This window comes from Sphingomonas sp. SORGH_AS_0870, from assembly GCF_031453175.1.
Taxonomy (GTDB): Bacteria; Pseudomonadota; Alphaproteobacteria; order Sphingomonadales; family Sphingomonadaceae; genus Sphingomonas.
In genome coordinates, this window is the sequence record NZ_JAVIYW010000002.1 from 1,817,672 (window position 1) to 2,044,966 (window position 227,295).

The window sequence follows — 227,295 nt, forward strand, 5'->3', positions numbered from 1 at the left end:
GAGGAACTGACAGGTCAGACCGACGACTTTTCCGACCGCCTGCGGAAGTTCAAGAGCATCTTCGTTGACGATCTGGGGCCGGTGGCGAGGCTGGCCCGAGAGATCGACATGCTCTCGGTCACGACCACGATGGAGGTCGGCATCGACATCGGCTCGCTGCAGACCGTCTATCAGGCGAACATGCCGCCGCAGCGGTTCAACTACCAGCAGCGCGTCGGCCGCGCGGGTCGCCGCGGCCAGGCATTCTCCTTTGTCATCACCTTCTGCCGCGGTCGCAGTCACGATGCCTATTACTTCGCGCATCCTGCCGCGATCACTGGCGATCCGCCACCGCCGCCGTTCCTAGCGACGGGCCACGATCCGATTCCGCGTCGCCTTCTGACGAAGGTGTGGCTGCGCGCGGCTTTCCAGAAGGTCCGCGAGGATTTCGTAGATGAGGGCGGAACGTATCCGGGTGATCTGCTCGTTCCGCCGGACGTTCATGGCGAATACGTGCCGACGGACGACTATTACGGCGATATCGACGGCTGCGAGTGGCCGACGAGATTGAGGGGGGCGCTGGAGGCGACCATCGCTCAGCGTGATGCCTATATCGACGCCGCTTGTATCGACACTGTTCAACGTGAGCGCCTGCGCTCGGAATCCACTGTCGACAGGCTGATGGAGGAGATTGAGAAGCAGAGGGAGTTCAAGCCGGTCAATCGGCAGGGGCTGGCGCAGTTCCTCGCCGAGAGGGGGCTGCTCCCGATGTATGGAATGCCCACGCGCGTTCGCCAGCTCTATTTGGGGGTGCGACCCGACTCCGACGAGAAGGATCCCGATTACTCGTGGTCGACGATGGATCGCGATCTCGACACCGCTGTGTTCGAGTTCGCCCCTGGTGCGGTGCTGACCAAGGACAAGCAGCGCCATCGCGTGATCGGCTTCACCGGCACACTGTCGCCGCCGGAACGGCGCGGCAAGTTCGTGTCGGTGGAGAGCATGTCGCGCTGGGTGGAATCCGAGCATCAGGTCGCACTCTGTCCAGCCTGTGGCTCGGCCCGATACAGTCTGGGCAAGCCGAAGAGCGCGCGTCCCTGCGAGGACTGCGGCGGCGATATCGATCCCGCCGAGTTCAAGGATTATGTCACGCCGGCTGCCTTCCGCACCGATTTCAAGGCGGCCGAGACCGACCTCGACACCGTTGGCCGCATGGCAGTCCGGACGGTGGCCACTGTCCTGCATGCGGGTGAGGTCGCGGACGCGGGCAATCTGCGTGTCCGCCGTGGCGCAGGCGTGACGATCATGCAGCTTAACGACGGCACCGACGATGACGCTGGCTTGCCCAGCAGGTTCACCGTCCGCGAGGCTGAGGATGGGTATGTCCGCATCCCTAAGGCACCGCATGCCGTCCTTCAGAGCAATCAGGCGATCGATCTCGACGAGTTGGCCGCGCAGACCAGCCGGTGGACGGAGACGCCGAACACAGAGCGCACGTTCGGCCTTATCTCGAAAAAGGAGACAGACGCCCTCTACCTGGAACTGCTCTGCTTCGACAGCCGGCTTACGCTCGACCGCGTCGCTAGAAAGGGGGATTTCAGTCACCTGCCGACCCGAGCCGCAGCCATCAGCGCCACGCAGATCCTGGTGCAGAAGGCTGCTCTGGATCTCGACGTCGCCTCCGACGAGTTCGAGGCTCTCGAGCCGCGACTGCGCGAGGGCAAGCCGATGCTCCAGATCGCTGATTCGCTGATCAATGGTTCCGGCCTCAGCCGTCGGCTTGGCGATAATCGTAGCGACGGGACGCCCCATATCGTGCATCTCATCCGCGAGACGCTGGCGAACGAGGCGATCTGGCCGCTAGTCGATTTCCTGCGAATCGATGAGGACGGTGATCACGCGGCCCGGTGCCAGTCGTCGTGCTACCGGTGCATCCAGCGATACGGCAACAGGTCGTATCACGGCCTGCTCGATTGGCGGTTGGGGCTTTCCTATCTGCGGGCTCTGGTGACCCCCGGATACAGCGCTGGTCTCGATGCCAAGGATCAGAGCCTTCCTGAGCTGGCGGGATGGCACGATCGTGCGTTCGCGCTCACGAAGTCGGTGGCCGGGATGCGCCCCGATTCGCTTTCGGCGGAGATGCACGGGCCGTCGAAGCTCCCCGCGCTGCGCGAGCGGCACAAGGGTGGCGACACGTTCCTGATCGTTCATCCTTTGTGGCGGACCGACGGTGATTTCGGCAGGAAGCTCAGCGGCGGAGCGGACGTGAAGTTTCTGGACACGTTCAATCTCGAACGTCGCCCGCTCCGGGCGATCGAACTGGCGCAATTGGCGCAACAGCCTGCCCCATGAGCGCACGATCCCGGATCCTTGCCCATATACGGGATGACGAAACCAACCTCGCCCGCTTCCGCGTCGAGCTGGCGGAGGCGGCCACCATGCGCTTGGACATAGGGGACTGGAAGAAGTTCGTCGTGCTCCATCGGCTTGAGGATTGGGCAGACGGGCGGTCGAGATTCTATCGTAGCATCCAGTGGCGGGACTCGGACGCCGAGGACGAGGTTCTCGACTCGGTCAGCCGTCTGGTCGAGCACGGTGACGAGGCGGTGTTGATTTCCACTGAGAGCTAACCCGGCGAAGGCATAAATTTTCACCGAGAATTGACCCGTGTCTCAACCTCACCCCGGCGAGCTGTCGGGGGGCAAGGAGTGATAGACAGGGCGTTACTGAGCGTCATCCGGCGCTGGGCATTTCGTGATGGGATGTCGATCCGGGAGATAACCCGCCGCACGGGACTGTCGCGTAACACGATCCGCAAATACTTGCGGTCGGACGTGGTGGAGCAGAAGTTCGAGATGCTCGTCCGGCCGAGCAAGCTGGATCCGTTTGCCGAGCGGCTATCAGGCTGGCTGAAGACGGAGACGGCCAAATCGCGCAAGCAACGGCGCACGGGCAAGCAGATCCACGCCGATCTGGTCGCGCTGGGCTATGACAGCTCTTACAGTCGGGTAGCGGCTTTCATCCGGGCGCGGAGAGCGAACCGTCAGGTCCAGGTGCAGACGACGGACCGGGGCACGTTCGTGCCGCTGGTGTTCATGCCCGGCGAAGCCTTTCAGTTCGACTGGAGCGAAGACTGGGGCGCGCCCAAATGCTGGGTCTGTACGTCCGCGTCCGGACGAGCATCGCGTCGGTCCGGATTACTTCGGATGGCGGCGGTCGCGCGCCTGGCGTCCGCGCTCACAGGCGTCGTGCAGGAACGCGCTGAGCTCCTCGGCAGGCACCGTCTCGGCCTTGTAGACGACGCTGCGGCCGATCTTTTCCGACGAAACCAGCCCCGCGCGTTCCAGAATCGCCAAGTGAGCGCTCATGGTGTTCGGCGTCGTGCCGATGGCGGCGGCGATGTCGCTGGACGCCATGCCAGACGGCAGCGCGTCAACGAGCGCGCGGAACGCAGCGAACCGGCTCGTCTGCGACAAGGCGCTCATGACCTGTAAGGCATGCATCTTTTCCACTCCAATCATTCTAGGTTGGCTCCGCCCCATAGGAAAGGGGCATCCATTATCGTTAATGCGGCGTTTACACTACAATAATTCGCGAAGTGTTGTATTGTTTCGGTTGCGTACCATATCGTGGTGCGTCGGCGGCCGTCGCCATCGCCGACAGTGACGCTGTCGGCGACGATGGAGTGACGTATGGACATGAGCGCAGCAGGAAGCATCGATGCCGGTCAGCACCCCGGCAATCGCCAGAACGGGCTCGACGTCGAACCGGCTCGGCGTATCGGTGCGCTGTTCCCCGACCCGTTGGACGAGGATGGGGCCGCTGACGAGATCGTCGTCACGACGCGCCGCGCGATCGGTCGAGTGGCGCTGGTGGCGACCGAGACGGCGACGCGCTTCCAGCGGGATGCGGTGGAGCACGATCCGATGAGCTGGATGTTCGCGCCGCGGCAGCTGTTCGGCGGCGCCGCGGCGGTCGACGCCTGCCTCGACCGACGGGACTGCATGCGTGGCATTCTGCTGCATGGGCTTGGCATCGGGCTGGACGCCGATCGTTCGGCCATGGACGAGTTGCTGGCGGGCGACGGCGACGACCGCAAGGGCCGGTTCCTCTTCAGCCACCAGCCTTCGTCGCGGTCTTCGCGTGGCCGCCGCAAGCCGACGCCGCGCGCGCGCATGTATACGGCCACGATCGTCGACACGCGCGACAACCGGATGATGCAGGTCTTTCACGCCAGCATCGCGCGCGACGTTGACGAGGTGCGGACGCGTCTTGCCGGGCGCTTCGGTTCGGATGTCGCCGATCTCGCCGACATCCGCCAGGGCGTGCATGTGGCCTCGCCCCCTGTGCTCGCTCTGGTGCCGGAGCCGGTTCTCGATCTTATCCGGAACATGGAGCAGGATTGCTCCAGCCCCACCGCGCGGCACTTCGCGGTCGACATCGAGATGGGGATCCAGGCTTAACAGACCGGATATGATGGCTGGAGCCGGGCACTCGTCTCCCCAGGGAGCATCGTCCCGCTGCCGCCGAGGCATCCACCCGTTCTGACCCGAATTCGGGAGATATACATGACCTTGCATGCCCAAGTCGGCCGCGCTGAAGGGGCCGGCGACGCGAACGTGCGCGTCCTGCATCCGCTGCGTCTTCATGAAGGCCCAACCGGCGATGGAGTCGGTCGCGGTCTTCACATCGGCGTGGCGATCGACGTCGAGACCACGGGCCTAGACGTGGACACTGGGAAGGTGATCGAACTCGCCATCCGCCGCTTCCGCTACGACGCCGATGGCGTGATCACCACCATCGATGAGGCGTTCGAGTGGCGGCAGGATCCGGGAGAGCCGCTCACCGCCGACATCACTGCCCTGACCGGCCTGACGGACGCGGACTTGGTCGGTCGGGAGATCGACGAGGCAGAGGCCACTAGGCTGCTAAGGTCGGCCAGTTTCGTGGTCGCGCACAACAGCGCGTTCGACCGCCGTTGGGTCGAGAAGCGTCTGCCTGGTGCCGCCGGACTGAACTGGTGTTGTTCGATGCGTCAGGTGGATTGGCGCGCCCGGCATTTCGATGGCCGCGTTCTCGGCTATCTGCTGCTGCAGGCCGGCTTCTACCACTGCGGTCACCGCGCATCGGCGGACGTGGATGCCCTGATCCAGATGCTGCGCCACGTCGATGCCGATGATCGGACCGCTCTGTCGGAAATGATCGAAACCGCTGCGAAGCCGACCTGGATCGTGCGCGCCACGGGCGCGCACTACGACCTCAAGAATCAGCTCCGGGCGCGCGGTTATCGCTGGGATGCCGCAGCCGATCGTAAGGTCTGGTGGCGCGAGGTCGCCGACGATCAACTCGTCGCCGAGCAGGCCTGGCTCGCGGCTAACGTCTACGCGGCCGACGCCCGCCCCCAGAAGATCTGTCCCGAGATCGCCCGCGTGACCCCGCGGACCCGCTTCCTCTGATCCAACCCCCCAATCGAAGGAGAAGAAAGCCATGGCCAGAAAGAACACGCCGACGTCTCGCAAGGCTCGGTCGACCGCCGTCGCCGTGACCGCGCAGCCTCTCACCTCAGCGATGGAGAGTCGAATCGCGCCGGTGATCGGCTCGGGCCTTGCCCTCGCGAAGCTGCCGGGTGACGGCGGGGAGGTGACCCTGGCGAACGGCGTGACCCGCATCACCGGCAGGAACTATACGACAGCCACGGGAACGGTGCCCACCGCCGAGATCTATTTCGTCGATGACGGCAAGCCCCGTGATGACGGACCCTGGCTCGGAGAGGCCGACAAGCTCGCTTGGGTCGATCCAGCCACCGGGTATGAATGTATCGTGATGCGCGACAACCCGGCGGGCTATCTCAGCGGGTTCGTAGGGGTGCCTGAGACCCATCCGCTGTTCGGGTGGAACCATGAGGCGATCCCCGCCGAGCTTGGCATCGAGGTGCATGGCGGGTTGACCTACTCGCGGATCTGCGACTCCGGCCCGTCGCCGCAGCGTAGTCTCATTAGCGAGGCCAGGCGGATCTGCCATGTAGTGGTCGGCCACAAGCCTCTTCGGAACGCGACCGAGCACGATCCTGGCACCGGTCACTGGTGGTTCGGCTTCGACTGCAACCACCTGTACGACGTCGTGCCCAACGACGCCCGTGATCGTGGGCGCTTCATGGGCGCGGAGACCGCCGCCGAGTACCGCGACGATGGCTACGTCGTTCGTGAGGTGCTCAATCTCGCTGCGCAATTGAAGGCGATCGCGCAAGGCGAGGCCGTCCCGCCGCGGGAGGGGCCGCCGCTGCCCGCCATCGGCCTCGATCCGCAGCGGGGTGGCATGTGATGGCGCGCGATAGGCACATCCCGGGTGAGCTGCCGTGGGGCTGGTGGCTGCGCGCGCGCGACAACAGGTTCGAGGACGAGGATGGCCGGTCTTGGCGTACGGTCCGCGACGCGTTCTGGCAGGGGGAACTCGGCTTCCATCCTGTCCACTTCGCTCCCGAGCAGCACGAGCTCATGCTCCGGGTCATGTCGGCGATTGACGCCCCCGGCCTCGGTGATGGCGAGAGTCGGCATGATCTGTTCGCCGGCGACATGATGTTCTGGCGCTTCTACCACTGCTGGTTGGCGGCGATCGGCATGCTCGATCTCAAGGTCACAGCCCCGGCGACGTCGAACCCGCTCAGCGCGCGACTCAGTCCCGAAGGCAGATCGGTCCTGATGATGCTGCGTGCGACCCGCGATCCGGCCTGGGAGGGATTGCCGATGGCGGCCGTCATGGAGGCGGTGACGGCGGCGTGTCCGGGCTCGGAGGCCGCCGATCGGGAAAACGCTCTGCGCTCCTTCGAAGACGGCGTCGGCTTTCGTCGTCATCTCTTCGCGCGGGAGCGGATCGGTCGGGCGCATCTCGTCACGTTGACCAGCATGGCGAAGGGCAGCGGTGCTAGGATGCCGACCAGGCGCGTCACATGGTCGATGTCCTTCAACGACGCAGCGACTCGCGATCACCTGTTCGCGTGGCTGGCATGCAGGATCGATCGCTGGGATGATTGGGGCGAGGTAGCCTTCCGGCAGGGGGCTGACAGCCTCACCCGGCACATGCTCGGGCTGATCGTGGTCGCGCAGAGGGAGGGCACGTTCCGATGACACCGGCCGATCAATCGCTGGCGATCCGCGAGATCGCCGGCAAGCGTGCCCGCGACGAGGCGCGGATGTTGAATCGTCTGGTCGAGAACATGCGGCTTGCGTCGTTCAGATCCTACCTGGCCGTCACCATGGACTCGATGTCCGCGATCGTGCCGGAGGTGCTCGCTCTCGCCGGATCGAATGTCCCGGATGCGATGCAACGGCTGCGGCCGGGACATCGATGGCCATCGATCACCACTTGCAGGGCGGGACGCGACGATCCCGGCTCCGTGACCGGCCGCAGGATCAAGGCGGGCGCCGTTTGTCCCTGGCGCCCTGAACCGCTGATCGCCGAGGCGATCGTCTGCGACGGCATCGAAGGACCGTTCGTGGAGGTGAAGGTGTACGGTGCGTCGCTCGAGGTGAAGCTTCGGGGCGAGGGCTTCGTCTTCTTCACGCACGGCGGGATGGGGTTCGTCATGCTCGAACGCCTGCTGCCGGAGACCGTCATCAACTCCTGCGTGGGCCACCTTCTGCTGGACGTCATTGAGCATCCACTCTTCGGCGATCGAGACTTTATTATTTCGCAGTCCGCGCAGGTCAGGGGAGGATCGTCACTTGCATTCGATGTGGGACGCACAAACCTAGAGGTGCCTTGGAGATCATAAAGGAAATTTAAGACAATCAAACATGTTCTCGTAGGATCACCTGATTGAGATAGTACCAATCCACCCAATTTCGATGTCGTCAACTAACTTCTTGGTGCAACGGTCGCTTAACATGGCGCGGGGTAGCCGGGCGACATCTTGGGATATGCGCTTGGGCACGGCCACCCCAACAGCAATCGCGTCATTTACGGGAATAGGTGGGCGCGTGCCCTACGCCCAGTGTGCTCGTTGACCGTGATCCAAAGCGCCAAAAAATTACATAATTCTCCGCGACCATGATCGACCGATGGAGATTAGCAATTTTCTTGATTTGCCGGTTCACCTGGGTGTTGGCGGATGACCTGTTTTGTCGATGCCACGAACTGCTCATTTCGAAAAAAATGAGCAGTTCGGCGTGAAAATCTACACCGATCGGAATGCCGCTAATGGCTCAAACGGAAACTTGAGCCACTCTAAACGACATTCCAACAGGAAACTGGAGGCGCGACCGGGAATCGAACCCGGGTGCAAGGATTTGCAGTCCTCTGCGTCACCACTCCGCCATCGCGCCTCGATGCGGTGAGGCGCGCCCTTTGCGCAGCTTTTGGGGCGGCGTCAACCGCTCATTCATCCAAATGTCGCATTCTTGGCAAAACCCGCTAGGTCATGACCCCGCTTGATCGCGTACTCCGCTTGGCGAGGGCGGGCCCGCGCGATAGAAGCGGCAGGATTGATTTAGTGTATTGCACGGCTAAAACGGTTGTGCGACAGGGATGGGCCATGATGACGATCAGCAATGATTCCTCGAATTTCGACGCGATGCGCCACGCGATGGTGGTGAGCCAGCTGCGCACCACGGCGGTCAGCGACCAGCGTGTCGTCGCCGCAATGGCCCGCGTGCCGCGCGAAACCTTCGTGCCCGAGGCGCTTCGTCCTGTGGCTTACCGCGACGGGACGCTCGATCTGGGCCAGGGGCGCGCGATCAACCTGCCGATGGCGACCGGCCGCCTGCTGACCGAGGCCTATCTGGAGGCGGGCGACCGCGTGCTGCTGATCGGCGCGGCGACCGGCTATACCGCCACGCTGCTGGCCGAGATCGTGGCCGAGGTGGTCGCGGTCGAGGAACAGGGTGATCTGGTCGCCGCCGCGCGCACCGCGCTGGCCGGGCAGGGCAAGGTCACGCTGGCCGAGGGCCCGCTCAAGGCCGGTCATGCCGCCGGTGCGCCTTATGACGTGCTGATCGTCGATGGCGCGGTCGAGGAACTGCCCGCCGCCCTGGTCGAGCAGGTCAAGGTCGATGGCCGCATCGTCACGGGGCTGGTCGAAAACGGCGTCACCCGTCTGGCCAGCGGCCGCCGGACCGAGGGCGGCCACGGCGTGCGTCCCTTCGCCGATGCCGAATGCACCATCCTGCCGGGCTTTGCCCGTCCCCGCGCCTTCCAATTTTGAGTGTCTATGCGCCCGTATCTTAACCTTGGCCTGACCTCTGGTGTCCTGATCGGGGCGGCGCTGCTCGGCAGCACCGCTTCGGCGGAGACGTTGCGCGAGGCGATGCTACGGGCGTATCAAAGCAATCCGACGATCACCGGCCAGCGCGCGGCGCAGCGTGCGACGGACGAGAATGTCCCGATCGCACGGGCCAGCGGGCTGCCCTCGCTCCAGTCGACCGGGCAGATCACCGACAATGTCGTGGTCGCCAACAACAACTTCCTGAACCCCGAACGGACGGCGACCGGCGCGGTGCAGCTGTCGGTGCCGCTCTATCAGGGCGGGGCGGTCAAGAATGCGGTGCGCGCGGCCGAGACGCGGGTGGATGCGGGCCGGGCGCAGCTGCGCGGGGTCGAGGCCAATCTGTTCACCAATGTGGTGGGCGCCTATATGAACGTCATCCGGGACGAGGCGATCGTCAACCTCAACACCCGGAACGTCAATGTGCTGGAGACGAACCTGCGCGCCTCGCGCGACCGGTTCCAGGTCGGCGACCTGACCCGCACCGACGTTGCCCAGTCCGAGGCACGTCTGGCGCAGGCCCGCGCGCAGCTGCAATCGGCGCAGGCCAATCTGATCTCCAGCCGCGAGAATTACATCAACATCGTCGGGGTCGAGCCGGTGGGGCTGGAACAGCCGCCCGCGCTGCCCAGCCTGCCCGCCTCGCCCAATGCGGCAGTCGGCATCGCGCTCGACCAGAATCCGCAACTGATCGCGGCGCGTCGCAGCGCGGACGCCACCCGCTATGACATCGACGTCGCGCGCGCCAACCGGCTGCCCCGCGTGTCGGCGGTGTCGAGCGGCAACTACTTCAACTATCTGGGCTCGCTGAACGTCGCCACCGTGCCCTCCTCGGGCGTCAACGCGACGGTCGGCCTGCAACTGTCGATGCCTTTGTTCCAGGGCGGCCGCCCGGCGGCGCAGGTCCGCCAGGCTGAGGCGCTGCGCGGACAGGCGCTGGAGAATGCGACCGCGACCGAGCGGCAAGTCGTCGCGCAGGTCCGTTCCGCCTATGCCGTGTGGCAATCCTCGCAGGAGGTGATCCTGTCGGCCGAATCGGCGGTGCGCGCAAACTCGCTGTCGCTGGAGGGCGTGCGCGCCGAGAATAGCGTCGGCACCCGCACCGTGCTCGACATCCTGAACGCCGAGCAGGAATTGCTGAACAGCCAGGTGACGCTCGTCACCGCGCGCCGCGATGCCTATGTCGCCGGTTTCGCGCTGATCGCCGCGATGGGCAATGCCGAGGCGCGCGACCTGGGGCTGGACGGCGGGGCGCTCTACGACCCGGTCGCCAACTACAAGCGGGTGCGCAACAAGATCAACGACTGGGGCGGCGATGGCGAGCCCGCGCCGGTGGCCTCGACCACCGCCGGAACGCCCGCGCAGACGGCGGTCATCACCCGTCCGCTCGACCCCGACGTCAACGCCCCTGTTGACAGAAGCCCCGCATTAACCACAGGTGCATCGGCACCAAGCCGGCAATAAGGTCGGCTGCGGCCTTTGGGGGCCTTGGGGGGCTGAAATGGGGTTTGCGGTCATGGGTGATATCAGCGCCGAACCGTCGATGGAGGAGATCCTCTCCTCGATCAAACGCATCATCGCCGAAGAAGGGGAGGCCCCGACGCGCCAGCGTCGCCCTGCGCGCCCCGTGCCGTCACCGGCCGTCGAGGAGGACTCGCCCGAGGTCCTCGAACTCAGCGACCCGATGCCGCTGCGCATGAAGGTCGAGGCCGCCGCCGCGCGCGCCGCCGAATCGACGTTGCGCGCAGAACTCGCCCCCCGTCCCGCGCCCGAACCGGCGGCGGCCAAGCCCGAGCCGGTCGCCCCGGCCCCCGCTCCCGCACCCGCAGCCCCCGTGGCGGCGCAGAACGGGATCGAGGCGGATGACGGCGAGGAAGCGATCGTCAGCCCTCGCGCGGCGGAGGCCAGTCGTGGTTCCCTGGAGGCGCTCAGCCGTATGATGGTCAAGCCCGAACCGAGCAGCGACGGTACCCTGGAGGGGCTGGTCCGCGACATGCTGCGCCCGATGCTGCGCGACTGGCTCGACGCGAACCTGCCCGAGATGGTCGAGGCGATGGTCGCGCGCGAGATTGCCCGGATCACCCGCGAAGGGCGCTGAGCCACGCAATTCCCGTCGATTTCCGCCCGTGCCGTTGCGCGGGCGGAACCGGCGTGACCTGACCGGGTTCGATGCGCATGGCCCCGAGAGACGAGACGCCCGAGATGGAAAAATCGCCGCGCTCGCTCGTGTCCTCACCCCCGATCTCGGACGCGCGGCAGCCGCATTCGGGCCAGTCGGATATTTTCTTCGCGGCGGTCAAGACGACGCGCATGCCGATGATCGTCACCGATCCGCGCCAGCCCGACAACCCGATCGTCTTCTGCAACGAAGCCTTCAGCTTCATGACCGGCTATTCCGAGGATGAGATCCTCGGCACCAATTGTCGTTTCCTGCAGGGGCCGGAAACCGACCGCGACGTGGTGGCGCAGGTCCGCGCCGCGATCGCACGTCGCGAAGAGATCGCGGTCGAACTGCTCAATTATCGTAAGAACGGCTCGACCTTCTGGAACGCGCTGTTCGTCTCGCCGGTCTATGACGATGCGGGCGAGCTGGTCTATTTCTTCAGCAGCCAGCTCGACATCTCGCGCCGCCGCGAGGCCGAGGATGCCTTGCACGAGGCGCAGAAGATGGAGGCGGTCGGCAAGCTGACCGGCGGCATCGCGCACGACTTCAACAATTTGCTGCAAGTCATTCTGGGCTATGCCGATATTCTGGAAGCCCGCGTCGATCAGGGCGACCGCAGCGGGCGACGCGCGGTGGAGGCGATCGCGGCGGCGGCGGCACGCGGCGCGACGCTGACCCAGCAGCTGCTCGCCTTTGCCCGCAAGCAGGAGCTGCGCGACCGGCTGCTCAACTTCAACCAACTGATCGAGGATTTCCGGCCGATCATCAACCGCACGGCGGGTGAGGGGCTGGCGGTTCGCCAGAAGCTGGAGGAAAATCTCTGGAATTGCCGGATCGATCCGGTCCAGGCGGAAATGGCGCTGATCAATATCGTGACCAATGCGCGCGAGGCGATCGCGCGCAACCAGGGTCATGGCGAGATCATGCTGTCCACCCGCAACATGATCCAGTCCGCCGATCAGCCCGAGGGGCCGGCCAATCTGGAACCCGGCGAATATGTCATGGTCCGCATCGGCGACAATGGCCCCGGCATCGATCCGGCCATCGCCGACAAGGTCTTCGATCCCTTCTTCACCACCAAGGAGATGGGGAAGGGGGCCGGGTTGGGCCTGGCGATGGTCTATGGCTTCATGCGCCAGTCGGGTGGGCTCGCCTCGGTGGAGGCGGGCGAGGAGGGCGGCGCAGTGCTGTCGCTCTATTTCCCGCGCGCGGCGGGCGTGACCGAGCGGCGGCCCTCGCCGACCCAGCCCGCGCGCAGCGGCGGGGTCGAGCGCATCCTGATGGTCGAGGATCAGGAGGATGTCGGCGATCTGGGCAAGTCGATGCTCGAGGATCTGGGTTATGACGTGGTCCTGACCCGCAGCGCGCGCGAGGCGCTCGACCATCTGGCCGAGGATAGCGACTTTTCGCTGCTGTTCACCGATATCCTCATGCCCGGCGGGATGAACGGGGTGGCGTTGGCGCAGGCGGTGCGGCGCGATTATCCGCGCCTGTCGGTGCTCTTGACCACGGGTTTCGCCGACGAGGCGATCGATGAGGGCGCGCGCTCCTACGAACTGATCCGCAAGCCCTATCGCCGCGCCGAACTCAACGAGCGGATTCGCGCCGTGCTCGACCGGCCGGGCGCGCGGACCTGATAGCATCTGGCGTCCCAGCCTCAGGCTGATTAAGGCAGCGTCATGACTGAGCTGCCCAAGACGTTCGACCCCGCCGCAATCGAAGCCCGCTGGTATGGCCATTGGGAGGAAAAGGGCCTGTTCCGCCCCGACCGCCCGAATGCCGAGCCCTGGACGATCGTCAACCCGCCGCCCAACGTCACCGGCAACCTGCATATCGGCCATGCGCTCGACAACACGCTGCAGGATATTCTCGTCCGCCATGCCCGGTTGAAGGGCAAGGACGCGCTGTGGGTGGTCGGCACCGACCATGCGGGCATCGCGACCCAGATGGTGGTCGAGCGTCAGATGAACGCGAAGGGGCAGAAGCGCACCGACTTCACCCGCGACCAGTTCCTCGAAAAGGTCTGGACGTGGAAGGCGGAGAGCGGCGGCCAGATCACCGGCCAGCTGCGCCGCCTGGGCTGCTCGATGGACTGGGCCAATGAGCGCTTCACGATGGACGAGGGCTTCAGCAAGGCGGTGCTGAAGGTCTTTGTCGATCTGTACCGTCAGGGCCTGCTCTACCGCGACAAGCGTCTGGTCAACTGGGATGCCGGGCTCGGCACCGCGATCAGCGACCTGGAGGTCGAGACGCGCGAAGTGAAGGGCAGCTTCTGGCGCCTGCGCTATCCGCTCGCCGACGGATCGGGCTTTATCGAGGTCGCGACGACCCGGCCGGAGACGATGCTCGCCGATATGGCGGTCGCGGTGCATCCGGACGATGCGCGCTACACCGCGCTGATCGGCAAGCAGGTCCGCCTGCCGATCACCGGCCGCCTGATCCCGATCGTCGCCGACGAACATGCCGACCCCGAACTGGGATCGGGCGCGGTCAAGATCACGCCCGGCCACGACTTCAACGATTTCGAGGTCGGCCGCCGCGCCGGTATCGAAGCGCGCGACATGCTCAACATGCTCGATGCCAAGGCTCGCATCGTCCAGACGTCGGATGGCCTGATCCCCGACGCGTTCCTGGGCCTGTCGACCGCCGAGGCGCGCAAGGCCGTGGTCGCGCGGTTGAAGGACGAGGGCGTCCTGATCCCGCACATCGACAAGGACGGCGAGGAGCATGACGCCGAGCCGCGCACGATCCAGACCCCGTTCGGCGACCGCTCCGGCGTGGTGATCGAGCCGTGGCTGACCGACCAATGGTATGTCGATGCCAAGACGCTGGCCCAGCCCGCGATCCAGGCGGTGCGCGGTGGCGATATCAAGATCGTGCCCCAGGCATGGGAGAAGACCTTCTTCAACTGGATGGAGAATATCCAGCCCTGGTGCGTCAGCCGCCAGCTCTGGTGGGGCCACCAGATCCCGGCCTGGTTCGCCGAGGATGGCCGCGTGTTCGTCGCCGAGAGCGAGGAAGAGGCGCAGGCGGAAGCGGGGGAGGGCGTCACCTTGACCCGCGACCCGGACGTGCTCGACACCTGGTTCTCCTCCGCGCTCTGGCCGTTCGCGACGCTCGGCTGGCCCGATAATGGCGACAAGGCGCTGGCGGGGCGTTACCCGAACGACGTCCTGATCTCCGGCTTCGACATCCTGTTCTTCTGGGATGCGCGGATGATGATGCAGGGCCTGCACTTCATGGAAGATGTGCCCTTCAAGACCTTGTATCTTCACGGTCTTGTCCGCGCCACCGACGGCTCGAAAATGTCGAAGTCGAAGGGCAATACGGTCGATCCGCTGGGCCTGATCGACCAGTACGGCGCCGACGCGCTGCGCTTCTTCATGGCGGCGATGGAGAGCCAGGGCCGCGACATCAAGATGGATGAGCGCCGCGTCGAGGGCTATCGCAACTTCGCGACCAAGCTGTGGAATGCGGCGCGTTTTGCCCAGGCCAACGGCATCGGCGCGTCGGCCACGCTGGAGGCGCCGAACGCCACGCTGGCGGTGAACAAGTGGATCATCGCCGAGACGGTGAAGACCGTGCAGGCGGTCGACCTTGCACTGGCCGATTACCGCTTCGACGGGGCGGCGAACGCGATCTACCAGTTCGTCTGGAGCCGTTTCTGCGACTGGTATCTCGAACTCATCAAGCCGGTGCTTCAGGGCGGCGAAGCGGGCGGCGAGGAAACCCGCGCGGTGGCGGGCTGGGTGCTCGACCAGATTCTGGTCCTGCTCCATCCGTTCATGCCCTTCATCACCGAGGAATTGTGGCACGCCATGGGCGCGCGCGATCACGACCTGATCGTCGCGCACTGGCCGATGGCGGACGCCCGCGCGCTCGACCCCGAGGCGGAGCGCGAGATCGACTGGCTGATCCGTTTGGTCAGCGAGATCCGCGCGGCGCGGACCGAGCTGAACGTGCCGCCGGGCGCGCGTCTGCCGATGCATGTCCGCGATGCGAATGAAGCGACGACGGCGCGGCTGGTCCGCCAGGCCTCGGCACTGGCGCGCCTCGCGCGCGTCGACGCGGCCGATGGCGAGGTGTCGGGTGGTGCGGCGCAGGTGGTGGTGGACGAAGCGACCTTCGTCCTGCCGCTGGAAGGCGTGATCGATCTCGACGCCGAACGCCAGCGGCTGACCAAGGCGATCGCGGCGGTCGAGAAGGAGCGCGACGCGCTGGGCGGGCGGCTGAGCAATGCCAGCTTCGTTGAACGCGCCAAGCCCGAAGCGGTCGAAAAGGCCCGCGCCGACCATGCCGACAAGATGGCCGAGGCCGCCCGGTTGCACGCCGCGCTAGGCCGCCTGGGCTGACCGAAAGATCCTCCCTATGCGCAGCATGGGGAGGGGGACCGCGCCCGCAGGGCGTGGTGGAGGGGCATGACGCCTCCGTCCCGCCCTTCCGCCATCGCTGATGCGACGGTCTCCCTCCCCAGGCGTGGCTTGGGGAGGATCGGCTCCTACCCCTGTTCCCCCAATCGCCGCAGCCGCCGAATGCGCGGTTCGCGTTGCAGCTGTGCCTCGCGCCGGATGACCTGGCGCAGTTCGTCGCGCTTCTCATGGATCGATGCGATCACCGGCCCCATCGCGACGCCCAGATCGACCAGCACCGCCTCCGATAATTGCAGCGAGCTTTCCAGCGTTTCGGGTACCGCCTCGCTGACGCCCGCGCGGTAGAGTTCGGTGGCATGCGCCATGTCGCGCGCACGGGCGATGATCGGCAGGTCGGGCGCCGCCTCGCGGATGCGCCGTGCCAGCCGCACCGTCAGCACGGGGTCGTCCATCGTCAGGATCAGCGCGCGGGCGGCGGGCAGGTTGAGCCGGTCGACCAGCTCCGCCCGCGCGACATCGCCGAACAGCACCGGATAGCCTGCACGCCGGGCGTCGCTGACCGAATCGATATCGGCCTCGACCGCGACATAGGATTGGCCATGCACGGTCAGCATGTCGGCGATCATCTTGCCGACGCGGCCAAAGCCGATGATGACGGTCCGGCCGCCGTCATGCTCCAGTTCGGGCGGGGCGGGGCCATCGGTGCTGCGCGCCTCGATCCGGCGGGAGATGACGCGACCCGCCTTGGCGAGCAGCGGCGTGATGGTCAGGCCGATCGCGGTCACGGTCTGCCAGAAGGCGGCGGTCGAGGGCAGGATCAACTGCGCCTGTGCCGCGGTGCCCAGCACGATCAGCGTGGTTTCGGACGGGCTGCCCATCAGCAGCCCGGTCTCCGCTGCGACCCCGCGCCGCGCATGGGCGACGCGGAGCAGCAGATAGGTGACGATCGCCTTCACCGCGACGACCCCGATCACCGCGAGCAGCAGCGTATCCCAGTTCCGCGCGATCAACCGCAGGTCCAGGCTCATGCCGACGGTGATCAGGAACACGCCCAGCGCCAGCCCCTTGAAGGGGGCGGTCATCACCTCGACCTCCGAATGATATTCGGTCTCGGCGATCAGCAGCCCGGCGAGCAGCGCGCCGACGATCGGCGACAGGCCGGCGGCGGTCGTCGCGACGCTCGCGACGATGACGACGAGCAGCGAGGCGGCCAGGAACAGCTCGGGGCTCTTGGTCCGCGCGGCCTGGGCGAACAGGCGCGGCAGGACAAACTTGCCGCCCAGATACATCGCCACCACGGTCAGCCCGCCGCGCAGCGCCACGCCCGCAATCCCGACCCATCCCTCGTCGCTTGCGGTCGGTGCCATGGCGCCCAGTGCGAAGATGATCGGCACGAGCGCCAGATCCTCGAACAACAGCATCGCGAACGCCCCGCGACCGACCGGGCTGGTCGTGCCGACCAGCGGCAACACCAAGGCGGTCGAGGACAGCGTCAGCGCCAGCCCCAGCCCGATCGCCCCGGCCCAGCCCTGTCCCAGCAGGTTCAACGCCGTGCCGATCAGCACCGCCGATCCCAGCAACTCGGCCACGCCGGTTCCGAAGACCAGCCGTCGCATCGCCCAAAGCCTGCGAAAAGACAGCTCCAAGCCTATGGAAAACAGCAATAATATGATGCCGAACTCGGCAAAGGGCTCGATCGATTCGGGGTTGGAGATGGTCAGATAATAGAGCCATGGCGCTTGGGGGACGAGCGATCCCAACCCGGCGGGGCCGACCAGCAGGCCGACCAGGATGAAGCCGATGACCGGGCTGACCCGGAAACGGGCGAAGGCCGGGATGACGATCCCCGCCGACCCGAGGATGACGAGCGCGTCGGAGAAACCCTGATTGTCGAGCCGTAATGCCATGACGGCAACCTAACCCGGGTTGGTCGCGCTTGTCAGGTCGTTAATAGGGCGAAACGGTGATGGGACGATCGGTCCACTGACGACGGGCGTCGCCCGAGGCTAGGGGGCGGCGATGACCAAGGCCTTTCGTTTCGCTTTCCTGCCTCTTTTGTCGATGCTTGCCCTGACGGGATGTGGGGATGGCGACCGCGAGGCTCGGCTGAAAGCGGCGGGTCCGAATCCGTCGCTCGATGCGTTGATGCGGGTGGCCAATGCCGATGCGGGGGCGAAGACGTTCGGCCAGTGCCTGGCCTGCCACACGATCGGCAAGGGCGAACTCGATCGCGGCGGGCCCAATCTCCACGGTATCATGGGCAAGCCGGTGGCGGGCGGCAGCGAACGCTTCGGCTATACCGCGGCGCTGATGCGGATCGGCGGGCGCTGGGACCGGGCGACGATGGACCGCTGGCTCACCTCGCCGCAACGCTTCGCGCCGGGGACCAGAATGACCTTTGCGGGCCTGCCCGATCCGCTCGCGCGGGCGGATGTGATTGCCTATCTGGAGCGGGAAGGGCGGGAGTAACGGACTGCCTGAGCGGCGAGGGCCGGGCGTTCGCCTCGACTTCGCTCGGCGTGAACGGAGGTTCGGTCAAGGGGGTATTCGGTTATATCCCCATTGTTCAGCCTGAGCCTCTGGCTGGCCACGCGGAATAGAATTCGGGGCGAAGATCCTGTGACGTTGTTCGCGCAGAGGCGCGGAGGGCGCAGAGAAGGTTTTGCTCTCGCCCTCCACTCCGGCCTGCGTCCGGGTAGTAGAAGGTTCGTAGAAGGACTTCCTCTCTGCGTCCTCCGCGCCTCTGCGCGAAACAGGATTATTTCTTCGGTCTTCGACCTCACGCGGCTGGGGCGGAACGAGAAAGGGCCCGGAGACAATGCCTCCGAGCCCCTTCTTCGCAACAGGCGGCAGGATTACTGCCAGCTGCCCATTTCGGTTTCGAGGTTGACGCGGATCGCCTCGAAGAACTGCTCGGTGGTCATCCAGGGCTGGTCCGGGCCGATCAGGATGGCGAGGTCCTTGGTCATCTGGCCGTTCTCGACGGTCTTGATGCAGACCTTTTCCAGCGTCTCGGCGAAGCGGACGACGTCGGGGGTGTTGTCGAACTTGCCGCGATACTTCAGGCCGCCGGTCCAGGCGAAGATCGACGCGATCGGGTTGGTCGAGGTCGCCTTGCCCTGCTGATGCTGGCGATAGTGACGGGTCACGGTGCCGTGCGCCGCTTCCGCCTCGATCGTCTTGCCGTCCGGGGTCATCAGCACCGAGGTCATCAGGCCCAGCGAGCCGAAGCCCTGCGCCACCTGGTCCGACTGTACGTCGCCGTCATAGTTCTTGCAGGCCCAGACGAACTCGCCGTGCCACTTCAGCGCCGAGGCGACCATGTCGTCGATCAGGCGGTGCTGATATTCGATGCCCGCCGTCTTGAACTGGTCAGCGAACTCGGTCTCGTACACCTCCTGGAAGATGTCCTTGAAGCGGCCGTCATAGGCCTTCAGGATGGTGTTCTTGGTCGACAGATAGACCGGCCAGCCGCGACCCAGGCCATAGTTCATCGAGGCGCGCGCGAAGTCGCGGATCGATTCGTCCAGATTGTACATGCCCATCGCGACGCCCGAGCTGGGGAAGTTGAACACCTCCTCCTCGATCGTCTCGCCATTCTCGCCTTCCCACTTCATGGTCAGCTTGCCCTTGCCGGGCACCTTGAAGTCGGTCGCCTTATACTGGTCGCCGAAGGCGTGACGGCCGACGACGATCGGGTGGGTCCAGCCGGGGATCAGGCGGGGAACGTTCTTGATGACGATCGGCTCGCGGAAGACGACGCCGCCCAGGATGTTGCGGATCGTGCCGTTGGGCGACTTCCACATCTTCTTCAGGCCGAATTCCTCGACGCGCTGCTCGTCGGGGGTGATGGTCGCGCACTTGATCGCGACGCCGTACTTCTGCGTCGCATGGGCGCTGTCGATCGTCACCTGGTCGCTGGTGGCGTCGCGATTCTGCACCGACAGGTCGTAATAGGCCAGTTCGATGTCGAGATACGGCTTGATCAGGCGTTCGCGAATCCACTCCCAGATGATCCGGGTCATTTCGTCGCCGTCGATCTCCACGACGGGCGTGTTCACCTTGATCTTTGCCATATGCGCATCCTTAGATTTGGCAGGTTTGGCAACGCGTCTAGGGGAGGGGGCGCGGCGGATCAACCACCCTGCGCGATCCGCGAAAGGGCCGGGGCGAACCGAAAAGATTGTGCGATGGCCGGTGGACAGGTAGACAGGCCCGATGCCTTCGCTTGAAAAGCCTCCCATCGCCACCACCACGGTCAAGTGGCGTTTTCCCGCCGTCCATCCCGAAGGGCGCAAATATGTGCTGATCGGGGCGGGCCTGACCCTGCTCGCCACGCTGATCACCAAGGTGCTGTTCTGGCCGTTCGTCGGCCTGTGCATCTGGATCGCCGCGTTCTTCCGCGATCCCGTCCGCACCACGCCGCAGGGCGACGACCTGATCGTCGCGCCCGCCGATGGCCTCGTCACCATGATCCAGCGCGTCGCGATCCCGCGCGAGCTGGTCGGCGAGCTGGGCGAGGCGCCGCTGGTCCGCGTGTCGATCTTCATGTCGGTGTTCGACGTGCACATCAACCGCACGCCGATCGCGGGCGTCATCCGCCAGGTCGTCTATATTTCGGGCAAGTTCCTCAACGCCGACCTCGACAAGGCGTCGGACGAGAATGAGCGCCAGCATTTCGTGGTCGAGGGGCGGGACGGCCGCAAGATCGGCTTCACCCAGATCGCGGGCCTTGTCGCGCGTCGCATCGTCGGCTTCGTGAAGCCCGGGGACATGGTCGCCGCCGGACAGCGGGTCGGCCTGATCCGGTTCGGCAGCCGGGTCGACGTATATCTGCCCGACGACGTCACGCCGCAGGTCTGCCTGGGCCAGCGGTCGGTCGCGGGCGAGACGGTGCTGGGGCGTGTCGGCGGCAAGCCGATGAGCGGCATCGCGCAATAACCGATCCGATGGCCATCTCCCCCCGCTTCGCCCGTCGAGGCCCGCCGCGCGGTCTGCCGCTCCGGGCCATCGCGCCCAATGCCGTCACCGCGCTGGCGCTCTGCTCCGGCCTGACCGGCGTGAAGTTCGCCATTGCGGGGTCGTGGGAAGCGGCGGTCACGATGATCATGGTGGCGGCGGCGCTCGATGGCCTGGACGGGCGGATCGCGCGGCTGCTGCGCGGCGAGAGCCGGTTCGGTGCCGAGCTGGACTCGCTCTCGGACGCGATTTCGTTCGGCGTCGCGCCTGCGCTCATCCTCTATCTCTGGTCGCTGCAAAACCTGCCTCGCATCGGCTGGATCTGCGCGCTGCTCCAAGCGGTCTTCTGTGCGCTTCGCCTGGCGCGATTCAATTCCCAGCTCGATGTGATCGACCAGCCGCGCAAGACGGCGGGTTTCTTCACCGGGGTCCCTGCACCCGCCGGAGCGGGGTTGGCGATGCTGCCTCTCTATCTCTGGTTCTGGACCGGCGAGCCGATCTTCGCCTCGCCATTGCTCGTCGCGCCATGGGTAGCCTTTGTCGCGCTGCTGATGGTGTCCAGCATCGCCACCCTGTCATGGACTTCGTTCCGGTTGCGGCGCCATATCCGGTTCGAGGCGCTGGCGATCATCGTCCTGGTCGGCGTGGCGCTGATCTCCGCGCCCTGGCATGCCCTGACGGCGATCTGCCTTGCCTATCTGGCAAGCATCCCCTTCACCATGATCGCCTATGCCCGCATCAAGCGGCCGCGCGGCGGCGCACCAGCGAAGGGGCAGGCGAGTTCGCCGCCCAGCGCCTGACCGCGATCCGCCGCTCGGCCACCACCAGCGTGGCGAGCGGCGTGAAGGCAGGCTCCGCATGTCCGGTCGCCAGATGGAGAATACGCCGCCATTGGGGCGCGACCATCATGACGATGGTGCCGAGCGAGGCGACCAGCGCGCCCATGAAAACCAGAACACTCACCACGATCATCATGATGCCTGCCTCCTGCCGTTCCCATACGGTGCGGCCATTAACCGAACCGTAACCATTGATTTTTTCGTCCGGTTCCGTCGTCATCGCGGCAACATCAGGGCGAGTCGTGCCAAAACCCCGATGTTGCGAATCCGTGATGAGGCGATCCGTCCCGTTTCCCTGTTGTGGTCATCTTATGTTCCATCGATGTTCCAGAGTCAATCGACGACGGAACAAAAGTGAACGCAAAGGGTGGCTTGCCAAGCGGTCGACCATCGTCTAAGGGCGCGCACCTCAACACCGCATGGGAAGCATCATATTTCGGTGCGCATGGGCTAGGCCCGCCGCGTCATCCGCTTCCCAGAGGACCAACCGGAAGGAATATCACTATGGCGGCACCCGTCGTCACCATGCAGCAGCTGGTCGAGACCGGCGCGCACTTCGGCCACCAGACCCATCGCTGGAACCCGAAGATGAAGCCCTACATCTTTGGCGACCGCAACGGCGTCCACATCCTCGACCTGTCGCAGACCGTGCCGCTCTTCGCGCGCGCTCTGGAGTTCATCAGCTCGACCGTCGCTGGCGGTGGCAAGGTCCTGTTCGTCGGCACCAAGCGCCAGGCGCAGGAGCCGGTCGCCGAGGCCGCTCGCCGCGCGGGCCAGCACTTCGTCAACCATCGCTGGCTGGGCGGTATGCTCACCAACTGGAAGACGATCTCGAACTCGATCAAGCGCCTCAAGACCCTCGAGGAACAGCTGTCGGGCGACACGCACGGCCTGACCAAGAAGGAAGTGCTGAACCTGACCCGCGAGCGCGACAAGCTCGAGCTGTCGCTGGGCGGCATCCGCGACATGGGCGGCATCCCGGACGTGATGTTCGTGATCGACGCCAACAAGGAAGAGCTGGCGATCAAGGAAGCCAACACGCTGGGCATCCCCGTCGTCGCGATCCTCGATTCGAACGTCTCGCCCGACGGCATCGCCTTCCCGGTTCCCGCGAATGACGACGCCAGCCGCGCCATCCGCCTGTACTGCGAAGCCGTTGCCATCGCCGCGACCCGTGGCGGTCACGAGCAGCAGCGCCGTGGCGGTGCGGACTTCGGCGCGATGGCCGAGCCGCCCGTCGAGGAAGCGCTGACCGTCGCCCCGACGGACGTCGCCGAGCAGGCGGTCGAGGCCGAGCGCCAGATCGACGCGTAATCGCGTGAGAAAGCCCCGCGGTGCGGGCGGGGCGATCATCGACCGGATGGGGCAACCCGTCGGTCGATGACATCGGCTTGACATGCAAGCCGTGCTAAGGGCCGCCTCCGATGGGGCGGCCCTACCCGCATCCCCCTTTTCAGACAGAGGAAATCAGACAATGGCCGATATCACCGCAGCGATGGTCAAGGACCTGCGCGAAAAGAGCGGCGCGGGCATGATGGACTGCAAGAAGGCGCTGGCCGAGGCGAATGGCGACATGGACGCCGCGCTGGACTGGCTGCGCACGAAGGGCCTGGCGGCCGCGCAGAAGAAGTCGAGCCGCACCGCAGCCGAGGGCTTGGTCGGCGTCGCCACCAGCGGCACCGTCGGCGCGGCCGTCGAAGTGAACTCGGAAACCGACTTCGTCGCCAAGAACGACCAGTTCCAGTCATTCGTGAAGGACGTCACCGCGATCGCGCTGAAGTCGACCGACGATGTCGAGGCGCTGAAGAATGAAGCGATGCCGCAGGGCGGCACCGTCGCCGAAGTGCTGACCAACAACGTCGCGACGATCGGTGAGAACCAGTCGCTGCGTCGCGCCAAGCGCCTCGAAGTGTCGAAGGGCGCGGTCGTGTCCTATGTCCACAACCAGCAGGCGCCGGGCCTGGGCAAGATCGGCGTGCTCGTCGCGCTCGAATCGGACGCGTCGGACGAGGTCCTGCAGAAGCTGGGCAAGGACCTGGCCATGCACGTCGCGGCCGCCTTCCCCAAGGCGCTGAACGAGGAAGACCTGGACGAGGCCGAGATCGAGCGTGAGCGCGCGATCGCGACCGAAAAGGCCGCCGAATCGGGCAAGCCCGCCGACATCATCGCCAAGATGGTCGAAGGCGGCATCGCCAAGTACCGCAAGGAGCACGCGCTGGTCAGCCAGCTGTTCGTGATGGACGGCAAGACCAAGATCAGCGACGTGGTGGCCAAGGCCGCCAAGGACGCCGGTGCTGAGATCAAGCTGGTGGACTATGTCCGCTTCCAGCTGGGCGAGGGCATCGAGAAGGAAGCGTCGGACTTCGCCGCCGAAGTCGCCGCGGCCTCGGGCGTTCCGCAGAAGGCGTAACGATCCGCGCCGTCCCTCGATGGGACGGTGACGGTAAAGGGGAGCGGTCGCCGCGAGGTGGTCGCTCCCTTTGCGTTTGAGGGAAGGCGATCGCTCCCGAGGCTTCGTTCGCCCTGGGCGAAATCGAAGGGCGCGGGGTCGGCGAAGTCCCATGGGCTTCGACGTCGCGCCGCCTGAACGGGGCGGGGTGCGAAATGCCGAGTCGCTTTTGTGAGACACGACAGGCCCACGAAAATCCCCGCGATCCGCCGCTCCACGGTTGCCCGCCGCCCGCCCGCCGCCTAAGGTCCGCGGCACTTTCACCATCAAGATCCGAGAAACGATGACCAGCCCGCGCTTCAAACGTATCCTATTGAAACTCTCGGGCGAGGTGCTGATGGGCGAGGGGGGGCTGTCCATCTCCCCCGAGATCACCGCGCGCGTGGCGCAGGAGATCGCCGACGTCCGCGCGCAGGGTTATGAACTGTGCATCGTGGTCGGTGGCGGCAACATCTTCCGCGGCCTGTCGGCGGCGGCCAAGGGGTTCGAGCGCGCGACTGCGGACTATATGGGCATGCTGGCGACCGTCATGAACGCGCTGGCGGTGCAGAACGCGCTGGAGCAGATCGGCGTCGACACGCGCGTCCAGTCGGCCATTCCGATGGCCAGCGTCTGCGAACCCTTCATCCGTCGTCGCGCCGAGCGGCATCTGGAAAAGGGCCGGGTGGTGATCTTCGCGGCGGGCGTCGGATCGCCCTTCTTCACCACCGACAGCGGTGCCGCGCTGCGCGCCGCCGAGATGAAGTGCGACGCGCTGTTCAAGGGCACCAGCGTCGACGGCGTCTATGACGCCGATCCCAAGAAGGTGCCGACCGCCACCCGTTACGAAACCGTCAGCTATTCCAAGGTTCTGTCCGACGACCTGAAGGTCATGGACGCCTCGGCCATCGCGCTGTGCCGCGACAACAATATCCCGATCGTCGTCTTCAACATCCGCGAACATGGCAATTTCGGTGCCGTGCTCGCCGGTCAGGGTGTGTCGACGGTCGTTCAGAACGCAGGAGCTTAACCCATGCCAGCCTATGACAAGTCCGATCTCGAGCGCCGTATGCAGGGCGCGGTCGAATCGCTGAAGCACGACCTGAACGGTCTGCGCACCGGTCGCGCGTCGACCGCCTTGCTCGATCCGGTGACGGTCGAGGTCTATGGCAGCCATATGCCGCTGAACCAGGTCGCGACCGTCTCGGCGCCCGAGCCGCGCATGCTGTCGGTGCAGGTGTGGGACAAGTCGAACGTGTCGTCGGTCGAAAAGGCGATCCGCTCGGCGGGTCTGGGCCTGAACCCGATCAATGACGGCCAGACTCTGCGCCTGCCGATCCCCGACCTGACCGAGGAGCGCCGCAAGGAGCTCGCCAAGCTGGCGAACAAATATGCCGAGGGCGCGCGCATCGCGGTGCGCAACGTGCGTCGCGACGGCATGGACAGCCTGAAGACCGACGAGAAGAAGGGCGTCTTCGGCGAGGACGAGCGCAAGCGTCACGAGACCGAGGTCCAGAAGCTGACCGACGCCACCGTTGCCGAGCTGGATGCTGCGGCGGCGGCCAAGGAAAAGGAAATCCTGGGCAAGTGAGTCCTCCGGCCGCCTCGGCCCAGACGGCTCTGGGGTCGCTGGTGGCCGTGCCCGATACGGGTGCGGTCCCGCGTCACGTCGCGATCATCATGGACGGCAATGGCCGCTGGGCCAAACGCCGTCTGCTGCCCCGCTTCGCCGGTCACAAGGCCGGGGTGGATGCCGTGCGCCGGATCGCGCGCGCGGCGCGGGCGATGGGGATCGAGGCGCTGACGCTCTACGCCTTTTCCTCGGAAAACTGGCGGCGGCCCGAAACCGAGATCAGCGACCTGATGGGGCTGCTCCGCATCTTCCTGCGCAAGGATCTGGCGGAGCTGGTGTCGGACAATGTCCGGCTGCGCGTGATCGGCGACTATCGCCGCTTCGCGCCCGATCTGGTCGCGATGATCGACGACGCCATTGCCCGGACCTCGGTCAATAGCGGGCCGGTCCTGGCCATCGCGCTGAACTATGGCGCGCAGGCCGAACTGGTCGAAGCGACGAAGCGGCTGGCGATGAAGGTCGCGGCGGGCGAGATGACTGCCGACGCCATCACGCCGGAGGCGATCGAGGGCGAGTTGCAGACGAACGGCCTGCCGCCGCTCGACCTGGTCATCCGCACCTCGGGCGAACAGCGGCTGTCCAACTTCCTGTTGTGGCAGGCCGCCTATGCCGAGCTGATGTTCGTCGATACGCTCTGGCCCGATTTCGACGAGGCCGCGCTGGCCGATGCGGTGGCGGCCTTCGGACAACGGCACAGGCGTTTCGGCGGCCTGTGATCGATCGCGATTCCGAACCCGCGGCAAGGCCGGTCGAGCCCGCCGCCAAGCCCATGTCCAACCTGACCAAGCGGGTGTTGGCCAGCATCGTGATGATCGCGGTGGCCAGCCTGTGCCTGGCGCTGGGCGATCTGGCCTTCTGGCTGCTGGCGGTGGTCGTCGGCTTGTTCATGATGGCCGAATGGTCCGACCTGTTGAAGGTCGATGCCAAGCAAAAGCGACTGGCCCAGTTCGCGCTGTCGGTGCCGCTGGCGATCATGGCGCCGGGCCTGGCGGCGGGGCCGGGCTTTTTCGCGCTGGGCCTGATCGCGGCGACCTTTTTCTTCCTGACCATCGTGTCGCGGCGACCCGCATTCGGGGCCGGTGCCTTCTATGTCGGGCTGCCGGTCTTCTCGCTGCTGGCGATCCGTCTGCATGACGACGGACTGGCGCTGTCGCTGTGGACGATGGCGCTGGTCTGGGCCTGCGACAGCGGGGCGTTCTTCGTCGGGCGGCAGTTTGGCGGACCCAAGCTCGCGCCGAGCATCAGCCCGGCCAAGACTTGGTCGGGGCTGATCGGCGGCGTGGCGGCGGCGACGCTGCTGGCGGTGCTGATGCGCGCCTATCATGGCCTGCCTTTGCACCTCGTCATCGCGACCCCGGTGCTGGCGGTGCTGGCGCAGATTGGCGACCTGTTCGAAAGCGGGCTGAAGCGGCGGGCGGGGGTGAAGGACAGCGGCAATGTCCTGCCCGGCCATGGCGGCGTCATGGACCGGCTCGACGGCATCGTGCCCGTGGCCCCGATCGCGGCTCTCCTGATCTTTCTGCCGGACCTGTTCTGATGCGAAGCGTGACCATTCTCGGCGCGACCGGCTCGGTCGGCACCTCGACGCTGGACCTGATCGAGCGAGAGCCCGATCGTTACCGCGTCCGCGCGCTGACCGCCAATGCCGATGTCGCCAAGCTGGCCGCGGCGGCGAAGCGGACCCATGCCGAGTTGGCGGTGGTCGCCGACGAACGCTGCCTGCCCGATCTGCGCGAGGCGCTGGCGGGGACCGGGACACGGGTGGCGGGCGGCCGCGCGGCGGTGATCGAGGCGGCGGCGAGCGGCGCGGACTGGACGATGGGGGCAATCGTCGGGTGCGCCGGGCTGGAGCCCGCCATGGCCGCGATCGCCCAGGGCGGCACGGTGGTGCTGGCCAACAAGGAGCCGCTCGTCTCGGCAGGTGAGGTGGTGCTGGCGGCGGCCGCGAAGGCGGGGGCGACGCTGCTGCCCGCCGACAGCGAACACAACGCCATCTACCAATGTTTCGACTTCGCGCGGCCCGAGCGGGTGCGTCGGATCGTCCTGACCGCCAGCGGCGGCCCGTTCCGGACCTGGACCACCGACGCCATGCGTCAGGTCACCCCCGAACAGGCGGTGGCGCATCCCAACTGGTCGATGGGCGCGAAGATCTCGGTCGATTCGGCGACGATGATGAACAAGGGGCTGGAGCTGATCGAGGCGGCCCGGCTGTTCCCGGTGCCCTCCGACCGGATCGAGATCGTGTTGCATCCCCAATCGGTGATCCATTCGGCGGTCGATTATGTCGACGGCTCGATGCTGGCGCAGCTGGGGCCGTCCGACATGCGGGTGCCGATCGCGCACTGCCTGGCCTGGCCGGACCGGATGCCGACGCCGATGGCGCCGCTCGACCTGGTCGCGCTGGGCCGGATGGACTTCGCCGCGCCCGACCCGGTGCGCTTTCCCGCGCTGCGACTGGCGCGTGCCGCGCTGGAGGCGGGTGGGGCGGCCCCGGCTATTCTGAACGCGGCCAATGAGGTCGCGGTTGCGGCTTTTCTCGCACGTCGCATCGGCTTCCTCGAAATTGCCGCAATCGTTGAGGATATTCTCCATCGCTACGACCCGGCCCCGCCGGAAACGCTCGACGCGGTGATCGCGATCGATGCGGAGACGCGGGAGCTGGCGGGCGAGCGCGTTGAGGATTGCGTCGTTTGATCGAAACCCCCGGCCTGTTGTTGACCATCCTGGCCTTTGTTCTCGCCATCGGTCCGCTCGTGTTCGTGCACGAGATGGGCCATTACCTCGCCGGGCGCTGGTTCGGGGTGAAGGCGGAAACCTTCGCGATCGGCTTCGGGCATGAGGTGTTCGGGCTGACCGACCGGCGTGGTACGCGGTGGAAGATTGGGTGGCTGCCGCTGGGCGGCTATGTGAAGTTCGCCGGCGACATGAACCCCGCCAGCCAGCCCGACGCGGCCTGGCTCTCGCTCCCGCCCGAGGAGCGCGCACGGACGTTTCAGGCCAAGCCGGTATGGCAACGCGCGATCATCGTCGCGGCGGGCCCCGCGATCAATTTCGTCGCGGCGATCCTGATCCTGGCAGGCTTTGCCTGTGCCTATGGCGAGGCGGTGATCCCGCCGGTGGTGGGCGAGGTCGTGACGGGAAGCGCCGCCGCCTCTTCGGCGCTGCGCCCCGGCGACCGGGTGACGGCGATCGACGGGCGCACCGTCACCGATTTCGCCGATATCGCGCGCTATGTGCAGATCCGCGCCGGACAGCGGGTGACGATCGAGGCGACGCGCAGCGGCGTGCCGTTCACGACCGACGTCACCGTCGGCACCGACGAGCAGCGCGATCGCTTCGGCAACCGCTATCGCATCGGCCGCCTGGGCGTGCGCGGCACCGGCACGGTCGATGTCCGCCCGGTCGGTCTTCTCCGCGCCCCCGTGGTGGCGGTAAAGCGCACCGGCGAAATCGTCCGCATGATGGTCGAGACGCTGGGACAGGTGATTTCCGGCCGCCGCTCGGTCAAGGAACTGGGCGGGCCGGTGTCGATCGCCAAGGTGTCGGGCGAGCAAATGGCGCTGGGCCTCGACGCCTTTGTTTTCTTCGTGGCGCTGGTGTCCATCAATCTGGGGTTCATCAACCTCTTGCCAGTGCCGATGCTGGATGGCGGTCATCTTCTCTTCTATGCGATCGAAGCGGTGCGACGTCGCCCCCTGGAGCCGGCGGCCCAGGAATGGGCATTCCGTGGCGGTTTGGTGGCGATCCTGGCCCTGATGCTCTTCGTGACGTTCAACGATCTGGGCAATTTGGGGCTTTGGAAAAATATCGCTGGCTTGATCGGCTGACGCCGATGGGGCAGGGCGCGAGGACGACAGGGGTCGGTTCGACTTTTCTGGGGTGGGTTTGGTGACAGCAATGACGGGTATCAAGACTGTGCGCGCAGGCGCCTTATTGCTGGCGGGCACGATGCTGTCGGGCGTCCCCGTCATGGCGCAGGTCGCGCCCGCGACGCCCGCCGGGACGACGACACAGGCGGCGGCACCCGCCGCGACGCCCGCGCCGCAGCGGATCATCAAGACGCTGCGGGTCGAGGGCGCGCAGCGGATCGAGCCGGAGACGGTTCTGTCCTATACCAAGCTGCGCGTGGGCATTCCCTATTCGGCCGAGACGCTCGACCAGGCGCTGAAGGATCTCCAGGCGTCCGAGCTGTTCGCCGACTATTCGATCTCGGGCGTCGAGAGCGGCGACATCGTGCTGCGCGTGCGCGAGAACCCGATCATCAACCGGGTCATTCTGGAGGGCAACAAGCGCCTGAAGGAAGACAAGATCAAGAAGGAGATTAAGCTCGCGCCGCGGCAGATCTTCACCCGCACCGCCGTCCGCCAGGACGTGGCGCGGATCGTCGAGCTGTACCGCCGCCAGGGCCGGTTCGGCGCGGTGGTCGATCCCAAGATGGTCAATCTGGACCAGAACCGCGTCGATGTGGTGTTCGAGATCAGCGAGGGCCCCAAGTCCAAGGTCCGCCAGATCAACATCATCGGCAACGAAAAATTCTCCGACGATGAGCTGCGCGGTGCGATGTACACCAAGCAGTCGCGCTGGTTCCGCTTCCTGTCCTCGGCCACCAGCTACGACCAGGATCGCCTGGCCGCCGACCAGCAGAAGCTGCGCGCCTTCTACCTGTCCAACGGCTATGCCGATTTCCGCGTGACCAGCGCGGTGGCCGAGCTGACCCCGGACAAGAAGGACTTCATCATCACCTATGTGGTGGAGGAAGGCCCGCGCTACAAGTTCGGCGACGTCAAGGTCGACAGCCAGATCCGCGACTTCGACAATGAGAAGCTTGCCCAGTCGCTGCCGATGAAGAAGGGCGACTGGTACAATGCCAAGCTGATCGAGGATTCGATCGACAGCCTCAGCCAGACGGCGGGCCTGTTCGGCTATGCCTTCACCGACGTGAACCCCGAGTTCCAGCGTGACAAGGACACGCTGACCATGTCGATCACGTTCAACATCGCCGAGGCGAAGCGGACCTATATCGAGCGGATCGACATCAACGGCAACACGCAGACCCAGGACAAGGTCGTCCGCCGCGAGTTCCGCGTGGCCGAGGGCGATGCGTTCAACAGCTTCCAGGTCCGCCGCAGCCAGGATCGCATCAACTCGCTCGGCTATTTCCAGGAGAAGCTGGAGGTCAAGCAGAACCCCGGCTCGACCCCCGACCGCATCGTCCTCGAAACCAACACGGAAGAACAGTCCACTGGCTCGCTCCAGCTGTCGGCGGGCTATTCGTCGCTGGAACGCTTCATCATCCAGGCGAACATCACCCAGCGCAATTTCCGCGGCAAGGGCCAGGAACTGCGCGCGGGCGTGAATTATTCGGCCTATTCCAAGTCGATCGAGCTGGGCTTCACCGAGCCTTATGTGTTCGACAAGAACGTCGCGCTGGGCGTCGACGTGTTCCGTCGCGACTATAACTCGTTCAACTATCTGGGCACCACCCGCCAGACGACCTATAGCCAGGTGTCGACCGGCTTCCAGGTGCGCGCGGGCGTGCCGCTGACCGAATATTGGTCGCTGTCGGGTCGCTATGGCCTGACCTATGACGAGGTCGGCCTGGCCTCGTCCTTCTTCAACGCCGATGGCAGCTGTAACTTCCAGACGGCGGGCCGTTATCTCTGCGACGCGATCGGCAATCGCTGGACCTCGTCGGTCGGCTATTCGCTGATCTATGACAGCCTGAACAGCCGTCTGCGTCCGACCGCGGGTCAGCGTTTCTCGTTCAGCCAGGACTTTGCCGGTCTGGGCGGCGACGTGAAATATATCCGCACCCGTGGCGAAGGCGCCAAGTTCTGGGGTCTGGGCAAGGGCTTCGTCTTCTCGGTCCTGGGCGAGGGCGGCTATATCCACTCGCTGGAGGACAGCCGCGGTCCCGGCATCGACCCGGTGCGTATCGTTGACCGCTTCTATCTGGGCGAGCCGCAGTTCCGTGGCTTCGACATTCGCGGCGTCGGTCCGCGCGTGCTGCGCGTGCCCTATGTCATCGGCACGGATGGATCGCAGTCGCGTCAGACCGATCGCGACCAGATCGTCGACGACGCGCTGGGCGGCCGCGCTTATTATCTGACGCGCGCCGAGCTCGAGATTCCGCTGGGCTCGGGTGCGCGCGAAATGGGTCTGCGGCCCAGCATCTATGTCCAGGCGGGCAGCCTGTGGGGCATCACCCGCCCGCTGCCGTCGCTCGACTTCCCGCAGGCGCGCGACGCCAACGGCAATCTGCTGTTCAACAAGGACGGGTCGAAGACGCTCGCCCCCTCGCTGCTCAAGGACGGGCAGGGGCGGCAGCTGTACGTCGTGCCGACCGGGTCGGACAATGCGGGGCAGTTCACCACCTGCTCGGTCGGCTTCTCGGCGACGTCGGGCGGTACCTGCTCGGGCACCAGCACCAACACCATCGCGCAGAATACCAACTATGCCGAAGAGCAGTTCTACGGCGGCACCTGGCGTCCGCGCGTGTCGATCGGCATCGGCGTGAACTGGAATTCACCATTTGGACCGCTGCGCATCGACCTGGCCAAGGCATTGGTCACGCAGCCGGGCGACGACCCCAAGCTCATCACTTTCAACGTAGGGACGCAGTTCTGATGAAGACGATTTCCAAGCTCCTCCTCGCGGCGGCCCTGGTGGCCCCGGCCGCGACCGTCGCGACGACCGCGAGTGCGCAGGTGAACGGCGTCGCCGTGGCCGATCCGCAGGGTGCGATCGCCGGTTCGCGCGCCTGGGCGACCGCCCGCCAGCAGATCGAGACGACCTACAAGGCGCAGCTCGACCAGGCCGAGACCCGCCGCACCGCGCTCGCCGCCGAACTGAACCCGCTGGTCCAGGCGTTCCAGACCGCGCGTTCGGCCCCCAACGCCAACGAGGCGGCGCTGCGCACCCAGGCGCAGGCGATCCAGACCAAGCAGCAGGCCGCCGAGCAGGAACTGGCCCGCCTGACCCAGCCCGCCGTCCGCGCGCAGACCTATGCCGTCGAGCAGCTCCAGGCCAAGCTGGGCGAAGCGGTGCAGAACGCCGTCCGCGCCAAGAATGTCAGCCTGCTGGTCAGCCCGCAGGCGGTGCTGTTCATGCAGCCGACCGCCGACATCACCTCGGCGGTGACCGCCGAGCTGGACAAGCTGGTCCCGACCGTCAGCATCACCCCGCCGGCGGGCTGGCAGCCCGGTCAGCAGGGTGGCCAGCAGGGCGCCGCCCCCGCCGCCGCACCGGCCGCCACCCCGGCTCCGGCGCCTGCGCGTCGCCAGAACAGCGGCCGGTAATCGCTTCGTGAGCGACGTTGTGAACGACGAGGCGAAGACCGTCATCGGCCCGCTAGACGTCACGCGGGTCATGGCGGCGATCCCGCACCGTTACCCGATGTTGCTGGTCGATCGTGTCGAGGAACTGGTCCTCGACACGTCGATCCGCGCGGTGAAGGCGGTGACGATCAACGAGGCGTTTTTCCAGGGCCATTATCCCGGCCGTCCGATCATGCCGGGCGTGCTGATCGTCGAGGCGCTGGCGCAGGCCGCCGGTGTCCTGGGCGTGGAAAGCCTGGGCCTCGCCAATTCGGGCAAGCTCGTCTACTTCATGTCGATCGACGGCGTGAAGTTCCGCAAGCCCGTGGAACCCGGCGTCCTCCTCCATCTGGAAGTGGAGTTCGTGTCGAAGCGGACCCGCGTGTGCAAGTTCGCGGGTGTCGCCAAGATCGACGGCGTCGCCGTGGCGGAGGCCAATTTCACCGCGATGATCGCCGATCCGCCCGCCGAGGCGTAAGGGCTCACGTCGCTTTTGACTATCGGGGCGCGGTCCGCTATGGGCCGCGCCTTGAGCTTTAAGGCTGGTCGGAACCAGCCATTTTCCGGAGCAATATCATGAAGACCGATACGCACCCCGACTATCACATGATCAAGGTCCAGATGACCGACGGCACCGTGTTCGAAACCCGCTCCACCTGGGGCAAGGAAGGCGACACGATGCAGCTCGACATCGATCCGCTGGCGCACCCGGCCTGGACCGGCGGCCGTGGCCAGATGCTGGACACCGGCGGTCAGGTCGCGCGCTTCAACAAGCGCTTCGGTGGCGGTCTCACGCTCCGCAAGTAATGGCCTGGCCCTGCGGGGCTGCGCTATCGCAAAGGACCCGGTGCCTCCATGCGGAGGGGCCGGGTTTTTTGTATCCGCCGCGCGCGGCGGGCAAATCGTTTGCGATGTATTTACCACCTCGCTTTAGCATTGCCTGCATGTTCGCCGCCGAATTCGAGCCCATGAAAATTCCGGCCCGCCGTCGCTCGAAGCGGACGGAGGTGAAGGTGGAGGCCGATTATGAGGGCGACGGCCTGGCCCGCGCGCTGTGCCGTGTCCTCGACATTTCGACCCACGGCGCCCGGCTGGAAACCTATACCGAGTTGCGCAGCGGGATGACGATCTGGCTGCGGTTGCCCAAGGTGGGGCAGGTGATCGCGCGGATCGTCTGGGCCGATGATTTCGCGGCGGGGTGCCAGTTCCAGACCCCGCTGGCGCAGGACGCCTATGAGGTGCTGGCGCCGCTCGCCTGATCGCGGGGTGGCCAGGGGCGACCGGCTAGGCTAGTCCATGGGGCTATTCGTTACAAATGGAACGATCTTGACCCTGCCAGTCCCTCCCGTGACCGCGCTGCCGCGTGGCGAAGACAGTGTCGCCGCGGTCAGCGTGACCGAGCTGTTCACGATCGGTATCGGCCCCTCCAGCTCGCACACGGTTGGTCCGATGCGCGCCGCCAAGGCCTTTGCGGTCGAGATGCTCGACACCGGGCTGATCCCGGTGCGAGTGCAGGCCGAGCTGTTCGGATCGCTGTCGCTGACCGGGCGCGGGCACCATAGCGACCGTGCCGTCCTGCTGGGCCTGGCGGGGGAGACGCCCGAGACGATCGATCCCGACGCCGTCGAGGGACTGCTCGCGCGGATCGGCGAGACGCGGCGGATCACGCTCGACGGGCGGCATGCGATGGATTTCGATCCCGAGGCCGATCTGCTGTTCCGCCCCGGCTTCCTGCCCGCCCATCCCAACGGGATGGTCTTCACCGCCTTCCTGTCCGACGGCAGTTCGGTGGTGCGGCGCTTCTATTCGATCGGCGGCGGTGCGATCCGGATGGAGGGGGCCGAACTGGCGCGGACCAACCGGCGACTCGCCTATCCCTTCGCCTCCGGTGCGGAACTGCTCGAGCGTACCGGGGATACCGGCCTGTCGATCGCGCAGATCGTCCGCGCCAACGAGGCGGCGTGGCGCGAGGATGCGGAGACGGACGCGTTTCTCGACCGGGTTCGCGACGCGATGGTGGGCGCGATTGATCGCGGCTGTACCGCGACGGGCATCCTGCCCGGCGGGCTGAAGGTCCAGCGCCGTGCACAGGCGATCAAGCAGAAGCTGCTCGACCGGGGGCCGCGCACCGATCCCAGCCTGGTGTTCGAATGGGTCAGTCTGTGGGCGCTGGCGGTCAATGAGGAGAATGCGGCGGGCGGACGGGTCGTGACCGCCCCGACCAACGGCGCGGCCGGGGTCATTCCGGCGGTGCTGCGCTATTATGAGGCCTTCGTCCATGGTGCGACGCGCGACGGGGTTCGTACCCTGTTGCTGACGGCGGCGGCGGTGGGGATGCTCTACAAGAAGCGGGCCTCCATCTCGGCGGCGGAAATGGGCTGCCAGGGCGAGGTCGGCGTCGCCTGCTCGATGGCGGCGGCGGGGCTGGCGGCGGCGCTGGGCGGCACTCCCGCGCAGGTCGAGAATGCCGCCGAGATCGGCATGGAGCATAATCTGGGGCTGACCTGCGACCCGATCGGCGGGCTGGTCCAGATCCCGTGTATCGAGCGCAACACGATGGGCGCGATCAAGGCGATCAACGCCGCCTATCTCGCGCTGCACGGCGACGGGCGGCACATCGTCAGCCTGGATCAGGTGATCGAGACGATGCGCCAGACCGGCGAGGACATGAAGTCGCAATATAAGGAAACCAGCCTGGGCGGACTGGCGGTCAACGTCGTCGAGTGCTGACCCGCCCGGTCAGCGCGCCGCCCAGCGGATCGCGTTGGTCAGGATGCGGCGATAGGCGGGATCGTCGTAGAGCTGCGGCTCATGCCCCAGCGCGGAATAGACGACCCGCCCCCTGCTACGCGGGTTGATCCACAGCACGGGATGGTCCGCGCCCATGCGCAACCGCTCGCCGGGGCGATAGCTGCCCTCGTCGACGCGCGCGAGCACGGTCATGCCGCGCGCTGCCGGATTGCTGTCAAAGCTGTACCACTCGTCGCGCGCTACCCAGGGCATCGTCACGCCGCGAAGCACGGGATGGTCCGGCCGGACCGCGACGACTCGCGCGGGCTGGATGTGATCCGCGCCGCCCGGATGGCCGATAAAGGTCGTGCCGATGATCGTGTCTGCATACCAGGGCTCCTTGTGGCTGTCGTCGCCCGCCGCGTGCAGCGCCACGACCCCGCCACCGCGCGCGACGAAGCGCGCAAAGGCCGCCTGCTGCTCGGCGCTCAGGAAATCGCCGCTGGCGCTGTTGAGGACGACCACCGAGAAGCGCGATAGCTGGTCGTCGTTGAAGATGGCGGCATTCTCGGTGGTGAAGCTGGCGCGGCCGAGCCCCTTGGCGATCCCGGCCAGCACGGCGTTGGAGTGCGGGATATGCTCGATATGGCGCCAGCCATTGGTCTTGGAGACGATCAGGACGCCGCGCTTCAACCCTGCGGGCAGGGTGGGGGCGACGCTGTCGACGGTCCGGCCGGGCAGATGCGGGTCCGATGGCGCCTGCGCAGCCATGACAAGCGCCATCATCATCAGTGTTTTCAGCATCATCCGTCTCCCTTTTGGGAGAGGCTACCGAGATTGGTTACGCGCGCAACCTCTTCCTCCCCTGTAAGGGGAGGGGGACCATGCGTAGCATGGTGGAGGGGTATCTCCATCGGCCATGACACCCCTCCGTCAGCCCTTCGGGCTGCCACCTCCCCTTACAGGGGAGGAATTACCATCAATCCGCCGCGATCGGGCCGTCATGCGGCTTGGGTCGCCGGGTGAACCAAGTCAGCGCCGCCAGCACGATGCACAGCCAGGCCGACACATAGAAGATGTCGGTCGAGGCGAGCAGATAGGCCTGGCCGACCATCTGCCGGGTGACGGCGGCGGCGGCCTGGGTATCGGTCAGGCCGAGATGGTTGAGCCCCGTCCGGGCCATCTGCCACACCGGGTTCTGGCCGATCGCCTCGGACAGATGCGCCTGGTGCAGCGCCTCGCGCCGGTCCCACATCGTCGTCGTCAGCGACGCGGCAAAGCTGCCCGCCGTGATGCGCGCGAAATTGGAAATGCCGGTCGCCGACGGAATGCGATGCTGGGGCACGCCGTCCAGCGCGATGGTCAGCATCGCAAGGAAGAAGGTGCTCATCGCGATCCCCTGCACCATCAGCGGCAGCACGAAGTCGCTGAAACTGGCAGAGGTGTTGAGCCCCGAGCGCATCCAGTAGGACAGACCGAAGGCGGCAAAGGCGATGGTCGCCATGATCCGCGCATCGACCTTGCCCGACAGCCGCGCGACGATGGGGGTAAGGACCACCGCCACCGCCCCGCTGGGCGCGGCGACCAGCCCCGCCCAGGTCGCGGTATAGCCGAGCTGCGTCTGGAGCCAGAGCGGCAGCAGCAGCGTGTTGGCGAAGAACACGGCATAGCCCAGGCAGAAGGCCAGCGTCCCGATGCTGAAATTACGCCCCTTGAACAGCGACAGGTCGACCGCCGGATTGGCGTCGGTCAGCTCCCAGATCAGCCACGCGACGAAGCCGACGATCGCGATCACGGTCATCACGACGATCCGGGTCGAATGGAACCAGTCGTCATTCTTGCCCAGGTCGAGCATCATCTGGAGCGCCCCGACCCAGACGACCAGCATGATGAGCCCGACCTTGTCGATCGGCAGGTTGCGGGTCGGCGTTTCCCGGCTCGACAGGCCGCGCCAGCAGACCCCGGCGCAGAACAGGCCGACCGGCACGTTGATCAGGAAGATCCAGCTCCAGTGATAATTGTCGGAGATATAGCCGCCCAGGATCGGCCCCATGATCGGCGCGACCAGCGTCGTCATCGACCAGATGCCGAGCGCGGTCGAGCGTTTCTGCGGCGGGAAGATCGAGATCAGCAGCGCCTGGCTGCCCGGGATCATCGGCCCCGACACCGCGCCCTGAAGCACGCGGAAACCGATCAGCGAGGACAGGTCCCACGCGATCCCGCATAGGAACGAGGCGATGGTGAACAGGAAGACCGAGACGCAGAAGGTCCGCACCACCCCGAACTTGCCCATCAGCCAGCCGGTCAGCGGCACCGCCACGCCGTTGGCGACGGCGAAGGCGGTGACGACCCAGGTCGAGTTGTCCGAACTGACGCCCAGATTGCCCGCGATGGTGGGCAGCGAGACGTTGGCGATGGTCGAATCGAGCACCTGCATGAAGGTGCCCAGCGCCAGCGCGAAGGCGATCAGCGCCAGCGAGGCGCCTTTCAGCGGAGCGGGGCCATCCCCCGCGCCCGCCTGGGGAGGGCCGCCCGCCATCAGCGATTGGCCGCGATGATCTGCGCGATCCGCGCCTCGATCGCGGGATCGTTGCCGTCGGTCGCGGGGGTGCGATAGGTCTGGCTTGCAGGGGCACCGATGCGCGGACCGCGCTGGTCGGCGGTATCGACCGTGACGGTCGCCGACAGGCCAACGCGCAGCGGGTTCTGGCGAAGCTCCTTGGCGTCCAGCCCGATCCGCACCGGCACGCGCTGGACGATCTTGATCCAGTTGCCGCTGGCATTTTGCGGGGGCAGCAGCGCGAAGGCGTTGCCGCTGCCCGCGCCCAGGCCGATAACCTTGCCGTGATAGACGATCTTGCCGCCATAGATGTCGGCGACGATCGTCGCGGGCTGGCCGATCCGCAGGTCCTTCAACTGGGTCTCGCGGAAATTGGCGTCGACCCATAGCCGGTCGAGCGGCACCACCGCCATCAGAGGGGTTCCGGCGGCGACCTGCTGGCCGACCTGCACGGTGCGCTGTGCGACGACGCCGGTGATCGGGGCGACGACGTGCATATGGCTGCGCGCGATGGCGGCGCGGCGATAGGCGGCGATCGCGGCGAGGACCGACGGGTTGGTCGATACCTCGGTCCCCTGCACGGCGGTGCGCGCCTGCGCCGCCTGGGCGCGGGCCAGGTTCAGGTTGGCGGTTGCGACCTTCACCGCGTCGGCGGCGTGCGACAGCTCCTCGCCCGACACGGCCCCCTCGGCGGCGGCGCCCCGGCGGCGGGCATAATCGGCCTGCGCCTGGGTCAGCTCGGCCTGCGCCTGGACGATGGTCGCGCCGCTCTGGTTGACCTTGGTGAAGTCCGCCCGCGTCGCGCGGACCGCGCGCGCCAGCTCGGCGGCGGCCGAGGCCACGCCGACATCGGCGGTGGCGGGGTCCAGGTCGATCAGCGGCGCGCCCTGCTTCACCGTCTGGGTGTTGTCGGCATGGATGGCCAGCACCGTGCCCGGATCGCGCGCGGTGATCGCCACCACATCGCCCGCGACATAGGCGTCGTCGGTCTCTTCCTCGGGCTTGGCGAGCAGGAAGTGGAACACGGCCCAGACGATCGCGGCGATCACCACGACGACCGCCAGGATGGTCAGGCCGGTCTTGCGCGCCCTGGGCTTGCCGGCGGGCGCGGGCGCGGGGGAGGGGGCGGCGGTGGCGGTGTCGCTCATCGGGGCGTGCTTTCGGTGGAAGGAGAGAAACCGCCGCCCAGGGCGACGGCCAGCGCGATCCGCGCCTGGACCGCGTCGGCGGCGAGATTGACGTCGGCCTGATCGGCCTCCAGCTGGCGGATGTCGGGGTCGATCAGCCCCAGTTGCGATTGCAGCCCGCTCGATACGCGAATGGCGTTCAGGCGGCGCGTCTCGGCCAGTCCGCGCGTGACCTCGCTCTGGCGGGCGCGCTCGGTGGCGAGGGTGCGGCTGCGCGTCACCGCATCGGCGGCCTCGCGCACCGCGCCGACGACCCGGTCGTTATAATCGGCGGTCGCCAGGTCGAGCGCGGCGGTCGCGCCGGCCAGGCCCGCGCGAAGCCGTCCGCTGTCGAAGATCGGCAGGTGGATGGCGGGCCCGGCGCCGACGGTCCCGGCATCGGCGGTGAACAGATTGCCCAGCCCGACCGCCTGGAACCCCGCCAGCGCCATCAGATTGACATTGGGCAGGAACGCCTTGCGCGCGACCTCCTGCCCGCCCTTCGCCGCCTCGATCCGGGCGAGTGCGGCGGCGATGTCGGGGCGACGGGACAGCAGGTCGGCGGGGACGGTGCCCGGCATGGGGAGCGCGGTGTCGAGCGCGATCCGCGTCGGCGCGATCGTCGCGGGATAGTCGAGGCCCCGCCCGGCCAGCGCCGCCAGCGCGTTGCGCGCCAGCGCCGCCTGTGCCTCGGCCCTTGCTAGCGCGACCCGCGCCTGGGCGAGCAAAGTCTGCGCGCTGCTGGCGTCGAGCTGGCTGGCGAGGTGGTTGCGGATGCGCGCCTGCACCAGCCCCAGCGAGCGGGTGCGCGTATCGATGGTCCGGCGCGCGATCGCCGCCTGCCGCTCGGCACGGGCGAGTTCGACATAGGTCTGCGCGACCGACCCCGCGAGCGCGAGCCGCGCCGCCGTCACGTCGAGCATCGCCGCGCGGGTGGAGGCGCGCGCCGCCTGGATCGCGGCGGCCTGTCGTCCGAACAGGTCGATCGTCCAGTTGAGACTGGCCTGTGCCTGCCCCAGCCACTGGGTCGTCCCCGCATAGGGCGGCGGAATGGTGTAGCGGCCCGAGATGCGGCTATATTGCTCCTGCGCGTCGAGCGACACGGCGGGGCCGTCCTCCGCCCGGCGGCTGGCCAGCACCGACTCGGCCTGACGCAGCCGCGCCATCGCGATCTCCAGCGACGGATTGCCGGACAGCGCATCGCCGACGATCCGGTCGAGCTGCGGATCGCCCAGCCCGTGCCACCACTCGGTCGCCACCAGCGGCGCCTGCGCGGTGCCCAGACCCAGCGTGTCGGTCGCGACCGGGGCGATGGCGGGATGCGCCTGCGGCACCGAACAGCCCGCCAGCAGAAGGGCGGTGAGGAATGCCGACCGCTTCATGCCTGTGTCTCCAGACGGTCGCGGAGCCTGAGGAGAAGGGCGACGAGCTGGTCGGCATCCTCCTGCGACCAATCGGCCATCCAGTCGTTCCACAGGGTGACGACCTTCACCTTGCAGCGTTCCGCGACGATGCGCCCGGCCTCGGTCAGCGCGAGGCGGACGACCCGCCGATCGGATGTGCAGCGGCGGCGCGCCATCAGCCCGCGCTCCTCCAGCGTGTCGATGATCCGCGTCGTCGCGCCGGTATCGTGGCACAGGTGGCGCGACATCTCCGCCGCCGTCTCCCCGAAACCGCAGAGCAGCGTCATCAGCGCGCTCCACTGGACATGGGTGACTTCCTCATCCTGAAAGATCGGCTCCATCCCGATCCGGGCGAGCTGGAACACGCGCTTGGTCAGATAACCGACCGAGCGTTCGGGATTGAAATGGGCAGTATCTTGGTGAGCCATATGGCTGCCATGGCAATAGCTGCCACGGCAGTCAATTGATGGATGCCGTCATGACGTATTTGTCATGGTGGAGCGGGTTCGGTGGGGCGAGACGATCGCGTCTCGCCCCGTTCGGGTCAGCGGGTCTCGCGGGTCGCCGCGATCGCGGCATTGGCGGCGAGGATGTAGGCCGAGGTGGTCGCGACCGTATATTCATTCTCGAACCACAGGAACGGCCAGTCGGTCTTCAACTCGGGGAAGTCCGGCTTCACGATCAGCACGCCCGGCACCAGCCCGCCGGGGATGAAGCCGTAATCGGCGCGGTTATGGCCATAGCCGATCAGCTTGGACGCGGTGCCCACCGTCGAGACGAGCGACAGGTTGTTCGCCGGGTGCCGCCCCAGCACATAGTCGATCGCGTTCAGCGTGTATTCGGTCCCGACGATCTCCGGAAAGGCCTTGTGCATCAGATACATGTTCGATCCGAACGCGACGACCTGATGCGATCCGGCCCAGTTGGCCTCGCTGATCGGCACGCCGAAGGGGTTTTTAGCCAGATCGGCGTCGAGCTTCGCCTTGGCCTGCCGGACCAGCGGCACCAGTGCGGCCCGGTACTTTGCGTCCATGAAGGGCAGGGCGCGGATCGCCGAGGCCCCGACCCATTCGAAGCTCTTGGCCACCACGGGCATCAGCGCGCGGAGGCGATCGGCATAGACGCGGTCGCCCTTGCTGGTGATCAGCATTTCCACCGTCGCGCCGACATTGGCGCCCTCCGCCGACCAGGGCGATCCCGAATCGTCGCGCCCGTCGCCCGCCTTGACCGAGCCCTTTTGCTGGCGGGACCACAGCGTCTTGGCGGCATCCCATGCCTCGGCCGCCATGGTCGGGTCGCTGTCGGCCAGCGCCCGCGAGGCGGCGGCCAGCGCGCCCGCCACCGCCAGATTATTGGCGGGCAGATCGGTGGTGAAGGCCCAGCGATCGTCCTGCGCGCCCGACGACCCGCCGCGCCGCTCGGTTACGCCCAGCGAGGCGTCATAGGTCAGATTGTCGGTCTGCGACCCCGCATCGCCCAGATGGGCATATTGCCGCTGGACGGGGTCGATGATGCCCACGATCGCATGGCCGAACACCTTGTACTGGGCGAGCAGTTGCAGCACGCCGTGGCGGATCTGCTGGAGTGCGTCCTGCTGGCCGTCGGGCTTGCGGATCTCGACCGCGCGGGCGGCCTCGTCCACGCTCGTCTCGTCCCAGTCGAGTCCATAAAGCTCGCGTCCCCAGGCCAGGTCGCGGACCACGGCGGCGTTTTGCGGCGTCTGGATGTCGTAATCGCCCGCATCCTGGAAGCCGCCGACGTCCAGCCCCGGAATATGCTCGCCCGGCTTGAACGGCGAGTCGAGGGTCGGACCCATTTTATAGCCGTCGAAATGGACGTGATTGGCCGGTGCCTGGCGCGCATCGTCGAGATGCGAGGGGGCGGACCAGACGCGATATTGTTCGCGAATGCCGACATGGTCCATCTGCTCGGCGATGAAGGTATCGAGCGAGGTCTGCCAGATGCGGTCATAGGCGTCGGGCGCGATGCGGAAGGGGTTGGTCACCTGGCCGCCATAGGAAATGGCATAGACGCCCGGTTCGCGGACCTGCGAGAAGTCGAAGGCGGCGTAATCATAGCGCATCCAGCGCCCGCGTGGGGTGACGCGGCTGCGCAGTACCGATTGCCGGGTTCCGTCGGCGGCCAGGCGGACGAGCTCGGCCTCGGCGGGGGCGGGGCCGTGCGGATCGGTCTCGATCAGCGCGACCTTGGATCGGCCCGGCGTATAGCCCGCCTGGTTGAACGAGACGACCGGCGCACGGACCCAGTCCTTCACGACATTGGGGCGGACATGCCATACGACGGCATTCTCCTTGGCCCCGGCCGCGATCAGCGAACGGACGACGAACCAGCCATTCTGCGCCCGGTTGCGCGCGTCATAGAGTTCCAGCGCCCCGGCGTCCGAGGTGATGGTGACACGGGTCAGCGGATCTTCGGGCGACAGGGTGATCGACTTGCCCCCGGCGGCCAGCGGCATCGGATCGCCCGACCCGTCCTTGCGCATCGGCCCCGTGGCATGACGCGGGAAGAGCCCCGGCGCGCTGTCCATCAGATAGGTCTTGCCGAAATAGCTGGTCGGCAGGAAATCGAGGTTGAACCCAGCCTTGCCCGCCAGCGCCGCGGGCAGCGGCTTGTCGAGGTCGACCGCGATGCGAAACCCGTCGCCCTCCGCCGTCACCTTCACCCGATAGCCCAGGTCGACGTCCTTATAGGTGGATCGGACCACCACCTGATTGGGCTCGGTCCCGCGCGTCCGGCTGATGAAGGCGGGGACCGGGTCCCATTGCTCGGGCGTGCGGTTCAGCCGCACCGCGCCATCGGTCGCGATCCGCTCGCCATGCAGGACGATCTGGAGCCCGGCATTCTTCTCGTCGAAGAAGATCGGGCTGAACTGGTTCTGGTCGACCATGACGGTCAGCCCCTGGCGCTCGAGCGTCTCCGCGGGGGTGACGGCCAGTGACTGTGCCCGGACCGCCTGGGCCCCCGCGATCACGCTGGCCGAGGCCAACAAGGCGATCCCCATCCGTTTCAGCATATCCCCTCCTAATAGCGCTATCATTTCTGAACGCGGAAGCGGCGCCCGGACGGAGAGTCCGTCCCGCATTCCGCGTCCCGCATGCCGGGGCCTTTATGACCTCGCGGCGCGGGCAATCTGTGGCAGATTGCCGGATTAAACAACGGAAAAGTGGAGGGTTATCTTGCATCAGCCAAAGGGGCGGCACGGGCTATGCCCAGCCGCTACAAGGGGCCGGAGGGGATGTAGATATAACGCTCACATGATCGGGCATGGGACGACCCACGGTCACGAAAAAAAGGGCATGAACGGATTGCCGCTCATGCCCTCTTGTATCCAGCGGGGTGCCGGACGCCGCGATGCGGCGCACTGGTAAGGATCAGGGTTGCGATTTATAGCGCGGCTGGGCGCGTCCGGCCTCGTCGGCGGCCTGGCGGATCAGCGCGATGTTGCGCTTGATCGAGGCGGCCAGCGCCGCGCGCACGGCTTCGTCGGCATCCGAACCGGCGGGCACGTCGCGCAACAGCGCCAGCCAGTCGCCCACCGCTTCGTCATGCTGGCCCTTCAGATCCTTTTCCATCGCGAAATAGAAACGGGCGCGCGCGTCGCGGGGATCGAGCGCCAGCGCCTTGCGAAAGGCTTCGGCGGCGGGGGCGGGGAGGTCGGCGGAGTTGGACTTGGTGGTCTGCATCACCGCTTCGCCGAGCGCCGACCAGGCGGTCGACTGGTTGGGATCGATCGCCAGCGAGGCGCGATAGGCGGCGGCGGCCTCGTCGAAGCGGCGGGCGGCGAGCATCGCATCGCCCAGGCGCTTCTGCGCGGCGGCATCGCCGGGCGCCTTGGTCGCGGCGGCCTGCGCGGCGGCGGGGGCTATGGCGGGGGCGGGGCGGTCGACGAAGACGGGGGCGGGCTCGGCCTTGTCGGCCGGGCGGCGCAGCAGCGCCATGGCGATGAACGCCAGAAGGGCCAGCACGAGCACGATGCCCGCAATGACGAAGAATTTGCCCCGTTTCATCTGATGGATCCTGTTGGAATGGGTCGGCCGCGCCCTTCTGGGTCAATCCCGTTGACAGACTGTAAACGAAACGGGGCGTGGCGATGCGGTGAGAGCCTTCGCCGTCAGACGCGGGCGCTTTTCAGCGTCTCCATCTCGCCCATTACCCGCGCCCGGCGGCCATAGACCAGCTCGAACAGCGGGCTGGCCATCATCGTCGTCACGATCGCCATCAGCACCAGCATGGAGAACAGCGCGGGGCCGATAATCCCCTTCTGCAACCCGATATTGATGATGATCAGCTCCATCAGCCCGCGCGAGTTCATCAGCGCGCCGATGCCCATCGCGGTCCGGTTGTCCTCGCCGCAGACCCGCGCCGCGAGATAGCAGGCGCCGAACTTCGCCGCGATCGATGCGGCCAGGATGCCCAGCGCGATCAGCAGCAGCGGGATGGAATTGACCATGTCCATCCGGGTGTTGAGCCCCGAATAGGTGAAGAACATCGGCAGCAGCAGGACGACGGCCAGCGGCTCGACCTTCTTCTTCAGCTCGGCGACGAACAGCCCGCGCGGCATGAAGACCCCCAGGATGAAGCCGCCGAAAATGCCATGGACCCCGATCGCATCCATGATGAAGGCCGAGATGCAGAAGGCCATCAGCGTGATCGCCAGCACGTTCATGCTCATCTCGCCCCGCGCCTCGACCGCGCGGCCGAGCGGGGCGAGGATGCGGCGGGCGAACAGGATCAGGAAACCGACATAGAGGATCGCGCCGCCGATCGCCAGGATCGCGACCCCGCTGCCCCCGCCGAACGTCGCCAGCACCACGGCCAGCACGCACCAGGATGTCGCGTCATCGAACGCCCCCGCCGCCAGCGACAGGGTGCCCAGCGGACTGTCGGCCAGCCCGCGTTCGTTGATGATCCGCGCCAGCATCGGAAAGGCGGTCAGCGCGATGCAGGCGCCCATGAACAGCGTGGCATTGGCCTGGCTGATGCCCGGCGCGAACAGCCCCGGTACGGTCAGCAGCGCAGGCGTGATGATCGCCGCGATCAGGAACGGCGCGATGACGCCCGAGGCCGACACCGCCAACGCGCTGCGCGCCTTGGACTGGAAATGGTCGAGCCGCAGCGTCAGGCCCACCAGGAACATGTAGAGCGCCACCCCGAGCTGCGCCCCGGCATAGAGGATGTTGCGCGTCTCCTTGGGGAAGATCGCGCCCTGAAGCTCGGGAAAGGCCAGTCCCAGCAGCGAGGGGCCCAGCACCACGCCCGCGATCATCTCCCCCACGACCGGCGGTTGCGCCAGGAAGCGCTGCCCCAGCCATCCGACGATGCGGCAGGCGAACAGGATGACGGCGAGTTGCAGGAAGAAATGGATGCTGAAGTCGCCGGGAGCATAGCTGGCCGCCGCCGCTGCGGTCGCCGGGCCATGCGGCGACAATATGCCCCCTGCCGTCTGCCAGAAACTGTCGATCGCGTCGTTCATATCGCCCAGCCGAGCCCCCTCCTGCCATCCGATCCCCTTGGGGGAGCGGTATCATCATGACCTTAGCGGGGCAGACCATGCTCTGCATAGGTCCTGACGATATCAGGCGAAGGGGAAAGCCGACGGTCGATCACGCCATGGCGGGCAGCCGGTCGAGATGCTTTTCGAGCGTCAGCGGATAGTCGCGAATGCGCACGCCGGTCGCGTTATAGACCGCATTCGCCACCGCCGCGCCGACCCCGCATAGGCCCAACTCGCCCACGCCCTTGGCCTTCATGGGATTGGCCTTGTCATCGGCTTCCTCCAGGAAGACGACCTCCTGATGCGGGATGTCGGCATGGACCGGCACCTCATAGCCGGCCAGGTCGTGATTGACGAAGAAGCCGAAGCGCGTGTCGACCGCTAGTTCCTCCATCAGCGCCGAGCCCACGCCCATGGTCATCGCGCCGATCACCTGGCTGCGTGCCGATTTGGGATTGAGGATGCGCCCCGCCGCGCAGACCGCGAGCATCCGGCGCAGGCGGGTGACGCCGGTATAGGCGTCCACCCCGACCTCGACGAAATGCGCGCCGAAGGTCGACAGCTGGTACGTCTTGTCGAGGTCGCCGAACTCGATCCGGTCCTCGGCGGACAGCGGACCGGCGGCGACGGCATCGCGCAGCGCGACCGATCGGTTGCCGCCCGTGACCTTGCCCCCTGCAAAGCTGAGGTCGGCCGAGTTGAAGCTCAGCCGCTGCGCGATCGCCTCGCGCAGCTTGACGCACGCGGCATAGACCCCGGCCGTCGCATTGGCCGCGCCGAACTGCCCGCCCGAGCCCGCCGATACGGGATAGGCGGAATCACCCAGCCGGACATCGACCCTGTCCATCGGCACGCCCATCATCTCGGCGGCGGTCTGGGCGATGATCGTATAGCTGCCGGTGCCGATATCGGTCATGTCGGTTTCGACGACGAGGCGGCCGTCCTTGCCCAGCGTGACCCGTGCGGCCGACTTCATGTTCATGTGGTTGCGGAAGGCGGAGGCGACGCCCATGCCGACCAGCCAGCGCCCGTCGCGGACCTGGGCGGGCTTGGCGCTGCGCCGCGACCAGCCGAAACGCTGCGCGCCTTCCTCCAGGCAACGCACCAGCTGGCGCTGCGAAAAGCGGCGCTCGGGCTTTTCGGGATCGACCTGGGTGTCGTTCTTCACGCGGAAGGCGACCGGGTCGAGCCCCAGCTTCTCGGCCATTTCGTCCATGGCGATCTCCAGCGCCATCATGCCGGGCGCTTCGCCGGGCGCGCGCATCGCATTGCCTTCGGGCAGGTTGAGCACCGCGAGCCGCATCGAGGTCAGGCGGTTGGGACCGGCATAGAGCAGCTTGGTCTGGTTGACCGCCGTTTCGGGGCCGCCGCCGGGCTGGTCGCCCGATCCGCTTTCATGTGCGATCGCCTGAATGCTGCCGTCCTTGCTCGCGCCGATCCGGATGCGCTGGGTGGTAGCGGGGCGGTGGGTGGCGTTGTTGGCCATCAGCGGCCGCTGCATCGCGACCTTGACCGGCCGCCCGACCGCCCTGGCGCCCAGCGCCGCCATCACCGCATCGGCGCGCAGGAACAGCTTTCCGCCAAACCCGCCGCCGACATAGGGAGAGATCAGCCGCACCTTCTCCTTGGGCAGACCCAGCGTCTTGGCAAGGTCGCCGCGCCCCCAGGCGATCATCTGGTTGGAGGTCCAGACGGTCAGCTGGTCGCCGTCCCAGGATGCGATCGACGCGAACGGCTCCATCATCGCATGGCTGTGATCGGGCGTCGTATAGGTCGCGTCGAGCTGGACCGGCGCGGCGGCGAAGGCGCTCTCGAAACTGCCGGTCCGGTCGGCCTTGCCGGGCTTGCCCTCTTCGCCGCCAGCCAGCGGCGCGGTCTTCAGCGCATCGTCCAGGTCATATTGGCCCTTGGCGCGTTCGTAATCGATGCGGACGAGGCCGGCGGCGGCGCGCGCCTGTTCGAACGTCTCGGCGACGACGATGGCGATCGCCTGGTGATAATGGTCGATCTCGGGCCCACCGAGCAGCTTGACGGTGTTGAAATTGCCCTTGTCCAGCTTGCCCGCATCGGCGGCGGTGGCGATGCCCAGCACGCCTGGCGCGCCGCGCGCATCGTCCAGGTTCATCGACCGGATGCGGCCCTTGGCGATGGCCGAACCGATGATCCAGCCATAGGCGGCATTCGGCGCCTCGGCATGATGCTCATAGGCGTAAGGGGCGATGCCGGTGACCTTTTTCGGGCCGTCGATCCGGTCATGCGCCCGGCCGACCACGGCCATGCGGTCGATGGGGTTGGCGCCCGCAGGCTCGGTGAATTTCATGCGGTCCTCGCCTGGCTGATGACGGCCGCCAGCGTCCGTTCGACGAGCGGCACCTTATAGGCATTGTCCTGGGTGGGGCGGGCGTCGGCGAGCAGGGTCGCCGTCACCGCTTTGGCCCCTTGCGGCAAGGCGGCCTCCGCCGCCTCGACCCGCCAGGGCTTGTGCGCGACGCCGCCCACCGCGACCCGGCCGGTGCCATCCTTCTGGACGACGGCCGCGACCGAGACGAGCGCGAAGGCATAGGAGGCGCGGTCGCGCACCTTCTCATAGATATGCGTGCCGCCGAGCGGGCGGGGCAGGGTGACCGCGGTGATCAGCTCGCCCGGTTGCAGCGCCGTCTCGATATGCGGGGTGTTGCCGGGCAGGCGGTGGAAGTCGGCGATGGGGATGGCGCGGGTCCGGCCGTCCGCATTCACCGTCTCGACCGTGGCGTCGAGCACCCGCATCGCGACGTTCATGTCGCTGGGGTTGGTGGCGATACAGTCGCTGCTCGCCCCCACCACCGCCAGCTGGCGCGAATAGCCGCCGATCGCGCTGCACCCGGTGCCGGGCCTGCGCTTGTTGCAGGCCATGTTGGTATCGTAGAAATAGGGGCAGCGGGTCCGCTGAAGCAAATTGCCCGCCGTCGTCGCCTTGTTGCGCAGCTGGCCGCTGGCCCCCGCAACGATCGCGCGCGACAGGACGCCATAGTCCCGCCGCACCCGATCGTCGGCGGCGAGCGCGGTGTTGGTCGCGAAGGCGCCGATGCGCAGGCCACCCTCCTTCGTCTTCTCGATCCGGTCGAGCCCCAGATCCTGGACGTCGATCAAATGGGTCGGCGTCTCCACCTCGATTTTCATCAGGTCGAGCAGATTGGTGCCGCCCGCCAGGAACCTGGCGCCCGGCCGCGCAGCCGCGCGCGCCGCCGCGACCGCGTCCTTGGCGCGCTCATAGGTAAACGCCTTCATGCCTTGGCTCCCGCAACTTCGGTCATCGCCTCGGCGATGTTGGAATAGGCGCCGCAGCGGCAGATATTGCCGCTCATCCGCTCGCGCATCTCGGTGCCGGTCGCCTGCGGACGCGCGGTGATGTCGGCCTGCACATGGCTGGGCACGCCGCGCTTGATCTCGTCGAGTACCCCGACCGCCGAGCAGATCTGGCCGGGCGTGCAATAGCCGCATTGATAGCCGTCATGCTTGACGAAGGCCGCCTGCATCGGGTGCAGCCGATCGGGCGTGCCCAGCCCCTCGATGGTGGTGATCTCGTCGCCGTCATGCTGGAGCGCGAGCGAGAGGCAGCTGTTGATCCGCTGGCCGTTGACGATCACCGTACAGGCCCCGCACTGGCCATGGTCGCACCCCTTCTTGGTGCCGGTCAGGTGGAGATGTTCGCGAAGCGTGTCGAGCAGTGTGGTGCGCGGATCGAGCGACAGCGCGCGGTCCTTGCCGTTGACCTTCAGGGTGACGGGCATGGTGGCGGGTTCGGGGGGCATGGTCGCCTTTCGGGGTTGCGCCTCGGCCGGGCTGTGCGCCGCCATCGCGGTTGCCGCGCCGCCGATCATGACGCCGCGTCGCGACACGGAAAATTCGCTCTTGTCCGCCACCGTCCTGCTCCTTGGATTCGGTCATCCGTCATCCGCGCGAAAAGGTCTCAGGACGCAACCGGCCCGGTCGACAGGCCAGCGCGGCTGGCGGTCATTATGTCACACAACGGCGCCTAAGCCATTTTGGTGGCATCCAAAAATATCATAGGATAGTTTGCCGCCAAAGGACCAGCATCATGGTGATCGAAGAGGATAGCCGCTCGCGTCTCGCCGAGGCGCTGCTCCGCACCGCGCAGGAGGATCGCGCGGCCTTTCGGGAGGTGTATCGCCTGTCGTCGGCGCGACTGTTCGGCATCTGCCTGCGCATCTGCGGTGAACGCCAGGCGGCCGAGGATGTGTTGCAGGACGTCTATCTGACCGTCTGGAAACGTGCGGGCGGCTATGAGCCCGGACCCGCCAGCCCGTTGGCCTGGCTGGCGACGATCGCGCGCAACCGGGCGATCGACTGGCGGCGGGCGCATGGGCGGCACCGGGCCTCGCCGATCGAGGAACAGCCGGTGCTGGTCGACGACGCCCCCATCGCCAGCACGGTCGTCGAGGATGCGCAGGAATCGCATCGCCTGGGCCGCTGCCTCGACGAACTGGAAGGGCGATCGCGGGACGCGATCCGCACCGCCTTTTTCGACGGCTGCACCTATGCCGAACTGGCCGATCGGTCCGCCGTGCCGCTCAGCACCATGAAGACCTGGATTCGCCGCGGCCTGATCCGCCTGAAGGACTGCATGGAGCGATGACACCGCCACCGACCATGACGGGCGACGAACCCGACGCGATGGCCGCCGAACTGGCGCTGGGGCTGTTGGAGGGGGAGGAGCGGGCGACGGCGCTCCGCCGGATGCTGGCCGATCCCGATTTTGCGGCCCAGGCGGCGTGGTGGCGCGATCGTTTCGCGCTCTGGTTCGAGGCCTGGCCTGAAGTCGCGGCTCCGGCGGACGGGCTCGCCCGGCTGGAGGCGACCATCTTCGGCGCGCCGCCGCAGCAGCGGTCGTCGGTCCGGATGTGGCAGGGGCTGGCAGCGCTGTCGGGGCTGGTGGCGGCCTGTCTGTTGCTGTTCGTCGCCATGCGCGGGCCCGAGGTGGCTCCGCCGTCGCCGCTGTTGACGACGATCGTCGCGAACAACGGGGCCGGGCCGATCGCCGCGCTCTATGACCCCGCGACCGGCCGCCTGTCGCTGGACGCCGCTAACCAGCGCCGGGCGGGGCGGAGCGCGCAGCTCTGGATCATCGGGGCGGACGGCGTGCCGCATTCGCTGGGCCTGATGGCGGATCGGGGGGCGACCCGGCTGGCCCTGTCTCGCGCGCTTCGCGACCGGATGCGGGTCGGGGCGACCATCGCCATCTCGATCGAGCCCGTTGGCGGCGCGCCGGGGCCGCTACCCACCGGGCCGGTGGTGGCGACCGGCGCATGGACGCCGGTGTGACGGCAGAAACAGCGCGACGGGTGGGGGCGGACATGCTAGTCGGTGGCATCGCCGGTTTGACGACCGCAAGCGCTGGCGGCTGAGAGACCTTGTGCTCCCGCTTGTCGCGTCGGAGCAACCTGGTGATCCTATTCCTCGACGGACCGGGCGGCGCATGATCGCACGCTTCGTGACCCGCTGGCTTCGGCGGCGCTATTGGCGGCGGATGGGCTGCCCATGAGCCGGCGCCCTTCGAGCATCGAAGACCATGACCGCGCCTATCGCGCGCTGATGGACGGCATCCGCGTGGTGGAGGAACGGATCGCGCCGCTATGGAGCGCCGACCGCCGGGGGCTGTCGGATCGTCACCATATCGTCCGCCACCGGGTGACCGCCAACGGCTTTCGCGAACTCGATGTGTTGCTGGCGCACTGGATCGGGCTGGTTGCCCGCCGGCCGGTCCGCATGACCGAGATCGACGGCTGGCGAGAGGCGCCGCAGGACGATCGGGGCGCTGCGGACATAATCTACACGCCCGCCGAAATCCTGCGGATCGCGGGGGATTACCGACTCGCCGCGCCGCCGCCCCGGATGGCGCATGGTTGCGGAATGGCGGCCTGATCCCCATATCATCGGGGCTTTAGTCGCATATCGACGGTTCTCGGCGCTTTGCGGCCCCCTTTTCCTTCTTTCCCTGCTGCCCGGGCATCCGGGTCCGCCGATCCTCGGCAGACCGTGATCCGAAGGAAATATCATGAGCCAGAACGGCACCGTCAAATTCTTCAACATGGACAAGGGCTATGGCTTCATCGCGCCCGATAATGGCGGCACCGATGCCTTTGTCCATATCTCGGCGGTCGAGCGTGCGGGTATGATTACGCTCCAGCAGAACCAGCGTGTCGGTTACGAGCTGGAGCAGGATCGTCGCGGCAAGATGGCGGCGGTCAACCTGCAACCGGTCGACTGACGCGTATCGATGGCGGGGCCCGATAGTCCGGTCCCGCCTGTTCCTGATGTTGGTGTCGGAAAGGATCCTGCCATGCGTGATTCCGAACTCTATCAGCAGCGTGCCGCCGATTGCCGCGACCAGGCGGCGGCCTCCGACCTGGCCAATGTGCGCGAACGCTGTCTGCGCGCGGAGGCGGCCTGGTCCGCCATGGCGCAACGCTCGCTCCGCACCGAGGCCGCGCGCGACGCGCGGGTCCAGACGGTGACCGCCATCTGCCCGTAAAGGGTGCCTCCGCTGGTTGATCCCCACCATCAAGCCGTGCACAAGCGCGCAAACGCGATCGATCGCGGATGATGGGAAGGGAAAAGTCATGCGCCGTGAACTGGTTACAGCTCTGTTGGCGCTGGCGGCGGCGGCTCCGGCGGGTGCCCGGTCGACCGAGATCCCCCGCATCGCGACCCGCGACGGCCGCCACGCGCTGATCGTCGATGGACGGCCTTTCCTGATGCTGGGTGGGCAGGTCAACAATTCGAGCAACTATGCCGCCGCCCTGCCGCAGGTCTGGCCGGTGCTCGACCGCATCCATGCCAATACCGTCGAGATCCCCGTGGCGTGGCAACAGGTCGAGCCGGAGGAGGGGCGTTTCGACTTTTCCTTCGTCCAGACCCTGCTCGACCAGGCGCGCGCGCATGACAAGCGGGTCGTGCTGCTGTGGTTCGGGACGTGGAAGAACACCTCGCCCGGCTATACCCCCGATTGGGTCAAGCTGGACAATCGCCGCTTTCCCCGGATGAAGACGCGCGACGGCAAGGACCATTACGTCCTGTCGCCGATGTTCCGTTCGACGCTGGAGGCGGACAAGCGCGCCTTCGTCCGGCTGATGACCTATCTGAAGGATCATGATCCGCAGAACACGGTCATCATGGTCCAGCCGGAAAACGAGGTCGGCAGCTATCGCAACCCGCGCGATTATGGACCGGAGGCACAGCGGCTGTTCGCCGGGCCGGTCCCCGCCATGCTGGTCCGCCAGTTGGGCAAGCGGCCGGGGACGTGGAGCGCCGTGTTCGGGACGCAGGCCGACCGCGCCTTCAACACCTGGTATACCGCGCGTTTCATCGATGAGATCGCGGCGGCGGGCAAGGCGGTGAAGCCGCTGCCCATGTACGTCAACGCCGCGCTGGCGGGTCCGTCCAACGTGCCCGACCCCGACGGGGTGGCGAGCGGCGGGCCGCAGCAGGACGTGCTCGACATCTGGAAGGTCGCGGCCCCCGCCATCGATGCCGAGGCCCCCGATATCTATGACCGCGCCAGCGGCAATGTCGCGTTGTATCTCAAGGCCTTTGCCCGGCCCGACAATCCGCTGCTGGTGCCCGAGATCGGCAATGCGCGCGAGTTCGGCCGCTATTTCTACGACGCGCTGGGGCGTGGGGCGATCGGCTTTGCGCCGTTCGGCATGGATGACACCGGCTTCTTCAACTATCCGCTGGGCGCGACGAAGCTCGATGCGGCGACGCTCGATGCCTTTGCCGGGCCTTATGGCGCGGTGGCGGGGGTGATGCGCGACTGGGCGCGGCTGGCGTTCGAGCATCCGACCTGGGGGGCGTCCAAGCCCGACGATGGCGCCGACGTGAAGACGGTGATGGGCGACTGGTCGATCCAGGGCAGCTTCGGCCAGTGGCAGTTCGGGGAGAAAAGCTGGAGCTGGCTCAAGTCCGAGCCCGCCCCCTGGGGGAAGGAGCCGGTCGGCGGGCTGGCGGTGATCCAGCTGTCGCGCGACGAATTCCTGATGACCGCCGACCATGTCCGCGTCCGCTTCGAGCCCGCGACCCCCGATCCCAGGGCGATGGTGCTGCGGGTCGAGGAGGGGCATTTCACCGAGGGCCGCTGGGTGATGGACCGGCTGTGGAATGGCGACCAGACCGATTACGGCATCAACATCGTCGACCGTCCCGTCGTCCTGAAGGTCGTCATGGGGCGCTATCGCTGACCTTGTCCGGGCGCGCGGACGGTTCAGGCGGCGCGGCTCATAAATATGTACCGGCATGACAATTTCGTCAGGCAAGAAAAATTTGCCTGTGCCGATTGAGGCGTCATGGAAAGTCGCTACGCTCGGCCCCTTCCTGGGGTGGGGACGATAATGTTCGGACGTGCGTTACTGGTGACTATGCTGTTGTCGTCGGCAAGTGTTGTGCAGGCGAGCGACAAACCTCTTTACCAGCCGGTGCCGGACTGGGTGAAGCTGGCTCCAACCCCCGATACCAAGAATCTGACGGCGGACAGTCCCGCGACGCTGATCGCCGACGCGCAGGTGCGGCTGGGCGATGGGATGAGCTGGTCCTATTTCGAACAGGCCACGCGCGCCAATTCGGTCCAGGCGCTGTCGCAGGCGGGGACGATCAGCCTGTCCTGGCAACCCGCGCATGGCGATCTGATCATCCACGGCGTCGACATCATCCGCGACGGGGAGCGGATCGATGCGCTGAAAGGCAAGCAGTTCACCGTCCTGCGCCGCGAACAGGGGCTGGAGCGGATGTCGATGGACGGGATGCTCACCGCGACGCTGGCGGTCGAGGGGTTGCGGGAGGGCGACATACTCGACGTGCGCGCATCGCGTACCGTCAAGGACCCCAGCCTGATGGGCAACAGCATGGGCAATGCGCCGTTGCTGGCGCAACCGGTCAAGATCGGTTTTTCGCGCGCGCGCCTGCTCTGGCCGCAGAAATCGGCGGTCCAGTGGCGCGCCTATCTGACCGGAGCCGATCCCGTGGTCGGCGATGCCAATGGCTGGCATGAACTGGTCTTCGCCCAGCCTTTCCCGCGCCAGCCCGACATCGCCCCGCAGGCGCCGGGACGCTATGCACGGCCCGGCTTTGTCGAGGCTTCGACCTTCGCCGACTGGCCGAGCGTGTCGAAAGTCGCGGTGACGCTTTACAAGACCGACGGACTGATCCCGGCGGGCAGTCCGCTCGCCGTCGAGGTCGCCCGGATCGCCGCCGCCGAAAAGGACCCCCGCCACCGTGTCGCCGCCGCCCTGGCGCTGGTGCAGGGCAAGGTCCGTTATCTGTTCAACGGCATGAACAACGGCAACTATGTCCCGCAGAAACCGACCGAAACCTGGTCGCTTCGCTATGGCGACTGCAAGGCCAAGACGCTGCTGCTCCTCGCCATGCTCCACGAACTGGGGATCGAGGCGGAACCCGCGCTCGCCAATATGGAGGGGGGCGACATGGTGTCGCGGCGGCTGCCTTCGTTCGCGGCGTTCAACCATATCTTCGTCGTCGCGACGGTCAGCGGCGAGAAGCTGTGGCTCGACGGGACGGGCGCGGGCACCCAATATGAGGATCTGGGCGACAGCCTGCCGTTCCGCTGGGTCCTGCCGCTGCGGGCCGAGGGCGCGCAGCTGGTCGAAATGCCCAGTCGCGCCCCCGCGCGCCCCGAAATGGAGGCGACGCTCAATGTCGACCAGCGCGGCGGCCTGAACATCGCCGCCCCCGCCGACATCCGCATGACCTTTCGCGGCGGTGTCGCCGGGCAGATCAAGACGCTGGCCAGCGGGCTGGACAAGCAGAAGCTGCGCGAATTGTTCGGCCATGTCGCCCCGCGCGGCGGGGAGGACCGCATCGTCCTGACCGACAGCAACGTCACGTTCGACGATGCGGCGGGCACGGCGACGGTGGCGCTGAGCGGGATCGCGAACCCGTCCTGGAATTACGCGCAGCGCCGCTATAGCGACCAGACCGAGAATTTCTCCAATCTCCGCCTGCCCGACCGCTCGCGCGAGGCGTGGAAGGATGTTCCCGTCGCGACGGGCAATCCCAGCCATGCGCTGCTCACCTATTCGGTCCGCCTGCCCGGCGATGGACAGGGCTTCGAGATCGAAGGGCCCGCGACCCTCGACGCGGCGCTGCCCGGCGGGCGGGTCAAGACGACCACGACCCTGGCGGGCCCGTTGCTGACGGTGCGGACCGAGCGCCTGACCAGCGGCGCCGAGATCGCGCCCGCCGACTTCCCGGCCGAACGGACGCGGCTGGCGGAATTGCGCAACAAGCGGATGATGGTGCGGACCCAGCCCGGCTATCCCGGCCCGTGGCGCGGGATCGAAGCGGCACGGCGTGCGCATCTGTATGACACGGTGCTCCAGCGTTATGCCTCGCTGATCGCCGAGCGGCCCGACGATCCCGAACGCTATGCCGCCCGCGCGCAGTTCCAGAGCCATATCCTTGACCGCCAGCAGGCGCTGGCCGACTGGAACAAGGCGATCGCCATCCAGGCGAGCGCGCCCTATCTCTTCGACCGCGCCAATGTGCATCTGGCGCTGGGCGATCGGGCGTCGGCCATCGCCGACCTGAAGGCGGCGCGCGATCTGGACCCCGGCAATATCGGTTATCTCCAGCGTCTGGGCCTGGTGATGGCGCGGGCGGGGCAGGGCGATGCCGCGCTCGCGATGATCGAGCCGCAGGTCGAGGAAGGCGGCGAGAACCTGACCGGCGTCCTGATGGCCAAGGCCGAGGTGCTGGCAGCGGCGGGCAAGGGCGACGCCGCGCTGGCCGCGATCGACCAGGCAATGGAGCGCGAGCCCGACAATGGCCGTCTGCTCAACGAACGCTGCTGGACGGCGGGGACGCTGAACTTCGGGCTGGAAACCGCGCTCGCCAACTGCAACCGCGCGATCGAGATGGGCGGACAGATCAGCGCGATGGCGCTCGACAGCCGGGCGATGGTGTATTTTCGCCAGAACGACCAGGCGCGCGCGCTGACCGACCTGAACGCCGCGCTCGACCAGCGTCCTGAGAGCGCGGAGAGCCTGTTCATGCGCGGCGTCGTCCTGACCCGGCTGGGCAAGGCGAGCGAGGCGGCCGCCGATCTGCGCGACGCCCGGCTGCTCGATCCGCAGGTCGATGCGACCTATGCCCGCTGGGGGATCAAGCCCTGAACCTGAAACAGCGGGTCGGGCCTTTGCCATAGACCCGCCCCGCAACGCCGACAGCGTTTCTTCCCAGCCGGACGGTCCGCCGTCCGGCTTTTTTCGTACATCCACCAATAAATAAAGAAATTTTCGATTGACTGAATATCGTATAATGTAGTTGGCAGAAACGGGAGAACAGACGCAAAATTGCTCGGAAGGGGGCATCTAACATGGTATATGGCAGAAACTGGCGGCGATCGGCCGCTTTGGTTGCGCTGGCGACCGGATTGGTGACGGCGAACGGCGCGGCGGCGCAGCAGACGCGGTTGAGCAATCCCGATGACGCGGCGGCGGGCGAGGACGTCGTCGTCACCGGCACGCGCATCAAGCGTCCCGACCTGACCAGCAACAGCCCGCTGACCAGCGTCAGCTCGCAGGAACTGACCCTTCAGGGCACCAACAATATCGAGAACGCGCTCAACCGCCTGCCGCAGTTCACGGCGGACGCGAACGAGAATGTCTCGAACGGGTCGAACGGCACCGCGCAGATCAACCTGCGCAACCTCGGCTCGAACCGCGTGCTGACGCTGGTCAACGGCCAGCGCCTGTTGCCGACCCAGGCGATGGACCTCAACTTCATCCCCTCCGCCATCGTGGAGCGGGTCGATGTCGTCACCGGCGGCGCGTCGGCGGTCTATGGTTCGGACGCGCTGTCGGGCGTGGTCAACTTCATCCTGCGCGACAAGCTGGACGGCTTCCGCCTGGATGCGCAGACCAGCATCGCCGACCACACCAACGACAACCAGTTCCTGCGCGGGATCGTGTCGGCGCGCGGCTATCAGACCGCACCCGAACATGTGTTCGACGGCGCCAAGCAGGACATCAACGCCGCGTTCGGCAAGACGATGCTCGACGGGCGGCTCAACATCACCGTCTTCGGCGGCTATCGCCATACCGAGCCGGTGCTCCAGTCGACCCGCGACGTGTCGGCCTGCGCGCTCAACAGCGAACTGACGACCTTCAGCTGTGGCGGGTCGAGCAACACCCCCTATGGCACCTTCACGCCGCTCGCCGGTCCGCTGGCAGGTCAGAAGCTGACCAACAGCAAGGACGGCACCAAGACCTGGGTGCCCTATGACAACAGCTACACCTATAATTACGCGCCGCTGAACTATATCCAGCGCAGCGGCGAGCGGTACAATGCCGGTGCGTTCCTCCACCTCGACATCTCGAAGGCGGCGGAAATCTATGGCAGCTTCATGTACATGGACGACCGCAGCTTCTCGCAGGTCGCTCCCTCCGCGCTCTGGTTCGGCCAGACCTATGCCGTGACCTGCAACAACCCGCTGATGAGCGCCAGCCAGCAACAGGCGCTGTGCGGCGCCGCCGCCGGCACCGCGACGACGCAGAACACGCTGGTCGGCTATCGCCTCGGCGGCAGCGGCACCCTGCCGCGTCGCGACGACCTCCAGCATCATTACTACCGCTCGATGGTCGGTGTGCGCGGCGATATCGGCCACGGCTTCAACTATGACGTCAGCGTTCTGCGCTCGGCCGCGCATTATGACGAGCAGTATATGAACGACGTCAATGTCGTGAAGGCGCAGCGCGCGCTGCTCGCCGTGCCGGACGGCAAGGGCGGGGCGGTCTGCCAGTCGGTGCTCAACGGCACCGATACCGCCTGTACCCCGATCAACGTCTTCCAGGCGGGCGGTCTGACCGGCCAGCAGGCGCAGTATCTCTACGCGCCGACGACGACCTGGGGCCGCTATGGCCTGAACGTCGTCTCGGGCTCGATCTCGGGCGATCTGGGCACGTTCGGCATCACCAGCCCCTGGGCGCGCGACGGCGTCGGCATCGTGCTGGGCGGCGAGCATCGTCGTGAGACGCTATATTTCACCGGCGACGAGGTGGCCAAGCAGGCGGGCACGCAGGACTCGGACGGCATCATCGCGGTCAATGAGGGCTTCGGCGAGATCGAGATCCCGATCGTGCAGGACTCCGCGATCGGCAAGTCGCTGACGCTCAACGGCGGTTTCCGCTATTCGGCCTATAAGAACAACCAGCGTTCGACCGGCTATTCGTCGCGGTACAACGCCTTCACCTATAAGGGCGAGCTCAGCTGGCAGGTGATCGACCCGATCCGCCTGCGCGCCAGCTTCAACCATGCGATCCGCGCGCCCAATATCAGCGAGCTGTTCTCCAACCTGTCGCTGGGCAATGTCAACGCTCAGGACCCGTGCGCTGGTGCGAAGCCGACCGCCTCGCTGTCCGCCTGCCAGCTGACCGGCGTGACCGCGGCGCAGTATAACAGCCGCCTCGTCATCGAATGTCCGTCGGACCAGTGCACCGGCCAGTCGGGCGGCAACCGCAACCTGAAGCCGGAAACGGCCGACACCTATACGGCGGGCATCGTCCTGACGCCGGGTGGCGGGCGCAACCTGTCGGTGTCGATCGATTACTTCAACATCAAGGTGAAGGACTATATCGGCACGATCGATACGAACACGATCATCAGCCAGTGCTTCTCGACCGGTAGCCCCTATTATTGCGGGCTGTTCCACCGCGATCCGGTGACCGGCTCGATCTTTGGCACGGGCTATGTCACCTCGACGACGCTCAACACCGGCTATCTGCGCACCTCGGGCCTCGACCTGGCGGCCAATGCGATGGTGCCGATCGGCAATCTGGGTCGCCTCTATGCCGACTTCATCGGCACCTATCTGTTCGAACAGGCGACGCAGCCGCTGCCGACCGGCGACAGCTATGACTGCAAGGGGCTGTTCGGCTATGCCTGCGGCCAGCCCAATCCGGTCTGGCGCCACAATCTGCGCGTGACGTGGAAGCCCGATGCCAAGACCAGCCTGTCGTTCAACTGGCGCTACATCGACAAGACCAAGCTGTCGACGACCTCCAGCAACAGCTTCCTGACCGGCGCGGCCGATCCGATCGACTCGCGCCTGCCCGCCTATAGCTATTTCGACCTGACGGCGGGGGTCGAGGTCGATCGCAACCTGACGCTGCGGATCGGTGCGAACAACCTGCTGGACAAGAGCCCGCCCGCCCTCGCTTCGGGTGTGCTGAACCTGTTCGGCAACGGCAACACCTATCCGGGCGTCTATGACGTGCTGGGCCGCCGCATCTTCGTGGGGGCGACCGTCAAGTTCTGACGATCGTCTTTGCCGGAATAAGAACGGGCTCCTTCCACCGATGTGGAAGGAGCCCGAAGTTTGTCGGGAGAGGATGGCGGAGCCGATCGGCTCCGCCGGGCCTGCCGAAGCAGAGGGTCAGAACGTTCCGCGCAGACCGATCAGGAACTGGCGGCCGGGCTTGTACTGGGTGAAGGTGGCGTTCTCGAACTGGAAATAGGACCGCAGCGTCGCGTTGGTGAAGTTGGCGACGTTGATGGTCAGCTGCGGCGCGCCGGGCATGCCGAACAGCTTGTCCAGGTCGAAGGACGACGAGAAGTCATAGGTGGTGAAGTCGGTGCCGAACAGCGCGGCATTGGGAATGCCGTTCTGCGCCGCGCCGCTATTCTGCGCGCCCTGACGCGAGGTGGTGGCGACGCGCAGCATCACGCCGTTCTTCTCGTAATAGCCGGTGATGTTGTAGGTGAAGGGCGCGACGCCGAACGCCACGGCGGGGCCGTCGCTGCGCTGGTCGACGATGGTGGCGTTGGCGTTGAAGCCGAAGCCGGTGATGCCGATCGCGCGGGTCAGGAAGTCGAGCGGCTGGACCCACTGGAATTCCAGGCCGTTGATGGTCAGCTTGTTGGGCACGTTGACCTGCGAGGTGACCTGCACCTGCGCCTGGTTGGGCCCGCCGCGCGCGTTGATCGCGATCTGCTGCGTCGAGTTCAGCGTGTCATAGGTGATGCCATATTGCGCCAGGTTCGAGAAGGGCACCGTCGAGATCGCGGTCGTTGTGAAGCCCTCGATCGACTTGCGGAAGGCGTTGAAGCTGATCACGCCCTCCCGCCCGGTATAATATTCGAAGCCCAGGTCCAGATTGGTCGACAGATAGGGCGCCAGCGCCGGATTGCCGATCGAGGCCTGGTCGGCCGAGGGGGCGCCGAAATTGACGCCCGGCAGCTGTGCCGACGGATCGGGACGGGTCATCGTCCGCGAGCCCGCGACACGCACCACCGCATGCTCGCCAATGTCATAGGCCAGCGTCGCGGCGGGCAGCCATTCCGAATAGACGTTGCGCGTGTTGGCGATGTTCACGATGCTGGGATAGCGGCTGCCATCGGGCAGCGAGGCGCCCGAGGCGGTCGTGTTGCGCGGATCGGGCAGCGAGACGCGGCCCGAAATCGTCTGGATCGTGTTGACGTAGCGCACGCCGACATTGAAGCGCAGCGTGTTGCCGCCCAGTTCCTGCGCGCCGTTGACGGTCGCGAAGGCCGACTTGACGATCTCGCGGATATAGCCCGCGCTCGCGCCGGTGTTCGCGCCGCCATTTTCGGGGGCGTTGTCGTGATAGAATTGATAGTTGCTCGCCTTGGCGAAGGCGGGCCAGTTGACCGTCACGAACCCGGCCGGCCCCGGCATCAGATAGCTCGACGCCGCGCTGTTGGGGATCAGCGACCCGCCATAGCTGACCGGCCCGCTCATGCCCGCCGTATAGCCGGTGCCATAGCCCGGATAGGTGGGATAGCCGGCGGGCGCCGCGCCGGGCGCGTTCAGGCCCTCGCAGGGTGGCTGCGAATTGGGGGAGGGGACCGCGACGTTGGGATTGTTGCCGCACACCGCGTTCTGCCAATATTGGCTGTTGTCGAAGCCCCGGATGCGCCGCGCGGTATTGTCGAACGCGCCGCCGATCTTCACGTTGAGCGCGGTGTCGCCCCAGGTCAGGTCGCCGCGCATCCCCTTGTTGATGTATAGCCGCCGCTCGTCCTGGAGGTTGACGCGGCTGCCCGCATTCCAGCCGAAATTCTTCGGATCGTTCAGGTCGAGCGCGCTGGTGATCGTCGGGATGCCGCCGTCGTTCGAATAGGTGACGGTGTTGCCGGCGCCCAGCGGGGTGGTCATGCCGACGGTCGGGCTTTCGCGGTGGAAGGTCGAGCGCGCGTAATTGCCCTGGATGTTCAGCTTGAGCTTGTCGTTGATCTCCCACTCGCCGCCGGGATTGACGCTGAACAGGTGCGTCGTCTCGGTATAGGGGCGGAATTCGTTGAAGAACTGGACATTGGCGAAGGTGCCGCCGGTCACGGTGCAGCCCGCGCTGCAATCCGCCTTGTCGAAGGTCAGGTTGGTCGGGATGATCGCGCCGTTGCGGACGATCCACGCCATGTTCTCGCGGGTCAGCTCGTTCTTCTTGAAGCCGTACAGGCCGTCAATGTAGAAATGCAGCTGGTCGGTGGGGCGATATTCGGCGCTGACGATCGCGTTGATGCGGTCGCGGGGCCCGCGGATGCTGGTGACGCGACCCAGGCGCGGCAGCAGGCCGTTGTCGATCTGCTGGATGGTCGCGCCCGGATTGTTGGCGAGCAGGAAGTTGCGGTCGATCGTCGTGCCTGCGACCAGGCCACCGCCCGCGCCCGCGGGTACGACCGACGGGATCGTCCAGTTGCCGCCGCCGGTGCTGTTGCATCCGCTGGTCGCGCCGCATTGCGCGGCGGTCAGCGCGGGGTTGGTATAGCCGATCGTCTCGAAGCCGCGCGTGTCGGTGAACAGCCGCTGCGCCGAGACGCCCGCCAGGATGCCGACGGTGTCGTTGCGCCAGCTGCCGATCAGCGATCCGCGCGCCCCGATCCGGTCCTCGGGCGTCTGGTTGGACGCCTGGACGTTATAGGCGACGAACGAGGTCTGGCGATCGAAGGGCCGCGCCGAGCGCAGGTCGATGTTGCCCGCCGCGCCGCCTTCGAGCAGGTCGGCGGTATAGCTCTTGTTCACGGTCAGCTTGGTGAACAGGTCGGTCGGGAAGAAGCTGAGGTCGACCGAGCGGTCGGTGCCTTGCGCGTCGGTCGCGCCCGAGGAGGCGACGGCGATCGGCGCACCGTTCAGCGTGACGTTGGTGAAGTTCGACCCCAGGCCGCGAATGGCGACGTTGGTGCCTTCGCCGGTCACGTCGCGGGTGATGGTCACGCCCGGAATGCGGTTGAAGGACTCGGCGATGTTGGTGTCGGGGAACTTGCCGATATCCTCGGCGAAGATCGAATCGGTAAAGCCGGTCGAGGCCCGCTTGGCGTTGGTCGACTTGGCCAGGCTCGAGCGATAGCCGGTGACGACGATGTCCTCGCTCGTCGTGCCCTGGGTCTGGTCGGTCTGCGGCGCGGGGGGCGTCGACGGGCCATTGTCCTGGCCGTCGGCGGGAACCTGTTCCTGCGGCGGCGGCACCGCCTGGGCGAGCGCGGTCGAAGCGCTCATGGCACCGGCGGCGGTCGCGCACAGCAGGGCCAGGCGGCGCAGGCGGATGGGGGGCACAGTCCTCATGTCAGGTCCTCTCGGTCGGTCCGCTGCCCTTCGCCGGGACATGCGGCTATTCGAATATTGATGGCGGTCGGGGCGATCAGGCGTCGGGCGAGCGGTGCGGCAAGGCGGCGGCCGATGATGCGGGCCGCGTGACGCCCGATCGGGTCGGGCATGATGATGCCATGGATGTCATTCCGCTTCCCCTCACAACCGTCTGATGCGGCTTCGTTGATAGCGGTATCGTCAGGCCTATTGGTCTGTAAGTCAAATGAAATTGGCTAGACCAAAGCATCCCGGCGAAGATTCTTGCCCGTCTGCAAGCTGTTATCGATTGCGGGCCGGCGTTCGCGGGCACCGTGATCGCGGCGCGGTCGTCGCAGGGATCTGTAAGGCGGGCCGGTCATGCCGTCCGCCGGCTCCGACGCCCTACAGGCGGCCGGACCAAAGGCGTCGCGATGGTCCGGCCTCGTTCCGCCTCCGGTCAGTGCGCCTGGCCCGGCGCGTAGGGAAAGCTCCGCGCCTTGTACCAGGCCAGGTCATGCTCGGGCGCGCGGACCCCGGCGGGGAGGGGGCGATGGTTGACCGACATCCAATAGGCCAGGCTCGCGTCGCGCCACCACCGGGCTTCCTTTTCCTGGATGGCGAGATAGGTCGCGGTCTTCTGCCAGCGTTCGGCATCGATTTTGGGACGCAGCATGTCCCATTGCCGCTGCATCTGGCCGACATAGGCAACGCCGCGATCATAATGCGCGACCATCTCGTCCCACAGAGTGCGCCCGCTCGCCATGCGGCGATCCCAGGGCAGGTGGTGGAACCAGAGCAGCATCGACTCGGGCGTCGTTGCCGGGTCGGCGAAGGCCTTGGCGACCGGCGCGGCATATTGGCCGATCGCATTGCTGCCCTTGGCGGTCCGGTCGAAGCCGATGCCGCCCGCATCGGCGCGGTGATAATAGGCCGGGTTCCATTCGGGGCGCGCCAGATCGGCCACCCATGGCCCCGGCCCGTAATGATGGCCGGTCGCCATCAGATGCGCGAGGCCGAGCGGGCCGGTATAGTCGACCACCGCCTCGCGCGATCCCATCATCATCGCGGTGACCGTGTCGACCACCTGACCGTCGGTGCCGAAGGTCTGCTCGGCCCAGTCGCGCGCAATGGCCTGCGCCGACAGGTCGGGGTCCCATGCGAGGCGGCCGAAGGCGTACCAATTGGCCTGGTTGAAGGTCGATCCGCTCCAGTCGCGGTCGCGCCCGATATTGGCGACGCCCGCCATGCCCGAAAGCGCATGATGCTCCGCCGCGCCGTCGACCACATCGGCGACCGTCTCGCCCGGCTTCCACCCGGTCTTCGCGTCGAGGACCTCGGTGAACAGCGGGCCGAGATAGGCGAGATGGGTCGCGAAGCCGAGATATTCCTTGGTGATCTGGAACTCGATCATCAGGGGCGTGCGCGGCATCGCGCCGAATAGCGGGTGGAAGGGCTCGCGCGGCTGGAAGTCGATCGCGCCGTTCTTGACCTGCACCAGCACATTGTCGGCGAACTTGCCGTCCAGCGGCTTGAACTCGGTATAGGCTTGTTTCGCGCGATCCTCGGGATCGGTCTCCGCATAGACGAAGGCGCGCCACATCACGATGCCGCCATGGGGTTTGACGGCGGCGGCCAGCATGTTGGCGCCGTCCGCATGGCTGGCCCCGTAATCGCGCGGGCCCGGCTGCCCCTCGCTATTGGCCTTGACCAGAAAGCCGCCGAAATCGGGGATGGCGCGATAGATCTCGTCCGCCTTGGCCTTCCACCAGGCCGCCACCGCCGGATCGCGCGGATCGGCGGTCTTCAGTCCGCCCAACTCGATCGGCGTGGAGAATTTGACCGACAGATAGACACGGATGCCCCAGGGGCGGAAGACATCGGCCAGCGCCGCCGCCTTGGCGATATAGGGCGCGGTCAGGCTGTCGGCCTTGGCGTTGACGTTGTTCAGGACGGTGCCGTTGATCCCGATCGAGGCGTTGGCGCGGGCATAGTCGGTATAGCGCGGATCGCGGAAGTCGGGCAGCGTCCACCAGTCCCATAGCGACTGGCCCGCATAGCCGCGCTCGATCGAGCCATCGAGATTGTCCCAATGGTTCAGCACGCGCAGCTTCACCTTGGGCGCGGACCGCAGCTCGACCCGATCGGCCGTTCCGCCGGTGGCGAGATGGCGGAGCAGCGCAAAGGCACCGTAGAGCGCGCCGCGATCGCTGTTGCCCGCGACCAGAAGCATGGTCCGGCCCTGCAACGTCACCGGGCGGACCAGATACCCTTCCTCGCCCAGCCCGCCGAAATTCAGCCGCAGCGTGCGAAGGGCGGGGTCCGATGCGGTCGCCACCATGACGGGCGGCATGCCCGAGGGCAGGGCGCGCCTCAGTTCGGAGCCCGCCAGTTCCAGCGTCGGGGATGTGCCCGACACTCTGACATCCGCCCGCCCGACCGAAGGTGCGGCGGTGCGCAGCCACAGCGCATAGCCATCGTCCGCCATCGCCGGAAAGGGCAATGCCACCAAGGATAGGGACAGCGCGGTGGCCCATGCGCGAATCCGTTTCATGCCATGCTCTCCCGATGTGTCGGCGATTGACAAGCCGACGCTTGACCCGCACGTTACCGCTATCAGACCAATTGGCAAGTCCGGTCAGACCGGCTGCCTGACAGGAGAGGGCCGTCATGAGCCGCAGGCATCGAATGATTCGCCATGCCGTTTTGCGCAGCCATCCTTCTGTCGCGCTTCTGGTCGCCTGAAGGACGCCGCCATGCCCAAGATCGTTTCCGCCCGCCTGATCGTGACCTCTCCGGGACGCAACTTCGTCACGCTGAAGATCGAGTGCGACGACGGCACCACCGGCCTGGGCGACGCCACGCTCAACGGCCGCGAACTCAGCGTCGCCAGCTATCTGCAGGATCACGTCATCCCCTGCCTGATCGGGCGCGACGCGCACCGGATCGAGGATATCTGGCAATATCTCTACAAGGGCGCCTATTGGCGGCGCGGCCCGGTGACGATGACCGCAATCGCGGCGGTCGACATGGCGCTGTGGGACATCAAGGGCAAGATCGCCGGACTGCCCGTCTATCAGCTGCTGGGCGGCGCGGCGCGCGACGCCTGCCTCGTCTATTGCCACGCCAACGGGACCAGCATCGCGGACACGGTCGCCACAGCGATCCGCCACCGCGACGAAGGCTATCGCGCGATCCGCCTGCAATGCGGGGTGCCGGGGCTGGCCTCCACCTATGGCGTCGCCAAGGCGGGGCAGCGTTACGAGCCCGCCGATGCCGACCTGCCCAGCGAGAGCGTCTGGTCGACCGAGAAATATCTGCGCATCGTCCCCGAACTGTTCGCCGCCGCGCGCGAGGCTTTGGGCTGGGACGTGCAACTGCTCCACGACGTCCACCACCGGCTGACCCCGATCGAGGCGGCGCGGCTGGGCAAGGATCTGGAGCCCTATCGCCCCTTCTGGATCGAGGATGCGACCCCGGCCGAGAACCAGGATGCGTTCCGCCTGATCCGCGAGCATACGACGACGCCGATCGCGGTGGGCGAGATCTTCAACTCGATCTGGGACGCCAAGCATCTGATCGAGAACCAGCTGATCGACTATGTCCGCGCCACCGTCGTCCATGCCGGGGGGTTGACCCATTTGCGACGGATCGCCGCGCTCGCCGATCTGTATCAGGTCCGCACCGGCTGCCACGGCGCGACCGACCTGTCGCCCGTCACCATGGCGGCGGCGCTGCACTTCGGACTGTCGGTCCCCAATTTCGGCATCCAGGAGCATATGCCGCACACGGACGAGACCGACGCGGTCTTCCCGCATCATTACCGGTTCGAGGACGGGATGATGCATCCGGGCGAGGCGCCGGGGCTGGGCGTCGAGATCGACGAGGCACTGGCGGAAACCTATCCCTATAAACGCGCCTATCTGCCGGTGAACCGGCTGGAGGACGGCACCCTGTGGAGCTGGTGAGATGAGCGACATGGCCAACGCCGCCGCGACCGCCCCCGAAACCGCCGCGCACGCCGTGCCGCCGCCGCGCGGGCGGGTCCGCTGGGTGATTTGCGGCCTGCTCTTCGCCGCCGTGGTGCTCAGCTATATCGACCGGCTGGTGCTGGGCGTGCTCAAGCCGCAGCTGACCGCGCTCTATGGCTGGACCAATAGCGGTTACGGCGACATCACCGGCTATTTCCAGGTCGCCTATGGTATCGGCTTCCTGTTGTTCGGCTGGCTGATCGACCGGATCGGGCCGCGCGCCGGGTATCTGCTGGCGATGGGCAGCTGGACCATCGGGCATTTCGCGCAGACGCTCGTCACCTCGACCACCGGCTTCGTGATCGCCCGCATCCCGCTCGCCTTCGGGGAGGCGGGGACCTATCCCTCGGCGCTGGCTGCCGCGTCGCAATGGTTCCCCAAGAAGGAACGGGCGCTGGCCATCGGCATCTTCAACGCCGGGGCCAATGTCGGGGCGGTGGTGACACCACTGCTGATCGGCTTCATCGTCGCCGATCTGGTGCTCGACTGGCGCTGGGCCTTCATCATCACGGGGCTGTTCAACCTCGTCTGGCTGGCGGCCTGGTGGCGGCTCTATCACCCGCCCCATGCCCATCCGCGCATCACGCCCGAGGAGCGCGCCTGGATCGAGACCGAGCCCGCCGAGACGAGCGGTCGCGCCGGATTCCTCACCGTCCTGCGCCATCGTGAGGCCTGGTCCTATATGACCGGGCGCTTTCTGATCGATCCGGTGTGGTGGACCTTCCTGTTCTGGCTGCCCGATTTCTTCCACAGCCGTTACGGCTATGATCTCAAGAGCTTCGGGCCGCCTCTTGTCGCCATCTATATCATGGCGGATGTCGGTGCGATCGTCGGCGGCTGGTATTCGTCACGGCTGCTGAAGGCCGGGGTGGCGACCGGGCGCGCGCGCAAGCGGGCGATGTTCTTCTGCGCGCTGTTCGCGCTGCCGGTGATGTTCGCGGCGCAGGCGAGCAGCATCTGGATCGCGGTGGCGATGATCGGCCTGGCCTGCGCGGCGCATCAGGGCTTCTCGACCAATCTCTTCGCGCTGCCCGGCGACCAGTTCCCCCGTTATGCGCAAGGTACGTTGATCGGGCTGGGCGGTTTTGCCGGGGCGACCGGCGGCTTTATCGCGTCGAAGGCGCTGGGCATTTTGCTCGACAGGGTGGGCAGCTACCAGCCCTTCTTCATCGCCTGCGGCCTGGCCTATCTGGTCGCGCTGCTGGTCTTCCACCTGCTCAACCCGCGCTATCGGGACGTCCGGATCGGGAGGACACGCGACTGACGCGGGACGGGGCGTGACCGCCCTGGCCATGGGCCGGTTTTATGCTGCACTGCATCCAAATTGGGCGGCGCTCGTTGCATCCCCAAGCGGACCATGGGTCGTCGCAGACCCATGGGGACGCCTTTCGGGAGCCCGCCATGATCGACACCGTATCGCCTTCGACCTCTTCTGCTCGTCCTCGGCTGGGGCTGGCCCTGCAGGGCGGCGGGGCGCATGGCGCCTATGGATGGGGCGTGATCGAGCGTCTGTTGGAGGAGGACATCGACATCGTCGCGGTCAGCGGGGCGAGCGCCGGGGCGTTGAACGGCACCGCGCTGGTCGCGGGACTGGCCATCGGCGGCCGGGACGGCGCGCTGGCGGGGCTGGAGCGGCTGTGGAAGGCGGTGTCGCACGGATCGCCGCTACGCGCCTTCGATCACCAATGGGGCGGGCCGCTGTTCGAGCCGTGGTTCCGGCGCTCGCTCGAAATGTCGAAGATGATGAGCCGCTATCTGGCGCATCTCTCTCCACAACTGCGCGAGATGCGGGCGCTGCGCCAGGTGGTGTCGTCTAGCATCGATCTGAGCGCCCTGACGCGCGACGGGGCGCTGCCGCTCTATATCGCTGCGACTGCGGTGTCGAACGGTGCGGCGCGCCTGTTCCGCGACGACGAGATCACGGTCGATGCGATCATGGCGTCCGCCTGCCTGCCGGATCTGTTCGCGGCGGTGACGATCGATGGCGAGGACTATTGGGACGGCGGCTTTTCCGCCAACCCCGCGCTGGAGCCGCTGATCTTCGACCATCATGGCGCGACCGACCTGCTGATCGTGCAGATCACCCCCTTCGGGGTGGACGAGGCGCCGACCTCGCTGGGCGGGATCATCGGGCGGATGAGCGATATCGGCTTCAACGCCTGCCTGTTGCGCGACCTGAAGGCGCTGACCGAAGTACAGGCCATCGCCCGCAGCGCAGGCTCGTCCGATCCGGCGATGCAGGCGCTGGCCGCGACCAATCTGCACATGATGGCCGCCCCGACCGCGCTGGCCGAACGCGGCTCGGCGAGCAAGCTCGACACCCGCTGGTCCAAGATCCAGGAACTGCGCGATCTGGGGCGGGCGACGGCGGCGGCGTGGCTGGACGAGAATGCCGGTCAGTTCCGCCGGTCCTCGACCCTGACCGATGACGATCTGCCCGAGGCGGTGGCGGCCTGATCCCCCCATCGCTGCGCGGGACGCGGGCCGATCAATGCCAGCTGGTCGCCCGCCGGATCGCCGCGTCGACGGGCACGTCATGCAGCCGCCGATAGCGCGCCTCGACAAGGCTGAAGAGCCCGAACGCCAGCAACCCTGCGCCGACGATCAGGTCGAACGGGTTGGTCAGCCATGACAGGACCCGCGCCATGCCGCCGGCCTCGCCCGCCTGTTCCTCGATCCCGGCCCGTGCGAGCAGATAGCCGCTGATCAGGAACACCAGCCCGCGCGCCGCATATCCCGCGCGACCGCTCCACTGCACCCAGCGTTGCCGCGCGACCGAGGCGTCCAGATAGCGCAGGAAAGACCCCTTCGTCGCCTTGACCAGCTGGACCGCGCCCAGCGCCGCCAGCACCACCGCCCCGACCAGCACGAGCGCCCATCCGCCGGGCAGCTGAAGCGCCGTTCGCGCCCCTTCGCGCGTGCCGTCCCCAGACAGGGCCGCGCCCCGCATCACCGCAACGGCCTGCCACGCCAGGAAAAGGTGCACTGCACCGCTGACCCCCGCGCCGACCCGTTCCATCACGCCCTTACGATCGGTGCCGTGACGCTCGATGTCGAGCGCGGCGTCGGCCAGGCGCCAGATGCCATAGGCTACCAGACCGACGGCGATGATCCCCAGCAGGATCTGGCCGCCGCCCCGCCCGAGATACTCGATGGCGCCGCTGGGGTCCTCGGCCCTGCCGGTGCGAAGGATGAGAAAGGCGATGACGAGATAGAGCAGGCCGCGCGTTGCAAAGCCGATCCGGGTGAGGGCGGTCAGGCGCGAATTGGCGTTCATGCGATCTCCTTTGCCCACGAAAACAAGGGCAAGGCGATCTCGTTCCCGGATCGGAACGACGTATTCGGGTCAGGGCGGCTCCAGTACCCAACCCATCCGGACGACATGGTGATCGAACGCACCGGTCCGCGCCCCGCGACGAAGGTCGGGTCGGCCCGATCCGGTGTGGCGCCCCGGCCACACCCCGGTCCCGTTCTGCCGATGTTGCAGCCCTGCAATCCGCGCGATACACCGGGACGGCATCCGGGCGTCATGCAGACCGTCGCCCGTCCTGAACCGATCGAGACCATGGACCTCGAAACCCGCCTTCTCATCGTCGACGACGACCCCGGCATCCGCGAGCTGACGGCGGCGTTCCTCGCCGACCATGGCTATGTCGTCGATGTCGCCGAGGATGCGGCGGCGATGCGGGCGGCGCTCGTGCGCCATGCCTATGCGCTGGTCGTTCTCGACGTGATGATGCCGGGGGAGGACGGGCTGTCGGTGCTTCGCAGCCTCGACCGCACGACCGCGCCGCCGGTCATCATCCTGTCGGTGATCGGCGAGGAGGTCGACCGGATCGTCGGACTGGAAATGGGCGCCGACGATTATATCGCCAAGCCCGCCAATCCGCGCGAACTGCTCGCCCGCATCCGCTCGGTCCTGCGTCGCAACCAGGGCCGGCCGGCTGCGATCACCTCGGTCCAGACGGCATCGCCGGAGCGTGCATATCTGCGCTTCGCGGGCTGGCGGCTCGATCCGCTGGGACGGCAGCTGTTCGATCCCGACGATGTCCTCATCAACCTGTCCGATGGCGAGTTCCGCCTGCTGATCGTGCTGGTCGAGCATCCGCGCCGCGTCCTTACCCGCGACTTCCTGCTCGACCAGTCGCGCGGGGCCAATGCCGAGCATTTCGACCGCGCGATCGACGTCCAGATCAGCCGGTTGCGCCGCAAGTTGCAACGGTCCGACGGGCGCGGCGGCGACGATCTGGTCCGCACGGTGCGCAACGAAGGCTATCTGTTCACGGCCGATGTCGAGCGTCGCTGACCGGCGACGCGACCGGCGCGGGGCCTCGATCGCGGCGCCGATCTTCCTGCTGGTCATCGTCTCCGTCCTGGTGGCGACGGCGATCTCGTTCGTGGTCACCTTTTCCGGGCCGCCGCCCTTCGACTTTCCCAGCAGCCTGCGCTCGATCGCGATGACGCTGGAAGGCAAGGGGCCGCCGCCCTTCGACCGGGGCGGTCCGCCGCTCGGCGTGGCGCAAGCGGCCGATGGCCAGGATCCCGGACCGGGGCCGCCGCAGCGTCGAAGGGAACGGGCCGCGCCCATGGCCCGTAGCGGGGAAGTCGCCGATCCCACCGCCCGCCGCCGCCTCGCCGCCGAGTTGGGCGTGTCGCCCGCCGCTGTTCTGGCCTTTACCGAAACGGCGGGCAAGACGGAGCGCGATGCCTTTGTCGGCAGCTTCACCTTCGCCTGGCATGAGGGAGCGGGCTGGTGGGTCGTGCGCAGCCATGTGCCGCCCTATCTGACGCGCTGGCACGTCCGCACCCTGCTGGCGATGTTGGTCGCGATCCTGCTGCTGTCCCTGCCGGCCTGGTGCATCGCCCGCGCGCTGACCCGGCCCCTGCGCCGCCTCGCCAGCGCCGCCGATCAGGCGGGCACCGGCGCTGCGTTGCCCGCGCTGCCGGGGGGCAGTCGTGAGGTGCGCGATCTGGCGCGTGCGGTGACGACGATGCATGCCCGTCTGGCGCATCATGCCGAGGCGCGCACCGCGATGCTGGCGGGGATCGCGCATGACCTGGGCACGCCGCTGTCGCGGCTCGCCTTTCGCGTCGAACAGCTGCCCGAGGATGCCCGCGCCCGCGCCGCCGCCGATATCGGCGAGATGCGCGCGATGATTGCCGCCACGCTGGCCTTCACCCGGGACGAGGCGGTCCAGACCGACGCGCGCCGCCTCGACCTGGCCAGCCTGCTCGACAGTCTGGTCCAAGACATGGCCGATGCCGGTCAGCCCGTGACGCTGATGCCCGGCCCGCGTGCGGTCGTGCGCGGCGATACGGCGGCGTTGCGGCGGCTGTTTTCCAATCTGATCGAGAATGCCGTGCGCTATGGCGAGCGGGCGACGATCGGGTGGGAGATTGCGGGCGGGAATGTCGGCATATGGGTGGCCGACGACGGGCCCGGCATCGATCCGGCCCAGGCGGAACGTCTGTTCCAGCCATTCGTGCGCGGCGACCCCTCACGCAACCGCGCCACCGGCGGCACCGGGCTGGGTCTCGCCATCGTCCGGTCGATCGCGACGCGGCACGGCGGCGCGGCGACGCTGGAAAACGGCGATCGCGGCGCGATGGCGCGTGTGGTGCTGCCGCTGGCGAGCTGACACACGCTGCAACATCATGGCGGCATCCCGACATAGCCGGGCAATCCGCCACGCCGACATGCTCCTTCTGTCCGAAGGAGTATGAGTGCATGTCCGACCGCCATCCCGACCACGCCCACAGCCTGGCCGACGATCTGAAGGTCATGGAGACGCTGATGGCGCGCCGTCGCGCGCTGAAGTGGTTTGCCGGTGCGGGCACCGCCGCGCTGGTCGCGGGTTGCGGCGGCAGCGACGCGGTGTTGGGTAGCGTCGCGGTGGTAAGCGGCTCCACCGCCACGCCGACACCAACGCCGAGCGCGACCGCAACCCCTACGCCGACCACCAGCGGCAAGAGCACCGCGTGCATCGCCGACCCGGCCGAAACCGCCGGTCCCTATCCCGGCGACGGCACCAACACCGCCTCCGGGGGGACGTCCAACATCCTCACCGTGAGCGGCGTCGTGCGCAGCGACATCCGCCCCAGCTTCCTCTCGACCGCCACGGTCGCGACCGGCGTGTTGCTGAAGATCACGCTGACCCTGGTCGACGTCAACGCCACCTGCGCACCTCTCGCGGGTTATGCGGTCTATCTGTGGCATTGCGACCGGCAGGGGCTCTATTCGCTCTATACCACCCCGGCGGAAAGCTATCTGCGCGGGGTCCAGGTGACCGATGCCAATGGCCAGGTCAGCTTCACCACCATCTTTCCCGGCTGCTATGACGGGCGCTGGCCGCATATGCATTTCGAGGTCTTCTCCAGCCTCTCCAACGCGCTGGGCGGTCGTTATGCGGTCCTGACCTCGCAGCTGGCGATGCCGAGCGCCGCCTGCTCGGCCGTCTATGCCGATGCCACGACCTATCCGTCGAGCGCCGCGAAGTTCGCGCGTATTTCGCTGTCGAGCGACGGCATCTTTGGCGACAACAGCGCGGCGCAGGTCGCCCAGCAGACGCCGGTGTTCAGCGGCAACGTGACGGCGGGTTACGACGCGACCGCGCTGATCGGTATCGCCCGCTGAATTCCCGCGTGCAAAAGCATTTGGCCGATGCTTTTGCACGCCATGCCGCAGCGGCTCCGGCGGGTCGAAGCCGGTGGCCGTGACAGGCATTGAGCCGAGAGGCGCGATGCCGGTAGTGATCGAGTATCATGATCTATCCATCCCGAATAATCGATTGGACAGATTGCTTGTTGGCGCGGCACTATCATGTGGTGAAGTGACATCGGTAGGAAGAGGACACCGAGATGGCCGATTACGAAAAGCCCAAGAGCGGCGGTTGCCCGATGGGTGGCAAGGGCGGCGGCGAGGTCAAGGCCCGGTCGCTGCTGGGACGGACCAACAAGGACTGGTGGCCCGACGCGCTGCCGATCGACATGCTGCACCAGCACGGCATCTCGCCCGACCCGATGGGCGAGGGCTTCGACTATGCCGAGGCGTTCAACGCGCTCGACTATGCGGCGGTCAAGGCCGACCTGCTCGCGCTGATGACCGACAGCAAGCCGTGGTGGCCCGCCGATTACGGTCATTACGGCCCCTTCATGATCCGTATGGCTTGGCACGCCGCCGGCACCTATCGCGTGACCGATGGGCGCGGTGGTTCGTCCTCGGGGCAGCAGCGTTTCGAGCCGCTGAACTCGTGGCCGGACAATGGCAATCTCGACAAGGCGCGGCGCCTGTTGTGGCCGATCAAGCAGAAATACGGCAAGCATATCAGCTGGGCCGATCTGTTCATCCTGGCGGGCAATGTCGCGATCGAGAGCATGGGCGGGCCGACCTTCGGCTTCGCGGGCGGCCGCAAGGACGTCTATGCGTCGGAGGGCGATACCTTCTGGGGCGCCGAGGAGCTGTGGGTCGATGAAGGCGCGCAGACCCGCATCACCGAGGAGACGCCCGAGCTCGAAGGACCGCTCGCCGCGATTCAGATGGGCCTCATCTACGTCAATCCCGAAGGGCCCGGCGGCAATCCCGACCCGCTGACCTCCGCGCGCGACATGAAGGCGACGTTCCGGCGGATGGCGATGAACTCCGAGGAGACGGTGGCGCTGACGGCGGGTGGCCATGCGTTCGGCAAGGCGCATGGCGCCAAGCCCGCCCCACACTTCAAGAACCCGGCGGCGGAAGCGGTGCACCAGCAGGGGCTGGGCTGGCTGACCGACAGCGAGGAGATCGGCCAGGGGCATATCACCACCTCCGGCATCGAGGGTGCATGGTCGAACAATCCGACCAAGTGGACCGGCGACTATCTGCGCCTGCTGTTCAAATATGACTATGAACTGACGCAGAGCCCGGCGGGCGCCAAGCAGTGGACTCCGGTCAATCCCGACCCCGAGGACATGGCCCCCGACGCGCGCGATCCCAACAAGCGCGTGCCGACCATGATGACCACCGCCGACATGGCGCTGAAGATGGACCCCGAGTTCCGCGAGATCGCGCTGCGCTTCCGCGAGGATCAGGCGGCGCTGGACGATGCCTTCGCCCGCGCCTGGTTCAAGCTGACCCATCGCGACATGGGCCCCAAGATCCGCTATCTCGGCCCCGAAGTGCCCGAAGAGACGCTGATCTGGCAGGACCCCGTGCCGGAAGGCACCGTGCCGTCAGATGCGGCCGTGGCGGCGTTCAAGGAAGCGGTGCTTTCTAGCGGCTTGACGGTCGGACAGCTGGTCAAGACTGCCTGGGCCTCGGCCTCGACCTATCGCCGGTCGGACCATCGCGGCGGCGCGAACGGCGCGCGCATCGCGCTGGCCCCTCAGAAGGACTGGGCGGTCAACGAACCCGAACAGCTCCAGCAGGTCCTGGCCAAGCTGAACGAGCTGCGCGGCGACATGTCGCTGGCCGATGCGATCGTGCTGGCCGGTTCGGCAGCGGTCGAGAAGGCGGCGCGCGATGCCGGGTTCGACGTGGCGGTCCCGTTCCTGGGCGGTCGCGGCGACGCGACGCAGGAATGGACCGATGTCGAGAGCTTCATCTGGATGGAGCCGCAGGCCGATGGTTTCCGCAACTATCTGAAGACCCGCAACCCGGTGAAGACCGAGGAGCTGCTGCTCGACCGGGCCTCGCTGCTCGGGCTGTCCGCGCCGGAAATGACGGTGCTGGTCGGCGGCCTGCGCGTGCTGGGCGCGAACTTCGGCGATGCGCCGGAGGGCGTGCTGACCGACCGTCCGGGGCAGCTGACCAACGACTTCTTCGTCAACCTGCTCGACAATGATACCTTCTGGGATCTGGTCGATGCGTCGAGCGACGAGAAGTTCATCGGTTACGACCGTGGCGGCCGCCAGGAAAAATGGCGCGCGACCCGGACCGACCTGATCTTCGGCTCCAACTCGCAGCTGCGCGCGACCGCCGAGGTCTATGCCGAGAACGGGCACGAGGAGAAGTTCGTGCGCGATTTCGTGCGGGCATGGGTGAAGGTGATGAACGCCGATCGCTTCGACGTGACCGCCAAGCCGGTGTCGGCCAACCAGGCCAGCTAAGCGCCCTCAGGGTGAGAAGGGGGGGCGCGGTGCCCGGACTCAGGTCCGGGTCGCCGCGCCCCTTTTTCATGTCGTCCGGATCGCATGGCCGTGCCGCACTGGCGGCGCTCCGGACCGTTCAGCCTTGCAGCCAGTCCCGCAACAGCTGGGTGACCTCGCCGGGGCGCTCCAGCGGGGCCAGATGCCCGCAATTGCGGATCTCGTGGAGCGGCGCGCCCGGAATCCGGTCGGCCAGCTCGCGCGCCTCGGCGGGCAAGCATATGCGGTCATACTCGCCCACCGCCACCAGCGTCGGCACCCGCACCGCCGCGATGGCCGCGCTGATATCCGGCCGGGCGAGCATGGCCCGCTGCTGGCGCTCGAAGACGGCCGCGCCGACGCGCTCGGCCATCGCCTGGACGGGGCCGCTGACGATCGGGGTCAGCGTCGGGTCGGCATGGGGTGCGGTGGCGAGCAGGCCCTGCTCGGCGACGGTGCGCGGGCGCATCCGCATCGATGCGCGGGTGCCGAACAGCGCCACCCGCTGCACCCGCTCGGGCGCCTGGCGGATGACCTCCAGCGCGACATAGCCGCCCAGGCTGACCCCGGCGACCGCGAAGCGGGGCGGGGCATGGGCCAGCACCCGCGCGGCCATCGCCTCCAGCGTGTCGTCGACGGTCAGGTCGCCGAGCATCGGATGGGTGACGTCGCTCAGGTCGATCACCTGCTTGGCCCAGAGTTGGCCGTCGCAACCCATGGCGGGCAGCAGGATGAGGGGCGGCGCGTAGCGGATCATGGCAAAATCTCCCGATGGGGGCGTGGGGGTGGGATGGGTCAGGCGAACAGGGTCAGCAGCCCGCGCGCCGGGTCGGTCAGCCCTTCCCAGATCATCTTGCCCGCGACCCACAGGATGACGAGCAGCCCGACATAGGCGAGCCAGCGATAGCGCTCGATCACGCGGGCGAGGATATTGGCGGCCAGCCCCATCAAGGCGACCGACAGGATCAGGCCGATGGCGAGGATGCCGGGATGGTCGCGCGCCGCGCCCGCCACCGCCAGAACATTGTCGAGGCTCATCGATATGTCGGCGACCGCGACCGCCCAGGCGGCGGCCCAGAAGCGGCGCGGGGCACGGTGCGCCAGCGCATCGTCGTCGCCGTCGCCGCCGCGCAGTTCGCGCCACATCTTCCACGCGACCCAGACCAGCAGCAGCCCGCCCGCCAGCACCAGCCCGACGATCTGGAGCAGCTGGGTCACGACCAGCGCGAAACCGATGCGCAGGACCAGCGCGGCGACCACGCCGACCAGGATCACCTTGCGCCGCATCGCCGGGGGCAGCCCCGCCGCCAGCGCGCCGACGACGATGGCGTTGTCGGCGGCGAGCAGGACGTCGATCAGGACGACCTGGGCAAAGGCCGCCAGGGCTGCGGGCGTGCCGATCGCGGCGAAGTCGGCGACGATATGCTGCCAGAGCGTCTCCATCGGATCAGCCCATCAGCGGGAAGGCGAGCACCGCCATCCCGACCAGCGTCATGACCACGCAGACCATCGCGGCGGGGACCAGGGTGAAACGCTGGTGATCGGCCAGGTCGACGCCCGCCAGGCTGACCAGCAGATAGGTCGACGGCACTAGCGGGCTGAGCAGATGGACCGGCTGGCCCATCAGCGAGGCGCGGGCGATCGCCATCGGCGACACGCCATAATGCGTCCCCGCCTCGGCCAGGATCGGCAGCATGCCGAAATAGAAGGCGTCGTTGGAGATGAAGAAGGTGAAGGGCAGGCTGAGCGCGGCGGTGATCGGCGCCATATACGGCCCCAGCACCGGGGGAATCCAGCCGACGACCTCCTTGCTCATCGCCTCGACCATGCCGGTGCCCGACAGGATGCCGGTGAAGATGCCCGCCGCGAAGATCAGCGAGACGACCGACAGGACATTGCCCGCATGGGCAGCGATCCGCTCCTTCTGCTCGGCAACCTGCGGATAGTTGACGATCATGGCGACCGCGAAGGCCAGCATCATCAGCACGGAGAGCGGCAGGATGCCCGAGACCAGCCCCGCGATCAGCGCGATGGTCAGCGCGGCGTTGAACCCGCGCAGGTGCGGGCGGCGCGCCTCGGGAAATTGCGACACGGCCATGCCGGTGAAGGCGGTCGGCTCATTGGCCTTCACATGGCCGATGCGGCGACGCTCCTTGCGGCCGAACCAGATTGCCAGCCCGATCAGGAAGGCGAGCCCGGCGATCATGCCGGGGATCAGCGGCAGGAACAGCGTGGCGGGATCGAGCTTCAGCGCGCTGGCGGCGCGGGCGGTCGGACCGCCCCAGGGGGTCAGGTTCATGATCCCGCTGGTGCTCATCAGCAGGCAGCACAGATATAGCCGGTTCATGTCGTACCGTTTGTAGAGCGGCAGCAGCGCGGCGATGGTGATGATGTAGGTGGTCGATCCGTCGCCATCCAGGCTGACGATCGCGCACAGCACCACCGTGCCGATCAATATGGCCAGCGGATCGCCGTGCACCACGCGCAGCAGCCGGTTGACCAGCGGATCGAACAGCCCGGTATCGGTCATGATCGAAAAGAACAGGATCGCGAAGAGCAGCATGACGCCGGTCGGCGCGAGATTCTTGATGCCGTCGATCATCATGTCGCCCAGGCCGGAGGCGAAACCGGCGATCAGCGCGAAGGCGGTCGGCACGACGATCAGCGCGACCAGCGGGGTCATCCGCTTCGTCATGATGAGCGTCATGAAGGTGGCGACCATCAGGAAGCCAAGCAGGGCAAGATCCATCGAAGGATGCTCCGTGAGGGGAGGAGGGTGTCTTAGAAGGTGACGGCGATGCGCGTGCCGATCGTCTCGCCGCTGTCGGGGCCGGTGAAGGCGCCTGCGCGATTGTCGGTATCCCAATGGACCCAGTTGAACTGGAGCCGGGTGAAGCTGTTGAGATACCAGTTGGCGCCGACCGTCGCGGCCCAGCCGCGCCCGCCGGTCAGCAGGCTGGTATAGTCCAGATTTTCATAGCGCGCGGTCAGCTCGATCGCGCCGGGTCCGCCCTCGAAGATCGGTTTCAGCACGCGCGGCTGGCCGAAGCTGCCCAGGCGCGGGTTATAGGGGGGCAGGTCGCCGGTGACGAACCAGCCGCCCGACAGGCTCCACGCCTTGCTGAGAAAGTCGGGGCGGTCGCCGGTCAGGCGCGCGCGCCGCTCGCCCGCCTCGGCCATGATCCAGACCGGGCCGACATAGCCGCCCAGCTCCGCGCCATAGCCGGTGGTGCTGCGCCCGCCGAGCAGGGCGCCGGTCGACACCCGCAACGCGCCGTTGAAGCGGCCGCCGATCACCGTGTTGCGGGTCAGGGTGGTCGCCGCCGAGGACAGCGCCTCGTCAAAGCCCCACAGCCCGACATGGAGGACCGAACGCTCGCCCTTGATCGGGTTCCAGTGCGCGCGGGCCAGCACGGTGCGGCTGTCATTGGCGGCCTGGCTGCCGTCGATCCGGTCGCCGGTCAGCGTCAGCGAGGCGTGGCCGGTCTTCCAGAACAGGCGCGGCATGATGCCGACGCCGTAGAAGCCGCGCTGCGGGATGATCGCGGTGGCGACGACGGTGCGTTCCATGAAGGGCGTCGAGTCCGATCCGGTCGAGCCCTCGAACCCGCGATCGTTGAACAGATGCCCGGCGCGCAGGTCGTAATCCAGGCCCGGCCGGATACGGTTGCGCCAGCCGATGAAGGCGGTGACGATGTCGACGTCATTTTCGGAAAAGTCGGTTTCGAACTGGTAGAAGAAATGGGTGCCGACCCCGCCTTCCAGGCCCAAGCGCAGCGCGCGCATGCCGGTCGTGGTGATGTTGCGCCCGTCATAGCGCGAACCGAAGCTGGAGCTGACATCGGCCAGGATGCGCCCGCGCGGCTTGAAGGTGTAGATGCCGTCCGCCGAGTGGAAGACGGGCAGCCCCGCCCCCCATTCGGTCGTCACGCCCGCCGCATTGGCCTGCCGCGCCTGTGCCACGTCGCGCTCGGCGGGGCCGGGGGGAACGAGCTGCGGCGCGAAGGGGCGGGTGACGGTGTCGCGGCCGGTCGTGTCGTTCTGCGCCAGTTGCGGTGCGGGCGTCGCCGCCGCTGCCGCCGGGGTGGAGGGGGCGGGCGCGGTGCCGGCGATCGGGGCGGAGGTCTGCGCCCCCTCCAGCCGGTCGAGCCGGGCGCGCAGCGTCGCGATCTCGGCGGCCTGCTGGCGGACCAGCGCGGCGAGGTCGTCGTTGCTCGGCGTCTGGGCCAGCGCGGGGGTGGCGGCCAGCAGCGCGACCAGCGCGGTCGCGGTTCGGTACGGGATCATCGGGTTCGGGCCCCTTCGGCTAGAGTGGCGCGCCAGTCGGCCAGGAAGCGGCGGCGCTTGATCGTATCGAGATTGACGAGAAGCTGCGGCCCGACGCGGATCGGGCGTTGCTGTTCGGACGACAGGCGGGGCGCGCGGACATCGCCGCGCACCGGCAACAGCCATTGCCGCGCGAGGAGCGTCTGCCCGGTGCGCGACAGCAGGAAGTCGAGGAACAGCCGCGCCGCCGCCGGATGCCGCGCATCGCGGGTGATGAAGGCGACGCGCGAGGCGATGATCGTATAGTCGCGCGGAAACACCACCCGGATGCGCGGGTCGCGCAGCGCGCGCGTCAGCGCATAGGGGCCGACGACATTATAGGCGATGGCGATCCGCCCCGCCGCCACCGCGTCCAGCATCGGCTCGGTGGTGCGCGACAGCATCGGCCGGGTCGCGGCGATCGCCTGGACCAGCGAACGGGTGTCGCGGGTGATCGCATGATCCTCGGTCAGATAGAGATAGCCGACATTGGACCGGGCGGGGTCATAGGTGGCGACCTTGCCCGTCAGCGCGGCGCGACGGCCGCGCAGCAATTGCTCGAACGCCTCATGGGTGCGCGGCACCTGTGCTGCCGGGATCAGGCGACGGTTGACCACGAAGGCGACCGGCTCGGCGGTGACGCCGTAGCCCATGTTCTTCCAGACGGCCGTGGCGGGCAAAGCGGGCTTTTCGGGGCTGAGATAGGCTTGCGCATAGCCGTCGTTGATCAGCTTGGCCTGGAGATCCATTGCTGAGGACCAGACCAGATCGGCCCCCGCTGCGCCTTGCCGCGCCTCGGCGACGACGCGGTCGTAGATGGTGCTCGATTCCAGATCGTCATAGCGGACCGCGACGCCGGGATAGGTGCGGCGAAAGGCGGCGATCAGTGGCTGCATCGCAGCGGTGTCGGCATTGCCATAGACGCGCAGGCCGCCCTCGGCGCGCGCATCGGCAACCAGCGCGTCATAGGAGCGGGGATAGCCGACCGGGCGATGCGGCGCGCTGGCTTGCGCGAACGCCGGGGCGCCCAGCAGCAGCATCGATAGAATCAGGATTCGCATCGTTCAGGTCCTCTCGCTTCCCGCCTCTGAGTTCGGGTAAGCTCATGGACATGAACTATGCCGGCAAGCTGTCATCCACCTTTCACCGGGCGGCGCGATGCGGATTCTGATCGTCGAGGACGATGCGGCGCTGGCGCGCGGGATCGTCGCGCTGCTGCGGGCCTCGGGCCATGCGGTCGATCATGTCGCCAGCGGCGAGGATGCGCTGATGGTGATCGCGGACGAGGCCTATGCGCTGGTCGTGCTCGATGTCGGGTTGCCGGGGATGGACGGTTTCTCGGTGCTGGAGACGTTGCGGCGGCGGGGCGCGCGCGTGCCGGTGCTGATGCTGACCGCGCGCGACGCGCTGGACGACCGGGTGCGCGGGCTGGACCTGGGCGCGGACGATTATCTGCGGAAGCCCTTCGCCCCCGCCGAGCTGGAGGCGCGGATCCGCGCGCTGGGGCGGCGGCGCGGCGGCGATCCGACCCCGGCGCTGGTCGTCGGCGCGCTGGTGCTGGACCGCTCGCGCGGCGAGGCGCGGGTCGGCGAGCGGGCGCTGGACCTGCGCCGCCGCGAATGGGCGGTGCTCGACTCGCTCGCCACCCGCGCCGGGCAGATCGTGCCGCGCGAGACGTTGCAGTCCGAGGTGTTCGGCTATGACGAGCCGGTCGGCCCCAATGCGATCGAGGTGAACATCACCCGCCTGCGCGGCAAGCTGGCCCCCGACGGCCCGGCGATCCGCACGGTGCGCGGGGTCGGCTATATGCTCGATGCCGATTGAGCGCGCGCGCGGCGGTGCGCTGGCGCTGCGCACCCGACTGCTCGCGGCGATGCTGGCGCCGATGCTGGCGATTGCGGTGCTGCTGGGGCTGGCGGGGGCGACGCTGATCGCCGATGTCGTCCGCCGCACCAACGACCGCGTGCTTGGCGGGGCGCTGGGCGCGGTGGCGGAGACGGTGCAGGTGGAGCGGGGCGAGGTGACGCTCGACCTGCCCGCTGCGGCATTCGGGATGCTGGAGAATAGCGAGCGCGACAATGTCTATTACCGGATCGCGGTGGGTGGGCGCCTGCTGACCGGCTATGGCGACCTGCCCGCGCCGCATGTCGCGGAACTGGCGCTCGACACGCCGCGCTTCCGCTTCGCCCGCTATCGCGGCCAGGATATCCGCGTCGCCGAGGTGCGCCGCGCGCTGCCCCGCATCGACGCGCCGGTGGTGGTGCAGGTGGCCGAGACCCTTGACGGTCGCCGGGCGCTGCAACGACGGCTGGTGATCGCGCTGGTGCTGGGGGAGATCCTGCTGGTGGGCGTCGCCATGCTGCTGATCCGTCCGGCGCTGGCCTGGAGCCTGCGCCCGCTGGCGGGCCTGCGGGGGGCGGTGTCGGCCCGCGACCGGCGCGCGACGCCGGACCTTTCGCCGCTGGATACCGGCCCCTTGCCGGTCGAGCTTCGCTCGCTGGCCGATGCGTTCAACCATCTGCTCGCCCGGCTGGACAGCGCGACGGCGGGAATGCGGCGCTTTACCGCCGATGCCTCGCACCAGATGCGCACGCCGCTGGCGGTGCTGAAGGTGCAGGTCGCGCTGGCCAGGCGGGGCAGCCCGACCGCCATGGGCGAGATCGCCGATGCGGCCGACCGACTGGAGCATCTGGTGACGCAGCTGCTGGCGCTGGCCCGTGCCGAGGAGGCGGGCGTCGCACCTCCCCGCGAGCGGGTCGACCTGCGCGAAGTCGCGGTCGTCGTCATCAACCGCCGGATCGCGCAGGCGATCGAGGCGGGGGTCGAAATCCATCTCGACGCTCCGGCCGATCTGGTGATCGCCAGCCATCGCACGCTGGTTTTCGAGATCCTGTCCAACCTGCTCGACAATGCGATCCGCTATAATCGTCGCGGCGGCCAGGTGATGATGACCATCTCGGGCGAGCAAGGGACGGGGGCCAGGATCGTGGTGGCGGATGACGGACCCGGCCTGCCGGATGACGACCTGGCCCGTCTGGGCGAACGCTTCACCCGCCTTTCGACCGCACGCGACAGCCAAGGCAGCGGCCTCGGCCTCGCGATCGTCCGCTCTGCGGCATCGCGCCTCGATGCGTCGCTGGAGATCGTCAGCACCCGACCCGGCCTGCGCGTCACGCTGGGTTTCGGCGCGGCCGGAATGATCGGCGGCGACGGGGATCAGAAGCTGTAGGCCAGCCCCAGCGCCCCCAGCCATTGCTGGCGCGACCCCGCCTGTGCGACGATCGGGCTGTCGCCGATGCTACCCGTCATGCCGCCAAAGGTGCCGAGCGCGACGAGGTGCACGCCGTGCAGCAGATCGCCGTGCAACGTGCGAACCCCGACAAGGCCCATCGTCCAGTTCTTGATCCCGCCCTTGGCATCGTAGACGGGCAGGCCGCTGCGCAGGCTTTGGGCGGGCGAGACGCTGTAATAGGTTCGCGCATAGCGATCCTCGGCCATGTCGACCGACGCCGTGAAGGCCACTGCCATATGAAGCGATAGCGGCGTGAAATAGGTCAGGCCGGGCTGCCACAGCCCCGCATCATGTGCCCCGGCCACATCGTGTCGATAGGACAGGGTGAGGGAAAGCGTGTCATAGGGGCTGGTCATGACGCCCGTTTTCTGGACCCCGACATAGCCGCCCAGTTCGATGGCGGTGCCCAGGGCGCCGAGCGCGCGGACGCGGGGATCGTGGATGCCGCTAAGCGTGCTGCGGTTGAAATTGACCTGGGCGACGGGCCCGCCCTGAAACCGCCAGCCCGGCCCCGGCCGGTCGTGGAGCAGGTCGACGCTCAACTGGTTGCCCGCAAGGACGAAGGAATGTCCCTCGACCGAGCCGATCGCGGCCGGGGCGACGACCGGGCTATAGTGATCCGAGCCCTCATAGTCGGGAATGACGGCCAGACCGGCGCCCACCGCGACCCGGTCCCGGTCGAAGGGGGAGGGCTCGGGATGGGATTGGGCGGAGACCGGCGCTGCGATCAGCCCGGCCGCCGCGACCATGATACGGAATGTCGACATGCGATCGTCCTTTCGATCAGCCGCCCAGGGCGACCTGCAACTGGATGCGCGCCAGCGCGCCGGCGGTGGTGTGATGGAGAAGGGCGCGCTCGGCGGCGATCTGCGCGGCCTGCGCGTCGATGAGCGGCCCGGCGGCGATGTCGCCGCGCCGATACCGCGCCTCGACCGCCATGACGGTCTGCCGCCGGGCATCGCTATCCGCCGCCGCCAGGCCCCGTCGCCGGTCGAGCGCGCGGACCAAGGCCAGCGCATCGTCCACCTCGCGCCAGGCGTTGCGCACCGTCCGCTGATAGGCGAGCGCGGCGCTGCGTTCCTCGGATCGGCGCAGCGACAATTGGCGTTGCAGCCGCCCGCCCGCGAAGATCGGGATCGACAGGACCGGCCCCGCCCCGGTGGTGCGCGCATCCCATCCGAAATCGGCGAGGTTCAGGACATCGATCCCGAACAGCCCGGACAGGTTCAGGCTGGGATAGAAGTCGGCCTGTGCGGCGCCGATCGCGGCGGTCGCGGCGTGGAGCGCGGCTTCCGCCTCCAGAATGTCCGGGCGACGACGAACGAGATCGCTGGGCAGCCCCGGCGCGGGCTCGGCCAATACAGGCGCGGCCGGTCGGCCCGCTCCGTCCGGCGGCGGCGTGTCGGGATTGTCGCCGACCAGGATCGCCAGGGCGCGCGCGGTGCGGGCGATGTCGGTGTCGAGCGCGAGCAGGGCGTCCTGTCGTGTCCGCTGCTCGCTTTCCACCGCGCGGGCATCGATGCCGCTGGCCAGCCCCCGTTCCCGGAGTGCGGCGGCGATGGCCAGCCTGCGCTCGCCCAGCGCGCGGTCGCGCTCGGCCAGGCCGCGCTCTGCGATCAACCCGCGCCATTGCCAATAGGTTTGCGCCACCGCCGCCTCGACCGACAGGCGGGCGGCGCGGGCGGCGGCGTCGGCCTGCGCGATCCCGGCGGTCGCGACCTCCACCTCGCGGCGATGCTTGCCCCACAGGTCGATGGCCCATGTGGCGCTGATATCGGCCTGGTAGAGATCGAAGGCATAGCCCTTCGGAATGGCGCCCTCCGTCTCGCTGGGCGGCTGACCCAGCAGCGGCGCCAGCACGCCGGCCAGGCCCGCCGTGCCGATGCGGTTGCGACTATAGCCGAGCTGCCCGCCGATCTGCGGCAGGCTTTCGCCCCGTTTGGCGTCGCGCGCGATCCGCGCCGCCACCAGCCGTTCCTCCGCCATGCGGAGGTCAAAATTGGCGGTCAGCGCGCGCGCCTCCAACCCGTCCAGCGCCGGATCGCCGAAACGGCGCCACCAGGGCTCGGACGGCGCGGTCGGCGTTGCGGCCGCCCCCTGCCACCGCGCGGGCAGATCGGCGACGGGCGGATGGAAATCCGGGCCGACCGTACAGCCGCCCAGCAACAGGCCGAGCAACCCCGCGCCGACGATGCGACGGTCAATCATGGGCGGTCTCCCTGGACGCGTCCTCGCGCCCGAACAGCAACAGGTAGAAGGCGGGCAGCGCGACCAGCGTCAGGATGGTCGCGCCGATCAGGCCGCCGATCATCACGATCGCCATTGGACCCCAGAAGATGTTGAAGCACAGCGGGATGAAGGCCAGCACGGCGGCCAGCGCGGTCAGCACCACCGGGCGTGCCCGGCCGGTCGTCGCGTTCACCACGGCGTCGCGCACCGCCATCCCGTCGGCTCGGTATGATTGCACCTGACCGACCAGGATGATGGTGTTGCGCATGATCATCCCCGCCAGCGCGATCAGCCCCAGCAGCGCGACGAAGCCGAACGGCGCGCCGGTCAGCAGCAGCGCCGCCACCGCCCCGATGATGCCCAGCGGCGCGGTCGCCAGCACCAGCAGCGTTCGCGAGACGCTCTGCAACTGGATCATCAGCAGCACGAGCATGATCCCGACCGTCAGCGGCAGCAGGCGATAGATCGCCCGGTTGGCATCGGCCGACAATTCGCCGTCGCCGCCTTCCTCAAGCCGATAGCCGGGGGGCAGGGCGGCGCTGATCGCGGCGATCCGGGGGGCGGCGGCCTGAACGATCTCGGACGCCTGGACATCGCCGATCATGTCGGCCTGCACGGTCATGGTCGGCGCGGCATTGCGGGTCCAGACGACCGGCTGTTCGGTGGCGGGGTGCAGCGTCGCCACCTCGCCCAGCGGCACCATGCCATGGGACGTGGCGACGGGCATGTCGATCAGGCCGCCCAGATCGTGCCGATCCTGGGCTTGCCCGCGCACCATGATGCCGATCTGCTTGGTCCCGTTCAGCACCGCGCCCCCCGGCGCGCCCGACAGGATGGCGGCGAGGTCGCCCGCGACCTGCGCGCGGTCCACCCCCAGCGCCGCCGCCCGTTCCGGATCGATCGCGTAGCGTGCGACGGGCGCGGCGATGCCCCAGTTGATCTGAACGGCCGTGGTCGACGGGGTGGCGCGCAGCACGGCGGCGATCCGCTCCGAGATCGCGCGCAGCCGCGCCGGATCGCTCCCCACCACCCGGTACTGGACCGGCGCCCCCAAGGTCGGCCCGAGCGACAGGCGACGCACATGCAGGCTGGCTCCGGCGATGCCCGGCATGCGCTCCAGCTTGCGGATCAGCGCGTCGCGTGCCGCCAGGTCGCTTGTGACCAGCATCACGGTCGCCCTCGCCGGATTGGGCAGCGCCGGACCATAAGGCAGATAGAAGCGCGCCGCACCGCGCCCGACATAGCTGTCGATGCTGCGGATACGGGGATCGCCGCGCAGCACGTCCTCCAGCCGCTTCACGGCGGTTTCGGTCGCCTCGATCGATGCTCCCGGCCGCATCGCGACGTCGATCATCACCTCGGGACGGTCGGAATTGGGGAAGAATTGCTGCCGCACGAGCATCGCCCCGGCCAGGCTGACCGCCAGCAGCGCGACCGTGATGCCGACGATCAGCCAGCACCGATCGAGCGCCCAGTCGATCGCGTCGCGCAGATATCGATAGGGCCCGGAAGGACTGGCGTCATGCCCATGGGCCCGCACCGGCTCCGGCAACAGCTTCACCCCCAGGAACGGCGTGAAGACCACCGCGACGATCCAGCTGACCAGCAGCGCCGACCCCGTCACCCAGAAGATGCCCCCCGCATATTCGCTGGTCGTCGACTGGGCGAGGCCGACCGGCAGGAACCCGACGATGGTGATCAGGGTGCCGGTCAGCATGGGAAAGGCGGTGTGGGTCCAGGCATAGGCCGCGGCCTCGCGCCGGTCGACGCCCTGTTCCATCTGGACGACCATCGCCTCGACGCTGATGATCGCATCGTCGACCAGCAGGCCGAGCGACAGGATCAGCGCACCGAGCGAAATCCGCTCCAGCCCGATCCCGGCGACCCCCATGTACAGGGCGACGATCGCCAGCGTCAGCGGCACCGACAGCGCGACGACGATCCCCGTCCGCCAGCCCAGCGTGACGAAGGCGACGACCAGCACCACGGTCAAGGCGCAGAAGAACTTGACGAGGAAGGTGTTCACCGCCTCGCGGATATTGGCGCTCTGATCCTCCACCTGTGTCAGCCGCGCCCCGGCGGGCAGCGTCCGGCGGACCTCTTCGGCCGCCGTGCGGATGGCGTCGCCGAAGCCCAGGCCGTCCGCGCCCGGCGTCATCGACACGGCGAGGATGACCGCCCGGCGTCCGTCATGGCGCACCAGCGCGTCGGGCGGATCGGCATAGCCGCGTGCCACCCGCGCGATATCCCCCAGTCGGAGCACACCGGCGGCGGTCGGGATCGCGGCGCCCTCCAGATCGCGGACATCGTCCACCTGGCCCTCCAGCCGCACCGGCGTCTGCATCGCGCCCTGGACCCCGCCCGCCGGGCCGACCGCCTGGCGCTGGGCCAGCGCCTGCGCCACGCGACCGGGCGACAGGCCCATGGCTGCAAGCCGCCGGGGATCGACGTCGACGAACAGACGCCGGGGCAGTTCGCCGATGATCTCGGCCTTGCCCGCCCCCGGCACGCGCAGCATCGCGTCGCGCGCCTGCTCGGCTAGGCGAACCAGGCGGGCATTGTCCGCCCCGGTCAGCGCGAAGACATAGCCATAGACATCGGCATTGTCCTCGCTCGCGGCCAGCGACGCGCCGCCGGGCAAGGCGGGCTCGACGTCCTTCAGCTTGCGCCGCACCTGCCGCCAAACTTCCTTCACCTGGCCGGGCGGCGCGGCATCCTTCAGTTCGACGGTGATGAGGCAGGCGCCCTCCAGGCAATAGGTCTGGAGATAATCGAGATGGTCGATCCCGCGCAGCGTCTGTTCGACCGGATCGGCGACCTGCGCCCGCATCTGCGCCGGGCTGGCGCCGTCCCAGCGGGCGGAGACGATCATCTCCTTCAGGGTGAAGCCGGGGTCCTCGTTGCGGCCCAGCGACAGGAACTGGAACGCCCCCGCGACGAAGAGCAACGCGATCAGGAAGCCGACCAGCGCGGGGTGGCGGATGGCCCATCGGGACAGGTTGAAACGGTCCATGGATCAATGGAATCCCGGCTCGATACCGGCCGCGACCACGCTTTGTCCGTCGACCAGCGTATCGGCGGCGGTGGCGACGACCGACTGTCCATCGTGCAGTCCCGTGACCAGCGCATCCTGTCCGATCCATTCGGTGATCCGGACCGGCTGCCGCCGGATGCGCCTGTCCGGCAGGATCGTCCAGACATAGGGCCGCCCGGCTCGATCGGCGATCGCGGACAGGGGCACGCGAATCCGCTGGGCCGGAACCGACGCTCGCAGGCTGAGCGTCACCATGCTGTTATAGGGCGGCGACCCGGCTCCGTTCAGCCTGAAGCGGGCGTCGCGCAGATGCGAGGCTGGATCGCCCTCGGGCGATACGAGGCGCAACCGGGCGGTGACCGCCATGGCCTGGCCGGGGCTGTGGACATCGGCCATCATGCCGGGCGTCAGGCGGACATCGGCGGGGGCGTGGATCTCCACCTCGGACGGGCCGCTCGCCAGCTTCAGGACCGTGGTGCCCGCATCGACGACGCTGCCCGGTTCGGCCAGCCTGGCGGTGACGACCCCATCCTGCGGCGCGACGAGCATGGCGTCGGACCGCATATCCCGGCTGCGTCGGACGGCGGCGGCGGCGACCGCCACCCTGGCGTCGGCGGCGCGGGCGGTCAGAGCCCGCTGGCGGACCTCGGCGCTCGACAGCGCACCCAGGCCGTCCAGCCCCTGCGCACGGTTCGCCGCGTCCCGCGCGCCTTGCGCATCGGCGGTGGCGGCGGCCAGCTCGGCCGAGGCTTGGGCCACCCCGGCATCGGCTTCGGCCTGGCCCAGGCGACCGAGCACCTGTCCGGCGCTGACGCGATCGCCGACCCGGACCGTCAGCGCGAGCACCCGGCCCGGCCGCTTGAACGCCAGCATCGTCTCGCCATAGGGGCGCACGACGCCGCTGAACTCGCGCAACGCGTCGCCTGCGGCATGGACCGGGACGATATCCACGATCGCCACGTTGCGATCGGGCTGGGGCGGCGGCGGCGACGAACAGCCTCCCGCGACCAGGGCGGATATGGGAAACAGCATCGCGACGATGCGATGCGTGCGGGCAAATGGCATGGCGGCCCCCTCGGGATCGGAATGGGGGCGCCATGGCGAGGAAGCGGCCCGGCGCCTCCCGGATTTCGGATTTCGACCGATCGATTCCGAAATCGATCAGTCGGACGGGGGCGTCGTGTCCAGATGGCGGCGGCGATAGGCGCTGGGCGTCTCTCCCTGGCGCGCCTTGAAGCTGCGATTGAAGACCGCCAGGCTGCCAAAGCCCGCATCCATCGCGATGGTCAGGATCGGCACCTCGGCCTGATCGGGGTCGGCCAGCGCGGCGCAGACCTCGGCCACGCGCAGGCCGTTCAGATAATCGCTGATGTTGCGATGACCGAACCGGCCGTTGACCAGCCGCCGGACCCGATATTCCGGCACCCCCAGATGCGTGGCGATGGCGCCGATGGTCAGGTCGGGCGCGCGGTACAGCCGCTCCTGCGTCATCGCCATGTCCAGTGCACGCACGAGCGGCTCGTCCAGATCCTGGGGCGGGGAGGGATCGGCGGCGCTCGGCAGGGACGGCGCGCGCTCGGGCGAGGCGGATGCGAACATGTCTGGGTGGCGCAACCCGAACAGCAGCAGCGCCAGCCCGAATATCCCCGTCAGCATGCCGATCGCGCCGACGATACCGGCCATGGCGAAACCGCCCAGCGCGCGTCCGATGACCTCCGCACCGATCGTCCAGAGGATGACCATCGTGACGATGACGATGAAGGCGACCCGCGCGCGCCGCCGCGCCTCGACCAGATCGCTCGCCCGGTTCCGCCAGGCATGACGCAGCGTATCGACGGCAAGGGCGACCCCGGCGATGTAGAGCAGGCCGTCAAGCGGATGAAGCTCCGCCTGCGCCGCATGCCCGCCACCGATCACCGCCGCACTCAGGCCGAGATAGCCCAGCGCACATGCCAGTTCCGCGACGCCGGGCCGAAAATTGTCGTCGAACCACGAACGGGCGAACAGCCAGAACAGCGGCAGGCTGGCCGATCCCGCGACCCGCAGCACCGTGGCCAGCATCGCCCGGTCCTGCACGAAAGGCAGCCCGGCCAATTCCGCCAGCAGCGCGGCCAAGGCCAGCGCCGCGCCATAGCGGCTGGGCCGGGTCGGCGCCTCGCTGAGAAACAGCGCGACCGCCAGTCCGAGCAACGTCACGATGCCGCCGTGCAGCCAGGCTTCCATGATGCGCGAGCGGGTCTTTCCTGGAGGATAGGGGGCGAGGGGCGAAAATGCCCTATCGACCCGTCGATAGAAAGCGGCGGCGCGATGGTGTCAAGAGGAAGGGCTGGCTTGGGGGCAAGACTCGTTGATCACAGCCGGAGGATGACGGTGGCAGCGAGAGCGGCGGCGGAGAAGAAGAGGGTTGGACAGCGATCGCGACCTCTTCATACCATCATCGCATCCGACCAGGGGGCAGATGATCCGCTCCCGGCAATATCTGATCTTCGCGCCCCCGAACCCTGTAGAAAATCAGCGTGTATCGCCTGCGGTATGAAGGGGAGGCAACCTATTACCCGAAAGGTTCGATCTCACGGGCCAGGAGATAATCCAGCAAGTCGGATTCAGGCACGGGGCGGGCCAGATAATATCCCTGGAAGAGGTGGCCGCCCAGACCCTGTATCATCGCATAATCCTCGCGCGTCTCGATGCCTTCGATCACGACTTCGAGGTCGAATTTTCGACCATAATCGATGATGGCGCTGACCAGATGCTGGTCCTCGGGCGACCGGGTGATGTTGGATACGAAGCTTCGATCGATCTTGATGCGATCGACCCGGCGATGGCGCAGAGCCTCCAGCGACGAATAGCCCACGCCGAAATCATCCAGACTGATCGTCACGCCCGCCTTGGACAGCGATTGTATCTTATGTTGTATGGCCTTGGTCTCGAAGGCGGTTTCCTCCGTGATTTCAACGTCGAGCAAGGAAGGCGCGAGGCCAAGCGCCTCGAAATGCTCCAGGATGATGGTGTCGACCGACAGTTGCGCCATCTCGCGCGGCGATATGTTGATCGCAACCTTGATCTCCTTCAGTCCGGCTTGGACCAGGGCCTCCAGAAGTTGGCTGGCACGGTGCAGCACGAAACGGAGCAGGGGTTCGGCGTGTCCGTTGATCGCGGCCAGGCGGACCACATTTTCCGGGGAGATCCAGCCATGCTGCGGATGCCGCCAGCGCAGCAGGGCTTCGATCGTGTTCGGCAATCTGTGGCCGAGCGCGAAGATGGGCTGGAACCAGACATCCAGCGATCCGTCCTCGAGATGGCGGGGGAGGTCGCGTTCGAGGTCGCGGCGCATCTCCAGTCGTTCGCGCAACTCGTTGTCGAAGACGTGATAGCGGTTCCGGCCTCCATTCTTGGCGGCGTAAAGGGCTTCGTCGGCACAGGCCAGGACATCGGCCAGGTCCGCCTGAAGGCTCATGACGATCCCGATGCTGGCCCCCAGCGCACCCGTATCGACGCCGTCCATGTGAACCGACAGGGCGCCGATGACAGCCTGTGCGAGGTCGGTGGCCTCTTGAAATGCCATGACGGGGAGGAAGATGGCGAACTCGTCACCGCCCATGCGCGCGAGAAGGCTTTTGCCGTGGGTCTGGGCCTGAAGCCGCCTGGCCGCCTCTATCAGCACTTGGTCGCCTTTGCGGTGACCATAGACGTCGTTGACGGCCTTGAAGCCGTCCAGGTCGATGAACATCAGGCAATAGGCATCCGGCCCCGCCTTCATGTGTTCCTCGACCTCGGAGAGAAAACCGGATCGGTTGAGCAAGCCCGTCAGGTCGTCATGCGTTGCGCGATATCGCATGATGTCGATGATGTGCAGCGAATGATCGTGCGCCGCGGAAAGGGCCGCGGCGTTCGTCGTGGCTTCGTGCTTGGCGCGGCTGAGCGCTTTGAACGTTTTTTCGGCGCGAATGGAGCTGCGCGAGAGGGCGGCCATGTAAACGATCGTGGTGAAGGCGATGCAAGCCCGCTCGAACCCTCCTGCCACCAACAGGCAGATGACGACGGATGCCAGAGCCGGTAGGATGAAGCACAGGGGCGTGCGGGCGTCGGGCGTGCCATGGGTGACGGCCCCTGCGGTGACGCCGCATACGACGGTCAGATAGAAGAGCGACTGCGGCGAGGTGTAACCGGCGCACAGGATCGGAACCCAGGCCCATACCAGTCCCGAAAGCAGCGCTCCTGCCCACATGAGATATCTCTGCACGGCGATCGATCGCAGCGGCGACCGCCGGCCGGAAACCTGTCCCACGTCCGGGGCCGGCAGATAGCAAAGATAGAGACGCACGAGGTTCACGGTGAGCGAGGCGACGAACCAGACGATGCCGTAGAGCGCGAGCTCGCTCCTGATCGCGACCAGAAGGTTGACCATGCCGAGCATCATATTGACCGGTATGGCGACCCGGACGCAGCTCTTGATCTCGGCGATCTGGTCCAGGACGATAGGCGCAGAAAGCTCGTCTGGGATTTTCGCCACAGGGAGATCAAATTGCGTGTGGCGGGAGGAGGGCATGAGCAATCACCGTGACGAACTCGGAATAGATGCTTCGTTTCGCATGTGTAAGGTATATGCTGTGCTAACAGTGGCCGAAACTGAGCGAAATGTTGTGAAATGGCCCCGGTTTTGACCGAGAGTTTAAACCTGCGATCCTAACTGAAAATTGAGTCGAGCCATTTCAAAGACTTGCGTTTCGCCGAGAGTGCGGTGCGCAAGCAATTACACCGACCGGAGGCGGGGGCCCCTTGGCCCGCCGCCACGAACGTCAGCAGCTTCACCTTGCCGTCGACCCGGAATTTCATGCGTCAGGATTTCGACCCGGTGCGGGCATAGGCTATCTGATTTGGCCATCCCGTATGGCTTCCCGCGTCGCTCCGCCGTGTCGATCAAAGTGATGTACCCCGCCATGCATCCACGACAACCCCGCGTTTACGAGGGATTGGAGACGTTAGGAGCGTATCGATGCAGGGTCATGGCGGAAGAGGTGGGATTCGAACCCACGGATGGCTTGCACCATCGCCGGTTTTCAAGACCGGTGCCTTAAACCGCTCGGCCACTCTTCCGGATCGGCGGAAGGGGCCTGTACGCCAAGCCGGGCGGCGAATCCACCCTTGGATTTGGGCCCGTCCGAATGGGACAATCTCGCCATCCGCGGGTGATCCGTGCCATGCGCGCGGTGACGCGAGGTTCCGGTTCCGCCGTCGCTATGGCAAACAGGCCGCATGTGGGGGGACATTACCCGGCGCGTGAGGCGCCTCGGCATTTCATCGGCTCTGGCTCTGCTGGTCGGCAGCACGCCCGCGCTTGCGCAGGACGAGGCGGGTTTCCAGAGCTATCTGCAACAGGTGCGCGGCACCGCGAGCGCGCAGGGGGTCAGCCGCGCGACGCTGGACGCCGTGCTGCCGACGCTGACACTCAACACCCGCGTCATCGAACTCGACCGTCGTCAGCCGGGCGGCCCGAGCAATACCGGCTTCAGCCCCTTTGCGCCCTATAAGGCCGCGCATGTCGATGCCGCGCGGATCGGCCGGGGGCGCAGCAAATATCTGGCGCAGCGCCCGCGCCTGTCGCGGATCGAGCGCGAGACGGGCGTGCCCGAATCGATCATGGTTGCGATCTGGGGCCATGAGACCAATTACGGCGCCTATACCGGCAATTTCGACCTGCTGCGCTCGCTCGCCAGCCTGGCCTATGAGGGGCGGCGTCGTCCCTTGTTCGAGGGTGAGTTCATCGCCGCGCTCAAGATGATGGACCGCGGCGTCAGCCGCGAACAGCTGAAGGGCAGCTGGGCCGGGGCGACGGGCAATCCGCAGTTCCTGCCGTCCATCTATCTGCGCCTCGCGCGCGACGGCGATGGCGACGGTCGCGCCGACATCTGGAACAGCGAGGCCGATACGCTGGCCTCGATCGGCAATTATTTCGTCAATGCCGGTTGGCGGGCGGGCCAGCCCTGGGGCTTTGCGGTGACGGTGCCGGCCGGGTTCGATCAGTCGCAGGTCCGCAACCGGCTGGTCAGCCCGCGCTGCCCGCGGGTGTTCGAGCGGCATAGCGGGTGGCGGACCATGGCCGAATGGCGCGCGCTGGGCATCGTGCCGCAGGGCACCGCCTGGCCCGGCGATCAGGTGCTGGCCACGCTGATGGAGCCCGACGGGCCGGGGCGGACCGCCTATCTGCTGACCGGCAATTACCGCGTCATCCTGGATTACAACTGCTCCAACTTCTACGCCTTGTCGGTGGGCCTGCTGGCCGATGCGATTGCGGGCTGAGATCCTGGCCCTGGCGGCGCTGGTCGCGGGGTTCGCCGCGCCGGTCCGGGCGGAGGAGGCGCCGGCGTCGCGCTACGGCAGTTATCAGGCGAGCGGCCATGCCAGTTGGTACGGCCATGAACTGGCGGGTCGGCGGACCGCGACGGGGCGGCGGTTCGATCCCGACGACGTGATGATCGCGCATCGCAGCCTGCCGCTGGATTCGATGGTCGAGGTGACCGACATCGACACCGGCCGGACGATCGTGGCGCGGGTCGGCGATCGCGGGCCGGGCCGCGCCGACCGGCTGGCCGACCTGTCGCTGGGCGCGGCGCGGCTGCTCGGGACGAACCGGCGGGCGGTGGCCCATATCCGGTTGCGCGCGCTGCGGACCGGCGCGGACAATCCCGGCCTGGTGCTGGCGGGGGCCAGCGCGGTGCCGCCGGTCGCCAAGCCCATCTCGCTCGATCCGCAGGCGCGCTACCGCGTTCAGATCGCCAGCTTCTCCAGCCAGCCTCGGGCCGAAGCGCTGGCCCGCCGCTTCGAGGCGCGGGCGCACCGGGTCGGCCGGGTCTGGCGCGTCGAACGGTCGTCACTGAATGCCGATTCCGCCAAAGCCCTGCGTGACGCGGCGGCACAGGCGGGTTATGACGACGCCCGCATCCTGCATCAGGATTGACCTCCTACCTCCCTTTGGTCACGGAACATCCATGAAGACCCTGTTCGCATCGCTCGCCGCCCCGCTCGCTCTCGTCGCGCTGGCCTATCCCTCGATCGCGGCCGCGCCGCAATTCGATACCCCCGCGCCGGTCGCGTTCATGAAGGACCTGTCGTCGGGCGCGGTGCTGTTCCAGCGGGACGCCGATCGCCGGATGCCGCCCGCCTCGCTGGCGAAGATGATGACGGTCTATGTCGCCTTCGACCTGGTGAAGAAGGGCCAGCTGAAGCTGGACGACATGGTCACGGTCCAGCCCGAGACCTGGAAGAAGTGGCATGGCCCGCAGGCGGGGTCGACCATGTTCCTGTCGCCCGGCGAGCAGGTCAGCGTCGCCAACCTGCTCTATGGCATCGTCACCCTGTCGGGCAACGACGCCTGCGTCGTGCTGGCCGAGCATATCGCGGGGACCGAGCCGAACTTCGTCGAGCGGATGAACCGCACCGCCAAGCAGATCGGGCTGACCAACAGCCATTTCGGTACCTCGAACGGCTGGCCCGACGGCGGCGTGACCTATGTCACCGCGCGTGACCTGGCCAACCTGGCCGAGCACACGATCGAGGACTTCCCCAAGCTCTACAAGCAATTCTATTCGCGCCGCGATTTCTCCTGGGGCAAGACGATGGGCGGCAACGCCATCACCCAGGCGAACCGCGATCCGCTGCTGGGTCGCGTCGCGGGGGCCGACGGCCTGAAGACCGGGCATACCGAGGAGGCGGGTTACGGCTTCACCGGATCGGCCGAGCAGAATGGCCGCCGTCTGGTGATGGTCGTCGCCGGGCTGAACAGCTTCGGCGCGCGGGCCGAGGAATCGGTGAAGTTCATGAACTGGGGCTTCCGCGCCTGGCAGGCCAAGCCCGTCGTGGCGCAGGGCAAGAAGGTTGCCGATGCCGAAGTCCAGATGGGATCGTCGAGCAGCGTCGGCCTGGTCGCGCCGCGCCAGCTGACCGTGACGCTCCCCGCGGGGCTCGACCCGGAGCTGAGCGCCAAGGTCGTCTATCAGGGCCCGATCAAGGCCCCGATCAAGGCGGGCCAGCATATTGCCGACTTGGTCGTCAGCTCGCCCGACATGCCCGCCCAGCGCCTGCCGCTGGTCGCGGACAAGGATGTCGGCGAAGCCGGGTTCTTCGGACGCGCCTGGGCCGGGCTGACCTCGTTCTTCGGGTGATCGCATGAACCTGCCGGTCGGCAATGCGGCGGCGCAGGCCGCCTTTGCCGCCGCGCTGGGGGGCGCCAAGCTGCACCATGCCTGGCTGCTGGCCGGGCCGGAGGGCGTCGGCAAGGCAGCCTTCGCGCGCGCGGCGGCCAGGCGCGTCCTGGCTCGGGCGGGCGGGCAGGGGGGCTTGCCCCCCGGCCTCGTCGTGCCCGACGACCATCCGACCGCCCGGCTGATGGAGGCGGGGTCGCATCCCGATTTCCGTGTGCTGGCGCGGCTGCCCAAGGATGCGGACAAGCCCGATCAGGATCTGGCGCGGTCGATCACCATCGCGCAGGTCCGCACGCTCCAGCCGATGTTCGCGACCGCCCCCGCCATGGGCCCGGCGCGGGTCGTCCTGATCGACGCGATCGACGATCTGGAGCGGGGCGGCGCCAATGCGCTGCTCAAGAATCTGGAGGAGCCGCCCGCGGGCACCCTGTTCCTGCTGGTCAGCCATGCGCCGGGACGGTTGCTGCCCACCATCCGCTCGCGATGCCGGTTGCTACGTTTCGAGCGGCTGTCCGACGGCGAGGTCGCCACGGTGCTGCGCGGACAATTGCCCGAGGCCGAGGAGGACGAGATCGCCGCGTTGGTCGCCGCTGCCAACGGCGCGCCGGGCCGTGCGCTGCGCTTTGCCGGGCTGGACATTGCCGGGCTCGACGCGGCGATCGCGCGCATTGCCGAGAGCGGTGATCCGGGCAATGCCGAGCGGGTCAAGCTGGCCAAGGCGCTGGCGGGCAAGGCCGCACAGGCGCGCTACGAGGCGTTTCTGGACCGGGTGCCCGCGTTCATCGCAGGCCGGGCGCAGACGCGGTCGGGGCCTGCCTTGAAGGTTGCGCTGGATGCCTATGCCGCCGCGCAGGATCTGGCGGGCGCGGCGCGCGGGCTGTCGCTGGATGCGCAGGGGACGGTGTTCGAGATGGCGGGGATCATCGCAACCTTGCGGTGAGGGTTGCCCTTGGGCTTCGACTTCGCTCAGCCTGAACGGAGGTCGAGGCAAGGGCTTTTCCCTTCAGCCGTTCAGGCTGAGCGAAGTCGAAGCCCACGCATCACCGCCAGCCAAATGGCCTGTTACAGACCCACCCGCTCGAAATGCCCCGGCGCGAAGCCGTCGATCGCCAGCGCGGTGATCCGCTCCGCCACCATTTCGGGCGCCTTGACCGATGCCGGGTCTTCGCCCGGATAGGCCTTGGCGCGCATCTGCGTACGGGTCGCGCCCGGATCGACGATGGCAGTGCGGATCGCGCTGATCTCGGCCGTCTCGTCACCATAGGCGCCGAGCAGCGTCTCGAACGCCGCCTTGGAGGCGCCATAGGCTCCCCAATAGGCGCGGGGGCGGCGTCCGACCGAAGAGGTGACGCCGATCACCCGCGCGCCCTTCGACCGGCGGAGCATCGGGTCGAAGGCGGAGATCATCGCGGCCTGCGCGCTGACGTTCAGGGTCAGGACGCGGGCAAATTCCTTGGGATCGATCGCGGGCACGGCGGCCAGCGATCCCAGCATCCCGGCGTTCAGCACGAGGATGTCGAGAGCCTGCCAGCGCTCGCCGATCGCGCCGGCCAGCCGCCCGATCGACTCATTCTCCGTCAGGTCGAGCGGCGCGATGGTGGCCGATCCGCCCGCGTTGAAGATGGTCTCCTCGACCTCTTCCAGCCCCTTGGGGGTGCGCGCCGTCAGGACGACATGGGCGCCTTGCGCGCCGAGCGCGATGGCCGTGGCGGCACCGATCCCCCGGCTGGCGCCGGTGACCAGCGCCAGCTTGCCCGACAGCGCGCCCGTCATCAGGCGACCCGCTCGGCCAGCATCTGGAACTGGTCGACCGGCGCCGTCTCGTCATGGTCGGTCAGCGTGGTCGGATAATCGCCGGTGAAGCAGGCGTCGCAATAGCTGGGCTTGCCGTCACGCGCCGCGTTCAGCGCCTTGTACAGCCCCTCGATCGAGACGAAGGACAGGCTGTCGGCATGGATGAAGTCGGTCATCCCGCCCAGGTCGAGCTTGGCGGCCAGCAGCTTGGCCCGCTCGGGGGTGTCGACGCCGTAGAAGCAGCTATGGCGGGTCGGGGGCGACGCGATGCGCATATGCACCTCGGCCGCGCCCGCCTCGCGCATCATCTGCACGATCTTCAGGCTGGTGGTGCCGCGCACGATCGAATCGTCGATCAGCACGATCTTCTTGCCCTGGATCAGCGCGCGATTGGCATTGTGCTTCAGCTTGACGCCCAGATGGCGGACCTTGTCGCCCGGCTGGATGAAGGTGCGGCCGACATAGTGCGAGCGGATGATGCCCAGTTCGAACGGAATGCCCGACTGCTGGGCATAGCCGATCGCGGCGGGGACGCCCGAATCGGGGACCGGGATGACCAGATCGGCATCGACCGGCGCCTCGATGGCCAGCTGCGCGCCGATTTCCTTGCGCACCGAATAGACCGACTGATCGCCCGCGATCGAATCGGGGCGGCTGAAATAGACCCACTCGAAGATGCAAGGACGCGCATCGACCGCCTGGAAGGGGCGGATCGAGCGGATTTCGGTGCCCTGCACGATGACCAGCTCGCCCGGCTCGACCGCGCGCTCGAAGGTCGCGCCGCACACGTCGAGCGCCACCGTCTCCGAGGCGAAGATCACCGCGCCGTCCAGGCGACCCATGACCAGCGGCCGGATGCCCAGCGGATCGCGGCAGGCGATCATGCCCTCAGGGGTCATCACGATCAGCGAATAGGCGCCCTCGACCTGCTTCAGCGCATCGATGAAACGATCGAGCAGGGTGCGATAGTTCGAGGTCGCGACCAGATGGATGATCGTCTCGGTATCGCTGGTCGACTGGAAGATCGAACCGCGACGCACGAGCTCGCGACGCAGCTTCATCGCATTGGAAATATTGCCGTTATGCGCGATGGCGAAGCCGCCGGTCGACAGGTCGGCATAGAGCGGCTGGACGTTGCGCAGCGCGGTCTCGCCGGTGGTCGAGTAGCGGACATGGCCGCAGGCGACATCGCCCGGCAGGCCGCGGATGACGTCGTCGCGGTCGAAATTGCCCGCGACGTGACCCATCGCGCGGTGGGTGTGGAACAGCGCGCCGTCGAAGCTGGTGATGCCCGCGGCTTCCTGCCCGCGATGCTGGAGCGCGTGTAGGCCGAGCGCGGTCAGCGCGGCCGCGCCGCTGGCGCCGGACACGCCGAAGATGCCGCATTCCTCGCGGAGTTTGTCGTCGTCGAAAGGATGGGTGGTCAGCATGGGAGAGGCGCTCGCAACGTTCGCAACTAAGGGGCAGACGGGGCGCATATAGGAACGTCATCCGCGTTTGTCGCCTGTTTGTCATGGTTGACGGGATCATTTTCGGGGAGGCTGCGTTTCGGCACCGAAAACAGGAGATGTCATATGGCGCGCGACCACGGACCCCAGGTCAAGGATGACGCCCTGTACGAGGAGCTGCGCAAGCAGGGCCAATCCAAGGAAAAGGCGGCAAGAATCGCCAATGCCAAGGCCAAGGGCAGCCTGGACCACCGCGCGACCCATCTGGAGGATCGGACCAAGGACGACCTGCTGAAGGAAGCGCGCAGGATCGGCATTGCGGGGCGGTCGAAGATGGACAAGGCGGCGTTGATCGCCGCGATTCGGGATCACGGCTGACGGGTTGGAAGGCGGCGCGGTTGCGGCTAGATCACGCCGCCATGGCCGACCATCGTGACACCGGGCTGACGCTCGACCCCAAATTCGACGCCAACGGATTGCTGACCGCGATCGCCACCGACCGCGTGAGCGGCGACCTGTTGATGGTCGCGCATATGAATGCCGAGGCATTGGAAGCCACGCGGACCACCGGCGAGGCGCATTTCTGGTCGCGCAGCCGGGGACGGTTGTGGAAGAAGGGCGAAAGCTCGAACCATGTCCTGCGCGTTGTGGAGATGCGGATCGACTGCGACCAGGATGCGCTCTGGCTGATCTGCGACCCCGCTGGTCCGGCCTGTCACACGGGCGCGCGCAGCTGCTTCTTCCGGCGGATCGAGGGCGACGGGCTGGTGCCGGTCGCGTGAGACGGGGCTGGGCGGGCCTGATGCTCGCCGCCGCGCTGGCGGCCTGCGGTTCGGGCACCGGCGATGCCGACAATGCGGCGGGCGAGCAACTGGAGGCCGCCAGCATCGCCGCAGGCCTCGTCGCCGATCCGGCGGTCGTCCCGCTGGAGGGCATGTGGGCGCGCGATTCGGACCGGATGTGCATCCTGCCGCCCGGCGATGGCGGGTCGGACGCATCATGGCGGATCGGCGTGATGCTGGATTATGGCGAGGGGCAGGGGTGTACCGCACGCGGCACGCTCAAACGCTCGGGGCGCGACCTGGCGGTGACGCTGGGCGGCTGTCGCTTCACCGCGCGGTTCGACGGCGATGATATCCAGTTCCCCGCGACGCTGCCTGCGCCCTGCGCCTCGCTGTGTACGGGACGCGCGAGCCTTTCGGCGCTGATCGTCGAACGGATCAGCCGGTCGGTGGCGGAGGCGCGGACGCTGCGCAGCGCGGACGGCGCGGCGCTTTGCGGCGATTGACGTTGACGTAAACGGACCCTAGCCTCCGGCATCATGGCCAAGGTCGCTGCCCATCCCGTGTCCCCGCCCGAACCCGACCGCGACACGTACAGCATCACCGAATTGTGCGGCGAGTTCGGCGTCACCGCCCGCGCGCTGCGCTTCTATGAGGATGAGGGCCTGATCTCGCCCGAGCGGCGGGGGACGCAGCGCATCTATTCGCCGCGCGACCGGGCGCGCCTCGCCTGGATCCTGCGCGGCAAGCGGGTGGGGTTCAGCCTGGCCGAGATACGCGAGATGATCGACCTGTACGATCTGGGCGACGGCCGCCGCCAGCAGCGCGAGGTGACGATCGCCCGCTGCACCGCCAAGATCGAGGCCCTGCAGGCGCAGAAGCACGACATCGATGCCGCGATCGCGGAACTGGCGGAGTTCGTGACGCTGGTGGAAACGCATCGCGATTGAGAGCGGGGGACAGGCGCGCGCCATGCCGATGGGCGCGATACGGCGGCCATCCCCCATTCCCCAACTTCCGTTCAGCCTGAGCGAAGTCGAAGGCCACGCCCGGCGCTGGCCGCAAGCGATTTCACGTGCTCCCGACAAGCGGGCCGTCGTCCCATGGTGGTGTCGGAGAGGTTTTCCCTTGGCCTTCGACTTCGCTCAGGCTGAACGGGTGTGGGGGGACGGGATTGGGCTGGACGGGCCCAGGCGTCCTACGGTTTTCCTTCGGACGATGGCCCACTGGCGCGTCTCACGCCGCCGAGTTCGCCTGGTGCTGGTGCCGCGGCGGGCTGGGGCGTCGGGGTCGCCGCAGGCACGGGTATGACGGTCAGCGTCTGCCGCTTCATGCAGCGTGGCCCCCGCATCGCTGGATAGAGGGTACAGTTCCACAGCGTCCGCTCCAGCCCGGTGGTCGGATCGCGCAGATAGCTGAACGCCATCGTCTCCAGCTGCGTCGGGGCCAGCGGCACGGCGCGCGGGGTGGCGGCGGCGTCGCGCCAGGCCATGACCGTGCAATGCTTGCGCTCGCCGCACAGGGTCAGCGCGAAGGCGGCGAAGCCCTCGGGCGCCAGGCCGGTGGGCAGGGTGACGAGGAACATGTCCGGGTCGCTCGCCAGCGGGGCCAGTGTTCCACCCGCCACCGCCCCCTCGGCCAGCGAGGCCCCCGCTTCGTCGGTCGCGTCGGTGCCCGCCCGATGCGGCGGCGAGAAGGGGGCGAGGGCTTCGATGACCGGCTCGCCCGCGACCTGGTGCCGGTTGAAGGCGGGCGGGGTGCCCCACCAGCCCGCCCAGCGGAAGAACAGATGCGATCCGACCCGCGCGACCTTGTCGAGGCTGGCCTGCCAATAGGGGACGACCCAGTCGGTATGGTAATGGGTGGCATGGCCCACGGGGCGGAAGACCTTGCCGTTCAGCGCCATTGCGGCGATCTGGCGGGCGAGGGTCCAGGCCGCCTCGGGCGGTTGCCACTTGGTCAGCGCGCCGTCGCAGGTGAAGGTGAACTGGCAGCCGGTGCTGCGCTCCTGCCCCTCGAACACCACGCCGCACACCGTCTTGGGGAAGGCCGGGTGACGCAGCCGGTTGAGCACGACCTGCGCGACCGCCTGCTCGCCCTTGGCATCGTCGCCCGCCTCGTACAGCACGCCCGCCGCCAGACAGTCGAGCGCGCGCGCCTTGTCCTCCGCCGTGCCCCGAAAGACGAAGGGGCGGGCGGCCGGGTTGGGATCGGTCGAGAAGGGGACGCCTTCGTTATAGGCGCGCGCCTCGTCGGGCGTCATGTCGATGAACGACACCGGCTCGACCGGCGGAAGCTCGGCGGGCGGCACCACGCGCGGGACCTGCCGCAGCCGCTCGGTGGCGGTGCGGTGCGCTTTCGGTATGGCGGGAGCGTTCGCCACGAGCAAAGCCGGTACGACGCTGGCCGTACCGGCGATGGCAAACAGCGCCGCGCGGATGCCGCCGCGCGGCCGGGACAAATCGCTCACTGTTCGGGCAGGAAGTCCGGCACCGACAGATAACGCTCGCCCGTGTCATAGTTGAAGCCGAGCACGCGAACGCCCTCGGGCAGGTCGGGCAGCTTCTGCAGGATCGCGGCCAGCGTCGCGCCCGACGAGATGCCGACCAGCAGCCCCTCTTCGCGGGCGGAGCGGCGGGCCATGTCCTTGGCGACATTGGCGTCGACCTCGATCACCCCGTCGATCGCCTGGGTGTGGAGATTGGCGGGGATGAAGCCCGCGCCGATGCCCTGGATCGGGTGCGGGCCCGGCTGGCCGCCCTGGATGACCGGCGAGGCGGCGGGTTCGACCGCATAGACCTTCAGCTGCGGCCATTCCTTCTTCAGCGTCTCGGCGACGCCGGTGATATGGCCGCCGGTGCCGACGCCGGTGATGATGACGTCGATCGGCGAATCGCGGAAGTCGTTCAGGATTTCCTGTGCCGTCGTGCGGACATGGACGTCGATATTCGCGGGATTCTCGAACTGCTGCGGCATCCAGGCGCCCGGCGTCTCGCGCACGATTTCCAGCGCGCGCTCGATCGCGCCCTTCATGCCCTTTTCACGCGGGGTCAGGTCGAAGGTCGCGCCATAAGCCAGCATCAGGCGGCGACGCTCGATCGACATGGACTCGGGCATGACGAGGATCAGCTTGTAACCCTTGACCGCGGCGACCATCGCCAGGCCGACGCCGGTATTGCCGCTGGTCGGCTCGACGATGGTGCCGCCGGGCTTCAGCTCGCCGCTGGCCTCCGCCGCTTCGATCATGGCGAGCGCGATGCGGTCCTTGATCGAGCCGCCGGGATTGGAGCGTTCCGACTTGATCCAGACCTCCGATCCGGGGAACAGCCGCTGGATCTTCACATGCGGCGTGTTGCCGATCGTTTCCAGGATGGTGTTGGCCTTCATGGCTTGGCTTCTCCGTGGGTTGGTTCGGTTGCAAGGATTTCAGGCGGATCAAAGGTTCGCGCCCGCCGGAGTTCCGGGAACAGCCGCGACCAGAGCAGGGTGACGCCGATCGCGCCCAGCCCGCCGAACACCACCGCGCCGACGGGGCCGAGGATCGAAGCCATGACCCCGCTCTCGAATTCGCCCAGTTCGTTGGAGGCGGAGATGGTCAGCTGCGACACCGCGCTCACCCGCCCGCGCATCGCATCGGGGGTGTGGAGCTGGATCAGCGACTGGCGGACATAGACCGACACCATGTCCGCACCGCCCGCGCAGATCAGCGCGGCGAGGCTCAGCAGGAAGGCGGGGTGGACGAACAGGTTCACGCCGCCCAGCGCCATCGTGCCGCTCTGGAGCCCCAAGGCGCCGGTCACATGGCTGGCGATGCCGAAGGTCAGGATCGACAGGCCGAAGACCACGACGGCGATCAGCATCTTGACCCCGACATTGCTGGTCATCGGCTTGAACGAGAACCAGATCGCGGTGGTCGCCGCGCCGATGCCCATGCCCGCCGCCAGCACGCCCAGACCCTGCGACCCGACATGCAATATGTCGCGCGCATAGACCGGCAGCAGCGAGGTCGCGCCCGCCAGCAGCACCGCGAACAGGTCGAGCGTGATCGCCGCCTGGACCAGCCGGTTGCGGCGGACATAGCTGAACCCCTCGACGATTCGGGTCAGCGGGCGGCGGTCGGTCTGCGCGGGCGGCTGCGGCACCGGGCCGATCAGGAAGATGCACAGCAGCGCGACGGCGAACAACAAGGTGGCGACGCCATAGGCGAATTCGGGATGGATCGCATAGAGCAGCCCGCCGACGCTCGGCCCGGCGATGGTGCCGACCTGCCACGCGATCGAACTGACCGCGATGGCGGTGGGCAGGCTCTCGCGCGGGACCAGATTGGGGGCGAGCGACGAATAGGCCGGTCCCGAAAAGGCCCGCGCGATGCCGAAGGCGACGGCGGCGGTGAACAGCGCCCCCAGCGTCAGATGCCCCGACCAGGTCAGGAACCAGAGGCTCGCGGCGGTCAGCACCAGCAGCCCGGTCGTCGCCCGCACGATCCAGCGCCGGTCGACGCTGTCGGCGACGAGGCCGGTGATCGGGGTCAGCAGGAACAGCGGCACGAACTGCGCGAAGCCGATCATGCCCAGCATGAAGGCGGCCTGCCGGACGTCCATCGTCTCGCGCGCCAGATTGTACACCTGCCATCCGATGACGATCGACATGGCGGATACCGCGATGGTCCCGCTGAACCGCGACAGCCAGTAGCTGCGGAAATTGGCGATGCGGAACGGGTGTTTGGGTCTATCCATGGTCGGCGAGCGTTGTAGGCTGCGGCGCGCCGACAAGGCAACCGAGGCAAAGCTATTCTCCGCTAAATTCCTTCTGTCCGAATGGGAATTAAGAGGGGGAATTGAGTTTCATGACAAAGCACGCCAATAGGCGTCCATCCTTCCCTAACGGAAACAAAGGTGTTCCCGACTGTGGCAAAAGCTCCAAGCCGTACCAGCGAGCCCCCCATTCCCAATCGGGAGCGTCCCGCCGAACCGCAACCGTTCCAGGCTACCAAGGAACAGTTGCTGGATTTCTACAAGCAGATGCTCCTGATCCGCCGCTTCGAAGAAAAGGCGGGCCAGCTCTACGGCCTCGGCCTGATCGGCGGTTTCTGCCACCTGTATATCGGCCAGGAAGCCGTGGCGGTGGGCCTCCAGTCGGCGCTCGACGGCGACAAGGACTCGGTGATCACCGGTTACCGCGACCATGGCCACATGCTGGCCTATGGCATCGATCCCAAGGTCATCATGGCCGAGCTTACGGGGCGTGCCGCCGGCATCTCCAAGGGCAAGGGCGGGTCGATGCACATGTTCTCGACCGAGCATAAATTCTATGGCGGCCACGGCATCGTGGGCGCGCAGGTGTCGCTGGGCACCGGCCTGGCGTTCGGGCACAAGTACAGCAATGATGGCGGCGTCTGCCTCGCCTATTTCGGCGACGGCGCGGCCAATCAGGGCCAGGTGTACGAAAGCTTCAACATGGCCGAGCTGTGGAAGCTCCCGATCATCTTCGTGATCGAGAACAACCAGTATGCCATGGGCACGGCAGTCAACCGCGCCTCGTCCGAGGATCAGCTGTATCGCCGTGGCGAGAGCTTCCGCATCCCCGGCATCCAGGTCGACGGCATGGACGTGCTGGCTTGCCGCGGTGCCGCCGAAGAGGCGCTGGCCTGGGTCCGCGCGGGCAAGGGCCCGGTCATCCTCGAGATGAAGACCTATCGCTATCGCGGCCACTCGATGTCCGACCCCGCCAAGTATCGCAGCCGCGAGGAAGTGCAGGGCGTGCGCGACAAGTCCGATCCGATCGACCACGTCAAGAAGCTGCTCGAAGCGCAGGGCGTGACCGAAGCCGATCTGAAGGTCCTGGAGCAGGACATTCGCAAGCAGGTCAACGAAGCGGCCGATTTCGCCGAGCAGACCCCCGAGCCCGATGTGGCTGAACTCTACACTGAAGTGCTGGTGGAGCGTTACTAAGATGGCGATCGAGATCAAGATGCCGGCCCTTTCGCCGACCATGGAAGAGGGCACGCTCGCCAAGTGGCTCGTGAAGGAAGGCGATACGGTCAAGTCCGGCGACATCATGGCCGAGATCGAGACCGACAAGGCGACGATGGAATTCGAGGCCGTCGATGAGGGCGTGATCGCCAAGATCATCGTCGTCGAAGGCACCGACAATGTGAAGGTCGGCACCGCCATCGCGCTGCTGGCCGAAGAGGGCGAGGACGTCGCGACCGCCGCTGCCTCGGGCAGCCGTTCGGGCGAGGCCGCCAATGCCGCGCCGAAGAACGAAGCGACCGACTCCAACTCGCCGCCGATGCCGGAAGGTGCCGCCGCCGCCGAGCAGGAAAGCGGCACGCAGAAGCTGGTCGCTGCCGCCGAGCAGGAAGCGCCCGCCTCGCCGGAAATCCCGGAAGGCACCGAGATGGTGAAGCTCACCGTCCGCGAAGCGCTGCGCGATGCGATGGCCGAGGAAATGCGCGCCGACGACCGCGTCTTCGTGATGGGCGAGGAAGTCGCCCAGTATCAGGGCGCGTACAAGGTCACGCAGGGCCTGCTGGACGAGTTCGGCGACCGTCGCGTGATCGACACGCCGATCACCGAATATGGCTTTGCCGGTGTCGGCACGGGCGCCGCGATGGGCGGCCTGCGTCCGGTCATCGAGTTCATGACGTTCAACTTCGCCATGCAGGCGATCGACCACATCATCAACTCGGCCGCCAAGACCAACTATATGTCCGGCGGCCAGATGCGCTGCCCGATCGTGTTCCGTGGTCCCAACGGTGCCGCCAGCCGCGTCGGCGCGCAGCACTCGCAGAATTACGGCCCGTGGTATGCGAGCGTCCCCGGCCTGATCGTGATCGCGCCCTATGACGCGGCCGATGCCAAGGGTCTGCTGAAGGCCGCGATCCGGTCGGAAGACCCGGTCGTCTTCCTCGAGAACGAGCTGATGTACGGCCGGTCGTTCGACGTGCCCAAGCTCGACGATTTCGTCCTGCCGATCGGCAAGGCGCGGATCATGCGCGAGGGCAAGGACGTCACGCTCGTCTCCTACTCGATCGGCGTGGGCGTCGCGCTCGAAGCCGCCGAGAAGCTGGCCGCCGAGGGCATCGATGCGGAGGTCATCGACCTGCGCACGCTGCGTCCGCTCGACACCAAGACGGTGCTGAAGTCGCTCGCCAAGACCAATCGCCTGGTCGTGGTCGAGGAAGGCTGGCCGACCTGCTCGATCGCGTCGGAAATCACCGCCGTCGTGATGGAAGAAGGGTTCGACGACCTCGACGCGCCGGTGCTGCGCGTCACCAACGAGGACGTGCCGCTGCCTTATGCCGCCAACCTCGAAAAGCTGGCGCTGGTCGACGCGAACAAGGTCGTCGCGGCGGTCAAGAAGGTCACCTATCGCGGCTAAGCCGTGGGTTCCTTATGATTTAAAGGGGGCCTTCCGGGAGACCGGGAGGCCCTTTTTCATGGGGTTCATTCGTGCGAAGGGCAGGGGATGACCGATGCCCCCGCCATCCCGACGCCCCCGCCCGCCATCGAAGCGGTGATGCGCGAACAGGCGCTGGCGGTGGGCTATGCGCCCGCCGCCGCGCGCGAGGGGTTCGCGGCGCTGCTGGACCTCGACCATCAACTTGCTTCGATCCTGCAAAGCACGACCGAGCCGATGATCGGCCAGATGCGGTTGACCTGGTGGTATGAGGCGCTGGAAAAGCTCGACCGCGAGCCTGCCCCTGCGCATCCGGTGTTGCAGCGGCTGGCGGTGGCGGTCCTGCCCGCCGGAGTGCGGGGCGCGGATCTGGCACCGATGATCGAGGGGTGGGAGGCGCTGCTCGATGACGGCGAGCCGCTGGATGACGAACGTGTCGCCCGCCATGCGCAGGCGCGCGGGGGCGTGTTGTTCGCCTCGATCGGGCGGTTGCTGGGTGGCGAGGGGTGGGAACCTCTCGGGATCGCCTGGGCCAAGGCCGATCTGGCCGGGCATATCAGCGACAAGCCGCTGGCGGATCGAATCGGCGCACAGGCCCTGGGCGAACTGGACACCGCGCTGTTGCCGAAGCGGGCACGAGGGTCGCGAGGGTTGAGCGGCCTGGGCGTCCTGGCCCGTGAAGGTCTGCGCCACCCGGACCGCCTGCCGGGCCATCCCCTCCGCGCCGCGCGGCTGGCGTGGCATGGTTTGACGGGGCGCTGACGTCCTTTGCATTGCGACGTAGCCGTACCCCGGCGAAGGCCGGGGTCCAGTTTCTATGCAGACTGTGGAGCGCCACGGATCGGCGAGGGAGGCAAAGGTCCTGGGCCGTCGATGGAGCAGTGCAACTGGACCCCGGCCTTCGCCGGGGTACGCCCAGTATTGGAAGCGGCTCCTAAATTCCGTTCAGCCTGAGCGAAGTCGAAGGCCAATGGAATCACCTTGCCGCCCGCGCATGACCCCGGTTAACCATAACCCCGTCTGACGGGGGGGAGACGGGACCGATGTGGCGCTATCTGGCCGGAGGGTTGGGCACGCTGGTGCTGGTGGGGGCGGGGCTGTTCCTGTGGGGCAGCCGACCTGACACACCATCGCCACTCCCCGCCGCGAGCGCCGCGACTGCCTCGCCCCGACAAACTGCCGAGGACGATGCGCCGCTTCCCGAAGCCTCGGCAAGAACCCGCGAGCAGAAACGCTTCGACCGCTACGACAAGGACCGAAACGGCGCGATCACGCGCGAGGAATATCTCGCCGCGCGGCGCAAGGCTTACGCCAAGCTGGACCGCGACGGCGATGGCAAGCTGAGCTTCGACGAATGGGCGATCAAGGCCACGACCAAATTCGCCACCGCCGACCGCGACAAGTCGGGCGCGATGAACGCGGCCGAGTTCGCCACCACCGCCGTCAAGCGTCGACCGGCTCGGGCGAACTGTCCTCCGACGCGAACGGCACCGGTTGAGGCACCGGAGGCGGCCCCGGCGGAAGAGAGCTGAGCCAGCCAGGCAGCGCCTCGCGCGCGCGGTCGGTGTACATCTTCTTGCGATCGGCCTTCTTGGTCCGGCCGGGGATGGGCGGGAACAGGCCGAAATTGACGTTCATCGGCTGATAGGTCTCGGCCTCGGCCAGCCCGGTGATATGGCCGAGCAGCGCGCCCAGCGCCGTCTCGACCGGCGGCGGGGCGATGGTCTTGCCGGTCAGCTCGGCCGCCGCGAAACGCCCGGCGAGCAGGCCGATCGCCGCGCTCTCGATATAGCCCTCGCACCCCGTGATCTGGCCCGCGAAGCGCAGGTTCGGCCGCGACTTCAGCCGCAGCGTCGCGTCGAGCAGCTCGGGCGAGCGGATGAAGGTGTTGCGGTGAAGCCCGCCCAGCCGCGCGAACTCGGCCTTTTCCAGCCCTGGAATGGTGCGGAAGATGCGGATCTGCTCGGCATATTTCAGCTTGGTCTGGAAGCCGACGATGTTCCACAGCGTGCCCGCCGCATTGTCCTGGCGCAGCTGGACGACGGCATAGGGCCAGCGTCCGGTGCGCGGATCGTCCAGCCCGACGCCCTTCATCGGCCCGAAGCGCAGCGTGTCGACCCCGCGCTCGGCCATGACCTCGACCGGCATGCAGCCGTCGAAATAGGGCGTGTTCTTCTCCCACTCGCGGAATTCGGTTTTCTCGCCGTCGAGCAGCGCCTGATGGAAGGCCAGATACTGGTCCTTGTCCATCGGGCAGTTGATGTAATCCTTGCCCGTGCCCTTGTTCCAGCGGCTCTGGAACCAGGCAACGTCCATGTCGATCGACTCGCGGTGGACGATCGGCGCGATGGCGTCGAAGAAGGCCAGCGCCTCCGCGCCGGTCGCCTCGCCGATGCCGCCCGCCAGCGACGGCGCGGTCAGCGGGCCGGTGGCGATAATCGCGGGCCCCTCCGGCAGCGTGTCGATCCGCTCGCGAACGATGGTGATGTTAGGATGCGCCTCAAGTGCCGCCGTCACGCCGCCCGAAAAGCCGTCGCGGTCCACCGCCAGCGCCGAACCGGCGGGCACGGCATGGACGTCGCCCTTGGCCATGATGATCGAGCCGAGCGCGCGCATCTCCTGATGGAGCAGGCCGACCGCATTGGAGGTCGCATCGTCCGAGCGGAAGGAGTTGGAACAGACCAGCTCGGCCAGGTCGCCGCCATGATGGGCGGGCGTGGTGTCCGCGCCGCCGCGCATTTCGGACAGGCGCACCTTCAGCCCCGCTTCCGCAAGCTGCCACGCGGCTTCCGAGCCCGCCAGCCCGCCGCCGATCACATGAATGTCATAGGTCATCGCGTCGCCTTAGACCCGGAAGCGCCGGGGTGGAAGCACTTGCGCCGATGCGACACCACCGCCACCTCATGGACCATGACGACCATCTTCACCATCGGCTATGCGGGCGCGACCGTCGACGGGTTCCTCGCGACGCTGAAACAGGCGGGGGTCGCGCGGCTGATCGACGTCCGCGCGCTGCCCCTGTCGCGGCGGCCGGGCTTTTCCAAGTCGCCGCTGGCCGCCGCCTTGGGCGAGGTCGGGATCGACTATGTCCACCTCAAGGATCTGGGCACGCCGAAGCGCGGGCGGGATGCGGCCAAGAAGGGCGATGTGGGCACGTTGCGCGACGTCTATGACGATCAGCTGGCGCTGCCCGAGGCGCAGGCGGCGGCGGCGCGGATGCTCGATCTGGCAGGCGAGATGCCGTCCGCCTTGCTCTGCTACGAACGCGATCCCTGCCATTGCCATCGCACCCTGTTGCTGGAGGCGGTGGGGCAGGGGATGACGGTGGTCGACCTCTATGTCTGATCAGACCGCGACCAGGTCCACGAAGCTGGCCGTGCGGTCGCGCAGCGCGCCGATGGTTTGGCCCAAAGCCTGCGCCAGCCCGTGGAGCGCGCCCGCTTCCTGATCGATCCGGGTCGCATCCTGCTGGATCTGCGCGACCTGTCGCCCGATCTGGTGCGCGGCCGTCACCGACTGTTCGACATTGCCCGCGATCGCGGTGGTCGCGACGCCCTGCGCCGCCACCGCCAGGTCGATCGCCTGCGAGATGGCGCCGATCGCCCCGACCGCCTCGCAAAGCTGGCCCTGTTCGGCGACGAGCGCGTGGAGGTTGGTCTTGACCTCGGCGATGTTGCGCGCGGCGTTCTGCGCGGCTTCGCGGGTCTGGCTGGCGAGCGCCTTGACCTCATGCGCGACGACCGCGAAGCCGCGCCCGGCCTCGCCCGCGCGCGCGGCCTCGATCGCGGCGTTCAGCGCGAGCAGGTTGGTGCGGGCCGATACCGCCTCGATCAGCGCGAGCAGCGCGTCGATCGCGGTGGCGCTGTCGGCCAGGGCATCGGCGCGGAGGCCGGTGGCGGCGATCCGGTCGCCGACCGTGCGGCGGATATCGCGCGCCTTGTCCATGTCGCGGGTGATCGAGGCGAAGGCATCGGCCAGGCCCCGTCCGCGCGCCGCGGTGTCGCCCAGCGCCGAACGGCTTTGCTCGACCGCCTCGGTCATGCAGGTCGCGCCCGTCTGGGTTTCGCCCGCATAGCGCGCCAGATCGCCCGCCACGCGGCCCATATCCCCGGTGGCGCGGGCCAGCGTGTCCGACAGGATGGCGATATCGGCCAGGAAGTCATGCGCCGCGCCGTCGATCCGACGCGCGCGCGCCATTCGCTCCTGCGCCAGCGCGATCTGCGCATCGGCCGCCTGCCGCGCGATCGTGGCGGCATCCAGCGTGCCCTCGAAAACGCCCTTCTTCGTCAGGATCAGCGCGTCGGGGGCGCCCCAATCGGCGTGGAGCGCCAGTTTCTCGGCGATGCTCGCCCCGACCTCGCAACAGGGATGGGCGCGGACATAACCATCCAGCGTCGCGCCGAAATCGGGATTTTGCAGCAGCGCATGGCCGAAGGGATTGTAGAGCAGCCCCTTCACGTCCCGCTCGCGGATCGCGCCGACCGGGCGGCGCTCGGCGTCCAGCACCGGCAGCAGCCGCATGTCGGGATGCTGCCGGAACAGGCCGATCGCCGCCGTCAACGACGCATCGGCGTCGATCACCGGGGCTTGGGGCACAGCGACCCCGGAGGAGAAGACGGGCGGCTTCATCGCCTCCGTCCCTAGGTCATCAACCGTAAACGCCGTGTTAGGAATTGATGACGTTTTCGTGACGCAACGCCATCAATTTCCTTGCGATCACCCCGAAACGGGCAGGCGGACCGTCCCGTCCGTATCGCGTTTCATCGGACCATAGGCAATCACTGCCGTCAGCGGCAGCGCGGCGTAGAGATGCGGGAAGAGCTGGCCGCCCCGGCTCTCTTCCCACTTCACCGCCCCGCCCATCGCCGCCAGATCGACCGCCGCGATGTGCAGGTCGGTCTGGCCGGCGAAATGCTTGTCGACCGTCTCGGTCAGTTGGGCGGCGGTGGACAGATGGATATAGCCATCGGCCAGATCCACCGGGGCGCCCGCAAAGGCGCCCTCCTGTTCCAGCACCGCCATCTGATCGGCGGTCAGCACCTTATAGGCGGTGGCGGGCTGGCTCATTCGCCATCCTCGGGACCGGCGGCGAGGTTCTCGCCGACGACCGCATCGGGCTCGGGCGCGATGTCGGACGTGCCGTCGGCCAGGTTCATCTCGGCATCCTCCTCGGTCTCCTCGATGCGCGCGGCCGAGACGACATGCTCGCCCGCCGCCACGTTGAAGAGCCGCAGCCCCGCCGAGCCGCGCCCGATGACGCGAAGCGACGCCAGCGACATGCGGATCAGCTTGGCCTGGTCGGTCACGAGCATCAGCTGATGCCCCTTGGATGCGGGGAAGCTGGCGACGACATCGCCGTTGCGGGCGATATTGTCGATGTTCGTGATGCCCTGGCCACCACGGCCCGTGCGGCGATACTCATAGGCCGAGGACAGCTTGCCATAGCCGTTCGCGCAGACGGTCAGGATGAACTGCTCGGAGTTGCGCAGCTCTTCGTACCGCTCCACCGACAGCTCGGGCTCGCCTTCCTTCTCGCCCTTCCAGGGGGCGAAGCGGAGATAAGCCTCGCGCTCCTCCTGGGTGGTGCCGACGCGGTGCAGGACCGAGAGCGAGATGACCTCGTCCTCGCCCTTCAGCGCGATGCCGCGCACGCCGGTCGAGGTGCGGCTCTGGAACTCGCGCACATCGTCGGCGGCGAAGCGGATCGCCCGGCCGCAGCGGGTGGCGAGCAGCACGTCGTCCTGGGCGCCGAGCAGCGCGACGCCGATCAGCCGGTCCTCGCTCTCGTCGTCGAAGCGCATCGCGATCTTGCCGTTCGAGGGGACGTTGGTGAACGCGTCCATCGAGTTGCGGCGCACCGCGCCCTTGGCGGTGGCGAACATGACGTGGAGCTTGCCCCACTCCGCCTCGTCCTCGGGCAGCGGCAGCACGGTCGAGATCGTCTCGCCCGGTGCCAGCGGCAGCAGGTTGACCATCGGCCGCCCGCGCGTGGCGGGTCCACCCTCCGGCAGGCGCCACACCTTGTAGCGATAGACCTTGCCATGGTTCGAGAAAAACAGGACCGGCGTATGGGTGCTGGTCACGAACAGCTCGGTGACGACGTCCTCGTCCTTGGTCGCCATGCCCGAGCGGCCCTTGCCGCCCCGGTTCTGCGCGCGGAAGGCATCGAGCGGGGTGCGCTTGATATAGCCCTGCATGGTCACGGTGACGACCATGTCCTCGCGTTCGATCAGGTCCTCGTCGTCGATGCCATCGGCGGCGGCGGCGATTTCCGAGCGGCGCGGGGTGGCGAACTGGTCGCGGATCGCCACCAACTCGCCGCGCATGACCTCGTACAGCTTCACGCGGTTGGCGAGGATTTCGAGCAGCTCGGTGATCGAGTCCGCCAGACCCTTCAGCTCGTCGCCGATCTCGTCACGGCCGAGCGCGGTCAGGCGATGCAGGCGCAGGTCGAGGATCGCGCGGACCTGGGTCTCGGACAGGCGATAGGTGTCGCCAAAGCCCTCGCTCTCGACCGCTTCGACCAGGCGAATATAGGGCGCGATCTCGGCGATCGGCCATTCGCGGGCAAGCAGCGCCTCGCGCGCGGCGACCGGCGAGGCCGAACCGCGAATAATCCGCACCACTTCGTCCAGGTTCGTCACCGCGATGACGAGGCCCAGCAAGATGTGCGCCCGCTCGCGCGCCTTGGCCAGCTCGAACTTGGAGCGGCGGGTGATGACCTGCTCGCGGAACTGGACGAAGGCCTGGATGATGTCGCGCAGGTTCAGCAGCTCGGGCCGCCCGCCGCGAATGGCGAGCATGTTCGCCGGGAAGCTGGTCTGGGCAGGGGTGTGCCGCCACAGCTGGTTGAGCACGACCTCGGGGGTCGCGTCGCGCTTCAGGTCGATGACGATGCGAACGCCTTCGCGGTTCGATTCGTCACGAATGTCGCTGATCCCCTCGATCCGCTTTTCCTTGGCGGCTTCGGCGATCTTTTCAACGAGCGCGTTCTTGCCCTGCTGATAGGGGATTTCGGTGAGCACGATGGCCCGACGATCGCCGCGCATTTCCTCGATTTCGTGGCGCGAGCGCACGATGATCGAACCGCGCCCGGTCTGATAGGCCGACCGCGCGCCCGAACGGCCCAGGATCAGCGCACCGGTGGGGAAGTCGGGGGCGGGGACGATCTCGTTGAGTTCCTCGACCGTGATCGCGCCGTTTTCCATGTACGCGAGACAGGCATTGACCACCTCGCCCAGATTGTGCGGCGGGATGTTGGTCGCCATGCCGACCGCGATACCGCCCGCACCGTTGACCAGCAGGTTCGGGTACTGGGCGGGCAGGACCGAGGGTTCGCGCTCCGAGCCGTCATAGTTGGGCTGGAAGTCGACCGTGTCCTTGTCGAGATCGTCGAGCAGCGAGTTGGCGACCTTGGCCAGACGCGCTTCGGTGTAACGCATCGCGGCGGGCGGATCGGGGTCCATCGAGCCGAAGTTGCCCTGACCGTCGATCAGCGGCACGCGCATCGACCAGTCCTGCGCCATGCGGGCCAGCGCGTCATAGATCGCGCTGTCGCCGTGCGGGTGGTACTTACCCATGACGTCGCCGACGATGCGCGCCGACTTGCGGTACGGCTTGCCCGCGACGAAGCCGCTCTCGGCGGCCGAATAGAGGATACGGCGATGGACGGGCTTCAGGCCGTCGCGCACATCGGGCAGCGCACGCGCCACGATCACACTCATCGCATAGTCGAGATAGCTCGACTTCATCTCGTCGACGATGGAGATCGTCGAAATATCGGAAGGTTCCGCGAGGGTCGTCTCGTCGGCCAAAGTCTGTTGCTTTCCGGCTTGATGGTCAGATGGGAACCAAGGGTACTAGCCGAGCGTGAGCCGCCTGACCACCCCCGCGCGACCCCATTCGCGAGGGGCCGTTCGGGAGCAACGGCGGGCGCGGAGCGGGTCGGCGGGGATGGGCCCGGCGCCTATGCTCCCCCCCCCCTCGGCAGCAGGATCGCGGGACTTTTCGAGGCGCTGGTCGCCGACGGGAGTAAACGGCGACCAGCCAGGGTCTTATGCCGCCCCGGCGATTTCGGCGACATGTCGCAAATGTTACTATTCTGTCATGACGTTGTCGTAACAAGGGTTTGACGGGTCAGGGCTGGACCTCCTTGCCCTCCCAGTCGAACAACTTGCCGCTGTCAGGCGCACGCAATCCGTCGAGGACGTCGAGCAGTTGCACGGCGGCGCGGTCGGCGGCGAACAGGCCGCCGGGGCGGACATTGCCCTGGAACGGCTTGGACAGCGCGGTATCGACGGTGCCGGGGTGCAGGGCGACGACGATCGAACGGTCGTTGCGCCGCTTGTGCTCGATCGCCAGCGTGCGGATGAACTGGTTCAGCGCCGCCTTGGATGCGCGATAGCCGTACCAGCCGCCCATGCGATTGTCGGAGATCGATCCGACCCGCGCCGACAGCGCCGCGAAGATCGTCTTGCCGGTGCGCGGCATCAGCGGCAGCAGATGCTTGGCGACCAGCGCCGGGCCGATCGCGTTGACCGCGAAATTGCGCGCCAGCCATGCGGGCGACAGCTGGTCGATCGCCTTTTCGGGCCCCTGTTCGCCGTCATGCAGCAAGCCGGTGGCGACGATCACCAGATCGGGGGCAGGGCCGCTGGCGATCCGCGCGGCAGCGGCGGCGATGCTGGCGTCGTCCTCCAGGTCGATATGCGCGTCGCCGGTCATCGAGCGGGCGAAGCGGGCGACCGCGATCCCCTCTTCCTCCAGCGCGTCGGCAAGGGCTCCGCCGATCCCGCCCGAGGCGCCGATGACGATCGCCCGTTTCCACTCGCTCATCGCACGAATCTCCATAGGGTCGGCGTGCTCGCCTCGGCATCGAACGCATAGCCGTCGCTATCGAAACCGCGCATCGCGTCGGTGTCGGTGATGGCATGCTCGACCATCCAGCGCGCCATGGCGCCGCGCGCCTTCTTGGCGTGGAAGCTGACGAAGCGGTCGCCCTCGCGGAAATCGACGCCGATCACGCGGATGGAGGCGGGCAGCTTGCCGTCGACGGCATGCCAATATTCCTGGCTGGCCAGGTTCAGGATGGTGCCGGTTCCCTCCGCCTCGACCTCCTCGGCCAGGCGTGTAGCGATCCGGTCGCCCCACCAGTCGGTCAGTTTGTCCCCGCGCGGCGCCCAACGCGTGCCCATTTCCAGCCGATAGGGACGCATCGCGTCCAGCGGGCGGAGCAGTCCGTAAAGCCCCGACAGCATCCGCAGATGATCTTGCGCGAACAGGATCGCGGGCTCGTCCAGCGTCTTGGCCTCCAGCCCGGTATAGACGTCGCCCGCAAAGGCGAACATCGCGGGCCGCTCGGGCGCGTCGGCGAAGTCGCGGAACCGCTCGGCATTCAGCTTGGCGAGCGCGGGCGAGATGCGCATCAGCGCGGACAGCTTCTCTTCGCCGAGGCCCGCGGCGGCGGCGGCCAGCGCGTCCGCCTCGACCGCGAAATGCGGGCGGGTGGGGGCGAGATCGGGGAGGGGGCTCTTGTAATCGAGCGTCTTGGCGGGGGAAATGACGGCAATCATGATGGCGCACGCGCTAGCGGGCGGAGCGTTCGCGTTCAATCCGCGTTCAGCGGCTGACGGATAGGGTGGCACGCATCATCGCTTTGCTTGAACGGGACGAGACCTGTCCCTACAAGCGCGCCATCGACGGTTCCGGACCTGACAGGCTCTATTCTTGGAGAGAATTCGCATGAAAATCATTCCGAAACTCGCGCTGGCGGCGGTGCTTGCGACGGGCGTAGGTGGCGTTGCGCTGACCGCGCCGGCCGTCGCGCAGAAGAAGGGCAAGGAGCAGGAAGCCGGTGGCCTGAAGCTCAGCCCCGAGGCACTGAAGGCGGCGCAGGCGGCACAGCCGGTGCTGCAGCAGAAGAATTATGCCGCCGCCGATCCGCTGGTGTCGGCGGTCGAGGCCGCGGCCAAGACCGAGGACGACAAGTATATCGCGGCCGCGATGCGCTACGAGCTCGAATCGGGCAAGCTGTTCGCTGCGCAGCAGGCGAACCCGAACGCGCCGATCGACGAGGCCCCGCTCGCCAAGCCGCTCGACGTGCTGATCGCCAGCCCCTCGACCCCGGTGACGGACAAGCCGCGCTATGTCTATCGTCGCGGCGCGCTGGCCTATAACGGCAAGCAGTATCCGATCGCGCTGAAATATTTCGAACAGGCGCAGCAGCTGGGTTACAACGACCCCAACCTGCCGCTGCTGATCGTCAAGGCGAAGATGGAGACGGGCGACGTCGCGGGCGCGAACGCCGCGCTGGCCACCACCATCGACCAGATGAACGCCTCGGGCCAGAAGGCGCCGGAGGATTATTACAAGTACGCCATCGGTCGCGCCAACAAGAGCAAGATGGTCCCCGAGACGCTGACCTGGATGCGCAAGTGGATCGTCGCCTATCCGACGCCGCAGAACTGGCGCAACGCGCTGGTCATCTATGGCCTGCAGCCGGGTTCGCTGGCGACGCTGGACAAGAACCAGAAGCTGGACCTGTTCCGCCTGATGCGCGCCTCCAAGTCGCTGGCCGACCAGAACGACTATATGGAATATGCGCAATATGCGACCGACAAGGGCCTGCCCGCCGAGGCGGAAGCGGTCCTGAAGGAAGGCATGGCGACCGGCAAGATCCCGGCCGGTAACGCCACCGCCAAGGCGATGCTGACCGCCGCCGCCGCCAAGAGCCGCCAGGAAGGCTCGCTCGCCCCGACCGAGGCGCGCGCCAAGTCGGCCGGCGACGGCAAGCTCGCCGCGCTGACCGCCGAGGCCTATTACGGCCAGGGCAATTACGCCAAGGCGGCCGAGCTGTACCGCACCGCGCTGCAAAAGGGCGGTGTCGATGCGGGCGAGGTGAACACCCGCCTGGGCATCGCGCTCGCCGCGCAGGGCGACAAGGCCGGTGCCACCGCCGCCTTCGACGCGGTGAAGGGTGCCCCGCGCGCCGATCTGGCAGGCTTCTGGAAGGCCTGGCTCTCGACCCAGGCATAAGGTCAACGTCCGCGCCGATCCGGTCGGCGTGGTCCTGTCCCGCGGAAAGGCCTCGGCGAAAGCCGGGGCCTTTTTCGTTCCGGGGGGAGGGGCGCGAAACTCCCTCCCACCCGCCGTTCAGCCTGAGCGAAGTCGAAGGCCACGGGATTGAGCTCGCCTAGAGGGAGGCCGCAAGGCGTGCGCTTCGACTTCGCTCAGCGCGAACGGCTGTCTGGTCAGAAGCCCGAAGCACCGCCTGCGCCCCGCCCTCCGTTCGGCCTGAGCGCAGTCGAAGGCCACGGGATTGCGCTCGCCTGGAAGGAAACCGCAGGGCGTGCGCTTCGACTTCGCTCAGCGCGAACGGCTGTCGGGTCAGTAGGCCCAGGCACCGCCCGCGCCCCGCCCTCCGTTCGGCCTGAGCACAGTCGAAGGCCACGGGAGTGCGCTCGCCTAGAGGGGGGCCGCAGGGCGTGCGCTTCGACCTCGCTCGGCGTGAACGCCTGTCGGATCAGTAGGCCCAGGCACCGCCCATGTCCCGCCCTCCGTTCAGCCTGAGCGAAGTCGAAGGCCACGCGATCCCCCGGAAATGGAATTGCCCCGGCAGATCGAGGCCCAAGAAAAAACCGGCCCCCCTCGCGGAAGGCCGGTTTCCTGTCTTGCCGAAAATCCGTGGATCAGTCCGCTTCGATCGGAATCCCCGACACCTGCTTGGCGGTGCGAATGGTCAGCGAGGTCTTGACGCTGGCGACGTTGGGCGCGGGTGTCAGATGCCCGGTCAGGATTTCCTGAAAGCTCTTGAGGTCCGACGCCACGATCTTCAGGATGAAGTCGATCTCGCCGTTCAGCATGTGGCATTCGCGCACTTCGGGGATACCGGCGACATGCGCCTCGAACGCGGCCAGGTCATGCTCGGCCTGGCTGCGCAGCGACACCATCGCGAAGACGGTGATCGGAAAGCCCAGACGCGCGGCGTCCAGATCGGCGTGATAGCCCCGGATCGCCCCCGCTTCCTCGAGCGCGCGGACGCGACGCAGGCAGGGCGGGGCGGTCAAACCGACGCGTTCGGCGAGTTCGACATTGGTCATACGGCCATCGGCCTGCAACAGCGCCAGGATCTGCCGATCGATACGATCGAGCGCCATTACACGATACTCCACATAAAAAGCCGATTCCCTATGTTCGTTTGCGGCTGGATATAAGAAAATTACGCACTACCGCAATTGTCTCACTTTGCAACGGCATGTCGCGTGATATTTGCAGGTTACCAGTTGGAAGGATAAAGACGTTACGTCAGGGTCCTCGGGGGCCATGGCCCAAGCGTAAAGGGAGCTCTGTGCGGTTCGACGACAGTCTGGCGACGATTCTTTCGGCCGACACTGCGACGCCATTCGGCGCGCAGACTGCCTGGCGGCAGCTTGTCGACCTGATGAGTCGCGGGCGGGTTCCTGCGGATCCGCCGATGCTGGCGCGACTGGCGGCGTTGCGCGATATCGTGCCCGAGCCCGTTCGCGCCGCCAGCGCCCGCATGCTGCGTCAGGGCCCGGCACCGGTCGCGCTGGTCGCCTTCTTCGCCCAGGACGATCTGCCCGTCGCGGGGCCGGTCCTGCGCTCGGTGACCCTGGCGGATGCGGACTGGCTGGCGATCCTGCCCCGGCTGACGCCCGGCACCCGATCGATCCTCCGTCATCGCCGCGATCTGTCGGAAACGGTGCAGCGGGGACTGGAGAGCTTCGGCGCGGTCGATTTCGTCCTGCCGCACTTCGGCGCGGAGGCGGTGGCCGAGTCCGAACCCGAGCCCGTCACCGTGGCGCCGACCCCATCCCAGCCGCAAAGCTGGCCGATCGCCCGCGACACGCCCCCGCCGCCGCCCGCCGCCGCGCCATTGCCGCCGCAGGAGCCGCCGGTCGCCGAACAGCCGCCGCTATCCATCCTGCTCGATCCCGTACCGACCCAGCCCGCCACGCCGTTCGTCGCGCTGGGGCAGGTGGCCCGGACCCTGCCCTTCATGGCCGAGGCGATGCGCCATGCCGAGCCCGCTTCCGCGCCCCCACGCTATGAGATCGCCGATCTGGTCGCCCGGATCGACGCGTTCAACCAGCGCCGCGAAGAAGTGGCGGGGGCGACCCCGAGCCATGCGGGCCCGGCGCATTTCGATTTCGAGACCGACACGCGCGGACTGATCCTGGGCGTCGATGGCGTCGCGCGCGGGCCGCTGGTCGGCGTCAGCATCGCCGAGACCGTGATGCAGGGGCTGGCGCAGTTCGACGGTGTGGCGATGGGGGCGTTTCGTCGCCGCTCGCCCTTCCGCGACGCCCGGCTGGAGATTGGCGGCGCATCGGAAGCGGCGGGATCGTGGCGGGTTTCGGCCATGCCCTATTTCGACCCGCTGACCGGCCAGTTTCTGGGCTATCGCGGCAGCGGGCGGCGGCCCCGGCGCGACGAGATCGCCAATGCGGTCGGCGCCGACACGGCGTCGGACAAGGCCTCGTCCGATTCGCTGCGCCAATTGGTCCATGAACTCCGCACCCCCGCCAATGCGGTGGCGGGCTTTGCCGAGCTGATCGAAAGCGAACTGCTCGGCCCCGTCGCGCCGGTCTATCGCGACCGGGCATCGGCCATCCGGTCGATGGCGGCGGACCTGCTCGCCTCGGTCGAGGATCTCGACACGGCGGCGCGGATCGAGGGACGGGTGCTGGAACTGCGGCCGACCGTCGTCCCGCTCGAGCCGCTGATCCGGCGCATCCTGACCGAACTCCACCCGCTGGCCGAGCTGCGCCGTGCGGAAATCCGGGTTTGAGGCGCCCGAGCAGGCGATCACCGCCCTGGCGGACGACCGCGCGAGCGAGCGGCTGATCACCCGGCTGTTCTCGGTCCTGCTGTCCAATTGCGTGGTCGGCGAGCGGCTGGCCGCCGGGCTGGCGATCGATCAGGGCATGGCGGTGCTGCGCGTCGACCGGCCGCTGGCCCTGACCGTCGAGACCGAGGGCGCGCTGCTCAGCGAAGCGGGCGACGAGGATCAGCGTGACGGCGCGCCGCTGCTCGGCACCGGTTTTTCGCTGCGGCTGATCGACAAGCTGGGCGCGGAGATGGGCGGTGGCCTGACCATCGGGCTCCATCGGGTCGTGTTGGCGCTGCCGCTCGGTGGGGAGCAGCGCGCGGGACAGGCGTCGCGCCGCTGAAGCCGACCATGCCGACCCGGCCCTGGCGCCCCGACCCGCCGAGTGCGGAGGAACGGATCGACTGGCCCGCCGATTTCGGCACCCGCTTCCTCGTTACTGTCGATGTCGAGGAAGAATTCGACTGGTCCGCGCCGCTCGACCGGCGGCACCGTGCGACGACGGCGATGCGGGCCTTCCCGGCGGCACATCGGCGCTTTGCCGCGGCGGGCGTCGGGTTGACCTGCATGGTCGACTATCCGGTCGCGGTCGATCCGGCGTCGGTCGCGATCCTGTCCGAGTGTTTGAATGACGGGCGGTCGGAAATCGGGGCGCAGCTCCATGCCTGGGTCACCCCGCCCTACCGGGAGGTGGTCGACCCCTTCACCAGCCATGCGGGCAACCTGCCCCTCGCGCTGGAGGCGGCCAAGCTCGATACGCTGACCGAGGCGCTGGCGCAGGGTTTCGGCACGGGGCCGCGCATCTTCCGGTCGGGGCGCTATGGGCTGGGGCCGTCCTCGCTGGGCCTGTTGGCGGAGCGGGGCTATCGGATCGACAGCTCGATGCGCGCGCTGCACGATTATGGCGACGAAGGGGGTATGGATTTCGGCGGCATCGTGGCGCATGGCTTTCGCCGTGACCGGATGATCGAGTTGCCGCTGACCAGCGTGTTCGACGGGCGCTTGCGGCGATGCGGACCGCGCCTCTATCGGTGCGCGGGACAGGTCCCATATGGTCGCGGAGTGCTGGCACGGGCGGGGTTGCTCAACCGGATACCGTTGACGCCCGAAGGGGTGGGTATCGCCGATGCGCTGGCGGGGATCGACCGGTCCTTGCAGGACGGTATCCGCCTGCTGGTCCTTTCCTTTCATTCCCCGACGCTGGAGCCGGGGCATACCCCCTATGTCCGCGATGCACGCGACCGGACGCAGTTCGACCGATGGTGGGATGCGGTGTTCGACCGGCTGGCCGAGCGGGGCGTCCTGCCCACCACGGTCGCGGATATCCTCGCGGCGCTCGACCGGCGCCCCGGCTGACACCGGCGGGCGACCAGGACGGCCGCCCGCCGGTCGGGGATCAGCGCTTCATCGCCTCGATCAGCTTCTTGACGTCCTGGCTGCGACCGCGCGGCAGGATCAGGATGTCGTCGCCGCTCGCCACGACGATCAGATTCTCGACATCGACCGCCGCGACGCGCACCCGGTCAGTGCGGATCAGGCAGTTCTTGGTATCGATCGCCAGCACTTCGCCGCGATGCGCATTGCCGAACCCGTCCAGCTCGCTGATCGCGTGCAGCGCGTCCCAGCTGCCGACATCGTTCCAGCCCATCGCGACCGGCACCACCGCGACGCGATCGGCGCGCTCCATGACCGCATAGTCGATCGAATCGGACGGGCAGGCGGCGAAGTCGGCCTCGTTGGGGCAAATGCGCTTGCCCTCATGCGTGGCGCCACGCATCGCCTTTTCGGCGGCGACGAGCATTTCGGGGGCGTGCTGGCCCAGTTCCTCCAGATAGCGGTCGGCGCGGAACAGGAAGATGCCGCCGTTCCACGCATAGTCGCCGCGCGCCAGCATCGCTTCGGCACGTTCCAGGCGGGGCTTCTCGACGAAGCGTGCGACCTGGTTGACCCCCGGCGCGATCTCGCGGCCGACCTGGATCCAGCCATAGCCGGTCTCGGGCTTGTCGGGCGAGATGCCGAAGGTCGCGAGCCAGCCCTGCGACACCATGGGCAGCGCGGCGCGGATCGCGGCGTGGAACGCATCCAGATCGGCGATGACATGGTCGGACGGCATGACCAGCAGCACATCCTCGGGCTTGGCGGCGAGGGCGGCGAGTGCGATGGCGGGCGCGGTGTTGCGCGCCACCGGCTCGAGGATCAGCGCCTGGGCCGGGGTGCCCGCCGCGACCAGCTGGTTCTCGACCAGATCGGCATGCCGTTGGCCCGCGACGATGATCGGTGCCGCGAAGTCCTTCGAGCTGGTCCGCTGCGCGGTCAGCTGCAACATGGTTTCGTCCGAGGTCAGCGCGAGCAGCTGCTTGGGCATTTCCGGCTTGGACATGGGCCACAGTCGCGTGCCGGAGCCGCCGGACAGGATGACCGGAACGATCGGATTGTGCATGAATGCCCCTTCGTTGATCCGCCATCGCCGATCGGATGACGGTTTCGCCTATAACGCGCCGATAACGCATATCTTCACGCTTCGTTTGTCATTCCGTGTAAAAATTGGGACAGTCGTGCGTTCAGGGGGGTGACGAGTAGCGTCCGGTCGATGATCCGTGTGTTCAAACACTATGTCCCCCATGCGGTTCTGCTGCTCGGGTTGGTCGATTTCACGCTGCTGCTGCTCGCCTCCGAGCTGGGGTGGCGGTTGCGGGCCTGGCAGATCGGCTATCCGGTTGGTGCGGCGATCGACCGCTGGCCGCAGATATTGAGCTTTGCCGCGCCGCTTCAGGTCGCGCTGCTGGCGGTGGGGGCCTATTCGACCGCGTCCTTCCTGTCGCTGCGCTTCGCGGCGGCGCGGTTGATGGTCGCGGTATCGCTGGGCGTCATCTTCCTGTCGCTGATCTTCTTCTTCTTTCCAGCAGTCTCCTATTGGCGATCGAGCCTGTTGTTCGCGATGATGTTCGCGATCCTTCTGCTGGTCGTCATGCGTGGCGCGCTGGGGCGGCTGCTGGGCGGGGACCGGTTCAAGCGGCGGGTGATCGTGATGGGGGCGGGGCCCCGCGCCGCCCAGATCGTCGAGCTGGCCAAGCGGCCGGGCGCCAATTTCCTGGTCGTCGGGGTGATCGCCATGTCCGATGCCGAAAGGGTGTTGCCACAGGCCATTCACCGCGAGGATATTCCCAATCTTCAGGCGTTCGTCGTCGGTCGCGAGGTGGTCGAGGTCGTGCTGGCGCTGGAGGAACGCCGCCGCGCCTTGCCCTATCAGGACCTGTTGCGTGTCCGGACGGCGGGCGTGCAGGTGTTCGAGCTGTCGAGCTTTCTGGAGCGCGAGACCGGACGGATCGACCTGGCGTCGGTCAGCCATAGCTGGCTGATCTTCTCCGACGGCTTCTCGTCGGGGCGCGTGCGCTCCGTGATCCTCAAGCGGGCGTTCGACGTCACGGTCAGCCTGGCGCTGCTGGTCGCTGCGGTGCCGATCATCGCGATCACCGCTATCGCCATCCGGCTGGAGTCGAAGGGCCCCGTCTTCTATCGCCAGCGCCGTGTCGGCCTGTTCAACCAGGCGTTCGATATCCCCAAGCTGCGCTCGATGCGGCAGGATGCCGAGCTGGCCGGGCAGGCGGTCTGGGCGGAAAAGGACGATCCGCGCATCACCCGTGTCGGCCGCTTTATCCGCAAGGTCCGGATCGACGAACTGCCGCAGATATGGTCGGTGCTGAAGGGCGAGATGAGCTTTGTCGGCCCGCGCCCCGAACGCCCGCAATTCGTGGAACAGCTGGAACAGCAAATTCCCTTTTACGCCGAACGGCATATGGTAAAGCCGGGGATCACCGGATGGGCGCAGCTCAACTATCCCTATGGCGCCTCGATCGACGATGCGCGGCACAAGCTGGAATATGACTTGTACTACGCCAAGAATTATTCGCCCTTCCTCGACGCGCTGATCCTGCTCCAGACGCTGCGGGTCATCCTGTGGCCGTCGGGCGCGCGGTGAGCGACGCGGCCGGGCCGGGGGCCCCGGCGGCCAGCCCCTATCCGATGCTGCGGCGCAAGCGGCGGTTCTGGCGTCGGGGGCGGCTGCCGCTTCGCGTCCGGCTGATCGGCGTGTTGGCGGCGATCGCGCTGGCGGTGGGGGCGCTGCTGGTCCAGCTGTTCACGGCCAGGCCGCCGGTCGACGCCGTGCTGGCGCTACGCAAGGCGAGCGTCGCGCTGGAAGCGGGCAATTATCACGCCGCGCACGACCAGGCGCTTCAGGCCGCCGCCGCCGCGCCGCGCTCGGGGCCGGCGCAGATGATGCTCGCCCGGACCAGCCTGTTGCTGGGGCAGGGGGTGACGGCGGAGGCGGCGCTGGACCGCGCGCTGGCCGACGGCGTGCCCGAGGTCGAGACGCTGGCTGCGCGGGCGGAGGCGCGCTGGTCGCTGGGCAATCTGGCAGGCGCGCAAGAGGCGGTCGATCGCATGCCCGCGCAGCAGGACGCCGCGATGATGCGCGCCGCCGCGCAGGTTCGTGCCGCCCGCGCCGGTGGCGCGACGCTTCGCCGGATGTTGCAGGCCGTCTTGGCGCGCTTTCCGAACGATGCGCGAAGCTGGACCGATCTGGGTCGCAGCCGGTTCGGCGCGGGCGACATGCTGGGCGCGAGCGAGGCCGCGACGCGCGCCGCCGCGCTGGCTCCCGCCGATCCGGCGGCGCTGACCCTGCAGGCCGAGGTGGTGCGCGCGCGCTATGGTCTGGCGGCGAGCCTGCCCTGGTTCGAGGCGGCGTTACGGCGCGATGCCTATTATCATCCGGCGCTGATCCGTTATGCCGCGACGCTGGGCGATAGCGGCCGTTCGAGCGACGCGCTGGCGGCGACCCGCAGGGCGCTGGTGTCCGAGCCGGGCAGCCCCGAGGCATTCTACCTCCAGGCGGTGATCGCCGCGCGGGCCGGGCGTTTCGCCTTGGCGGAGGGCGTGCTGGAGCAGACGCGCGGGCGCCTTGTCCTATCGTCCCGCCGTCGTGCTGCTCAACGGTTTGCTGGCCTATGCCCAGGGGCGGCCGCAGCGGGCGGTGCGGGTGTGGGGGCGGCTGGTCGCGATGCAGCCGATGAACGTCGCCGCCCGTCGCCTGCTGGCGGCGGCGCAGATCGCGACGGGGGATCGACCCGCCGCGCTGGCGACGCTTCGCCCGATCCTGAGCCGGGCGGATGCCGATGGTTATGCGCTGCGTCTCGCGGCGTTCGCGGCCCCGGCGGGCGAGGGGGCGGGCCTGGTCGACCGGATCGCGCAGGCGCATGTCGGCGAAGCGGCCATCTTTCGTCCCGACCGCCCGCTGGGCGACCTGACCATCGCGGCGGAAACCTCGCCGACCGACCCGACCTATGCGCTGGGGGTCATTCGCGCGCTGGCCAGCCAGGGGGACCGGGCAGGCGCGCTTGCCAAAGCGCAGGCGCTGGTCCGCGCTACGCCGGGGGCCCCGGCCGCGCTGCTGGCCTATGGCGATGTGCTGGCGACCATCGGCCGCCCGGCGGAGGCGCTGGGCCCCTATGCCCGTGCCGCTGATCTGACCTTCGACGAGCCGACGATGCTGCGGCTGGTCGACGGCTATGGGCGAGCCGGGCGGGCCAGGGATGCCGCCGTCGCGCTCGGCCTGTATCTCTCGCAAAACCCGCAGAGCGTGCCCGCGCGCCGTCTGCTCGGACGGTGGCAGCTGGCCGCCGGGGAATGGGATGCCGCGATCGAAACGCTCGAAGGATTGCGGATGCAGCTGGGGCCGGACGACGTCGCGCTGCTTCACGATCTGGCGCTGGCCTATGCCGGGGCGGGGGACGGGCTGGTCGCGCGGCGTTACGGCGCCGTGGCCTATGGGTTGGCGCCGATGAACGCGGCGGCGGCGGATGCCTATGGCGTGGCGCTGGCGGCGGCGGGCGAGGCGGAGGGCGCGCGTCAGCTGTTCGACAAGGCGCTGGCGCTCGCTCCCGGCAATCCGGTCATTGCGGGGCATCGCGCCGCGCTCTGACGCCCGCCGGTCTTTGCAGCGGGGTGTCCGCGCCGTAGAAGCGCGGGCATGACCGACCTTCCCGTTTCCGTGCTGGAGCGCATCGCCGCCGCGCTCGAACGCCTGGCCCCCGCGCCCACCGCCTCCGCCGATCCGCTGGCGCATCCCGCCTATCTGTGGCGTGACGGCGTGCTTCGGCCGGTGCGCGGCTTCGCGCCGCTGCCGCTGGACCTGTTGCAGGGGCTGGACCGTCAGCGCGAGGCGCTGCTCACCAATCTGACCCGGCTGGCCGAGGGGCATGCGGCGCAGGACGTGCTGCTCTGGGGCGCGCGGGGCACGGGCAAGTCGGCGCTGGTGAAGGCCAGCGTCGCGGCGGTACAGGCGGCCCGGCCCGGTCGTCTGGCGCTGGTGTCGGTCGATACGCTTGACAGCCTGCCCACGCTGTTCGCGCTGCTGGAAGGGGTGGACCGGGCCTTTGCGCTGTTCATCGACGATCTGGGTTTCGACGAGGCGGGCGAGGCGCGCAAGCTGCGCTCGCTGCTCGACGGCGGGGCGGAGGCACGGCCCGCGCATGTCCGCTTGCTGGTCACCGCCAATCGCCGCCACCTGCTGCCCCGCGACCTGAGCGAGCAGGACAGCGCGATCAATCCGCGCGACGTGGTGGACGACCAACTGGCGCTCGCCGACCGTTTCGGCCTGAGCCTGGGCTTCCACGCGCTCGACCAGGACGGCTATCTGGCGATCGTCCGCGCCTATACCGAGCGCCACGACCTGCCGTTCGACGGGGCCGAGGCGGTCCACTGGGCGACCCGGCGCGGCAGCCGTTCGGGGCGGGTGGCCTGGCAATATATCGTCGATCTGGCGGGACGGATGGAGCGGGTCCTGTAAGAGAAATTTCGTTTCGGTGAAAAAACCTCTTGCACCGATCCGAGCCGCTGGCTATTGGCGCGCCTCCAGCACGGATCGGCCTTCCCGAAAGGCTCTGAAAACCGATCCGTACTCTCTAGTCGGGGAGTAGCTCAGCCTGGTAGAGCACTGCCTTCGGGAGGCAGGGGCCGGAGGTTCGAATCCTCTCTCCCCGACCATTTCATCATCGCGAACATGACGTACCCCTTGCGGGGAACACCCGACGTTGCTCGGCGCGGGCACCGTTTGCTGGTGCGATAGCGCCCTGCATCGCGATGATGGCGGGCATCCTCGTTCCGCCGCTCACCCCTCCAGGTTCATTGCGGCGTTGGCATTCTCCATCCGTCCTCAAGAGCCGCAGGAACTGGCCCTGACGATCAGCTCATAGGGAAGCTCGATCGAGGATTTGGCGTTCTCCGGGCCATCGTTGCGCTCTGCCAGCAGGCTCACGGCGGCTGCCGCCATGTCGCTATTGGGTTGCCGGATCGTCGTCAGCTGTGGCCAGGCCATGCGGGCCAGCTGGGCGTCATCGAACCCGACGATGGACAATTTCTGCGGCACGGCGATCTGCGCCCGCATCGCGGCCACCAGCACGCCCAGCGCCATCTCGTCGTTGCTCGCGAAGATCGCATCGGGTGCGCGGGGACCATGGAGCAGGGCCTCCGCCGCGACGATGCCGGATCGGAAGGTGAAGTCGCCCTGGACCACCAGCCGGTCGTCGGGCGCCATGCCTGCGGCGTCCACGGCATCGCGAAACCCAAGCCAGCGGCGATGGGTCGCGCTATGGGTCGGGTTGCCCTTGATGAAAGCGATGTCGCGGTGGCCCAGCGCGATCAGATGCTCCGCCATGGTGCGGGCCGCCGCGCGGTCGTCGATGCTGACATAGGGTGTCCGGTCGACATCATTGCCCGGCGCGATGCGGACCACGGGCACCGCATGCCGCTCGAAGATCGCGATCAGGTCGGCGCAGTCGCAGATGGGCGGGGTGAGGATCGCACCCCCCAGTTTCAGCCCGACCAGGCTGTCCTCCAGCCTCGCCTGCCAGTCGGAACGGTCGAGCGAGACGGTCTCGATAACCACATGGCGGCCGAGCGATCGCGCCCGCTCGAGCGCGCCGAGCAGGACGTCATTGGCATAGCTGCACGCCGGGTCGTCGAAGAACAGCCCGATGAGGAAGGAGCGGGTGCTCGACAGGCTGCGGGCGAACGTGTTGGGCCTGTAGTTCAATTCCGCCACGACGCGTGCAACGGCCTCGCGCACCGCCGGGCGGACATGCGCTTCGCCGTTGATGACGCGCGAGACGGTCTTGGGGGAAACGCCGGCCTGCCGGGCCACGTCCTTGATGGTAAGCGCCTTCATCGAAACATCCGGCCGGAAGACAAGGAGCGGCACGCCGGGTCAAGCGGCCCACATGGCGTCATCTTATGCAATCGGATGCGGCCCGCAATCATGCCGTGCCTCCGGGGCAGTCTCGATAGGAGACGGGCGATCGATATCGTCGTCGCGAAAGCCGGAAAGTATCAGGACGCCGACGGCGCGCCGTGCGAAACGCGCTGCTCCCGTCGCGAAGGGCAAGGGGGGGGTGTGGCGGCGGAACCACAGTCATCCGGTTGATTCACCGGGCGATCCCGGCGCTGGTCAATTTTGTTGACACCGATGTCATGCCGTATAGCGTGATATGGCAAAATAATACGCCGACGCGATCGGTGAAACGCGGTCCGTGAAGGTCGCAAAGGGAGAGGTGACATGAAGGGGAAGACGCTTGCGCGCGTGCTCGTGCGCTCGACATCGGTTCTGGGGCTGACGGCGGGATTGCTGCTGGCCTCCCAGGGGCAGGCGCAGACGGCACCGGCCGATCCGCAACAAGGCACGCCCCAGGCCGATACCGGCAGCCAGACGCCGCCGCCGGGCGAGGCGAGCCCGACCAATCCCCAGCCCGAAACCAATTCGAGCGACATCGTCGTCACCGGCGTCCGCGCCTCGCTGGAGCGGTCGATCGCGATCAAGCGCGACTCCAACGGCGTCGTCGATGCGATCAGCGCGGAGGATATCGGCAAGTTCGCCAATACCAACCTGGCGGAATCGTTGCAGCGTATCACCGGCGTGTCGATCGACCGGCGCAACGGCGAAGGCTCGACCGTCACGGTGCGCGGCTTCGGTGCGCAATATAATCTCGTCACGCTCAACGGCCGCCAGCTGGCGACGTCCAACATCGTCGCGGTCGGCGGCGACCAGGGCGGCGACGGTGCGGGCGGCTTTGGCCGCTCGTTCGACTTCTCGAACCTCGCCTCGGAAGGGGTGAAGACGCTGGAGGTCTACAAGACGGGCCGCGCCGCGATCCCCTCGGGCGGCATCGGCGCGACGGTCAACGTGGTCAGCCGCCGCCCGCTCGACAATGCCGATACCGGGCTGGTCGGGTCGCTGGGCGTCAAGGGCAGCTATGACAACAGCTCGGCCGACTGCATCGACTGCGGCGCGCGCGTCACGCCCGAGGCGTCGGGCACGGTCAGCTGGTCCGACAGCGAGAAGCGCGTCGGCGTGTCGCTGTTCGGCAGCTACCAGAAGCGCAATTTCAGCTTTGCGAGCGTCGCGCCGGACAATTGGAATATCCGCTCGCTCAACGACTTCCTCAACCCGGCCAATGGCTTCGTCAACGGCGCGACCAAGATCAACAACCGCCCGACGGGCAACCCGCTGGTATCGGTGCCCAACGACTTCCGCTATCACTTCTCGGAGGCCAGCCGCGAGCGGATCAACGGCCAGGCGATCCTGCAATTCCGCCCGACCGACACGCTGACCTTCACCGCCGATGGTCTCTATGCCCAGCTGCGCCAGTCTGAACGCCGCTCGAGCCAGTCCAACTGGTTCAACCGCCCGTTCAGCGAGGTGACGTTCGACGACGCCAGCAACGGCGTCGCCACCACCCAGTTCCTGGCCGAGACGATCAACGGCGTGAAGGACGCGGCCTTCGAACAGGCGTACCGCGCGCAGAAGAACCGCCTGTACGATGTCGGCGGCAACATCGAATGGAAGCCGAGCGATCGCTTCACTTTGTCGGTCGACGGGCATATCGGCGAGGCGCAGAGCCTGCCCGACAATCCCAACGGCCAGACCTCGACCACCGTCGCGATCAACGCGCCGGTCGTGACCGGCCACACGCTGCGCTGGACCGAGAACGGCTTCCCGCAGCAGACGCTGGCGATCAACGACGGCACCCAGAGCACGACCCCGACCGGCCAGCCCTTCATCAAGGGCAATAATAACGGTGTGCTGGACGTCGGCGATCTGGCGAGCGCGGTGCAGCGCCAGTTCGCCTCGAACCAGACGCAGCGGATCCGCGAGCTGCGTGCCGATGCCGCCTGGGACTTCACCGATCAGATCCGGCTCGATGCAGGCGTCGATTACCGCACCACGACGACCCGCCAGACCCAATTCAACACGCGCCAGGTGCTGGGCGACTGGGGCAACTCGCTGCCGCCCGACATTGCGCGGCTGGCACCGGGGCAGGTTTTCCAGTTCTGCAATACCTGCAAGTTCGAGCATAACAATCCGAACGCCGACCCGAACACCCAGATCGCTTTCCGCACCCAGGATGCGACCAAGCTCTACAACACGCTGTTCAACTATTATTCCGGCGTGACGAACGACGGCGTCGACCACCGCAACAATATCGACGCGAACAGCGACAATTCGGTGCGCGAGAATATCTGGTCCGGCTATCTCCAGGGCAGCTGGAACGGGCAGGTGTTCGGCCGCAATGCCCAGATCGTGGCCGGCCTGCGCTATGAGAATACCAAGGTGCACGCGGTGTCGTTGCAGCCGGTGCCGCTGGCGATCGTGTGGACCGCGGACAATGACTTCGTGCTCCAGAACAGCACCGATCGCCAGGCGATCACGGCGCGGGGATCGTACAACAACTGGCTGCCCGCCGTGGACGCCAAGATCGAGGTGATGGACAATCTGTTCGCGCGCGCGTCCTACAGCAAGACGATCTCGCGGGCGCCGTACGGCAACCTCTTCGCCTCGACGGGCGTGGGCGCGCCGGGACGGCCGACCGCGATCGGCGGCATTGCGACGGGGTCGGCCAACAATACCGGCCTGCTGCCGCTGTCGTCGGACAATATCGACGTGTCGGTCGAATGGTATCCGCGCAAGGACGTCTTCCTGTCGGCGGGCTTCTTCGACAAGCGGGTGCATAATTTCATCGGCAACACGGTGGTGAACCGCAACCTGTTCGGGCTGCGCGACGCGACCTCGGGGCAGGCGGGCACGCGCTCGGGCACGGCGCGCGAGCAGCTGACCAACACGTTCGGTGCCGACATCACCGACGTCAACCTGTTCACCTATACCGCCCTGCTGCAACAGAATGCGGGCAATGTGGCGGCGGCGAACGCACAGTTCGCCGCCAATTACAACACGCAGAGCCGCGCGCTGAACCAGGGCTTCGTCGATTCGATCCTGAGCCAGGTCGACATCAGCCCCAATGCCAGCGACCCGTTGTTCAATTTCGCGGTCAACACGCCGATCAACAATCGCGACGCGCATATCTATGGCGTCGAGCTGGCGGGTCAGTATTTCCTGGGTGAGACCGGCTTCGGCATCGCGGCCAGCTATACGCTCGTCCGGGGCAATATCGGCATCGATATCGCGGCGGACCCCAGCGTGAACACCTTCGCGCTGGTCGGCCTGTCGGATACCGCCAATGCCACGCTGATCTACGACAAGAACGGCATATCGATGCGCCTGTCGTACAATTGGCGCGACAAGTTCCTGAGCGACATCAACCGTGGTGGCGACCGCAACCCGGTCTTCACCGCGCCCTATGGCCAGCTCGACCTGTCGATGAGCTTCGACCTGACGCCGCGCTTCGCGCTCGGCTTCGAGGCGATCAACCTGACCGAAGAAGGCGTGCAGACCTATGGTCGCGACCGCATGAACACCTGGTATCTGGCCGAAGGTTCGGCACGCTATCTGGTCGGCGCGCGGTATCGCTTCTGATTTCGGAAACCCGGAAGGCCGCTGTCCCCTCCGCGGTCTTCCGGGTACATGGGGCGATCATGGCCGCACCTGTCCTGCTCAACAATATCGACCATCGCGACCTTTGCGTCGCGATGGGTCATCATGCGCGCTTCGGCGACGCCATCAACCAGACCCGCGTTTTCCCCGCCGAGTTCGAGGAGCTTCAGCGTGAATATGCCATATTGCTGCGCCGGGACGAGGCGGGTGCGCTGTATGCGACCATCCTTCTGGGCCTGGACCCGGATGAAAACCTGTTCCTGAAGGGCGATCGCTGGGACGCGCGCTACATCCCGGCGACCCGTGCGCGCGGGCCGTTTTCGATCGGTCACGACCCCGCCGGCGAGCCGATGATCTTCATCGATCCCGAGCATCCGCGACTGGCCACGGACGGCATGTCCGTCTTTCGCGAACATGGCGGCAACGCGCCGCTGCTCGACCATGTCTCGGTCATGCTGCAACGCATTTACGAGGGCGTGCAGACCGAGCAGGCCATGTACGAGGCCTGGGCGGCGCTCGACCTGCTGACGCCCGCCGTGCTGCAACTCGATCTGGACGAGGGGCGGCGATACAAGGTGCCGGACTGCCTGACGATCGATAGCGCGCGGCTGGCGGCGCTGGAGGGCGGGGCGCTTGGCGAGCTTCATGCACGGGATTATCTACGCCCGGCATTCTGGATCGCGTCCTCGCTGGGCAATCTGCGCCATCTGATCGATCGCAAGCTGGTCGGCGATGCGCATGGCTGATCGCCTGCCCGCCCCGCGTCATGCCCGCGAGATGACCGGCACGCTACCCCCCGATCTCGCCGCGCTGGTCCAGCGGGACGAGCCGGTCATCCTGCGGGGCTATGCTGCCGACTGGCCGCTGGTCCGCGCGGGGCGGATTTCCGGGCATGCGGCCGCCAACTATCTCCTTCGCTTCGATCGCGGACGGCCGGTGACCGGCTATGTCGGCGAGGCGGCGATCCGGGGGCGTTTCCATTATGACGAGACGGCCACCGCGCTGAACTTCAAGAGCCAGACGCTGCCGCTGCGCGATCTGCTGGCGCGGTTGCTCGACGGGGCGGACGGGGAAGGGGAGGCGCCCGCGCTCTATATGGGGTCGACCGATCTCGACGCCTATCTGCCCGGTTTTCGCGACGAGAACGACCTTGTGCCGTCGGATGGGCTGTTCGCCCGCCATCCGCCGCTGGCCAGTATCTGGATCGGCAATCGCACCATCGCCTCGGCGCATTACGACATGGCGAACAATGCGGCGATCTGCGCGGTCGGTCGACGTCGCTTCACCCTGTTTCCGCCCGACCAGATCGCCAACCTCTATCCCGGACCGCTGGCCCCGACGCCGGGCGGGCAGGTCGTCAGCATGGTCGACTTCGCCCGGCCCGACCTCGATCGCTATCCCCGCTTTGGCGACGCGATGGCCGAGGCCGTGGTGGCGGAACTCGAACCCGGCGACCTGCTGGTCTATCCGGCGCTGTGGTGGCACCATGTCGAGGCGCTGGAGACGTTCAACGTCCTCGTCAATTACTGGTGGAACACCGCGCCCGCCTATCTCGACACGCCTATGGATACGGTGATGCACGCCATGCTGTCGCTGCGCGATCGGCCGGCGGCGGAAAAGCGGGCCTGGTGCGCGATCTTCGACCATTATGTCTTTGGCGATCCCGAAGCGGTCGTCGCGCATCTGCCCCCGGCGTCGCACGGCCCGCTCGCGCCGCTCGACGAGGCGATGGCGCGGCGGCTTCGCGCCTATCTTCTGCAAAGGCTGAACCGATGAGCGATCCCTGTCCGCCGACGCGGGTCGTCATCGCAGGGGGTGGGACCGCCGGGTGGCTGGCCGCCACTGCGCTCGTGCGGCAATTGGGGCCGCTCGTCCAAGTCGTCCTGGTCGAATCCGACGAGATCGGCACCGTCGGAGTGGGTGAGTCCACCATTCCCACTGCGCGCGGCTTCCATGCCTTTCTCGGCATCGACGAGGCGGCGTTCATGCGCGCCACCCAGGCGACCTTCAAGCTGGGCATCGGGTTCGAGAATTGGGGCCGGGTCGGCGACCGCTATTTCCACCCTTTCGGAACCGTGGGGCGATCCGTGGCGATCGCCGATTTCCAGCATTTCTGGCTGGAGGCGCGGCGTCACGGGTTCGGCGGCGCCTATACCGACTATTCGCTCGAGGCGCGGGCGGCGGCGGCGGGCCGTTTCGGACGGGACGAGGCCGGGACCCTGGCCTATGCCTATCATCTCGATGCCACCGCCTATGCCCGCTTCCTGCGCGGGATCGCCGAACCGGCCGGGGTGCGCCGGGTCGAGGGCCGCATCGCCAGCGTCGAGCGCCACGGCGAGGGCGGGGACATCGCCGCGCTCCATCTGGTATCGGGCGACCGGATCGAGGGGGACCTGTTCCTCGACTGCACCGGCTTTCGCGCGCTGCTGATCGAGGGGGCGCTGGAGACGGGTTTCGAGGACTGGAGCGAATGGCTGGCCTGCGACCGGGCGATCGCGGTCCAGACCGAGGCCGTCGCGGCTCCGGTCCCCTATACCCGCGCCATCGCGCACCGGGCGGGCTGGCGCTGGCGCATCCCGCTCCAGACGCGGGTGGGCAATGGCCTGGTCTATGCCTCGGCCCATATGAGCGAGGACGAGGCGACCGCCACCCTGATGGCGGGGATCGAGGGTATGACGCTGTCCGAGCCCCGCGCCCTGCAATTCCGCGCCGGGATGCGTCGTCGCGCCTGGAGCCGCAACTGCGTGGCGCTGGGGCTTGCGGCGGGGTTCATCGAGCCGCTGGAGTCGACCAGCATCCACCTGGTCATGATCGCGGTGATGCGCCTGATCCAGGGCTTTCCCTTTCAGGGCCAGGACAGCGCGGCGCTGCGGACGCGGTTCAATGCCCAGTCGCGTCACGAATGGGAGCATATCCGCGACTTCATCATCCTGCATTACGCGCAGACGGAGCGGACGGACTCGCCATTCTGGCAGCGCTGCTCGACGATGCGCGTCCCCGAGACCCTCGTGCAACGGATCACATTGTTCGCCGAAAGCGGGGGGGCGTGGCAGGGGCAGGACGATCTGTTCAGGATTGATTCCTGGGTCTCGGTGATGCTGGGGCAGGGACTTGTCCCGAAAGCCCATCATCGCATTCCCGGAATGCTGAGCCGTCAGGCGCTGAAGGATTCGTTCGACGGACTGGACCAACAGCTTGCACGGCAGTTGCAGTCGATCCCGGACCATCTTGCGTTTCTCAAGGGGTATTGCGGGGCGTCGGCTTGACGGCAGGTCGGGAATAAGGCGCGAGTTTTGCCCTGATCGTCCTCTGTCCGACCTGCCCTTTCCGAAGTGGGGGCGTTGGAGGCCGCAGCCCCACCGACGGAATCGGCGACGGTGCCGTTGACCCGGAATTGATCGACAGAGCCGAGACAATCCTGATTTGCGCAACGTATGTGGCTGGGCTTCCGGCCATGATCTCGCGGCGGTCGATTGGGACTATCGCAAATGCGTGCCGCTGGCCTATCGGGCGATCCCATTATGGTAATCCCTCGCCTTCGGGCCGATCCGCTATGAGGAATGGGAAGGACGCTTCCGGCCCGCGGGCGTCGGCGAGCGCCGGTCTTCCTGGCGAGGGACGTTCGCCGCCGACGGTGGTCCGGCCTGTCCCGGTCCGATGACCTGGCTTGAATCCATCGCCTTCGTCCTCGGGGTCGCGAATGTCACGCTCGTCGTGCGGCGCAGCCTGTTGAACTATCCCGTCGCGCTGGTGATGGTGTCGCTCTATGCGCTGCTGTTCTGGCGGGAGCGGCTGTACAGCGACGCCGCGTTGCAGCTCTTCTTCTTCGCGCTCAACCTCTATGGCTGGATCGTCTGGCGGCGCAGCGTCACGCGAGCGGGCGAGGTGACAGTGGAGACGCTGTCGTTGCGCGCGCGTAGCGTGTGGCTGGCGGGGATCGCGATCGCCTCGCTCGGTTGGGGTGCCGCGATGGCGCGCTGGACCGATGCGGCGATGCCCTTCTGGGATGCGTCCAATGCCGTTGCCAGCGTCGCGGCGCAGATATTGCTGGCGCGGCGGCGGCTGGAGAACTGGATCCTCTGGATCGTCGTCGATCTCTCCTCCATCGCGCTCTATGCGGTGAAGGGGCTGACGCTGACCGCCATCCTCTATGTCATCTTTCTGGGGCTGAGCCTGTGGGGCTATCGCGAATGGCGGGGGCGGGCGTGACGAGCATCTGTCTGCACGGACCCGAAAGCACCGGCAAGTCGACCGTTGGGCCGCGGCTGGCCCGGGCATTGGGTGGATGCTATCTGGGCGAATATGGCCGCGACTATGCCGAGGCGCATGGCACCGACTTCACCATGGCCGATCTGGTGGCGATCGGGCGGGGGCATGATGCCCGGCTGGCCCGCGCGATGGTGGAGGGGCCATGGCCGGTCGTGACCGATACCGATCCGCTGATGACCGCCGTCTGGGCCGACATGCTGTTCGCCGCGCGCGATCCCTGGTTCGCGACGTGGAACCGGCTGTCCGACGTCTATCTTCTCTTCGCCCCCGATCTGCCCTGGGTCGAGGACGGCACCCGCCTGTTCGGCACGCGCGCGGCGCGGCAACGCTTCTTCGACCTGTCGCGCGCGGAGCTGGATCGGCGCGGCGTGGCGTACCGGTTGATCGAGGGGCAGGGCGAAAGCCGCTATGCAAATTGCATCGCCGCGCTAGAGCACTTTGGCATCCGCCCGCATCTTTGCTAACGGCGTCATCGAATAGCTTTTCAGGAAACCATTCCCCCCGTGTCCACGCCGCTCGACAAGATCCGCAACTTCTCCATCATCGCGCATATCGACCATGGCAAGTCGACGCTCGCCGATCGCCTGATCCAGTTCACCGGCGGCCTGACCGACCGCGAGATGAGCGAACAGGTTCTCGACAATATGGAGATCGAGAAGGAACGCGGCATCACCATCAAGGCGCAGACCGTGCGCCTGGCGTACAAGGCGCAGGACGGCGAGACCTATACGCTGAACCTGATGGACACGCCGGGCCATGTCGACTTCGCCTATGAGGTCAGCCGGTCGCTGGCGGCCTGCGAAGGGGCTCTGCTGGTCGTCGACGCCGCGCAGGGTGTCGAGGCGCAGACGCTGGCCAATGTCTATCAGTCGATCGAGCATGACCATGAGATCGTGCCCGTCATCAACAAGATCGACCTGCCCGCCGCCGAACCCGAAAAGGTCCGCGCGGAGATCGAGGATGTGATCGGTATCGACGCCTCGGGTGCGGTGCTGGCCAGCGCCAAGTCGGGCATCGGCATCGGCGACATCCTGGAAGCGATCGTCAAGAACATCCCCGCGCCCAAGGGCGACGCGACCGCGCCGCTCAAGGCGATGCTGGTCGACAGCTGGTACGACCCCTATCTGGGCGTCGTCATCCTGGTCCGCGTGATGGAAGGCACGCTGAAAAAGGGACAGCAGATCAAGTTCATGCAGGCGGGCACCACCCACCTGATCGACCGCGTCGGCTGTTTCCGCCCCAAGATCGAGCAGTTGACCGAGCTGGGCGTCGGTGAGATCGGCTTCATCACCGCGCAGATCAAGGACGTGGCGCAGGCGCGCGTCGGCGACACGCTGACCGACGCCAAGAAGCCGACCGAACAGGCGCTGCCGGGCTTCAAGGAAGTCCAGCCGGTCGTGTTCTGCGGCCTGTTCCCGGTCGACGCCAACGATTTCGAGAAGCTGCGCGAGTCGATCAGCAAGCTGCGGCTGAACGACGCCTCGTTCAGCTTCGAGATGGAAACCTCGGCCGCGCTGGGCTTCGGCTTCCGCTGCGGCTTCCTGGGGCTGCTCCATCTGGAGATCATTCAGGAGCGGCTGACCCGCGAATATGACCTCGACCTGATCACCACCGCGCCGTCGGTGGTGTACCAGATCGAGCTGACGCATGGCGGCGGGCAGATCGATCTGCACAATCCGGCCGACATGCCCGATCCCAACAAGATCGAGTCGATCAGCGAGCCGTGGATCGAGGCGACCATCTATGTCCCCGACGAATATCTCGGCTCGATCCTGAAGCTGTGCCAGGACCGGCGCGGTATCCAGAAGAACCTGACCTATGTCGGCGGGCGCGCCCAGGCGACCTATGAACTGCCGCTCAACGAGGTCGTGTTCGATTTCTACGACCGGCTGAAGTCGCTGTCGAAGGGCTATGCCAGCTTCGACTATCACCAGATCGGCTATCGCGAGGGCGACCTCGTAAAGATGTCGATCCTGGTCAATGAAGAGCCGGTCGACGCGCTGTCGATGATCGTCCACCGCGGCACCGCCGAGACGCGCGGGCGCGGCATGTGCGAGCGGCTGAAGGAACTGATCCCACGCCACCTGTTCAAGATTCCGATCCAGGCGGCGATCGGCGGCAAGGTGATCGCGCGCGAGACGATTTCCGCCATGCGCAAGGACGTGACCGCCAAATGCTATGGCGGCGACGCAACGCGTAAGCGCAAGCTGCTGGAAAAGCAGAAAAAGGGTAAGGCGAAGATGCGCGAATACGGCTCGGTCAGCATCCCGCAGGAAGCGTTCATCGCCGCGCTGCGCATGGGTGACGAGGCGTAAGAACCCGGACCGGCCGGACGCGTGGCTGTTTAAAGCCGAGCGCCCGGCCGGGTCGGTAGCTCATGCACCGTCATCGGCATGGCGGCGAGATCCTTAGGGACGACCGCGTGAGCCCATTGGGACAGATGCCTTTGTGCTCCATCGGCCGCCTTGCGGTTCCGTACGAACAGGTCAAGTTGAGGTAGGCTCTCGCACGGCTTGGGACCCCTGCCGCAGTGATAGCTTATGACAGCAATCGCATGTATCTCACCTTGTGGATCGAGTAGGATCGCACCCTTTTCATTGCAGGAATGAACGCGGCAGGCGGTGAAGAGGTGGCTGCCATCCGGTAAATCTCGGCGGGCGTCGGGCGGTCCGCCCAGAACGGCTTTGACTTGATCAATCAGGCGGCCATTATGGTAGAGCAGGCTGATGCGCTTGCGGCCATCTCTCCCCAAAAACTGAGCCAATGCCTGCTGGAAGTCCGGACGCCAAGATAGGGGATTGACCGTATCACAGCCTGTCAGCCGCCGAAGCGAACACGGCTTCACGGCGACATCCGCAGACGGTGTAGCCAAAGCGATCGCCGACATTAAAGCCGCAAGCATCACGACAATCCCCCCGAGAACACCGATCGAGAACACCGATCCATCGCATGGCGGACGGCAGTCCGCCAATGGGCTTTCGGAAAGACGTGCAGTACAAGCGGGGCGGCCGCCCAAGGAGTAAAGCGGCCGCCCTTCAGTGTATCAGAACGCGATCTTGATCGTGCCGCGATAGGACTGGTTCTCGACATCCCGGCGCTCGAAGGTCGTGTCGGCGCCCAGCGACAGCTGGACCCGACCCGCGACATAGGACACGCCCATGCTCGCCTCGCCCCAGTTCTTGTCCTGGCCCGGCAGCGCGAACAGCGCGGAGGGGCCGATGCCGCCCGCGAAATTCGCCCCGAACACGCCCGGCCGATCCTGGAAGTCATGGACATAATAGGCCGAGGCATAGGGACGGAACGGTCCGTCCGAGCTGAGCATCAACCCGGCACGCCCCTGCACGCTGTTATAATCCTGGCGATCATAACGCAGGGTAGGGCCGCCGCCTGTCTCGGCCGTGGGGGTGAAGCCCAGATGGCTGACCCGCGCGGCGATGCGCGGGCCGATCTTCAGACCGCCGAAGCTATAGGTCTTGGCCAGCCCGACCTCGCTCGACAGCGCAAGCGCGTTGTCGCGCGACCGCAGGTCATAGGCGACCCCCGCCAGCGAGACGTTGCGCTGCGTCCGCGCCTGGAACACGCCCGCGCTGAACTGGCTGTCCAGCGAGACGCCGTCCAGCTCGGTCTTGCCGTAGAGCGTGCCCTGATACAGGTCGCCACGCGCATATTGCCCGAACGAGGTGTTGCCGGTCGTCTTCGTATAGGAAAAGCCGAAGCCGATGATGCTCGCCTCGTCCACTTCGGTCTCGATGCCGGTCGCGACATAAAAGCCGTCGAACCGGTCGCGGACGTTCGACGTGGTCGTCTGCGGCAGGGCGCGGGACCGGCCGTCGAGATAGCCGCCCGCCAGGAACACCGCGACATTTTCGGGCAGGACATTCTCGCGCATCGACACGCCGCCGCTGTCGGTCGCCATCTGCGCCTGGGTGCCCGCCAGATTGCTCATCGCAAGGCTGGCGACCTGCACCGGCTGGCCGACCATGGTCAGCGTGCCGCCCAGACCCTCGCGCGGGGACAGGGTGGCGAGATGCTCGCGATAGAAGCGCGCCGTGTTGTCGAGCGCCATCGTGCCCTGCGCCCGCTTCAGCGCCTCGGTCGAGGGGGCCAGCCCCTCCAACGAGGTGCGGATCGACGCGGCCGAGGCCAGGTCGAGCGTGCCGTACAGGCTCGGGAGATTGGCCTGGTTGCTGCGATTCTGGTCGAGCAGCCGGGCATATGCGGTCTGGTACGGCGTGGCGTTGACGACATTGGCATAGGAGCCCGCGACGACCCGCGCGGTGATCGCATTGGCCGAATAGGCCAGCGTCGGGGTCAGGATGGCGCTGAGCGCGGCGGGGCTGTTGAACTGCCCGCTGATCCCGCCGGTCGCGGTGGCGATGGTATAGACGTCGCCCGCGCGGATCACCTGCCCGCTGACCGGTGCGAAGCCGACCGATCCGCCCACGTTTAGCTGCCCGCCGCTGCCATTGTTGGCGACGACGGCGATCTTGTCCGACGTGCCGCCCGGCCCGACATCGATCAGCAACTGCGTGCCCGAGGCCAGGATGACGTTGCCGCCGAAGGTCAGCGTGCCGATCGTGCCGGTGGTGCCCGGCGCGATCATGCCCGATACGCTGGTGAAGAAGCGGGTGTTGATCCGCCCCGTGCCCTGAAGCCCGCCCGCGAGCATCAGATAGTCGCCGCCCGCATTGATCGTGCCGCTATTGGCGACCATGCCCGCCAGATGGTTGAACTCGGCCACCGTGGACAGGGTGCCGCCGCTCGCCACGGTCAGCCGCGCCTCCGATCCGTTCAGCGTGAAGCGGTCGACCGTCGCCGAGGAGCTCAGCGTCGTATTGCCCGCCGCCGACAGGGTGACGTCGTAATAGCGCGCGGCGATCGTCCGGCTGGGGTCGACATTGTTCGGCACGAAGTTGGTCGCGCCCGGCAGGCCGTTGGCGATGGTCACGGCCGGAAGCGCCGCCGCCGTGGCGCTGCCCGAGGCCTGGGCTTCGTCGGTGGCGGTCCGGCTGGTCTCGGTCAGGATGGCCTTGCCCGCCGCATTGGCCTCGCCCGTGCCGGTCTGTCCGGTGCCGTCGCCATCCTGCCGCGTGACCGCGCCGGTCTTGACATTATAGCATTCGACACCGTCACAAATGTCGCCGAACTTGTTGGTCGGATCATTCGCGATGCCGAGGCCGGGCGAGGTGGGAACGCCATTCGTCAGCTGGCCGTTCTGGATGATCTGATAGGCCGGGTCGGTCGTCGTCACCCAGTGCGTGCCATCCTCCCAGGCGCCGTCGCCGGCCTTGGCGGCGGCATAGCGATAGGGGTTGTTGGCGGCGATATAGTCCCAGAAGAGGTAGAGCGGTTGGTAGAAGGACGAGGTGCCGTAGCTGGACGAAGCCTGCGCGTTGTAGAAACGGCTGCCGCCCGACAGCACGCCGATCACGACCTGCCGCGCAAAGGTGCGATCGAGGATCAGCGGCCCGCCCGAATCGCCGCCCGCCGTCGTGCCCTCATTGGGCAGTGCCTTGTCGCGGAACAGGTTGAAGTCGAACCGGCTGGCGGAGGAGGTGCCGCGACGGGGATCGTCGAAGTCGATCTGATAGAGGTTTTGCGGCAGGTTCGCGCCCTGGCCGAACAGCCACAGATTGCGGTCGTCGAGCGAGCCCAGCATGCCGATATAGTTTTCCGCGACACGACGGCGAAAATCGATGCCGTTGGTGTCGCCCTGATTGCCGACGCCGCTGCGGCCATAGCCGGTGACGGTCACGTGATAGCCGGTGCCGCTGTCATTGCTGATCGACGCGGGGGCGGGCAGGGCGGAGAACAGCAGCGCCCAGGTCGGAATGCCAGTCGCGGGCGTATCGAGCGTGGCGAGCGCCACGTCGCCTTCCAGGAAGCCGGTCCGCTGCGACGCGGGATTCCAGCTGACCTGATTGACATTGTAGAGCGCGTTGGCGGCCTTGGTCTTGAACTGGTCGGGATTGGCGCGACCGCCCAGCGTGTCGAGCAGCCATTCGCGCACGCCGGTCAGATTGTCGGTCTTGAACCCGAACGAGATCGGCGTGCCGCCGCGCGCCGTGCCGTAATCGGCGGCGGCGCGGGTGTTGACGCAGTGCGCGGCGAAGATGACCGTGCGCGGGTTGATCAGCGTGCCGGTGCACAGGCTGAGGCTGCCGCCACCTGCGGAGACGAACATCTGTCCGACCCCGTTGACGCCCCCGGCATTGTCGATCGCGCTGGTCGCGGTGCCCGGCTGGGAGATGACGATCTGGGGTTCGTCGGTGAGGCGCAGGCCCGGTACGGCCTCGATCGCGTTGGCGGCGCTGGCATAGTCCTGCGCGATCTGCGGGCGCGGTGTTTCGGCCGAGCTTTGCGCCTGTGCGGCGGCGGGCAGCGCCAGCAGCGCGCTCGAAGTCATCAGCGCGCGGCGAAGCCGGTCTGTGGCGGGCAGAGTGAGTCCCTGCATCATCATTATCATTCCCCTGTAGTCCGGCGTCGTCCTTACGCCGCTCCGATAACGGAGTTATTCGGGAAGATGGCGCGATACAATGACAAATGTCTGAAATTCAGACATTTTGTTGTCAAGGTCGACGCGTAATTGCCGCGCCAACATAACCAAGGAAAGAACATGTCGAGCCGACGAAAGAAGCTGCTTCTGGTAGCGTGCAAAGTCTTGCCGTTCATTGCGTCATTGGGGGCGGTGCCCGCTGCGGCCCAGGAACGCGCGCCGTTGATACTGGCCGCCGCCAGTCTTCAGGAGTCGATGACCGCCGCCGCCGATGCCTGGGCCAGGCGCGGGCATGTCCGTCCCGTCATCTCCTTCGCCGCCTCCTCGGCGTTGGCGCGGCAGGTTCAGGCGGGGGGCAAGGCCGACCTGTTCGCCTCCGCCGACGAGGAATGGATGGACGTGCTGGAACGCGGCGGCCTGCTCGCCGCGCGGACCCGGAGCGCCTTTCTGGGCAATCGGCTGGTGGTGATCGCCCCGGCCGGGCAGGGCGGTCATGTGACGACGCGCACGCTCGGCCGGACGCTGTCGGCCGGGCCGCTCGCCATGGCGGACACCGACAGCGTGCCTGCGGGCAAATATGGCAAGGCCGCGCTGGAGCGGCTAGGAGCCTGGTCCATGGTGGCCCCGCATGTCGTCCGTGCCGAGAATGTCCGTGCCGCGCTGGCGCTCGTGGAGCGTGGCGCGGCTCCCTATGGCATCGTCTATGCCACCGATGCCAGGGCGGCACCGCGCGTCCGGGTGGCGGGGATGTTCCCGGCGGCCAGCCATCCGCCCATCACCTATCCGCTCGCGCGGCTGAAATCCTCGACCAACCGGCAGGCCGAGGGGTTCCGGCGCTTCCTGCTGTCGGCCGAGGGCAAGGCGATCTTCCGACGCTACGGCTTTTGGACGCGATGACGGCATGATGCTGTCGGCCGAGGAATGGGGGATCGTCCGGCTGTCGCTGCTGGTCGGGGGATCGGCGATGCTGGTCACGGTGCCGGTCGCCTTCGTCATCGCCTGGGCGCTGGCGCGGGGGCGGTTTCCGGGGCGGGTGCTGCTCGACGGGATCGTGCACCTGCCGCTGGTGGTGCCGCCGGTGGTGACGGGCTGGGTGCTGCTGCTGGCCTTCGGCCCCGCCGGGCCGATCGGGTCGCGGCTGGCGGCGTGGTTCGGGGTGAGCGTGCTGTTCCGCTGGACCGGCGCGGCGATCGCGGCGGGGGTGATGGCCCTGCCGCTGGTGGTGCGCGCCATCCGCCTGTCGATCGAGGCGGTCGATCCCCGGCTGGAGCAGGCGGCGCGGACGCTGGGGGCGGGGCGGGGGCGGGTCTTCGCCACCATCACCCTGCCGCTGTGCGCGCCGGGCGTGCTGGCGGGGCTGGTGCTGGGCTTTGCGCGCTCGATCGGCGAGTTCGGCGCCACCATCACCTTCGTCTCCAACGTGCCCGGCGAGACCGCGACGCTGCCGCTCGCCATCTACTCCGCGCTGCAACGCCCCGATGGCGAGGCGATGGTGTGGCGGCTGGCGGGGGTGTCGGTCGCGCTGTCGCTGGTCGCGCTGATCGCGTCCGAATGGCTGGCGCGGCGGATGGGCCGGGGGCTGCATGTCCTTTGATATCGACGTCTCGGTCCGGCGCGGGGAGAGCGTCATCGCGGCGCGCTTCGCCACCGGGCCCGGCGCGACCGTGTTGTTCGGGCCATCGGGGGTCGGCAAGACCAGCATCCTGCAGATGGTGGCCGGGCTGTTGCGGCCCGAAAGCGGCCATGTCCGCGTCGATGGCGAGACGCTGTTCGACGGCGCGGCGCGGATCGATGTGCCGCCCGAGCGGCGGCGGATCGGCTATGTCTTTCAGGAGCCCCGGCTGTTTCCGCACATGCGGGTGGCGGCCAATCTCCGCTACGGCATGCGGCAGGGTGGCGGCGACCGGGACGGGGTCGTCGCGATGCTGGGCATCGGCCATCTGCTCGACCGCTGGCCGCGCACCCTGTCGGGTGGCGAGGCGCGGCGCGTGGCGATCGGGCGCGCGCTGCTCAGCGGGCCGCGCGTCCTGCTGCTCGACGAACCGCTCTCCTCGCTCGATCGGGGGCGGCGGGGCGAGATACTGGATGCGCTGGTGGCGGTGCGGGACACCACCGGCATCCCGATCCTGATGGTGACGCACGACCCGGACGAGGCCGAACGCATCGCCACCGCCATCGTCCGGCTATAGCGTCCGCGTCAGAACAGGGTGGTCAGCACCACGCCGCCGACGATCGCGATGCCCGCCAGGATCTGACGCAGTTTCAGCGTCTCCCGGAACAGGCGATGTCCGGCCATGGCTGCGATTGGCGCTTCGATGATGCCCAGCGCGCGGACGGGGGCCGCCGGGGACAAGGCCAGCGCGACGAACCATCCCGCCGAGGCGCAGGCCCCGCACAGCCCCGCGCCCAGCGAGGGCCGCCAGCGGCGCAGCACCTCCGCCAGCACCGCCGGATCGCGCCACGCCAGATAGAGGCCGAGCGCGACCGTCTGCATCGCCTGCACCACCGCGACGCACACCAGCGCGGCGAAGATCGGATGCACCGGGTCGAGCGCCAGCGCAGCATGGCGAAAGGCGTTGAGCGAAAAGCCGAAGAACAGCCCCGAGGCCAGGCCCAGCGCCGCTCCGATCAGCGACCCGCGCCGCTGGTCGGGCGCGGGCCAGGACAAGGCGACCAGCCCGGCGGTCGTGATCGCGACCCCGGCCCAGGCGATGCCGCTGATCCGGTCATGATAGACGACCAGGCCGAGCAGCGCGGCGAGCGGCAAGGAGCTTTGCTGGAGCGCGGTGCCCACCGCGAACCCGGCGCGGTCCATGGCGGCGAGCAGCGCGGCGGTCGCCAGCACCTGCGACGCGGCCCCGACCATGGCCGACAACCAGAAGGCGCCGCCCCAATGCAGGTCTACGCCCGGCATCACGCTGTGCGCCACCGCGACGAACAGCAATGAGAAGGGCAGTCCGAACAGGAAACGCACCAGCGTCGCGCCCCAGGGCCCGGAGGAAGACATGACGCCGCGTTGCAGCGCGTTGCGGCCGACCTGGAAGACCGAGGCGGCGATGGTGGCGGGGATCCAGAGCAGGTTGGCCATGAAGTGCTCCTACGCCGTCATGCTGCGACTGCGAAGGGGTTTATCGGCCCGGCCCGCGCGGAACACAGGCGAGGGCGGTGTCGTTGATAGGCATCATGATGGTTATCGGATGCCTGTCGCTGATCATCCTGCCGCTGCTCGGCTTCGTGATCGGCGCCTATTATGGTGGTGTCGCCATCGGTATCTGGGCGGCGCTGGCGGGCCTTGGCCTGGCGATCCTGGCCTGTGTCATCCCGATCGTGGCGCTGATCAAGGCGCGGCCGTCGCGGTGAGGACCACTTGGCCGGAATGCCAAAAGGGCGGCCCGTTGCCGGACCGCCCCTTCGTGCCGTGGCAAGTCCCCGGATGGCATGGGCCATCCAGGGCAAGTCGCCATTAGCGCTTCGAGAACTGGAAGCTGCGACGCGCCTTCGCGCGGCCATACTTCTTACGCTCGACGGCGCGGCTGTCGCGGGTCAGGAAGCCAGCGGCCTTGACCGGAGCGCGGAGAACCGGCTCGTACTTGGTCAGCGCCTGGCTGATGCCGTGCTTGACCGCACCGGCCTGGCCCGACAGACCGCCGCCCTTGACGGTGCAGACGACGTCATACTGACCTTCGCGCTCGGTGATGCCGAACACCTGGTTGATGACGAGACGCAGCGTCGGACGCGCGAAATAGACTTCCTGGTCACGACCGTTGATCGTGATCTTGCCCGAACCCGGCTTCAGCCAGACGCGAGCGACGGCGTCCTTACGACGGCCGGTCGCATAGGCGCGGCCGAACTTGTCCAGTTCCTGCTGACGCAGCGGGGTGGTGTTGACGCGCTCGACGGGAGCGGCGGGGGCTTCACCGGCGACGGCGGCGGGCTGCGCCGAAGCGGCGGCGGCCTGCTGGTTCAGCGTGGCGCCGAGATCGGCGAGCGACTGGCGGTTGTCGGACATTATGCGCCCACCTTGTTCTTGCGGTTCATGCTCGCGATGTCGAGCACTTCGGGGTTCTGCGCGGCGTGCGGATGCTCGGTGCCGGCGAAGATGCGCAGGTTGCGCATCTGCTGGCGGCCCAGCGGACCACGGGGGATCATGCGCTCGACGGCCTTTTCCAGGACGCGCTCGGGGAAGCGGCCTTCCAGGACCTTGGCGGCGGTGATGCCCTTGATACCACCGGCGTAACCGGTGTGCTTGTAGTACACCTTCTGGCCCAGCTTGTTGCCGGTGAAGCGCACCTTGTCCGCGTTGATGACGATGACATTGTCACCGCAATCGACGTGCGGGGTGAACGACGGCTTGTGCTTGCCGCGCAGGATGTTCGCGATGATGGTGGCGGCGCGGCCGACAACCAGGCCGTCGGCGTCGACGATATGCCACTTCTTCTCCACCTCGTGCGGCTTGGCCGCCTTGGTGGTCTTCATGAGCGCCTTCATGGGCGTGAGACCTTTCGGTTTGAAATGCAACACGCCGCCCTTTGTCTCGGGCGGCGCGGACGAGTGGCCAATGCTGGAGGTGCCCCAAAAAGTCAAGCAAAGCGCGGCTTTGCTGACGGGTATTATGATACCTTGAGGGCGCCGGGGTGGCTGCCCAGCCGGTGCGCGGCAGCGGTCGCGGCGATCAGGAGCAGCGCGGCATTGGCCTGATGCGCCACCGCGATGTCGATCTGGACGCCCGACAGCAGCGTGGCGATGCCTAGCCCGATCTGGACGACGAGCAGCACGATTACCAGCCAGCCTGCGCGAAGGGCACCGGCGCGGATCGCGCGCGCCGCCATCAGCACGAGCATCGCCGCCGCCGCAAAGGCGAACCAGCGATGGATGAACTGGACGACGACCGGATTGTCGAAGGCGTTGGCGATGGCGGGCGTCATCATCGGCGTGCCCGCAGGGAACCAGGCATCGCCCATCAGCGGCCAGCTGGAAAAGGCATAGCCCGCATCCAGCCCGGCGGTCAGCGCGCCGAACATCAGCTGCACGAACAGCAGGACGAGCGCGCCCGCGCCCAGCACCGTCAGTCGCGCCGGAGCCGCCAGCCGGTTGCGATGGAGGGCCGCCAGATCGAGCGCGGTCCAGACGATCCCCGCCAGGATGAACAATGCGGTCAGCAGATGGACGGTCAACCGAATATGGCTGACATCGGTCCGCTCGACCAGGCCCGACGCGACCATCCACCATCCGATCGCGCCTTGCAGCCCACCCAGCGCCAGCAGCGCGACCAGGCGCGGCTTGTATCCGGCCGGGATCGCCTTCCTCGCCCAGAACCAGATCAGCGGCAGGGCAAAGGCCATGCCGATTACCCGACCCAGCACGCGGTGCAGATATTCCCAGAAGAAGATCGCCTTGAACCCGGCCAGCGTCATGTCGCGGTTGAAGGTCCAATATTCGGGGATGCGCTTGTAATTGGCGAACTCCGCCTGCCACTGCGCGTCGGTCAGCGGGGGGACGATGCCGGTGATCGGCTTCCATTCGGTGATCGACAGCCCGCTATTGGTCAGGCGGGTGATGCCGCCCACGATCACCATCGTCACGATCAGCCCCGCCACGGCGAACAGCCAGCGGGCAATGGCACGGGGGCGGGCGGTGATCATGAAGGCGGGGCTCGGCTGCAGCATGATGCCATCATAGGAAGCGGCGGCGGCGGCGGATAGTGGACCGAATGCCCTCTTCGCGAAAGGATGCGCGCACCGGCGTGACGGCGGACCTTGCTCCCCGTGTCGCCACCACCTAAATCAACGCCATGGCGCATGCGCATCAACATCAGGAACCCGAAGGCGCCGATCTGGCCGTCGCCGCGAAAGCCACGCTGGAACGCGCGGGCGAACAATGGACGTCGATGCGCGCCAGCGTGTTCGAGGCGCTGGCCGGGTTCGAAAAGCCCGCCAGCGCCTATGACATCGCGGATGCCATGTCGAAGGCGCAGGGGCGGCGGGTCGCCGCGAACAGCGTCTATCGCATCCTCGACCTGTTCGTCGGCGCCAATCTCGCCCGCCGGGTGGAAAGCGCCAACGCCTATGTCGCCAATGCGCATCCCGACTGCCTGCACGACTGCATCTTCCTGGTGTGCGACAAATGCGGCCAGACGACGCATATCGATGACGATCACCTGACCGGCGCGGTGCGCGATGCGGCGCGCGGCGCGGGCTTCCGTCCCGAGCGTCCGGTGATCGAGGTGCGCGGCCGCTGCGCGGACTGCGCCAAGGACTGATCCGGCCCGCTGCTCAGCGCAGCATCAGCCAGCCCAGCCCGGTCAGCAGCGCCAGCGCGTAGAGCCCGCCTTGTGTGCGCATCAGATAGGCCGCCCCCAGCACCCCCGCCGCCGCCAGCGCGCAGGTGGTGGCCGGGCGCGTGCCGATCCGCTCCAGGATCAGGACCCCGCCGACCAGATTGGCACCCGCATGGACCGCGATCCACAAATAGGACGGAAGCACGCCGATCGACCCGAGCAGCGGCATCTTGATGGTGGCATAGCCGCGCATCGTCGTAGGAAACAGATCGGCCGCCAGGTGGAATCCGATCCCGAAACCCAGCCCCGCCGCCACCGGCCATGTCCGGGGATCGAGCATCGCGATATAGAGCGGCAGCACACTGTGCACCACCGCGCTGCGATGCTGGAGCCGCAACGGACTGTCGAGATCGGGAAAGGTCGTGCCCGATGCCGTCGCCAGCGCGACCGTCGCGACCATGATCCAGGGCCCGCCTCCCCCGGCGAACGCCAGGATTACCGCCAGGAGAAGAAACAGGGAGGCTGCCATCCGCGGCGGCTACCCATTTGTACCCCTTTTGTCCAGCGCATCGAATCGGCCGCGACTCGGCGGATTACAGCCATTTTCCCATGCGGATCAGCGGCACCGTAACCCCCTCGACCGGCGCGGATCGGACGGGCGCGATCACCTCATAGCCGCAGGCGCGGTAGAGCGGTTCGCCGGCCAGCGTCGCCATCATCTCCACCGAGCCAAAGCCCGCCGCCCGCGCGGCCCCCTCGCACCGCGCCAGGATCGCCCGACCCAGGCCCCGACGAACGAAATCCGGATCGGTGTACATCGCACGGATACGCGCGGGCTGGGTCGGCGGATCGAGCAGCGCGGCGTCGCGCAGGCCCAGGCTGTGGTCGCCGCCATAAAGCGTCGTGCGGCGGCTCCATCCGCCACATCCCGCCAACCGCCCCTCGCATTCGGCCAGCAGATAGGTGCCGTCGGCGACCAATTGCGTGTCGAGCCCCATGACCGAGCGGCTGGCGCGGATTTCGGCCGGGGAAAGAAATCCGTGCTGAAGCGTTGCGATGGCGCGGTCCATCAGGACCGCAATGGGTTCGAGGTCCTTGGGTTCGGCCCAGCGAAAGGTAAACATGTCCCGTTTCTGGCGCGATGACCGCAGACGTCAACCAAGATCCGGCCGACGGATGCAATCGACACCACCGATTTGCTGCGATAAGCCGGTGTGATGGCAGATATTCCTCAGACCCCGTTGCTTGACACGGTCCACACTCCCGACGATCTGCGTCGACTGGCTCCCGAACAGTTGCGACAACTCGCCGACGAGCTGCGAACCGAGACGATTTCGGCGGTGGGCACGACCGGCGGCCATCTCGGCTCGGGGCTGGGCGTGGTCGAGCTGACGGTCGCGCTCCATTATGTGTTCGACACGCCCGCCGACCGGCTGGTGTGGGACGTCGGGCACCAATGCTATCCGCACAAGATCCTGACCGGGCGGCGCGAGCGTATCCGCACCATCCGCCAGGGCGGTGGCCTGTCGGGTTTCACCAAGCGGACCGAAAGCGAATATGATCCGTTCGGCGCGGCGCACAGCTCGACCTCGATCTCGGCGGCGCTGGGCTTTGCGGTGGCGAACAAGCTGGCGGGAACGCCGGGCAAGGGCATTGCCGTAATCGGCGACGGCGCGATGTCGGCGGGCATGGCCTATGAGGCGATGAACAATGCCGAGCAGGCGGGCAATCGCCTGATCGTCATCCTGAACGACAACGACATGTCGATCGCGCCGCCGGTCGGCGGCCTGTCGGCCTATCTGTCGCGCATGGTGTCGAGCCGCGAGTTCCTGGGCGTGCGCGACGTGCTCAAGAAGCTCGCCAAGCGTTTCCCGCGTCCCATCCAGAAGGCGGCGCGCAAGACCGACGAATTCGCGCGCGGCATGACCATGGGCGGCACGCTGTTCGAGGAGCTGGGCTTCTACTATGTCGGCCCGATCGACGGTCATAATCTCGACCATCTGATCCCGGTGCTGGAGAATGTCCGCGACGCCGAGGAAGGCCCGATCCTGATCCATGTCGTCACCAAGAAGGGCAAGGGCTATGCCCCGGCCGAGGCGGCGGCGGACAAATATCACGGCGTCCAGAAGTTCGACGTCATCACCGGAGCCCAGGCCAAGGCGCCGCCGGGACCACCCGCCTATCAGAATGTCTTCGGCGAGGCGCTGGCCCGCGAGGCGGCGACCGATCCGACCATCTGCGCGATCACCGCGGCCATGCCGTCGGGCACCGGGCTGGACAAGTTCGCCGTCACCTATCCCGACCGCTTCTTCGATGTCGGCATCGCCGAACAGCATGCGGTGACCTTCGCGGCGGGACTGGCGGCGCAGGGGATGCGGCCCTTCTGCGCCATCTACTCGACCTTCCTCCAGCGCGCCTATGACCAGGTGGTCCATGACGTCGCGATCCAGAACCTGCCGGTCCGCTTCGCGATCGACCGCGCCGGACTGGTCGGGGCGGACGGGGCGACCCATGCGGGCTCGTTCGACGTCACCTACCTCGCCAGCCTGCCCAACATGGTCGTGATGGCCGCCGCCGATGAGGCGGAGCTGGTCCATATGGTCCATACCTGCGTCCAGCACGACAGCGGCCCGATCGCGGTCCGCTATCCACGCGGCAATGGCGTCGGCGTGGCGCTGCCCGAGACGCCTGAACGGCTGGAAATCGGCAAGGGCCGCGTCGTGCGCGAGGGCAAGAAGGTCGCGATCCTGTCGCTCGGCACCCGTTTGGCCGAGGCGCTGCGCGCCGCCGACACGCTGGAGGCCAAGGGGCTGTCGACCTCGGTCGCCGATCTGCGCTTCGCCAAGCCGCTCGACGAGGCGCTGATCCGCCGGATGCTGACCACGCATGAGGTGGCGGTGACGATCGAGGAGAATGCGATCGGCGGCCTGGGCGCGCATGTCCTGACCATGGCGTCGGACGAGGGGCTGATCGACGGCGGTCTGAAGCTGCGCACCATGCGCCTGCCCGATATCTTCCAGGATCAGGACAAGCCGGAGGTGCAATATGCGCAGGCCGGGCTCGACGCCGATGCGATCGTCGAGACGGTGCTGAAGGCGCTGCGCCACAACAGCACCCATGTCACCGAAGGCGCGCGGGCGTGATCCGGGGATGGACCGCCGTCATCGTCTTCACGACGCTGGCGGTGGTCATGATGGTGGGCGTGAATGTCCGCATGTGGCGGCGGATGAAAGCCGCCACCGCGGCGGCGAAGGCGGATGCCGAGCGGGAAGGCGAAGGCGATGCTGTTGATCGGGGTGAACCCGCTTCGACCTGACCCGAACATCCGTTCGGCCTGAGGGCAGTCGAAGGCTGAGGACATTCCCTGGTTTAGCCGTTCCCCGGCGAAGGCCGGGGCCCAGCTTCCACGTCATCGCGGTGGCGCGGTAAATTGGCGTGGGAGGCTATGCGACCGATTGGCTTTGCCTCCCACTCGCTGTCTCTATTTCCTCTCAGCTTCATCGAAACTGGGCCCCGGCCTTCGCCGGGGTACGCCGAGTGGTGAGGGATTCCCTTGGCCTTCGACTTCGCTCAGGCTGAACGGGGAGGGGGAGTAACTGAACGGGGCGGGGGAGCGAGTGGCCACACTCCCTTCCGCCCGTTCACGCTAAGCAGTCGAAGCGCACGTGCCGCCACCCGCCGCGCACCCGGCGTCAGGACCGCCCCAGATAATGCGCCTGCGCCGCGTCGGTCGCGTTCACCGCCAGCACCGCGCGCGCCTCGGAGGGAGGTAAGGGGCCCGAGGGTGTCGGCCGATCCATGCCGCTCGCCGCGATCACTCGGCCGAGCAGCTCCTGCCCCTCCTGCCACCAGCCCAGGCCGCTGGCGGCATTGATATGCCCCTGATGCCCGGCATCGACGAAGTGGCTGCCCCAGTCGACCGCCAGGCTGTGCGCCCGCTCGATCGAGATCCAGGGGTCGTCCTGGCTGGCGACCAGGATCGAGGGGAAGGGGAGCGGGGTGCGCGGGCTGGGTGCGAAGCCCTTCAGGCTGTCGGGCGCGTCCGGCCGATCGACATCGGCGGGCGCCACCAGCAACGCGCCGGCGACCGGCCAGCCATAGGGTTGCGGCGACAATTCCGCCCACCACGCCACCGCCAGACAGCCCAGCGAATGCGCCGCCAGGATCACCGGGGCCTGCGCCTGCCGGATCGCCTCGTCCAGCCGCGTTACCCAGGCGTTGCGGTGCGGGGTCGACCACATGCCCAGCTCGACCCGGATCGTGTCGGGCCGCGCTTCTTCCCACAAACTCTGCCAGTGCGATCGGCCCGACCCACCCAGGCCGGGGACGGTGAGGACGGTCGGCTTGCGCGCCTCATAGGATGCGAACGAACCCATATGGCATCTCCTTGGCTCAGGGCCGGGTTGCCGGTGGAGCGATGGGCATCGATCCCACGACTCCCGATCCTTGGCATCAACATATTCCTATCAATCTAATAGGCAATAGGCTTTCCGTCGGACGGATCGCGGCTTGCGACGGACGGAGGCGCGGGATAGGGGCGCTTATGGCCAAGCAGCGTGTCGACCAGATGCTCGTGGATCGCGGACTCGTGGAATCGCGTTCGCGCGCCCAGGCGATGATCATGGCGGGGCTGGTCTTTTCGGGCGAAACGAAGATTGCCAAGCCGGGCCAGCAACTGCCCGAGGATGCCGCGCTCGACGTGCGTGGGCGCGATCACCCCTGGGTCTCGCGCGGCGGCATCAAGCTGGCGCATGGCCTCGACCATTTCGGCTGGGACGTGGGCGGCGTGGTGGCGATCGACGTCGGCTCCTCGACCGGCGGCTTTACCGACGTCCTGCTGCAAAAGGGCGCGGCAAAGGTCTATGCGGTGGACAGCGGCACGAACCAGCTCGCCTGGTCGCTGCGCCAGGACCCGCGCGTCATCGTCCATGAACAGACCAGCGCGCGCATCCTGACCGAGGTGCACATCCCCGAGCCGGTCGACATGATCGTGTGCGACGCCAGCTTCATCGGCCTGGCCAAGGTGCTGGAGCGCCCGCTGAGCTTTGCCGGGCCCGAGGCGCGGCTGCTCGCGCTGATCAAGCCGCAGTTCGAGGCGGGGCGCGACGAGGTCGGCAAGGGCGGGGTGGTCCGCGACCCCGCGGTGCACCAGCGGGTGTGCGAGGCGGTCGTCGCCTGGCTGACCGGTATCGGCTGGCACGTGGTCGGCGTGACGCCCAGTCCGATCACCGGGCCGGAGGGGAATATCGAGTTTCTGGTCGCCGCATCCCGAAATTGAACGGTGCTGTGACGCATTCGCGGCAGCTTTTCGTTTACTGTTGTGTGGCACTGCGGCAGACCGACCGCCATCATGGGAAGAGAGGCACGCTTGGGCACGATCGCATCAAAGGAACAGTTGCGGATGTCGTTCCTGCGCTGGGCCATCGTGATCGTGCCGCTGATCCTGCTGCTGGGCTTCGCCTCGGGCCGCGCGGTCCCCTCGGGCAGCGAGAATGTCTGGTATCAGGCGCTGACCAAGCCCGAACTCAACCCGCCCGGCTGGGTCTTTCCGGTCGTCTGGACGACGCTCTACATCATGATCGGGCTGGCGCTGGCGATGATCGTCCATGCGCGCGGCGCGCGGGGGCGGGGCGTGGCGATCGGCCTGTTCGTCGTCCAGTTCGCGCTGAACCTCGCCTGGACGCCGTTGTTCTTCGGCGCGCATCTGGTCGATGTCGCACTGTTCGTGATCGTTGCGATCCTGGCCGTCTCGATCGCCACGACCTTCGCCTTTGCCCGTATCCGGCGCGGCGCGGCGTGGCTGATGCTGCCCTATCTGGTATGGCTTTCGTTCGCGGGCGTGCTCAACTGGCGGATCGGTCAGCTCAATCCGAATGCGGAAAGCCTTGTGCCGCGCGCCCAGACGTCCCAAATGCTGTGAAACGATTTTTGGGAATTTGATCATGCAGGCCGACAACAAGCTGTTCGACGATTTCGCCAAGGTGATGAACGGCCTGGCCGGCACCGTGGCGGGCATGGGGCGTGAGGCGGAAGCCAGCGCCCGTTCGCGCGCGCGCGAATGGATCGGCGGGCTCGACTTCGTCAGCCGCGAGGAGTTCGAGGTCGCCAAGGCGATGGCCGTCGCCGCGCGGGACGAGGCCGATGCGCTGAAGGCACGGCTTGACGCGCTGGAAGCCCGGCTGGCGAGCGCGCCCGTGACCGGGGCGGAATCCTGATCCCGACGAATAACATCGGTTCGCTGCCTGTCCCCAGCGGGCGGGCAGCTATCCACAGTTTTCGTGGGGTCTCTGCTTGCGGCGGGGCCGGACAGGGTGCACCCTGTCACGGTCTGGTTTTGTTCGCAGGAAGCCACGATGCTTGAATCGCACGATCACGAAACCGAGGAATCGGCGCCCATCGACATGCTGGAGGCGTATTTCGCCGCGCATGGGTGGGAGCATGAGCGCCATGACGAAGAGATCGTCGCGACGGTCAAGGGCAGCTGGGCCAGCTATGAGCTGCGCGCGCTGTGGCGCGATGACGACAGCGTGCTGCAATTCCTGGCCTTTCCCGACATCAAGGTGACCGAGGATCGCCGCGCCAGCATCTATGAGGCGCTGGCGCTGGTCAACGAACAGCTGTGGATCGGCCATTTCGAGCTTTGGTCGAACAGCGGCATCCTGCTTTACCGCCATGCGGCGATGGTCGATGGCGGGGACGAAGGCACCATCTCGCTGTCCGCCACCGAATTGTTGGTCGAATCGGCCATCGAGGAATGCGAGCGTTTCTATCCGGTGTTCCAGTTCGTCCTCTGGGGCGGCAAGACCCCGCGTGAGGCCCTGGCCGCCGCGCTGATCGAGACGCAGGGCGAAGCCTGAGGAGCTGGGACGTGAGCGGTTTTCCCGACGGGCCGATCTGGCTGATCGGTTGCGGCAACATGGCGGGCGCGATGCTTCGCCGCTGGCTCTCCGAGGGGCTGGATCCCGCCCAGGTCACGGTGATTACCCGAAGCGGAACGCGCGCGCCCGATGGCGTTCGTTCGCTGACCGCGCTGCCGACCGACGAGCGCCCGGCGACCCTGATGTTGGGGTTCAAGCCGCAGCAGCTTGACGATATCGCGCCGACCCTGGCGCATCTGCGCCCCCGGCTGCTCCTCTCGATCCTGGCCGGGGTCGAGGAACGGGCGCTGGCGGAGCGCATCCCGGCGGACGCGGTCGTCCGGATGATGCCCAATCTGCCGGTCGCGATCGGGCAGGGGGTCACGGCGCTCTTCACCCGCTCGAGCGATCCGGCCGTCCGCGCGGCGGCCGAGGCGCTCGCCCGGCCGCTCGGCCTGGCACCATGGATCGAGGATGAGGGGCAGTTCGACGCGGTCACCGCGCTGGCCGGATGTGGTCCGGCCTTCGTGTTCCGCTTCATCGATTCCATCGCGCAGGCGGGCGTGGCGCTCGGGCTCGATCCCGATCTCGCCCGGCAACTGGCGCTGGCGACGGTCGACGGGGCAGGGGCCATGGCGATCGGTGCCGACGCGTCACCCGCCGTCCTCGCCGATCGGGGTCGCCAGTCCCGGCGGTTCGACCCGCGAAGGGCTCAATGTGCTGGATGCCGGGGATGCGCTCCAGCGGCTGATGGCCGACACGCTCGCGGCGTCGGAACGGCGCAATCGGGAAATGGCGGCGGCGGCGCGGCGCTGATCTGGGGTTCACGCGAAGGCGTGAAGCCCGCTCGCAACCTCTTCGCGCCATCGCGTCTTCGCGCGAACCGGAATCAACCGTCGTTGGAACGCAGTTCCTCGATCCTGGCGCGTTCATTCTCCGGAATGAACCCCTCCAGCACCGTCCAGAACCCGGTCACCGCCTGCTGCCCCGCGCGGGCATAGGCCTTGGCCAGCTTTTCGCGCAACGCGTCGAACAGTTCGGCCTCCATGGCCGCCCCCGCCGGGGTCAGCCGCAGCAGCCTTTGTCGCCGGTCGCGGTCCCCCGGCCGCGTCTCCACCAGGTCGCGGCTCGCCAGCTCGTTGAGCACGCGCCCCAGCGACTGCTTGGTGATGGCCAGGAGCGACAACAGCTCGCTGACCGTCATGTCGGGCCGCCGCGCCATGAAATAGAGCGCGCGGTGATGCGCGCGCCCCAGCCCTTGCGCGGCGAGGCCACGATCGATGGATCGCACGAGGTGGCTATTGCCGAAATACAGCAATTCCATACCCCTGCGGAGTTCGGGTTCACGAAGAAACTGTGCCGATGCGGACTGGTTCGAGGCAGCCATGTTGACCCGTCTACTCACAGCGCCTAGGCCACGGCAACCCAAAACAGAGAGTTGATCATGGAAGCGCATCAATCCCTTACGTTTCGGTTCGATCCTAGCCAGACCCCGGTCGAGGCGAGCGAGCGGACGGCGCGTTTGGTCGATCCCGGTTTCGGGCGCGTTTTCACCGATCACATGGCCCTGATCCGCTATAGCGACGACAAGGGCTGGCACGACGCGCAGATTACCGCGCGCGTGCCGCTTCAGGTCGATCCGGCCGCCTCGGTCCTGCATTATGCGCAGGAAATCTTCGAGGGGATGAAGGCCTATCGCCTGGCGGATGGCGGCACCGCGTTGTTCCGGCCCGAGGCCAATGCCCGCCGTTTCCAGGATTCGGCGCGGCGCATGGCGATGCCCGAATTGCCCGAGGACCTGTTCCTGGAATCGGTCGAGCGATTGGTCGAGGTGGAGCGCAACTGGATTCCCGAGCAGGACGGCGGTGCGCTCTATCTGCGCCCCTTCATGTTCGCCAGCGAGGTCTTCCTGGGCGTGAAGCCCTCGTCCGAATATCTCTACATGGTCATCGCCTCGTCAGTGGGCGCCTATTTCAAGGGCGGCGCGCCCGCCGTGTCGATCTGGGTCAGCCAGGGCTATACCCGCGCGGCTCCCGGCGGCACGGGCGCTGCCAAGTGCGGCGGCAACTATGCCGCCAGCCTGCTCGCGCAGAAGGAAGCGATCGCCAACGGGTGTGACCAGGTCGTCTTCCTCGACGCGGTCGAGCGCCGCTGGGTCGAGGAACTGGGCGGCATGAACGTCTTCTTCGTGTTCGATGACGGCTCGCTGGTCACGCCGCCGCTGACCGGCACGATCCTGCCCGGCATCACCCGCGATTCGATCCTGACCATCGCGCGCGCGCAGGGCCTGACCGTGCGCGAGGAGCCCTATGCGATCGACCAGTGGCGTGCCGACGCCGCCAGCGGCCGCCTGGTCGAGGCGTTCGCCTGCGGCACGGCGGCGGTCGTCACCCCGATCGGCAGCGTCGCCGAGCCCGCGGGCCGCTTCACCATCGGCAGCGGCGGTCCCGGCCAGCTGACCACCCGCTTGCGCGACCAGCTGGTATCGATCCAGCGCGGCCAGGCCCCCGATCCGCACGGCTGGATGCGCCGCCTGGGCTGACGATTTTTGTCGCAATTAAGGCTTTTCAAGAGCGGCGCGCCCGGTATAAGGCGCGCCTCTCCACTGGGGCGTCGCCAAGCGGTAAGGCAACGGTTTTTGGTACCGTCATACGCAGGTTCGAATCCTGCCGCCCCAGCCACCGCCGATCTCACTGTCCACAAGGCAAGGCACTGAGTTCGCGGCTATATTTCATAAAAAGTGGTAGGACACGGTCGGCCAAATTAGGCCATTTCGGGACACCTATTGTGTCACAAATCCTGTGTCTTCACTGTCTCCGGGCGAGGTTTTGTGTCCGGTTTGTGCCCGGCTCTGTGTCCGATTTGTGGCCTCGCAATGGGGTCGATTCGTGTCAAAGCTCACCGCAAACATTCTCGCCGCTCACTCGGTCGGATCGCTCAGCGATACGCAAACGCCCGGCCTGACGCTCGACGTTACCCCCGGCGGCAAAAAGCTGTGGCGTTTTAAGCGCCGCGTTCCTGCCCGCGATCTTGATGGCCAACCGTCCCGCGATGCCGGGGTGATCGTCAAGCAATCAGGCGGCACCTATCCGGCGACCAACCTTCAGGCTGCGCGCCGATGGGCGGGGACGATCAATGCTGAAGTCGAGGCTGGGCGTGATCCGGGCAAGGCGCGCCGTGAGGCCAAGCGGATCGAAATCATGACCGTGACGGCGGCTCACCGCCTTTACATGATCGCGGTGGGGAAGGGGACTGCATCGCGCGAACGTCGAGTTCCCAAGCCCCGCACGGTCAAAGACAAGCTCGCCATTTTCACCCGCGACATCGAGCCCCGGATTGGTGCGAAATCCGTCTACGAGGTGAAGGAGAGCCATCTGGTCGCGATGGTGAAGGCCAAGGCGATGGTCGCGCCTGTCCGCGCCAACCGGCTGATCGCCGAACTCAAGGTCTTCTTCAATTGGTGTTGCTCACTCGACGCCAGCGACAGCATCGCGCTTGAGGTCAATCCGGCGACCCGGCTTCATCAGCTTGCGACGGATGAGACGGTTGACGCGCATGGCAACCGCAAAAATACGCGCACGCTCTCGGATGCAGAGATTGGGTTGTTCTTTCAGGCGCTGGCCGTTGAGCGAGAGACATATCGCAGGGGTTTCGCTCTCATGCTCCTGACCGCGTGCCGCATTCAGGAAATCGCTCAGGCCAAGGCGTCTTCGATCCGCGATGGCGTCTGGTATCGTGAGGCCAGTGACGTGAAGAACGGTGAGGACCACGCGATCCCCTTGGGAGCATGGGGGCGGGCGTTGGCGGTTGGCGGATCAGAATGGGTCCTGCCCTGCGAAAACGATCCCAAAAAGCCGCAGCGCTACGTCTGGTACAAGGTCCGTGATCGCCTGATCAAGCGAATGACCGAGGCGAATGGCGGTCCTGTCGGGCACTGGAAGCCACATGACCTTCGGAGGACCGTCAGGTCGAATACGCGGCGATTTGGCATCGACCACCTGACTGCTGAGGCGATGTTGGCCCACAAGCTCCCTGCGGGCGTCGAGCGTATCTATGACCGCCACGACCCCATTGACGATCTGCGGCGTGCCTATGGCGCTTGGGAGGCCCATTTGGCGGCAATCGTTCGGGAGGCCGGTCTAGGCGAGGTCTTCGGCCTTCCGGTCCCTCAAGAAGCGGAGATTGCGGCAGCCGCCTGACGCTCAGCGACGGACGCCAAAACCTGCGTTGGGGAAATCGACGGATTGGTCGTACGCACACATTATCGCTGTGTGAATTATCCTGCCGCCATGGAATCGAGTTAGATCGTAAGCATGGCGGCGGCAGTCAGATGCGAGGTCAGCACTCCGATTTTGTTGCCGCATCAATCAGCCGCCACCCATCTGACGTGCGGCTAAAACCGCCGCGTTTATCTGGCCGTAGATATTTTGAACAAACACATCATAAGCATATCCGTCTTTCAAAATGCTCTCGCCTCCGAGGCTCATCCACCGCCCGCGCAGTCGGTCGCCGCGTTCGATTTCGCCTTCTCCTCCGAGCAATTCTAATAGCGTAAAGCCTTGGTCGTGCTGCACCATGACCATGCCGCCATTCCGGGATACGAATACCACTACGCCCATCGTCATAACGGAATCCCTGCCAAAAATTGACAAAGTGAATTCGTGGAAAATTGCCCTCTCGGTGACAAGTTTTGTGTCTGCGTCACAGAGAGGGTGTCGTTAAGCTGCTAGAATCGTGCGGATTTCGTCAAGCGTAAGGCCGCCATCAGTTGGTCCAATATGATCAAATGCAGCACGCATTCTTAAATACTTGGGCAAAACGGTATGGTGGCTATTCAAATAGCGGCCCTCGAATTCTGGCCACCTGCTCATATTATTAATTAACGTATCTGCAATACCGTAATGATCGTCATGATTGCCGTCAAATCCGACAAAAACCGTATCAGCATCTTCAGCCAACTGTGCGCGATCTGTAGGGTCAAGTTGCCTAATTGAATACTCGACGTAGCTGCACATCGTCAATATTGACGCGGTCTCTTGCACGGCTGGTGGGTCGGACTCGTTGCTATTAAATAGACCGCTATACTGCCATCGCAAAGACCACATCTGATCATTGAAGATGGCATTTTTTACAAAGGCGGGATCAATCGAGGCATCAATCCCTCCCGCCTCAATGAGGTCAGCCAGCATGATCGCTAGCAACTTTTCACCGCTCGATAGCTGCATAGAAATCTCCATGAGATAGATATGGAGGGTGTCATTTTTTATTAGAATGCGCAACTTGAAAGAGATCAGCTATTCTCACGCACAGTATTTAGGGAAAATCAACAGGGTCAAATCGGAAGCGACATCTGTCCTTCTGGCGCGGACTCCGGGCGTGTTAGGACATTGCAAAGGTGATCGGCGACAGCGCGTGCCGCGTCTTCGCGAAGGGTGCCTCGTGGCGCTGTGAGGCCAATGAGCGCCCACGCGGGTGCGTCGTGAAGGGCGGCAGCAATTTTCTCTGGGTCAGCCATCATAATAAGAACAAAGCAAGAACATTGGAGTCGTGTCAAGCGCCGCGCCTCCATCCCAGCCTTCTGGACCGTGACGACGTGCAGCAAGTTGTGACGAAGTAGAGGGTGTGCTATATCACCAAGTTCTTGCGCTCGTGGACGGCGGCGCGCGTTCGATGCGGTGATATGCGATGACCTACTATGAGTTTTTGGTTAGAGTTTCTTATTCAACCTGTCAACAGTTTGTTGATCGTGGATATTCATTCGCTACCTTTCCTATCAACCTTTTTGATGAGCCTTTTGGGGATAACGTTATCTCCCTTTTCAAAAGGCATAGCGATTGCGTTAGCTTCGTGGAAGCTTCGGTATGACGGTTCCCGATATGATCGTGAGGTTGGTCGGCCTGCTCGATAAAAGCGAGCGCCCTGCCGTCCTGTTCTCGTTTATGCTTTTGGTGCTGGTAACGGCGCTGACTGCGATCGTGTTGGTCGTGTACGAACTGGGATCGTCCAGTGTCGCGATTGGGTCGGTCGCCATGGTGTATCGATGGGTGCGTAGCGGGTTCAAGCGTTTGCCCCGGAGTGCTGCCGATGAATAAGTGGCAGGCCCTTGTGGACATCGTGAAAGCGTTCGTTGACGGCGGTAGGCCCGGATACGCTTTGGCGGCGATCATCGTGATGTGGCGGGCCAATCGCCCTTTTCGCGTGCGCTACGTTATTGAAGATCGTGTGGAAGTGAACTCAGGCTTTGCGGATAGCGTCGGCCAGCGTGTCGAAGCGGTCGTTGACGATGTCGGTGAGCTTATCTTGCCCGCGCTCGACGCGCTCCATCGCTTTGTCGATCGCCTGCACCGCACTTTCTAATTTGACGATCCGCTCGACATCCGCCGTCCGCAGATGTTCGACCGCATCAATGCGAGCGGTCTGATTTTTGATCTGATGTTTTAGGTCGTCATGCTTGTCAGCCAGAAGAGCGATCTTGTTCATCGCCTCCTTGGTGATCGCACGGACGATCAGCCCGGCGGCGGTCGAAACAGTGGCGAGCCCCGCTGCCCATTCAATCAGCGAGGATGTCTCGAACATCATCGCGCCACCGCGTCCACGATCGCGGTCAGGGCGGCAGCCCCTGATGCTGATAGGCCTGCACGAATGAGCCACGTCACGGCTACACTCCTAACGGCAGGCACTTCCCAAACGATCTTCGCATAACGAAGCATCGTCGCGGCTACGCTATGCCATTTCGATTTACGCTGCCGCACCGTCACGACATCCTGCGCTTCAAAGCGATTTGCCTTATTCGAAATGTGCATGATCCCGAACCCGCGCCTACGGCTCGAATGGAACACGCGATGTAGGGGTAAGAATTTGTAATTGGTGCTGCTACTGTGAAGGGGCGCGTGCGCAACGTCAGCACGCCCGGCTCATCCATCCCCACTTCGTTGGCCACGCCAAACAAATCGAAGCAGTCGACCTGTGATCCCGTGCCCGCTACCGCGCCTGATTGAAGCCATATCGCAGCGAGATTAGTCGCTTCCGTCACCTCAATTTGAGCGACCAATTCATACGTGTCACCGACTGCGACGCGGCTATTCCACATGCCCAAGCCGGGTGCTTCCAAAGCCTGTGAAACAGTGACAATCTCGCCTGTGGCCGTGTAGCTCGCAGCTATGACGAGGTCGTTGCCTGACCCATCTGAGCGCCCGGAAGTCGAGATGTTCGCGGTTGCTGAGCCAGTCCGCGATATAGTCCAGCCAGCAGGCGTGGTGCCGCTTATACCCTCATTTGCGGTGCCGCCGTTCGCGGTTAGAAAAAGAGGATTGGTCAGCACCTGACGACGCCGAGCGCCAAAGACCTCGATCGCGTTGTTCAACAACAGTGGGTACGAAATCGGCACTATGCTACGCAATAGAACGCCAAGGCTTTTGCCCCAACGGTAGCCGCCCCGACTATTGCAGTGCGTTGTGTCGTAGCTGTATCCGGCACGATAGCCGAGAGCAGTCGGCGACAATGCAGGCTGCATCACCACGGGTAGGGCGTCATGCAGATATACATCCGTCGCGGTTTCAGCATATTCCGCCATCAGTGAACGCAATTCAAGTGTTGCGGCCACCTTCTCCTGCGTGTTGAAGCCGCCCGATCCTACTTCTTGTTCAACCACTACGGCCATTCCAGCCATGCGGGCTTTTTCGATCATGGTGCGAAGATCGCGGAACGTGACCGCCGCGACTGTATCGATCGTCACGACTTCGCCAGTCACCCCATGGGTATAAGTGTAGTTTCCAGTCGATGCGACTGCGCCGATGTTGTTTACGCCGCCTTGAAGATATAGAAGACCAGCGCCGGTCGCGATTGCCGGGTCAATACGGCTAAGCATCTGATCTGTGCGATCACCGGATATCCCAAACGTTTCAACAATCGTAAATCGCTGATCAGATAATGCGTTCGCCCAATTAAGCGGTGAGCGCGCACCCTTTGTGCGCTTGGAAGGGTCATTAAAAATGGCTGCAATTCGGCTGTCCCCAAGTGCGGTGACGACGCGTCGGTTGCGAGCAATTGGAGCCGTTGTGGTGAGGAAGCGCGCCATCAGTAGCAGGCCCGGATGTCAGTTGCTGTAGTCCCCGTTGCGAGAACTGCTACCACCTCAAACGTCAGTTCGGTGAAAGCTGGAAGATTAGCAAATGTCTGTGCCGTCGAATCCTCCGAGCATTTCAGCACCACCGTGCCACCACTCACCACAAAGATAGATTTTGTCGCCAGAATGGATGCGGTGTCGCTGGGTGTGATAACAGCGGTTCGTTTGACGCTCGAAGACGGGGTATTGGGATATTGGGATGCATTGTAAGCCATATGGGTATTTATGCATTAGGCGATGCTGACGATGTCGTGGTGGGCGTCGGGGCCATCTGCATAGACTGGTCGAGCCCCATTTGCTGTCGAAGCATCGCCAACTGATAGTTATACACGGACTGAGTGGCGCACTGCTGAGCGCATTGGTAAACTACGCCCGATTTGGCGGCGTCGGGAAATTTATCAAGAATCGTGGCGTAGATCGCGGCGCTACGTTTCTGCTCTTCAGCTAGTTCTTCTAAAATGGCTTTGTGGAAATCGGTGACAACTTCATAGGCGTCTGCAAGTGTGGTGGTGGACATTTTGTATTTATCCGCCCACCACGCATCACTGTTCTGTCTGCACGATCGATATGTTTTGCGTGGCCGTGCCACCGTTATTCGACCCGTTTTGCGGGCCGGGTCCCGTGTTTCGCACTGTCAAACGCGCCGAGTATGTCACCGATGAGCCGCCCGAATTGTCGGTGAAGGTCAGCGACCCGCCGATCGCCTCACGATAATCGCCGGGTTCGTCTGAGCTAAATGCAGGATCGCGGTCCCATGATCCGGTTGCGTTCAGGGTGGCAACGTCTGCACCGTTGCGCGACAGGATGATTTGCGCGGTAAGGTCGTTGCCCGACGCCTCGGACTGGGGCTTGTCCACCCGCTGATACCACGACCAGCTATAACTCAAGACAACCACACGGGTGCCACCGCGTGATCCGACAGCGCCGGTGGTGACGCTTGCATTGCTCGCGGTGCTGGTCGTGCCGATAGCGTTCTTGATCGTGCCAGCCGACAAGCTGCCGCCAAAGTAGCTGCTACCGTCTGTCTTGAGATAATAGCTGGCATTCTGCTCGGTGCACTCTGATAAGTTGTTTTTGCGAGGTCCGAACCATTCGATAAACTGGCTGGAAGAACCAAAGCCGTTACCCGAGACCTTCATCACGCTGCCATTATCGAAAACGATCCGCCCGGCGGTGAGGTCGAATTTGGCAGAACCTGAGGCATTGCGGACGACGCCCGCCGTCACGTCGCCTATGTTCGCCGACAAGGCCGACAAGCTCGTGACGTTGAGCCGATCGGCGGTGATCGTGTTGGCAGCAATTTGGTTCGCAGTGATGGAGCCGGTTGTAATGCGCCCGCCGTTGATCGTTGTCGTTTCACCGCGATTGATGCGCCCGGCAGGGTCCTGTTGGCCGGTATAGGCCCAATTGGTAACTTGTTGAGCTTCCGTGTTGCCTACGTAAGTTCCGGCAGGAGCCCCAACGGTAGCGTCACTCTGAACGTTAATTAGGTTATCTACGCTACGACCATTGGAGAACGTCAGATCGCGAGCATCTTTGATCGATTGCCCGCCAACGGAAGGCACTCCGTTGACGATTGAGAAGGAAGTTCTCACATAGCTTGCCGACCCACCAGCACTGTAGAGTTCAAAACCGTTGCCCTCTCCAATCCCCTTCTGTCCAATCAAGACATATGACGAGTGGGCTGAAAAATTGGAACTACCGAAAACCGATCGGCTCGCGCCGCAATTATACATTTCAGTCGGAAGTCCGCTGCTCATACGGTTCGTTCCGGGTTCGTCCGATGTATAGATGACGATGGTAGACCCAAACGCTATGTCACGGAGAAGCTGAGCCATCCCGCTGGCATTCGATGCATAGTCGGGGTTCCAATTTACCTCGCCGCCGCCATATACGTCGAAGTGACGGACGCCCCAATAGCCACCACCATCAGAAGACCAGCAAACCGTGTAGCTTCTGTTATACGCATCGGATCGTAGGTTAGTATAAGCGCCATCCGCATAGATTTGACCATCGGAACTACGAAGACCTTGTGTGAAGCCGGGTGGGAGTGTGGAAGTCTGATTCCCTCGCGCACCCACTGTGTATGTCATCGGCTTGCCAGCGCCAGAAATTCCGTTCCACTTGGCACTGTCGAATGCGCTATCGACGGTGCCGCGACCGCTAACCACGACTGTATTCGCTAAGACGGTGTTCGCCTTGATGCGATTGGCGTCGATCGACCCTGTGGTGATCCTGTCGCCGTTGATGATCGTTCCGCCATAAGTCATGTTGAGGTTGGATTCTCCCCACCATGATCCCAACATCACCCGATCAGAGCCGCCGAATGCCTCCTGCTCGGATTGAGTGTGATAAATCGAAGAGCCATCTTTTACCCAATAGAAGAAACGATGGGGGCTAGCACCAGCCGTGTTGCCACTGTCGACAAACTGAGCGCGCGGACTGCCATTGTCGTCATGATAGTAGATATAGCCGTTTGACCACGACACCCAGTTGTTCGACGGATTCCACTCGAAATTAAGACCAATGAACGATATTGCGCGGTTGCCGATCGTCAGCTTGTTCGCAGTGATTGTGTTAGCGCTGATTGATCCGCCCGCGATCCGCGTATCGTCACCCCCTTGCCGCCAATTAGCAAGAGTTGTCGAGCCACTTACTGTTATTCGACCCGGATCGATGTTGGTTGAGTTGGTGTTGATATAGTAAGCCGGGTTGCTAACAACCGCATTTACCGTGCCAAGCGTGGTATTGGTGCCACTAATGACAAGATTGTTGGCGAGAACGGAATTGGCCATGATGCGATCAGCGTTAAGCGTACCGGCTTGAATACGATCGCCATTCAGACTGTTGACCGTGATTTTATTGGTGGTGATTGCGCCATCTTTGATCAGCGTCGTGTCAGAGACACGGACAATCTTGCAGACGAAAGCAAGATTTCCACTCCAATCTCCTATTAAGCGGAATTGCCATCTTCTGCATTCCAGAACATTTGGATTCGTGATGACAAATTCGTTTTTAAAATATGAACTTGGAGATATCCAATTTACGGCTGGGTTGGAATCTTCCGGATCAATGCCGTATGCGGTTTTAAGGCTCAACCAAGCCCAATTGGGCATGTGTATCACGGGACGGAAACTGCCGCTAAAGTCGCTATGTGTATAGACGCCAACACTAACCCTATAACTTGCGCCAATTTCTACAGGAAAAAGCATTGAATAATAATCGGTGCGACCAGTAGACGTAATCTTAAGCTCTCTGCCGGTTTCATTCATGCTAGAGTCGCCGACTGACAAACGGCCATCGAAGTTACCGCCGTTCCACCACGCAGCGTCGTTGTAGCCACTGTCCCCTACAATGTTGTCTGGGTTTCCAACCGCCAGCACACGTGCAGTCAGGGCGCTGGAGGCGATCTGCGCAGCGGTAATCGTGCCGGTCAGAATTTCGTTCGCCGTGATTGAATTGGCAATGAGGCGATCCGCGCCTATCGAACGCGCAACGATCTTATCAGCGCTAATAGAGTTAGCCTGAATCTTTGGGGCGCTAATTGCGTCATTGGCAATTTTGACTTCGGTGATCGCGGCAGTTGCGATTTTGGTGTTTCCGACTGCGCCATCGATGATTTTGTATGAATCGACTGAATTTGCGGCGAGTTTGACATTCGCGACCGAAAAATCAGCCAAGCGCGTTTCGGTGACAGAGCCCGCCGCCAATTTGTCCGCCGTAATCGCGAAATCGACCAGTTTTTCGGTCGAAATGGTCGAAGCGGTGATGTCCTGACCACTGACCGCCTTGGACCACGCGCCGTTCACCAGCCGATGCAGTTCACCTGCGAAGAAGACGACAGGGGAGCCGGTCCAGCCTGACGCGGCGGGCAAACTCGTGACGGTCTGCGGTGGCACCAGCCCCGGCGTCAGGTCATCAAGTGAAACACCGCCCGTGGTGGCGATCGAGACGTTCGCGGTGGCCGGTGACACGTTGTCGCTACTGTCGATCGCCACCGCCGACACGTAATACGCAGTAGCACGGGCAAGGTTGGGGAAGCGGGTTCCTGCTCGTGTGTTGGCGGTGCCCGAGACGGTCGCGTCAGCGATCTTGGCGTTGTCGCCTGAGCGATAGAGCGTGAAGCGGATTTTGGCCTGATCGCTGTCACTGGGCGCGACCGTCGCCACGTCAATCCAAGTGATACCCCCGATCGCCGACAGGCCTGTGGGAGCCGCCGGGGCCACCGTGTCGCGTCCAGTCGAGAAGGCGGGCGCAACGACCCAACCACTTGGCACGTTGATCTTGAGCGCCCTTACACGGGCAGAATACGCGGTGTTACGCTTGGCGGCGAAGCGGTAGCTCGTGCTGGGCGCGGCGAACACGATCCCGCCCCCACCGTTTTCGCCAAGCTCCACCTCATAGGTGGTAGCATCTTTGGCGGCGGTCCACGTCAACGTGACGTCAGCCCCGGTATCTGTGAGGACGCTGGACCACTGGATGTTTGAGACGGTGCCGGGCGGTGTGGCGGCTGCTGTCTCGCGATCCGCCACCGCCTGACCCGCCGCCAACGCTTTGTCGATGTCAGCGCGGATTGTGGGGAGTTTATCGATGCCCGCGACGATGGTGGAGGAAGGCCGTCCGCCGACATTCGACGTGTCCTTGGCGGTGTTATCCCTTGTGACATCTGCGCCGGGAGCAATCCCGCCAAGCTTGCTGCCCTCACCGGGATTGATGTCGGAAAGCCTTGATGGCGTACCAGTCAAATCAACATAGGGAATGGTGACGCGAGCCGTCACAATGTCGTCAGTGAACCATGCACCGTAAACGCCACTGGTCATGCGGTAGCGGGCGCGAACCTCAACTTCAGTGCCGGGCGCATTACTGGAGAAGGTGAAGCTGCCCGCTGTGGGATCATGGGCAGCGGCTTGCTCAGTCCAGCCTTCTTCCGCACCCGTATATTGGCCACGGATACGAGACTGAATTTGGATGCTCGACACCCGACCTGAATTCTGCGGGGTCCATTCGACTTTGATTTCTGAAACTTCGCTCACGAATATATTTAGCCGACACCTTGATAGGCGGCGGTGCTGAGGCGAAGCCCCTCAACAGGAAGCCATGCACTCGCATCATAGCCGCCCGGACGAATGACGGCGGGAAGCGGCTTCTCTTCACGATCCCACGCATAGACTTCCGAAGATTCTTCCCGGAGCGTCATCTGAAAGATCATCAAGTCAGTTTCGGTCTGAGACTGCACGCGGAAGAGTTTGTTGTTCCAGCCCTGCGACGGGAGGCTCAGCGTTACGAGACTGCCAACCTGAACCGCGAATGCTTTCGGGCCGAATGTCGCGGTGAAGAAGCCGGGCGTCTTGGCTTCCCGCATAAGGAACTGCTTGGCGATGCGCTGGCAAGTTTCCGCACGCGACACGAAGCCAAGGTCGAGGGTGAGTGTGCGCGGGACGCCATCGGGGAGGTTGTCCGTCTCGATGACGCCCCAATCGACCAATTGGAAAAGCTGGGCAGGGTCGGCGAAACGGCCACGCACGATGTTGTAGGTCTCGCGGGCAGGGCCGCTGGGCACCCAACTATAGGGGGCAGGGGAGTTGATGCCGCCGACGAGATCGGATTCATCGAACGACTGCTTAGGACCGAGCGTGTCGTCATAGCCGCCTACAAGCCCATAGGTGCCGCCCACGTCGGTGAGCTTACACGACCCCATGGTGGCGGTCAGAGCGGACAGAACGGTTTCATGGGTATCGGCGGTCGATACGATCCCATCGGCGGTGTAGCGCTGCACGGTCGAGCCATCGGCGGTGACGACACGCTCCTCGCAGACATTGGCGTACACGCGGAAGTTGTCGAGATTGATGCGGTTGAGCGGAATGCCCATGCCCCACAACAGTTTCCCGTTGAGGCGATAACCGATCAGATAAGTGAGGAGGGCGAGGGCGGGGTTGCGGCCAATCTCGATACCAGAGTGGACGAATTCCCACGTTGTCTGATCGCTGGCGCGGTGCGGACCCGAGCCACCCGCCGTTGAATCAAGACGGGGATCATAGACAGGACAGCCATCGACAATCGTGATTACCCGCTGGGGGATACCCTGAGGCCACGCCTTGCTGTCGAGCTTCCAATCTATCGCGAGGTATGCGCAACCCGTGAACCGGGACGATGAGGTCCAGTACGCCCCGGAACCGAGCGCCTGTGCATTGGCCGACGATCCTTCGTTGATCGCGCGAAGAAAGTTTATGCCATCCGTGTGGGCAACGAGCGCGCCGTTCGTCCACGTCAGGTCATCTTCAAGATAGATGTCGCGGATTGTGACTTTGTGAGACGCGAGCGCGATGACCTGCGCATAGCGGTCCTTCTTGCTGCCCCATGTTTCGAAGAAGCGAACATCTGCGCCTGCGGCAGTGCGGCCAAAGACGATCTTACGGGGTGCAGAGGGGACGACGGAATTTTGAAGCCGGTCGGCCATCGACTGGCTGACGGATTGCGGTGCTTTGCGGAAGAATGTCCCAACGCCCGCCAACGCGAGCGAGACACCAAGCCCGACGACCGTGGAAGTGATCGCCGTGACGACGGCTGCGGATGCGCCGTAAAGCGACGCGACTGCGCCCAACAGAGGGGCGGCATAGACGATGACCGCGACCGCCACGGCGATCATCACGACCGATTTGATGACCTTACTCACCGGATACGACCGGGAGTTCGAAGGGCACCGTGAAGGCGTATCGGCAATCGCGGGTCGGGATTATTGCGAGGCGATCAACGCCTTGTTCCTCACCGACAAAGAAACTGAATTGGCCGACGCAGACGCCAACTGTGGTGGCATCGCGCATCACGATGTCGCCGCGCTGTGCAAAGTGAACTGATTTCGGTTCGCCGAACCAAGATTTTACGGTTCTGAGGAGCGTCCCCGCGCCAAGCTCGCGAAGTGCGGTGCGCGCACCATTGGCGGTGTCATAGGTCCCGCGATATGCGGCGGCGGGATCAACGCCGGTTTGCGCTCTGACGCATGATGCCGCGAAGAGTGCGCAATCATGCTGGCCCCACTTGAAGGGGTCCCATTCTACACGGTCGAGGTAAGTTCTAAGACGGTCTTCCCAATCAGGGTAACGGACGATGGCTTCCATCGTCTATTTAGGTCGATCACTAATCTACCTGATTTTGGTACACGCTTCCGTCAGGTGATCTACCGCCGTAACCCGTGCCGCTGCTATTAGCGACTGCCTTTGCGGGTGCGGGGTCACCGTTCGCGATGCTTGCCGCATAATCCTGAGACGTATCTGTGGGGTCGTATTTCTTCTGGTCGAGATAAGTTTGATTAGTCGCGTTCGAAACAAGCGACTGATGGCTCTCAATCGTCAGCGTGAAGTTATGCGATCGGCCATCGTTTTGGATTTCGACCTTGTCCATTGCCCCGCTTCGCACGCGCCGAAACATCCAAATGGGCTGTGCGAGCGGATCGGCCTGCGGGATCAGGATGGCGCGCCATATAGTAGCAGGGCGGGTGAGGTATTCGGCCGGGAGGGCTTCCGCTGCCGCAAGCGTGACGTTGGGACTGGCGGGGACCGCTAAACTGATGGTGAATTCGTCGGACCCACTATAGCTGAACGTGTTATCGCCAATCTGGACCGCAACGCCATTCGCGACGGGTTCGAGCGTGTTGCCATCGAGCAAGCTGTCCCCTGATCCTGTGGGCTGAATCGGATGTGCGCCAGTCCAAATGAATAGCGTTTCGTTGGCAAATTCCAGCCGCGCGGCGAGATAGGACGTGATGGCGGGGGCGGTGATCGCGCTCATCACCTGCGGCGTCATGTTGTCGCGCATCAGACGACCTCACGCGCCTCGATCGTGCCAAAGTCCGCGATACGATCGGGGTCGAGCGTGTATGCAGGGCTATCGGTCGTCGCGAGACGGAAGATACCGAAGGGGCGAGCGAACTCCACCGCTGTCCCGGCGGCGAAATCTGCCCGAAGTGCCGGTTCAAAGCGCACCGTGACACGGCCATTTGCGTCCGCCACAGCGGCGGCTTCCGTAATCCTGAGAAGCTGCGCCCCGATCGTAAGCCATTGGCCCACTCGAAGCGTCGAGAGAGCCCCTGCGGCCCATCCCGTGACGCTGACGGCATTGTTCGTGGCATAGGCCTTGGTCGCGACGGTGCGCCCCGTCAGGCCGCTCACGATTGTGCGATTGGGATAGAAGCGGAATGAACCGACCATACCTTGGAGGCTCAGGCCCCAACCCGCTATCACCTCAGCGCGAGGAATGCGCATCCGTGGCCACTGCCAAGACAGCTTCCATTGCGAGGCTTGGTGAACGACCTGAACCTTCTTCGAGTAAGGCGATTCAGTTGCGGATTGGACGCGATCCAGAACAAGGCGTTCAGTCGCGGGCGTGTATACGGGAAAATCTATCGGGAAACTGGCCACGAGATATTTAGCTCGTGGCGTTAGATCGTCCGACGTTGCAGCTTCTTGAGCGTGGAATCGGTCGCTTGCCTCGTGATGAGCGGCACTGCTGACATCACGCCCTCTGCAACCATAGCGCGGACCATGGCGGGGTCATTGCTCGTGATCGGCCCGTTGATGTTGATGTGAAGACCGCCAGCGTTATCATTGGCGGCAAGCGAGCGAAGTTCCCTATTATTGGTCACTCGTGCGTTGGCACCGATGCCCACGACTTCCGGGCCACGTTCACCTACAAGGTAGTTGCCGGGTGATGTCATGCCGCCGTTTGCGCGTGCGCCCTTCAACCCCTTTAGCAAGCTCCCAAAGATCGACCCCAACAGGCCTGAGCCGCCGCCCTCACCACCGCCAAACAAGAGATTGCCGAGCGGTTTGATGATTGCTTGTTGAAGCCCGATGTTGATCAAACCATTGATGATCGTCTTCGACATGCTGGTGAACGCCTCACCAACACTCTTCGTGCCATCAATGATGCCCATCAGCCCATCTTGAAGTGACTTCAGGCCTTCGACTTCGACATTCTCGAACGCATCATTGAGTTCGTCCTTGGTCTTCGGGATTGCGTCGAGATAAGCTTCTAACGGCGATTGGTTCTGACGCCGAACGCCATCTTCGGCGAGGTTTTGGAGGGCGGGCATGGCCTTCAACCGGGCTTCAGCCGCCTCGCGTTCTGCGCGCGTAGCCTTGCCGAGCTTCTCCAATTCGATCGTGTGTTCAAGCTGGAGACGCTCTTGATCGAATTGGTTGCGAACCAGCGCCAATGACTTTTCACGACGATCCCGTGTCGATCGTGTGAGCGCCATTTCTGCTGAAAGCATATCAGCGTCGAGTTGCTTTCCCGCCAATGCGAGGTCGAGACGATCCCGTGCAATCTCTGCGTCACGATCGCGAATGGTTGCGTCATATTCTGTGTTGAATATTTCGCGCTCGATTTCCTTCAAAAGTTTGGCTTGGGCAGCGGTGTAACGTTTCTTACCCTCTTTGACTTCCTTATCGCTGCCGGTCTGCATGTCGATGTCATCGTCATTCATGTAATAGCGATTGCGAATTTGCTTTGCGGCGAGGTCTTGACGCTCGGTCGGATCGTTGGTCATTCGCTCTTGCGAACGATAAAGGTCAGCGCGTGCGCCAAGGAACGTACGGTCCCATGCCGCCGACAATTCACCATCACTCTTCAGTGTCTGGCTAGTTTTCTTCTTTGAGGCTGCGTCAGGTTTGGGGAGAAGTGCATTGGTCGATTTTGGTGGTGTGACCCGTAGGCCGTGCCGCGATCGTGCTTCTAGCCGGGCAATGTCTTCTCGTTCGCCCCGCATTGCTTGCATGTCGGGATCATTCTTATTGCGGCCAGCCCGGATGTTGTCGTTGTAGCGGCGCGTGAGGTCATCATGCAGCGCTTGGCGACCGGCCTTTGTCTTTTTCAATTCCGCGCGGTCATCAGCCTGCATCTGCTCGATGGACTTGCCTGACATCCGCGCGCCCACGACATGCGGCACATCCCATTTCAGCGGATTGCTCTGCTGAGTAGACATCAGCTTCTGCACGTCCATTTGTGCGAAAAAGTTGGCGGCGGCAGTCGCGGCCTGCGTAAAGGCATTCGCCAGTGCCATCAGGGCGTCGGCGTTCTGGATAATCGCGCCCGCCATCTGAGCGTTCACAATCATCTTCATCGTGTCGAGTTGGTCATTCACCTGCCCACCGTTACGCAACAGGTGGTCGTCCAGCACGATCCCGTAGGATTCTGCGGCATCGGCGAGGGTGTTGAAGCCCTTCGACCCATCGGACATCAGAAGGGTGAGGTCGCCCGCTGACTTACCAAATAACTCGATTGTCTTCTGATTGCGGGCCGTCACGGTGCCGAGCTTCGCGATACCGTCCATTGCTTGTTTGAGCGCCGTGTCGGTATCCGCGCTCCTGACGCCAAGGTCATGGAAGGATTTCGTCAGCGCCTTGTTGCCGTTCTGCGCTGCGCCAAGGTTCTTTGCGAATTTCTCCACCGCCGCATCGGCATTCTCAACCGATGAACCGGAGAGTTGGGCGGCGTAGCGGAATTCTTGAATCGTCTTGGTCGTCGCGCCGGTGCGGTCAGCGAGATCAACGATGGCGTCACCGTAATCGAACGCTTCTTGGATGCGCTCTTGAAGAATGTCGAATGAGAATGCGCCGATGAAGCCACCCGCAAAGCCAATGGCGGCATTCTTCGCGATGTTCATCGCATTCGTGATTTGCGATGCGGTCTGCTGCGTCGCGCGGGACGCATTCCGAAGACCGGCAATAAACTGAGCGCTTTCGAGCGCGAGATCAACTACGAGACTACCAACATTTGCCATGCTGGTATTTAGCGGCTGGTGTCATCCTCAATGACGTTGAACCCGGCGAACGCCGCCGCAATACGATCCTCAAGCGTGATGGCTGCGGCGCGCTTCGCCTCTAATCGGGCGGTTTCTTCGGGGTCGCGGTCGAGGAAGTGGGGAGCCTCTTTTTCCGTTCGCTTATACCACTCCATTTCGAGGAGAAGGCGGGTGCGATCGTCCTCAGCGGGAGAGCCGAAGGGTTCGAAAAAGTGGTAGGCTTCCCATTCCGCTAACTCATCCGGCGACAACTGCCGATTGAGTTCACTTACTGTTCTGCCGAGCGCGAGCGCGAGGCGGAAGAGGAAGCGCCTTTCCGGGCTGGCGCGGAATTTTTTTTTAGACTTTCGGGATCACGGCGGGCGTGCTCCTGCATGGCCTGCCACAGCGAGACAATGGTTTGGTAGTCAAGTTCAGCGAAGGCGTCATAGTCCGTGACGCTGAACATCTGGTCGCCGTTTTCGTCCACGATCCCGAAAATTACGGTCAGGATCGCTTGCTCGTAGAGATCGACGCGGGGCAGGCCCTCGCGCTCCCCCTCCGGTAATGCCTGATCTTCCTTCCAAGCGGTATGCGCGGCGTCGTTGGCGTAGATAGCATCGAGGAGGTCCACGCGCGCTCGCGCCGACAGGGCGCGGATGCGCACGGTGCCGCCCCATTCAGGAACCTCAACATCAGAGGTTGGAATGGGAGCGGCAAGGATCGTGTCTCGTGAGAGGAGCATTAGGCAGCGGTGCCCTTCGTCACCGCGCCGCTGACCTCAAGCGTGATCGCGCCGGTCCACTGCTTATCGACGCCGCCCGACTTTTCGAACGACGGGACGAAGGCGTCGAACGTCCACTGTGTGCCGCTGGCCACTACCTTGAACGATGCCAGCGTACCGGCGGTGCGCGCCGTGTCACACGCTACCTGACCAGCGTCCGCGACGATGTAGTTGACGCTGATCTTGATCGACCCCTCATCGGGGATACCCATCTGTTTTTCCTTTGCGACAGAATCCAAGTCTGTCACGTCAATGATGGATGCAGCGCCCGAGCCGATGCCGCTAAAGTCGGTAACGCCCGATATTTTCGTATAATTGCTGCCGGTCTTGATTGAGATTGTCGTTCCCTGCGACGGCAAAACGTTCTTGGCCATATTTCTCCTGAAAACTATAGTTCAGGATATTTATCTCAGGGGCGTGATTTAGACGGTCGTGAAGAATTTGAAGAACAAGAGCGCGCGATGAAGTGTGGCCTGCGTCGTGGTGTCGGCCATCATATGTTCGTCAAGCCACTCGACAGTCTCGACACCGTTTTCACGCCAGATGATGAGGCTATTTCGGATAGCCCGCGCAAGGATTTTCGCTTGTCCATAAGACTCGCTCGATATGCTGATTTGGAATGTCACGAAGCCTTCGTCTGACACTGATCCATCGAGATCGGTCGTAACCTGTGTTTCAAGAAGCTGGTAGACCGCACACGGGAGAGCGTAAGCGGTTGGCGCGACGCTTGGGTAGACATTCGGAATACATGTTTTGAGGCGCGCGTTGAGAAGCTGGTCGATCATACGATATTTAGACGCCGCGCTTGATCAACTGCTTGTTCAGAACTTTGCCGATTGTATCGATGATAGATTGCTGAGAGTTTGTCAGCGCGCGGATCATGAAGGGATCGGCGGCATTGTGAATGCTGCCAAACTCAACGAATGAAGAATGGTACGCGCTTGAGCCGATCGTCACCGCATTCTTGACTTGCGTGGGGTCAGCGCTTTTGAGTTTCTTTACCTTGATGTTGTTGACGATCTTCCCGTGCGTCTCCTGCCGCGTCGTGCCACCCTTATTGTGACGGGTGCGCGTTTCGCCTTCGGTTGTCTTTGGGGAGTTGGGAGCCTCTTTGATCGCCTCTTTGCGCAGTGTGGCCGCGCCTGCGCGGTTCGCAATTTGACCAGCTTTCGTGGCTTCCTGCTTCGACAGGCTCTCCAAGCGGTCTTGGAGCGCCGCCAGACCCCGCATGTTCGCGGTGATCACAGGCGCTCCTCCAGTGTGAGGACCATCGTCTGGCGGCGGTCTGGCTGGTCGATCGCCACGATGTCGAATTCGGTGTCATCGATCTGGACACGCATCGCCGTGGTGATGTCAGGGCGATAGCGGATCAGGTATCGAGCCGTGGAGTAGGTGTCGCGACCACCCGCCCGTGCGGCATCCTGCGTGCGCAATTCGAGGCGCTGGGCATACAGGGATGCGATCTGGCGAAAGCTGGTGATGACCTGACCGAATTCGTCCTGTTCGTTGCCTGCATCGTCGTAGCTGCCCGCGTCATCGCTCGCGCCAGCGCCTGCCGCGAAGAACATGAGCGAAGAGCCGCTTGTATCATCGGGTTCGATAGCGGGTGCCCCGGCTGCGACACGCGTCGGGGAGATGTTGGGCGAACCGCTGCGCGCGCTCAGGAGCGTCAATCGCCGGTCGAGCTGCCCCGCATTGATCTTCACAGCGAAAACACCCGGAAAGGGGCGCAAAGGCGCGTGATCGTCGTCATGGCGGCGCTGGTGTCGCCCGCACGATCATCGAAATGCGCCGCAACGTGAACTGCAATTGCGTGTTTGAGCGCGGTCGGGACGATCGGCGTCACGAGCTTGCCGTCGCCGTCCGTGTAAGGTCGAATGCGTCTACTGGTCAGGTGTTCTACAATATCCGCGCCAGACTCGACCAACATCTGTATCGCGTTTGGGTCGGTTCCAGCATCAATTCTAAGCCATTCTTGAAGTTCGCTCTGTGTGATCAGCATGAAGATATTTATGCTGATACGGAAGGAGCGGGGATTGCTCCCCGCTCTTCGCTTTTCATCCTGCTATTCCTGCTTACGCAGCGATCTTCAGAAGCTTGTAAGCCGCAGTATCCACGACACAGCCACCCACACGCTTGCGCGTCTGATAGGTGACGTAGGGCTGGGCGATGTATGGGTTGTAGAGCATCGACATTCCGACACGGTCAGCGATCGTGTAGGCGCGAGCGAAGTCACCGAAGACGATAGGCGTCGAGTTCGCTGCGATATTCGGCATGTCCTCGGCTTCCACGACCTCATAACCAGCGAGCAAGCCGGGGACGCCCGACTGGAGGCTATCCTGCCACAGGTAGCGACCAGTGGTGTCCTTCAACATGCGGACCTGACCAAGCGTATCCTTGTTCATGATGAAGCGGGCGTTCGGGCGGTACGCGGCCTTCAGCGAGTGGACCAGCGCAATGATGGAGTCAGCGGTGATCTTGGCTGCATCGCCAGTCTTCACGGCCTGAACGGTGCCGAAGGCGCGGGTGGAGTCGGCGGTGAACGCTGTGGTGACGTTGAGTAGGCCCTTCGGCTTCTTCACGCCATCGCCGAGCAGGAATGCCGCACCTTCCGCGCGAGCAAACTCAGTCGCGACCTCAGTCGTTACGAAGCTGGCGATGTCGAATGCCGAATCCTCAAGGATCGTCTGCGTGACGAACGGGCTGGCATATAGCTCGCCAAAGGACGGCACGATTTCAACCAGCGACGAAGCAGCGGTTTCCGGGCGAGCATCCTTCTCGCCAACCCATGCCGAAGCGGTGCCGCCCACGGAGAACGGTATGTGGAAGTCGGGCGTCGTGACGGAGATGACCCGCGCGACCGAGCGCATCGGCGAGATGTCGATAACGGCCTTCTGAATCTGGCTGTCGATCAGCTTCGGCACGGTGTAGCCGCCCTCAGCCGGGACCAGCGCCGACATCGCCTTGATTTCCATGGAGTCGCCGCCACGAAGGTACATATTGAACGCCTTCGTCTCATTGTCGGTCGTGATGTTCGACACGATGGCGGGACGATTTGCGGCAGTTTCCAGCGCCTTGATTTCAGCGCGTAGTTCGGTCAGCGCTGTGTTCAGCGCGTCAGCCTGCTTGGTTTCTGCGCGGTCTACGGCAGACTTGAACTCGGTTTCGAGATTCTTGAGTTCGGTATTTATATTAGCGGACATACATCTCCTTGATTGTTGCAACACTCGATCGGATGGCCGCTAACGCAGCCTCGTGGTATTTAGCTTCCTGTTCATCGCCAGCGTCTTCATCGACATCGCCCGACTTTTCATCGTCGTCATCCATCACCTCATCATCGGTGGTGTCATCATCACGGCTGTCAAAAAGCTTCGTGATTGCGTCTTCACCAAAGCCCGCATCCGTGAGTTTCTTTTTCAAATCTTCATCCATGTCATTCTCCTGATTTTTGACGCTCGCGACACGCGCCAATTCGTTGCACGGGAAGGTGACGACTGAGATTTCGATCAACTTCGCTTCAGTAATTGTTCGCGTCTTCCCGTCGATTTCATATCCTGTTGCGATATATCCGATGGACAGCCCTGTTACGGCTCCTGCCTTCACCGCTGCATAGGCGTCGCGACCCGCTGTGGTGTCGAGGAACTGGCCGCTTGCTTTGAGGCCGGTGGAATCCTCTATGAGATCAGTCCACACGCCAATCGGTAGCGCGAAGGCATCGTGATTGAAGAACATCGCGGGCATTGTTCCCGCCGATTTGTGTTCTTCGAGCGTGGCGCTGAATGCTCCGGGCGCGATGATGTCGCGCGCCTGATCCACATTGTTGAATACCGCGCCGTAGCCCTCGAAGGTGCGCGCCGTCGCACCTTCCGTTTCGGCAAATTTAACCTCTATCTTCCCCGCGAATGCCTTTTTCTCCATGCCGGTATTTATTCGGCGGGGGCTTGTGGCTGTTTGTCAGGGCCGAAGAGATTGACAGCGGGCGTCAGGAGGTCGGCCGTGGGATCATTAGAACGGTCAAAACCCTCCATTTCGCGTGCTTCGTTGCGGGTAAAGATGCCGCTCGCGATCCCGTTTTTATAATACTCCATTCGCTCTTTGGCGGTACCACGCAGGAAGTCGCGGTTGTCTATCGTGACGCGAAGGCCAGCGGCACGTTCGGTATCAGTAAGAAGCGCTTTGTCTGCGGACTGCATGTAGCGAGCGTGCCAATGAGCGTCTGTGTCTTGGTCATGTGCGATATGGGCTTGCTCGACGCTGGCGTAGGACTGTGAGCCAAGCGATTGAAAGACTTTCGTCGGGCTGACGCGGAAGAATCGGCAGACTTCTTCAATCTGGTAGCGGCGAGCTTCTATCCACTGTGCATCGTTGGCCGTGGACGCGAGCGGATTGAACTCGACTCCGGCGGGGAGGAGGATCGTCTTATGGGCGTTGCCCACGCCCTTCGCTTGTGAGTTCCAAAACTCGGTGAGTTCCCGAACCTGTTCGGGATTGAGCACTGTGCCATTCGCCGGAGACAGGATGCCTCCCGGCTTTGCGCCGTTTTTGAATAGGTTTGCGCCGTACGTCTCGGTCGCAGTGGCAAGACCTAGGGCATTGCGAGCCGCCTTGATCGTGGGCATCCCTTCGTAGGAAAGCCAAGCTGGTCCCTTCAAGTGCCAGATTTGCGACGCTGGAACGCGCATACCATAGAGGTAATATCGGACTTCACCGCCTAGCTTGGTTTCATCGACCTCTATCGCGACGTTACCGGGGTCGATGGGTAGGAGTTCAAGAATTTCGCCAGTGCGCTGAGAGCGATTGATGAAGACGTGGGCGTTGCTGTTTAACGCGAGATGCCAGCCAATCTGTTCGCGAAATTCGTAGCTGGTCTGACGCGAATTTGGTGAACGATTGAGAAGATTGTAGAGCGAATGATCAGTTGCCGCGATGCGCCCGCCAGATGTTTCGCGGTGCAGATAGCACGGCGGCAGTGCGAGGCCCTCAGCAATGACGCGGGCGCAAGCATGAACTGCGCTGACCGTCGTGCCACCAACACCGACGCCCATGGCTTCGCGAAGTGCCTCCTCTACCGCTTCCGGCGAGGAGATCGTCGGCGTTACTGTATTGTATTCTGACTTCTGTTCTGTTGCTCCTAAGAGCCAATCCATAAAACCCATTGGTTATTTAGGTTGGTGGGATTAGTCCAAGACGGCGAACGTCAGTTTGACGGGCGGGGTAGGGGGCGTCTCACAAGACGCGGCGTAAGCCATGAGTGTCGCGATCATCACGTCAATCTTCTGATGTTTCTGCGATTTTGACGGCTTCACAGGAGTGCGCGTCACTCCCTTTTCATTGATTGCGACATTGGCCGCGCACCAATTCAACACGGGGTTATTGGGGTGGCGGATGTTGCCGTTCTTTAAGTCGGCCTCAAAGTCGTCAAGGGTGGTGGTCCAGAGGGCAGGGGCAGATGCTGGCCAAATCTCTGTCTCGATTCCAAGTGCGTCGACTTCCTGCCGAAGAAACTCGCCCTGCCATGGGTCGAAGATCGCTTTCACAATCTTGAAGTCGCGGCATAGTTGGAGAACGTGACGCCTGACTTCTTCAAAGTCAGATGCGGTGCCCTCTGTCGCTCTCAAGTGGCCGCTGTCGATCCAATCTCGGTACGCGGAAGCATTCGGTGACGCGTCCAGCGCGCCTTCGGGGAGGTGGGCGAACGGGAAGATGAGCTTGCGGCCAGCGTCCGGGATGATCAACGAGACGGCGGTGAGGTCCTGACGCGTCGAGATGTCAGCCGCCAAATAGGCTTCCCGGCCGCGATAGCGGGTGATGTCGAGCGTTTCGTCTATAGCGGACGCCCAAAGCTGCGTCGTCAGCCATCCGGCCGCACTCGCGACCCACTGATTGAGATGTTTGGTGCGGATCGCGGCCTGTTTGGCGGGGGACTGCCGCGCCTCGCTAAGCTGATCCTGTAGATAGGCGGCACCGATGCTGACGCCCCAATTGGGATTGGCCTTCCGCCATGACGCTTCGTCGCGCCAGTCGTCGCCGGGGTCGATGGTATAGATGAGGGCGAAGAGGCGATCATTCGCCTTCAGGCCCGCCAGCACGGCTTCGGCCTCCATCTGCTCAGCATGGCAGACGCCAGCGAGATTGCTGCCCGCCGTCGTGATAATTAGGAGAAGGGGCTGCGAACGCGCGCCCATGCCAGTGCGGAAGGCGTTAATCTGGGTATCGTCGCGGGCCTGATGAAGCTCGTCACAGCACGCGAAATGCGGTGATGATCCATCCTTCGTGTTGGCGATGACCCGGCTAAATTTGGAACCAGTCGTGACGCTATAAATGGCCGATTTCGCCACGCTGATGTCGAGGGCTTCGGCTAAGCCGGGTGACATCTCCACCATACGGCGGGCGGGCTCAAATACCTCGTTCGCCTGCTCCAGACTGGTTGCGCCGCTGTAGCCCTCAGCGCCCGGCTCGCCGTCTGCGAACACCATGTAGAGTGCGATGCCAGCGGCAAGGAGTGATTTGCCATTCTTGCGTGGCAACAGGATCAGCGCTTGGCGGTACCGCCTAAGGCCGGACGCTTTTTCAAGCCATCCGAAGATGTTCGCGAGCGCGAAGACCTGAAACGGTTCAAGGCGGATGGGCTGGCCAGCCCATTTGCCTTTGACGTGGACAAGGCCCTGTATGAAATTGCAGACGTGATCGACCGCATCTTCACTAAAGATGAGGTCCCGGCGGTCAAAATCGGCTTGGAAACGCTGCGCAGCCTGCTTGATCTGGACGCATGCGGGCGTCTTTTCGCTCAATACGTCTTTGGCATAAGCGGCGGCGACGGCTGAAAAACTGTTTCGGGTGAACCTTCTCACCCAATATTTAGGATCAGCGTTACTTCGGTCGGACGGTGAAGGGCGATGCCGTGGGCTTATCCGCCGTTCCTGTACGCGCGAGACGGGATCGAAGCCCCGCAATGCCAAGGAGTTCAGCCATGCGGCGAAGCTCGGTCAAGATCGCGGCCTTGGGTAGCTCACCCGCGCTGATCTGCTCGCGATACAGAGCTTCTATCGTGCAATAGCGGGCAAATAGGCTGCTATCTGCCTCTGTGATCCCGCAGGCCGTGACCCGGTCCAGTTCCTCACGCCAAACCGAGCGTGCTTCCTTCGTCAAATAGCGGGGGGCGATAGGAGCGCTCTTGGCAGGCGTCGCAATTTCGGTGATGTCGGCGTGGCGGTCAGCGCGGAAAGTGCCCGCGAGTGCTTTTGCGGCTGGATTTGCTATGCGGCGTCCTATTTTCACGCATATATTTATACATAGCAGGCTTTTTAGAGTCAGAGTGAGGGGGGGCTATGAACGAAGGGCCAGACACAGCGCCAACGCCAGTGGCGGGCCAGAAAAAAGAGTTGCGAGATTGGCTTAACGTCATTGTCGCATTCTGTGCGCTTATAGTTTCAATTGTCTCGCTGTGGACTACTATAAAAGTGTCTGGTCTAGAGGATTACTTTCAATCCGAGATCGTAAGGCGAAATGCGGAATTGAAGCAGATAGCGGCACGATCCGACATGCTAGAAAGCGTGGCTACGGCCCGTTCCGAGCGGTTATCCGAAATCCAATCTTCAGCCGATAGTGTTATGTCCCGCTTTTCCGAGGCTCAGCAACGTCTAATTCTCGCCCAAGCAGATTTGTCCAAGGTTCGCAGCGACGCTGCATTGGCGGCAGCCAATCTGGCAGATGCAAAACGGGGAGGTGCCGAGACGGCAGCCAGACTGGCATCCCAAGCGAACTCCTTTGATCTTTTTATACGTGCGAATGCACTCGATTACGCTTCACTAAGTTTAGTTATGAGAACAAGATTTGATGAGGACGCAATCCCGTCAGGAAAGTCCGCTATAAAGGCTATCAATGCTCTGACCGCTCCTGCTGGGCAACGTTTGCTTCAACCCTATCTCGACCGCATTAAAGTCAAGGTCCCTTCCGTTTGCCCCATGCTGAACGATTGGAAGGCCACGATTCCTGACGCGCTACCGGAGGTGCCCAAACCTACAATAACGTATATGTCGAATGCATCTAAGCAGACGATCGACCGCCTGACCCGTGAAGCGCAAAGCAAATACATGACGGCTTTGAACGAAAAATTTGAGAAAGATCGGGTCCGGCGGGAAGCAGAACGCGAGGCTTATGAGCAACTGGATCGTCTTTCGAAAAACTGCATGTGCAAAGCTTTGGCTGACGAAAAGATCGGCGCTGACCAAATTTGCCCCGCGACATCCTGAAATTTCATTCTGACATGAAGAAAAAAAGGCTGGGGTGCGGTGTACGCCTTTGAGGGGGCGGGATGATTCCACCCCGCCCCCCTTCATGACGCGCTTGATTGGGAGGTCGAACCTCCAAATGTATTTATCATCGCGATTCAAATCGCTGCCGATTTCCAAAATATTTCGATCGTTTCCATCGTGTTAAGCATTCGCGTTAGGATGATGGCTGAGGCGAAATCTTACGATCGGCAGCGTAAGGGAGTAGCGATGCGAAAATCAAATTACCGTGCGGATGTCATCGGTTGCTATGCAATGTGGTCGCCAACGCTGCATCATGAGCATCGAAGAAGGTTTCCTTCACAAGCCCACACGATCATCAAGATTGGAAGTTCCGAAGACATATTTGGCCGGATTGATAACCACAACGGCATCGATTCAAAATATTCTACATTGCACTGGGCCAATGATAGAGACGGCTATGCGCATGTGAAAGACTGGAAGCTGTGGCGGATAACGCAAGAGCTTAATGGTTTCTCGCTCTTGGGGCGGGAGCGACAGCTACAAGCCGTTCACTCGAAGATAGCGTCCTTCGTCTGGGAGGATATGCATCGCAAAATATCCGACCGTAAATATGTGCCTGCTGTCGAAGAATTGTTCGTATGCAAATTTGCTGCCGTCAAAGCGCAGTTTTGCATGCCCATGATGCCCATTCCAGAGTTAGGCGACACGTGAGGATGTGCCGCGCCTAAGCCACTCGCCCAACTCTGGGTCGAGGCTGATTGAGGTGATGTCATGTCCTCGCTTGGCATATCGCATTTCTATGATAGCCTTAGCATCGTTGCAGGCGCGGCAGGCGGGCGCGAGGTTCGCGATGCCGTTGCTCCCGCCAAGGCTGAGCGCGACGACGTGATCGATGATGGTTGCGGGGGTGACGTGACCGAGAGCGCGGCAATAGCGGCACAATGGTTCATTGCTGAGGATGGCGAGGCGTTGGCGGCGGTAGGTAGCGGATCGGTCCCGAAGCGACGCACTGCCGCCGTTTTTCACTGCTTTGACTGATTTCCCGAATTGGGTCGGTCTGCGAGGCATCCGCTATTTAGTGGTTTCGACCAGTCGCCAATTGCCCCCGTCGAGGTGTCTGCAATGAAACTCACAAATGGAGTCGGGGAATTCCCAAATCCGTTGATTCTAAAACTTTACCGCTCTGGATGAGGTGGTATTGTGTGGCATGGGAGGATAGCATCCATGCTGCTGGAAAAGTTTTCGCGTTTTGTAAAATCGTATAATTTGACTTTTACGCCACGGCATGGAGGCGCGGCGCATCTGCCTTTCATCGAAAGTGGATCAAAGCCAGCGATGCTCAAGGCGTTTCGCCGCTCGATTAAGGCCGATCAGGCTTGGCGCAAGCTTGGCAACGGCGATTTGGTGGAGCTTATAAAAGCGCAGCATGACGCAGAGCGAGACGCAGTTGTGCTGCTGTTTCATCGTGTCCGTCCGAATGCCCCCGATCCGACTTACCGCAAAAAAGCTCGCGACAGCATGTCGGTGCGTCGGGCCACTCGCGAAATAGACGAAGATCAGTCGCTATCCGCACATCTTGTGATAAGCATTAAGCCAACCAAGGCAGGGCAATACAAAGCTGTTCTGGAAGAGGTTCCGGGTCTGAGTTTGTCAAATGTCATGCCTGTTATCCAAAAATCGCTTAGAGAATACGAATATGATTTTAAAGATCGGCGCGGAGATAAGCAATCATCTTACATGATGGCGAAAAGTGCAGGTGTAAAGTCAGAAACGATAGCCGATACCTTGAACAATAAGGGGCGGTTGACGCTTTTGACGTTGGTCAAGCCTGCGCCGCCAGAAATGGTGGACAGCGAGGGTATATTTAAGCCGCGTGATCAACGCCTGAAGATAACTGTTGATCGGAGCTTAGCTGATCCCAATATGTTGGAAAAGCTAGAAAATTATATAAAGAACGCCCGCAGTGACGGCTGGGACAAGTTTGACGTAGAACTTCAGTTCGACAACGACCGCATAAGGACGGTTACAATTGAGCGGGAAGACGAAGCGCGTGAGACGCTGTTTGTAAAGGCCAAAGAAGTGCACGTGTCTGACGAATTGCCGGTCTGCACCGCTAAGATAATTGAACCACTTGTTGTCAAAATGGCGAAGGTGCTCAAGGCTGCGTAAGCATGGATAACCGTGTCCTAGTCACGCCATTGAATTATCTAAGACTGGTAGATTACCGTCGCGTGCGACTGATCTATCAGAATATAACTGCGCATCTTGTATTGTTCATATTATTTTCTGCGCCATTTTTGATTTTTGAAAAGGCAAACTTTTTTCATAAAGACGGCTTTATCGACAAGCTCGGTTCTTTTTCTTCGGTGCTGACGGGTTTTTATGTGGCCGGGTTATTGGCGGTAGCGACTTTCGGTGAACACGGAACAAACGATAAGCCGATCACCGTTGGTCCGATCATATTGCCGAAACGCCGCCATCATCTGCTTGGATGGAGGCGGAACGCTAATCCTTCTGGAGGGGAATCCGAGTTTGAGGATGACGACCTCGCTGATGATCAGCATCTGAGCCGCCGCGAGTATGTCTGCTATATGTTTGGATATCTGGCGTTCGCATCGTTGGTGATCACCATTTTTTCCATAGTGGTGGTTTCCGTGCTGTCCGCAGGCTCGCAAATAAGGCCACTGCACCATCAGCTTGGTGCATATCGCCTGACCGTCAAGCCGGATTTTTTTCGTGGAATGATGGTGATAGCGGTGTCAGCGTACCTCTCGCATGTCATAATAACAACGTGCCGTGCGCTGTATTATTTGACGGATCGTTTGTACGCGAAGGAGCCCGAGCTTCTTCCTCGAACGGACGATGAAGGCAATCATTAAGACTGGATGTGGTTGGTTGCCTCAGCGACCATTTGGTCTACTAAAAGCGATCTCCCATCCAAGGATTGATCATGGCCGACGAAAACTTTGAAATCGACGCTGTCGAACTCGCCACCGAATTGACCGTAGCGTGGCTCGCCAACCCCAACACGCGCACTTCGGCCGATGATGTTCCCGCATTCCTGCACAAGATGCACGAGACGGTTTCGGCTCTCATGGGCGGTGGCGCTGCGACGACCGAGGTTGAAGCTCCCGTCGAATACACCCCGGCTGTGACGGTGCGTAAGTCGCTCGCATCGCCCGATCACATCGTCTCGATGATCGACGGCAAGCCCTACAAGACGTTGCGTCGTCACCTTCGCCACGCATGGCCTGACGCCGGAGGAATATCGCGAGCGCTATAATCTGAAGGCAGATTACCCGATGGTGGCCCAGACGTATTCGGAAAGCCGCCGGGCGATGGCGAAGAAGATCGGTCTTGGTCGCAAGCCGGGTGCGAAGGTCGAAAAGGCTGCGGCGAAGCCTGCTCGTAAGGGCAAGTCGGTTGCTGACGCCAAGGCGGCGGCACAGGCCCATTTGGGCGGCGAGGGCTGAAATTATGGGGGCGGGGGCGATCCCGCCCTTTTTTCATAATGATGCGAGGGCGACACCTTGGCTTATCCCGACCGTGATGCAATCATCATGCCGGGAGATAAGACATGGAATTTTTGAATGCGTCGCTGTTTTGGGCGGGGGTCGCCACGGCCATCGTTATTTTTGGCATTATCGCGATCATTCGAGGCATTCTTCCTCCAAAGGATGGGCCAAAGCCCTGAACGTCCATCCATGACGGACATCACGTATGAGCGCTTCCAACAGGCGCTTGGTGACATCATTATCAAATGGGCCATTGCGGAAGAGCACTTTCGACAGCTTTTGACCGCTGTCGCCGGGCTGGAGCCGCTCGAAGGTGAAATCATTTTCGATCGCGTTGCGGCTGGCAAGCAGCGTGAGATATTGATGCTCTTGGCCAAAGAGCGGCACGGGAAGGCGGTGCAGGACGATTTAGCTTTCTGTGCCCGGCTTCACGCGATCAACGGCGCGAACCGCAATCTCTTCGCCCATGGCCATATAGGGTTCGGTACCATGGGGGATAAGCCGCCCAAGGCAAGCCGGATCAAGCTCGTGATCGGAAACCGCAACCACAACAGAATGTGGGAAATCGAGTTCTCTGACGTTTTGCGCATAGCGGACGACATCCAACTCTTCGATCACTATACGCGACACCTTGCCTTCGCGATCCCTGACGATCGGCATAAGCCAAGCCGATATGTCGGTGGATTGCATAGACCTGTCGAGCCGGTCGATCATAGCAAGGCGTGGACCGATCTAGGCGACGTTTGCAAAGACGAATTTGACTTTTAATAAGTTCGGCGTAGGCCATGCTTCATAGACAACCGTGAAGGCGATGAATCATGGCGCTGAAAGACATCTTCAACCTCTTTGACGACAAGCTCGCCGACGTGTTCGCGAAGAAGGCCTACGATCCCGCAAAGGATCGCGCTAAGCTTGTGAAACGCCTCGAAACGCAGAAGGCCAAGTTTCTCGCGACCGAGCCCGCGCGCGGCGCGAAGGATTTCAAGATCGCTAACGGCGTCGTTGAATTCCGGCCCGTGCTTCCCGGCGGACACCCGCTGGTGCTGGGCGGCAAGGAGGTGAACTATGTCCCGTCAGAGCGCTTTGCGGATGTCTTGGACAAGCTGATTGCCGAAGTGCAGGCGGGCGAGGTTGACGATCAGCTTGAGGGCAAAGAGGGCAGTGCGCCTATGCCTCGCGCTCGCACCGCCCGTGCGCCTCGTGAAGGTGGCGGCAAGGGTTGGTCGGAAGAGCGCCGGGCAGCTTATGCAGCGACGATCGCAGCGCGTAAGGCGGCGAAGGGGCAGGGCGAATGAGCGTATCGCTGCCCGACCAGATTCGCGGCTACGAAGCGGCGGCAAATAAGATTCTAAAGGAAATGGACGCGGCACAGGCTTTGCCCGATCTTGCCCGAAAGCAAAAAGAAGCAGACTGCAATAGACGTCTCTGGCCGATATATGATGCGCTCATGAAGCTTACTAAGCTACCAGAACAATAAATCTGACATATTAAAAAGAGGCGGGGAGAAATCCCCGCCATTTTTATATCGAAGCACTGTTTGTAAAAATCTACATAGCGCAATTTTAACTAACAGGGTTGAAGCTGTGTGGCAGATAATTACCTCATGGATACAATGAGGAGAATTTGCGATGCTGACCGATCAGGAGATTGAGGCGGGAAAAGCCAAGCTGCGCCACACATCAGATGTTCTACATGAGCATAACGATTGCATTCGTCTGGCGTATGAGTGGTTGGACGCACAGGTGACGATCAAGAGTGGCTCGAAGAAATTTCGCCCGCTCAAACATATCATCGAGAAATGGGCTGGCCGCTACGTCAGCCAATCGGATGTCGAGGTTGCGGCCATCATGCATCCCCGCATCAAGGGCGAGTACCCGAATTACAATTTGTCGGCGAAGATCGTGCTGCCCAACGATCGCCGGTTGCAGGGTATTGGCGAAGCGCTGACGCAGGGGCAGCGGGATCGAATGGACCGCTCTATCTACTCGACTGTCGAGGCATGATGCGAAGAAGGCCGGTGGTGCACCACCGGCCTTCCAAAATCTGTCTCTGAGTGTGGAGCATGCTCAATGATGATCAGCCATGGCGCTCACAGATAGGTTTCATCTGCGAATGAAACCGTCGTATATCGGCCTAAAGCCGAATATATATAGCACCTGCCATCGCAGGGGGAGAGGGTCGATGCCCTAGCGCAATACGTCCCAAGCTTGGGCCGCTTGGCTGTCCGGTAGGCTATAAGCCCGTAATCAGGATTTTGGCAGTTCGCCAAAGACCCTGAAGTGCTCGCGGGAGAATGCAGCCTGAGCACGCAAAAATTCCCGTGTAGCTCTTCCATAGGCTGCAAACGCCCCAACGTATGCTGGGTCCCGCATGCCCTTATTGTTTCCGAACATAATCTGTTCCTGCTTTTAGAACGGACTACGGTCATGGCGACCATGAACCGTGGCCGCATACAATATGTCGTGTCACCGGATGCCGGATTCAAGCCCATAAAATCGCGGGGTTAAATGGCGCTGTCACCATGGCGCTGTCACCTGAGGTCTTTTTCCCCAGACACACAGATTCAGTCATATATCGAGTAATATAATTACGTATTCATAATATATAATAATAATAATTTCTTCAATTACTCTATGGGTTTTTGGGATGTCTCTATGGACCCCAGAATTTGGTGACACCCGGTGACACCGCCTCAAAAACCGCAGAAATCCGCCATTCCCGCTGTCACCTGAGGTGGTGACAGCCGTCACTTTTGAGGTTGGGGTGTCACCAAACTGGTGACAGCTAGGTGGCACCAAAAAGTGACAGCCGGTGACACCCTAGGTGACACCCCAAGGCACCCGAGGTGACAGCCCGGCGACATCCCCCGTGACATTGAACTTCGCAATATAGATTTAAATCGACACCGGATTCGGGCGTCGAGTATAAATACATGAGACAAGGGCCATTGCGGGGTAGTAGTCAACGAGTTTCAGTTTTCCTCCACAAGGAAAGACCAGAAGACCCGATGTGCCGCAATCGCATCGGGTCTTTTTTTTGTGGAGTAGAAAATGAATGACAATATTGAATTTCCTATCGATCTAATGCCACCTCGTATTCGAGATGCAATCGAGGCGCAGGCCGCGATGGGCAATTACCATCTTCCATCTGTGGCGACAGCGGCACTGGCGATTGCGAGCCATGCAGCGCAAGGCCTTTACGACATCGACTTTCTTGCGCGGCCCTCGACGGTGCCCGCATCGGTCTTTGCAATGATCTGTGCGCCATCAGGATCGGCCAAATCCTCGCTTTTCGAACCCATGCTGGCTGGCGTTCGCCAGTGGCAACATCGCGTGTCGGATGTTCATCGCCTCTCACTGGCCGATTATGAAGTGGATCGTCGTCTCTATGAACGTCAACGTCTCGCGGCTGAGAAGGAAAACGACCGGGATACGCTCATTGACCTTGAGCGCCGCAAGCCGCGCCCGCCACGATCGCCGCAGAACGTGTCGAGCAAGATCACCACGAATGGCCTTTTCCGCTCTCTCCATGAAGACTGGCCCACCCATGCGGTCTTTACACCTGAGGGAGCGAGCCTTCTGAAGGGCTACAGCCTCAACGCCAAGAATGCGCCCGAGGAGTTCGGCGGTGCTCTCGCGAGCTTGTGGTCAGGAGAGATGATTGACCGCACGACAGGCGATCAACGCATGATCCTTCGCGCTCGTCGGCTGTCTATGCTCGTGATGGTGCAGGGGAGCGTCGCGGAAGAATTTCTGTCGAGCGAAGCGCTCGAAGGGCAGGGGCTATTGGCCCGTTTCCTTGTGGTGAATGCTCCTGCATGGCACCCGTTGGACGAGGATTTCACCGCGCCGGATCATCGCGAGCAGAAGGAGCGCTTGCTGCGCCGGATGGATCGTTTCCACGGCCGTATCGACCAGATGTTGAGCGAGCCGCTCGCGATGCGTGATGGTCAGGATGGCGAACTTGATCTTCCCATCATGACGTGGACGCGGGAAGCGGCACAGGTCATGCGGTCGTTTCAGACAGAGGCGCTGGCGTGGAACCATAGTGAAACAGAGAACTGGTTCCGCCGATCTTTTGAACACGCGGTTCGGCTATCTGGCGTGCTCGCAATTTTCGAAGATGAAGAGGCGATCAGCGAGGCGACGGCACGCGCTGGCGTCGCGTTGACCAGATTCTATGCGGCTCAGCTTCGACAGATGGATGTCGCGCCAATCAATGAGCGCCATGCTCAGTACCATCAATATATTGCGCCCGCGTTGAAGAAGTTTCGCGCCAGCCCGAACGGCCTGACCATGAGGGAACTCTACCGGACAATCTGGAAAAAGCTCGACCCGGATCATCGTGGGCGCATTCTTGAAACTATGGAACGTGACGAACTGATCACAAAGGTGAAAGTCCGAAAGGGGACGAATGAAATAGTGGTATACCGGCTGCGGGAGGGCGAATGAGATGATTGTCACCCTCTTTGACAATCTTCGCGACAACGTGGGGCACGAATGGGATGTCAGCCCTGCGGACTTCCTCACGACTTTGGTCACCGCACCCGCGCCTCTGAATCGCGCCGAGAAGGCGAAAGCGCTGGCCTTCTGCGGATGCTGGTTCGATGGTACGCGGGCAAAGCATAATGCGCGCGACCTTTCGGTAATTGCGCTCGATGTGGATGATGGCGGGACCGACTGGTTCGACGCCGCGTTCGAGCTAGATGATCTGGGCTGCGCGTATGCGCTCTATACGACGACGAAACATCGTCGGGATCACAATCGCTACCGGATCGTCATCCCGTTATCAGCGCCAATTGGCGGTGATGATTATGCCCGCGTCTGGAATTGGTTTTCCCGGTTCCTCGCGAGCCATGGCATCATCGTAGACCGGGCGACCAGTGACATCAGCCGGATGTCGATCGCGCCCCATTGGTGGGAAGGCCAAGACGATAAGGGCGGTGAATACCCCGAGGATGACAATGAGGCTCAGCGCGCGATTGCGCGGCCAGATTGGCCGTTGTTTCCCGTTGAGGTAGCATTGGCGGCGACTATGGAATCACAAGTCATCACGAGCGTGGAGAGTCAGTCAGACCATGCCGGGGATTATCGAAAATGGCAGAACTGGCACGTCACCCGCGATGTCCTGTCTGACCTCGACCTGAGCCCCATCGTGCCGCGAGCGCGGCTCGATGCAGAGATGTCATCGACCGATACTGGCCGGACGTTTCGCTTCCTATGTGGATGTGCGGTGAAGGCTGTCGCTGGTGGCTATGACGTGGATGAGGCTGTTTTGCGGGCGCTAGGATTGGAGTTCTCGCGTCGCGTGGGACGGAAGCCCGATGGACTGGCGAGGGACGCGCGAAACGCACTTATGAGAGCGAGGGCGCTGGCATGAACCGGGAAGATAGAATTGCCGCCGTCACCGCTATGCGTGACCTTGAAACTTTGCCATTGCCACGCGGAACGGGACAGATATGTGTCGGCCAGTACGTCTTCTCGACCAAGATCGAGGCAATTAAGAAGACGAAAGAAATCATCGCATCGGTAAGCGCTGATGGAATGACCGATGAGGCGCAAGCGTTCTTCCAAGCGCTTGCGGATAATCACCCGTCCATCAACGAGAAGACGGAAGGTCGGCCTTATGTTGTCGAGCCAACGGGCTATCGCTACGCGAATAGACTAACGATAAAGACTGTGAGTCTTCGTATTCAATTCACCGATAGACCTGATTGGAAGATTGATAACGAGGCATATCACCGACATCGGGCTCGATTTCCGCACAACTCGATTCCTCTTGGCGTTGATGCGTGCCTACGCACCGTACCGCATCATCAGCGCGTGAAGAATGCGGCAAGAATGATTGTGAGCCGACACGCGCCCCACGTCCGCTATAGTTCGAGACTTTTTTGGAGCGATGACACTTTACCGCCAGCCGATTTGACATGCGCTATCTGCAACGAGGGAATCCCGCTCGACCATCTTCACTGGGATCACTTCCCCCACGGGTTCGTAGACATCTTCCGAGAATGGCGAATGCAGATGCTGTAGCGTTGGCAGGACATAGAGCTTGATCGTTCAAACCAGCATCGCTTTGCGGATGTCGCGTTGATGAGGTCATGGGACCAGTTTCACCGAGACTACGCAAATTTCCGCCCTGCATGTAAACGATGCAACATGAAGGATCAGCGGCGCGAGCCGCTAATCCTAACAGAAACAGAATGGCAGTCGTGGTCTGCAATGTTCACATCAATGAACGATTGCCGCTCGAAACATGATTTTTGATGACGGTATTTAGACGGGAGGTGGAGCTAAAATAAAATAGTTAATCCGGCGTTTTGACTCATGCTTCAGATGTGCTGGTATATTTAAAAAATAGGTCGTGAATGAATTTTTGGAGGGCGGCTTAATCGGGCAGAAATTTGTCGTTCCAAGTCCTCTAATTCAATAGCTTCTTCGATAAGTGCATTTCTCCACCACTTCATAAGTTCCGCGTCTTGAACGATACCGTCTGGTCCATAGACTCCCTCTATCCGCCTCCATGCAGCGGTGATTGAGGCATTCTGGATGTCGGCAATGTTGAGCTTGTCGCTTATCGTCTGGGCCGACCAGCGCTTCCCTCTATCCGAGAGAATTCCAAGGCCGGTGACATGGTAGGCAATTTTGGCAAGTGACACGCCAACGCCATATGTGAGTTTCGCATCCTCGACGGCATCAAGCATGGACCTGACCTTTTCACGGGCGGCTGATCGTCGTGATCGGTCGCCTAACTCTTGCGCATGCGAGGTCAACTGCTTCCCCACTCAAAACTGATACAAAACTGATGAAACCGTACCGGGCGGCGGGGTCAGGGTAAACGTCTCTCCATCAACAATTCGTGGAGACAAAATGACCCTGACGCCTTCTGTATTCGCCCCTTTCATCGAACTCGTGCACGGTGAGGCCCTCGACGTGATGTCGCAGCTTCCCGACAACCATGTTGACCTGATCGCGGCTGACCTGCCGTTTGGCTCGACTGAGTGCCCGTGGGATAGCCGCATCGATATGGAAGCGCTGTGGCGGGAATTTCGCCGCATCACGACGCGGACCGGAACGATTGTCTTGAATTCGGCCGGGCGCTTCACCGCTGACCTCATCGTTGCCGCACCCGACTTGTATAAGCAGACGCTTATTTGGCAGAAGTCGCGGCCTTCTTCGCATTTGAAGGCGAAAAACCAGCCCATCAGCGAACATGAAGAGGTGCTGGTCTTCTCGAAGGCTGCGATCGTGGACGCATCGCGTTCGACGCGGCGTATGACCTATAACCCGGTTGGTGCCGTTCCTGACCGTCTGCGGGTCAAGCGGCGGGTGAAGACGCGTGCGTATGGAAAGGCGACGAGCGCTCGCGTCGGCGAAACTTACATGTCTTGGAAGAATTTTCCGCGCTCGATTTTGAAGTTCGATAACCCGCACCGACCCTTTCACCCTACCCAAAAGCCTGAGGCTCTCATGGAATTTCTGATTGCCGCTTATAGCGAGCCGGGAGATGTCGTGTTGGACTGCTGTATGGGTAGCGGAACGAGCGGCGTGGCAGCGGTTCGGTTGGGCCGGAGCTATTTCGGTATCGAGCGTGACGAAGAATATTTCGATCACGCGTTCGACCGGATCATGGACGAAAAGAAGAATCCGAAGCCCTTCGCATGTGACCGTCTTAATCCCGAATCTGCTGCGGCGAACGATGAATATGAGGTCGTCGCGGCTGAGTAATCCGCGCAAGTAAAAGTTTTTGTTGCTTCGCGACCCAGCGCGCAAAGATTCAATCGAAAATCCAAAAAAACTAAATCAGGCGCGCAACGGTAAGTTGTCGTGTTTGAAGTAGCGCGTCTTTGTGAGATGAAAATATAAGACCGTAATATAAAGGTCGGTTTGTATAGAAAGTGGTAGATTCGTCAGGGGCTTGCGGAAGACGAAAACTGGAGCGATGTCCTGTCTTTTCAGGGCGATCGGTAGACGTGCTGCCTTGTAAACGATGAACGCTATGGTTCGAGTCCTATGGAGGTAACGATGTGCAAGTGGAACGGGGATGACATTCCGCCTTCTGGATACGAGACGCAGATTTTTGCCGACTTTTCCTATTTTGTTTCGAACGACCACGAGCGCGTAACTCGTAAAGAGTCAGTTGAGTATGACCGCATCGAGCGGCGTGACATAACGACGGTAGAATATTTCCTCGATGGCGTATTGGTGACGATCGAGAATAACGCCCACACAGATATGTCATATTTTCTACAGGAAACGTTCGATAGCTCTTTGATGCTTTCTTACATCGTTGCGCATAGCGATGAGTTGGACGATCTTGATTTGGACTATAGAGGGCTCATCTCAGAGGGCGTGACGCCAGAATGTATCGCTAAACTTCCAATTCGCCAGTATGATGGAAACAAAAAGAAATTTTCGCGGCCGGATATTGAGGGGGTGGACGATGTCGAACACTACTTTGCATCGCTAATCTACGACTCTGATGCCAGTCGCGCTGTGGAGGTAGAAATCTGGCGTGACGGTCCCGCCGTCTTGACGCAGCACGGTTCGGTCTACCGCTTCGACAACGGCCACGATGATGCGATCTATGGACGCTGCGCCACCGACTTCCTTGAGCGTGATCATCAAGGGGTCATCCCAGCGGCAGCGCTGTGGGCACTGAATAATCAAGAAACGTGATTTCTAACCCTTATCGGCGGGATACGCGGCCCGCCGGTTAAATATCGTTATGACAAAAGAGCATTTCGAAAATCTTCGCGACCGCTTGCGCGACATATTCCCCGCCGCTGACCCGGCAGACGTGCAGTTCGCCTATCTCCTTGGTGCGATTGATGCCGCGACTGAAATCACCGCTAAGCTGGACGCAGGTGATGATCCTGCACGTTGATCAGCCTGATTATGCCGCGATGGCGGAGGCAGCGCCGCTGTCCGAATGGTCGATCCCGCGCCTGATCGCTGACATCTACGTCGAGGGTGATGAGGAGGATCGACGGGAAATTGACCGGCACCTTGCGGCGCGCCGCCGCCAGTGTGAAGCGGATTTGCTTGACACTGTAACGCAATGGACGTTCACTTGATCAAGCGGGGAGATTGACGATGAACAAATACTCTGTTGCTGTGGAAATCATCAAGAAAGCAAGTAAGGCAACCCGGTGGATTCGCGTTGATGCAGATAGCTCAACGGCTGCAATGAGGCTTGCGCAAAATGCTGCCAAGGCTGCCCCGAGCGTGTTGAAAGCTGCCGCAAAAGCAGTCCGAGTGGTGCGATAGTAAATTTGAGTCCGTTTTTAAAAAAATGATGTTACGATGGACGTTCAACTAGTCTGCCGTGCCGTTGTTTTTCGAGGACGGCACTTTCAGCGCTCGTATAGCAGCCTCCCGTGTTAACTCGTCTGTGAATTCTCGCGCCACTACACCAATATCTGAGAAAATGCGATCGGAACTCACGCCCATGATTTTCAGGACATCGAGTGTCAGACGCTTTTCGTGAGCCTTAATCGTGAACAGCATGGACTCGATGTCATCATTGGGACGGCTAGTCGTCTCTTGGTGAAGCGTCATGACACTGTCTTGAGCGAGTGTTCGCGGATTCATTACAAGCGTATCAATGATTAGCGGTTGCCCGTCGTAAGGCACTAGGGGATTCCAGTTTGCATTTGTTGGGGCGGGCGGCAATGCATCACGTGGAAGAGTATGAATACAGCCATCTGCCGGACGGCCACTGTCGCGATCTTGCTGGGGCGCACAGGCAAAAAATAGGGCGACTAGCGGATTTGTAGTCCAGTCGAGTAATGTAGTCGCCACGCCATAATGCTGGGCCAATACTAGCCATTCAAGGTCAGTCGTACGGCGATCGGCAAACCGCGCTGCCATTAGCTTCCAGCGGCACAATTCCTCGTAAGACCGAATTCCGTTTCTAATGGGGCCTCTGAACGCCGCTGGGGTTAGCAACCAGCCGGTATGCGCATGGCCACGATAGATCGGGCGGTCGATTGAGCGTTTCGCGATAGCAGCGACGTAGCGCTCAATCACCTTGAAACCTTCTGCACCATTCACTGGCATTCATCCTAAATCGCAAGGTCATCAGCGTAGGGCTGGTGCCTGAGCGGCGACAAGGGACATGTTGGCGAAATCTGCTGTCGGATGGAAGCGGACGGCCATCACGCTCTGCAAAAATCTGTAAAAGGGCGTTGCGGACAGGTCGAATGCGATAGAGATGGATAGCCCTGTTCAACGGGGGCCCAATCGATGACGACCGACCGCCTAATCACCGCCGACGAATTCGCATATATGCTGCGTCGAAGCCGCAAGACGCTCAATCGGCTGCGAGCGGCTCAGCCCGCCGGTTTTCCTCCTGAGTATAATTTTAGCCTTTCCACGCATCCGCGCGGGCGGCGTCCGATGTTCAAATTATCTCATGTGCAGGCCTATATTGATGCCCAAGAAAGTGGTATATAACGGTTGAGGAAATTTGAAGCGCTGTGTCTAGTTTGTGTCTTGACACCATTTCCAGCGGTATTATGAAGTCTTCAGGCGCGGATTTCTGCGCTTTCGGTTGTGTCTAGGGCGTGGTCCAAACTCTTTTGGTACCGTCATACGCAGGTTCGAATCCTGCCGCCCCAGCCAGCAGAATCACTCGATTCGGCTGTAAAGTGAATACCTTGAGCGCGGTTCAGCAAAACTTGGATGCGGACGGATGCGGCCTGAAATGGCCTCATGCGGACGCGTATTGTGCCCGATTTGTGCCCGCGTTTTTGTGTCGCTTCGCAGCCCGTGAGGGATTCGAAACGTGGCATCGAGACAGCCTTTCACCCCGGCCAGCCTGGACAATCTGAAGTCCGGCTCGCTCACCGATCCGCAGACGCCCGGCCTCGTCATCGAGGTCGGTGCCCGCGGTAAGAAGACCTGGAAGTATCGCCGTCGCCTCCCGGATCAGGATGTGACGGTGAAGATGACGCTGGGCAGCTATCCTGCGTACCGGATCGGCGATGCCCGCGAATGGGCGCGGGAACTTAATAGTGACGTCGAGACCGGCATCGACCCGCGCGAGGCGCTTCGCGAGGCGGCGGCACGGGCGGAGATGACCGTCGCCCGTGCGCACGCCCTCTACATGACGGCCGCGCGGGAAGGGCGCGCCTCGCGGGCCAAGCGCCTGAACAAGCCGCGGACGCTCAAGGACAAGCAGGACATCTACGATCGCGATATCGCACCCACATTGGGTGCGAAGATCATCTACGAACTGACCGAGAAAGATCTGATCAAACTGGTCTCGAAGAAGGGCGAAACCGCCAAGGTCCGGGCAAACCGGCTGGCCGCCGAACTGAAGGTCTTCTTCGGCTGGGCGGCGGGCTTGCGCGGACTGGTCGTCGGCCTGGAAAACGACCCGTCGCGGCGGCTGGGAGATTTGAAGTTCGTTGAAACACGTCGGACGCGTAAGCTCGACCTCGATGAGATTCGCTGGTTCCTACAGGCCGTCGCGCTGGAGAAACGCGATTTCCGGCGTGGCCTGATCCTGTCGCTCCTGACCGCAACGAGGATCAACGAACTGGTCAAGGCTCGTAGCTCCGAGATCGAGAACGGCGTGTGGACGATCCCCGCCGCCCGATCCAAGAACTCGACGGCGCATGCCATCGCCCTGGGGCCGTGGGGGCAGCGGCTATTCGCGAGTAATCACGAATGGGTTTTTCCCGCCGAAAGGGTGGAAGGGCCGCGTACCACCGGCTGGTACAAGGCCAGGGATCGCGTGCTGGCCCGAATGGAGAAGATCGCCGACAGGCCCATCGATCGCTTTTGCCCGCACGATTTTCGACGAACGGCTCGGAGCAACACCAAGCGACTGAAGGTCGACTTCGAAACGGCCGAAGCGATGCTGAACCACCTGAAGGTCGGGATGGAACGGATCTACGATGGATATGAACTCGAAGAGGAGAAGGCAGCCTGGTTCCTGAAGTGGGAGCGTGAGATCATCCAGTTAGCTGAGAAGGCGGGGGTGGCAGCTGAACTCGAAGTCCCGCTTCAGCCGAAGCGAGCCGTAAAGACACCTTCTGGGCGACGCCGCTGTGCGCGACGATCGTCGGCGGCTTGAGAGCAGTCCGATGAAGCGTAAGGCCTGAGAATCATCTTCTAGTGAGCGCAATTGGGTCATGGCTGCCGCGGCAGGTGTCGACCAACTCACGCCGTTCGCATATCCGGCTTTGAATGGCTGTTCCCGACAAGACCGGCCATTCGCCCGGAGCGGAGCGTCAGGCAGAAATGCGTCCCAAAGTCGGCCATTCAGCGGAGCCGTGAGGCCCCCTAAAAGCTGCCGCCGCTAGGTCGTTCAGCGAAAGCCCGGAAACGGAGGATCTGTTGAATCAAAAGCCAGCGCCAGGGCTTGCCGCTTTAGCCCGATCGGATGCCGCCAACTCACCCCGGCAACCTGCGCTCAACTAGCGGTTTGACCGCTTCCTCCACCATTTGATCCTTGCCTTCGTAGCCGCCGAACACGGCGAACAGGGGCGCGAGCGCCTTGGCTACGTAAGGTACGAGCGCCAGATGCGGTGTGTCCAGCGGGACCTCAACGAAGGCGTCGACGGTCGGCGTCGCAGTCGCCGCTCAGCCGAGCCCGATCGATCGGACCGGGTTAGATCACCCCTGAATCTTTCGCCCCTCGAACGCAGTCCATCGGAAGGCGATCTCGGCCCGGTCGTCGGCGCTCCAGCCGGCAGCCCTGGCCATGCTGACGCCCACGGCAATCGCCTCACCGATGCAATAGACCATCAGCATCGCGTCAAGTGCCGTCTCCGGGCTGTTCTTGTCACTCATGTCATCGCGCATCAGTCGTCGCAGCAAGAACGACTCCCTGGGATCGAACCGCATGAAGTCGGGGTGCTGAGACCAGCCTCCGTCCAACGCAATAACCAGGGCTTCCCAAGCGCCGTTACGCAAGACCGATCGGTCTGACTGCTCATTGAACGCGCTACTATCGAGCCACATCGGCCTGCCAGTGTATTGAGGGTTGCTCGCGTCTAGGCGGTTGGGGAAATCCCGAGTGGGAAGCGTGTCCACGTGCTCGGGCTCCAGCAGTATCGCCACACGCATCGTCAGCAGGGCCAGGCCAAGCGGATAGTCACGCAGGAAGTCGTTGAACGACAACCATTTGCGCGAATGGTAGAAGCGCTTGTCGACAACCACGACGCGTTCCCCGCTGACCGGCTCCAACAGAATCGGGCGTCCAAGCCCCTGCTGTGAAGGTGGCGCGTACGCAGCGCCTCGGCCTGACGCCGTGCGCGATCGATGGCAGCGATGTCGAAGGGTGGATGGTTTATCGGTTCGTCGCGCGGATCGGCGTAACACTTCTTGTATTTCTTGCCGCTATCGCACGGACAACGCCTGTTTCGGCCGATCCCGGCCGTGCTACCAAGATCGAAGTGATCGCGACGAATATCAAGCGGTCCGTCGGCTCAATGAGCGCTGTATGGTGGCGCGCTCTCGGCCGCCTTGTTGGGATGACTAGGCTTTTGGACTGCAGCTGCTCGCGCAGCTGCGCTTTCGCTTGCCCGACCCGGTTGACATGCTGGCGCTAGCGAAAACGGTTGGAATCGCAAGCTACCGGTGGGGTAAGTCACGTAGGTGCCGATCCCCGTGAAGGGGACCGGCGAGCCTTGCCCTTATTTCGCCGCCGTCACCTCGATCTCGACAAGAAAGGCGGGGCCAGCGAGCGCCGCCACCTGCACGGTCGAGCGGGGCGACGGTGTTTGGGTTCTCCACCGTGCCGAAGAACTGCTTGAAACCCTCGTTCATGCCGGCAAAGTCCATCTTGCCGCCGAGTTTCGGGTCGCCCGCGACGAACACCGTCATCTTGATGATGTCCGACATGGCGAAGCCGCGCGCGGCGAGGATCGCCTTGATCTTGTTGAGGGTGCTGACCGTCTGGGTCTTGGTGTCGCCGAAATCGGCGATGGTCAGCTGGGTGGCCGGTGTCTTGGCAGCCGGGTCGAGCGGCGAGGCGAGCTGGCCCGAGAGAAAGAGCATTGTCGCGCCCGGCTTCACCGTCACCCCCTGAAGGATCAGCCCTGGGGGCGTGTTGGCGTGGCGGGTGACGGTGGCGCTCTGCGCGAAGGCGGCGGTCGTGCCGCACAGGGCCAGCGCGACAAGGGGGGCAGCGAGCAGACGGAACGACATGGGTGGTTCTCCGGTAAGCAAGGCCGGCGGGCGCCGGGGTGGCGCCCGCCGGAACATATCAGAAGCTGACGTTGATCCGCGCGTAATAATAGCCGCCATTGATGCCATAGGGGCTGAAGGTCAGCGGGGCGTCGAGCACGTTGCCGCCATTGACCAGCGTCTGGTTGGTGGTGCCGGGCACCAGCGGGACCGTCGGCGCCTTCTTGTTGAACACGTTGTTGGCGCCCAGCGCGAGGCCGAGCGACGGTGTGATGTCGTAGTTCAGCTCGACATCGCCGATGAACGTCGTGCCGATCTCCTGCTTGTAGAAGGTGCCGCCGTCAGGGCTCAGCTGGGCCGAAGTCTTGCCATAGACGGTGCCGCGCAGCGTCGCCGAGAATTTGTCGATGCTATAGCGGACCGAGCTGATCACCTTCACCCGGGGTGATGCGGTTTCGATATTGGATTGCGCCCCCAGGTTGAACAGCGGAATGATCTGCCCATTGGCGGGATTGGTCAGCGTGGCGGGTGCGGGGATCAGGCGTTGCAGCTTGGTCTCGTTGTAATTGCCCGCGATCGTCCAGAATGCCTTGCCCGCATCGCCGAAGTCGGAGGTGTAGCTGACCACCAGGTCGACGCCGCGCGTGCGGGTGTCCGCGCCGTTGGTGAAGATGTTGATGCCGGTCTGGCTGACCGTGGGGTCGAGTACATTGCCGTTGGCGATGATCGCCTGACGCACGATGGCGAAATTGATCGCGCCGCCGCTGCCGAAGATCGAGCCCGTGCCCAGGATACGGTCGCGGATCTTCACCTGATAGGCGTCGAGCGTGATCGTCAGGGCGGGCAGCGGCCGGATGACGGTGCCAAGCGAATAGTTGGTCGACTTTTCGGGCTTCAGGTTCTGGAAGCCGATCAGCTTGGCCGCCGCGGAATTGGCGGGCAGCTGGACGAAGGCCGCGGTCGGCGAGACGTTGGTCGCGGAATAATAGGATTCGGCCAGCGTCGGCGCGCGGAAGCCGGTCGAGAAGGTGCCGCGCAGCGCAAACGCGTTGGAGAAATCGTACCGGCCCGTGGCCTTGTAAATGAAGCGGTCGCCGAAATCGGAATAATTCTCGTAGCGGCCAGCGATGTCGAGCTTCAGCGCCTCGACCGGGTTGGTCGCCAAGTCGAGATAGAGCGACTTGGCGGTCCGGGCATGGACCCCGGCATCGGAGGGCCGGAAGCCGGGATAGGACTGGCCGCCTTCCTTGTAGATCGAGCCGGGATCACCCGATCCGATCTGATAGACGTTGCGGCGATATTCCGCGCCGAAGGCGACGTTGATCGGCGTCGCCAGTCCTGCCTCGATCTCGCGCCGGGCGTCCGCGTTCACCGTGAACTCGGTCGACTTGAAAAGGCCGTTGTAGAAGCTGGTCGGCGTGAAGCCGGTATCGGCATAGAGCGAGGCATTGGCCGAATCGATCGTATAGATTTCGGCCTTGTCCTGGCCGAAGGTCGTCGACAGGTCGTACTCGAATCCGCTCGCGGTGCCGCGAACACCGCCAGTAAAGGCCATGTCGTCCTCGCGGATCTTCTGGCGGGGGGTGAAGCCGTTGGCCGGATTATTGCCCTCGGGATCGAAATAAGTCGTCACGCCCCCGACGGTGCGCGACACGCGGGTCGGTACGCGCACATTCTGGCGCGCGCTCGCGATCCGCTTGGAATAGGTGCCGAAGCTGTAAACCTCGACATCGCCGAAGTTGAAGGCGGTATTATATTGAAGGTTCGTCAGCCAGGATTGCGCATCACCGTTGATCCTGTTGACGTAAGGAAAATTGTCCATCAGCGGAAAGAGTTGTCGCTGGACGGCGCTGAGCGAGGGATTGGTCGTCCCGTTCAGCAGATTGCCCTTGCTGTCGGTCACGCGCCGGTCGAGTCCGCCAACCTGCGTGAAATCATGGAAGCGGTGAAAGGCGGTGACGTTAAAATAGCCGGTCTCACCAACCTTGGTCGCCAGGTGCAAAGTACCCGCCAGCGTGTCGCCGCCGACATCGTAATTCTTGCCCGCGGTAATATAGCCGTCACCGCCCGAGGCATCGTCCTTCAAAATGATGTTGATGACGCCCGCGATAGCGTCCGAGCCATATTGGGCGGCCGCGCCATCCTCCAGCACTTCGATCCGTTTGATCGAGGAGGGGCTGATCAGGTCGAGGTCGGCGCTCGCCGCACCCTGGAACGGTCCGCCGAGCACCGCGAGGTTCGACGTGCCGTGGCGACGTTTGCCGTTGACCAGCACCAGCGTGTGGTTGGGACTCAGGCCGCGAAGCCGGGCCGACAGCGTCAAATTGGCGGTGTCGCCGCCGAATGCCTGGGCGACGAAGGAGGGAACGAGCTGGGTCAGCACCTGGTTGAGATTGGGCTGGCCGACATGGCTGAGCGTCTCTTCGCCCAGAACCTTGATCGGCGCGGCGCTCTCGGCGGCGGTGATGCCGGTCGCGCGGGTGCCGGTGACGATGATCTCGTCCCCCTTTTGCGCCGGCGCGACCGCATTGGGGTCGGGGTCGGGATCGGACATGGTGGTCGCGGAAACGGGTATCAGGCCGGACGCGACTTGTGCCGATGCAGCGCCGCTCGCCCCGAACAGTAGGCAGGATGTCAATGCGATAGAAGATACGGCGTGACGATTCCTCATGGTTGTCCCCCTTGTCATGGTGCGACAAACAGGATCCCCTCCCGATCATATATATTGAAATATTGAATTTTGTTGTTGTCGGCGTTTCGCAATATAAGAATCGACGTTACCGCGTGGATGATTTGATGGATCGCCCGTCATGGCAAGTTAATAATTTCTACCGGATTCGGTTTTTCGTGAGAAATGCCGTAAATTAGCCACATGAAATATCTTAATACTTGAAACTCGCGTCGGTTCTGCGGCTGCCGCTGGTGCGGAGCCGGGCACAATTCGATTTTTAAGACCAGGGGGCGGGCCTGATTGCCCGCCCCTCGAATTCAGGCGGCGCGTCGGGCCATAGGCCCCTCGCTGGCGACGCGCCGCGCGATGGCGCTCACCTGCTGCCGGGCCGACTGGATGCCGCCTTCTTGCCAGCCGGGTGTCTGGCTGAGCGCCGCGCTGGCGAAATAAACGCGGCCCTCCGGCTCCTGCAGAAACCGATAGGCGGGGGTGTCGATATGCCCCTCCTGCCGGCCATTGGCGCTTCCGGCATTCCAATCGGGCCAGGGCCCCAAGCTGAAGGGGATTTTGTGCCAATTGACCGCGATCCCATTGACGCAGTCCGCGCCGTGGCCGGGGTGCAGCCGGTCGATCACCCCACGGGAAAAGGCGATTTGCTCGGCGATCGGTCGCTTTTGAAACTCGGCGGCTACCGGACCGGAGCTGTAGCAGCCCAGGATCATGCCGCGTTCGCTGTGAAGCCCAGCCGAGGGATACCAGATCAGCGTGGTCGGCCCACCGACGAACGAGATGCCGCCATAAATCTGCTCGCGTTCCCAAAAGCGTGGGCTCTCAAAGGCGACCTTGTTGGAATAGTCGTATTTCACCTCGGCGATCGTGCGCTTCAGCCGGGGGGAGAAGTTGGTGGTGATCCCCGCCAGCACGGGGAAGGGGATGGTGCAGATCAGATAATCGGCGGCGACGGTCGTCACGACGCCGCTGCTCCGGTCGCGATAGACAACATCCACGCCGGCGTGTTTCTGGCGGATCTCCGTGACTTCGGCCCCCAGCAGCGCGGGATGGCGCAGATGCCGGTCGAAACCCGCGTGGATGCGATCCATGCCGCCCACCGGTTCGAACATCGTCGCCTGCATGTACAGATTGTCCTCGAACAAGGTCATCGGCAGGCGCTGGTTGGCGAGCAGTTGGTCAAGCGGCATCGCGGTCGAAGGCGAGGCAAAGGTCACGCCCGCGCCGGGTGCGGTGCCGAAGCCCGACCGCTCAGTCCCCTTGAACCCGCCATCGGCATCCAGATCGCCATAGGCCTTCAGAAAGGGCAGCAGGCGCTCGCGATCCGCCGCGCTGAGTTCCCGGTCCAGCGAACCCTGATTGATCGCCTTGGCCAGCAGTTCTGCGATGCGGCCGCGCATGTCGTTGATCGCGGTGCGCATCCGGATCTTCGACCCGTCATCGGCCATGACATAGGCCGATCGGCTGGAATTGACCTCCACCTCCATCGGCACGCCGAACTTCTTGGCATAGCCCAGCAGCCCCTGGTGAAAGCTGGGGATACGGGCGGGGCCGGCGTTGAAATAGATGCCGTAGGAAAAGCGCGCGGTCTGCGTCTCCTCGCCGTTCATCTCGATCCTGTCGCCGTCGCGCACCGTCCAAGCCCGTCCCCCGACCCGGTCGCGCGCCTCCAGCAGGGTGACAAGGAAACCCGCCTGTTCCAGCTCATAGGCGGAGGTCAGACCCGCAATGCCCGCCCCCAGCACCACGACATGCCGTCCGCGCCCCAGCTCCTGGGGCGGCGCTTCCCAATCCTGTGCATGAGCGATCCCGGCCAACCCGAGCGCCTGCATCGCGCCCATCATGGGGCCCAACCCCGCCGCCATCCCCAATTTGCCAAGTACCGATCGCCGTGTTGCCATGCCGTCCCGTTCCCCCTTTGGCCCAGATGCTGAAGCGGCGGACGGCGAAGCGCCGTCTCCCCCCACCCATCAGCATCCCCTCGGCGTCAGGATCACAGGTTTCGCGGCCACCCCAATAGGCTGCCGCGTAACTTTCGGTCACTCACTTGCTTGGTGAGCGAATCAAATGAAACCTATCCTTCAGGAAAGTGCAACTTGTTTGTTTCAACTGCGAACGGCGTGTTGCGCCTTGTGAGGCGTCGATCTGTCGACGGAGTGGGTGGATTTCACGGCGGAGCGATTGCGACGCCCTGTCTTGCAAAAGGCGCGTACTTCACCAGATTGAATTTCCAGGCAGTATATGGCAAGTATATGGCAAGTATATGGCAAGTATATGGCAAGTATATGGCGTTCCTCGCTCATCCAAACAGGCGCCAGGGCCAAGGAGGCCCTTTAGAGATCCAGCCTGTCGCCGCGCGTCGATGGCTTAGAAACTATGCAACCCGACCATTCCTGGAAATCGATCTCTTTCGAGACTTATAAATGGCAGATCTCGACTGAACCTGCCGTTTGACGAGGCGGCTGCGGATGGCAGGTTTGTCCCAAGGCACGTCATTCCGGCGCGTCAACTGTGCATGAACGGATAACCGCTTTCGACGCGCTCGTCGTGAGTGACCGCTCTGGCGGCGATTCACGTGGTTCCTGGGTCGACACCAACATACCTGGCTCTTGGGCGGATCAGTATTCCGGTGCGTGATTGCTCCAAGGCATGGGCAATCCAGCCAGCGCATCGGGCAGTAGCGAAAATTTGAAAGGGGGCGTCGTCGGGTAGATGCGCAAATTCGCTGAGTGCTGTCAGGGCGAAGTCGATATTCGGCAGTTCGCCGGTGACATCCTGAACGGTAGCCGCGAGGGCAGAATGCTCGGGCAGCGGCTCAAAGGCCGCCAGCAGCGCTTGCGCTCGCGGATCGCCACCAGGATAGAGAGGATGGCCGAAGCCCGGTAAGATTGTGCCTGCTGAAAGGCGTGCCGCCGTGGCCTCATGCGGACCGGACTTGTCCGATTCAACGAGGAAACTGCGGACGCGTACCGCCATGCCGCCGTGCAAAGGGCCTGACAGGGCGGCAAGTCCGGCAAGCGCGCAGGCAGCCAACGATGCCCCGGTTGAAGCCGTGACCCGAGCCGCGAAGGTCGAGGCATTCAGCTCGTGGTCCGCCAGCAACACGAATGAACGTCGGATGAGATCCATGCCGGTGTCGTCGCATCCCCAGGCTCGGCCGAGGCGCCGGTGCATCGGGCCTTCGCCCGAGCCCCCAGCAACCGCATCGACGAGAAGATCGAGTAAGGCCGCTGCTTCGAAGTAGAGCGCCTTGGGTTTTCTTCCGCGCATGGCCGGGCTGGTCGCCGCGCGCCAGGCAAGAGCTTGAAACATCCGGTCGTGAGGGCGCCCCGCCGGGATAGTGTTGGTCTGCGTTGGGAAACGCTCGTCGCCACAGTCCCACAGCAGTCGCGCCACGTCTTCGAGACTGGCGGTTTCGCCGAGCGTTGCCGCGTCCTGCCCCCGGTACCAGAGCTTGCCCTCGGCGATCGTCGTGATCGCAGATGCCAGCACCGGCTCTCCCCACGAGATGGCTTCCTCGGCCACGGCAGCCTGTGCTCTGCCGCGCGCCCGGCGCTTCTCCAACCGAACGACATCGGCGGTCCGATAGAGGCTGCGCCGGGGATCGTCGGCATCCCGTCGAGCCTCGATCCGGCCGCGACTGACATAGGCGTAGAGTGTCTGCGGCTTCAGACCCAAGCGCTCTATCACCTCTTCGGCAGTGGACCACCCGGTCATAGCTGGGCCTATATATTGATTAAGTTGATCAAGATTGACCGAGATAATGTCCATGGGAATCCTGTGCTCGTCAAGCAGGAGTTCCAGAAATTGGCTGAAGGTTTGGAAGGCGTCGTTGCCGCAAACACCATATTGTCGGATGTCGATGGCGCGGCAGGACGGCTGGTGATCCGCGGGTTTGAACTTGGCCAGTTGGCAGGGCGGACGCGGTTTGGCGAAGTCGCGCATCTGCTGCTCGATGGCTTTTTTGACGATTTGCCGGAACCGGCCGGGCTTGAAGCGATGCTGGGCGCGGCGCGGGTCGAAGCGTTCGCCTATGTCGATGCTATCCCTGCAGGATTGAATGCCGTGGAAGCGGTCCGTGCCTTGTTGGCGCGGATACCTGACGGGGACGACCTGCGGACCGCCATACGGCTACCGGCGGGAGTTTCGGTTTTCACCGCCGCCGTTGCACGCCAGAGGAAGGGGCAAATGCCGCTACCGCCCGATCCGGAGGCGGACCATGCCACGGATATGTTGCGGATGGTCCGAGGGAGCAATCCGACCGTGGACGAGGCGGCCGCACTTGATACCTATCTTGTCACGGTCTGCGATCATGGCCTCAATGCTTCGACATTCGCGGTGCGCGTGACGGCTTCGACCCTTGCCGGCCTTACGTCGGCAGTGCTTACCGGGATCAGTACCCTGAAAGGCCCATTGCACGGAGGCGCCCCCGGTCCGGTCGTCGAGATGCTGGACGAGATCGGCGAAGCCTCCAACGCACGGGCCTGGATCGAACGCGCCATCGACAGGGGCGAGAGGTTGATGGGGTTCGGGCACCGCATCTACCGGGTCCGGGACCCGAGAGCGGATGCCCTGAAGCAGGCCGTGCGACCACTGTCATCAAATACGGGGCGGCTCGCACTTGCGGAAGCCGTGGAGGCCGCAGCCTTGCAGATACTCAGTGAGCGCAAGCCGGATCGATCGCTCCAGACGAATGTCGAATTCTACACGGCGCTCCTGCTGGAGGCCTTGGGCTTCGAACCTGCCGAGTTCACCTGCGTATTTGCCATGGGCCGGACACTGGGATGGATTGCCCATGCGCGCGAACAGGTCTGCAATGGCAGATTGATCCGCCCTGCATCAGTCTACGTCGGTCCGATCCCAAAGATCGCGGCCTGAACGATGGACGGCTTTCCGGACCCGTGAAGTTGGAGTGGGTGAGCTGCTGCCGGTTTCGCGGACACGAAGTTAAGCTACCTGCGCTTGCCGCCATAAGGATCGCGACGGAGATAAACTGCGCGCCGTAGTGTCGTACCGGAAAAGCCCGTTTTGCGATCATGACCGCATTCTGATGCGAGCCGTGAATGTCCGCAAGTGGGCGCTTCCGGCCCTTCCCAATTGGGAACGGTCAGCGAGACGCCAAAGGCATTCTCGGAATCGATGGTAAAATGGGAAATTTATTGACGCACAACGCGGTGATATTGCCATATAGTTAGGCGCCTTATAGGATGGCGGCTAATGGACTCGCTAGACCTCAAGTACTTGGCCTTTCTCGGCGATGCCGAACGCCATGGACGACCGGAAGCGGACGATATGCGCCTGTGTTTCGAGGTGCTGGCGCTGGCTTCCGCCATCGATCGTGCCTGTGCCGCGCGCCTTGCACCGCACCGCCTGTCTGAAGGAAAGTTCGTGTTGCTGCTCCTGCTGCGCGACGCGCCTGACGGCATCGCGCCCCATGAGCTGGCCTCCCGCGCAGGCGTCACACGGGCGACGGTCACCGGTCTGCTCGATGGCCTGGAGCGAGACGGGTTCCTGGTCCGGCATGATGATCGGGATGATCGACGTCGGGTGTCGGTGCGGCTGACCGAGCAGGGACGGACGATTGCGGGCGGTCTGTTCGTCGAGCACGGTCAATGGATCGCTTCGCTGTTGGCTGGGGTTACGCCGTCCGAGCGCGAGGGTGTCGGTGCGCTGCTCCGGCGTGTTCGGGATAACCTGGCAACGCCTGCGGAGGACATACCGGTCATGGCCGTCTGCGACGCGCAATGACCGCTGGGCGCAAAGGGCACCGCATCGTGGACATCGATCCGGCCCGCCGTGCGCAACTGGACGCCGGCACGATCGAGGCCGCGACGCTGACCGAATGTCTGTCCGTCGACTTCGCGGCGCTGTTGCCCCGCGCCGTGCCTGCGATTGGCGAGCAGGCTGTAGCAACGATGCGCCATGCCGCCGGCGACGGTGTAACGCGCCGGATGGCGCTGGCTGCACACCTCGTTCTCGATCATGGCGGCATGGCCGTTATCGATGGATTGCGCGATCATCCCTCCGACACGGTGCGCGGCTGGGCGTGCTTCATGGTGGGAGCGCTCGAGGACCTCACCCTCGCCGACCGCCTGCATCTGATCCGGCCGCTGGCGGACGATCCTCATTTCGGTGTGCGTGAATGGTCGTGGATGGCGGTTCGCGGCCATATCGCCGCCAAGCTCGAGGATGCGATCGATCTGCTCGCGGGCTGGGCAACCGAGCCGTCCGAGTATCTGCGGCGCTTTGCCAGTGAAGCGACCCGGCCTCGTGGTGTATGGTGCAGCCACATCAGGGCTTTGCGCCAGGCGCCGGAGCGGGCTTTACCGATTCTGGAGCCGCTGCGATCCGATCCCGCTGCCTATGTTCAGGACTCGGTCGGGAACTGGCTGAACGATGCCGGTAAGGACCAACCGGACTGGGTTCGATCGCTCTGCGCGCGATGGATGGCCGAAAGCACGGCCGCGGCGACTGGCCGCATCTGCAAGCGCGGATTGCGTGCGATCAATCGCCCGCACTGACGAAGGAGCCATTGCGTGACGCATCATCTGACCGAACTCTATTCGCCCAAGCCAGCATGGCTCGCCCTCGATCAGCTCGACCGCCAGCGCTTCTTCGAGAAGATCGGCGCCGGCATGGCCGCGCTGTCGGCGATCGGTGTCGAAGCGATCGCGTTCGGCGAGGCTGAGGCCGCGGTCGTTCACGCCCCGTCACACCGCTTCTTCGCCCTGTGGCGGGCACCCGACGCCTCGGCGATCGAGGCACTGGTGCACAGCATCGCCGCGTCGGGCTGGCACGACTATTTCGAGACGGTCAACGTTACCGGCTCGGGCGTGGGCATCAATGACCATCTCGCCCAGCTGGCCGCACTGTAGCGTGGTGAGATTTAGCCTGCGTCGTTCCCATTGGGATGGTCGATCGGGAATCATGCAGCGTTCTCAAATTCATGACTAGCTGGGTTTTTGAGGGCCGAGGGCTGCATCGCTACCGATGGTTCGCAAGGCTCGCTCGCCGCGTGCCCGGTCACTTTCACCCTCGGTTGGCAGTACGGGCAGGTCGGGCACGACGCCCGCCTCCTCGTTCGTGCCGTCCGCCCGAAGCCTCATGCAGTTCGGCACGCGGAAGCGTAGGCGCGAGTGACGGAGTACGATCGGATCGTCGTCCGTCATGAATCCGCACCCGTCACCGCCCGTCCGGTCGCCGACGAGCTTGCCGATCCGGTTGTCTTGCATCACGGCCGCGAACATCTCGGCGGACGAATAGGACCGCTTGTCGGCGATGACATAGGTCGCCCCTGTCCAACTGCCGTAGAATTGTCGAACGGTCGCGGCTGAGGACAGCGCGGCCGCTGCGTTGGCGTCGCTATAGACGTCGCCCGGCAGGCCGGGCGAATAGCCCCCGGCATAGCCGGCGGGCAGCAGCCGGTTGCAGTTCGACGGCGACCAATTCCGTTGCTCCCGCCACACCCATGACAGGTCGCAGCGATGCCGACCGATCGCGGCGGCCTGGCGGGAGAAGAAGGTACGGGCATCGGCCAGCGCGGTCTTGGCATCACGCGACCGGGTGGCTGCGAGCGCTTCGTCGATGTCGCCAATCTCTTCCGCGAAATAGCGCGCGGCGATCGGTGCGTCCGCCATCATCAGGCGGGCGGATCGCACGGGGCGGTCGGTCAGGAGGCGGGGCGTCCAGTCCCCGCTATCGTCACCGCCGCTGTCGTTGCCGATGTCGATCACCAGGGTCGTCGCACCGGCTTGGCGCAGCGTCCCGATCGTAGCCGCCATGTCCTTCAACCAGCGCATGCGCGCGGCTTCGCGGACTGTGTCCGGCGTGATCGCCGTGCCCGCTTGCCTCAAGTCGGCCCAAGCGTGGAGACAGGCCATGGGAAAAGCGCGGGCGCGGAAGTTCTGGATGCGGACGACGCCGATCGTCACTTTCGATCGCGTGACGAGGCCGCTTCGGAAAGTCGAGCCGAGCCCGTCGGATATCAGCCGGAAGCCGGGAAGACTTTCCAACGGCAGCGAGAAGACGACCGGTCCGGTCGAGGCATAACCCAGCGCCGCGCACCCCGCGATTGGCTCGGCTAGATCGAGCGTTGCCTTGTCGGGTTCTCTGGCGGGTGTCGAGGCTGTGGCGAGATAGGGCAGTTCGGACAAATGCCCGTCATGGAAACCGGCGATGAAGGCGCGGATGGCGTCTGCTGCCTCCGTGTCGTTGCCGGCCGAAGCCAGTGCGGCCATCGTCTTGCGATCGAGGGCGGGCAGGTCGACCCCGCCGGCGCCGGACGCTTTCCAGGCAAGGTTGACGTAGCGGTCGAGCAGTTCGCCCTTGAGCTGGGCATAGTCCTGTTGCCACGCCGCCCGGTCGAAAGGGGCGGCAGCGGATAGGGCGGTGGCGGATAGGCTCAGGACGAGCAGCGGGATTAAGCGCATGAACGATCCCTCGGGGGTGCACAGGATGCGTCGTCATATCGAGGCCGCTGCGCCCCGGCTTGTACGACACGCACGACGAGGATGTTACGCGCGCCGACGATATTCGGAAGGGGAGCAGCCCAGGACGGCCCGGAAGGACCGGGCGAGATGCGCCTGATCACAAAAGCCGCAGCTCGTCGCGATGGCCGCGATCGGCAGCACTGTGGTCCGGATCATGCTGGCCGCCCTCCTTACGCGCATACCGCGCTGATAGGCGCCCGGCGTGCAACCATGCTCGCGCCGGAAGGCGCGGGTCAGCGTCGCCGGATGGCAATCGACGTACCGCGCGATATCCGCCACCGACAGCGGTTCCCCGTCCGCGGTATTGATCAGGGCCAGCGCGCGACGAACGATCGTCGAGGCGGGCACCGATGCGCCGGCAAGGCCGCGTCCCAACTCGGCCGAGGCCTGCCAGATCAGGCCCTCGATCGCGCCTCGGGAAAAACGATCGTTCGTCCGCCGCTCCGCATCCATGCGTGCCGCCAGCCTGCCGATCACCGTCGAGCGGGCGACCGGCGCCGATTGGAACGGCATCGTGCCCATCAAATAGTCGAGCAGATCGCCGGAAGGGGTAACGATGATCTTGCGCGCGCCCCGTGCACCGAACCGCTGGGCATGAGGGATACCGGCGGGGCAGACGAGCGCGCTACCCCGCGTCTCCATCCCGGACCGGCCGCCGATCGTCTCTTCATAGCCGCCACCCAGGACGATCGTCAGGCTCGGATCGGTATGGAAGTGCGGTATGATATGGCTGCCGGCGTCGTAAGTCCGGTAGGTGACGCTGGTCGTCGAGGCTGACCGTTCTTCCATCCCGCCAGCCATACATGTTTTGGCTGCCAAGTGATATTACGGCGTTCCCATTGTGAACGGCCAGCGAGACGGCGCGGGCGTTCTCGGAATCGATCGAGTCGTCTAATCGCATGTCATAGGGCAAGTCCTTTTTCTGGGAGGATACGTCGTATGCCGGGGCACGGTCGTCTTCGCGGTCGAGACATGTCGCCGCATGATGGGTGTCTGCGAAGCGGATATTCCAATGTTTTGGACGCACGCGCCTTTCTCGTGGCTGGGTGGTGCAACTCGATCCTCGGAATGATCCGGCTCACGTCCCGGCAGGGACGCCTCGGGGCGCTGCGGGCAGCGCGTCCAAGCTTGTGAAAAAGTCAGGCGGCAGCGGTCCGATAGAACAACTCGCCGGATCGCAGCATGGCATGCATGATGACGGCCAGTTTGCGCGCAACGGCAATGGCGGCCCTCTTGAAGCCGAGCCTCTCGCGAAGCTTCAGCCCCCATGTTCGCAAGTCGCTATCGGCGTGAACGCGGGTCAGGATCGTCGTCGCGGCCTCGTAGAGCAGTGAGCGCAGGTTCGCATCGCCGCGCCTGGAGATATGCCCGTCATAGTCGACATCACCGGACTGGTATCGCCTGGTCGTCAGGCCGACCCACGCGCCGACCGATCGTGACTTCGCGAAGTTCGCCGGGTCTTCGATGGCGGTGGTGAAGGTCGTCGCCGTGACGGCGCCGACGCCGGGGATCGACATCAGCAACTGGCATGCCTGGCTTTGCCTAGCAGCCGCGGTGAGCTGGCACCCGAGTTCGGCGGCACGGACGCGCATGGCCCGCCAAGCCTCCAGTATCGGAAGGATGATGCGGGCCAGCGCCTCCTTGCCCTCCAGCAGCCGGCGGACGTTCTTCTCGAACACGCCGCCCTGACCGCTGGGCACGACCAGCCCGAAGGTCTTCATCAGGCCGCGGATCTGGTTGGAAAGACTGGTCGCCACGCGGACCTCCCGATAGAAGCCGATCTCGGCGAGATGCGCCAGACCGTCGGCGTCGTTCGCGTCGGTCTTGTTGGCCGCCATGTCGAGCGCCGCCTTTGCATGACGCGCATCGATGCAGATCGCCGGCAAGCCCAGCGCGGTCAGCTCATGATAGAACCACACCGACAGCGGGCCGGTTTCGAACACGACCCGTTCCGCATCCGGCGCGCGCTTGCGAATCAACTCGGCCAGCGTCTGCGGATCCGAAGCACATTTGCCGCGCCAAATCCGCTTGCCCAAATGCCGTATGGAGACGGCCGTATCTTTCAACGACACGTCCAGACCGATATACTCGCCCATGGTTGTTCTCCGTGCGATGCCTGGGCCCGGCGCCAGTCGTGAGCCCGTCTGTCCATCCTATCGGGGAACAACCACCTGTCTGCCGTCCTGTTGGAAGCGGAGACTCGGGGCAGATCGCTCCCGCGATTACCCCATGTTTCGGGAAAGCCTTGGCATTCCCGAAATTGCGTTCCGCGCTGCTAATGAGAAGGCTATTCAAAGCCCGCGCAGGTTCCTCCGAGCCGTTGCCCGCCCTGTGATGAGCTATAGCCGAGCTCTCTTCCACCACGTTTGGCAATCAAATATTTCAGGCGCTCACTTGTACTTGATCCGGCGTCCAGCACCCACGCCTCCACCCGTCCTGTCGGCGTCATCACCGCTTCGGTTCCCGTGACGGCGACCGCGAACGCGCCCAGGCCGCGATCATACTGGTAGAAGGGTAGTGTGAAGCGCTTCCCCATAGCCAGCGGCAACGCAGCGAAGGTCGGTCCAAACAGATTGCCGTCCCAAACGGGGGGCACGAAAACCTGATTGACCGCCACACGGTCGCCTTGCTGATCGATCTTGTACCCGGTGACGCGATCCCGTTCGTAGGACAGCTCGGCGTGGAGTTTGCCATCGCGCGTCGTCGTCAGGCTGATCGGGCGCAGGCTGCGCGCATCGAGCGCGAAAGCATCGCGCAGATCGAACCGACCGTTGGCGAGACGCTGATGCACGACGATCCGCCAGATCGGCCGCCCTTCCAACTTGTCCTTCTGAATGGACTGAAACGTCGAACCGATCACCGGATAGCCCTCAGCCGGTGGTCCGACGATGGCGTAACAAGCGGTGTAGGGCCGTAACCGCGTACCATCAGGCATGGCAACCAGCTGCGGCCGGTCTAGCATCTCAACAAAGAACCGCACCACTTCCGCGTTGAAGCGGGCATGGAACTTCGTGCGGTCGAAGCCCGGCGTACTGGAGCAAAGTTGTGGCATGGTCGCGGGATCAGAGCAGGGGGCCAGGAAGTCGAAATGCCCCGCGACGGGAACGGCATGGAATTCGGGCTTGTTCGGCAACGCAAAGCGGACCGCATCCGCAGAGGAGGGCGCTGGCAAAATCTGGTCGTCGTCGGCCCGCCAGAGCTGCACCGGGATGCGGACCTCTTCCAGCCCGGTACGGTCAAAGGTGAAGCCTATTGCCGGTGCAGCGACGACGATCGCCTTGATGCGCGGGTCCGTCATTAGCGGCCAGGCGCTCGACAGCGTTCGGGGCTGGGACTTCAGGAGCGTGCATACAAAGAAAGTGGGATGTTTCGCGCAGTGTTCGGCAAACCGAGTCATGTCCGGTCTACCCCCGGCAGCCGCCAGAACCGTGAAGCCACCGGCCGAGAAGCCAAAGGCGCCGATACGATCGGGGTCGATGGCGGCGCGTCCCGACCAGCCCTGCAACATATACGATATGGTGGCACTCAGTGCGGGGGGACGCCCTTCGATCCGGGTTGCCCGGCTGTTGTCGCGCCAGTTGTCGCCAGGGTGAGTGAGTGCGGTGACAATGAAGCCGGCGCGCGCGAGCGCCACGGCGGTATCGACGTGACCGGCGTAATCGCCTCCGGTGCCATGCGAGATGACGATCAGCGGATGCTTGCCGCCCGGAACGGGCGCATGGGGCACCACATCCTGCGCGTAGAGGCCGAGCCGCTGGTGAACGGGCGTGCCGGTTGCGGGATACCAGATGCCCACTTCGGTGCCGTCCGCCGTTACCTGTCGCTCGAAGCCGGCCTGCGCTGGGCGGGCTTCGGCCGGGGAAGACACGATCGTGAGGTATAGAACAGCAAGGACTAGGCGCAGGGACATGACGAACTCCAAGGTGGCGACCCTTAGATGATCCAGGCCAAGCTGTTGGCGAAAGCTGCCTATTCGCCAATGGGCGAATGGGTACGCCAGTCGGCAAACGGGCTTCGCCCGCCGTCCCAACCGAGGTAGAAGATGCCGTGACCCATCTGCCCGCCTTGTTCAGCTTAGACCGGCGTTCGATCCTGCTCGTGGTGCAGTGGGTCGGCTTGGCCTTTATCGCCGGCATCCTTCTCGCGATCCTCGGGCCGTTCGGCAGCTACCTGAATGGCGGCCCCCTACGTCTGTTCGGCTACTGGATCGGTGCGATGCTGCTCGGGCTGCTGATTTATGGCATGGCATACAGGATCGTCGCCATCTCGGTCGTGACCGGCTCGTGGGCGTGGTGGATCGCCCTGATCGTGGCGGGCTTGCTCGCCAGCATCCCTGAAGCCCTTGCGACGCGGATGCTGGCGTTCCGATTGTGGCCAGAGCTGGCGGGGATCGATATTTCGCCGGGACTATGGTTCGTGCAGACGGCAACGATTGGCGTGATCGCGACGACGGGTGTCGGCCTGATCCAGCGCCGCGCTCGGTCGGCCTCGCCTGATGCCGCGCCATCGGCCTCGGCTATTCCGATCGCGGCGCCCCTCGGCGGGGAGGTGCTGGCGTTGCAAATGGAGGACCACTACGTTCGCGTACATCGGCCGACCGGTTCCGAGCTGATCCTGATGCCCCTCGGCCGTGCCATCAAGGCCGTCGAGGCAGATGGCCTACGGACCCATCGATCCTGGTGGGTAGCGGCTCATGCCGTCGCGGCCGTCGAGGGAAATGCCCGCTCGATGCGTCTCCAGCTATCCAACGGCCTGGTCGCACCAGTTGCTCGATCCGCAGTTACGCATCTCAAGGCGGCCGGGTGGATCAAGGATACGGAAGGGGGCGCCGCATGAAGAAAGACCGGCGCCTGCCTTTCCTGATTGGGAACGACCAACGAGACGGTTGGGTGCATTCCCGTTGGGATGGTTCATCTAGAATGGTGTGTTAGCCGCGCCAGGTGGTCCACAGCTGCAGAGGCACTCCGTCTCGGAGCGGTGGGTGCGCGTCTAGCAGGTTCCGGCGGCAATTGAAGCTGTACTAAACCGACCTTGCGTGCTAATGAGAATCGTTCTTATTAATGCTCAGGGGGGCAAAGTTGACCGATTGCCGTTTCGTGGCAAGCATTCCCATGGCCTTGCTTCTTGGGGCCGCCATACCGTCCATGGCGGCCGCGCAAACCAGCCCGCCCCATGCCGGGGAGGGGGATATCGTCGTGACGGGCGAGCGGGAGGGCTATACGCCCACGGACACCTCCGCCGCCAAGACCCCGGCACCCTTGCGCGATATTCCGCAGTCGATCGCGGTGGTTCCAGCACAGGTCCTGCTCGACCAACGGGCGCTATCGCTTCAGGATGCGCTCAAGAACGTCCCCGGCGTCAGCTTCGCCGGAGGCGATGGCCAGCGTGATCAGGTGAATATCCGTGGCTTCACCGCCATCGCCGACCAGTTCGTCAACGGCTTTCGCGACGATGCTCTGTATTTTCGTGATCTCTCCAACACGGAACGCGTCGAGGTCATCAAGGGGCCCGCGGCGGTGCTCTATGGCCGCGGTTCATCGGGTGGGCTCATCAACCGGGTGCTCAAGCAACCCGATGTGAACATCACCTCCGCCGCCCTCTCGGCCGGATCCTTCGCCACCAAGCGCGGCGAGTGGGATGTGGGTCGCTTCGATCCGAAGAGCGGCGTCGGCTTTCGCCTGACCGGTGCTTATGAGGACGACGGCAGCTTCCGCGACCAGCAGTTCCTCAAGCGCTTCGCGCTCGCGCCCTCGCTGCTGCTCGGGGCTGGCCGGGATACCACGCTGTATGTCGAGGCGGACTACTTACGCGACACGCGTCTGATGGATCTTGGTATACCCGCCATCAATGGACGGCCGGTCGACGTGCCGCGTTCGACCTATTATGGTGCCGCCAATGCCCGCAATGCCGATGCCACGACCAGCAAGGTGCTGTCGCAGACCGTCATACTGACGCACCGCTTCTCGGACACCCTGAGCTTCCGCAACGGCTTTCGCCATTACACCTATCAACTCGATCGCCACAGCACATTGCCCTCTGCGGTGAACGCCGCCGCGTTGACGGTGACGCTCCAGCATGGCCGGCTCAACCGCGACGAGGATGGCTGGTCTAACCAATCCGAGCTGACCCAGAAGCTGCACTTCGCCGGGATGGAGCACACGCTACTTTACGGCTTTGAAATCGCTCGGCAGGTAAAGGGCGCGCAAATATTCGCTTCGCAAATTGTTACCGTTACTTCGCTCTTCCACCCGATGCTACCCGTCGTGAACGATGCGAGCTTCACTAAGCTGAGCGCTAACAGCAACACGACGTTCGACACGCGTGGCCTCTATGTGCAGGATCTTGCCGACCTCGGGCACGGCTTCAAGGCACTGGTAGGCGCCCGGCACGACTGGTTCATCCAGAAAACCTACCAATTGCTGCCAGGCCAGCCGAATCTCGCCCGCACCGATCGCAAATGGAGCCCACGTGCTGGCCTCGTGTTCCAGCCGAATGCAGCGCAATCCTATTATGTGTCATGGAGCCAGAGCTTTCAGCCCTCGGCCGAAACATTCGCGCTCGCGGCCAACAACGCGGATATCGCGCCGGAGGAGACCACCAACAGGGAGGTGGGCGCCAAATACACGCTGTTCGGCGGAAAGTTGAACATCCAGGCGGCGGGTTTCATCTTGCGCCGCACCGGCATCAAGGGCAGCGATCCGCTGACACCGACAAGGGTGGTGCCGATCGGTACGCAGCGTACCCGCGGCTTGGAACTGTCGGGTCAACTCGACTTGCCATCGGGCTTCCAAGCCATTGCGGGCTATGCCTATCTCGACACGCGCGTCACGGCATCGGCCAATCCCACGTTCGTGAACAAGCGGGCAACGATTACGCCGGAGAACGCCGTCAACGCTTTCCTGACCAAGACCTTCGACGGGCGTTTCGGCATCGGCGGGGGTATGAACTATGTCGGCGATCGATGGGCCGATCCGGCCAACACCACGATATTGCCGCACTATGTCACGGTGGATGCGGTGGCTTGGGTGAATGTCGGCTCGGTGCGCCTTCAGCTCAACGCCTATAATCTGGGCAATGAGAAATACATCATCTCAGGACACGGCACTTCGCCATTGCTCAACATGCCCGGTGCGCCGCGATCTCTCTTGGCTACGGCCAGGGTCAGTTTCTGACACGCCGGAAACGTCAGTCAGGATTGTTTGCCGGCGCGGCGCCTGCGCTGGCTCCAGCAACACCTTGGCGGTGGATCGGATCCCTCACCAAGAGCCTTGCCGAGTAGCATATTCCCATCGCAGCCGCCGGGGCATCATGCTGCTTTCCTTTTGGGGCAGGACTTCCCGATCCGCCCTGTCAACCGCCTGTGGCTCATCAGGCACGCCAAAAAGAGACGATTGGCACCTAGACCAAGGAGAGAGGCGGCGGGGCTTCCTGATCGGGAACGGCCAGCGAGACGGCCGGGGCATTCCCATTGGGATCGAGAAATGGGAATGACCTGACCATCTCGCCTTGCTCTCGTAATTGCAAGCGGCGACCGATCGTCATCTCTCAAGGGGACGTTCCTGTTCCATCCCGACCAGCTGTCAAATCACCTATCACGGAGGTAAGGGTGGCGGGTGACGATGATCAAATCGAACCTATCGATTAGAAATTTCCGGGCGTGGCGGACCATCGGTGCAGCTTGGTGCATCGCCGCCTGTTGCTATACCCCTGCCGTCTGGTTGTTGGACAAGGGGGGCGATTGGAAGGCCTTGCCTGTCACGCTCGCCACCATGGTCCTGTTCTTCACGCCATGGGCGCTGCTGACCCCGGCATTGTTGCGCACGAGTGCGCTTGCGCCGCTCGGTACCGGCCGCAACGGACGTTCCTTGGCCCTGCTGGCCCTGCTAGGGATCGGCGTCATTCCTGTGGCCACCGCATCTGGATTGCTACTCGAGCAGGGCGTGGCATGGGCGATACATGCAAGCGAAGCGCCCGCCTTCAACCAAGCCGTGCGGGGAACCGCAATTACGTCGTTCTTCTCGGTGCCGATCTATGTCGCGGTTGTCGGCGTCGGGCAGGTCCTGATCTGGGTAGAGCGGTCGAGGGAGCGCGAGAAGATGCGCGCCGATGCACGGCTGGAGGCGCTTCGTGCCCGGATCGGCCCCCACTTTCTGTTCAACGCCCTGACCGCGATCGGCGAACTGGCGCACCGCGATCCGGACGGCACCCAACGCGCCATTGCCGGACTGGCCGATATCCTGAGAGGGACGTTGATCGCGGACGAGCATCATGGCCTTGGCGATGAGATCGCGATGGCGAAGGACCATGTCGAACTCCACCGCCTGTTGATACCCGGGAAGCTCGATTTCCACGTCCGCGTGTCACCCGACGCCTGGCGGGAACTCATCCCGACGGCGATCCTGCAACCGCTGATCGAGAATGCCCTTGTCCATGCGCTCAACTCACTCGGGCAAGGTCGGTTGGCCATCCTGGCCCAGGTCGATGACGGCCTGCTCCATATCCGCGTTGAAAATACGATGCCCGCCATCATCCGCCCGTCGCGTGGGACCGGTTCAGGTCTCGCCAATGTCCGGGAGCGTCTCGCCGCCCTTTATGGCGGGAAGGCCGAATTACGGACGATGATCGCGGCCGAGCAGTTCGTCGCGGAACTGAGCCTTCCAGCGTCGGTCGAGGCGAAATCGGCGGCATGATCGACACGCTGATCGTCGAGGATGTGCCGCTGGCGCGTGACGCGCTCGTGCGTCTGCTGGCACAACACGCGGATGTTCGCGTGATCGGGGCGGCCGGGACGGTCGCGGAGGCGCGGCAGCTGATCGAGCAACACCGGCCGCATCTCATCTTCCTTGACATGGCCTTGCCGGACGGCACGGGGTTGAGCTTGGCCGAGGCGATCCTGCCGCCTCGGCCCGCGATCATCTTCCTGACGGCGTTTCCCGATTTCGCGTTGCCTGCCTTTGGCGTGGAAGCACTCGACTATCTGCTTAAGCCCGGCACGCCCGAGGATGTCGCCCGCGCCCTTGATCGCGTTCGTCGTGCCATGAATGCAGCCGCTCCTTCGGCGCCCAACCCCTTCCTCGAAATACGCGATGGCGGTCGTACCAGCTTCGTCCCGCTCGACTCCATCGAACGGGTCGACGCCGCAGGCCATTATCTGTGCGTCCATGCCGCCGGGGAGGTACATTTGCTTCGCACTCCCATCACCGAGCTGATCGCTCGGTTGGGTCCCGACTTCGTTCGCGTGCACCGCTCGACGCTGGTGAGGCTCGACCGGATCGTGTCGATCACGGATCGGCGCAACAGCGATGGCGATATCACCTTGCTGGACGGCAGCGTCGTTCCACTCAGTCGAACCTTCCGCTCCGACCTCACGCGCCAACTGGCCTTGCGCGCCCGCTGACCGCGTCCGGCACGGCTCACGCCATCACAATCACCGTTCGGGCCTATCCCCTTGCCGCATGGCGTGTCGATCGATTGTCCTCCCCGGCGCAGCATGGAGGAATGAAATGCGGTGGAGACAATGGTGTATCGGCATGACGCTGTCCGTCATGGCGGTTCCTGCGGCGGCGGCGGACCGACCGCTGCTGATCCGCGACGCGCGCGTGTTCGACGGGACGCATATGCTCGGTCGGCGCGACGTCCTGGTCGAGAATGGAAGAATCGCAGCGGTCGGGCGCAGGCTGAAGGGACCGGCCGGTGCCAAGCTGGTCGAGGCGCGGGGCCGTACCCTCTTGCCGGGACTGATGGACGGTCACGTCCACGTCTTTGCCGGCGCACAGGCCGATGCCTTGCGGTTCGGCGTGACGACGGTCTTCGACATGTATTCCGACGCCGACCGTGCCACCATCGCCCGCTGGCGCGCGCAACGCCGGTCGGACGCGCCCGTGACCGAGGCGGACACCTTCACGGCCGGGATCGGCGCAACCCCGCCCGGCGGCCATCCTACCGAGATGGGAGGGAATCAGTCTCCGCCATTGCCAACCCTGGCCGATGGCGCGGATGCCGCCACCTTCATGCGGACCCGGATTGCGGCAGGATCGGATTATCTCAAGATTCTGCAGGATGACGGAGCCCGCGGGAGCAAGCCGCCGACTTTGCCCGCCTTCTCTCCTGAACGTTTCGCCCAGGTCATCGCGGCCGCCAAGGCGACAGGCGAGCTGGTGGTCGTTCATGTACAGAAACTCGCCGACGCCCGCATAGCGGTCGCATCGGGCGTCAACGCGCTGGAACATGCGGTGTGCGATGCGCCGATGGATGACGCCCTGATCGCGAAGATGCAAAAAAGGGGTGTGGCACAGACCGACACGCTGGCGACCTATGCGGGACTGGCGGGCGCCGACTATGCCCGAAAGCTGGCGGCCGACCCGCTGGTCGCCCCGTACCTGTCCGCGACACAGCGCAGCATGTTGACGCTCGACTGGAAGCGAGCACGGCCTCAGGATTTCGCCATAGCGCGCGCCAACGTGGCGCGCCTTATCCGAGGCGGCGTGACCATGATCGCCGGCACCGACACGCCGAACCCCACGACCGCCTTCGGGCCATCGCTCTACATCGAACTGCAACTGCTCGTGAATGCGGGTCTTACACCGACCCAGGCGCTGGTATCCGCGATGTCGGCACCCGCGCGATTCTTCGGCACGACGGATCGCGGCCGCATCGCGCCGGGGCTGAAGGCGGATCTGCTTCTGGTCGATGGCGACCCCACGAAGGAAATATCGGCCGTTCAGCATATCGTGGCGATCTGGAAGAATGGCCATGAGGTCGATCGAAGGCCACCCGTCAAGTGAACTTATCTGGAAAAGCCATTTCCGATTGCGAACGGCCAGCGAGACGGCGCAGGCGTTCCCATTGGAATGGTACTTTGGGAAAGCGCGGACTTTCTAATTCGCGTGAGGTCACGGATACCATGGTCAGCAGGTCGAACCCTGCTCTTCATCAAGGTCGATCCGGTCGCCACGGGTCGAGGGGGTAGACACGACGAGGAAACGGATATCGGCGGGACTATCGTTGCGCGCTTGATGACGAGCCTGCGGGGGAATTTCGATGCCTGAGCCTGCTGTAACGACATGGCGTACACCTTCCAGTTCCATCGTCAGCGCCCCGGTCAAAACGTAAAAGAACTGCCGAGCCACCATATGAAGATGCCTGCGTTCGCTCGTTCCGGCCGGCATCCTTTCTTCGATGACCATCATGTCCTGCGAAGGGGCGAGGACCCATCCGTCGCAATTATCCCCCCAAGTGTAATGTTCTACGTTGTCGATGTTCCGTTGCAGAGTTATCTCCTGTCGCTGTCGATTTGTGGGTCGAGACGGCTCGATCGTTAGTCGGGTATAGCCACTTTGCGTTCCCGCAAAAGAACGACCAGTGAGACGG

At 64.9% G+C, this 227,295-nt stretch carries 207 protein-coding genes, 4 tRNA genes and 4 pseudogenes (1 of these 215 running past the window's edge); 119 read left to right on the forward strand and 96 right to left on the reverse strand.

Translation table 11 applies throughout. The annotated features are described in order from the left end of the window. The 3 genes and pseudogenes from QE363_RS08855 to QE363_RS08865 all read left to right on the forward strand — a co-directional run. Positions 1 to 2,331: the 3' end of a DEAD/DEAH box helicase gene (locus tag QE363_RS08855; RefSeq protein WP_309694482.1), read on the forward strand. It extends 3,501 nt beyond the left edge of the window; 2,331 of the gene's 5,832 nt are visible here — the last part of the coding sequence; its start codon lies off the left edge, out of view; it ends in the stop codon at positions 2,329 to 2,331. After that, a complete protein-coding gene (locus QE363_RS08860; protein ID WP_309694487.1) occupies positions 2,328 to 2,609 on the forward strand; it encodes a hypothetical protein in 282 nt (93 codons plus the stop codon). The genes QE363_RS08855 and QE363_RS08860 overlap by 4 nt, the downstream gene beginning before the upstream one ends. Before the next feature lie 132 nt (positions 2,610 to 2,741). Continuing rightward, a pseudogene (locus tag QE363_RS08865) lies at positions 2,742 to 3,116 on the forward strand (IS21 family transposase); the annotation flags it as partial. Between the two features lie 60 nt (positions 3,117 to 3,176). On the opposite strand, the gene QE363_RS08870 reads toward QE363_RS08865, so the two are convergent. Further along, positions 3,177 to 3,482, reverse strand: coding sequence for a metalloregulator ArsR/SmtB family transcription factor (locus QE363_RS08870; protein WP_309698154.1), 306 nt, complete (start codon positions 3,480 to 3,482; stop codon positions 3,177 to 3,179). A 189-nt stretch (positions 3,483 to 3,671) separates the two neighbouring features. Between QE363_RS08870 and QE363_RS08875 the strand changes: the two genes are divergently transcribed. The 5 genes from QE363_RS08875 to QE363_RS08895 all read left to right on the forward strand — a co-directional run bounded on the left by QE363_RS08875 (position 3,672) and on the right by QE363_RS08895 (position 7,750). Next, the gene (locus QE363_RS08875; protein WP_309694491.1) at positions 3,672 to 4,442 is read left to right on the forward strand and encodes a hypothetical protein; all 771 of its coding nucleotides are present in this window, start codon (positions 3,672 to 3,674) and stop codon (positions 4,440 to 4,442) included. A gap of 105 nt (positions 4,443 to 4,547) precedes the next feature. Beyond that, positions 4,548 to 5,435: a 3'-5' exonuclease gene (locus QE363_RS08880; RefSeq protein WP_309694494.1), complete on the forward strand. Its 888-nt coding sequence runs from the start codon at positions 4,548 to 4,550 to the stop codon at positions 5,433 to 5,435. A 31-nt stretch (positions 5,436 to 5,466) separates the two neighbouring features. Next, on the forward strand, positions 5,467 to 6,300 hold the full coding sequence (locus tag QE363_RS08885) for a hypothetical protein (protein ID WP_309694496.1): 834 nt from the start codon (positions 5,467 to 5,469) through the stop codon (positions 6,298 to 6,300). Continuing rightward, entirely contained in the window at positions 6,300 to 7,103 is an 804-nt protein-coding gene (locus QE363_RS08890) for a hypothetical protein (protein ID WP_309694497.1), read from the forward strand. Before QE363_RS08885 ends, QE363_RS08890 begins: the two co-directional genes overlap by 1 nt. Next, positions 7,100 to 7,750 (forward strand): hypothetical protein, encoded by a 651-nt coding sequence (locus QE363_RS08895; protein WP_309694499.1) that lies wholly within the window; start codon positions 7,100 to 7,102, stop codon positions 7,748 to 7,750. Before QE363_RS08890 ends, QE363_RS08895 begins: the two co-directional genes overlap by 4 nt. Before the next feature lie 476 nt (positions 7,751 to 8,226). On the opposite strand, the gene QE363_RS08900 is transcribed toward QE363_RS08895, so the two are convergent. Next, a tRNA-Cys gene (locus QE363_RS08900) sits at positions 8,227 to 8,300 on the reverse strand. A 209-nt stretch (positions 8,301 to 8,509) separates the two neighbouring features. On the opposite strand from QE363_RS08900, the gene QE363_RS08905 reads away from it, so the two are divergent. From QE363_RS08905 to QE363_RS08925, 5 genes are all read left to right on the forward strand, one after another. Further along, positions 8,510 to 9,178, forward strand: a complete 669-nt coding sequence (locus QE363_RS08905) for a protein-L-isoaspartate O-methyltransferase (RefSeq protein ID WP_309694501.1) — start codon at positions 8,510 to 8,512, stop codon at positions 9,176 to 9,178. Between the two features lie 6 nt (positions 9,179 to 9,184). Next, on the forward strand, positions 9,185 to 10,702 hold the full coding sequence (locus QE363_RS08910) for a TolC family outer membrane protein (RefSeq protein ID WP_309694503.1): 1,518 nt from the start codon (positions 9,185 to 9,187) through the stop codon (positions 10,700 to 10,702). A gap of 52 nt (positions 10,703 to 10,754) precedes the next feature. Then, a complete protein-coding gene (locus QE363_RS08915; RefSeq protein WP_309694505.1) occupies positions 10,755 to 11,336 on the forward strand; it encodes a DUF2497 domain-containing protein in 582 nt (193 codons plus the stop codon). Positions 11,337 to 11,413: 77 nt separating this feature from the next. Beyond that, positions 11,414 to 13,039: a histidine kinase famiy protein gene (locus tag QE363_RS08920; RefSeq protein WP_309694507.1), complete on the forward strand. Its 1,626-nt coding sequence runs from the start codon at positions 11,414 to 11,416 to the stop codon at positions 13,037 to 13,039. A gap of 42 nt (positions 13,040 to 13,081) precedes the next feature. Continuing rightward, positions 13,082 to 15,754: a valine--tRNA ligase gene (locus QE363_RS08925; protein WP_309694509.1), complete on the forward strand. Its 2,673-nt coding sequence runs from the start codon at positions 13,082 to 13,084 to the stop codon at positions 15,752 to 15,754. Between the two features lie 146 nt (positions 15,755 to 15,900). Here QE363_RS08925 and QE363_RS08930 read toward each other — a convergent pair whose 3' ends face one another. Next, positions 15,901 to 17,679: a cation:proton antiporter gene (locus QE363_RS08930; RefSeq protein ID WP_309694511.1), complete on the reverse strand. Its 1,779-nt coding sequence runs from the start codon at positions 17,677 to 17,679 to the stop codon at positions 15,901 to 15,903. A 112-nt stretch (positions 17,680 to 17,791) separates the two neighbouring features. On the opposite strand from QE363_RS08930, the gene QE363_RS08935 reads away from it, so the two are divergent. Further along, positions 17,792 to 18,241 carry a c-type cytochrome gene (locus QE363_RS08935; RefSeq protein WP_309694513.1) on the forward strand — a complete coding sequence of 150 codons (450 nt, stop codon included), beginning with the start codon at positions 17,792 to 17,794 and terminating at the stop codon, positions 18,239 to 18,241. Between the two features lie 386 nt (positions 18,242 to 18,627). On the opposite strand, the gene QE363_RS08940 is transcribed toward QE363_RS08935, so the two are convergent. Next, positions 18,628 to 19,848 carry an NADP-dependent isocitrate dehydrogenase gene (locus QE363_RS08940; protein WP_309694514.1) on the reverse strand — a complete coding sequence of 407 codons (1,221 nt, stop codon included), beginning with the start codon at positions 19,846 to 19,848 and terminating at the stop codon, positions 18,628 to 18,630. Positions 19,849 to 19,990: 142 nt separating this feature from the next. Here QE363_RS08940 and QE363_RS08945 point away from each other — a divergent pair, with 142 nt between their 5' ends. Continuing rightward, complete coding sequence (locus QE363_RS08945; RefSeq protein WP_307097985.1) at positions 19,991 to 20,713, forward strand: phosphatidylserine decarboxylase; 723 nt, start codon at positions 19,991 to 19,993, stop codon at positions 20,711 to 20,713. 8 nt (positions 20,714 to 20,721) lie between these two features. After that, positions 20,722 to 21,531, forward strand: coding sequence for a CDP-diacylglycerol--serine O-phosphatidyltransferase (gene pssA, locus QE363_RS08950; RefSeq protein ID WP_309694517.1), 810 nt, complete (start codon positions 20,722 to 20,724; stop codon positions 21,529 to 21,531). On the opposite strand, the gene QE363_RS08955 is transcribed toward pssA, so the two are convergent. Then, positions 21,470 to 21,790, reverse strand: coding sequence for a hypothetical protein (locus tag QE363_RS08955; protein WP_309694519.1), 321 nt, complete (start codon positions 21,788 to 21,790; stop codon positions 21,470 to 21,472). The genes pssA and QE363_RS08955 overlap by 62 nt on opposite strands. 284 nt (positions 21,791 to 22,074) lie before the next feature. On the opposite strand from QE363_RS08955, the gene rpsB reads away from it, so the two are divergent. The 14 genes from rpsB to QE363_RS09025 all read left to right on the forward strand — a co-directional run bounded on the left by rpsB (position 22,075) and on the right by QE363_RS09025 (position 35,677). Continuing rightward, positions 22,075 to 22,884 (forward strand): 30S ribosomal protein S2, encoded by an 810-nt coding sequence (gene rpsB / locus QE363_RS08960; protein ID WP_309694520.1) that lies wholly within the window; start codon positions 22,075 to 22,077, stop codon positions 22,882 to 22,884. A 160-nt stretch (positions 22,885 to 23,044) separates the two neighbouring features. Then, the gene (gene tsf / locus QE363_RS08965) at positions 23,045 to 23,980 is read left to right on the forward strand and encodes a translation elongation factor Ts (RefSeq protein ID WP_307097989.1); all 936 of its coding nucleotides are present in this window, start codon (positions 23,045 to 23,047) and stop codon (positions 23,978 to 23,980) included. A 322-nt stretch (positions 23,981 to 24,302) separates the two neighbouring features. Next, on the forward strand, positions 24,303 to 25,028 hold the full coding sequence (gene pyrH / locus QE363_RS08970) for a UMP kinase (RefSeq protein ID WP_307097990.1): 726 nt from the start codon (positions 24,303 to 24,305) through the stop codon (positions 25,026 to 25,028). A gap of 3 nt (positions 25,029 to 25,031) precedes the next feature. After that, positions 25,032 to 25,589 (forward strand): ribosome recycling factor, encoded by a 558-nt coding sequence (gene frr / locus QE363_RS08975; protein ID WP_307097991.1) that lies wholly within the window; start codon positions 25,032 to 25,034, stop codon positions 25,587 to 25,589. Between the two features lie 89 nt (positions 25,590 to 25,678). Beyond that, entirely contained in the window at positions 25,679 to 26,347 is a 669-nt protein-coding gene (uppS, locus tag QE363_RS08980; RefSeq protein ID WP_373424703.1) for a polyprenyl diphosphate synthase, read from the forward strand. Between the two features lie 53 nt (positions 26,348 to 26,400). Further along, positions 26,401 to 27,168, forward strand: a complete 768-nt coding sequence (locus QE363_RS08985; protein WP_309698157.1) for a phosphatidate cytidylyltransferase — start codon at positions 26,401 to 26,403, stop codon at positions 27,166 to 27,168. Further along, entirely contained in the window at positions 27,168 to 28,325 is a 1,158-nt protein-coding gene (gene dxr, locus QE363_RS08990) for a 1-deoxy-D-xylulose-5-phosphate reductoisomerase (RefSeq protein ID WP_309694524.1), read from the forward strand. Before QE363_RS08985 ends, dxr begins: the two co-directional genes overlap by 1 nt. Beyond that, positions 28,322 to 29,458 carry an RIP metalloprotease RseP gene (gene rseP, locus QE363_RS08995; RefSeq protein ID WP_309698159.1) on the forward strand — a complete coding sequence of 379 codons (1,137 nt, stop codon included), beginning with the start codon at positions 28,322 to 28,324 and terminating at the stop codon, positions 29,456 to 29,458. The genes dxr and rseP overlap by 4 nt, the downstream gene beginning before the upstream one ends. Before the next feature lie 70 nt (positions 29,459 to 29,528). Then, positions 29,529 to 32,258, forward strand: a complete 2,730-nt coding sequence (gene bamA, locus QE363_RS09000) for an outer membrane protein assembly factor BamA (RefSeq protein WP_307097994.1) — start codon at positions 29,529 to 29,531, stop codon at positions 32,256 to 32,258. Beyond that, positions 32,258 to 32,929, forward strand: coding sequence for an OmpH family outer membrane protein (locus QE363_RS09005; RefSeq protein ID WP_307097995.1), 672 nt, complete (start codon positions 32,258 to 32,260; stop codon positions 32,927 to 32,929). Before bamA ends, QE363_RS09005 begins: the two co-directional genes overlap by 1 nt. A 7-nt stretch (positions 32,930 to 32,936) precedes the next feature. Continuing rightward, positions 32,937 to 33,425, forward strand: a complete 489-nt coding sequence (fabZ, locus tag QE363_RS09010) for a 3-hydroxyacyl-ACP dehydratase FabZ (RefSeq protein WP_309694527.1) — start codon at positions 32,937 to 32,939, stop codon at positions 33,423 to 33,425. A 98-nt stretch (positions 33,426 to 33,523) separates the two neighbouring features. After that, positions 33,524 to 33,754 carry a 50S ribosomal protein L31 gene (gene rpmE / locus QE363_RS09015; protein WP_007404343.1) on the forward strand — a complete coding sequence of 77 codons (231 nt, stop codon included), beginning with the start codon at positions 33,524 to 33,526 and terminating at the stop codon, positions 33,752 to 33,754. Positions 33,755 to 33,915: 161 nt separating this feature from the next. Next, positions 33,916 to 34,206, forward strand: coding sequence for a PilZ domain-containing protein (locus QE363_RS09020; RefSeq protein WP_309694537.1), 291 nt, complete (start codon positions 33,916 to 33,918; stop codon positions 34,204 to 34,206). 37 nt (positions 34,207 to 34,243) lie between these two features. Then, positions 34,244 to 35,677: an L-serine ammonia-lyase gene (locus tag QE363_RS09025; RefSeq protein ID WP_405053170.1), complete on the forward strand. Its 1,434-nt coding sequence runs from the start codon at positions 34,244 to 34,246 to the stop codon at positions 35,675 to 35,677. Between the two features lie 9 nt (positions 35,678 to 35,686). Here the strand turns inward: QE363_RS09025 and QE363_RS09030 are convergent, their stop codons facing one another. The 11 genes from QE363_RS09030 to paoA all read right to left on the reverse strand — a co-directional run bounded on the left by QE363_RS09030 (position 35,687) and on the right by paoA (position 50,223). Beyond that, a complete protein-coding gene (locus QE363_RS09030; RefSeq protein WP_309694541.1) occupies positions 35,687 to 36,484 on the reverse strand; it encodes a ThuA domain-containing protein in 798 nt (265 codons plus the stop codon). Positions 36,485 to 36,656: 172 nt separating this feature from the next. Further along, on the reverse strand, positions 36,657 to 38,216 hold the full coding sequence (locus QE363_RS09035; protein ID WP_309694543.1) for a DHA2 family efflux MFS transporter permease subunit: 1,560 nt from the start codon (positions 38,214 to 38,216) through the stop codon (positions 36,657 to 36,659). Beyond that, a complete protein-coding gene (locus QE363_RS09040; protein WP_309694545.1) occupies positions 38,216 to 39,385 on the reverse strand; it encodes an efflux RND transporter periplasmic adaptor subunit in 1,170 nt (389 codons plus the stop codon). Before QE363_RS09040 ends, QE363_RS09035 begins: the two co-directional genes overlap by 1 nt. Next, entirely contained in the window at positions 39,382 to 40,785 is a 1,404-nt protein-coding gene (locus QE363_RS09045) for an efflux transporter outer membrane subunit (protein ID WP_309694547.1), read from the reverse strand. The genes QE363_RS09040 and QE363_RS09045 overlap by 4 nt, the downstream gene beginning before the upstream one ends. After that, positions 40,782 to 41,234, reverse strand: a complete 453-nt coding sequence (locus tag QE363_RS09050) for a MarR family transcriptional regulator (protein ID WP_309694549.1) — start codon at positions 41,232 to 41,234, stop codon at positions 40,782 to 40,784. The genes QE363_RS09045 and QE363_RS09050 overlap by 4 nt, the downstream gene beginning before the upstream one ends. 116 nt (positions 41,235 to 41,350) lie before the next feature. Beyond that, positions 41,351 to 43,840: a glycoside hydrolase family 9 protein gene (locus tag QE363_RS09055; RefSeq protein WP_309694551.1), complete on the reverse strand. Its 2,490-nt coding sequence runs from the start codon at positions 43,838 to 43,840 to the stop codon at positions 41,351 to 41,353. Positions 43,841 to 44,198: 358 nt separating this feature from the next. Then, on the reverse strand, positions 44,199 to 44,834 hold the full coding sequence (locus QE363_RS09060) for a tetratricopeptide repeat protein (RefSeq protein WP_309694552.1): 636 nt from the start codon (positions 44,832 to 44,834) through the stop codon (positions 44,199 to 44,201). Between the two features lie 104 nt (positions 44,835 to 44,938). Beyond that, positions 44,939 to 46,300, reverse strand: a complete 1,362-nt coding sequence (locus tag QE363_RS09065; protein ID WP_309694554.1) for a cation:proton antiporter — start codon at positions 46,298 to 46,300, stop codon at positions 44,939 to 44,941. 130 nt (positions 46,301 to 46,430) lie between these two features. Beyond that, on the reverse strand, positions 46,431 to 48,641 hold the full coding sequence (paoC, locus tag QE363_RS09070) for an aldehyde oxidoreductase molybdenum-binding subunit PaoC (RefSeq protein ID WP_309694556.1): 2,211 nt from the start codon (positions 48,639 to 48,641) through the stop codon (positions 46,431 to 46,433). Next, entirely contained in the window at positions 48,638 to 49,588 is a 951-nt protein-coding gene (locus QE363_RS09075) for a xanthine dehydrogenase family protein subunit M (protein WP_309694558.1), read from the reverse strand. Before QE363_RS09075 ends, paoC begins: the two co-directional genes overlap by 4 nt. After that, positions 49,585 to 50,223: an aldehyde dehydrogenase iron-sulfur subunit PaoA gene (gene paoA / locus QE363_RS09080; RefSeq protein WP_309694560.1), complete on the reverse strand. Its 639-nt coding sequence runs from the start codon at positions 50,221 to 50,223 to the stop codon at positions 49,585 to 49,587. Before paoA ends, QE363_RS09075 begins: the two co-directional genes overlap by 4 nt. A gap of 176 nt (positions 50,224 to 50,399) precedes the next feature. Here paoA and QE363_RS09085 point away from each other — a divergent pair, with 176 nt between their 5' ends. The 8 genes from QE363_RS09085 (at position 50,400) to QE363_RS09120 (ending at position 60,647) form a co-directional block, all read left to right on the forward strand. Beyond that, the gene (locus QE363_RS09085) at positions 50,400 to 50,957 is read left to right on the forward strand and encodes a sigma-70 family RNA polymerase sigma factor (RefSeq protein WP_309694562.1); all 558 of its coding nucleotides are present in this window, start codon (positions 50,400 to 50,402) and stop codon (positions 50,955 to 50,957) included. Then, positions 50,954 to 51,643 carry an anti-sigma factor domain-containing protein gene (locus QE363_RS09090; RefSeq protein ID WP_309694563.1) on the forward strand — a complete coding sequence of 230 codons (690 nt, stop codon included), beginning with the start codon at positions 50,954 to 50,956 and terminating at the stop codon, positions 51,641 to 51,643. The genes QE363_RS09085 and QE363_RS09090 overlap by 4 nt, the downstream gene beginning before the upstream one ends. A 216-nt stretch (positions 51,644 to 51,859) precedes the next feature. After that, complete coding sequence (locus QE363_RS09095) at positions 51,860 to 52,243, forward strand: hypothetical protein (protein WP_309694565.1); 384 nt, start codon at positions 51,860 to 51,862, stop codon at positions 52,241 to 52,243. A 133-nt stretch (positions 52,244 to 52,376) separates the two neighbouring features. Then, positions 52,377 to 52,589, forward strand: coding sequence for a cold-shock protein (locus QE363_RS09100; protein WP_307098012.1), 213 nt, complete (start codon positions 52,377 to 52,379; stop codon positions 52,587 to 52,589). A 72-nt stretch (positions 52,590 to 52,661) separates the two neighbouring features. Continuing rightward, complete coding sequence (locus QE363_RS09105) at positions 52,662 to 52,853, forward strand: hypothetical protein (protein WP_307098013.1); 192 nt, start codon at positions 52,662 to 52,664, stop codon at positions 52,851 to 52,853. An 88-nt stretch (positions 52,854 to 52,941) separates the two neighbouring features. After that, a complete protein-coding gene (locus QE363_RS09110) occupies positions 52,942 to 54,558 on the forward strand; it encodes a DUF5597 domain-containing protein (protein WP_309694568.1) in 1,617 nt (538 codons plus the stop codon). Between the two features lie 177 nt (positions 54,559 to 54,735). Further along, a complete protein-coding gene (locus QE363_RS09115) occupies positions 54,736 to 57,504 on the forward strand; it encodes a DUF3857 domain-containing protein (protein ID WP_309698161.1) in 2,769 nt (922 codons plus the stop codon). Between the two features lie 203 nt (positions 57,505 to 57,707). Beyond that, entirely contained in the window at positions 57,708 to 60,647 is a 2,940-nt protein-coding gene (locus tag QE363_RS09120; protein WP_309694570.1) for a TonB-dependent receptor domain-containing protein, read from the forward strand. A gap of 117 nt (positions 60,648 to 60,764) precedes the next feature. Here the strand turns inward: QE363_RS09120 and QE363_RS09125 are convergent, their stop codons facing one another. The 3 genes from QE363_RS09125 to QE363_RS09135 form a co-directional block, all read right to left on the reverse strand. Then, positions 60,765 to 63,911, reverse strand: coding sequence for a TonB-dependent receptor (locus QE363_RS09125; protein ID WP_307098017.1), 3,147 nt, complete (start codon positions 63,909 to 63,911; stop codon positions 60,765 to 60,767). Beyond that, positions 63,908 to 64,063 carry a hypothetical protein gene (locus tag QE363_RS09130; protein ID WP_309694574.1) on the reverse strand — a complete coding sequence of 52 codons (156 nt, stop codon included), beginning with the start codon at positions 64,061 to 64,063 and terminating at the stop codon, positions 63,908 to 63,910. The genes QE363_RS09125 and QE363_RS09130 overlap by 4 nt, the downstream gene beginning before the upstream one ends. 308 nt (positions 64,064 to 64,371) lie before the next feature. Beyond that, positions 64,372 to 66,465: an alpha-glucuronidase family glycosyl hydrolase gene (locus QE363_RS09135; protein WP_309694576.1), complete on the reverse strand. Its 2,094-nt coding sequence runs from the start codon at positions 66,463 to 66,465 to the stop codon at positions 64,372 to 64,374. Between the two features lie 202 nt (positions 66,466 to 66,667). Here QE363_RS09135 and manD point away from each other — a divergent pair, with 202 nt between their 5' ends. The 3 genes from manD to QE363_RS09150 all read left to right on the forward strand — a co-directional run bounded on the left by manD (position 66,668) and on the right by QE363_RS09150 (position 70,399). Beyond that, entirely contained in the window at positions 66,668 to 67,879 is a 1,212-nt protein-coding gene (gene manD, locus QE363_RS09140; protein WP_309694578.1) for a D-mannonate dehydratase ManD, read from the forward strand. A 10-nt stretch (positions 67,880 to 67,889) separates the two neighbouring features. Further along, positions 67,890 to 69,206: an MFS transporter gene (locus tag QE363_RS09145; RefSeq protein WP_309698163.1), complete on the forward strand. Its 1,317-nt coding sequence runs from the start codon at positions 67,890 to 67,892 to the stop codon at positions 69,204 to 69,206. Between the two features lie 137 nt (positions 69,207 to 69,343). Next, positions 69,344 to 70,399 (forward strand): patatin-like phospholipase family protein, encoded by a 1,056-nt coding sequence (locus tag QE363_RS09150; RefSeq protein WP_309694580.1) that lies wholly within the window; start codon positions 69,344 to 69,346, stop codon positions 70,397 to 70,399. 31 nt (positions 70,400 to 70,430) lie between these two features. On the opposite strand, the gene QE363_RS09155 is transcribed toward QE363_RS09150, so the two are convergent. Next, complete coding sequence (locus tag QE363_RS09155; protein WP_309694582.1) at positions 70,431 to 71,219, reverse strand: DUF1206 domain-containing protein; 789 nt, start codon at positions 71,217 to 71,219, stop codon at positions 70,431 to 70,433. A 252-nt stretch (positions 71,220 to 71,471) separates the two neighbouring features. On the opposite strand from QE363_RS09155, the gene QE363_RS09160 reads away from it, so the two are divergent. From QE363_RS09160 to katG, 4 genes are all read left to right on the forward strand, one after another. Next, positions 71,472 to 72,248: a response regulator transcription factor gene (locus QE363_RS09160; RefSeq protein ID WP_309694584.1), complete on the forward strand. Its 777-nt coding sequence runs from the start codon at positions 71,472 to 71,474 to the stop codon at positions 72,246 to 72,248. After that, entirely contained in the window at positions 72,232 to 73,581 is a 1,350-nt protein-coding gene (locus QE363_RS09165) for an ATP-binding protein (protein ID WP_309694586.1), read from the forward strand. Before QE363_RS09160 ends, QE363_RS09165 begins: the two co-directional genes overlap by 17 nt. A gap of 89 nt (positions 73,582 to 73,670) precedes the next feature. Next, the gene (locus tag QE363_RS09170) at positions 73,671 to 74,576 is read left to right on the forward strand and encodes an intradiol ring-cleavage dioxygenase (RefSeq protein ID WP_309694588.1); all 906 of its coding nucleotides are present in this window, start codon (positions 73,671 to 73,673) and stop codon (positions 74,574 to 74,576) included. A 224-nt stretch (positions 74,577 to 74,800) separates the two neighbouring features. Then, positions 74,801 to 77,026, forward strand: a complete 2,226-nt coding sequence (katG, locus tag QE363_RS09175; protein ID WP_307098026.1) for a catalase/peroxidase HPI — start codon at positions 74,801 to 74,803, stop codon at positions 77,024 to 77,026. A gap of 118 nt (positions 77,027 to 77,144) precedes the next feature. On the opposite strand, the gene QE363_RS09180 is transcribed toward katG, so the two are convergent. The 5 genes from QE363_RS09180 to QE363_RS09200 are packed head-to-tail and all read right to left on the reverse strand — an operon-like array spanning position 77,145 to position 82,410. After that, positions 77,145 to 77,801: an alpha/beta fold hydrolase gene (locus QE363_RS09180; RefSeq protein WP_309694591.1), complete on the reverse strand. Its 657-nt coding sequence runs from the start codon at positions 77,799 to 77,801 to the stop codon at positions 77,145 to 77,147. 38 nt (positions 77,802 to 77,839) lie between these two features. Continuing rightward, positions 77,840 to 78,487 (reverse strand): YjbE family putative metal transport protein, encoded by a 648-nt coding sequence (locus QE363_RS09185; RefSeq protein WP_309694594.1) that lies wholly within the window; start codon positions 78,485 to 78,487, stop codon positions 77,840 to 77,842. A 4-nt stretch (positions 78,488 to 78,491) separates the two neighbouring features. Further along, complete coding sequence (locus tag QE363_RS09190) at positions 78,492 to 79,793, reverse strand: CitMHS family transporter (RefSeq protein ID WP_309694595.1); 1,302 nt, start codon at positions 79,791 to 79,793, stop codon at positions 78,492 to 78,494. Positions 79,794 to 79,825: 32 nt separating this feature from the next. Then, positions 79,826 to 81,331, reverse strand: coding sequence for a porin (locus QE363_RS09195; RefSeq protein WP_309694597.1), 1,506 nt, complete (start codon positions 81,329 to 81,331; stop codon positions 79,826 to 79,828). Further along, positions 81,328 to 82,410: an ABC transporter substrate-binding protein gene (locus QE363_RS09200; protein ID WP_309694599.1), complete on the reverse strand. Its 1,083-nt coding sequence runs from the start codon at positions 82,408 to 82,410 to the stop codon at positions 81,328 to 81,330. The genes QE363_RS09195 and QE363_RS09200 overlap by 4 nt, the downstream gene beginning before the upstream one ends. A 97-nt stretch (positions 82,411 to 82,507) precedes the next feature. Here QE363_RS09200 and QE363_RS09205 point away from each other — a divergent pair, with 97 nt between their 5' ends. Both QE363_RS09205 and QE363_RS09210 read left to right on the forward strand, forming a co-directional pair. Further along, the gene (locus QE363_RS09205) at positions 82,508 to 83,173 is read left to right on the forward strand and encodes a response regulator transcription factor (RefSeq protein WP_307098032.1); all 666 of its coding nucleotides are present in this window, start codon (positions 82,508 to 82,510) and stop codon (positions 83,171 to 83,173) included. Beyond that, positions 83,163 to 84,578 (forward strand): sensor histidine kinase N-terminal domain-containing protein, encoded by a 1,416-nt coding sequence (locus tag QE363_RS09210; RefSeq protein WP_309694603.1) that lies wholly within the window; start codon positions 83,163 to 83,165, stop codon positions 84,576 to 84,578. The genes QE363_RS09205 and QE363_RS09210 overlap by 11 nt, the downstream gene beginning before the upstream one ends. Here QE363_RS09210 and QE363_RS09215 read toward each other — a convergent pair. From QE363_RS09215 to QE363_RS09245, 7 genes are all read right to left on the reverse strand, one after another. Then, on the reverse strand, positions 84,566 to 85,408 hold the full coding sequence (locus QE363_RS09215) for a MipA/OmpV family protein (protein WP_309694605.1): 843 nt from the start codon (positions 85,406 to 85,408) through the stop codon (positions 84,566 to 84,568). The two genes, QE363_RS09210 and QE363_RS09215, sit on opposite strands and share 13 nt — an antisense overlap. Before the next feature lie 16 nt (positions 85,409 to 85,424). After that, on the reverse strand, positions 85,425 to 86,849 hold the full coding sequence (locus QE363_RS09220; RefSeq protein WP_309694607.1) for an efflux transporter outer membrane subunit: 1,425 nt from the start codon (positions 86,847 to 86,849) through the stop codon (positions 85,425 to 85,427). Beyond that, on the reverse strand, positions 86,842 to 89,883 hold the full coding sequence (locus QE363_RS09225) for an efflux RND transporter permease subunit (RefSeq protein ID WP_309694608.1): 3,042 nt from the start codon (positions 89,881 to 89,883) through the stop codon (positions 86,842 to 86,844). Before QE363_RS09225 ends, QE363_RS09220 begins: the two co-directional genes overlap by 8 nt. Positions 89,884 to 89,886: 3 nt before the next feature. Further along, complete coding sequence (locus QE363_RS09230) at positions 89,887 to 90,969, reverse strand: efflux RND transporter periplasmic adaptor subunit (protein WP_309694610.1); 1,083 nt, start codon at positions 90,967 to 90,969, stop codon at positions 89,887 to 89,889. Positions 90,970 to 91,065: 96 nt separating this feature from the next. Then, a complete protein-coding gene (locus QE363_RS09235) occupies positions 91,066 to 92,127 on the reverse strand; it encodes an AraC family transcriptional regulator (protein WP_309694612.1) in 1,062 nt (353 codons plus the stop codon). A 328-nt stretch (positions 92,128 to 92,455) separates the two neighbouring features. Beyond that, positions 92,456 to 94,453, reverse strand: a complete 1,998-nt coding sequence (locus QE363_RS09240) for an EAL domain-containing protein (RefSeq protein WP_309694614.1) — start codon at positions 94,451 to 94,453, stop codon at positions 92,456 to 92,458. A gap of 458 nt (positions 94,454 to 94,911) precedes the next feature. Then, positions 94,912 to 95,001: transfer RNA gene (locus tag QE363_RS09245), tRNA-Ser, on the reverse strand. Between the two features lie 159 nt (positions 95,002 to 95,160). Here QE363_RS09245 and QE363_RS09250 point away from each other — a divergent pair. From QE363_RS09250 to QE363_RS09265, 4 genes are read left to right on the forward strand one after another with little or no spacing between them, the layout of a single operon-like run. After that, the gene (locus tag QE363_RS09250) at positions 95,161 to 96,204 is read left to right on the forward strand and encodes a lytic transglycosylase domain-containing protein (protein ID WP_405052634.1); all 1,044 of its coding nucleotides are present in this window, start codon (positions 95,161 to 95,163) and stop codon (positions 96,202 to 96,204) included. Further along, on the forward strand, positions 96,188 to 96,862 hold the full coding sequence (locus QE363_RS09255) for a septal ring lytic transglycosylase RlpA family protein (protein ID WP_309694616.1): 675 nt from the start codon (positions 96,188 to 96,190) through the stop codon (positions 96,860 to 96,862). Before QE363_RS09250 ends, QE363_RS09255 begins: the two co-directional genes overlap by 17 nt. Positions 96,863 to 96,893: 31 nt before the next feature. After that, a complete protein-coding gene (locus tag QE363_RS09260) occupies positions 96,894 to 98,066 on the forward strand; it encodes a D-alanyl-D-alanine carboxypeptidase family protein (protein ID WP_309694618.1) in 1,173 nt (390 codons plus the stop codon). A gap of 4 nt (positions 98,067 to 98,070) precedes the next feature. Next, positions 98,071 to 99,045 (forward strand): AAA family ATPase, encoded by a 975-nt coding sequence (locus QE363_RS09265; RefSeq protein WP_309694619.1) that lies wholly within the window; start codon positions 98,071 to 98,073, stop codon positions 99,043 to 99,045. A gap of 122 nt (positions 99,046 to 99,167) precedes the next feature. On the opposite strand, the gene QE363_RS09270 is transcribed toward QE363_RS09265, so the two are convergent. Then, positions 99,168 to 99,878, reverse strand: coding sequence for an SDR family NAD(P)-dependent oxidoreductase (locus QE363_RS09270; protein WP_309694621.1), 711 nt, complete (start codon positions 99,876 to 99,878; stop codon positions 99,168 to 99,170). Then, on the reverse strand, positions 99,878 to 101,329 hold the full coding sequence (purF, locus tag QE363_RS09275) for an amidophosphoribosyltransferase (RefSeq protein WP_307098048.1): 1,452 nt from the start codon (positions 101,327 to 101,329) through the stop codon (positions 99,878 to 99,880). Before purF ends, QE363_RS09270 begins: the two co-directional genes overlap by 1 nt. Positions 101,330 to 101,473: 144 nt before the next feature. Between purF and QE363_RS09280 the strand changes: the two genes are divergently transcribed. From QE363_RS09280 to QE363_RS09295, 4 genes are read left to right on the forward strand one after another with little or no spacing between them, the layout of a single operon-like run. Further along, a complete protein-coding gene (locus tag QE363_RS09280; RefSeq protein WP_307098049.1) occupies positions 101,474 to 101,725 on the forward strand; it encodes a Rho termination factor in 252 nt (83 codons plus the stop codon). Between the two features lie 41 nt (positions 101,726 to 101,766). Then, positions 101,767 to 102,129, forward strand: a complete 363-nt coding sequence (gene hisI, locus QE363_RS09285) for a phosphoribosyl-AMP cyclohydrolase (protein ID WP_307098050.1) — start codon at positions 101,767 to 101,769, stop codon at positions 102,127 to 102,129. After that, positions 102,126 to 102,635: a hypothetical protein gene (locus tag QE363_RS09290; protein ID WP_309694625.1), complete on the forward strand. Its 510-nt coding sequence runs from the start codon at positions 102,126 to 102,128 to the stop codon at positions 102,633 to 102,635. The genes hisI and QE363_RS09290 overlap by 4 nt, the downstream gene beginning before the upstream one ends. 33 nt (positions 102,636 to 102,668) lie before the next feature. Next, positions 102,669 to 103,079, forward strand: a complete 411-nt coding sequence (locus QE363_RS09295) for a MerR family DNA-binding transcriptional regulator (RefSeq protein WP_309694627.1) — start codon at positions 102,669 to 102,671, stop codon at positions 103,077 to 103,079. Positions 103,080 to 103,327: 248 nt separating this feature from the next. Here QE363_RS09295 and QE363_RS09300 read toward each other — a convergent pair whose 3' ends face one another. From QE363_RS09300 to QE363_RS09310, 3 genes are read right to left on the reverse strand one after another with little or no spacing between them, the layout of a single operon-like run. Further along, complete coding sequence (locus tag QE363_RS09300) at positions 103,328 to 104,599, reverse strand: cell wall hydrolase (RefSeq protein WP_309694629.1); 1,272 nt, start codon at positions 104,597 to 104,599, stop codon at positions 103,328 to 103,330. Further along, a complete protein-coding gene (cysK, locus tag QE363_RS09305; RefSeq protein ID WP_294235727.1) occupies positions 104,596 to 105,516 on the reverse strand; it encodes a cysteine synthase A in 921 nt (306 codons plus the stop codon). Before cysK ends, QE363_RS09300 begins: the two co-directional genes overlap by 4 nt. After that, a complete protein-coding gene (locus tag QE363_RS09310; RefSeq protein ID WP_309694631.1) occupies positions 105,513 to 106,865 on the reverse strand; it encodes an MFS transporter in 1,353 nt (450 codons plus the stop codon). Before QE363_RS09310 ends, cysK begins: the two co-directional genes overlap by 4 nt. Before the next feature lie 171 nt (positions 106,866 to 107,036). On the opposite strand from QE363_RS09310, the gene pdhA reads away from it, so the two are divergent. The 4 genes from pdhA (at position 107,037) to QE363_RS09330 (ending at position 111,062) form a co-directional block, all read left to right on the forward strand. Beyond that, positions 107,037 to 108,080, forward strand: coding sequence for a pyruvate dehydrogenase (acetyl-transferring) E1 component subunit alpha (gene pdhA / locus QE363_RS09315; RefSeq protein ID WP_294235726.1), 1,044 nt, complete (start codon positions 107,037 to 107,039; stop codon positions 108,078 to 108,080). A gap of 1 nt (position 108,081) precedes the next feature. Next, on the forward strand, positions 108,082 to 109,512 hold the full coding sequence (locus tag QE363_RS09320) for a pyruvate dehydrogenase complex E1 component subunit beta (RefSeq protein WP_309694633.1): 1,431 nt from the start codon (positions 108,082 to 108,084) through the stop codon (positions 109,510 to 109,512). An 87-nt stretch (positions 109,513 to 109,599) separates the two neighbouring features. After that, positions 109,600 to 110,292, forward strand: coding sequence for a squalene/phytoene synthase family protein (locus QE363_RS09325; RefSeq protein WP_309694635.1), 693 nt, complete (start codon positions 109,600 to 109,602; stop codon positions 110,290 to 110,292). Between the two features lie 281 nt (positions 110,293 to 110,573). After that, the gene (locus QE363_RS09330; protein WP_309694637.1) at positions 110,574 to 111,062 is read left to right on the forward strand and encodes a histidine kinase; all 489 of its coding nucleotides are present in this window, start codon (positions 110,574 to 110,576) and stop codon (positions 111,060 to 111,062) included. Here the strand turns inward: QE363_RS09330 and trmFO are convergent. Further along, the gene (gene trmFO / locus QE363_RS09335; RefSeq protein WP_309694639.1) at positions 110,974 to 112,365 is read right to left on the reverse strand and encodes a methylenetetrahydrofolate--tRNA-(uracil(54)-C(5))-methyltransferase (FADH(2)-oxidizing) TrmFO; all 1,392 of its coding nucleotides are present in this window, start codon (positions 112,363 to 112,365) and stop codon (positions 110,974 to 110,976) included. The two genes, QE363_RS09330 and trmFO, sit on opposite strands and share 89 nt — an antisense overlap. A gap of 75 nt (positions 112,366 to 112,440) precedes the next feature. Here trmFO and QE363_RS09340 point away from each other — a divergent pair, with 75 nt between their 5' ends. Next, on the forward strand, positions 112,441 to 112,875 hold the full coding sequence (locus tag QE363_RS09340) for a DUF488 domain-containing protein (RefSeq protein ID WP_309694641.1): 435 nt from the start codon (positions 112,441 to 112,443) through the stop codon (positions 112,873 to 112,875). Here the strand turns inward: QE363_RS09340 and QE363_RS09345 are convergent, their stop codons facing one another. The 5 genes from QE363_RS09345 to QE363_RS09365 form a co-directional block, all read right to left on the reverse strand. Beyond that, a complete protein-coding gene (locus QE363_RS09345; RefSeq protein ID WP_309694643.1) occupies positions 112,876 to 114,159 on the reverse strand; it encodes a methyl-accepting chemotaxis protein in 1,284 nt (427 codons plus the stop codon). Between the two features lie 87 nt (positions 114,160 to 114,246). Beyond that, entirely contained in the window at positions 114,247 to 114,597 is a 351-nt protein-coding gene (locus QE363_RS09350; protein WP_309694645.1) for a DUF952 domain-containing protein, read from the reverse strand. Then, positions 114,594 to 117,344: a DNA gyrase subunit A gene (gene gyrA / locus QE363_RS09355; RefSeq protein WP_309694646.1), complete on the reverse strand. Its 2,751-nt coding sequence runs from the start codon at positions 117,342 to 117,344 to the stop codon at positions 114,594 to 114,596. The genes QE363_RS09350 and gyrA overlap by 4 nt, the downstream gene beginning before the upstream one ends. Positions 117,345 to 117,666: 322 nt before the next feature. Then, on the reverse strand, positions 117,667 to 118,365 hold the full coding sequence (locus tag QE363_RS09360; RefSeq protein ID WP_309694648.1) for an SDR family NAD(P)-dependent oxidoreductase: 699 nt from the start codon (positions 118,363 to 118,365) through the stop codon (positions 117,667 to 117,669). Then, positions 118,362 to 119,102 carry a peroxide stress protein YaaA gene (locus QE363_RS09365; RefSeq protein ID WP_309694650.1) on the reverse strand — a complete coding sequence of 247 codons (741 nt, stop codon included), beginning with the start codon at positions 119,100 to 119,102 and terminating at the stop codon, positions 118,362 to 118,364. The genes QE363_RS09360 and QE363_RS09365 overlap by 4 nt, the downstream gene beginning before the upstream one ends. A 169-nt stretch (positions 119,103 to 119,271) precedes the next feature. Here QE363_RS09365 and QE363_RS09370 point away from each other — a divergent pair, with 169 nt between their 5' ends. Next, positions 119,272 to 120,564 (forward strand): tol-pal system YbgF family protein, encoded by a 1,293-nt coding sequence (locus QE363_RS09370; protein WP_307098064.1) that lies wholly within the window; start codon positions 119,272 to 119,274, stop codon positions 120,562 to 120,564. 653 nt (positions 120,565 to 121,217) lie between these two features. On the opposite strand, the gene QE363_RS09375 is transcribed toward QE363_RS09370, so the two are convergent. Further along, positions 121,218 to 121,685 carry an Lrp/AsnC family transcriptional regulator gene (locus QE363_RS09375; RefSeq protein ID WP_042487895.1) on the reverse strand — a complete coding sequence of 156 codons (468 nt, stop codon included), beginning with the start codon at positions 121,683 to 121,685 and terminating at the stop codon, positions 121,218 to 121,220. 191 nt (positions 121,686 to 121,876) lie between these two features. On the opposite strand from QE363_RS09375, the gene QE363_RS09380 reads away from it, so the two are divergent. The 3 genes from QE363_RS09380 to QE363_RS09390 are packed head-to-tail and all read left to right on the forward strand — an operon-like array spanning position 121,877 to position 124,735. Beyond that, positions 121,877 to 123,340 (forward strand): histidine kinase dimerization/phospho-acceptor domain-containing protein, encoded by a 1,464-nt coding sequence (locus QE363_RS09380; protein ID WP_309694660.1) that lies wholly within the window; start codon positions 121,877 to 121,879, stop codon positions 123,338 to 123,340. After that, the gene (locus tag QE363_RS09385; protein WP_309694663.1) at positions 123,321 to 123,722 is read left to right on the forward strand and encodes a hypothetical protein; all 402 of its coding nucleotides are present in this window, start codon (positions 123,321 to 123,323) and stop codon (positions 123,720 to 123,722) included. Before QE363_RS09380 ends, QE363_RS09385 begins: the two co-directional genes overlap by 20 nt. Before the next feature lie 8 nt (positions 123,723 to 123,730). Further along, positions 123,731 to 124,735 carry a polysaccharide deacetylase family protein gene (locus tag QE363_RS09390; RefSeq protein WP_309694665.1) on the forward strand — a complete coding sequence of 335 codons (1,005 nt, stop codon included), beginning with the start codon at positions 123,731 to 123,733 and terminating at the stop codon, positions 124,733 to 124,735. Positions 124,736 to 124,775: 40 nt separating this feature from the next. On the opposite strand, the gene QE363_RS09395 is transcribed toward QE363_RS09390, so the two are convergent. Next, on the reverse strand, positions 124,776 to 125,819 hold the full coding sequence (locus QE363_RS09395; RefSeq protein WP_309694667.1) for a mannose-1-phosphate guanylyltransferase/mannose-6-phosphate isomerase: 1,044 nt from the start codon (positions 125,817 to 125,819) through the stop codon (positions 124,776 to 124,778). 150 nt (positions 125,820 to 125,969) lie between these two features. Here QE363_RS09395 and QE363_RS09400 point away from each other — a divergent pair, with 150 nt between their 5' ends. After that, complete coding sequence (locus QE363_RS09400; RefSeq protein ID WP_309694669.1) at positions 125,970 to 127,358, forward strand: TIGR03013 family XrtA/PEP-CTERM system glycosyltransferase; 1,389 nt, start codon at positions 125,970 to 125,972, stop codon at positions 127,356 to 127,358. 37 nt (positions 127,359 to 127,395) lie between these two features. On the opposite strand, the gene QE363_RS09405 is transcribed toward QE363_RS09400, so the two are convergent. Then, entirely contained in the window at positions 127,396 to 127,587 is a 192-nt protein-coding gene (locus tag QE363_RS09405; RefSeq protein WP_309694671.1) for a hypothetical protein, read from the reverse strand. On the opposite strand from QE363_RS09405, the pseudogene QE363_RS19705 reads away from it, so the two are divergent. The 4 genes and pseudogenes from QE363_RS19705 to QE363_RS09425 form a co-directional block, all read left to right on the forward strand. Continuing rightward, positions 127,544 to 128,263: pseudogene (locus tag QE363_RS19705) on the forward strand (hypothetical protein); the annotation flags it as partial. The gene QE363_RS09405 and the pseudogene QE363_RS19705 overlap by 44 nt on opposite strands. Before the next feature lie 76 nt (positions 128,264 to 128,339). Next, positions 128,340 to 129,359, forward strand: a complete 1,020-nt coding sequence (locus QE363_RS09415) for a tetratricopeptide repeat protein (protein ID WP_309694675.1) — start codon at positions 128,340 to 128,342, stop codon at positions 129,357 to 129,359. Between the two features lie 48 nt (positions 129,360 to 129,407). Then, positions 129,408 to 130,226, forward strand: coding sequence for an ATP-binding protein (locus QE363_RS09420; protein ID WP_307098071.1), 819 nt, complete (start codon positions 129,408 to 129,410; stop codon positions 130,224 to 130,226). A 120-nt stretch (positions 130,227 to 130,346) separates the two neighbouring features. Further along, positions 130,347 to 130,423: transfer RNA gene (locus tag QE363_RS09425), tRNA-Pro, on the forward strand. 169 nt (positions 130,424 to 130,592) lie between these two features. Here QE363_RS09425 and QE363_RS09430 read toward each other — a convergent pair. Next, the gene (locus tag QE363_RS09430; protein WP_309694677.1) at positions 130,593 to 131,603 is read right to left on the reverse strand and encodes a LacI family DNA-binding transcriptional regulator; all 1,011 of its coding nucleotides are present in this window, start codon (positions 131,601 to 131,603) and stop codon (positions 130,593 to 130,595) included. A gap of 387 nt (positions 131,604 to 131,990) precedes the next feature. Between QE363_RS09430 and QE363_RS09435 the strand changes: the two genes are divergently transcribed. The 7 genes from QE363_RS09435 to lepA all read left to right on the forward strand — a co-directional run bounded on the left by QE363_RS09435 (position 131,991) and on the right by lepA (position 141,844). Continuing rightward, positions 131,991 to 135,242 carry a TonB-dependent receptor gene (locus QE363_RS09435; protein ID WP_309694679.1) on the forward strand — a complete coding sequence of 1,084 codons (3,252 nt, stop codon included), beginning with the start codon at positions 131,991 to 131,993 and terminating at the stop codon, positions 135,240 to 135,242. 59 nt (positions 135,243 to 135,301) lie between these two features. Further along, positions 135,302 to 136,006 (forward strand): SapC family protein, encoded by a 705-nt coding sequence (locus QE363_RS09440; protein WP_309694681.1) that lies wholly within the window; start codon positions 135,302 to 135,304, stop codon positions 136,004 to 136,006. Then, a complete protein-coding gene (locus QE363_RS09445; protein ID WP_405053171.1) occupies positions 135,999 to 137,036 on the forward strand; it encodes a cupin-like domain-containing protein in 1,038 nt (345 codons plus the stop codon). The genes QE363_RS09440 and QE363_RS09445 overlap by 8 nt, the downstream gene beginning before the upstream one ends. Then, positions 137,033 to 138,526 carry a tryptophan 7-halogenase gene (locus tag QE363_RS09450; RefSeq protein ID WP_309694682.1) on the forward strand — a complete coding sequence of 498 codons (1,494 nt, stop codon included), beginning with the start codon at positions 137,033 to 137,035 and terminating at the stop codon, positions 138,524 to 138,526. The genes QE363_RS09445 and QE363_RS09450 overlap by 4 nt, the downstream gene beginning before the upstream one ends. A 391-nt stretch (positions 138,527 to 138,917) precedes the next feature. Continuing rightward, positions 138,918 to 139,469 carry a nicotinamide riboside transporter PnuC gene (pnuC, locus tag QE363_RS09455; RefSeq protein WP_309694684.1) on the forward strand — a complete coding sequence of 184 codons (552 nt, stop codon included), beginning with the start codon at positions 138,918 to 138,920 and terminating at the stop codon, positions 139,467 to 139,469. Continuing rightward, entirely contained in the window at positions 139,466 to 139,993 is a 528-nt protein-coding gene (locus tag QE363_RS09460; protein ID WP_309694685.1) for an AAA family ATPase, read from the forward strand. The genes pnuC and QE363_RS09460 overlap by 4 nt, the downstream gene beginning before the upstream one ends. 39 nt (positions 139,994 to 140,032) lie before the next feature. Continuing rightward, a complete protein-coding gene (lepA, locus tag QE363_RS09465) occupies positions 140,033 to 141,844 on the forward strand; it encodes a translation elongation factor 4 (RefSeq protein WP_007404479.1) in 1,812 nt (603 codons plus the stop codon). 29 nt (positions 141,845 to 141,873) lie between these two features. Here the strand turns inward: lepA and QE363_RS09470 are convergent, their stop codons facing one another. Together QE363_RS09470 and QE363_RS09475 are read right to left on the reverse strand one after the other, a co-directional pair. After that, the gene (locus QE363_RS09470) at positions 141,874 to 142,467 is read right to left on the reverse strand and encodes a hypothetical protein (protein ID WP_309694691.1); all 594 of its coding nucleotides are present in this window, start codon (positions 142,465 to 142,467) and stop codon (positions 141,874 to 141,876) included. A gap of 105 nt (positions 142,468 to 142,572) precedes the next feature. Next, entirely contained in the window at positions 142,573 to 145,989 is a 3,417-nt protein-coding gene (locus tag QE363_RS09475; RefSeq protein WP_309694692.1) for an autotransporter domain-containing protein, read from the reverse strand. A 156-nt stretch (positions 145,990 to 146,145) separates the two neighbouring features. On the opposite strand from QE363_RS09475, the gene modA reads away from it, so the two are divergent. The 3 genes from modA to QE363_RS09490 are packed head-to-tail and all read left to right on the forward strand — an operon-like array spanning position 146,146 to position 148,214. Further along, entirely contained in the window at positions 146,146 to 146,922 is a 777-nt protein-coding gene (gene modA / locus QE363_RS09480; RefSeq protein WP_309694693.1) for a molybdate ABC transporter substrate-binding protein, read from the forward strand. 7 nt (positions 146,923 to 146,929) lie between these two features. Continuing rightward, positions 146,930 to 147,619 (forward strand): molybdate ABC transporter permease subunit, encoded by a 690-nt coding sequence (gene modB, locus QE363_RS09485; protein ID WP_309698166.1) that lies wholly within the window; start codon positions 146,930 to 146,932, stop codon positions 147,617 to 147,619. Next, on the forward strand, positions 147,609 to 148,214 hold the full coding sequence (locus tag QE363_RS09490) for an ATP-binding cassette domain-containing protein (protein WP_309694694.1): 606 nt from the start codon (positions 147,609 to 147,611) through the stop codon (positions 148,212 to 148,214). The genes modB and QE363_RS09490 overlap by 11 nt, the downstream gene beginning before the upstream one ends. A gap of 8 nt (positions 148,215 to 148,222) precedes the next feature. On the opposite strand, the gene QE363_RS09495 is transcribed toward QE363_RS09490, so the two are convergent. Next, positions 148,223 to 149,113 (reverse strand): DMT family transporter, encoded by an 891-nt coding sequence (locus QE363_RS09495; RefSeq protein ID WP_309694695.1) that lies wholly within the window; start codon positions 149,111 to 149,113, stop codon positions 148,223 to 148,225. 95 nt (positions 149,114 to 149,208) lie between these two features. On the opposite strand from QE363_RS09495, the gene QE363_RS09500 reads away from it, so the two are divergent. Then, positions 149,209 to 149,385 (forward strand): hypothetical protein, encoded by a 177-nt coding sequence (locus QE363_RS09500; RefSeq protein ID WP_309694697.1) that lies wholly within the window; start codon positions 149,209 to 149,211, stop codon positions 149,383 to 149,385. A 103-nt stretch (positions 149,386 to 149,488) separates the two neighbouring features. On the opposite strand, the gene rpsI is transcribed toward QE363_RS09500, so the two are convergent. From rpsI to QE363_RS09515, 3 genes are all read right to left on the reverse strand, one after another. Beyond that, entirely contained in the window at positions 149,489 to 150,034 is a 546-nt protein-coding gene (gene rpsI, locus QE363_RS09505) for a 30S ribosomal protein S9 (protein ID WP_309694698.1), read from the reverse strand. Next, positions 150,034 to 150,513, reverse strand: a complete 480-nt coding sequence (gene rplM, locus QE363_RS09510; RefSeq protein ID WP_037568175.1) for a 50S ribosomal protein L13 — start codon at positions 150,511 to 150,513, stop codon at positions 150,034 to 150,036. The genes rpsI and rplM overlap by 1 nt, the downstream gene beginning before the upstream one ends. Positions 150,514 to 150,635: 122 nt before the next feature. Further along, a complete protein-coding gene (locus tag QE363_RS09515) occupies positions 150,636 to 151,691 on the reverse strand; it encodes a COX15/CtaA family protein (RefSeq protein WP_309694702.1) in 1,056 nt (351 codons plus the stop codon). Between the two features lie 125 nt (positions 151,692 to 151,816). On the opposite strand from QE363_RS09515, the gene QE363_RS09520 reads away from it, so the two are divergent. Next, positions 151,817 to 152,284: a transcriptional repressor gene (locus QE363_RS09520; RefSeq protein WP_309694704.1), complete on the forward strand. Its 468-nt coding sequence runs from the start codon at positions 151,817 to 151,819 to the stop codon at positions 152,282 to 152,284. 13 nt (positions 152,285 to 152,297) lie between these two features. Here QE363_RS09520 and QE363_RS09525 read toward each other — a convergent pair whose 3' ends face one another. Continuing rightward, positions 152,298 to 152,831: a hypothetical protein gene (locus QE363_RS09525; protein WP_307098106.1), complete on the reverse strand. Its 534-nt coding sequence runs from the start codon at positions 152,829 to 152,831 to the stop codon at positions 152,298 to 152,300. A 64-nt stretch (positions 152,832 to 152,895) separates the two neighbouring features. Further along, complete coding sequence (locus tag QE363_RS09530; protein ID WP_309694707.1) at positions 152,896 to 153,426, reverse strand: GNAT family N-acetyltransferase; 531 nt, start codon at positions 153,424 to 153,426, stop codon at positions 152,896 to 152,898. Between the two features lie 93 nt (positions 153,427 to 153,519). Here QE363_RS09530 and dxs point away from each other — a divergent pair, with 93 nt between their 5' ends. Together dxs and QE363_RS09540 are read left to right on the forward strand one after the other, a co-directional pair. Beyond that, on the forward strand, positions 153,520 to 155,445 hold the full coding sequence (dxs, locus tag QE363_RS09535) for a 1-deoxy-D-xylulose-5-phosphate synthase (RefSeq protein ID WP_309694709.1): 1,926 nt from the start codon (positions 153,520 to 153,522) through the stop codon (positions 155,443 to 155,445). Further along, positions 155,442 to 155,618 (forward strand): hypothetical protein, encoded by a 177-nt coding sequence (locus QE363_RS09540; RefSeq protein WP_309694711.1) that lies wholly within the window; start codon positions 155,442 to 155,444, stop codon positions 155,616 to 155,618. Before dxs ends, QE363_RS09540 begins: the two co-directional genes overlap by 4 nt. 376 nt (positions 155,619 to 155,994) lie before the next feature. Here the strand turns inward: QE363_RS09540 and QE363_RS09545 are convergent, their stop codons facing one another. Beyond that, entirely contained in the window at positions 155,995 to 156,678 is a 684-nt protein-coding gene (locus QE363_RS09545; protein WP_307098115.1) for an alpha/beta hydrolase, read from the reverse strand. A 167-nt stretch (positions 156,679 to 156,845) separates the two neighbouring features. Between QE363_RS09545 and QE363_RS09550 the strand changes: the two genes are divergently transcribed. The 5 genes and pseudogenes from QE363_RS09550 (at position 156,846) to QE363_RS09570 (ending at position 159,975) form a co-directional block, all read left to right on the forward strand. Next, complete coding sequence (locus tag QE363_RS09550; protein WP_309694715.1) at positions 156,846 to 157,580, forward strand: TlyA family RNA methyltransferase; 735 nt, start codon at positions 156,846 to 156,848, stop codon at positions 157,578 to 157,580. A 123-nt stretch (positions 157,581 to 157,703) separates the two neighbouring features. After that, positions 157,704 to 158,222: a TspO/MBR family protein gene (locus tag QE363_RS09555; RefSeq protein ID WP_309694717.1), complete on the forward strand. Its 519-nt coding sequence runs from the start codon at positions 157,704 to 157,706 to the stop codon at positions 158,220 to 158,222. 22 nt (positions 158,223 to 158,244) lie between these two features. Beyond that, positions 158,245 to 158,517 (forward strand): accessory factor UbiK family protein, encoded by a 273-nt coding sequence (locus QE363_RS09560; RefSeq protein WP_307098121.1) that lies wholly within the window; start codon positions 158,245 to 158,247, stop codon positions 158,515 to 158,517. Between the two features lie 138 nt (positions 158,518 to 158,655). Continuing rightward, positions 158,656 to 159,159, forward strand: a complete 504-nt coding sequence (locus QE363_RS09565) for a YbjN domain-containing protein (protein WP_307098123.1) — start codon at positions 158,656 to 158,658, stop codon at positions 159,157 to 159,159. A gap of 59 nt (positions 159,160 to 159,218) precedes the next feature. Further along, positions 159,219 to 159,975: pseudogene (locus tag QE363_RS09570) on the forward strand (pyrroline-5-carboxylate reductase family protein). A 73-nt stretch (positions 159,976 to 160,048) separates the two neighbouring features. Here QE363_RS09570 and QE363_RS09575 read toward each other — a convergent pair. Next, positions 160,049 to 160,546 (reverse strand): helix-turn-helix domain-containing protein, encoded by a 498-nt coding sequence (locus QE363_RS09575; RefSeq protein WP_307099192.1) that lies wholly within the window; start codon positions 160,544 to 160,546, stop codon positions 160,049 to 160,051. A 57-nt stretch (positions 160,547 to 160,603) separates the two neighbouring features. Between QE363_RS09575 and QE363_RS09580 the strand changes: the two genes are divergently transcribed. The 3 genes from QE363_RS09580 (at position 160,604) to QE363_RS09590 (ending at position 163,358) form a co-directional block, all read left to right on the forward strand. Next, positions 160,604 to 161,701 (forward strand): branched-chain amino acid aminotransferase, encoded by a 1,098-nt coding sequence (locus tag QE363_RS09580; protein ID WP_309694721.1) that lies wholly within the window; start codon positions 160,604 to 160,606, stop codon positions 161,699 to 161,701. A gap of 64 nt (positions 161,702 to 161,765) precedes the next feature. After that, positions 161,766 to 161,840 (forward strand) — tRNA-Gln (locus QE363_RS09585). Between the two features lie 207 nt (positions 161,841 to 162,047). Further along, the gene (locus QE363_RS09590; protein ID WP_309694723.1) at positions 162,048 to 163,358 is read left to right on the forward strand and encodes an integrase arm-type DNA-binding domain-containing protein; all 1,311 of its coding nucleotides are present in this window, start codon (positions 162,048 to 162,050) and stop codon (positions 163,356 to 163,358) included. A gap of 168 nt (positions 163,359 to 163,526) precedes the next feature. On the opposite strand, the gene QE363_RS09595 is transcribed toward QE363_RS09590, so the two are convergent. The 3 genes from QE363_RS09595 to QE363_RS19710 all read right to left on the reverse strand — a co-directional run bounded on the left by QE363_RS09595 (position 163,527) and on the right by QE363_RS19710 (position 164,728). Next, complete coding sequence (locus tag QE363_RS09595; RefSeq protein ID WP_309694724.1) at positions 163,527 to 163,784, reverse strand: hypothetical protein; 258 nt, start codon at positions 163,782 to 163,784, stop codon at positions 163,527 to 163,529. A 93-nt stretch (positions 163,785 to 163,877) separates the two neighbouring features. Further along, positions 163,878 to 164,384, reverse strand: coding sequence for a YfbU family protein (locus QE363_RS09600; RefSeq protein WP_309694725.1), 507 nt, complete (start codon positions 164,382 to 164,384; stop codon positions 163,878 to 163,880). Positions 164,385 to 164,491: 107 nt separating this feature from the next. Further along, positions 164,492 to 164,728, reverse strand: coding sequence for a DUF6771 family protein (locus QE363_RS19710; protein WP_405053172.1), 237 nt, complete (start codon positions 164,726 to 164,728; stop codon positions 164,492 to 164,494). A 292-nt stretch (positions 164,729 to 165,020) separates the two neighbouring features. On the opposite strand from QE363_RS19710, the gene QE363_RS09605 reads away from it, so the two are divergent. Continuing rightward, on the forward strand, positions 165,021 to 165,251 hold the full coding sequence (locus tag QE363_RS09605; RefSeq protein ID WP_309694726.1) for a hypothetical protein: 231 nt from the start codon (positions 165,021 to 165,023) through the stop codon (positions 165,249 to 165,251). Positions 165,252 to 165,393: 142 nt separating this feature from the next. Here QE363_RS09605 and QE363_RS09610 read toward each other — a convergent pair whose 3' ends face one another. The 22 genes from QE363_RS09610 to QE363_RS09715 form a co-directional block, all read right to left on the reverse strand. Next, the gene (locus tag QE363_RS09610) at positions 165,394 to 165,738 is read right to left on the reverse strand and encodes a hypothetical protein (RefSeq protein WP_056437644.1); all 345 of its coding nucleotides are present in this window, start codon (positions 165,736 to 165,738) and stop codon (positions 165,394 to 165,396) included. Between the two features lie 175 nt (positions 165,739 to 165,913). Continuing rightward, positions 165,914 to 167,236 carry an SGNH/GDSL hydrolase family protein gene (locus QE363_RS09615; protein WP_309694729.1) on the reverse strand — a complete coding sequence of 441 codons (1,323 nt, stop codon included), beginning with the start codon at positions 167,234 to 167,236 and terminating at the stop codon, positions 165,914 to 165,916. After that, positions 167,236 to 167,499, reverse strand: coding sequence for a hypothetical protein (locus QE363_RS09620; protein ID WP_309694731.1), 264 nt, complete (start codon positions 167,497 to 167,499; stop codon positions 167,236 to 167,238). The genes QE363_RS09615 and QE363_RS09620 overlap by 1 nt, the downstream gene beginning before the upstream one ends. Before the next feature lie 8 nt (positions 167,500 to 167,507). Next, positions 167,508 to 167,801 (reverse strand): hypothetical protein, encoded by a 294-nt coding sequence (locus tag QE363_RS09625; protein WP_309694733.1) that lies wholly within the window; start codon positions 167,799 to 167,801, stop codon positions 167,508 to 167,510. Positions 167,802 to 167,826: 25 nt separating this feature from the next. After that, complete coding sequence (locus QE363_RS09630) at positions 167,827 to 172,317, reverse strand: hypothetical protein (RefSeq protein ID WP_309694734.1); 4,491 nt, start codon at positions 172,315 to 172,317, stop codon at positions 167,827 to 167,829. 8 nt (positions 172,318 to 172,325) lie between these two features. Beyond that, positions 172,326 to 173,933 carry a hypothetical protein gene (locus QE363_RS09635; RefSeq protein ID WP_309694735.1) on the reverse strand — a complete coding sequence of 536 codons (1,608 nt, stop codon included), beginning with the start codon at positions 173,931 to 173,933 and terminating at the stop codon, positions 172,326 to 172,328. Between the two features lie 16 nt (positions 173,934 to 173,949). Next, positions 173,950 to 174,399: a DUF6950 family protein gene (locus QE363_RS19715; protein ID WP_405053173.1), complete on the reverse strand. Its 450-nt coding sequence runs from the start codon at positions 174,397 to 174,399 to the stop codon at positions 173,950 to 173,952. Positions 174,400 to 174,418: 19 nt separating this feature from the next. Then, entirely contained in the window at positions 174,419 to 175,096 is a 678-nt protein-coding gene (locus QE363_RS09645; RefSeq protein WP_309694737.1) for a hypothetical protein, read from the reverse strand. Next, positions 175,096 to 175,449: a hypothetical protein gene (locus QE363_RS09650; RefSeq protein WP_309694738.1), complete on the reverse strand. Its 354-nt coding sequence runs from the start codon at positions 175,447 to 175,449 to the stop codon at positions 175,096 to 175,098. Before QE363_RS09650 ends, QE363_RS09645 begins: the two co-directional genes overlap by 1 nt. Positions 175,450 to 175,718: 269 nt before the next feature. Continuing rightward, on the reverse strand, positions 175,719 to 178,061 hold the full coding sequence (locus QE363_RS09655) for a hypothetical protein (RefSeq protein WP_309694739.1): 2,343 nt from the start codon (positions 178,059 to 178,061) through the stop codon (positions 175,719 to 175,721). 8 nt (positions 178,062 to 178,069) lie between these two features. Further along, on the reverse strand, positions 178,070 to 178,333 hold the full coding sequence (locus QE363_RS09660; protein ID WP_309694741.1) for a hypothetical protein: 264 nt from the start codon (positions 178,331 to 178,333) through the stop codon (positions 178,070 to 178,072). 17 nt (positions 178,334 to 178,350) lie between these two features. Beyond that, complete coding sequence (locus QE363_RS09665; protein ID WP_309694742.1) at positions 178,351 to 178,728, reverse strand: hypothetical protein; 378 nt, start codon at positions 178,726 to 178,728, stop codon at positions 178,351 to 178,353. A 77-nt stretch (positions 178,729 to 178,805) separates the two neighbouring features. Next, entirely contained in the window at positions 178,806 to 179,219 is a 414-nt protein-coding gene (locus QE363_RS09670) for a phage tail tube protein (protein ID WP_309694744.1), read from the reverse strand. Between the two features lie 48 nt (positions 179,220 to 179,267). Beyond that, a complete protein-coding gene (locus QE363_RS09675) occupies positions 179,268 to 179,630 on the reverse strand; it encodes a DUF3168 domain-containing protein (RefSeq protein WP_309694746.1) in 363 nt (120 codons plus the stop codon). 7 nt (positions 179,631 to 179,637) lie between these two features. Then, a complete protein-coding gene (locus tag QE363_RS09680) occupies positions 179,638 to 180,090 on the reverse strand; it encodes an HK97-gp10 family putative phage morphogenesis protein (RefSeq protein WP_309694748.1) in 453 nt (150 codons plus the stop codon). Next, a complete protein-coding gene (locus QE363_RS09685; protein WP_309694750.1) occupies positions 180,087 to 180,551 on the reverse strand; it encodes a phage head closure protein in 465 nt (154 codons plus the stop codon). Before QE363_RS09685 ends, QE363_RS09680 begins: the two co-directional genes overlap by 4 nt. Then, positions 180,548 to 180,847 (reverse strand): head-tail connector protein, encoded by a 300-nt coding sequence (locus QE363_RS09690; RefSeq protein WP_309694752.1) that lies wholly within the window; start codon positions 180,845 to 180,847, stop codon positions 180,548 to 180,550. The genes QE363_RS09685 and QE363_RS09690 overlap by 4 nt, the downstream gene beginning before the upstream one ends. 73 nt (positions 180,848 to 180,920) lie before the next feature. After that, on the reverse strand, positions 180,921 to 182,048 hold the full coding sequence (locus tag QE363_RS09695) for a phage major capsid protein (RefSeq protein ID WP_309694754.1): 1,128 nt from the start codon (positions 182,046 to 182,048) through the stop codon (positions 180,921 to 180,923). Further along, entirely contained in the window at positions 182,038 to 182,763 is a 726-nt protein-coding gene (locus QE363_RS09700) for an HK97 family phage prohead protease (protein WP_309694756.1), read from the reverse strand. The genes QE363_RS09695 and QE363_RS09700 overlap by 11 nt, the downstream gene beginning before the upstream one ends. An 8-nt stretch (positions 182,764 to 182,771) precedes the next feature. Further along, positions 182,772 to 183,992: a phage portal protein gene (locus tag QE363_RS09705; protein ID WP_309694757.1), complete on the reverse strand. Its 1,221-nt coding sequence runs from the start codon at positions 183,990 to 183,992 to the stop codon at positions 182,772 to 182,774. Positions 183,993 to 184,022: 30 nt separating this feature from the next. Beyond that, positions 184,023 to 185,696, reverse strand: a complete 1,674-nt coding sequence (locus QE363_RS09710; protein WP_309694758.1) for a terminase TerL endonuclease subunit — start codon at positions 185,694 to 185,696, stop codon at positions 184,023 to 184,025. A gap of 19 nt (positions 185,697 to 185,715) precedes the next feature. Next, positions 185,716 to 186,123 (reverse strand): hypothetical protein, encoded by a 408-nt coding sequence (locus QE363_RS09715; RefSeq protein WP_309694759.1) that lies wholly within the window; start codon positions 186,121 to 186,123, stop codon positions 185,716 to 185,718. Positions 186,124 to 186,173: 50 nt separating this feature from the next. Here QE363_RS09715 and QE363_RS09720 point away from each other — a divergent pair, with 50 nt between their 5' ends. Both QE363_RS09720 and QE363_RS09725 read left to right on the forward strand, forming a co-directional pair. Next, entirely contained in the window at positions 186,174 to 187,097 is a 924-nt protein-coding gene (locus QE363_RS09720; protein ID WP_309694760.1) for a hypothetical protein, read from the forward strand. Between the two features lie 201 nt (positions 187,098 to 187,298). After that, complete coding sequence (locus QE363_RS09725) at positions 187,299 to 187,811, forward strand: hypothetical protein (RefSeq protein ID WP_309694761.1); 513 nt, start codon at positions 187,299 to 187,301, stop codon at positions 187,809 to 187,811. Here QE363_RS09725 and QE363_RS19720 read toward each other — a convergent pair. Next, the gene (locus tag QE363_RS19720; RefSeq protein WP_405053174.1) at positions 187,797 to 188,168 is read right to left on the reverse strand and encodes an HNH endonuclease; all 372 of its coding nucleotides are present in this window, start codon (positions 188,166 to 188,168) and stop codon (positions 187,797 to 187,799) included. The two genes, QE363_RS09725 and QE363_RS19720, sit on opposite strands and share 15 nt — an antisense overlap. A gap of 156 nt (positions 188,169 to 188,324) precedes the next feature. Between QE363_RS19720 and QE363_RS09735 the strand changes: the two genes are divergently transcribed. From QE363_RS09735 to QE363_RS09780, 10 genes and pseudogenes are all read left to right on the forward strand, one after another. Then, on the forward strand, positions 188,325 to 189,269 hold the full coding sequence (locus QE363_RS09735; RefSeq protein WP_309694764.1) for a hypothetical protein: 945 nt from the start codon (positions 188,325 to 188,327) through the stop codon (positions 189,267 to 189,269). A gap of 2 nt (positions 189,270 to 189,271) precedes the next feature. Then, positions 189,272 to 189,979 carry a hypothetical protein gene (locus QE363_RS09740; RefSeq protein ID WP_309694765.1) on the forward strand — a complete coding sequence of 236 codons (708 nt, stop codon included), beginning with the start codon at positions 189,272 to 189,274 and terminating at the stop codon, positions 189,977 to 189,979. Positions 189,980 to 190,050: 71 nt separating this feature from the next. Further along, positions 190,051 to 190,573 (forward strand): annotated as a pseudogene (locus tag QE363_RS09745) (MucR family transcriptional regulator). Positions 190,574 to 190,804: 231 nt separating this feature from the next. Next, positions 190,805 to 191,383, forward strand: coding sequence for a hypothetical protein (locus tag QE363_RS09750; protein WP_309694767.1), 579 nt, complete (start codon positions 190,805 to 190,807; stop codon positions 191,381 to 191,383). A gap of 50 nt (positions 191,384 to 191,433) precedes the next feature. Beyond that, complete coding sequence (locus tag QE363_RS09755; protein ID WP_309694769.1) at positions 191,434 to 191,910, forward strand: hypothetical protein; 477 nt, start codon at positions 191,434 to 191,436, stop codon at positions 191,908 to 191,910. Further along, entirely contained in the window at positions 191,907 to 192,092 is a 186-nt protein-coding gene (locus tag QE363_RS09760; protein ID WP_309694771.1) for a hypothetical protein, read from the forward strand. The genes QE363_RS09755 and QE363_RS09760 overlap by 4 nt, the downstream gene beginning before the upstream one ends. A 151-nt stretch (positions 192,093 to 192,243) precedes the next feature. Beyond that, positions 192,244 to 192,618 carry a hypothetical protein gene (locus tag QE363_RS09765; RefSeq protein ID WP_309694772.1) on the forward strand — a complete coding sequence of 125 codons (375 nt, stop codon included), beginning with the start codon at positions 192,244 to 192,246 and terminating at the stop codon, positions 192,616 to 192,618. Between the two features lie 1,047 nt (positions 192,619 to 193,665). Next, positions 193,666 to 195,066 (forward strand): DUF3987 domain-containing protein, encoded by a 1,401-nt coding sequence (locus QE363_RS09770; RefSeq protein WP_309694774.1) that lies wholly within the window; start codon positions 193,666 to 193,668, stop codon positions 195,064 to 195,066. Position 195,067: 1 nt separating this feature from the next. Next, on the forward strand, positions 195,068 to 195,994 hold the full coding sequence (locus tag QE363_RS09775; protein WP_309694776.1) for a hypothetical protein: 927 nt from the start codon (positions 195,068 to 195,070) through the stop codon (positions 195,992 to 195,994). Beyond that, positions 195,991 to 196,647 (forward strand): hypothetical protein, encoded by a 657-nt coding sequence (locus tag QE363_RS09780; protein ID WP_309694777.1) that lies wholly within the window; start codon positions 195,991 to 195,993, stop codon positions 196,645 to 196,647. Before QE363_RS09775 ends, QE363_RS09780 begins: the two co-directional genes overlap by 4 nt. 317 nt (positions 196,648 to 196,964) lie before the next feature. Here QE363_RS09780 and QE363_RS09785 read toward each other — a convergent pair whose 3' ends face one another. Beyond that, on the reverse strand, positions 196,965 to 197,318 hold the full coding sequence (locus tag QE363_RS09785; protein WP_309694778.1) for a hypothetical protein: 354 nt from the start codon (positions 197,316 to 197,318) through the stop codon (positions 196,965 to 196,967). A gap of 166 nt (positions 197,319 to 197,484) precedes the next feature. Here QE363_RS09785 and QE363_RS09790 point away from each other — a divergent pair, with 166 nt between their 5' ends. From QE363_RS09790 to QE363_RS09805, 4 genes are all read left to right on the forward strand, one after another. Next, complete coding sequence (locus QE363_RS09790) at positions 197,485 to 198,342, forward strand: site-specific DNA-methyltransferase (protein WP_309694779.1); 858 nt, start codon at positions 197,485 to 197,487, stop codon at positions 198,340 to 198,342. A gap of 297 nt (positions 198,343 to 198,639) precedes the next feature. Continuing rightward, positions 198,640 to 199,293 carry a hypothetical protein gene (locus QE363_RS09795; protein ID WP_309694780.1) on the forward strand — a complete coding sequence of 218 codons (654 nt, stop codon included), beginning with the start codon at positions 198,640 to 198,642 and terminating at the stop codon, positions 199,291 to 199,293. 49 nt (positions 199,294 to 199,342) lie between these two features. After that, entirely contained in the window at positions 199,343 to 199,501 is a 159-nt protein-coding gene (locus QE363_RS09800) for a hypothetical protein (RefSeq protein ID WP_309694782.1), read from the forward strand. Continuing rightward, positions 199,485 to 199,691, forward strand: coding sequence for a hypothetical protein (locus QE363_RS09805; RefSeq protein WP_309694783.1), 207 nt, complete (start codon positions 199,485 to 199,487; stop codon positions 199,689 to 199,691). Before QE363_RS09800 ends, QE363_RS09805 begins: the two co-directional genes overlap by 17 nt. Positions 199,692 to 199,932: 241 nt before the next feature. On the opposite strand, the gene QE363_RS09810 is transcribed toward QE363_RS09805, so the two are convergent. Next, a complete protein-coding gene (locus QE363_RS09810; protein ID WP_309694784.1) occupies positions 199,933 to 200,676 on the reverse strand; it encodes an FRG domain-containing protein in 744 nt (247 codons plus the stop codon). A 186-nt stretch (positions 200,677 to 200,862) separates the two neighbouring features. On the opposite strand from QE363_RS09810, the gene QE363_RS09815 reads away from it, so the two are divergent. Both QE363_RS09815 and QE363_RS09820 read left to right on the forward strand, forming a co-directional pair. Further along, positions 200,863 to 201,072: an AlpA family transcriptional regulator gene (locus QE363_RS09815; RefSeq protein ID WP_153006168.1), complete on the forward strand. Its 210-nt coding sequence runs from the start codon at positions 200,863 to 200,865 to the stop codon at positions 201,070 to 201,072. A 331-nt stretch (positions 201,073 to 201,403) separates the two neighbouring features. Beyond that, complete coding sequence (locus tag QE363_RS09820; protein ID WP_309694785.1) at positions 201,404 to 202,699, forward strand: integrase arm-type DNA-binding domain-containing protein; 1,296 nt, start codon at positions 201,404 to 201,406, stop codon at positions 202,697 to 202,699. A 542-nt stretch (positions 202,700 to 203,241) separates the two neighbouring features. On the opposite strand, the gene QE363_RS09825 is transcribed toward QE363_RS09820, so the two are convergent. The 6 genes from QE363_RS09825 to QE363_RS09845 form a co-directional block, all read right to left on the reverse strand. Continuing rightward, a complete protein-coding gene (locus QE363_RS09825) occupies positions 203,242 to 203,787 on the reverse strand; it encodes a hypothetical protein (RefSeq protein WP_309694786.1) in 546 nt (181 codons plus the stop codon). After that, entirely contained in the window at positions 203,697 to 204,038 is a 342-nt protein-coding gene (locus QE363_RS19725; RefSeq protein ID WP_405053219.1) for an SEC-C metal-binding domain-containing protein, read from the reverse strand. The genes QE363_RS09825 and QE363_RS19725 overlap by 91 nt, the downstream gene beginning before the upstream one ends. 163 nt (positions 204,039 to 204,201) lie before the next feature. After that, the gene (locus QE363_RS09830) at positions 204,202 to 204,777 is read right to left on the reverse strand and encodes a Rid family hydrolase (RefSeq protein WP_309694788.1); all 576 of its coding nucleotides are present in this window, start codon (positions 204,775 to 204,777) and stop codon (positions 204,202 to 204,204) included. Positions 204,778 to 204,835: 58 nt separating this feature from the next. Further along, entirely contained in the window at positions 204,836 to 207,310 is a 2,475-nt protein-coding gene (locus QE363_RS09835; protein WP_309694789.1) for a TonB-dependent receptor domain-containing protein, read from the reverse strand. Positions 207,311 to 207,744: 434 nt separating this feature from the next. Next, positions 207,745 to 209,301 carry an FAD-dependent oxidoreductase gene (locus QE363_RS09840; RefSeq protein WP_309694790.1) on the reverse strand — a complete coding sequence of 519 codons (1,557 nt, stop codon included), beginning with the start codon at positions 209,299 to 209,301 and terminating at the stop codon, positions 207,745 to 207,747. A gap of 706 nt (positions 209,302 to 210,007) precedes the next feature. Further along, positions 210,008 to 211,207 carry a citrate synthase family protein gene (locus QE363_RS09845; protein WP_309694791.1) on the reverse strand — a complete coding sequence of 400 codons (1,200 nt, stop codon included), beginning with the start codon at positions 211,205 to 211,207 and terminating at the stop codon, positions 210,008 to 210,010. Positions 211,208 to 211,216: 9 nt separating this feature from the next. Here QE363_RS09845 and QE363_RS09850 point away from each other — a divergent pair, with 9 nt between their 5' ends. The 4 genes from QE363_RS09850 to QE363_RS09865 all read left to right on the forward strand — a co-directional run bounded on the left by QE363_RS09850 (position 211,217) and on the right by QE363_RS09865 (position 214,311). Next, a complete protein-coding gene (locus QE363_RS09850) occupies positions 211,217 to 212,314 on the forward strand; it encodes a citrate synthase/methylcitrate synthase (RefSeq protein ID WP_309694792.1) in 1,098 nt (365 codons plus the stop codon). Positions 212,315 to 212,653: 339 nt separating this feature from the next. Next, on the forward strand, positions 212,654 to 213,184 hold the full coding sequence (locus QE363_RS09855) for a MarR family transcriptional regulator (RefSeq protein ID WP_309694793.1): 531 nt from the start codon (positions 212,654 to 212,656) through the stop codon (positions 213,182 to 213,184). Between the two features lie 26 nt (positions 213,185 to 213,210). Beyond that, positions 213,211 to 213,957: a DNA alkylation repair protein gene (locus tag QE363_RS09860; RefSeq protein ID WP_309694794.1), complete on the forward strand. Its 747-nt coding sequence runs from the start codon at positions 213,211 to 213,213 to the stop codon at positions 213,955 to 213,957. A 15-nt stretch (positions 213,958 to 213,972) separates the two neighbouring features. Then, positions 213,973 to 214,311 (forward strand): DUF6616 family protein, encoded by a 339-nt coding sequence (locus QE363_RS09865; RefSeq protein WP_309694796.1) that lies wholly within the window; start codon positions 213,973 to 213,975, stop codon positions 214,309 to 214,311. Between the two features lie 75 nt (positions 214,312 to 214,386). On the opposite strand, the gene QE363_RS09870 is transcribed toward QE363_RS09865, so the two are convergent. The 4 genes from QE363_RS09870 to QE363_RS09885 all read right to left on the reverse strand — a co-directional run bounded on the left by QE363_RS09870 (position 214,387) and on the right by QE363_RS09885 (position 219,847). Further along, on the reverse strand, positions 214,387 to 215,865 hold the full coding sequence (locus QE363_RS09870; RefSeq protein WP_309694797.1) for a S41 family peptidase: 1,479 nt from the start codon (positions 215,863 to 215,865) through the stop codon (positions 214,387 to 214,389). Between the two features lie 84 nt (positions 215,866 to 215,949). Beyond that, on the reverse strand, positions 215,950 to 216,714 hold the full coding sequence (locus QE363_RS09875; protein ID WP_309694799.1) for an AraC family transcriptional regulator: 765 nt from the start codon (positions 216,712 to 216,714) through the stop codon (positions 215,950 to 215,952). 350 nt (positions 216,715 to 217,064) lie between these two features. Next, entirely contained in the window at positions 217,065 to 218,021 is a 957-nt protein-coding gene (locus QE363_RS09880) for an IS110 family transposase (RefSeq protein ID WP_309694802.1), read from the reverse strand. A 191-nt stretch (positions 218,022 to 218,212) separates the two neighbouring features. Further along, positions 218,213 to 219,847: a hypothetical protein gene (locus QE363_RS09885; RefSeq protein ID WP_309694804.1), complete on the reverse strand. Its 1,635-nt coding sequence runs from the start codon at positions 219,845 to 219,847 to the stop codon at positions 218,213 to 218,215. Positions 219,848 to 219,972: 125 nt separating this feature from the next. Between QE363_RS09885 and QE363_RS09890 the strand changes: the two genes are divergently transcribed. The 5 genes from QE363_RS09890 (at position 219,973) to QE363_RS09910 (ending at position 226,709) form a co-directional block, all read left to right on the forward strand. Further along, entirely contained in the window at positions 219,973 to 220,761 is a 789-nt protein-coding gene (locus tag QE363_RS09890; protein ID WP_309694806.1) for a LytTR family transcriptional regulator DNA-binding domain-containing protein, read from the forward strand. 242 nt (positions 220,762 to 221,003) lie between these two features. Beyond that, on the forward strand, positions 221,004 to 223,097 hold the full coding sequence (locus tag QE363_RS09895; protein WP_309694808.1) for a TonB-dependent siderophore receptor: 2,094 nt from the start codon (positions 221,004 to 221,006) through the stop codon (positions 223,095 to 223,097). A gap of 447 nt (positions 223,098 to 223,544) precedes the next feature. Next, positions 223,545 to 224,615 carry a histidine kinase gene (locus tag QE363_RS09900; RefSeq protein WP_309698168.1) on the forward strand — a complete coding sequence of 357 codons (1,071 nt, stop codon included), beginning with the start codon at positions 223,545 to 223,547 and terminating at the stop codon, positions 224,613 to 224,615. Next, positions 224,612 to 225,322, forward strand: a complete 711-nt coding sequence (locus tag QE363_RS09905; RefSeq protein ID WP_307103777.1) for a LytTR family DNA-binding domain-containing protein — start codon at positions 224,612 to 224,614, stop codon at positions 225,320 to 225,322. Before QE363_RS09900 ends, QE363_RS09905 begins: the two co-directional genes overlap by 4 nt. 133 nt (positions 225,323 to 225,455) lie before the next feature. Beyond that, entirely contained in the window at positions 225,456 to 226,709 is a 1,254-nt protein-coding gene (locus QE363_RS09910) for an amidohydrolase family protein (protein WP_309694811.1), read from the forward strand. A gap of 123 nt (positions 226,710 to 226,832) precedes the next feature. Here the strand turns inward: QE363_RS09910 and QE363_RS09915 are convergent, their stop codons facing one another. Further along, complete coding sequence (locus QE363_RS09915; protein ID WP_309694814.1) at positions 226,833 to 227,114, reverse strand: cupin domain-containing protein; 282 nt, start codon at positions 227,112 to 227,114, stop codon at positions 226,833 to 226,835. Positions 227,115 to 227,295 lie beyond the last annotated feature (181 nt).

What these genes read in the sequence shown, in the direction of transcription:
- QE363_RS08860 (WP_309694487.1), top strand. Translation starts at nt 2,328, where the DNA reads ATGAGCGCACGATCCCGGATCCTTGCCCATATACGGGATGACGAAACC.
- QE363_RS08870 (WP_309698154.1), bottom strand. Translation starts at nt 3,482, where the DNA reads ATGCATGCCTTACAGGTCATGAGCGCCTTGTCGCAGACGAGCCGGTTC.
- QE363_RS08875 (WP_309694491.1), top strand. Translation starts at nt 3,672, where the DNA reads ATGGACATGAGCGCAGCAGGAAGCATCGATGCCGGTCAGCACCCCGGC.
- QE363_RS08880 (WP_309694494.1), top strand. Translation starts at nt 4,548, where the DNA reads ATGACCTTGCATGCCCAAGTCGGCCGCGCTGAAGGGGCCGGCGACGCG.
- QE363_RS08885 (WP_309694496.1), top strand. Translation starts at nt 5,467, where the DNA reads ATGGCCAGAAAGAACACGCCGACGTCTCGCAAGGCTCGGTCGACCGCC.
- QE363_RS08890 (WP_309694497.1), top strand. Translation starts at nt 6,300, where the DNA reads ATGGCGCGCGATAGGCACATCCCGGGTGAGCTGCCGTGGGGCTGGTGG.
- QE363_RS08895 (WP_309694499.1), top strand. Translation starts at nt 7,100, where the DNA reads ATGACACCGGCCGATCAATCGCTGGCGATCCGCGAGATCGCCGGCAAG.
- QE363_RS08905 (WP_309694501.1), top strand. Translation starts at nt 8,510, where the DNA reads ATGATGACGATCAGCAATGATTCCTCGAATTTCGACGCGATGCGCCAC.
- QE363_RS08910 (WP_309694503.1), top strand. Translation starts at nt 9,185, where the DNA reads ATGCGCCCGTATCTTAACCTTGGCCTGACCTCTGGTGTCCTGATCGGG.
- QE363_RS08915 (WP_309694505.1), top strand. Translation starts at nt 10,755, where the DNA reads ATGGGTGATATCAGCGCCGAACCGTCGATGGAGGAGATCCTCTCCTCG.
- QE363_RS08920 (WP_309694507.1), top strand. Translation starts at nt 11,414, where the DNA reads ATGGCCCCGAGAGACGAGACGCCCGAGATGGAAAAATCGCCGCGCTCG.
- QE363_RS08925 (WP_309694509.1), top strand. Translation starts at nt 13,082, where the DNA reads ATGACTGAGCTGCCCAAGACGTTCGACCCCGCCGCAATCGAAGCCCGC.
- QE363_RS08930 (WP_309694511.1), bottom strand. Translation starts at nt 17,679, where the DNA reads ATGGCATTACGGCTCGACAATCAGGGTTTCTCCGACGCGCTCGTCATC.
- QE363_RS08935 (WP_309694513.1), top strand. Translation starts at nt 17,792, where the DNA reads ATGACCAAGGCCTTTCGTTTCGCTTTCCTGCCTCTTTTGTCGATGCTT.
- QE363_RS08940 (WP_309694514.1), bottom strand. Translation starts at nt 19,848, where the DNA reads ATGGCAAAGATCAAGGTGAACACGCCCGTCGTGGAGATCGACGGCGAC.
- QE363_RS08945 (WP_307097985.1), top strand. Translation starts at nt 19,991, where the DNA reads ATGCCTTCGCTTGAAAAGCCTCCCATCGCCACCACCACGGTCAAGTGG.
- pssA (WP_309694517.1), top strand. Translation starts at nt 20,722, where the DNA reads ATGGCCATCTCCCCCCGCTTCGCCCGTCGAGGCCCGCCGCGCGGTCTG.
- QE363_RS08955 (WP_309694519.1), bottom strand. Translation starts at nt 21,790, where the DNA reads ATGACGACGGAACCGGACGAAAAAATCAATGGTTACGGTTCGGTTAAT.
- rpsB (WP_309694520.1), top strand. Translation starts at nt 22,075, where the DNA reads ATGGCGGCACCCGTCGTCACCATGCAGCAGCTGGTCGAGACCGGCGCG.
- tsf (WP_307097989.1), top strand. Translation starts at nt 23,045, where the DNA reads ATGGCCGATATCACCGCAGCGATGGTCAAGGACCTGCGCGAAAAGAGC.
- pyrH (WP_307097990.1), top strand. Translation starts at nt 24,303, where the DNA reads ATGACCAGCCCGCGCTTCAAACGTATCCTATTGAAACTCTCGGGCGAG.
- frr (WP_307097991.1), top strand. Translation starts at nt 25,032, where the DNA reads ATGCCAGCCTATGACAAGTCCGATCTCGAGCGCCGTATGCAGGGCGCG.
- uppS (WP_373424703.1), top strand. Translation starts at nt 25,679, where the DNA reads ATGGACGGCAATGGCCGCTGGGCCAAACGCCGTCTGCTGCCCCGCTTC.
- QE363_RS08985 (WP_309698157.1), top strand. Translation starts at nt 26,401, where the DNA reads ATGTCCAACCTGACCAAGCGGGTGTTGGCCAGCATCGTGATGATCGCG.
- dxr (WP_309694524.1), top strand. Translation starts at nt 27,168, where the DNA reads ATGCGAAGCGTGACCATTCTCGGCGCGACCGGCTCGGTCGGCACCTCG.
- bamA (WP_307097994.1), top strand. Translation starts at nt 29,529, where the DNA reads ATGACGGGTATCAAGACTGTGCGCGCAGGCGCCTTATTGCTGGCGGGC.
- QE363_RS09005 (WP_307097995.1), top strand. Translation starts at nt 32,258, where the DNA reads ATGAAGACGATTTCCAAGCTCCTCCTCGCGGCGGCCCTGGTGGCCCCG.
- rpmE (WP_007404343.1), top strand. Translation starts at nt 33,524, where the DNA reads ATGAAGACCGATACGCACCCCGACTATCACATGATCAAGGTCCAGATG.
- QE363_RS09020 (WP_309694537.1), top strand. Translation starts at nt 33,916, where the DNA reads ATGAAAATTCCGGCCCGCCGTCGCTCGAAGCGGACGGAGGTGAAGGTG.
- QE363_RS09025 (WP_405053170.1), top strand. Translation starts at nt 34,244, where the DNA reads ATGGGGCTATTCGTTACAAATGGAACGATCTTGACCCTGCCAGTCCCT.
- QE363_RS09030 (WP_309694541.1), bottom strand. Translation starts at nt 36,484, where the DNA reads ATGATGCTGAAAACACTGATGATGATGGCGCTTGTCATGGCTGCGCAG.
- QE363_RS09035 (WP_309694543.1), bottom strand. Translation starts at nt 38,216, where the DNA reads ATGGCGGGCGGCCCTCCCCAGGCGGGCGCGGGGGATGGCCCCGCTCCG.
- QE363_RS09040 (WP_309694545.1), bottom strand. Translation starts at nt 39,385, where the DNA reads ATGAGCGACACCGCCACCGCCGCCCCCTCCCCCGCGCCCGCGCCCGCC.
- QE363_RS09045 (WP_309694547.1), bottom strand. Translation starts at nt 40,785, where the DNA reads ATGAAGCGGTCGGCATTCCTCACCGCCCTTCTGCTGGCGGGCTGTTCG.
- QE363_RS09050 (WP_309694549.1), bottom strand. Translation starts at nt 41,234, where the DNA reads ATGGCTCACCAAGATACTGCCCATTTCAATCCCGAACGCTCGGTCGGT.
- QE363_RS09055 (WP_309694551.1), bottom strand. Translation starts at nt 43,840, where the DNA reads ATGCTGAAACGGATGGGGATCGCCTTGTTGGCCTCGGCCAGCGTGATC.
- QE363_RS09060 (WP_309694552.1), bottom strand. Translation starts at nt 44,834, where the DNA reads ATGAAACGGGGCAAATTCTTCGTCATTGCGGGCATCGTGCTCGTGCTG.
- QE363_RS09065 (WP_309694554.1), bottom strand. Translation starts at nt 46,300, where the DNA reads ATGAACGACGCGATCGACAGTTTCTGGCAGACGGCAGGGGGCATATTG.
- paoC (WP_309694556.1), bottom strand. Translation starts at nt 48,641, where the DNA reads ATGAAATTCACCGAGCCTGCGGGCGCCAACCCCATCGACCGCATGGCC.
- QE363_RS09075 (WP_309694558.1), bottom strand. Translation starts at nt 49,588, where the DNA reads ATGAAGGCGTTTACCTATGAGCGCGCCAAGGACGCGGTCGCGGCGGCG.
- QE363_RS09085 (WP_309694562.1), top strand. Translation starts at nt 50,400, where the DNA reads ATGGTGATCGAAGAGGATAGCCGCTCGCGTCTCGCCGAGGCGCTGCTC.
- QE363_RS09090 (WP_309694563.1), top strand. Translation starts at nt 50,954, where the DNA reads ATGACACCGCCACCGACCATGACGGGCGACGAACCCGACGCGATGGCC.
- QE363_RS09095 (WP_309694565.1), top strand. Translation starts at nt 51,860, where the DNA reads ATGAGCCGGCGCCCTTCGAGCATCGAAGACCATGACCGCGCCTATCGC.
- QE363_RS09100 (WP_307098012.1), top strand. Translation starts at nt 52,377, where the DNA reads ATGAGCCAGAACGGCACCGTCAAATTCTTCAACATGGACAAGGGCTAT.
- QE363_RS09105 (WP_307098013.1), top strand. Translation starts at nt 52,662, where the DNA reads ATGCGTGATTCCGAACTCTATCAGCAGCGTGCCGCCGATTGCCGCGAC.
- QE363_RS09110 (WP_309694568.1), top strand. Translation starts at nt 52,942, where the DNA reads ATGCGCCGTGAACTGGTTACAGCTCTGTTGGCGCTGGCGGCGGCGGCT.
- QE363_RS09115 (WP_309698161.1), top strand. Translation starts at nt 54,736, where the DNA reads ATGCTGTTGTCGTCGGCAAGTGTTGTGCAGGCGAGCGACAAACCTCTT.
- QE363_RS09120 (WP_309694570.1), top strand. Translation starts at nt 57,708, where the DNA reads ATGGTATATGGCAGAAACTGGCGGCGATCGGCCGCTTTGGTTGCGCTG.
- QE363_RS09125 (WP_307098017.1), bottom strand. Translation starts at nt 63,911, where the DNA reads ATGAGGACTGTGCCCCCCATCCGCCTGCGCCGCCTGGCCCTGCTGTGC.
- QE363_RS09130 (WP_309694574.1), bottom strand. Translation starts at nt 64,063, where the DNA reads ATGCCCGACCCGATCGGGCGTCACGCGGCCCGCATCATCGGCCGCCGC.
- QE363_RS09135 (WP_309694576.1), bottom strand. Translation starts at nt 66,465, where the DNA reads ATGAAACGGATTCGCGCATGGGCCACCGCGCTGTCCCTATCCTTGGTG.
- manD (WP_309694578.1), top strand. Translation starts at nt 66,668, where the DNA reads ATGCCCAAGATCGTTTCCGCCCGCCTGATCGTGACCTCTCCGGGACGC.
- QE363_RS09145 (WP_309698163.1), top strand. Translation starts at nt 67,890, where the DNA reads ATGGCCAACGCCGCCGCGACCGCCCCCGAAACCGCCGCGCACGCCGTG.
- QE363_RS09150 (WP_309694580.1), top strand. Translation starts at nt 69,344, where the DNA reads ATGATCGACACCGTATCGCCTTCGACCTCTTCTGCTCGTCCTCGGCTG.
- QE363_RS09155 (WP_309694582.1), bottom strand. Translation starts at nt 71,219, where the DNA reads ATGAACGCCAATTCGCGCCTGACCGCCCTCACCCGGATCGGCTTTGCA.
- QE363_RS09160 (WP_309694584.1), top strand. Translation starts at nt 71,472, where the DNA reads ATGCAGACCGTCGCCCGTCCTGAACCGATCGAGACCATGGACCTCGAA.
- QE363_RS09165 (WP_309694586.1), top strand. Translation starts at nt 72,232, where the DNA reads ATGTCGAGCGTCGCTGACCGGCGACGCGACCGGCGCGGGGCCTCGATC.
- QE363_RS09170 (WP_309694588.1), top strand. Translation starts at nt 73,671, where the DNA reads ATGTCCGACCGCCATCCCGACCACGCCCACAGCCTGGCCGACGATCTG.
- katG (WP_307098026.1), top strand. Translation starts at nt 74,801, where the DNA reads ATGGCCGATTACGAAAAGCCCAAGAGCGGCGGTTGCCCGATGGGTGGC.
- QE363_RS09180 (WP_309694591.1), bottom strand. Translation starts at nt 77,801, where the DNA reads ATGATCCGCTACGCGCCGCCCCTCATCCTGCTGCCCGCCATGGGTTGC.
- QE363_RS09185 (WP_309694594.1), bottom strand. Translation starts at nt 78,487, where the DNA reads ATGGAGACGCTCTGGCAGCATATCGTCGCCGACTTCGCCGCGATCGGC.
- QE363_RS09190 (WP_309694595.1), bottom strand. Translation starts at nt 79,793, where the DNA reads ATGGATCTTGCCCTGCTTGGCTTCCTGATGGTCGCCACCTTCATGACG.
- QE363_RS09195 (WP_309694597.1), bottom strand. Translation starts at nt 81,331, where the DNA reads ATGATCCCGTACCGAACCGCGACCGCGCTGGTCGCGCTGCTGGCCGCC.
- QE363_RS09200 (WP_309694599.1), bottom strand. Translation starts at nt 82,410, where the DNA reads ATGCGAATCCTGATTCTATCGATGCTGCTGCTGGGCGCCCCGGCGTTC.
- QE363_RS09205 (WP_307098032.1), top strand. Translation starts at nt 82,508, where the DNA reads ATGCGGATTCTGATCGTCGAGGACGATGCGGCGCTGGCGCGCGGGATC.
- QE363_RS09210 (WP_309694603.1), top strand. Translation starts at nt 83,163, where the DNA reads ATGCCGATTGAGCGCGCGCGCGGCGGTGCGCTGGCGCTGCGCACCCGA.
- QE363_RS09215 (WP_309694605.1), bottom strand. Translation starts at nt 85,408, where the DNA reads ATGTCGACATTCCGTATCATGGTCGCGGCGGCCGGGCTGATCGCAGCG.
- QE363_RS09220 (WP_309694607.1), bottom strand. Translation starts at nt 86,849, where the DNA reads ATGATTGACCGTCGCATCGTCGGCGCGGGGTTGCTCGGCCTGTTGCTG.
- QE363_RS09225 (WP_309694608.1), bottom strand. Translation starts at nt 89,883, where the DNA reads ATGGACCGTTTCAACCTGTCCCGATGGGCCATCCGCCACCCCGCGCTG.
- QE363_RS09230 (WP_309694610.1), bottom strand. Translation starts at nt 90,969, where the DNA reads ATGCCATTTGCCCGCACGCATCGCATCGTCGCGATGCTGTTTCCCATA.
- QE363_RS09235 (WP_309694612.1), bottom strand. Translation starts at nt 92,127, where the DNA reads ATGGAAGCCTGGCTGCACGGCGGCATCGTGACGTTGCTCGGACTGGCG.
- QE363_RS09240 (WP_309694614.1), bottom strand. Translation starts at nt 94,453, where the DNA reads ATGCCCTCCTCCCGCCACACGCAATTTGATCTCCCTGTGGCGAAAATC.
- QE363_RS09250 (WP_405052634.1), top strand. Translation starts at nt 95,161, where the DNA reads ATGTGGGGGGACATTACCCGGCGCGTGAGGCGCCTCGGCATTTCATCG.
- QE363_RS09255 (WP_309694616.1), top strand. Translation starts at nt 96,188, where the DNA reads ATGCGATTGCGGGCTGAGATCCTGGCCCTGGCGGCGCTGGTCGCGGGG.
- QE363_RS09260 (WP_309694618.1), top strand. Translation starts at nt 96,894, where the DNA reads ATGAAGACCCTGTTCGCATCGCTCGCCGCCCCGCTCGCTCTCGTCGCG.
- QE363_RS09265 (WP_309694619.1), top strand. Translation starts at nt 98,071, where the DNA reads ATGAACCTGCCGGTCGGCAATGCGGCGGCGCAGGCCGCCTTTGCCGCC.
- QE363_RS09270 (WP_309694621.1), bottom strand. Translation starts at nt 99,878, where the DNA reads ATGACGGGCGCGCTGTCGGGCAAGCTGGCGCTGGTCACCGGCGCCAGC.
- purF (WP_307098048.1), bottom strand. Translation starts at nt 101,329, where the DNA reads ATGCTGACCACCCATCCTTTCGACGACGACAAACTCCGCGAGGAATGC.
- QE363_RS09280 (WP_307098049.1), top strand. Translation starts at nt 101,474, where the DNA reads ATGGCGCGCGACCACGGACCCCAGGTCAAGGATGACGCCCTGTACGAG.
- hisI (WP_307098050.1), top strand. Translation starts at nt 101,767, where the DNA reads ATGGCCGACCATCGTGACACCGGGCTGACGCTCGACCCCAAATTCGAC.
- QE363_RS09295 (WP_309694627.1), top strand. Translation starts at nt 102,669, where the DNA reads ATGGCCAAGGTCGCTGCCCATCCCGTGTCCCCGCCCGAACCCGACCGC.
- cysK (WP_294235727.1), bottom strand. Translation starts at nt 105,516, where the DNA reads ATGAAGGCCAACACCATCCTGGAAACGATCGGCAACACGCCGCATGTG.
- QE363_RS09310 (WP_309694631.1), bottom strand. Translation starts at nt 106,865, where the DNA reads ATGGATAGACCCAAACACCCGTTCCGCATCGCCAATTTCCGCAGCTAC.
- QE363_RS09320 (WP_309694633.1), top strand. Translation starts at nt 108,082, where the DNA reads ATGGCGATCGAGATCAAGATGCCGGCCCTTTCGCCGACCATGGAAGAG.
- QE363_RS09325 (WP_309694635.1), top strand. Translation starts at nt 109,600, where the DNA reads ATGACCGATGCCCCCGCCATCCCGACGCCCCCGCCCGCCATCGAAGCG.
- QE363_RS09330 (WP_309694637.1), top strand. Translation starts at nt 110,574, where the DNA reads ATGTGGCGCTATCTGGCCGGAGGGTTGGGCACGCTGGTGCTGGTGGGG.
- trmFO (WP_309694639.1), bottom strand. Translation starts at nt 112,365, where the DNA reads ATGACCTATGACATTCATGTGATCGGCGGCGGGCTGGCGGGCTCGGAA.
- QE363_RS09340 (WP_309694641.1), top strand. Translation starts at nt 112,441, where the DNA reads ATGACGACCATCTTCACCATCGGCTATGCGGGCGCGACCGTCGACGGG.
- QE363_RS09345 (WP_309694643.1), bottom strand. Translation starts at nt 114,159, where the DNA reads ATGAAGCCGCCCGTCTTCTCCTCCGGGGTCGCTGTGCCCCAAGCCCCG.
- QE363_RS09350 (WP_309694645.1), bottom strand. Translation starts at nt 114,597, where the DNA reads ATGAGCCAGCCCGCCACCGCCTATAAGGTGCTGACCGCCGATCAGATG.
- QE363_RS09360 (WP_309694648.1), bottom strand. Translation starts at nt 118,365, where the DNA reads ATGAGCGAGTGGAAACGGGCGATCGTCATCGGCGCCTCGGGCGGGATC.
- QE363_RS09365 (WP_309694650.1), bottom strand. Translation starts at nt 119,102, where the DNA reads ATGATTGCCGTCATTTCCCCCGCCAAGACGCTCGATTACAAGAGCCCC.
- QE363_RS09370 (WP_307098064.1), top strand. Translation starts at nt 119,272, where the DNA reads ATGAAAATCATTCCGAAACTCGCGCTGGCGGCGGTGCTTGCGACGGGC.
- QE363_RS09375 (WP_042487895.1), bottom strand. Translation starts at nt 121,685, where the DNA reads ATGGCGCTCGATCGTATCGATCGGCAGATCCTGGCGCTGTTGCAGGCC.
- QE363_RS09390 (WP_309694665.1), top strand. Translation starts at nt 123,731, where the DNA reads ATGCCGACCCGGCCCTGGCGCCCCGACCCGCCGAGTGCGGAGGAACGG.
- QE363_RS09395 (WP_309694667.1), bottom strand. Translation starts at nt 125,819, where the DNA reads ATGCACAATCCGATCGTTCCGGTCATCCTGTCCGGCGGCTCCGGCACG.
- QE363_RS09400 (WP_309694669.1), top strand. Translation starts at nt 125,970, where the DNA reads ATGATCCGTGTGTTCAAACACTATGTCCCCCATGCGGTTCTGCTGCTC.
- QE363_RS09420 (WP_307098071.1), top strand. Translation starts at nt 129,408, where the DNA reads ATGACCGACCTTCCCGTTTCCGTGCTGGAGCGCATCGCCGCCGCGCTC.
- QE363_RS09430 (WP_309694677.1), bottom strand. Translation starts at nt 131,603, where the DNA reads ATGAAGGCGCTTACCATCAAGGACGTGGCCCGGCAGGCCGGCGTTTCC.
- QE363_RS09435 (WP_309694679.1), top strand. Translation starts at nt 131,991, where the DNA reads ATGAAGGGGAAGACGCTTGCGCGCGTGCTCGTGCGCTCGACATCGGTT.
- QE363_RS09440 (WP_309694681.1), top strand. Translation starts at nt 135,302, where the DNA reads ATGGCCGCACCTGTCCTGCTCAACAATATCGACCATCGCGACCTTTGC.
- QE363_RS09445 (WP_405053171.1), top strand. Translation starts at nt 135,999, where the DNA reads ATGGCTGATCGCCTGCCCGCCCCGCGTCATGCCCGCGAGATGACCGGC.
- QE363_RS09450 (WP_309694682.1), top strand. Translation starts at nt 137,033, where the DNA reads ATGAGCGATCCCTGTCCGCCGACGCGGGTCGTCATCGCAGGGGGTGGG.
- pnuC (WP_309694684.1), top strand. Translation starts at nt 138,918, where the DNA reads ATGACCTGGCTTGAATCCATCGCCTTCGTCCTCGGGGTCGCGAATGTC.
- QE363_RS09475 (WP_309694692.1), bottom strand. Translation starts at nt 145,989, where the DNA reads ATGATGATGCAGGGACTCACTCTGCCCGCCACAGACCGGCTTCGCCGC.
- modA (WP_309694693.1), top strand. Translation starts at nt 146,146, where the DNA reads ATGTCGAGCCGACGAAAGAAGCTGCTTCTGGTAGCGTGCAAAGTCTTG.
- modB (WP_309698166.1), top strand. Translation starts at nt 146,930, where the DNA reads ATGCTGTCGGCCGAGGAATGGGGGATCGTCCGGCTGTCGCTGCTGGTC.
- QE363_RS09490 (WP_309694694.1), top strand. Translation starts at nt 147,609, where the DNA reads ATGTCCTTTGATATCGACGTCTCGGTCCGGCGCGGGGAGAGCGTCATC.
- QE363_RS09495 (WP_309694695.1), bottom strand. Translation starts at nt 149,113, where the DNA reads ATGGCCAACCTGCTCTGGATCCCCGCCACCATCGCCGCCTCGGTCTTC.
- QE363_RS09500 (WP_309694697.1), top strand. Translation starts at nt 149,209, where the DNA reads ATGATGGTTATCGGATGCCTGTCGCTGATCATCCTGCCGCTGCTCGGC.
- rpsI (WP_309694698.1), bottom strand. Translation starts at nt 150,034, where the DNA reads ATGTCCGACAACCGCCAGTCGCTCGCCGATCTCGGCGCCACGCTGAAC.
- rplM (WP_037568175.1), bottom strand. Translation starts at nt 150,513, where the DNA reads ATGAAGGCGCTCATGAAGACCACCAAGGCGGCCAAGCCGCACGAGGTG.
- QE363_RS09515 (WP_309694702.1), bottom strand. Translation starts at nt 151,691, where the DNA reads ATGCTGCAGCCGAGCCCCGCCTTCATGATCACCGCCCGCCCCCGTGCC.
- QE363_RS09520 (WP_309694704.1), top strand. Translation starts at nt 151,817, where the DNA reads ATGGCGCATGCGCATCAACATCAGGAACCCGAAGGCGCCGATCTGGCC.
- QE363_RS09525 (WP_307098106.1), bottom strand. Translation starts at nt 152,831, where the DNA reads ATGGCAGCCTCCCTGTTTCTTCTCCTGGCGGTAATCCTGGCGTTCGCC.
- QE363_RS09530 (WP_309694707.1), bottom strand. Translation starts at nt 153,426, where the DNA reads ATGTTTACCTTTCGCTGGGCCGAACCCAAGGACCTCGAACCCATTGCG.
- dxs (WP_309694709.1), top strand. Translation starts at nt 153,520, where the DNA reads ATGGCAGATATTCCTCAGACCCCGTTGCTTGACACGGTCCACACTCCC.
- QE363_RS09545 (WP_307098115.1), bottom strand. Translation starts at nt 156,678, where the DNA reads ATGGGTTCGTTCGCATCCTATGAGGCGCGCAAGCCGACCGTCCTCACC.
- QE363_RS09550 (WP_309694715.1), top strand. Translation starts at nt 156,846, where the DNA reads ATGGCCAAGCAGCGTGTCGACCAGATGCTCGTGGATCGCGGACTCGTG.
- QE363_RS09555 (WP_309694717.1), top strand. Translation starts at nt 157,704, where the DNA reads ATGTCGTTCCTGCGCTGGGCCATCGTGATCGTGCCGCTGATCCTGCTG.
- QE363_RS09560 (WP_307098121.1), top strand. Translation starts at nt 158,245, where the DNA reads ATGCAGGCCGACAACAAGCTGTTCGACGATTTCGCCAAGGTGATGAAC.
- QE363_RS09565 (WP_307098123.1), top strand. Translation starts at nt 158,656, where the DNA reads ATGCTTGAATCGCACGATCACGAAACCGAGGAATCGGCGCCCATCGAC.
- QE363_RS09575 (WP_307099192.1), bottom strand. Translation starts at nt 160,546, where the DNA reads ATGGCTGCCTCGAACCAGTCCGCATCGGCACAGTTTCTTCGTGAACCC.
- QE363_RS09580 (WP_309694721.1), top strand. Translation starts at nt 160,604, where the DNA reads ATGGAAGCGCATCAATCCCTTACGTTTCGGTTCGATCCTAGCCAGACC.
- QE363_RS09595 (WP_309694724.1), bottom strand. Translation starts at nt 163,784, where the DNA reads ATGACGATGGGCGTAGTGGTATTCGTATCCCGGAATGGCGGCATGGTC.
- QE363_RS09600 (WP_309694725.1), bottom strand. Translation starts at nt 164,384, where the DNA reads ATGCAGCTATCGAGCGGTGAAAAGTTGCTAGCGATCATGCTGGCTGAC.
- QE363_RS19710 (WP_405053172.1), bottom strand. Translation starts at nt 164,728, where the DNA reads ATGGAGGCGCGGCGCTTGACACGACTCCAATGTTCTTGCTTTGTTCTT.
- QE363_RS09605 (WP_309694726.1), top strand. Translation starts at nt 165,021, where the DNA reads ATGACGGTTCCCGATATGATCGTGAGGTTGGTCGGCCTGCTCGATAAA.
- QE363_RS09610 (WP_056437644.1), bottom strand. Translation starts at nt 165,738, where the DNA reads ATGATGTTCGAGACATCCTCGCTGATTGAATGGGCAGCGGGGCTCGCC.
- QE363_RS09615 (WP_309694729.1), bottom strand. Translation starts at nt 167,236, where the DNA reads ATGGCGCGCTTCCTCACCACAACGGCTCCAATTGCTCGCAACCGACGC.
- QE363_RS09620 (WP_309694731.1), bottom strand. Translation starts at nt 167,499, where the DNA reads ATGGCTTACAATGCATCCCAATATCCCAATACCCCGTCTTCGAGCGTC.
- QE363_RS09625 (WP_309694733.1), bottom strand. Translation starts at nt 167,801, where the DNA reads ATGTCCACCACCACACTTGCAGACGCCTATGAAGTTGTCACCGATTTC.
- QE363_RS19715 (WP_405053173.1), bottom strand. Translation starts at nt 174,399, where the DNA reads ATGGAAGCCATCGTCCGTTACCCTGATTGGGAAGACCGTCTTAGAACT.
- QE363_RS09645 (WP_309694737.1), bottom strand. Translation starts at nt 175,096, where the DNA reads ATGCGCGACAACATGACGCCGCAGGTGATGAGCGCGATCACCGCCCCC.
- QE363_RS09655 (WP_309694739.1), bottom strand. Translation starts at nt 178,061, where the DNA reads ATGGCAAATGTTGGTAGTCTCGTAGTTGATCTCGCGCTCGAAAGCGCT.
- QE363_RS09670 (WP_309694744.1), bottom strand. Translation starts at nt 179,219, where the DNA reads ATGGCCAAGAACGTTTTGCCGTCGCAGGGAACGACAATCTCAATCAAG.
- QE363_RS09675 (WP_309694746.1), bottom strand. Translation starts at nt 179,630, where the DNA reads ATGATCGACCAGCTTCTCAACGCGCGCCTCAAAACATGTATTCCGAAT.
- QE363_RS09690 (WP_309694752.1), bottom strand. Translation starts at nt 180,847, where the DNA reads ATGCTGATCACACAGAGCGAACTTCAAGAATGGCTTAGAATTGATGCT.
- QE363_RS09695 (WP_309694754.1), bottom strand. Translation starts at nt 182,048, where the DNA reads ATGTCCGCTAATATAAATACCGAACTCAAGAATCTCGAAACCGAGTTC.
- QE363_RS09700 (WP_309694756.1), bottom strand. Translation starts at nt 182,763, where the DNA reads ATGGAGAAAAAGGCATTCGCGGGGAAGATAGAGGTTAAATTTGCCGAA.
- QE363_RS09705 (WP_309694757.1), bottom strand. Translation starts at nt 183,992, where the DNA reads ATGGATTGGCTCTTAGGAGCAACAGAACAGAAGTCAGAATACAATACA.
- QE363_RS09720 (WP_309694760.1), top strand. Translation starts at nt 186,174, where the DNA reads ATGAACGAAGGGCCAGACACAGCGCCAACGCCAGTGGCGGGCCAGAAA.
- QE363_RS09725 (WP_309694761.1), top strand. Translation starts at nt 187,299, where the DNA reads ATGATGGCTGAGGCGAAATCTTACGATCGGCAGCGTAAGGGAGTAGCG.
- QE363_RS19720 (WP_405053174.1), bottom strand. Translation starts at nt 188,168, where the DNA reads ATGCCTCGCAGACCGACCCAATTCGGGAAATCAGTCAAAGCAGTGAAA.
- QE363_RS09735 (WP_309694764.1), top strand. Translation starts at nt 188,325, where the DNA reads ATGCTGCTGGAAAAGTTTTCGCGTTTTGTAAAATCGTATAATTTGACT.
- QE363_RS09740 (WP_309694765.1), top strand. Translation starts at nt 189,272, where the DNA reads ATGGATAACCGTGTCCTAGTCACGCCATTGAATTATCTAAGACTGGTA.
- QE363_RS09750 (WP_309694767.1), top strand. Translation starts at nt 190,805, where the DNA reads ATGACGGACATCACGTATGAGCGCTTCCAACAGGCGCTTGGTGACATC.
- QE363_RS09755 (WP_309694769.1), top strand. Translation starts at nt 191,434, where the DNA reads ATGGCGCTGAAAGACATCTTCAACCTCTTTGACGACAAGCTCGCCGAC.
- QE363_RS09760 (WP_309694771.1), top strand. Translation starts at nt 191,907, where the DNA reads ATGAGCGTATCGCTGCCCGACCAGATTCGCGGCTACGAAGCGGCGGCA.
- QE363_RS09765 (WP_309694772.1), top strand. Translation starts at nt 192,244, where the DNA reads ATGCTGACCGATCAGGAGATTGAGGCGGGAAAAGCCAAGCTGCGCCAC.
- QE363_RS09770 (WP_309694774.1), top strand. Translation starts at nt 193,666, where the DNA reads ATGAATGACAATATTGAATTTCCTATCGATCTAATGCCACCTCGTATT.
- QE363_RS09775 (WP_309694776.1), top strand. Translation starts at nt 195,068, where the DNA reads ATGATTGTCACCCTCTTTGACAATCTTCGCGACAACGTGGGGCACGAA.
- QE363_RS09780 (WP_309694777.1), top strand. Translation starts at nt 195,991, where the DNA reads ATGAACCGGGAAGATAGAATTGCCGCCGTCACCGCTATGCGTGACCTT.
- QE363_RS09785 (WP_309694778.1), bottom strand. Translation starts at nt 197,318, where the DNA reads ATGCTTGATGCCGTCGAGGATGCGAAACTCACATATGGCGTTGGCGTG.
- QE363_RS09790 (WP_309694779.1), top strand. Translation starts at nt 197,485, where the DNA reads ATGACCCTGACGCCTTCTGTATTCGCCCCTTTCATCGAACTCGTGCAC.
- QE363_RS09795 (WP_309694780.1), top strand. Translation starts at nt 198,640, where the DNA reads ATGTGCAAGTGGAACGGGGATGACATTCCGCCTTCTGGATACGAGACG.
- QE363_RS09800 (WP_309694782.1), top strand. Translation starts at nt 199,343, where the DNA reads ATGACAAAAGAGCATTTCGAAAATCTTCGCGACCGCTTGCGCGACATA.
- QE363_RS09805 (WP_309694783.1), top strand. Translation starts at nt 199,485, where the DNA reads ATGATCCTGCACGTTGATCAGCCTGATTATGCCGCGATGGCGGAGGCA.
- QE363_RS09810 (WP_309694784.1), bottom strand. Translation starts at nt 200,676, where the DNA reads ATGCCAGTGAATGGTGCAGAAGGTTTCAAGGTGATTGAGCGCTACGTC.
- QE363_RS09815 (WP_153006168.1), top strand. Translation starts at nt 200,863, where the DNA reads ATGACGACCGACCGCCTAATCACCGCCGACGAATTCGCATATATGCTG.
- QE363_RS09830 (WP_309694788.1), bottom strand. Translation starts at nt 204,777, where the DNA reads ATGTCGTTCCGTCTGCTCGCTGCCCCCCTTGTCGCGCTGGCCCTGTGC.
- QE363_RS09835 (WP_309694789.1), bottom strand. Translation starts at nt 207,310, where the DNA reads ATGTCCGATCCCGACCCCGACCCCAATGCGGTCGCGCCGGCGCAAAAG.
- QE363_RS09840 (WP_309694790.1), bottom strand. Translation starts at nt 209,301, where the DNA reads ATGGCGGCGGGGTTGGGCCCCATGATGGGCGCGATGCAGGCGCTCGGG.
- QE363_RS09845 (WP_309694791.1), bottom strand. Translation starts at nt 211,207, where the DNA reads ATGGACATTATCTCGGTCAATCTTGATCAACTTAATCAATATATAGGC.
- QE363_RS09855 (WP_309694793.1), top strand. Translation starts at nt 212,654, where the DNA reads ATGGACTCGCTAGACCTCAAGTACTTGGCCTTTCTCGGCGATGCCGAA.
- QE363_RS09870 (WP_309694797.1), bottom strand. Translation starts at nt 215,865, where the DNA reads ATGCGCTTAATCCCGCTGCTCGTCCTGAGCCTATCCGCCACCGCCCTA.
- QE363_RS09875 (WP_309694799.1), bottom strand. Translation starts at nt 216,714, where the DNA reads ATGGAAGAACGGTCAGCCTCGACGACCAGCGTCACCTACCGGACTTAC.
- QE363_RS09880 (WP_309694802.1), bottom strand. Translation starts at nt 218,021, where the DNA reads ATGGGCGAGTATATCGGTCTGGACGTGTCGTTGAAAGATACGGCCGTC.
- QE363_RS09900 (WP_309698168.1), top strand. Translation starts at nt 223,545, where the DNA reads ATGATCAAATCGAACCTATCGATTAGAAATTTCCGGGCGTGGCGGACC.
- QE363_RS09905 (WP_307103777.1), top strand. Translation starts at nt 224,612, where the DNA reads ATGATCGACACGCTGATCGTCGAGGATGTGCCGCTGGCGCGTGACGCG.
- QE363_RS09910 (WP_309694811.1), top strand. Translation starts at nt 225,456, where the DNA reads ATGACGCTGTCCGTCATGGCGGTTCCTGCGGCGGCGGCGGACCGACCG.
- QE363_RS09915 (WP_309694814.1), bottom strand. Translation starts at nt 227,114, where the DNA reads ATGATGGTCATCGAAGAAAGGATGCCGGCCGGAACGAGCGAACGCAGG.